Source organism: Thermococcus gorgonarius (assembly GCF_002214385.1).
GTDB classification, from domain to species: domain Archaea; phylum Methanobacteriota_B; class Thermococci; order Thermococcales; family Thermococcaceae; genus Thermococcus; species Thermococcus gorgonarius.
Map to the genome: position 1 here is coordinate 491910 of NZ_CP014855.1, position 219131 is coordinate 711040.

Consider the following 219131-nt stretch of genomic DNA (forward strand, 5'->3'; position numbering starts at 1 on the left):
CCTCCTGCTGGCGGTCTCGACTTTTTTGAGGGGAAGCGTTTTCTTCGTTCTGGCGTTCATCTCTTACGCTATAGCCGGCTACACCTGGTCTTACATAAGCGTCTCAACGTCCTCGATAATTTCCCGTCGGGCACCGCCGAAAAAGAAGGGCTCCCTAATAGGTGCCTACAACCTCATCAGCTCTCTGGGGGCCATAATCGGTAACCTGATAAGTGGATTTGTGGTCGAAGCGCTGGGCTTTACCGCTGACTTTGCCCTCGCTTCATCACTGATGTTCCTGGCCCTTGTCCCAATCCTCCGCGAACGTTAAAAGCTTCTATGTCCAACCATACCCGGTGGTGCCCATGTTCTGGCTGAAAACCCGGATTATCGAGGGAGAGGGGAGTTTGAAGGCTCTCTCAAAAGAGGTCAGAGGCTACGAGCGCGTTCTCATACTCTCATCAAGCTCGATGAAGAGGCACGGCTTCCTGAGCGAGGCCGAGGACTATGTGAGAGAAGCCGGCGCGGAGGTCTTCTCGATTACGGGCCTTCCGGCCGAGCCGAGTGTCGAGACGGTCGAGGAGCTACTTCCCAAGTTGAGGGAGGAGTTCCAGCCGGACTTACTGGTGGCCCTTGGCGGTGGGAGCGTCATCGACACGGCTAAAGCTTTAAAGGTCTTCTACGATGCCCCTGAACTGAACTTTGAAGAGATTGCTTTCATCGACCGCTTTTCAAAGCCCAAGCCCGTTCCGAAGCTGAAAACACCGCTAATCGCGATACCCTCGACGAGCGGCGCTGGAAGTGAGGTTTCGGCGGCGAGTGTGCTGAAGAAGGGAGATGCCAAATACAATATCGTCAGCCCGGAGATAGCGCCGGAAGTTGCTATCCTCGATCCCAGACTTCCGAGAACGATGCCGAGGGAGGTTGCCAGGAACTCAGGCCTTGACGTTCTCGTCCACGGAATAGAGGCCTACACGACAAAGGCTGCCAATCCTTTCAGCGACGCGATGGCGATAAAGGCTATAAAGACCGTCTACAAGTGGCTGCCTCTCTCGGTCAAAGGCGACGAGGAAGCGAGGGCAAAAGTCCACTACGCGGCCACTATGGCGGGAATAGCGTTCCTGAACGCGCGCCTAGGTTTAGCCCACGCTATGAGCCACAAGGCGGCATGGATAGGACCGCACGGTCTCCTGAACGCAATATTCATACCCTATGTGATGGAGTTCAACGCCGAGAGAAGCGAGTACGCGAGGAAGCGCTACGCCGAAATAGCGAGAGAACTCGGCTTCAAGACGACCAAAGACCTCATTGAGGTTGTCAGGGAGCTCAACGAGATGCTCGGAGTCCCAAGGCTGAGAGACCTTGTGGACGAGGAGACCTTTATGGCGAAGCTCGACGAGATGGCGGAGAAGGCCTACCGCGACGGGTTAATTGCCTTCAACCCCGTGGAGCCTAAGCCGGAGGAGATAAGGGAGCTTTATCTGAAGGCTTTTCATGGGGAGTGAGCTTGTCGGATTCTTTATTTGAGTTTTTGCAGTGAAAAATAAAATTAAACTAGCCTGAAACTGCAAACCTTTCAAGGATTAAGACGTCGAGCCCGGCTTTTCTAAAGGTTCTCAGCGCGTCCTCAGGGGAGCAGACTATGGGTTCGCCGTGCATGTTGAAGCTGGTGTTCAGAACTGCCCCAAGCCCTGTTTTTTTATGGAATTCTTTAATTACCGAATAGTAGGGTTTGTTAACCTCTTCCCTGACTGCCTGAGGCCTCGTCGTTCCATCGACGTGGACTACCGCCGGAGCAAGCTTTCTAAACTCGCCACTCGCGGTGTAGCTCATGGTCATGAACTCGTTGGGCGTTCCGTTTAAGTCTGCGAGGTATTCATCGGCCTTCTCCCAGAGCATTGAGGGTGCGAAGGGCTGGAAGACGTCCCTCTTCAGCGTGACGTTGAGCCTCTCTTTCACGCTATCGTCGCGCGGGTCAGCTAAGATTGAACGGTTGCCCAAGGCCCTTGGCCCGAACTCCATCGCCCCCTGGAAGAGGCCAACCAGCTTTCCCTCAACGAGGACATCGGCGACGAAGGACGGAACGTCAACCTCCTCGTACTCGACACCCTCGCTCCTCAGGAAGTCCTCAACGTAATCCGGCCCGTATTCTGGCCCGAGATAGACGTGCTCAAGCTTGAAGGGCCTCCACTTTCCGTCGAGCCTCTCCATCTGGGCCTTAACGAAAACCGCCGCCCCGAAGGCCAACCCGCCGTCGTCCATCGCCGGAAAGACCCACAGGTTATCATCGCCGAGAACGTGCCTTAGGATTGCGTTTGCCTTGACGTTCTGGGCGACTCCGCCCGCGTAAGCCACGGGAAGGGCGTGGTTTTTCAGCCTGAGGCCCAGCTCTTCAACCAACTTCTCAAGGTGGGCCTGCGCGCTGGAGGCTATCTCTATTGCCTTCCTCTGGAGCTTTCCGTCGAGCTTTCCGCGCTTCATCTGGTTCGCTATCTCCTTTGCGTGCCTCAGCGGGTAGTCAAATAGTTCCGCCAGCCTTTTCGTCGCCTCAACGCCTACAACGCCGAGGTGGTTCTCAAAAGTCAGACCGTTCAGCTCGATTATAGAGCTTAAATCGTAGGTAGGTTTTCCATAGGCGGCTAAGCTCATCACCTTGCCCTCGTGGCGCATGGGCTTGAATCCCAAAAGCTCGGTAACCGAAGCATAGAAGTCGCCGAGGGAGTCAACGTAGGTGCTCTGGGCTATCCTTATCATCTCGCCCTCTCTCGCGATGTAGACGGAGGAGCTCAGGCCGTCGCCGGCGGCGTCTATGCTCACCGCGAGGGCGTTTCTCCAGCCGCTCGTGTAGTATGCCGAAGCGGAGTGAGCTAAGTGGTGCTCAACAAAGAGAACCTTCCTCTTGAAGTCCGGCCCAAAAACAGCCCTAAGGTTGGCCTCAAGCTCCTTTAGGCGGGAAAGCTTTCTGAAAATCCCTGCAACGGCTATAATTTCAACGTCTTCTGGCTTTGCTTTGGCCATCTCAAGAACTTTCCTCACGCTAAGCTCGGGAAAGCCTCTGTATTTCTTTATCCGGTTTAAGCGCTCTTCGTTCACAGCGAAAATCCTCTCGCCGTCTATAAGAACGGCCCCGGCGTCGTGGCCGTCGTGGATTCCGAGTATCATGAGGGCGCCTCCCGGGCTATAGTTTACCCGTAAGTAATTTACTCAGGAGTAAATTGTCCAAAAGGGAAAGAGAAATCAGTAAGTCCTCGCGAACCTTGCTATGAACTTCGCCTCCCTGCCGCAGACCGGGCACTTCTTCCCTTCCGGTGCCTTGGCTGTCTCAAGCGGGTAGGGAATACCGAGCATCTTCGCGTCGAGCTCTTCCTCCATCTTCAGGCCGCACTCCTCCTCGCCGCACCACGGAATCTCAACGATTCCGCGCCTGTCCTCGAAGACGGCTTTTGCTTCCTCAATCGTGTCGACGCGCTTGATGTGGCTTTCGAGGAACTCCTTGGCGCGGTTGTAGAGGTTCTCCATTATCTCGTCGAAGGTTCTCCTGACGGCCTCGACTATCTCCGCCCTCCCAACGACTTCCTTTGTGAGGGTGTCGCGCCTAGCTATGACGGCTTTTCTGCCTTCAACGTCCTTTGGACCGACCTCTATCCTCACTGGAACGCCCTTCAGCTCCCAATCGTAGTACTTCCTGCCGGGCCTTATGTCCCTCTCGTCGACGTGGACGCGGATTCCGGCGTTTCTGAGTTCTTCAGCTATCTCCCTCGCGTAGGCGAAGACGTCAACGCTGGCGTCCTTCTTTGGAATCGGTACTATAACCACCTGTATCGGCGCTATCGTCGGCGGGAGAACCATGCCGTTGTCGTCGCCGTGTATGGCTATAACCGCGGCGAGAAGCCTCTCGCTCATTCCGAAGGTCGTCTGGTGGACGTATTCGTGCTCTCCCGTCTCGGTCTCATACTGTATGTTGTAGGCCTTGGCGAAGTTCTGGCGGTAGTTGTGCATAGTCCCTATCTGGAGCGTTCTGCCGTCGGGCATCATGACCTCAGCACCGAGGGAGTAGTAAGCCCCCGGGAACTTGTCCCACTCGGGCCTCTTCGAGACTATGTAGGGCAGGGCGAGGAACTTGGCAAGCCTCTCGAATATCTCAAGGTCTTCTCTTATCTGCCTCTCAGCGTCCTCATAGCTGTCGTGGGCGGTGTGGGCTTCAAAGAAGCGGCTTATCTCCCTGACGCGGATGAGCGGCCTGGTGTGCTTGGTTTCGTACCTGTAAACGTTAACTATCTGGTAGATTTTGAAGGGCAGGTCGGCGTGCGACCTTATCCAGAGCGAGAACATGGAGTACATCGCCGTCTCGCTCGTTGGCCTGAGGATGAGCCTGACGTCAAGCGGGTCCAGACCCGCGTGTGTAACCCAGTAAACCTCGTCCTCGAAGCCCTTTATGTGTTCTGCCTCCTTCTGAAACTCGGTCTCAGGGATTAAAGCCGGGAAGAGCACCTCTTCGTGGCCTGTTCTGGCCATCTCCTCGTGGATGAACCTCTCTATGTTGCGCATGATTTTAAGGCCGTAGGGAAGCCATATGTTCATTCCCTTGACCGGGTAGCGCTTGTCCTGGATTCCAGCGGTTTCGATAAGCTCGTTATACCATTCGCTGAAATTCTCGCTCCACTTTTCCCTCTTAACTTTGCCCGTCATCTGCACCACCTAGCCGTTGGACGTAAAAGCCGTTTATTAAGTTTTTTCCAAATCTAAAGTAAGGATGTGAAGGAAAAGCTCAGAACTTCAGAACCCTTGCCAGAACTATCAGCGGGTCCCAAACCGGCGCGAAGGGGGGCGCATAAGCCAAGTCGGTAAAGAAGGCATCCTTCGTTGTGAAGCCAGCGGTGAGCATCGCCGCGGCCGTGTCTATCCTTGGTAGTATCTCAGCACCGACAGCCTGGACGCCGAGGAGCCTGTTGGTCTCGTTGTCAACAACTCCCTTTAGCCAGATTTCTCTGGCCCCCGGGTAGTAGTGGGGCTTCGTATTGGCTTTTATGAAAGCAGTCCTGACGTCGTAGCCTTCCTTTATTGCTTCGGCCTCAGTGAGGCCCGTCTTGCCTATCTCAAGGTCGAGGAACTTGGTTATGCTCGTTCCAAGCACTCCGGGGAAGTGTATCTCCTTCCCGGCTATGTTGCTTCCGGCCACGTAACCCATCTTGTTCCCGGGCGGTGCGAGGGGTATCCACACGCGCCTACCGGTTATTAGGTGCTTCGTCTCTGCCACATCACCAGCCGCATAAACGTTCTCAACGCTCGTCTGCATCTTCTCGTTCGTCCATATCGCGCCGGTCTCGCCTATCCTGACGCCCAGTTCTCTGGCCAGCTCGGTGTTCGGCTTTATCCCTGTGGCAACTATGACGAGGTCCGCTTTATACTCCCCGGCGTCGGTGATGACCTTCTCGACCCTTCCGTCGCCCTCAAAGCGCATGGTGAGCTCCTCTAGGCGGAGGTTGAGGTTGGCCTTAAGCTTCTCCTCGACTATGTCCGTAATCTCCTTGTCGAAGGTCTTCCTGAGGATCCTCTCGCTCCTGCCGATGAGGGTCACGTTCTTGCCCCTAGCGACGAAAGCCTCGGCCATCTCAAGGGCGATGTAGCCGGTTCCGATGACGACCACGTCCCTGACGTCGTACTTTTCCATATACTCGGTTATTGCGACCGCATCGGGGGGCAGGTCGGCGGTGAAAACACCCGGAAGGTCTATGCCCTCTATCGCCGGAACTTGGGGAGAGGCACCGTTGGCAAAGACGAGGTAATCCCACTCGTAGGTGTGCTCCCCGTCGGGCTCCCTCACGCGGACATTCCCCTGCTCGACCTCAATGACTTCTGCTTTCATGTGAAGGTCAATACCGCGCTTCTTGATGAAGACCTCTGGAGGGTAATGCATCAGCTTTTCCTTTGGTGAAATTCCCTCAACGACGTAGGGAATGCCGCAGGGGGCGTGGCTTACCCACTCAGTGGCTTCAAACACTTTGACGTCCCACTCGGGCCTGAGTCTTTTAACACGGGATGCCGCGCTCATTCCAGCTGCTCCACCGCCTATGATAACCACCGTTTTCTTCATCCCGTACCACCACAAAAGGTTCAAAACCCGGGGTTAAAAATTTGCCTCAGGTCTTTCTCAGGATCACCTCGTAGGTTTTGTCGCCCTTCATGATGCTGAGAACAAGGCTCTTGTCATAGTCCACGAACTTGGCTCCTGTTAGGGAGTAGCCTTCCTTTTTGAGGAACTCCTTGAACTTCAGTCCAAGGTCTCCAAAGAGTTCGGCCGCTAGAGTTGCGAGGCTGGGTTCTTCAATCTTCAACTCCGTATGGTACTTGCGGGCAAGCTCAAAGACGTCTGGCTCATCCACCATTGCAACCACCATTGTAAATTTATCCACAAACCTTTTTATTCCCTTCCCACATACCACAACCTCGGCTGGTGAGGTGGTGAAAATGAAGTTCTGTCCGAAGTGTGGGAACCTCATGCTCCCCGACAGAAAGAAAAAAGTGTGGGTTTGTCGCGTTTGCGGTTATGAGGAATCCTTTGACGAAGAAAAGGACAGGGAGAAGACAAAGATTACCCAGAAGGTCGAGCACAAACCCGACGAGGAAATCGTTGTCATCGAGCAGGACGTCAAGACCTTGCCGACCACCAAGGTTACCTGCCCCAAGTGCGGTAACGATACTGCCTACTGGTGGGAGCTTCAGACGAGGGCTGGAGATGAGCCGAGTACGATATTCTACAAGTGTACCAAATGCGGCCACGTATGGAGGTCCTACGAGTGAAGGACATTGAAAGGGAAGTCCTTCTAAGGCTTGCAAAAAAGGCGTTGAAAGAACTGGATGAGGCCTACCTTAGAGTACCCGATTTGGATAACGGAAAAGCTTATTTATTCAGGGGGAAAGAGAGAGTTAGGCTGATGCTCAAAATCCTGGAGTCTACGAACAGGGGGGATGAAGATGCCGTTTGAGATAGTTTTTGATGGTGCTAAGGAGTTTGCAGACCTTATAGCCACTGCCAGCAACCTAATTGACGAGGCAGCTTTTAAGGTAACTGAGGAAGGAATAAGCATGCGTGCCATGGATCCCAGCAGAGTGGTTCTAATAGACCTTAATCTGCCGGAGAGCATTTTCTCCAAGTATGAGGTCGAGGAGCCTGAAACCATAGGCGTAAACATGGACCACTTCAAGAAGATCCTCAAAAGAGGAAAGAGCAAGGACACCCTCATACTCAGGAAGGGGGATGAAAACTTCCTTGAGATAACCTTTGAAGGAACTGCAAAAAGAACCTTCCGCCTTCCCCTCATAGACGTTGAAGAACTCGAGCTTGACCTTCCGGAGCTTCCATTCACTGCCAAGGTTGTTCTCCTTGGCGAAGTCTTAAAAGAAGCCATAAAAGACGCTTCACTCGTTAGTGATGCCCTCAAATTCATAGCGACTGAAAACGAATTCACGATGAAGGCTGAGGGAGAGACCAACGAGGTTGAGATAAGGCTCACCCTTGAGGATGAAGGCTTGCTTGACCTGGAAGTCCAGGAAGAAACCAAGAGCGCCTATGGAATAAGTTATCTGGCCGATATGGTCAAGGGCATCGGAAAGGCCGATGAGGTCACACTGAGGTTCGGCAATGAGATGCCCCTCCAGATGGACTACTACATCAGGGACGAAGGAAAGCTTACATTCCTCCTCGCTCCGCGCGTAGAGGAGTGACTTCCAAATTCTAACTTTTTTGGTGGTTGGCGATGGACATCATTAAGCTCAGAGAGATGCTGGAGGAGGAGCTCTCGAAGCCAGAACTAGTCAGGATCGATGAATCTTTTTACGTTGATTTCGACAGCCTGATAAAGGCCCTTCACCTAGGGGCCGAGAGCTCCCGGGAGAGGGGAGAAAACTTAGAAGAGGCCATATACCTTGAGCAGCTCAAGATAGCCGAGGGGCTGATGAGGGAAATAATACGGTTGAGACTTCACAAGCTCGTTGATGCGGTCTTTTCTGGAAGTTTTAGCCCCGGTGAGCTGGTTGAGGAGGAAAGGAAACTATTCCTGATTCTGAAGGCTTTTGTGGAAAGGAAGGACTTTGGAAAAGGTGTCCAGCCCCAGAAACAGGTGGAAGAAACGGAGAAAAAAGCTGATCTGGGCTCGGAAATAGTCAGTAAGGAAAGCTCTCAGAAAACAAGAATTCGTACTGCTTACATAGTCTCTGCTGATTTACCGTCAATTCTGGACGAAAATCTCAGAGAACACGGGCCAGTAACCGCTGGGGACCTCGTGGTGCTTCCCGAGAGCATTGGCGAGGTTCTCGTTAAAAGAGGCGTCGCTAGAAGAGTCAGCATTCTTTGAAACATAAAAACCTGAGAAAAGAAAGAAAGGTTCAGCCGAACCTCTCCAGGAACATCTGAAGTATCTTGTTGGCCTTCTTCTCAAAGATGTAGGCCAGCTTCATGTAGTACGCTGCCCTGTTGTGGTACCTGCTCGCGAGGTTGAGGATCATGGTTCTGATGGGCTCGGGAATTGCTGACTGGACAAGTGCGGTGAGGTTCTCGTAAAGCTGGGTCTCCTCGTTGTATAGGTTCTCCCAGTACTGGTACTTAGACATCACGTCTATCTGGCTAAGGGTGAACGTCTTCTCGACGTCCTGGTAGTTCGGGTTTATGACCCCGATCCTGAGGGTGTCATGAGGTCCGCGCGGTGTGTAGTAGAACTCCAGTATTCCGTCGTTGGTGTAATAGATCTGGTCGTTGACTATGACCTTGCTCTCTCCGATTACCGGTGTCATGTTCTGGGCATCGAGGAGGAGCACCTTGATCTTGGTTGGCTCACCGGTAACTACCTGTCCTTCTGCGTAGGCCATCACGACCATCTTTGGCAGTCCTGCCTGGACTACAACCGGGGCGTAGTCGAGTACTTCGCCGGTTGAGCTGTCCTTGACGCCGATGACACCGAGGTATGTTCCGCTCTCGTTGACATTGATCTTAACTGATGCATACGTGATACTGTTGTTGACCACTGGGGCAGTGCTCGGGCTTACCTTGATGTTGCCGTTGTCTCCGAGGATCTGGTAGTAGAAGATGTAGTGGATCGGGTCGTAGCCAACGGTATCGTAGCCGTAAACTGCTATGAGGTAGTATCCTGGCTCTGGCATGAACTTCTCGAAGACCTCGTCGCTGGTCGGGCCGATCTGGTCGGTGTAGACTGTATAGTTGGTGAAGTTCATGAGGTCTTCATAGGTCGGGAAGTAGTACACGTAGAGGTCGAGGTCGGCGTTCGGGTCTTCTGGCTGGGTTATGCCGACGCGGAAGTAGTAGTCGCTTTCTGTAATGGGTATGGCACCTATGACATCGAAGTCGTCCTGGCTGACGTTCCTTATCATGCCATAGACCTGGTCGAGTCTGCCCATACCGAGTCCGTAGAGTTCTGCCTGGAAGGTTCCGTAGTTGGTGTTCTTAACCGTGATTGCAGAGTGAATAATTCCCGGAGAGTCCATGTCGGTTATTATCTTCTCGGGCTGTATGGTCACTCCAACGGTCTCGACGCTTATGGTGTAGTGGGACTCGTTGTAGCCAGTTCTGGGCTTTGTGAAGGTGCAGGTGTAGGCGGTTATCTCCCAGGTGCCGGGTTCTGGGTTCTTGATAACCCAGGTGTACTCCGGCAGGCCAGGACCAACGAAGTAGTAACCTGGGACGTATTCTGCTACAACTGCACCTTCGGGTCTCGCTATCATGAGGGTTGTCCTGCCCATGGGAGTTCCGTTCTCGTCGAGCGGTACCCTGAGGGTAACGCGGAGCTCCTTGGTTCCAGGAGCGACCTGGTAGAAGTAGTGCTTAGCAACACCTGGCAGAGCGGTGTCACTGAGTGAAGCCTTGTTCTGTCCGTTCATGTTCATTGGCAGGTCGACTATGACCGGGATGAATCCGTCGATGTAGCTGGTCTCGGGGTCATCGATGTACACGAAGCCAACGTAGATGTGGCCGGGCTGGAGCTTGGAGTAGTCTATCTGAATTGAGAAGCTTCCGAAGGTTTCTCCTCCGGCTATTACAGTGTCAACGTTGGGAATGATCCAATCGTCGCTTGTGCTTATGTGGTAGGCTTTTTCGACCGCAACTGGTGATAATCCAAGGCCGTTCTCGTATTCCATCGGGTAGAAGTAGAGCGGAACTCCTGCCGGGAATTCGTTCCTGATGTAGACACCGCGGTAGAGGTAAGGCATGTCGTAGAGACCGTAGAAGTAGCTGTTGTACTCGATGTAGTCCGGGCTTATGGGTATCTCCTTCTCCTCGAGGTCGTTCCTGAAGCCTGTGAAGGTGGTTCCGCCGTAAATGTAGGTGGTCTTCTCCGCGCTGAGGTTCTGGAGGACGGCTATTGCACTGTCAACATGTATCAGTCCGAAGCCCTGGTCGACTGGAGTGGCCTCCTGGACTGGAACTGCACTCATCTCAAGGGCGCGCTTTATCATTATCGGGTTGTAGGTCAGGTTGTGCTGCTTGGCGTAGCTTATGAGGAGCGCCACAGCACCGCTGACGTGGGGAGTTGCCATTGAGGTTCCGTCCCATATTCCATAATATTCGTACGGATCCTGGTCAAGTACGGTGTACCAGAGCGGGAGACTTGAGAATATCCTTTCACCCGGTGCTATGACGTCCGGGTCGAGAAGGCCGTCCATCCTCGGTCCCCTGCTAGAGAAGCTTGCCACAGTGTCGGCAACGCCGTCAGCACCGTAGAAGATGCTCCAGCGCTGGCTTGAGCGGAACGCACCGACTGTTATGACGAGGTCGCTGTCACCGGGGCATGGACCGTGTTAGTGGTTGGCCCCTCGTTTCCAGCGGCGATGGCGAAGGTGACGCCGAACAGGTCTGTTATCAGGTTGGCGTAGAATATTTCTGGGTTCTCCAGACCGTCGTTTATCTCCCCGCCTCCACCGAGGGACATGCTTATGACGTCGGCACCGTTTAGGGCGGCGTAGAACATTCCATTAATTATCCAGCTCGTCCTTCCAAAGCCCTGTTCACCTGGGAGAACCTTGACCTCTATGAGCTGGGCGTTTGGTGCCATTCCGTAGGTTCCGTTGAAGACCGGGTCAGTTGGAAGGCCCACCCCGGCCACTGTACCGCTGACGTGGGTTCCGTGGCCGTGGGCGTCCCACCTGAACATTGCGTAGCTGATTCCCTCTCCGCAGGGTATCGTAAAGAGCGGGTTCTCATCGTTGCTCATGTCGCCTATGTGAACCCTGGCCAGGGCTATGTTCACCTTGGTGGAGTTCACGGTAACGTAGTCCCCGGTGATGTCGTAGAGGGTCATCGGCTGGTCGTCGGTGAAGTCGTTGTTGAGGTTGAGGTCTATGTAAGCAACGAAGTTGCCGCTCTGGTTGACAACGAGAACCGGGTAAACGTCGCTGAGGTCGCCGAAGAGCCCGAGCTCATAGGGATCGTTGGGTGTGCCGTTGAAGTTGTTGAGGTCAAAGTACCTCTCCGGGAGGAGGCCGAGGTAGTACTCGCTTCCGGTTATGTTGCCAACATAGTATGCAGTCATGTTATACTCCGTCACGCTTGGGTGGCCATAGTACATAGCATAAGCGCCCCAGTAAATCGGAACTGTCATGTTGACAACGATGGTGCCGTTTACAGTCTGGGTGGCGACGTAGTAGAGCTGGGCTATTCCCTCGTCGCTGGCGTCGTAGATGTCGATTATCTTCCTCCTGCCGTCGAAGGTAATCTGGAGGAACGGGTGGCCGACGTCAACGCCGGTGTCGAGGACGGCAACTGTAACGTTGTCACCAAAGACCCCGTAGTTCATCCATGCGTCGTAGGCGCGGGTGGTGAAGATGCTGAGGAACATGTCTGGCATCTGCGGGGCTTCCTTCGGTGGTAGAGCCTCGGGCTCCTTGACAGGCTCCGAAAGCTTGACCATCTCGTCCTTCCAGATTCCGATTATTCCGTTGATCTCCTTGAGCTTTGCCAGCTTCTCCCTGGGTATCGTGGCAACTATGAACTGGTACTCGGGCTTGCTTATAGGATCAATCTTGCCAATCTTGGCTATCTCGTTGTAAACTTCCATGGCCTTGTCCCTTGAGGGGGCAATGATCAGCCTAAGCTCCTTTTTCGTCCCCCTTGAGGAACTTGTCGATCTGCTTGTCAACTGGCATTATCTTGTTGCTTGGTTCGTTGATTTGAGTGCTCATCCCTGCAGAAACTATCGGCACTGTGGCCACTGGAACAACGGCCAGGGCCATAATTAAAACAATTAAGACGCTCAGGGTCTTTCTGTTCATGACTAAGGACACTTCCATGCACTTGTGTGCAATAGTGTATCTGTAGTGGGATTATTAAAACTTTTTTCCATGGAGAAATAGGGGCCAAAGAGCGGGTTTAGATTTGCCGATGGACTCTCAATTTAGGGCTCTTTGTGAAGTATTGTGTTCATTGAAAATCTAAAAAGGGCAATATAGGACGTCAACAACCTTGAGGATATCTTGGATACACTAATGCATAGAAAAGAGAATGTTGGCGTTAGAATTCCCGAAATTTTCTCCGGATTAGTCAGATGGAGCTTAAAAAGCTTTTCTCTTCCGACTTTTCAGTTAATTTTAAATAGGGTTTCCATATATCACCTCCGGTAAGTACCTTAAATGGAGGGATAGCCATGAGCGGATACAGGTTTATAAAGTGGTTTGAGGAGCTCGGCAAGGAAGACGTGCCCCTCGTCGGAGGAAAGGGGGCAAACCTCGGAGAACTTACAAAAGCCGGAATTCCGGTTCCACCCGGGTTCTGTGTCACGGCCGAGGCCTACAAGTACTTCGTCGAGAACGTCAAGCTCGAGGACGGCAGGACCCTCCAGGAGTGGATTATGGACATCATAAGCAAGACCAACGTTGATGACTCCAAGCAGCTCCAGGAGAACACCGCCAAGATCAGGCAGAAGATAATCGAGCTCCCGATGCTCCCCGAGATTGCTGAGGAGATCGAGAGGGCCTACAAGGAGCTCAGCCAGAGGTTCAACAAGGACGCCGTTTACGTTGCCGTCCGCTCTTCTGCAACAGCCGAGGACCTTCCGGAGGCTTCCTTCGCCGGCCAGCAGGAGACCTACCTCGACGTCTACGGCGTTGACGACGTCATAGACAAGGTCAAGAAGTGCTGGGCCAGCCTCTGGACTGCTCGCGCTACCTTCTACAGGGCCAAGCAGGGCTTCGACCACAGCAAGGTCTATCTTAGTGCCGTCGTCCAGAAGATGGTCAACAGCGAGAAGAGCGGTGTCATGTTCACCGCCAACCCGGTCACCAACAACAGGAACGAGATAATGATCAACGCCAGCTGGGGCCTCGGTGAGGCCGTCGTCAGCGGTAGCGTCACCCCGGACGAGTACATCGTCGAGAAGGGCACCTGGAAGATAAAGGAGAAATTCATCGCCAAGAAGGAAGTTATGGTCGTCAGGAACCCCGAGACCGGCAAGGGCACCGTCTACGTCAAGGTCGCCGACTACCTTGGCCCCGAGTGGGTTGAGAAGCAGGTTCTCACCGACGAGCAGATCGTTGAGGTCGCCAAGATGGGCGCCAAGATCGAGGAGCACTACGGCTGGCCGCAGGACATCGAGTGGGCATACGACAAGGACGACGGCAAGCTCTACATCGTCCAGAGCAGGCCGATAACCACCCTCAAGGAGGAGGCCAAGGCTGAAGAAGCAGCTGAGGTCGAGGAAGCCGAGGTCATCCTCAAGGGTCTCGGTGCTTCACCTGGCGTTGGCGCTGGCAGGGTCGTAGTCATCTTCGACGCCAGCGAGATCGACAAGGTCAAGGAGGGCGACGTCCTCGTCACCACCATGACCAACCCGGACATGGTTCCGGCCATGAAGAGGGCAAGCGCTATCGTCACCGACGAGGGTGGAAGAACCAGCCACGCCGCCATCGTCAGCCGTGAGCTCGGCATTCCGGCCGTCGTCGGTACCAAGGAAGCCACCAAGAAACTCAAGACCGGTGACTACGTCACCGTTGATGGGACCAGGGGTGTCGTCTACAAGGGCATAGTCAAGAGCCTCGTCGAAAAGAAGGAGGAGCAGAAGGCCACCGGTGGGCAGGTCGTCGTCGCTGGAGCCCCGCTCATCACCGCGACCAAGGTCAAGGTCAACGTCTCAATGCCCGAAGTGGCTGAGAGGGCAGCCGCTACAGGCGCCGACGGTGTCGGTCTCCTCCGCGCTGAGCACATGATACTCAGCATCGGCCAGCACCCGATCAAGTTCATCAAGGAGGGCAAGTTTGACGAGCTCGTCGAGAAGCTCGCCGAGGGCATAAGGACCGTTGCAGCTGCCTTCTACCCGAGGCCGGTCTGGTACAGGACCCTCGACGCCCCGACCAACGAGTTCAAGGAGATGCCTGGCGGAGAGGACGAGCCGGACGAGAGGAACCCGATGCTCGGCTGGCGCGGAATCAGGCGCGGTCTCGACCAGCCAGAGCTCCTCAAGGCCGAGTTCACCGCCATCAAGAAGGTCGTCGAGGAGGGCTACGACAACATCGGCGTTATGCTCCCGCTCGTCGGCCACCCAGAGCAGATCAGGAAGGCCAAGGAGATAGCCCGCTCAGTCGGCCTTGAGCCGCACAAGGACGTCGAGTGGGGAATAATGATCGAGGTTCCAGCTGCTGCTCTCATCATCGAGGACCTCATCAAGGAGGGCATTGACTTCGTCAGCTTCGGTACCAACGACCTCACCCAGTACACCCTCGCCATCGACAGGGACAACGACAGGATAGCTCACCTCTACGACGAGAAGCACCCGGCAGTGCTCAAGCTCATCAAGCACGTCATCAAGGTCGCCAAGAAGTACGGCGTCGAGACCAGCATCTGTGGACAGGCAGGCAGTGACCCGAAGATGGCCAAGATTCTCGTCAGGCTCGGCATCGACAGCATCAGCGCCAACCCCGACGCGGTTGAGCTCATCAGGAAGACCATCGCCCAGGAGGAGCAGAAGATCCTCCTCGAGGCGGCCAGGAAGAGGCTCTTCGAGGAAGAGGACGAGCTCGACTTCTGATTTTCCTTCCCTTCCTTTCTCTTGTCTTTCTCTTCAGCGCAGAGTGAATTCCAACTCGGGCCTTCAAACAACCACTTTGACTTTGATATCAGCGTTTTCGGTCTGTGATTGGCTCTTTTATCCACAATAAACTTTTTATACCAACGTTTCGACAGCCGTCTCAATGAGGCATAAAGTTGAAGCCATGCGCGAGCAAATCCTCAATGGCCCGATAGTAAAAACGCTCATCCTGTTAGCCTACCCGCTGATAATCAACCAGCTCGTTCAGGTTCTTTACAACCTCACCGATACGTTCTGGCTCGGTAAACTCGGCAGGACTGAGCTTTCCGCCCCGGGAACTGCCTGGCCCCTCGTGTGGTTCTTCATGAGCATAGGCATGGGCTTCGCCACTGCTGGCTTCGCCTTCGTGAGCCAGTACGTCGGTGCCAGGGAATATGATAAGGCGAACCGCGCTGCTGGAGCTCTCTACTCCCTCATGCTCATTTTCGCCACAGCAGTTGGTATAACCGGCGTGGTTCTCGCCCCTCAATTGCTCCGCTTGATGAACGTGAGCGATACCATCTACCCCTACGCGCTCAGCTACACGAGGGTCATCTTCGCGGGAATACCCTTCTCCTTCACCCTCTTCGCCTTCAACTTCCTCCTCAGGGCGGTCGGAGATACGAAGACACCGGTCAAGATAAACATCGCCACGGTAATCCTCAATATAATCCTCGACCCCTTATTCATCTTCGGCTGGGGACCGTTTCCAGAACTTGGCGTTGTCGGTGCGGCGATAGCGACGATGCTCTCCAACACGGCTGGTTCCATAGTGGGTGGCTACCTCCTGTTCACGGGTAGGGTGGGAATTCACCTCACTCCCGAGACCCTGAAGCCGGATTTCCACTTCTACTCCCGCATCTTCCGCGTCGGCCTTCCGGCGAGCATCGGAAACTCAACGACAGCTTTGGGCTTCGTTATTCTGACGAGGGTCATCTTTACCATCGGAAAGCTCTACGGGCAGACTCACGGCATCCCCAACTTTGAGGACGTTGCTTTTGCCACATACAGCATAACCAACCGATTAACGAACTTCATGTTCGCCTTCTCCGACGGAATAAGCATGGCCATGGGAACGATGGTGGGGCAGGCGATAGGGGCGAAGCTCTACGACAGGGCAAAGGAGATAGCCGAGAAGACGATGGTCATAAACTTCACGATACTCGGCGTTGGAACGCTTCTCTTCATATTCTTCCGCGTGCCCATATTCAGGTTCTTCATAAACGACCCGGCCGTCATAGCCGAGAGCGCCAAGGTCGTGAAGTACTTTTCAGCCTCGCTTCCCTTCTTTGGGATCTTTGCGGCGGTAAACAACGTCTTCCAGAGCGCCGGGCAGACGAAGAAGAGCATGGTGCTCGGCATGGTGAGGCTCTGGGGGATAAGGCTCCCGCTCAGCTACGGTCTTGGAGTCCTGATGAGAGACACCGCCGGGATGTGGCTTGGAATGGGCCTCAGCAACGTCCTTGGAGCGGTTATGGCCCTCGCGTGGTTCCTGAAGGGGAGCTGGATGAAGGCGATAATCGAGGAGTAGCTTTTTATTGGTGCGTTTCGACTACTGTCCAACTGTGGTGCCGATGGAGCGCGGAAAACTGCTCAAAATGCGCGAGGAAATACTCAACGGCCCCATTGAAAAGACACTCCTCAAGTTAGCATATCCTCTAATCGTCAACAACCTCGTTCAGGTTCTCTACAACATAACGGACACCTTCTGGCTCGGCAAACTCGGTAGGGAGGCTCTGGCCGCTCCCGGAACGAGCTGGCCGATAATAGGAACCCTAATGGCCCTCGGCATGGGCTTTGCAACGGCCGGCTTTGCCCTCGTCGGCCAGTACATAGGCGCGGGGAACTACGAAAGGGCCAACCGCTCCGCTGGAGCGCTCTACTCGCTCATGTTCCTCTTCTCCACGGCAACCGCCATAATAAGCCTGGCCATCCTCCCCTACGCGCTCCGCTTCATGAAAGTCACACCCAACGTCTACCCATACGCAAAGGCCTACGCGCAGGTGGTCTTCGCCGGCGTACCACTGTCATTCTCCTTCATGGCGTTCTCTGCCCTCATGAGGGCTTCTGGAGATACAAAGACGCCGGTGAAGATAAGCATGCTTACCGTTGGGATGAACATAGTTCTCGACCCGATTTTCATATTCGTCCTTGGGCTCGGCGTTGAGGGAGCGGCGATCGCCACGGTTCTCTCAAACGGCACTGGAGCCATAATCGGCGCGAAGATTCTGACAAGCGGGAAGGCCGGCCTGCACCTCACGCGCGAGACCATGAAGCCTGATTTCGGGTTTTACAGGAAGATATTCCACGTTGGCCTTCCGTCGGCCGTTGGCCAGTCAGCGGACAGCTTCGGCTTCGTCGTCCTCACAAGGATCATCTACGGCTACGGTGATGTCGTTTACGCTGCCTACACCATAACCACCCGCCTCGTCAACTTCATAACGAGCATAGCGAGGGGCGTTAGCATGGCCATGGGGACGATGATAGCCCAGAACGTTGGGGCCGAAAACTACGGGAGGGCCAAGAAAATAGCTGAGAGGGCAATGGTGATCAACTTCCTCATAGCGAGCTTTGCGATAGTCATCATCGGCCTCTTCCGGGTTTCCGTTTTCAGGGTCTTCCTGGATGATCCAGCGGTTATAGCCCAGAGTGAGTACGTGCTCAAGTACTTCCTCATCTCCGTGCCCTTCTTCAACGGGATATTCGTCGTTGTCACGAGGACCTTTAGCTCAGCAGGCCACACAAAGAAGAGCATGTTCCTCAGCATGCTGCGCCTCTGGGGCCTCAGGATTCCGCTTAGCTACGCCTTTGGCTACGTTGGGGCGATAACAGTGCTGGGCCTCACAATTCCGCTGGCAAAGCTCTTCGGCTTCACGAGCAAGGGAGTATTCTTCGGGATGGGCATGAGCAACTTTCTGGCGGCGCTGGTGGCTCTAGCCTGGTTCATGCGCGGAACCTGGATGAAGAGGATAATAGAAGAAAAATAGCCTCAGCCGAGGGTTTTTACCACGAATGCAAGCATATCAGCCAGCTCCCTCGCCCTCGTCTCCGGCGATGCACCCATGTGACCGCTCTTGGTCTCGACACGGAGGTAAACCGGCGCGCCGATCTCTTTCATCTTTGCGAAGAACTTGAGGGCGTGCGCCGGATGAACCCTGTCGTCGTGCAGGCCCGTGTAGATGAGCGTTGGCGGGTATTTCTTATTGAGGTCAATGTTGTGGTACGGTGAGTATTTCAGCAGGAACTCCCTGTCCTTCGGGTCGTCTGGGTTGCCGTACTCAGGAACCCACACGCTACCGATGTAGAGCTTGTGGAACCTGAGCATGTCAATGACGGGATAGCCTATCAGTGCTGAGTCCATGACGTCGGGCCTCTGGGTGAGCGTTGCCGAAACCAAAAGCCCCCCGTTGCTCCTTCCCCACGCTGCAACCCTGTAGCCCTCCCCCTTGAGCTTGCTAAGGACGGCTATGAAGTCGTCGAAGACGTTCTGCTTGTTTTCCCTCATTCCCGCCCTGTGCCACTCCTCGCCGTACTCACTTCCACCGCGCAGGTTGGCCATCGCAAAGCTTCCACCGCGCTTGATGAATGGAATCGCCTGCGGGAAAAAGCGGGGCGTCAGCGAGATGTTAAATCCTCCGTAGCCGAAGACCCAGACTTTTTTCTTGTCCTCCGTTCCCTTCACGTGGAAGTAGTGGATTTTCGTGCCGTCCTTTGAGACCGCGAAGTCCTCCTCAACTCTGAAGTCGCCCTCAACTTCCTGCTTTTCGACGAGCTTAAGCTCCCCGTCGAACTCGTAGAGGCGATAGGGCACGGTGAAGCTCTCGTAGCGGAGAAGGACCCTCTTCCCGTCGGTGTCGAGCGGGTAGACGCTTCCGGGGAGGTCGAAGGTTACATCGTCGAGCTTTTCGCCATTAAGCGAGTAGACCTCAAGCCTGTGGCTAGCGTGAACGAGCCTGCCGGCGAGGATTTTGTCGCCAGAGATTACAGCCCACTCTAGCGGGAACTCTCCTTCGGGAATTACCTCGGTGACGTTCTCTCCTTCGATGACTATTACCTTTCCAAGCCCCTTGCCCTCTCTTGTGAGGACGTAGAGCCTGCCGTTGATAACGTCTATAGGTTCCGCTGGAACTTCAGCGGAGTAAACCTTTCCCCACAGGTCGGGGGCGTCTATCGGTCCGATGTAGATATCCGCCTTGTTCCAGCCGAAGGTGACGGTGAGCATCGCCCACTTTTCATCGGTGCTCTTCCTGAGTCCCATAAAGTAGCCCGAGCCAAGCCCCTTCCCGAAGACTATCCTCTCGCCGCTCTCGTCCTTCCAGAAGAGCCTGACAGCCGGAGCTTTAACCCCGTCCGGCGTCTCCCCGTGCCTGTAGAACCTGCTGAAGTAGTAGCCGTTCTCAAGGAACGTGATGTTCCAGACCGAGGGCTTAAACTCTTCCAGGATTTCGCCGGTTTCGAGGTTCACTATCCGGGTTATCCCCTCGTCCGCTCCTCCTATGGAGAAGCTGTAGGCGAGGAGCTTTCCTGACTTATCAGCGGTGAACCCCTGGAGGAGAACCTCGTCGTTGAGCTCCTTTTCGAGCTCCTTTGAGTCAATTATGACATCTCTTCCGAGCCACCGAATAACCTGTCTGTCCCTCTCCTTGTACATAGCTATAACACCCTTTTCCGTAAGCCTCGCGCCATAGAGGGTCGGCATTGAGTAGTACTCCCAGACTTCGGGAAAGAGCTCGTCGCTTAGCTTTCCAACGAACTCCCTAAAGCGTTTGTTTTCCTCCTCAACGAGCTTTAAAACGCGCTCATCGTTGAGGTTTTCCATCCACAGGTATGGATCCTCCACAGAAACCACCCTTCAGAATAAGGAAAGAGAAAGATATAAACGTTTAGGCAGTTCTCTCAAAGGGTGGACACGTGGAAAACGCCCTCCATTAACCTGCCAAAGAGGTAGCTCAGGAACGCCGCCCCAAGGCCCGTTGTAACCATCTCGATAATTTTTGACTTTATGGAAATCCCTGAGAGTATTGATACCAGGGTTGCCACGATGGCTAGAACTGTCCCCGCGAGGAGTATTGAGAACGGTAGCGCCACTGTGGACGTGGGTGCCAGGAAATAGGGGAGAACCGGGAAGATCACGCCGAGAAGATAGGCTATGCCTGTATACAGTGCCGAACGGACTTCGTTCTCGTTTCCTTCTGGCGCTAGGAGTTCAACAATGCCCTCTCCTCTTTTTGCAAGCTCTTCAGCTGTGTTTTCGGCCACTTCCTCTGGAACGCCACCCTCGATCAGGCGTTCCTTTATTTCCTCCTTTGCCTTTTCGGGGGAGATTTTAAAGAGAACCTTCATCCTTTCCCTCAGTGCCTCATTTACCTGCCTCTGCGAGCGAACCGAAATGAAGGCCCCAATACCCATTGAGAGAGAGCCCGCAACGCCAACGATAACCCCGCTTATTCCCACCAGTTTTGGAGTGGTGGTGTAAACCGCTGAGAGCCCGGTCACTGCACCGAGTATCTCTACCAGCCCATCGTTCATCCCAAGGACCAGATCTCGAATGTTCTCGGTGTGGAAGCTCTTTTTGCTTTCCCTAAAGAACTGTTCGTGCTCCAGCTCATCGAGGATGACCTCCTTCAGCTTTTCAATCTCCTCCGAGGAGAGCTTGTCCGAGTATTCTGTTAGGTATCGGAAGTACTTCTGGACGGCGCTTCTTTCCCCCAGCTCTAGAAGAGACGCAACGGCACCGGGCCCCAGGAGTTTTCTCAAAATCCTTATACTAAGTTCGTGCATTCTATTGATCTCTGGTTTTTTAACCTCTATCCCCCGGGCTTTCAGGAACTCATACCAGAACCTCGCATGTTTGGACTCAATCTGCGAGAGGCGGAGAAACTCTTCCCTGATGTTTTTGTCCTTTTCCGTCCTTGAAAGTTTGGCATACAATACTGAATCGGAGTATTCATCTTTGTAGAATTTTTTGGCCAGCTTAAGCATCTCCTCCACGGCCCTCACCCCCGTACTTGAGCACCACGAACTCTCTGTAGTCCATGACCCTGGTGAAGCCCTTTTTCATATAATAAGAATACGCCTCAAGGTCGGGGAAAGTTATCACGTAAGCCTCTCTACCAAACTCCTTCAGCCTCTCCACAGCGAACTCAAGGAGCATTGAGCCGTAGCCTTTGCCCCTGTAAGCTGGATCAACCATGAAGAACTCGATGAGGCCGCTCTTCTCGTTCTTTATTTCCTCCGGCACCCACCACACATTCTTGCCTTCGAGGTTGTAGACGAGGGCCACGGTCCCAATTATTCGTCCGTCCTTCTTCAGCACGTATAGCTCGTCGAACTCTTTACCAAGCCTGAACTCCAGGAAGGGCTCGTAGACCCTTTTGAAGCCCTCGAAATCATCCACCGAAGGCTTCTTCTCCACCCACTCTAGGGCAGGATACGCTCCGCCGGTACCCTGGTAAACTCGAAAGACGAACTTGAGGAGCTCATCCTTCAGCTCGAGGGGATTATTAACTCTCTCAATTTTCAGGCTTTTTTCTTCGTCTCCCATATTTTCGGCCCCACCAGTTTTTTGCGTCATCACCCAAAAAGCTTATGAATTAGGTTAGCCTAATTATATGGGTGATACCATGGAGTACCTCGACATAAAAGTCCTTGATGAAGATGGAAAGGAAAAGCCCCTGAGAGACCTCGTCTTTGGCAGGTGGACGGTTCTCTACTTCTACCCAAAGGACAACACGCCTGGCTGCACCACTGAGGCCAAGGAATTCACAGAACTGCTTCCGGAGTTCGAAAAGCTTGGCGTTCAGGTTATCGGCGTTTCCCGGGATTCGCCAAAGAGCCATCAGAGGTTCAAGGAGAAGCACGGCCTCAAAGTAAAGTTGATCAGCGATCCCAACGCCGAGCTCCACAGGGCCCTTGGAGCGTGGGGCAAGAAAAAGAGCTACGGAAGGGAGTATGAGGGAGCGATAAGGAGCACCTTCATTCTGAACCCCGAGGGAGAAATCGTGTGGAAGAAGATAAAGGTTCGGGCCAAGGGACACGCCGCCCAGGTGCTTGAGGAGATCAAAAAGCTAATAGGAACGGAAAACTAAGTTTGGTGGGTGATAACATGAAGGAGCTTGAGGCTTTAGCCCTCGCCCTTGAAGTTGAAAAGGCCGAGCTTAAGTTCTACATTAAGCTTGCGAAAAAAGCTAAGGACGAGAGGGCGAAGAAGATGTTCCTCTTCCTCGCTGGAGAAGAGGCCGAGCACTGGGACATCTTTGAGGAGAAATTCGTTGAGGCGCTGGTCGAAAAGTGTGAGCTCCCAGCGGTGGACAAGGAGCTCCTAGAAAAGCTGGTTGTTCAGGTTGATGAAGAAAACCTCAGTGAGGTCGACGCGGTTAAGATCGGCATGGAGCAGGAAAAGCTGACCTGGGAGTTCTACGAGAGGGCCGCTAAGGAAGCGGAGCACGAGAGCGTCAAGAGAGTTTTTGAGGAGCTGGCGAAGATTGAGAAGGCCCACTACGAACTGCTTAAGGCGCAGTACGACTCGGTGATGAAGACAGGCATATGGATGGACTACCAGGACTTCAGCCTTGAGGTTGATTGAGGCTTTTATTCAACCAGCACGTTGACGAGCTTGACGTTCTTCCCTATCTTTTGCTTTATTGCGTTGATTATCTCGGGATCGTTAACATCGATGATTTTTTCTCCCATTATCAGGTTTAGGTGAGGTTTGGTGTTGACCTCTACTCTGGTCTCGCCTTCGAGGGAGAAGAGCTCTATGAGGCCAAGCTCCTTAAGGGTTATCAGATTTGAGTATAGGGTTGAGAAGCTCATAGTTGGAAACTCCTTTCTTATTTCCTCAAGGAGCTCGGTAAGCGATGGATGAGATGGCCCAAATTCCTCCAGAACTTCAATGAGCCTGAGCCTCTGGGGCGTGAGCTTGTAGCCACTCTCTTTGAGCCTTTCTATGGCCTTTTCTCTCCACATGTGTTTCAATTCGCGGGGGACTTTATAAGCCTTCCTAATTAGAAATAATTTCTAAATCGAAAAGTTTATTAAGTAGAGGTTATTACTAATAATTGGTGAAATCCATGTCGGAACACAACAGAAGGTTGGTTGAAAAGGCAGGAATAGACGTGGAAAAGCTCCTGGACATGCTGCTGAAGGCGGCCGCTGCGGAGTTTACGACCTATTACTACTACACTGTTCTGAGGAACCACGCCGCAGGCTTGGAAGGCGAAACGATAAAGGAAATCGTCGAGGATGCGCGCCTTGAGGACAGGAACCACTTTGAGGCCCTCGTGCCGAGGATTTACGAGCTCGGCGGAGAGCTCCCGAGGGACATCGTGGAATTCTCGAAGATGGCCTGGTGCCGCGACGCTTATCTGCCGGAGGAGCCCACTGTAGAGAACATCCTTAAGGTCCTCCTCGAAGCGGAGCGCTGTGCGGTTGGTGTCTACACGGAGATATGCAATTACACGATGGGCAAAGACCCGAGGACCTACGACTTGGCCCTGGCAATCCTCCACGAGGAGATAGAGCACGAAGCTTGGTTCGAGGAGCTTTTGACCGGCAAGCCAAGCGGCCACTTCAGGCGGAGCAAACCCGGAGAGAGCCCCTTTGTCTCGAAGTTCCTGAGGTGAGGGGATAAGGTTTATCTGGAGAAAATGAGGTATATGAGTGGTGATACTATGCTCGCCAAATACCCCTTTGAGCTCCCAAAGGACAGGCCCTTGACCAAGACCGAGATAGCGCAGGCCCTCCGCTGGGCCATCGAGGCGGAGCTTGATGCGATAAACATCTACGAGCAACTTGCCGCTGGAATAGAGGACGAGAGGATAAGGCACATCTTCCTTGATGTAGCCAACGAGGAGAAGGAGCACTTTGGTGAGTTCCTCGCGGCTCTCTTCGAGGTTGATGAAGAACTCGCGAAATACATGAAGGAAGGCTTCGAGGAAGTTGAGGAGGAGACGGGGATAAAGGTGAACTTTCTGAAGTAAAGACCCGTCATTCCAGACTAATCCCGTTTTCTTCTTCTGAATTTTTGAGTTCCCTTATTTCAAAAACCTTCAGCGGGACTTTTTTTAGGGCCTTTCCAACGACGGCCTTCGCTATTCTCTCGGCGTGCTCTATGCTCTGAGCGTTGAAGACCTTGAGGGTCAGGTATATACCAACGAGACCAACGTTGCCTATTACGAAGGCGCTCTCAAAGTGGGCTCCGCAGACGGGACACTGGGAGTAACCCAGCTCGACCCTAACGAAGTCGAGGTTTTCCCTGTTGAGAGCCTTTGTAACTTTACTTACCGCCACGTTTATGGCATCTTCGTTCGTTTCGACGTCTTTAACTATTATCGGTGCTTCAAGAACCACCACGTAGTCCCCCATATCTCTCACCTCAGCCAAAGGCAAAGAGCCTGTCGTCTTCTCCCTTAAAAACTCCAAGTCTCACTCCGGCGTCTATAAAGCCGTGGGCATAGTTCAGCGCCGCGAACGCTGTCACGTAGTCGCCTTTCTCGTAGTAGTATTTGGCATCCTCAAAATAGCTTCTCGCCATGGTTAAGAAATCCCTGGCAACAACGCCCAGGAGGCTCTTCTCGTGAACCACCACTTCGAGCCTTTTAAGAGCCTCGCCTGTTATTTTAAAATACCTCTGGAGCCTCTCCTCTGAGATCTCTCGCTCCACCTGTCTCGCCTCGGAAAGGGTTGAGCACCGGTTTTATAAATCTTGCCCACCATCACTGTTAAATACTCCAACCCTCCTAAAGTCCAGTGGGGAGGGGAAATGATAAAGGTCGTTTTCTTTGACCTGGATGACACTCTCATCGACACGACAAAACTGGCTGAGATAGCGAGGCGAAACGCTATCGAGGGCATGATACGGGCCGGAATGCCTGTTGACTTTGGGATAGCCTATCACGAGCTTCTGGAGCTTATAAACGAATACGGGAGCAACTTTCCCCATCACTTTGACTATCTCCTTCGGCGTCTGGATTTACCCCACAATCCTAAGTGGATCGCGGCCGGGGTGGTAAATTACCACAACACAAAGATAGCACACCTCAAAACCGTGAAAGGCGCAAGAAAAACCCTTCTCAAACTCAAGGAAATGGGTCTTAAACTCGGCGTGATCACCGATGGAAATCCAGTAAAACAGTGGGAGAAGATACTGAGAACGGAGATAGAGGACTACTTTGACGATGTCCTTATTTCGGACTTCGTAGGAGTTAAAAAACCTCACAGGAAGATATTCGAGAAGGCATTGAAACGGTTTGGCGTGGGGCCCGAAGAGGCCGTGATGGTGGGCGACAGACTGTACTCCGACATCTACGGTGCAAAGCAGGTTGGAATGAGGACGGTCTGGTTTAAATACGGCAAGTATGCCAGTAAAGAACTGGAATACCTTGAATACGCGGACTTTGTAATCAGGTCGCTCGAAGAAGTGGTAGAGATAATCAGGGGGATCGAAAGTGAGGAAAGGGAAGAGCGTTCAGATAAGGAAGTTCATGCTGATTGACTCCGCTTACAAGTCGAGAATTCTCAGAGGGGACAAGCTCACAACGATACGCTACGGGGACTACGAGGCGAAGCCGGGTAGCGAGGTCTATCTAGTGGTAACACCGAGCGATACTGCGGTAGCCAAGGTCAGGATAACCCGCGTGGAGAAAAAGAAGGTAAGAGAACTGACAAACGAAGATGCAAAGCTCGACGGCTTCTCCGACGTCAGGGAGCTTCTCAGGGAGCTCAGCAAAATCTACGGCGAGCTCTACGGCGATGATGAGGTCACAATCATCGGCTTCGAGGTCATAAAGCGTTTCGACGACGGTATTCCGCTCAAGTGGCTCAAGGGCCTCAACTACCGCGAGCCGGCCGAGATTGCGAGGCTCTACCTTGAGAACCAGGAGAAACTGAACCTCAACCGCGAGACCGACTTTATAATGCGCCGTATCTACAACGAAGGCCTCGGAAGGGCAGTCAGAACCTTTGGGCCTAAGAGGGTTCAGCAGGCCCTGCTCAAAACCTACCACGCGCTCTACTCGGCGGGGGTTATCTAACTCGGAATTTGACAAGGAAAAGCTTTTTTACTGTCCCGACCTTTTTTGGGTGCCATGGCAAAGTCTGAACACAAAAGAGGTTTCCTGGCACTCACGCTCGCGCTCTTTGCCCTTTTGGCCCTGCAGATAGCCGGGGCATTTAACGGGATAAACGAGTGGATGAACTCGATCCTTCCTCCTGGCGGGCCTCTAACCAGCGCCTTCACGGAAACGGCGAGCTTTGCCCTCACTGCCGTTTACATCATCCTCTTCCTCCTGCGGGACGTCAAGGATAGAGGAAAGTTAAGCAGGTTCCCCCTTGAACTAACCGCAGGTATTGCGGTCTCTATGGTTATTGTTGCTCTGCTGAAGGTTCTGATCGGTGTCCCTCGGCCCGGGGAGGCCCGGGTTCACTGGAGTTTTTTCGAAGCAATAAAGAACGTTGGCTATTTTGCCTTCCCTTCCGGACACACGACGAGGGCCTCGGTTCTCGCCTACTTCCTCGCAAAACGCTGGAAGAGGCTCTGGCCGCTCTGGTGGGCTTGGGCACTTGGAATAGGTCTCTCAAGGCTTTTTCTCCACGTTCACTGGTTCAGTGACGTCCTCTTCGCTCTCTTCCTTGCCCCCTGGACAGGTTTGTTCGTTGAACTTACCGAAAACCGGTGGCTGCCCCTTTACGGGGCCTTCGTGAGAAAGCTCAAACTGGAGGTGCTGGACGTTGAATGAGTTCCTTCAGGTCTTCCTGCTCTCGCTCGTTCCTACCTTTGAGGGACGCTACGCGGTAGTTTACGGCATTGGACGGGGCTACACCCTCTGGCAGACATTGGTAGCTTCTAGCCTGGGAGTTTTAACCCTTTCTGTAATCCTTCCCCTTCTCCTGCCATACATAGACAGGCTCATGCTCTGGCTTGAGAAGACCCCCCTGGAAAGAATAGCGCGCCTCTACCTCTACTACGTTGAGAGGGTGCGGAAGAAGGCCCATCCCTACGTTGAGAAGTGGGGCTTCTGGGGCCTTCTCGTCTTCGTTGCAATCCCCCTCCCTGGAACCGGCATATGGACGGGCGCTTTAGCGGCCTACCTCCTCGGGATCGAAAAGAGGAAATCCTTCCCGGCGCTCCTCCTCGGTGGTCTGCTGAGCATGGCCATAACCCTGCCTCCGAGTCTCGGCATCTGGGGGTGATAATATCTTCTCGGTCTGCATGCGTGATTGTTACGACACCTGCTCCATGATAAGCGAGTTCAAGAACGGACGGCTTACGGTTAAGGGCAACCCGGAACACCCGGTAACGGTGGGCTTTCTCTGTCCCAAGGGTGCCCTTCTGCCTAAGTGGTTCCACTCCAAAGACAGGCTCAAAAAACCGCTCATAAGAAAGGGCGAGCGCGGCAGTGGGCAGTTCAGAGAAGCGAGCTGGGAGGAAGCAATAAAGCTTGTTGCCAGCAAGTTGAAGGAGACCATCGAAGAGCACGGAAGCGAGAGCGTCCTGGTTTACCAGTACGCCGGTGACAGGGGTGTGGTGAACTACGCCTTCCCTCTGAGGCTCTTCCACTACCTCAACACGGCGATGCTCGACTACGGTATCTGTGACAGGGCCGGGCAGGAGGCTTTGAAGGATATTTATGGGACAGCGGTTGGCATGGATCCTGAAGAATTCAAAAATCAGCGCTTGCTCGTTTACTGGGGGATAAACGCATTCTGGACCAATTTACACGGCTTCATGCTGGCTAAGAAAAGCGACCTTGAGATATGGACGGTAGATGTCGTAAGAACAGAGACCGCGAAGAGGAGTGACAGGTTCTTCCAGGTAAAGCCTGACACGGACGTTCTATTCGCACTGGGCGTTGCGAAGGTTCTCATAGAGGAAAACCTCTACGACAGGGCCTTTGTCCGCGAGAACGTTTACGGCTTTGAGGAATTCAAGAATTATGTAAAAACATTATCGCTTGATTATGTAAGCAGGGAGACCGGTTTGAGCGTTGAGGAGATCGAGGAGTTTGCCCAGGGCTACGCCGAAAAGAAGGGGATAATCCACATCGGCTACGGCTTCCAGCGCTCTCTGGCTGGTGGTGAGGCTGTCAGGGCGATAGCGATTCTTCCAGCGTTAGTCGGCCACCGCTTCGGCTTCATCTACGACATGAAGACGATAGACAAAAGCTACGCGGAAGGGGCCTTTCTGAGGAGCAGGCCCGCTAAGAGAATTCCGCAGATGAAGCTCGCGGAGTACATCGAGAGGGGTGAGATTAAGTTCCTCTACGTCTACAACTCCAACCCGCTCGCGAGCCTGCCGAACCAGAACAGGCTGAGGAAAGCGCTGATCGAGAGTGATGTCTTCGTCGTTACGCACGACATTTTCCTTACCGACACCGCCCTCTACTCGGACGTCGTCCTGCCGGCTAACACATTCTTCGAGCGGCTTGATATAGCCGACAGCTACTACCACCGCTACGTGGCTTTAAACGAGCCGGTTGCAAGGCTCTACGGAAAGAGCAACAGCGAGGTTACTAGGCTTTTGGCAAAGGCCCTAGGAATTGAGAACCCTTACCTCTACGAGAGCGACGAAGAAATCATTAGGAAAATCCTCCAAATCAACGGGTTGAGCTGGGACGAGCTCAAGGAGAATGGCTTCGTCAGAGTGCCTGAAAAGCCGAGGAAGTGGGAAACACCGAGCGGAAAGATAGAGTTCTACTCACAGAGGGCTGTGGAAAGAGGCCTGAGCCCATTCCCGGAGTACAGGAAGTTCAAGGGCAAATACCCGCTCCGGCTCCTCACACCAACGTACAGAATGACCATAACGAGCCAGTACCACAACACCTACGGCATGATAGACCCTAACCTCTACATCAACCCAGCAGACGCCAAGGAGAGGGGCATTCAAGACGGCGACACCGTCGAGGTCTTCAGCGACTACGGAAGCATTAAAACGGTTGCAAAGCTCAGCGACGACGTGCCCAGGGACATAGTCCTCCTCTACAAGGCCTTCTGGGTTAGCTTACTCGGCTGGAATGCGAACTTCCTGACAACGGACGAGACAGTTGATGGCTACGGCAAGGGCTCGGCGTATCACTCGACCTGGGTGGAGGTAAAGAAAGCCAGCTCCCTACACGAGGGTTAAGACCCCCAAAAGCCCGTAGTGGAACTTATTCAAGCGGGAGTTTCCAATGGCCTCCATTTCTCTCCCTCCAACAGAGGTTAGGGCGGAGAGAGTTTTTAAGGATTTCTTGGCCAGAAGCTTTAAATTCCTCTGACGGAACATCCTTCGGTGGTCAAATGGACGTCCTGAGGAGGTTTAAGCTCCTCTTTTCTATGACTTACGCGGGATTCCTTGGGAACATCGCGGTAATATACTATCTTTCCCGCGGGCTGACCTACGGTGAGATAGGCCTTGCCACTGCTGTAGCTGGACTTGGATTCTTCCTCTTTGAGGTCCCACAGGAGTTGTCGGCGACAAAGTGAGCAGGAAGACGAGCGTTCTAATCGGGCTTTCAATAATGCCCCTTGCGACCCTTCTCTTTGTCTTCCTCAAGAATTTCTGGGTTCTTCTCGCTTCAGAGCTCCTTGGGACACTGGGAGGTTCCTTTGTGAGTGGAAGCCTTCAGGCGTGGTTCTTTGACAATCTAAAGGCTGAGGGAATAGAAGGTCAGTTCAAGGAAATCTGGCGGTCGACCCAGAAGCTTTCCCTGGTTGTCAGCTCGACGACAACGGTACTCGGTGGCCTTATCGCACAGTTCTTTGGGTTTGCTCCAGTCATAGTCCTGACTGCTTTGGTGCAGGCCCTTCTAGTCCCCCTGGCCATGAGCATACCGGAGGTTGGATTTTCAAAGCCTGAAACCTCCTACACGCTCCACGTTATAAATTCCTGGCGCGAGCTGAGAAAACCGGAGATCGCGTGGCTCATTGCCTACCTTCTCTCAGTTACTCTCGCCCTGAATCAGTTTAGGAAATTCTTTGAACCGTACCTCGAGGAAATTCTTGCCCTCTTCCTGGGCACAACTATTACCGGAACCCTTGGAATCCTCGAGCTTGTTGAGGTTCTTGTGAAAGTCATCCCCCGGTACGCTGGGGTTGCACTGGAGGGAAAATCGGGCGGTTTCTCCATGAGACCGCGCCCGTTGGAATACCCCTCGCGACGGTTTTATCCGTCATAATTCCGAATCCCTGTATTATAGTCCTTCTCGGGATTCTCGCCACCCTCTTCGCATCGGCGTTCACATTTAATTTCTCGGTGGAGTTCCAGAGGAGGGTTTCAAGCGAGAAGAGGGCGACTGTAATTTCCCTCAGGAACATGCTCTTGGCCCTTGCCACGTCGGTGTTCTACACCATCTACGGCTTCTCCGTTGATTTTCTTGGACTCTCGAAGGCGAGACTTTTATTTGCGCTAGTCTTTCTTATCGTGGGAGCTGTGTTTAAGGCCCTCAGTCTTGGCCCTCTGAGGGAGTACCTGACCTTCGGTGAAGGATAAAAGTGAAGAGTAAAAAAGTGCCGGGCTCACTTCGTTGCCCTCGTTATCCCGACGTCCTTCACCAGAACGTAGGGCGTTGAAACCGGCGTATTGACCTCCCACCAGTGGACGTGGTGGCTCTCTTTGGTAAGGGCCGCTATGCTCTTGAGTATGTGCTGGAGGTTGTCGCTGACGCGGATGTTCCTTATCGGCCTAAGCTCGCCGTTCTCGACGAGGAAGATACCGTCCCTCGGGATGGTCGAGAAGTCGCCCGTTACGTAGTTCTGGAAGCGCGTGTACCAGACGTTGGTTATGTAGATGCCACACCTGACCTCGCTGAACAGTTCATCCCTCGAGTAGTCGCCCGGCTCAAGGACGATGTTCCACGCGTGCGGCATTATTAAACCTGCGTTGGCCGTCGTCTCGGTTCCGTACTTCCTCGCCAGGCTCGTGTTGAGGAGGAAGGTCTTGAAGGTTCCGTTCTCGATTATCGTGGTTTCCCTCGTTGGGACTCCCTCGTCGTCGAACTTCCTTGTGCCGTAGCCGTTCGGCATGTTGCCGACGTCCTTGATTGTGACGATTTCACTGGCGACCTTCTGGCCGAGTTTATTAACCAGGAAGCTGAATCCGGCCTCGGCGGCGTAGGCGGAGGTCATGAAGCTCATATAGCTGAGCAGGTTAGCGAAGGCTAACGGGTCGAAGATGACATTAAAGCGCCCTTCCGGCCCCTGCTCCGGGTTTCTCGCTAAGCTCGCTATCTCTCCGGCCTTCCTTCCAGCGCTCTCGGGGTCGAACTTTTTCAAAACCCTTACTGAGTTCGTCCCGTGGCCGCTCTCGAGGTCGCCGATGAATGCCCTGACGCTTATCTCTATCCCTGTTCCCTCGTCAAAGGCCTCCACGCCGTTGCTCGTGGTGAGGTAAATCCTGTCGTGGTCGGTGTAGAGAACTCCCGCTACCCTCTTGGCACCTTCCTCAAGGGCCGCGTTTATTGCCCTCTCTACATATTCGTTCGGCTCGTCAAGCTCGACGATGGCTTTATCGAAGGTCTCCGGGATGTCCTTGTACTCGAACGGGCCCTCCGCTATTCCGTAGTAGTCCTCCTTAGGTGCCATTCCCTTCATGTTGCTCAGGAGCGTCTTGAGGGTGCGCTCGATGTTCTCCTCGCTCAACTCGGTTATCGTCGTTCCGGCTATTCTCTTCTCGAACTCGACGAAGAGCTCGACCTTCCTCTCGTGCCAGTTTTTCGCCACTGTTATCTCGTTGTTGGCAAAGCGGACCTGCCTCCTGTTCATCTCGTGGGAGAGAACGACGACGTCGCCGAAGCCAAGCTCTTTAGCCTTCTTCAGGATGAGTTCGTTAACGTCAAACATCTCCACCACCTCACGGCCTCCTGAGCGGTATGTCCCTGAGTCTTGCATGTGCTCCGCCCATCCAGACGGGGACGCCCTGTCCCGGCTCACCTTTGCCGCAGGTTCCCGGATAGAACTCCACTTCCTTTCCGACCGCATCGACACTGCTCCACAGGGCCCTCGTGGTTATCTCAAGGATTGGCCTTCTCACCGGGTGCTTAATCTCACCGTTCTCGATGAGGTATGCTTCCCTGCCTATGTACCTCTGCTGATAACGCCTGTCGTCGATGTTCCACTCGTTGAAGCTCACCATGTAGACGCCGAGCTTGATATCTTCAATCAGCTCCTCGAAGGAATAATCGCCGGGTGCGAGGTAGGTGTTTGCCATCCTCACGATTGGCTCGCGGTTGTAGTTGATGGCGCGGGCCGCTGCATTGGAGTGCTGGCCGAGCTTGTGGGCATATTCCCTGTTGGTAAGGAACTCGGTGATGATTCCGTTCCGTATGAGGTAGCGCGGGCGTGCCTTTACGCCCTCGTCGTCGTAGAGGTAGAAGCCCCAGCTGTTCGGTATCGTCGGGTCGTCTATGACGGTAACGACCTCACTGCCAATCCTCTCGCCGAGCATATCCGGTTTCACGAAGCTCTCTCCCGCTTGAGCGGCTTCCCTTCCGAATATCCTGTCGGACTCGTATGGGTGCCCAACGCTCTCGTGGACGGCTATGCCCGCCACCTCTGGGCTTATTACCAAGTCAACCTTCCCCTCTGGTGGTCTCTTGCCCTCATAGATGAGCTTTTTGAGAGCCTGCACGTCCTTGACGGCCCATTTCCAGGGCTCGTCCTTCTCGATTAGCTCAAGGCCGCCGGAGAATGCCCTCTGGACGAAGGGCGCCTGCTCCATCTGGCCGTTCTCGAAGACGACGAGGTTGTAGGTGGTGGAGACGCGTGGGATAAAGCTCTCGATGAACGCTCCATCGCTGTTGAATATTATCTTGTGCCACATCTGGTCATAATACCTTATGAAGCGCATCGGCACGTTTACGCCTGTGGCCTTTACCTCTTCCTCGATTTTTTTCAGGAGTTCAAGCTTCTCCTCTGGAGAAACGTCGCGGAAGTCCTTCCTCATCTTGACCTTGTATGAAACGCGGTGGAAGTTTTCCTCGGAAAAGCGAATCGGCTCGTTCCTAACGCGGGAGGCCGCTTTGGCCAGCTTTATTGCCTTCTTCACTGTCTCGGCAACGCTCTCCTTCGTGAGGACGTTGGTGCTTGCAAAGCCCATTCCGCCGTTTACGAGAACGCGAACTCCAATCCCCTTGTCTGCCAGAATCTCCAGGCCCTCGGGAGAGCCGTTCTTCATTGTCAGAGACGTGCCGTTCTTTTCCTCAAAGCGTGCCTCGGCGTAGTCTGCGCCGAGTTCGAGTGCATTTTCAACGGCGAACTCTACAAGTTCATGCATGCACACCACCTCGGTTTACTGCATAGAATAGTGCCCGCCGAAGTATAAAAATCTTTTCGTTTAGATGATGATCGAAAGGTGCCCAAACATCATCATTATTTACTCTTGAAAGATATACCCTTCAGGGCGGGAGAGGGCGGATGTACCCTCTAATCTCCAGGAGGCCTTTTAGATGTCGCAAAATTTTTAAAACTGATTCCAACACTGCTAGTACGGGGGTGGTGCCATGGCACTGAAGGCGGTTGTTCTTTCCTACGCCGGGAGCCATGAGCACCAGCACAACCACTACATGATACTCAAGCCCCTTGGTATTGACGATAGGGGCAGTGCGGCCAGGTTAATCGGCAGGAAGGTCGTGTGGAGAACCCCCACCGGGAGGAAGATGAAGGGCAAAATCGTGAGAACTCACGGCAACGGGGGAGAGGTTAAGGCATACTTCAACCCCGGCTTACCGGGACAGGCCCTGGGTGATTACGTCGAAATTCTTTAAAGCTTCACCTCTTTTTTCCCTCAGGTGGAAACATGGAGCTGAAAGAAGTAAGGGAAGGTGCCTCCAGGTTTTTTGTACCCGAGGCAGAAAGGATATACGATGCTCCAGTTTTCTACAATCCGGTTATGGCAATAAACAGGGATATAAGCGTTCTAGCGGTTGATGTTTTGAAGCCTTCAAGGGTTCTTGACGCCCTCTCTGCAACCGGAGTGAGGGGACTCAGGTACCTTTTGGAAACCCCGGCCGGTGAAGTGTGGATGAACGACATCAAGGAGGAGGCCTTTCGCCTCATACTCCGGAACGTTGAGCTGAATGGAGGAAAAATCGTGAAGTCTTCCAATGAGCGGGTTGTTTTTGACATCTCCGGCAAAAAGGCGATTGTGAGCAAGGGTGATGCAAATCGGCTGATGGCTGAAAAATTCAGATACTTTGACTTCATCGACCTTGATCCCTTCGGTGCGCCTGTTGAATTTCTCGACACGGCTCTTAGGGCCGTGAAAAGGAGGGGTTTTCTTGGGGTTACTGCAACCGATACGGGAGTCCTGTGCGGGGCTTATAGGAACGCCTGCCTGAGAAAGTATCTGGCCGTCCCAATAAGGGGGGAGCTCTGTCACGAGGCAGGTCTCAGAATACTGATAGGCCTCGTTGCTAGATACGCCGCCAAGTACGACCTTGGCGTTAAGGTACTGCTCGCCTATTACAGGGATCACTACTTCCGTGTCTTCTTGGGCCTTAAGAGCGGTGCCAGAAAGGCCGACGAGTCCCTTTCTAACATAGGCTATCTCTGGCAGGATAAATCCGGGAAGTTTTGGTATTCAAGGGAATTTCTCCCGTCCGAATCAAACGCCTACGGCCCTCTATGGCTGGGAGAGCTCAAGGATGATGATTTCATGAACTCTCTCTTGAAGAAATCTCAGGAGGTGGTATTGGCCAGCAATAAAACGCTGGAGTTCATCAGACTGCTTTCGGATGAGCTGGATGTTCCCTTCCACTACGATACCCACGCGATAGCCAGGAGACACGGTTTGGAAGTCAGAAAACTTGCTGTAATAATGGAAAAGCTCGAAAAAATGGGCTACAGGGTGACCCGAACTCACTTCTCCCCCACGTCAATAAAAACAGACGCCCCCTTTGACGCAGTTTTGGATGCGTTGAGGGGTTTGTAGTACCGGTCAGCACAGAAAAGAATAAATACTTTTGAGGAAGATTAACTCAGATGAGCCTGGTATTTCAACCCCTTGAGGAGGAAGAATCCGTAAGGCCCTTTGACGGTTTCCCCTTCGATATCAAGCTGGGTAGCTCCCTTGCCGTTCTTTTCTCTGAACCTCTTTCTCAGGCTGTGTTTTTGACATATCTCGAGGCCGCTCTCCTTGAAAAGGGGGAGGTTTACCACGTGAGTGTGGGCAGGACATCTGCTCCCCCCGTGAACAGGCTCTTGGACAGTACAGAGGGCTTCTACTTCGCCAGAACCACCAGGTTTGAGGACGTTCTAATGGCCTCCCGCGAAGTTCCGACGGGATCATCCCTAGTGGTCGATGGATTTCCCGCCCTTTTGGGCATTAGTTCCGAAGGTTTGCTGGAGCTCGTTGATGAATCAGGTTCGAAGAACATAACCCTCATTCTTTCCCATACTCCCGTTGTTTTAAACGAACTCGACCTTCCCGGGGAATTTCAGAGGAACTTTTTAGTTCCAGAGGTGTTTGACTATCTCCTGGCCATAAGGAGCGCTTCCTACCGGAGCCACTATAAAATGGGTATCTCCGCCCTTCGGCTTCCCCTGGAGTGGGTCTCTCTCGTAGGAGAACATACGATCCCCGCGGACTCAATAGTAAAAAGAGTTCTCTGAAGAATATAAAAACAGAAAAGAGCCGCAGATTCCTTCACCGCAGGTGGTTTTGGTCTTGGTTTCAGTTTCCCAAGGAGTCAATACTTTGGAGGATCTCTTTAACTTTCTTGAATCCAACCTTGGCCGTCAGGTCTATGTTTATGGGGGTCACGCTGACTTTTCTTTCCACTTTCAGGGTATAAGCATCGGTTCCCGGCTCGAATTCCGTGGTTTTCCTTCCGACTATCCAGTAGTAAGGATGGCCCCGTGGATCTATCCTTTCCTCTACTGTTGGACTGTATCTCTTTCTGGCGAGCCTTGTTATAGCTATCCCAGTTTTCTCGGGAGCATCGCTCGGAACGTTAACGTTGAGCATGTCCACGCCCTTTGGAAGGCCGTTCTCCAGTATCGCCTTCGCTATCCTCTTGAGAAAGTGTGCCGAAACCGAGAAGTCAATTCCCTCCCCTTCGCCGAGCGTCTTCTTCCACTCAACCTCAAGGCTTATGGCAATGCTCGGAACCCCATGGGTAGCGGCTTCAATTGCAGCTGAGGCTGTTCCGGAAACTGTTATCTCAGTGCTCAGGTTCTCACCGAGGTTTATGCCGCTGACGGCGAGGTCAAAGTCTCCAAAGCGTGCTATGGCGAAGATGACACAGTCCGTAGGAGTGCCGTCTATACCATAAGCGATTTTAGCCCCTGGAAGCTCAATGCGCTTTGCCCGTATGGGCCTGTGGAGCGTCATCGCCCTACCGCTGGCACTCCTCTGAAAGAGCGGGGCGACAACATAGACCTCGCCGAGCTCGCTCAGAGCTTTCACTGCCGCCCTAATACCGTTGGAGTAGATGCCGTCGTCGTTGGTTAGTAGGATTCTCATCGCTACTCCCTCACGATCTTCACATTGAGCTTTTCAAAATCCCTGTCAAAGGTGTAGATTTCATCAATACCGAGTTCCCGCATTTTAAGGTATGCGAGTGCATCGTTTATTCCCAGATTCCTTTCCTCCGCGATCAACGCCACCCGGAGGTAATCCGCAGTTGAAACGTCAAGGACCATGATATTTTGGGAGGTAAGCATTGAAAGAACGATTTCGGCCGCCTTCCCCTTTCCAGCTCTGTTTCCCACGACATTTGCCACTTTGCTGAGGAGGATCACAGTCGTAACGACTTCTTCACCATCGCTGACCCTCTTGAGAATCTCTTTGGCTTTCTCTTTGATTGCTATGACGTTATCTAAAGGTTCTCTGCGAGGCTTGAGGAAGGCGTATATGAAGACGTTGCTGTCAAGGAACAAGCTCATCATACATCTCGGCCTCCAGCTCCTGCCAGGATCTGAAGGTTTTCATGACTCCCCTAGCTCTTTTCAAGGCCTCTTTTTTGTCAATTTTTCCAAAGAGAATCGCGAGCTGAATCTCAAGCCAGAGAGGATCATCTTTTCTGTACTGGGCAATTATCTCATAGACGTCCTCCATTCTCTCACCACTTTTCCCTTCTTCCACTATGTATAAATAGCTTCCGCCAGCACTCACCTTTAAAAACCCTAACCACCAGCGGCCTTCAGGTGAGAAAATGACGTACTGGACGAGCGAGGACAACGTGGCTGGAAAGCCGGGAACGGCGCTCTTCATAATCCTGCCAACAATAGGCTGCTACCGCTTCCGCATAGGGGAAGCCTGCTACATGTGTGCCTATCCCACTGCCGCGCCCAAGATAAAGTGGAGTCAAGAAGCCATAGTGGACTACGTCCGCGAGGCGCTGAAGAAGATTGAAGGAAAGAAGGGGCCCTTTGCAGTTAGGATGTTCACCTCGGGCTCATTCCTCGACAACGGTGAGCTGAAACCTGAGACAAGGAGGAAAATCTTTGAGATTCTGGCAAAAATGGACAACGTTGAGGAGATAGTAATCGAGAGCAGGAGCGAGCTTGTGAGATACGATGCGGTTAAAGAGCTCGCCGAGATAGTCCCGGACAAGCACTTCGAGGTTGCAATCGGCTTGGAGACCGCGAACGACGATATTGCCGAGGTCTCCATCAATAAGGGCAACACCTTCGCGGACTTCGTGAAGGCCGCTGAAATAGTCCACAAGGCCGGGGCGAAGGTCAAAACTTATCTTCTCCTCAAGCCAATCTTCCTGAGCGAGAGGGACGGGATTAGAGACGCGAAGGAGAGCATAATCAAGGCCGAGCCCTACACCGATACCTTCTCGATCAACATCACTGACATACAGAAGGGGACGCTCTACGAGAGGCTCTGGGAAAAGAAGGAGTACAGGCCGCCATGGCTCTGGAGTGCGGTTGAGCTCCTCATCTGGGCCAAGAGGAAGTTCCCGGAGAAGAGAATCCTCAGCGATCCGGTGGGGGCGGGTTCGCCAAGGGGGCCGCACAACTGTTTGACCGACTATGACAGGGTTATTGGGAAAGCTATAAAGAAGTTCTCCGCCACACAGGACATCAGTTATATTGAGAACCTCAAGCCGGAGTGCCGCGATAGGTGGAGTTACATCGTTGAGAACGGCCTCCTTGACTGGCAGCTGGTAACCTGGTGAACTTCCTTCGCTGGAGTGCGTTTGCATCCATACCTTTTTCTTGTCGTGTATAAACCCTGCCGATGCTTCTTTTATGGACACTGATGTCCACCCACGAAACCTTTAAATGTTGACAAACGTAAATGGGCTTAGCAAATCGCGGGTGATGATTATGGCAGATGTCGAAGGGAAAACCACCGTTGAAAAGAACGGCTACCTTGTGATTGGAAAGGCTGAAGGAATCGTTGAAATCGACGTTGACACTTTTCTCTGTAAGGGCTGCGGAATCTGCGTCGAGATGTGCCCGAGGAAGGTCTTCGAGTGGAGTAAAGAGCTCAGCGAAAAGGGCGTGCATTACCCTGTCCCGGTTCACGCCGAGAAGTGCGTCAAGTGCAAGCTCTGTGAGTTGCTCTGCCCTGATTTTGCAATAGCGGTAAGGTGGTGAGGCATGATAATCAGGGGCGACGAGCCCGAGCAGATCAGGCTCATCAGGAAGCTCTACAAGCCCGGCAACTACTTCATGCAGGGCGACGAAGCGGTCTCATACGGTGCGATCTTCGCAGGCTGCCGCTTCTACGCTGGCTACCCAATAACTCCCGCCAGCGAGATAGCCGAAACGATGGCCAGAGAACTGCCGAAGGTCTCGGGCTATTACATCCAGATGGAGGATGAGATTGGGAGCATAGCGGCTGTAGTTGGTGCCTCTTGGACGGGACTCAAGTCAATGACAGCCACCTCAGGCCCGGGTTTTTCGCTGATGCAGGAGAACCTCGGCTACGCGATAATGACCGAGACGCCGCTCGTTCTCGTTGACGTCCAGAGGAGTGGTCCCTCAACGGGGCAGGCCACCAAAGGTGCCCAGGGAGACTTCTTCCAGGCCAGGTGGGGAACACATGGAGATCATACGATAATTGCCGTTTCTCCAACCAGCGGACAGGACGCCTTCTGGGAAACGATAAGGGCCTTCAACATCGCCGAGAAGCTGAGGACGCCGGTGGTTATGCTCTTCGACGGCGTTTTGGCACACACGAGGGAGCTCGTCAGGATTCCCGATATAGAGGAGGTCGAGATAGCCTACCGCAAGTTGCCTGCAAACGAGGAAGAAGCTAAGCTTCCTTTCGGTGACCCCCACGGCGACGGTGTCCCACCAATGCCGCTCTTCGGCCACGGCTACTTTACCCACGTCACCGGCTCGACCCACAAGGAGAACGGACTGAGGGATGTCTACACTCCCGAAGTCCACGACAAACTCGTGAGGAGGCTCCACAGGAAGATAGAGCAGAACAAGGACGTTTACGAAAAGTACGAGGAGCACTTCACCGACGATGCTGAAATCCTCGTCGTCAGCTGGGGTGTAACTGCTCGTCCGGCCCTAGGGGCGGTTCTCAAGGCGAGGGAGGAGGGAATAAAGGCCGGCCTCTTCGTGCCGAAGACCGTCCATCCGTTCCCCGGTGAGGGGATGAAACAGCTCGGAAAGCGCGTTAGGGCAATCCTCGTGCCGGAGATGAACCTCGGTCAGATGATCCTTGAGGTTCAGCGCTTCGTTAACGATGACGTTCTGCTTAAGGGTGTTAACAAGATAGGCGGTGTCCCCCTGACCGTTGAGGAGATCCTGCGCGAGATAAGGGGTGTTGCCTGATGGCCAAGGAAATTTACTCCAAGTATCCTCTCATAAAGTATTTGAGGAAAGAGGCCCTTCCCACGGCCCTCTGCCCCGGTTGCGGCGGTGGAACCGTCCTGAACGCCTTTGCCAACGCTGTTGATCAGCTCAAGATTGATCCTAGGGATCTGGTCGTCGTCAGCGGAATAGGCTGTTCCGCGTGGATAGCCTCGCCGTACTTCCTAGCCGATACACTCCACACGACCCACGGAAGGGCGATAGCCTTCGCTACCGGCGTTAAGGTCGGCCTTCCCGACAAGAAGGTCGTCGTCATAAGCGGCGACGGTGATTTAGCGGGAATAGGCGGGAACCACCTCATCCATGCAGCGAGGAGGAACATAGACATAACGGTCATCCTCGTTAACAACTTCATCTACGGCATGACTGGAGGCCAAGTCGCTCCGACGACTCCCTTCGGCGCTAAAACCACGACGACTCCCTACAGGAACATCGAGCATCCATTCCAGATAAGCGAAACAGTCGCAGCAGCGGGAGCAAGCTACGTTGCAAGATGGACAACTGCCCACGTCTATCAGCTCATAGAGAGCATAAAGAAGGCCCTTCAGGTTAAGGGCTTCTCCCTCGTCGAGGTTATTTCACAGTGCCCCGTCCAGTTTGGAAGGAGGAACAGGATGAAAGAACCTGCTGAAATGCTCCGCTGGTTCCTCAAGAACAGCGTGCCGATAAGCAAGGCGAAGAAGATGAAGCCGGAGGAGCTTGAGGGCAAGTTCGTCATCGGTGAGTTCGTCAACAGAGAGAGGCCGGAGTTCGTTACCGAGCTTAACAAGCTGATTGATGAAGTCCAGGAGCACTTCGGGCTTAAGGGGGAGTGAGAGATGCAGATTAGGTTCGCCGGTATAGGTGGCCAGGGCGTTGTTCTGGCTGGTGTGATTCTCGGAGAGGCCGCGGCCATAGAGGGTTTGAACGTTCTCCAGACCCAGGACTACAGCTCGGCCAGCAGAGGTGGTCATTCCATAGCTGACGTTATAATCTCAAACGAGCCGATTTACGATGTGATGGTCACGAAGGCGGACGTCCTCGTGGCCCTTGCCCAGCTCGGCTACGACACAGTTAAGGATTCCCTCAAGGAAGACGGTCTGCTCATCGTTGACACCGACCTAGTAAAGCCTGACAGAGACTACATAGGCGCACCATTCACGAGAATAGCTGAGGAGACAACTGGACTTGCCCTGACGGTAAACATGGTGGCCCTGGGCTACCTTGTGGCCAAAACGGGCGTCGTCAAGAAGGAGAACGTTGAGGAAGCGATTAGGAGGCGTGTTCCCAAGGGAACCGAGGAGATAAACATCAGGGCTTTTAGAGCCGGATTTGAGGAGGGATTGAAATGAGATACCCGTTTCCCGTTGGAAGGTCAGACTTCATCCAGGGTGATGAGGCTATAGCGAGGGCGGCCATTTTGGCCGGTTGCAGGTTTTACGCCGGCTATCCAATAACTCCTGCCAGCGAGATATTCGAGGCAATGGCCCTCTACATGCCTCTCGTCGATGGCGTGAGCATACAGATGGAGGACGAGATAGCGAGCATAGCCGCGATAATAGGTGCCTCCTGGGCAGGGGCGAAGGCAATGACCGCAACGAGCGGTCCGGGGTTTTCGCTAATGCAGGAGAACCTCGGCTATGCGGTAATGACGGAAACTCCGATAGTCGTCGTCAACATGATGCGCGGCGGCCCCTCGACGGGCCAGCCAACGTTCCCAGCTCAGGGGGACATAATGCAGGCCATCTGGGGGACCCACGGCGACCACATGCTGATCGTCCTCAGCCCCTCAACTGTTCAGGAGGCCTTCGATTTCACTATCAGGGCATTCAACCTTGCCGAGAAGTACAGAACGCCTGTGGTTATACTCGGCGATGCCGAGTTGGCCCACATGCGCGAGCGCGTTTACATCCCCAACCCAGATGAGATTGAAATCGTCAACAGAAAGCTTCCTGCCACTGAAGAGGAGGCCAAGCTTCCCTTCGGTGATCCTCACGGAGACGGCGTTCCACCGATGCCGATATTCGGAAAAGGTTACCGCACCTACGTGACAGGTCTGACCCACGATGAGTACGGCTACCCGAGGACAGTTGAGCCTGAAGTTCAGCAGAAGCTCATAGGGAGGATATACCGCAAGATACTCGACCACAAGGACGACATAATCGACTACGAGACCTTTGAGCTCGACGATGCCGAGATAGCGATAGTTACAACCGGCATAGTCTCGCGTTCCGCTATAAGGGCCGTCAAGATGCTCCGCGAGCGCGGCGTGAAAGCTGGCCTGCTGAAGCTCAACACGGTGTGGCCCTTTGATTTCGACATGATTGAAGAGATGGCCGAGCGTGTGAAGAAGATCTACGTTCCAGAGATGAACATGGGACAGCTCTACCACCTCGTCAAGGAAGGGGCCAACGGAAAGGCCGAGGTGGAGCTGATAAGCAAGATAGGCGGTGAGGTTCACACGCCGATGGAGATCGTTGAAAGGGTGGTGGGATGATGTACCTGAAGTCCGCTTACGAGATCCGCGACAAATATCTGAGGAAGGACATGCTCCCGACGATATTCTGTCCCGGCTGTGGGATAGGCTCGGTTTTGCAGTTCACGCTCAGGGCGATAGACGACCTCGGCCTCAACCAGGACGAGATAGTATGGGTCAGTGGAATAGGCTGTTCATCCCGCGTTCCCGGTTTTGTGAACTTCGACGGCCTACACACCACCCACGGGAGGGCTTTGGCCTTTGCGACCGGAATAAAGCTCACCAACCCCGACCTCAAGATAATCGCCTTCATGGGCGACGGCGATGCCGCCGCGATAGGCGGAAACCACTTAATCCACGCCATAAGGAGGAACCTCGACGTCACGGTTATTCTCATCAACAACTTCACCTACGGCATGACTGGCGGGCAGGTTGCTCCAACCACACTCAAAGGCTTGAAGGGAACGACTGCTCCCTACGGCCAGTTTGAGAACCCCTTCGACATCGCTCAGCTCGCAGTTGCCGCCGGGGCGAACTACGTGGCCAGGTGGACTGTCTTCAACTACCTCCAGGGCATCAACAGCATAAAGAAGGCCCTCCAGAAGGAAGGCTTCACTCTCGTGGAGTTCCTATCCCCGTGTCCAATAAGCTTTGGAAGGAGAAACAGGATGAAGACTTCGCCCGAGCTAATCCGCTGGTACCAGAAGATAACTGTTCCGCTCGCGAAGTCCAAGAAGATGAAGCCTGAAGAGCTTGAGGGCAAGATAGTCATAGGAGAGTTTGCTGACAGGGACAGGCCGGGCCTCGTGAGGGAATACAGGGAGTACATAAAGCGCGCCAAGAAGATGATGGGGTGGGAGCAATGAGGAAGGAAGTCCTCTTCAGCGGTTTCGGCGGTCAGGGTGTCATATTGGCGAGCGTCATCCTCGGAAGAGCCGCGGCCGTCTATGAAGGGCTTTATGCTGTCCAGACCCAGAGCTACGGGCCGGAGTCAAGGGGTGGAGCGAGCAGGGCTGAGGTAGTGATAAGCAACGAGCCTATAGATTATCCAAAAGTCATAGCTCCCGACTACGCGGTCTTCTTTTCTCAAGAGGCCTACAGCAAGTTCCTTCGCACCGTCAAAGAAGGGGCAACCGTAATAGTTGAGAAGGATCTCGTGCCGCACAGGGATTTCGAGTTCGAGAAGAAGCTCAACGTTATAGCCCTCCCCCTGACGGAGATAGCCGAAGAGACGACTGGCCTGAGCCTGACGATGAACATTCTGACCCTTGGAATACTGGTGGGCGTTACGGGAATAGTAAGCAAGGACGCGATAGAAAAGGCCGTCAGGGATGCCGTTCCACACGGCACGGAAGAGATAAACGTCAGGGCCCTCAAGAAAGGCTTTGAGCTGGCCGAAAAATTCAAACCCTGAGCTTTGATAGTTCTTCCATTAGCTCCTTCTCCTTCTTTCTGAGCTTTTCTATCTCGCTTTTGTAGAGGAGCCTCATCCTCTCGATGTGCTCTAAGGCCTCATCCTTGGTGACCTCCACGATTATATCCGAGAAGGCCCTGAATATCTTCCTTTCAGCCTTGCTGGAGCTTATGAGTCCTTCGGCGTAGTCCAGTTCTTTCATCTTAAGCTCAAGGGTCTGTCTAAGCTCTCTCACCTGTCTGAGCTGTAAGTTAAGTTCGTAGGCCTTTACCGCCTCCATTGGCCCACCCCCGTAAAAATAAATAGGGAGTGGTGGAGAATCACTCCTTCTTCTCTGGCTGGCTCTCCCTGAGCTCCTTGAGGAGCTCGTTGACCTTTCTGGTGTCCTCTTCAATCTTCCTCAGCAGGGCGAGGCGGAGCTCCATAAGGGTGTTTATCCTCTTTTCGATGTTCTCCCTGGCCTCGTCAACGGTCGTGTTTATGAGTATTCCGGCACCGACGTCCATTATGACGTCATCTGGCTTCTCTATCTTGCCCCTTATGGCTATGCCGCTTCCGAGCGGGATGTATATGGACTTGCCTTCGCCCTTCTCCTTAAGGTACCTGAGTGTGGCGTCAACTATCCTGAGGTCTGCTATGGTTGCGTCAATTGCTCCAATCTGCTCCCTGAGGTACTCGATTTCACCGAGGTAGCTCCTTATCTCGTCCTGAATCTGCTCGTGTGTCCTGACCTTCTTCTCCTCAGCCATCTCCACCACCCCCTACCTTTTTTCCTTACCCAATGTTATAATAACCTTTGGTGTTTAAAAGTTTTTTGCCCCCTAAACTAACGCGCGTTCCTGAGAGAGGTCCAAGAAACCCTTAAAAGAACCCCCAGAAAGTTGGTAGCATGAGGCCCGAAGACGAAAAGTTCATGCGCCTTGCCCTTGAGCTGGCAAAAGGGGGAGAAGGCTGGGTGAACCCGAACCCGATGGTCGGGGCGGTAATAGTCAAGGACGGCGAGATAATCGGCGTCGGCTGGCACCAGCGCTTCGGCGAGAAGCACGCGGAAGTCAACGCCATAGAGGACGCCAAGGCCAAAGGCCACGAGGTTAAAGGGGCTACTATGTACGTGACCCTCGAACCCTGCTCCCACTGGGGGAAGCAGCCTCCCTGCGCCGACAGAATAATCAAGGAGGGCTTTAAACGGGTCGTCGTTGCGATGAAGGACCCAAACCCCCTCGTGGCGGGAAGAGGGATAGAGAAGATGAGAAAAGCTGGAATAGAGGTGGAAGTCGGCCTCCTTGAGGATGAAGCAAAGAAGCTCAACGAGATCTTCATAAAGTACATAACGACCAAGATACCCTTTGTCTCGATCAAGCTCGCCTTAACCTTGGACGGCTTCATAGCAACCGAGAGCGGCTCTTCTCAGTGGATAACTGGCGAAAAGGCTCGCCAGAGGGTTCAAGAGCTGAGGAGGAGGCACATGGCGATAATGGTGGGTTCTGGGACTGTCTTAGCCGACAACCCGAGGCTCAACTGCAGGCTTGAGAACTGCCCGCCAAAGGTCAAGGTGATCCTCGACCGCTCCGGCAGGGTGGCGGAAGAGGTGCGGAAGGGACGGAAGTTCAGGCTCTTCGACGACGGCAGGGTGATCTTCTTCACGGACAGGCCGGAGAAGTTCGAGGGAATAGCGGAAGCCTACCCGATAACAGAGCCGGAAGAAATCCTGAGGAAGCTCGGCGAGCTGGGAATAGATAGCGTTCTGATAGAAGGCGGCAGAATAGCCTGTCAGTTTTTAAGCTACGCCGATAAGTTCTACCTCTTCTACGGGCCGAAGCTCTTCGGCAACGGGATAAAACCCTTTGAGTGTCTGAATGTTGAGGATGCGAATGAGGCACCGGTTTTGAGGATTGACTCAATAGAGAGGCTTGGCGAGAGCTTTCTGGTCACTGCTTACCCTGGTGATGGTGATGTTCAGCGGGATAGTTGAAGCAACCGGTAAAGCTCGCTACTCTGCCGGAAAGCTCTATGTAGAGGTTCCCTTTGAGGTCAGGCCCGGCGACAGTGTGGCAGTAAACGGCGCCTGCCTGACCGTCGTGGACTTCGACGGGAGAATAGCCATCTTCGACGTTGGGGAAGAGACGCTGAGGAGGACGAACCTGAGGGAAGCGAAGGTTGTGAACCTTGAGAGGGCCCTAAAAGTAGGCGACAGGTTCGACGGGCACATAGTAACTGGCCACGTTGATGGTACAATACGGTTCATAGCTAAGAGGACGAGCGGGAATACAACGTGGATGGCCTTTGAGATGCCCCCTGAGAGGTGGGGTGTTGCTGAGAAGGGTTCCATAGCCTTGAACGGCGTCTCTCTCACCGTTGCAAGGGTTGAAGCGAACCGCTTCTGGATTCAGGTGATCCCCTACACGCTGGAAAAGACCAACCTCGGCCTCCTGAGGCCCGGTGAAAGGGTTAACTACGAGATTGACGTCATAGCCAGATACGTGAAAAGAATCCTGGAGGAGAGATAAACCGGTCAGTGCATCGGCTCCTCCTCATCCTTCGGAGTGAGGGAAAAACTCATCATCCCATTCCGGAATGGCAAAACGCCTTTTAATATTTTTTCCTGGGAAAATTTTTTAAGTTCTGCCGTGGTTATCCCTATCATGGAAGCCGGCAGGAAAGCACAGGCAATCTTTCGCAGATGGTCTGTTAAGAAGCCCGTGACCTACAGCAGGTTTAGATGTCTCCTTCTCTCCGAGTGCTCCGGCGAAATTGAAAAAATTCTCAAAACTCTTAACGTCAGGTTTGTAAGGCTCCTAGAGCCGGATCCAGACGTTCTGGCTTCATATGCTGAGACCCTTTACGAGGGAAACAGCGCCGCGATAATAGAGCTCACCGACGGCACGGGAAGGATGTTCTATCTCGTGTCTCCCGAAGTTCAGATTAGAAGTGAGAGCCTGCCCGAGCCCGATTTTGTTCTTCGTTTCAACGTTAAAAGGGTCGATGGACTGAGGGCCCTCCTAAGGATCATAGGCCAGAGCAAAGTGGGCGGAAAGAGATACCGGTACCGATCGCTGGTAAACTTCACGCTTGGCTACCTGGGGGGCGGGCTGATAGCCCAGTTCTTACCGGTGAAGAGCAAATTGATCCAGGTTCTTCTTCCTTTGATTCTTGGACTCCTCGTGTTATTCATCCTGGACTACCCGTTCTCCCTTCTCTATTTCAGGGGCGTTGAAGTCCTTTCCACGAGTACTGAAATCAAAGAAATCAAAGTGGCAAGGGTCAGAATTTTTAAGGGTTCCAGTAAAGAGGACGGCGATGGTGATTGAGTTCCTCCTGCTCATAATACTGGCGTGGGACGGCTATTTTTTTCTGAAGTACCTGCTGAGTCTCACAAAGGCCCCCAAAACATCAGCCTTACGGCCGAAAGTGAGCTTGCTCATGCCAGCGCACAACGAGGAAAAAACCATAGGAGAAGCCATAAGGGCGGCTTTAAACCTTGATTATCCCGATTTTGAGATTATTGTAATCGATGACGGTTCCTCGGATAAAACCTACGACGTGGCCTTAACTTTCAAGGATCCCCGCTTGAAAGTCGTGAGAATACCTCACTCAGGGAAGGCCAGAGCCCTGAACGAGGGGCTTAAGCTTTCCTCCGGCGAGATAATAGCGACCACGGACGCGGACGGCGTGCTGGAAGGGAAAGCCCTGAAAGGTCTTGTCGAGCGCTTTTATGCGGATGATGTGGTGGCGGTTGGCGGCCAGGTTCGCGTCCAGCCGAGGAGCTTTCTTGAGGTTGTCCAGGACATAGAACACCTGAGGATAGCCATGTTCAGAAGGGCCCATGAGCTCGAAAACCTTAGCGTGGCACCCGGACCGATAGCGGCGTTCAGAAGAAAAGCCCTTGAGGCCATCGGTGGCTTCGTGAATGACCCGGTTGAGGACTACGCAACGACGGTAGCCCTGAAAGGTTTCGGAAAAGTTGTCTACTCACCCAAAGCCAAATGCTGGGTCAGAATGCCAACTACGCTGGCAAACCTCTGGAGACAGAGGAAGAGGTGGTTCCTCGGTGATCTTCCAAAGCTCGGCGGCGGCCCGTTAAAGGAGAAAGTGTTTCTCGGCATAAGTGATATCGTTGCCTTCTTCGATGTCCTCTTCCCGGTACTGGCGATTTTCGCGGGAAAATTTGAATTGCTTGCCGTTTTTTTGCTCTTTGAGGTTCTTACTATGGCGACCGTTGTAGCTGTGGAGGGTGGCTATCTGGTGGAAGTTTTGGCATTCCCCTTCGTCCTGTGGTTTCTGGCACTCTTTTACCTGACGCTCCACGTTTATGGCTATCTCCACTTGCTTTTCCGGAAAAAGCAATAAGCGCCGACTACAAAGAGCGGTTTTGCCTGATTAGTGGGATCCAGGTGATTCTCTTGCTTTTATAAACCCCGTTAATAGAAAGGAGGAGAGTGGCGAGGCCCAGTCTTTTCATGTCATCCCCAGATAGCCCTCAAAGACCTCCACGTATTTAAACCCATCATCGGGGAAGATGAGGACGTAGGTGCCCTCGCCGAACTCCTCCGAGACCCTCTCGTAGGCCTTCGCTACAGCGCCGGAGCTGAGGCCTATCAGCAGACCGTCCCTTCTGGCTATGTCTATGGATCCTTCTATGGCCTCGCTCCTCGTTACCTCAACGACGCGGTCTATCTTTACCAGGGAATACCACTTCTGGCCGGTTTCGAGGCGCTTTATTCCCGGAATCTTCTCCCCCCTGGCTGGCACGACGCCGACGATACGGGTGTCGTAGCGCTCCTTCAAGTATTTGGCTATACCCGCTATGTGGCCCGAAGTTCCAATTCCAGCTATTAGCACGTCGGGTTTCTTCCCGATGCTTCGCAGCTGCTCCTCGATCTCCCTGGCCGTAACGCGGTAGTGGACATCAAAGTTGTCGTCGTTCTCGAACTGGTTTAGGTTGGCCGCTCTTGCCTTCCTTGCTTCTTTCTTAACGAATTCGACCATCTCAGTGTCAATGGTCTCAAATTCTGTAACAACAACCTTCGCTCCAAGAACCCTCAGGAGAACCCGCGTGGCCTTTGGAGTCGGCTTCGGGAGATAAGCCCGGAACTTTATGCCAAAAACATTGCTCAAAGCGGCAAGGGAGATGCTGGTGTTGCCGGAACTGGCCTCAAAAAGATTCCTCGCGCCGTTGATGTCCCCGCGCTCTATCGCGCGAAGAAGCATGTTAAAAGCGGTTCTGTCCTTTATGCTCCTGCTGAAGGGGTTAAAGAACTCCAGCTTGGCAAAAGACATCCCCCCTATCAAAGGAAAGCCGCACAAGGGGGGTGGGCTTGTACTTCTCGTATAGCTCGATGGTGCTGTTAAACACGTTCATTTGCCATCACCGGAAAGAACTCCTGAGAACCCTTTAAAAGTTTTCCTAAAACGAACAGTTGTGCACAGAAATGGGTAAACATTGGTGGTGCGGGGGCGGGGATTTGAACCCCGGAACCCCTGCGGGACGGGACCCTAAATCCCGCGCCTTTGGCCAGGCTCGGCTACCCCCGCGCCGGTTTAACTCATGAAGGTGACGTTAAAAAGTTTTTGGGTTCAGATGAAGCCCGTCTTTTTAAGCCCCCTCGCATTGAGTTCCTCATCTATTATTCCCCGGACGGTACTCTCTAATGTCTCACTTACCAAGCTCTCCAGCAGTTTCCTGATGCTGTCTATGTCCTCTCTCATACCCTCAAGAACCCTTATGTACTCCCTGGCCATCTCGAGCTCGCCCTCCTGCTTGAGAAGCTGTTCCTTGAGGTGCTCAAAGTCCTCCTTCATCACTTCACAGCGCCTCAGCTCCCGCTGGGCATCGTCAAGCTGTCTCCTGAGTGAGCTGACTTCTTCCTTGAGTGAGTTAACCACCGCTTCCTTTTCCCTCAGCTGGGCCAGAACTTCTTCGTACTCGCCCCTGAGCTGGGCAAGGCTTTCTATCTCCCTCAGTGGTGGAACTTTCCCGTCTCCTATTATTATAACGTCCGGACCAACGTTGACGATATCGCTCGGCTCTATCCTCAGCTTAGTCTCGTTGGTAAACATGCCCTGGCCCTTTCCTAGGTTTTCCACTACCTTCATCTTCAGGATAAAGAAGAACTTGTCCCCCTCGACCTCTACGTTTATATCGGTTACATAACCGAGTATCTTTCCAGTGGTAAGGGAAACAACGAACTTGTTGATTAGCTGGTTCGCCCTGTCACTCACAACCATAAACCCACCCCACACCATTTTATCCCGAAGGAATACTTAACCTTTCCGGCCGTTTAGCTTATAACCTCTCTCTCGGATTTACGGTGGGGATGAGAGATGATAATATTTGTGGGGCGCTCTAACGTGGGAAAGAGCACGCTGATATACCAACTAACCGGAAAAAAGGTTCGCAGGGGTAAACGCCCTGGCGTGACGAGAAAGCCAGTCGAAGTGGAATGGAGGGGCAGAAAAGTCGTGGATATGCCCGGCTTTGGGTTCATGAGTGGCCTGCCAGAAGAGGTTCAGGAGCGGGTTAAGGACGAGATCGTGAGGTTCATAGAGGAAAACGCCAAGAAAATCGAGCTTGCCGTTCTGGTTGTGGACGGAAAATCTGCCTCCGAGATAATAGAGAGGTGGGAGAAGAGGGGGGAGATACCCATAGACGTGGAGTTTTATTCATTTCTTCAGGAACTTGGAATTCCGACGATAGTGGCGGTCAACAAGGTGGATAAGATCAAAAACCTGGAGCGAACTCTTGGATTTCTGGCCGAGAAGATGGGCATTAAGCCGGAAGAGAGAGAAGAGGTGATGATTCCAATATCCGCCAAATTCGGCACGAACATCGATCGTCTCAGAACGGAGATCATAAAGAGAGTTGAAGGGTCTCAGAGAACCTCAAGAACAACGTGAGTCACGGTTTCTTTAACACCGTCAATGGAGGCTATCTCCTCCAGTATCTCGTCGAGCTGCCCCTTGTCAGCCTCGATGATGAGGTCTATGTCCCCGGTGACACGGTAGATCCTCTTTATCTTCATCTTTTTGATTTCCGCGTAAACGTGTTTCCTCTTCGTCGGCTCTATTCTGACGAAGACAAAGACACCACCCCTTTTCTCCCCAAGAAGTTCGAGGGCCTTTTCCGTTAGGTCTATGAAGCCCCTGCCTGTTCTGATGTAACCAAGCTCCTTGAGGACCTTGAGGTGGTTGCTGAGGGCCTGCCTTGTTATCCCCAGCTCTTCGGCCAGCTCATCTTGGGTCTTTTCAACAGTGTGAACTTCAATTGGTTTCCCTTCATTGTAAAGTTTCCTCAAAAGCTTCATCTGTTTGGGTGTAAGGGAGCCTTTCTCCACCGATAACACCTCCGATCATGACCTTTCAACGTTAAAGTCCGGATTTTTTATTTGTAAACTTCACGTTTGATCACTACAGGGAAGAGTTTTATAAACCTTTCCTGAAAGTTCGCTGGAGGGTGTGGCATGGAGCAAATAAACAAAGCGGGCTACACAACGGAGGTTCCTGAGGACAGACTTTCACTGATTGCCCTTCTCGATGAGATTGGTTCTGGGAAGATAATTTTTATCGGCGATGTTGACAGCGGAAAGACCACGACCGTTTCCTATGTGGCAAATTCCCTTTTGTCCATGGGGTATAAAGTGGCCGTAGTGGACAGCGATGTTGGACAGAAGAGCATACTCCCCCCAGGTACGGTAAGCCTCGGTATTCTGGATAGGCCCGTGGCCCACATAGGTGAAGCTGTTCCTTTAGCTCATTACTTCATCGGGACAACCACTCCTTCCCAGTACATCGGAGAGACCGTCGTTGGGGTTAAAAGGCTCGCTGATATTGGTTCGAGGATAGCGGACTTCGTTCTGATCGATACAACGGGATTCATTAGTGGCCCTGGACTTGAGCTAAAGCGCATGAAAGTGGAGCTCTTGAGGCCAGATTTAGTCGTTTTTATAGGGGACAGTGAAGATCTTCGCAGGCTCGAAAGTTCGATTGGTTCACTTGCCAGAGTCTTTCACGCTGAGAAAAGTAGCCTTGTTAAGCCTCACTCCCATGAGGAGAGAAAACTGATAAGGGCTGCAAAGTGGAGGACATACTTCTCGGGATCCAAAATGGTGGAAGTCGATCTGAACGAGTTTCTGGTTTCTGGAACAGTCATGTTTACTGGCAGACCCCTACTTCAAGAGGAAATTGAGCTAATCGGAAAGCTCCACGAATGGATAATCTTCAACGGCTGGAAGAACAGGGAAGGCTACGTCGTCGTGAAGGCCGATCCAGAAAGGCCCAGGCCCTACAACCGGTCGGTTATCAAAGCAATAGACATCGAGAAGCTGAGCAACTTACTCGTTGGCTTTATCGACGAAGAAGGCCTTTGCCTTGGCCTTGGGATAATCAAATGGCCAAAGCTGAGTAGCGGAAAACTGGAAATCCTGACTCCACTGGCTGATGAAGAACTGGCAAGGGCACGTGAAATCCGGTTTGGAAGGATAAGGGTGACTGAAGAAGGGGAGGAACTGGAACTGCTCAGAAGGGAAGAGCTCTAGCAAAGCTTTTTAACCCCCCACTCATGAACTCAGTTAGGTGTCCCTAATGGAGTTGAAGGCTTTCATCGAGATCACGAGGCCGCACAACTGCCTGCTGGCAGGTCTTGTTGGCGTTCTCGGTTCAATAGTAGCGATAGGGCACCTTCCAAGCGCCGTTAAAACCGTCCTGATCTTCCTTGTTGTCACTTTGGGCTGCGCCGGCGGAAACACGATAAACGACTACTTTGATTACGAGATAGACAAGATAAATCGCCCCGAAAGACCGCTCCCCAGGGGCGCGATGAAAAGATCAACGGCCCTGTGGTATTCGTTCCTTCTCTTCGCGGTTGGGTTGGCTCTATCGGTTTTCATAAACCTCTACGCTTTCTTATTGGCGCTGGTGGCGTACGCTGCAATGGTACTCTACGCCTGGAAGCTCAAACCCATGCCACTAATAGGCAACCTTACCGTTGCGGCCTTAACGGGTGCAACCCCGCTTTACGGTGCGGTTGGTGTTGGAAAAATTGGTCTCGCGGGAACGCTTGCCCTCTGTGCCTTTCTTGTGAACGTGGCCAGGGAAATCGTGAAGGACATTGAAGACGTTGAGGGTGATCTAGAAAAAGGCGCCAGAACCCTTCCAATACTCATCGGAAAGAGAAAAGCGGCCTATATTGCTTCCTTCTTTGGAGTCCTGACAGTTATCGCGTCCTTCCTCCCCGTTAAAGCAGGCGTTGGTGTTGGATACTATGCCATGCTCCCTGTGGATGCGATAATCCTTTACGCCAGCTACATAATCCTGAGGGACCAGAGCAAAGAAACCGCTCACAAGTCCCAGTTACTGCTCAAAGTGAGCATATTCCTGGCCGTTGCGGCCTTTCTCATAGCAGCAATAGTGTGAGGTGAGAGGGATGGAGTTTAAGGAGGAAATCCTGAAGGCTCTCGAAGGGGACGAACTCTGGACTGTCCTCACTTTTAAAACCCCTCACGGACCCGGGGTGACCCTTCAGAAGCTTGTGGACATCGTTGAGGAGGCCGGCTGGAAAGTCCTCTTTAAGGCAAACTGGTGGACTGCGGACATACCCTACGGTCTCGCTAGACTCGACCTTAAAAAAGGAGACAGGGAGAAGATACTCCTAGGTAAGTGGATACTTGGAGATAAATGCCTCCTGATAAAGCTTGAAAACATGCCCCTGGAAAAGGGGCGTGACGAGTTCTTCAGAATGGTGGACAGCATAACCTCAACGCTGATCCACGATCCTGTTATAAGGACAATGAGGGAGCAGTACTGATTCTTCTCCTTTTATCTTCCAGGGATTAAAGGAAAAAAGTCATAAAGGCTCGTAGTAACCCGTTTCGGGCTCGTAGATTTCTCCCTCCGCAAGAAGGCGTGTTATGGCCTCTTCTATGAGCTCCTCATCGAACTCCTTGGAGAGCTTTTTAACGATGAACCTGTGGGATAGAGGTTTGGCCTTTTCCCTCAGCAGATCCATGACTGCTTTTTTGGCTTTTTCAAGTTCTGGATTTTCTTCTGGTTTCTCCTCTTCAATCTCCTCCTCGAAGAGCTCCTCCTCAAGCTCGGCACTTCTCTGCTCGAGCATCAGGGTGTAGAGCTCGTCTATTGTGAGGAGAAGGTCTTCGCTGACACCTTTGTTCTTTGCTATAACCTTGGCCTTTGCCGTTATGCCGTAGCGGTCGTATATCTCAAAGGCAGTCTTGGCCTTTACTGCGTGCTCTGCCTTTTCTTTCAGCGTCTCAAAGCGGTGGAGGATCATCATGTTGGGATCTACCTTGGCAACGCCCTCCACAAGTATCTGCTTGTCGTCGCGCCACTCCGCTACTTTTCCTATGACCTGGACAAGGTCGCCTTTCTTAACGAGCTTGACGAAGCGGGTATCATCGCGGAAGGCAAGGGCCCATATTGTACCAGTTCCGTCGTCGAGCTGGAACTTTCCATAGGTCTCGTCATCGCTGATGAACGGTTCCCTGACAACTGTGGCAACGACCTTTACGCGGTAAACCTTCCTTGCATCCTTTGTTATCAGATAGTTGGGTTCAAGGTCCCCGTCGCTTTTGATGTAGTAGCCATCTAGAATGTCGCTGATGTAGACCCTGCTCGCTGGGAGGCGCTTTTTCATAGCTCTTCACCTCCTTCCCAGAAAGCCGTTATCTTCCGAATCTTGGGGAGGTATTCCCTTTCGAGCTCCCTTATTTCCTCAAGGGCATCCAGATCGGCACCGCTGAAGTCCTGGATGACCTCACCGTAAATGTGGATTCCACTTTCTTCCCTTATCACCCTTCCGATAACTCTGACGAGCTGTCCCGGCTCTGGAAGAACGTTGTCCTCGCTCTCGATAAGAATAACACCAGTACCGTCGTCGATCCAGAAGGTATAGTCCATCTTGTCGATCTTGAAAGCCTTTCCTATGAGAGCGACACGGGTATCTTCTTCGCTTATCTCCGCTATCTTCCTCTCAACAGCAGGTTTTCTCCTTCTAAAGGTTTGTTCTTCCATTTACATCACCCCTGAAGCTCGGAATCTACCTTTTTGAGGGCCTCCTTAAGCTCGCTTTTAATGAGGCCAAGTTCTCTCCTGTAGTCTACTGGATCCCAGCCGAAGGCCTTCAGTATTAGACCAAAGAACTTGTCGTCCACCACGTTACCCCTAACGACGATTTCCTGTCCGAGAACTGTGTAAAACTCTTCCTCAGCGAGTTTTCTGGAGGCTTCCTTGGGGGTTGCCCCTGCCTCGATAAGTTCATTCTGCTTCTGGTATATCTCCTCTGGATCCGCACCCAGAAGGTCGGCGGCGTCTTCCCCGAAGAGGGTGACTCTGATGTAGCCGGAGCCGTCGTCCAGGCCGAAGTCCACAACCGTGATCTTTACGGGCTCGACTTCGCCGTGCTCAATGCAGATCCACTTCTCAGTGGCGGGATCGTAATCAACTTTTCTCCTGCACTGCGGGCAGGCGTTGTACACGGTCACGCGGTAAAGCCTTGCTATTGTTCCTCTCAGTTCAATGAACTTCTCACCGCCCATTAGATCGGCTATCTTGACGCGTCTGTAGTTATAGCTCCTGACTTCCTCGAGTGGGGGTAGCTCTTCAACGCGCGGATCATCCTTGGGGTTGAGAATTATCCTGCTCCTGAAATTGACGTGCAGTTCAACGCCGTTTCTGCCTTCTCTGACCGATGGGTCGATGACCTTGATGACGTCGCCAGGGTTTATCTCGTTGTAGTACTTCGAAACCTGGGAATCCCAGAGAACGAGTCTGGTTTTACCCGTAGAGTCGTAGATAACCATGCTCGCCACGAGGCCTTTACTCCCGTCTTTCTTCACGTACTCCCTGGGGGGATACTTCCTGAGAACCCTCGCAACGATGTTCACCCTTTCCATGCCTGGAACAAGATCGGCTATGTGAAGGGGCTCTTCCTCACCTTCTATGCTTACACCCAGTTCTTCTGCCAGAAGTAAAGCAGCGGCGTGTTCACCTATGCCTTCCCTTCTCATTATTTCCTTGATTCTCTCCTCAATCTCGTCGAGGCTCATCCCAGTCTTGGACCGGATGAGGTTCACTATGTCGTCCTTTGTAAGCACCATCATAGAACTCACCTAAATGGTAATCGTTGCCCGAGGTATTTAAGCTTTTCTAAGCCTTTATCAGCCCTTCAAGGGATTAAACTTCTTACTTTCGCAGAAAATGGATAACTGAAGGTTCTAAAAAACTTCAAGAAGACTCTTCAACCCCTTCATTTTTTTCAGCTTCGGCCTCAGTTTCGGTCTCGGCAGAACTCTCGCCTTCGAGTTTGGCTATGATGTCCGTGTACTCGGCGTGGACTACCTTCTTGAAGGCTTCTTTGATTATCATCGGATCGTTCTCCGGGAAGCCATACAGTTCGGCGAACTTCTGGGTCGTGCCAAGGAGTTTTGTCCTCTCGTAGGGTTCAGCGTAAATAAGCCCCATCTCCACGAGCTTTTTGATGTGCTCGTAGGCCTGACTTCCGCGGAGCTTTATGATCTTGCTCTGTTCTATGGGCTGAAGGTAGGCGATAAGGGCCAGAGTCTTCAGCTCGCCCGTCCTCAGGTCGGGCCTCGGCATGAGGTGAATAACCTTCTGGCTGTACTCCTGCTTGACCTGCATGACGAACTTGTCCCCCAGAACCCTGACCACCTCTATGGCACTCTTTCTCTCCGCGTATTCAGCCGCTATGAGCTCTATGAGCTTTTCAAGGTAATCTAGGGATTTTATTCCCAGGGCCTTTGAGAGCTCCTTCAGACTCAGAGGCCTTCCAGAAACGAAGAGGGCCGCCTCAACCAAAGCCTTGTCCTCAAGCAGTCCCATGATTTTCACCCAGAAAAAATGGGAGGTTCGGCAAATAAAGTTTGCTGGAGTAGAGGGGAAAAGTAAAAAGGTTTCACTTTCTCCTCCGCAGGAGGATGGGAATCACTGAAAGGCCAATTATAGCGGCTGGGCCGCAGAGTCCTCCACCACCCTCGCTGGTCGTAGTTGTGGTGGCCGTGGGTCTGACGAATAGCTCGTACAGCTCGTTCGTCAGTTTCACTCCCTCGGTGGTGTTGTGACGGATTAAGTAGGTTACCCCTCCGACGATGAGTATGGTGCCGTTGTGGTCTATGGCCGTCTTTACAATCTCCGGCGTCGCTGAAACGTTGAATTCGCCCTCTATCACAGCCACCAGCTGGCCGTCATAGACTATCCCTATTGCCGGGACGCCGGTTATATGCGTTAAGTGTGAGATGTTCTCGAAGACCTCCATGTTGTGTCGGTTTCCGTTGAGCTCGTAGTAGGTGAGCTTGTCGGAACCATAAACTTCCGGGATCAGCTGCTTCATGTGCCTGCAGTGCGGGCAAGTTGAGAGGCCGTACATGTAGAAGTGAACCTTTGATTCATTGAACTCCCAGCTGGATGCAGATGCCACCGGCAGGATAAGGAATGCCAGTGATAGTGCAAGAGCCAATAGAGCCTTTTGGACTTTCATTTTACCACCCATACATCGTTTGGGGAAGTTGGGTTAAAACGTTTCCTCCACCAGATTTTTATACTCTGCTGGCGTGCATTAATCAAGGTGAAGGGCATGGAGATAGGGGTAAGTGTTTATCCGCACTTCATCACGAAGGACAAAACGCTGGCCTCCATACTGGCGGACGTTAAGATAAAGGACTACGACTTCGTGTCGATCTTCCCCCATACTCTTGGCCTCATCGTCAACGGCCAGGTCTTTGAGAAGAAACTCCGCAACATCGAGAACACCCTCAGGGGGGTCGGCATAGACTACATAATCAGGATGCCCACTTCCATGAACCTCAGGGATCACATCTACCACACGAGGCACTTCCGCGTTGCCAAGGCAGTGGCCGACGTGGCGATAAAGCTCGGGGCGAAGGTAATAGTCATGCAGAGCGGAAAAACCGGGAGGCTGGATCTCGAGATAGAGGCCCTTCAGCAGCTCGCCGATATGGTAAAGCCCTTTGGCATAAAGATAGCCCTGGAGAACACTTACAGCGTCAAGGACACACTCTACGTTGTGGACAACGTGAACAGGGACAACGTCGGCTTTGCCCTTGACGTTGCCCACGCCTTCCTCAGCGCCCAGGGCGACGAGAACAAACTGCTGGAGGATGTAAAGCTCGGAACCGACAAGACGATAATCCTGATGATCCACGATAACTTCGGAAAGCTCTTCCCGCAGGTTGAGCCCGAGGATGCTTTGGCTTATGGCGTCGGTGATCTGCACCTCCTGCCGGGGGAGGGCAAGATTCCCTTCAGCAAGATACTCAAGCTGTTCGGCGACGTTCCAATCCTACTCAAAGTAAAGGATCCAGAGAAGTTTGCCAAAGTTCCCACGAAGAAGGGCCTCATCGAGATTCTCACGAGCATTTGATCCTTTTCTCCGTTTTCCTTTAAGGGTTTAAAAATGGAAAGGCTCATTCCTCACCGAAGATAAGGTCGGCAAACCACTTTTCGTCGAAGGGCTTCAGGTCATCGTAGCCCTGGCCGACGCCGACGAAGAGTATCGGGGCACCGATAGCGTGGCTTATACTCAAGGCAGCGCCTCCCCTCGCGTCGGCGTCGAGTTTGGTAAGGATAACCCCGTCTATTCTAACAGCCTCGTTGAACTGCCTCGCCTGCTCTATTATTGAGTTTCCTGCCAGAGAATCGCCAACGAAGACAACCAGATCGGGCTTTGTGACGCGTACTATCTTCCTCATCTCGTCCATGAGGTTCCTGTTGCGCTCGTTTCTACCCGCTGTGTCGATGAGAACCACGTCTATGCCCCTGGCTTTTGCGTGCTGTATGGCGTCATAGGCCACAGCGGCGGGATCTGCTCCATAGGAGTGCTTTATCACCTTGACGCCAACTCTTTTGGCGTGTTCTTCGAGCTGTTCTATTGCTCCGGCCCTGAATGTATCGCTGGCCGCTATAACGACGCTGAAACCCTGTTTTTTAAGCCAGTGGGCGAGTTTGGCAATGGTCGTCGTTTTCCCGGAGCCGTTGAAGCCCACAAAGGCTATAACGTAAGGCTTTTCTTCCTTTTTTCTTATCTCCTCAACGAGGTCTATTCTTCTCGGGGGTGTTAGAACCTCCAGTACAGCCTCTTTCACGGCCTCTTCAATGATTTTCCCTTTGTCCGATCCGATTCTAACCTTTTTGCCAACGAGCTTTTCCGTTATCTTTTCTCTGAGCTCATCAACCACCTCAAGGGCAACGTCTGCCTCAAGAAGCTCGAGCTCCAGCTCGTCTATTGCATCATCTACGTCTTTTTCCTTTATCTCCACCTGGAGAAGCCTGTCCAGAAGGCCGGCCTTTTCTTCTTTCTTTTCCTCTTCTTTGGAGATAACGGTCTTCTCCTCTTCTTCGATTTTCTCCTCTACCTGTTTTGTGAACTTTTTGAGCTTCTCCCTGAGCTTTCCGAACATGCTCACCACCACCAAAGCAAACCTCGCCGGCTATATATCGTTATCGGCCTCAGCGATAGCTGGTGTCCTCACCCTTCGGACCCGAAGCCACTCATCATCGGCTTCCACGACGTATGAACTCCTTTGATTCAACTATTCTGCCATTTTTAAGGCAGTAGAGCTTTATCACTTCGGTATCGACCGTTTCTCTCCGGTAGGCGAGGAGGTAGTCTATGAAGTTCCGTATTCCGTATCTGACTATTGAATCCCCAACGTACTTGGTTTCGTACAGCAGGACCAGCTTGTCCCTGTTTTCAGCAAGCCACCCGTAAAGGACTTCCCGCTCGGACTTGGATTTTGAGAGGGGGTTAAGTATGAGGTATGCATCAAACCCAGGGTTTTCTAGGGGGTTTCCGATGAAGACCTCCCCGTCCACCACGAAGGGAAGTCCCTCCGCTAGAACCTTAAATCCCATCCTCACCCATTCGTTGATGAATATCCTGGCTATCCTCTTCGGCCCGCCACTCATGAGAATTCTACCGGACTTTACGTTTATTAGGTCGCTCAGTTTCATTTCAACCGGGTGTACTTCACCGGCAGGTTAAAAAGGATTTGGTAAGTTTGATGAATGTTGTTGAAGAAAGAAAAGAGAGATCTCATTCCACCGCAACATCTTTCTCCCCCTCGTTTTCCACCTCGTGGATCCTTCCGCCCTTCATGACCTCCCTGAGAGCCAAAATCAGCAGGGCCAAAAGCAGGAAGATGGCCGCTGAGGTTCCGAAGAGGACCTCGTAGGCCTTTGTGGTCGGGATTTTAATCTTGACCCATGGCGGAGCCCCTGGCGGATGGAAGAGGATGTAGTATGTGCTCATGATGGTGCCGGCGATGGCTGGCCCCCACGTGGAGCCGAAGTTTCTGAAGAGGCTGTTCGCTCCAGTTGCTACTCCCATGGCCCTTGGAGGGACCGAAAAGACCAGCACGTTGATGAGGGAGATGTTAATCAGCGTTATGCCCGTTCCAACGAGCGTTATTAGTCCAATAAACGCCCAGAGGTGGTCGGGCGGAAGCTGGGGGACATACTTCGACAGAATTCCCAGCCCGATGCTTGCTGTTAAGGCCCCGGTCAGGGCGACTGGCTTTGCGCCGACCTTTGGCATAAGCTTTCCTGCTATCGGGGCAACGATGAGCATAACGAGGGCCATTGGCGTCATTAGGAGACCGCTCTGGAGTATCGTCTTGCCGAAACCGTAGGGCTTAGGCATCTGGAAGATGTATGTGTTCGCCTGGCTCATCATGGAGATGCCAAAGGCCGCGAACATTATCCCGATGTTGACTATCGCGGGGTTTCTTGCGGAGATTATTTCAATTGGTATCAGCGGGTTCTCGACTCTCTTCTCCCAGAGGACGAGAATGATGGCGCTGACTACGGCCACACTGAAGAGGACGAGCGTCTCTCTGGCCGTCCATCCCACGTTAGGTGCCCTCGTAACGCCGACGAGCGCCGGGACGACGGCGACGGTGAGAAGAACTGCTCCAATCCAGTCAACCTTTCCCGGGTTGATGTAGCGGCTCTCGCGGAGAACCTTCCATGCGAGGAAGAACATGAGCACCGCGAAGGGTGCCGCCGAGTGGTAGGTCCAGCGCCAGCCCCAGTTCTGGGTTACCCAAGCTCCAAGCGGTAGGGCTATGACCATACCCACCGCAAACATCGCGCTTATCATTCCCTGGACCTGCGGGACCATTTTGGGCGGGAACTCCTCCCTAACCAGGGAGAAGGCGAGCGGGAAGATGGCCATGCCAAATCCCTGTATTCCCCTCGTCACAAGGAGCCACTGGAAGCTCGGGGCGAAGCCGTTGAGGATGACGCCGAGCGTGTAGAATCCCAACGCAACCAGGAACATCTTCTTCTTGCCGTACATGTCGCCGAGCTTTCCAAATAGGGCGACGCTGACCGTTCCAACGAGGAGATAAATTGTGAGAACCCAGCTCACGTCATTGGGGTTTATGGCAAACTCCTTCTGGATCGTCGGGAGTGCCGGCGTGAGCATCGCTTCCGTGTACATGACGAGGAGCGGGAGGATGACCACCACGAGCATGGCCTTTTTTGCGTAGGCCAGGTCATATTCTGCGTTCTTCATGACGTTCATCTTTATCACCGACATATCGAACGATAGGTTGGTTTATAAGCTTAGCGGTTAGGGTTATAAACTCACCAATAAAGCTCACACCATGCACCCCCTCCTCAGGAAGGCCATTAAAGAGCGCTTCGGAAGGCTCAACAGGCTCCAGCAGGATGCTTTTAAGGAGGTTAGCTCGGGAAAGAGCGTTCTGATAATAGCCCCCACCGGTTCCGGCAAAACGGAGGCCGCTGTCCTTCCGGTGTTCAACGAAATCCTTGAGAACGGTCTTAAGCCGATTTCCGCCCTCTACATTGCCCCGCTCAAGGCTTTGAACAGGGATTTGCTTGACAGGCTCGAGTGGTGGGGGAGAAAGCTCGGGATAAGCGTCGAGGTGAGGCACGGCGACACTTCAACCTACAGGAAGGCAAAACAGACGAAGAACCCACCTCAGATGCTCATCATAACCCCCGAAACCCTCGGCGTCATCCTGACGGTTAAATCACTTAGGAAGCACCTTGAAAATGTTAAGTTCGTCATTGTGGATGAGATAGCCGAGCTGGTGGACAACAAGCGCGGGGCGCAGCTCCTTTTAAACCTTGAACGTTTGGCGGAGATTGCGGAGTTCAAAAGGATAGGAATGACCGCTACGGTCGGCAACGAAGAGGAAGTGAGGGAGTGGCTGAAAGCCGACGTTATAGTAAAGCCGCCCTGGAAGAAGAACTACCGTTTCCACGTCCTCTATCCCAAGCCGGGCGAGGAGGATGAGGAGCTCGCGAGAAAGCTGAGCCTCTCGCCGGAGATAGCGGCTCGTTTAAGGCTCCTCTGGGAGATTGTGGAAAAACATGGAAAAGCCCTGATATTCACGAACACTAGGCAGTTTGCCGAGATTTTAGCCCACAGGCTTAAGGCCTGGGGGAAGCCGGTGGAGGTTCACCACGGCTCTCTTTCCAAGGAGGCGAGGATAAAGGCTGAGAGGGCCCTTAAAGAGGGGAAAATCAAAGCGCTGATATGCACTTCCTCGATGGAGCTCGGCATAGACATCGGCGACGTTGACGTTGTGATTCAGTACATGAGCCCGCGCCAGGTGAACCGGTTGGTTCAGCGCGCGGGGAGGGCGAAGCACCGTATTGGAGAGGTCAGCGAAGCCTACGTTATCACATCTAACGTCGAGGACTACCTCCAGAGTTTGGTGATAGCAAAGCACGCCCTTGAGGGCCGCTTTGAGGCTGTTGAGCCGATGGGCGGCCTTGACGTTCTCGCTCACTTCATCGTGGGACTGCTCATAGAGTATAAGAGGCTCCCGCGCGAGAGGCCATACGAGATAGCAAGGAGGGCATACGTTTACAGGAATCTGGGCTGGAGCGATTACCTCGACGTTCTGAGGGTCTTAGAGGACGCTAGGCTGGTGGGCTATGACGAAGAGACGGGACTGCTCTACCTCAGGAGGGGAGCGTTCCAGTACTACTACGAGAACCTCTCAACGATTCCGGACGAAGTCTCATGGAGAGTCTTCGACGCCAGGAGTGGGCACGTGATAGGGAGACTGGACGAGAGCTTCGTGATGGATCTGGAAGAGGGCATGGAGTTCGTGATGAACGGGCGGAGCTGGATAGTGCTCAAGATAGACGACGAGGCGAGGCTTTTGAAGGTCCGCGAGAGCAAAAGCTTGGAGAGTGCGATACCGAGCTGGGAGGGCGAGATGATTCCCGTGCCGTTTGGGGTTGCCCTCGCCGTCGGCAGGCTGAAGAGGGAGCTGGCCTTTGACTTCGGGAAGGCAAAGGAGCTTTTGGAGGGCGTCGGGTTCAGGGAGGAGGAGCTGAAACGAGCCTTCGAGGAGATAAAGGGCGAGCCGTTCTCAACTGATAGGGACATCGTAGTTGAGAGCACGCCTAAAGCACTGGTAATCCACGCGGACTTTGGCAACAGGGCGAACGAAGCCCTTGGGAGACTCGTGCACTCGTTTTTAATCCTGCGCTACGGGAGGGTTTTCTCGGTTCGCGCACAGGCCCATGCCGTTGTGTTTAAAACGCCCTTCCAGCTGAACCCAGAGGAGGTGAAGGGTTATCTCTATCAGGAGCCAGAGAGCCTGGAGTTCATCGTGGCAAGGGCGCTGAGGGACTCCCACGCCTACCGCTGGCGTATGCTGAACGTCGCAAAGCGCTTCGGGGCATTGAGGAGAGACGCTAGGATTGGGCGTGTGGAGAGGCTCTTCGAGGGGACCGTTATCGAGAGGGAGACGCTGAACGAGCTGTACCACGACAAGGTGGACGTAAGCAAAGGAGAACTCGTCCTCGAGATGCTCAAGAGGGGCACGATAAGGGTAAAGAGCGAGCTTAGAAGGGAACCCTCGACGCTGGCGAGGCTCAACATGACCGTCGGCGGGGAGTTTCTGCTTACAGGCGTGCTCGAGCGGGACGAAATCCTTGAGCTGTTTAGGAACAGACTGCTTGACCATGAGGTGGTCCTGGTCTGCACCAACTGCGGCTGGTACTCAAAGACGAAGGTTTCAAGGCTGAGGAGCATCAAAGACAGGGAGTGCCCGCGCTGCGGCTCTAAGATGCTGGCCGTTGCCCATCCGATTGATGCCGAGGAATTCCTCCCTGTTCTTGACAAAGTCCGGCGTGGAGAACCGCTTGAGAGAAAGGAAGAGAGAACCTACAGAAAACTTCTGAAAGCTGCCGACCTTGTTGATACCTATGGTTTTGAGGCCGTTTTGGCTTTGGCCAGCTATGGAACGGGGCCGGACACCGCGGCGAGGCTTCTGGCACAGTACAGGGGAGATGCCCTTCTGGTTGCCCTCATGGAGCGCGAGAGAGAGTTTATACGGACGAGAAGGTTCTGGGTGGAAGACAAGAACAGGACAGAGAAGCAGCCCGAGGAAAACAACGTGTAGTGAGCATCATAACAAAATGAAAAAGGGCACAGGCGCTTAGGGCGTGAAAGTCAAACGTGCCTGGCGTAGAGGGTCTTCTTGCCCTCGGCTTGGGCCCTCTTAACGGCCTTTTCGATGAGAACCTTGAGTTCGGCCTCGAGGGCGTCGTAGAACTCTGGGCTAACTCTCATTTCTTCGTCTATAGCCTTAACGGCCTCCTTAACCTTGGACTTAACCAGCATCTCAACCATTTTTGAACACCTCCTTAATGGGGAACCGTTTGCCGCGGTTCCCATTGTAACTTGAGTTTGAGCTTTATAACTCTTCCTGTGGGCCTCGAGAAGAATTTAACATACGGGGGCACCTCTTAAGATACCGGTTCCGTTCTCCTTGGTGAGGGGCAGAAAAGGTTTAAACACTCTTGAACAAGTTTCCCGGGGGATTGAGATGAAGCTCGTCCTGATAGATGGTGAGCATTACCCGGACGTTACGAGGTGGGCTATTGAAAAGCTGGGAAATGTTTGTTGCGCTGTCTTCCTTGGCGGCAGCGAGAAGATAGGAAGTCTAAGTTCGCTTGAAAAAAGAATCGGAGTTCCTATTTATACCTCCTCTAACTATCTGGACGCCATAAAGCGGGCGGTTACTGAAAACGATGTTGATGAAGTGGTTGATCTGAGCGATGAACCCGTTCTCACTTATGAGGACCGCTTTAGAATGGCCTCCCTGTGCATGCTTTTGGGTGTGAAGTACAGGGGCGCGGATTTCGTCTTTACGCCAAAACCACTCAAGAAAGTGAAAAAGCCAAGCATCGCTGTAATCGGGACCGGGAAGAGAGTGGGGAAGACAGCTATCAGCGGTTTTATAGCCAGGACGCTTAAGGAGATATCCAGGCCCGTTGTAGTAACCATGGGCAGGGGTGGGCCTGAAAAGCCCGAAATAATAGACGGCGAAGCCATGGAGATAACTCCCGAGTTCCTTCTTAAAGTGGCGGAAGAAGGAAAACACGCCGCGTCTGATCATTTTGAAGACGCCCTCACGTCGGGGGTAACGACCATAGGCTGCAGAAGGTGCGGTGGCGGAATGGCGGGCTTTCCGTTCTTCGATGTTGTGGACGAGGGAATAAAGCTTGCGGAGTCCCTTCCCCACGATCTTGTAATCCTTGAAGGAAGCGGTGCCACGTTTCCGGCCTACGAGGCGGATGCATACGTGCTCGTCGTGGGTGGAAAGCAGAAGGTGGACTTTCTCAGAAACTACTTTGGCCCGTTCAAAATTGCCCTTGCAGATGTTGTGGTAGTCACGATGGCGGATGAGATAAGCGGGGAGAAGCGGGAGGCGATCTTGGAAGCTATCAAGAACGTAAACCCCGAAGCCGACGTTCACCTTACCGGGTTCCGGCCCAGGCCCCTTGGCAACGTTTCGGGGAAGAGAATAGGTCTGGTCATGACGTCATACCCGGCACTTCCAAAGGCAAAAAGACACCTTGAGGACCTCGGTGCTCAGGTCGTGGCCCTCTCGGGGAACCTCTCCAACAGGGAACTTCTCAGAAAAGACCTCGCGAACTTTACCGGCATTGAAGCCGTAGCCGTTGAGCTGAAGGCGGCGGCTGTCGACGTGGTCACCAGATGGGCTTTGGAGAGGGAAATTGAGGTGATTTACCTGGACAACGAGCCAGTAAACCTGGATGGGAAGAACCTGAGGGAAGCTGTTTTAAAGCTTGGAAGAAAAGTCTTGGGGCGAGGAGAATGATAATAGTCACCGATGAAGAAAAGAAGATCAAGTTGCCATTCTCCAGGGGCATTTTAACCCGCTCCATAACGCTCTCCGGTATAGACGTTGGAATAGCCTACGCCATAGCAACGGAAGTCCAGAAGGAGCTGGAGGCTAAGGGGAAAAAAGTTGTTTCGACGGAGGAGATAAGGGAGCTCACTTACCGGAAGCTTGTTGAGAGGGGTTTAAAAAAGGAAGCAAGGAGATACCTCTTCTGGCGCGAACTCAGGAGGAAAAAGATCCGCCTGACCGTCCTGCTCGGCGGTGCCACCGGAGTCGGAAAGTCAACGATAGCAACTGAACTGGCTTTCAGACTTGGAATAAGGAGCATCATAGGAACGGACACTATAAGGGAAGTCATGAGAAAGATTATAGCCCAGGAACTGCTACCGGATATCCATGTATCATCTTTTATGGCCGAAAAAGTTGTAAAGGTTCCAAAAAACGCTGATCCACTTATCTACGGCTTCGAGACCCAGGTAAAGCACGTCTCTGTTGGAATAAAGGCCGTACTTGAGAGGTCCAGGAGAGAGGGGCTTAATGCCATAATAGAGGGCATCCACGTGGTTCCCGGCTTTGTAATGCCCAGAGAAAACGAGTTCATGTACATAATAACCGTCCCCGGAAGGGATCATTTGATTGCCCACTTCTATGAGAGGGCCCGCTATTCCCAGAGGGACGCTGAAAAGTACGTAAAGAACGTCGACAGGATACTTCGCATTCAGGAGTACATCGTGAGCACGGCCAAGGAATACGGGATTCCCATAATAGAAAACATAGAGCCCGAAAGAACGGTCTCCTCAATAATCAACGACATAATAAGCAGGCTGGAAAAAGAGGAAGTTTAGGTCTTTCTCTTCCATATTCCGAGGAGCTTTTTGCTGCCCCACGTTGACTGAACCTCCCAGACCACGACCATGTCCGTGTATATGTCTATAAGGTTGAAGCTGTTCCCAAAGGGGTTTCTGTGGAGCTCCCAGCTGATCGAGCCCGAGTTTACTATCGGCGTATCCTCTATCTTGACCCCGTAGGCGTTTCCGCCGTGGCCCGTTAGAACGAGTTCAGTTTTTTCATCCGTTAGAACCTTCAGGACGTCTCCGCCATCCTCGAGAAAACCGACTTCCCTGCTCTTGGGTATGGGTATGACGTTGTGATGGAGAGCCACGATCCTGAACTTCCCCTCGTAGTCCTGCAGGAGTTTTTTGAGCTTTTTCTGCCCCATTCTGCCAACTACTCCTATGGGTGTCTCGTACTGGGCGCTGAGGACGGGAATGATAACGATGTCTCCCATCTCGAGAACCTCTGGTTCGCCGAAGTACTCCTGGAAAAGCTCGTAGCCCAGGTAGGTTATGTCGTTGTGACCGGGGATCACCACGGTTTGGGCATTGATCCTTTGGTAGTATTCGTAGGCCTTTTCGTAATAGCGCTCTATTCCCGCATCGACGATATCCCCGTTGTGGATAACCAAGTCGGGCTTTAATCTGTCATTGATCGTTCTAATGGCGTTCTCCAGCGTTTTTCTTCTGAAGTAGACCCTGTCAGAAACGTTGCTCTCACTCACCTGCACTATGCGGAGGATTCTTTTTCCGCTGGGAACGAATATCTTTGGCTTCACCGGAGTGTGCTCCTTGCTGACTTCGTCCCCTGTTACGCGCCTTATGGTCACCTTTACCTTACCGTTTTCGTGAAGTTCTATTATGTTGTAGCTGTTGACATCGCCCCTCCTCGTCTTTTTGCAGGAAGTACAGCCGGCGTTGTCTATAATCAAATCCTCAACGCGATAGACGTTGGGAACATGCTTGTGGCCGCAGGTGTAGATGGTGACTTCGTTCCTCAAGAGAAGGTCGAGGACGTCGCCTGCGTTGAAGAGGACGTTGCGCTCCCTTCCGGTGTCGGGAAGGGGGACGAGGTGGTGGTGAGCAGCGACTATCTTGAACCTTCTGTCGGAGTACTCTTCGAGCTTCTCCTTAAGCCATCGGAATTTATGGCCGCCTATTCTGCCGTCGCTCAAGTCCGGAATCGTTGAATCCACCCATATGACGACTCCATCCTTGAATTCATAAACGCCGTTGAGTGGACCGATGAATTCCTCAAAGAGCTTGTAGCCGACGTTTCTAACGTCGTGGTTTCCAGGAAGAACGACGAGGGGCTTTTTTATTTTCTTGAGCTGATATGCTGCTTGCTCGTACTCCTCGCGAAGGCCCTGATTGGTTATGTCCCCTGTGTGGATGACAAAATCGAAGTTTCCCCTGTTGATCTCTTCCACTATGAGGTCGAAAGCGTAGCTCTTAAAAGCCCCTTCGTTGGTTATGTGGGTGTCACTTATGTGGGCTATCCTTATCATGGCCATCACTCCGTGGCTATGGCGGTTTCAAGCTTCCTTCTGCTGGCCTCAAGGAGATCGCTTATGGAGAAGATTCCGACTATCTTTCCACCCTCTTCTATGAGAACGTGCTTGATGCCCTTCTTCGAAAGGACGTCCAGAACCTCGCCCAGAGTGGCCGTTGAAGGAACCGTGACGAGATCTTTGGTCATTATCTCCCTCACGGGTGTTGTGTTGGGCAGGCCCGGGATGACGAGCCTCTTTATTATGTCCCCCTTGGTGAGGAAGCCAACGACGTTCCCCTCGTCGTCAACGACGACCAGAGAACCTATGTCAAACTCGGCCATTATCTCGCCGGCCCTCTTTACAGTATCTTCGGGCTTAACCCCTATCAACTTCTTCTTCATGTAGACCTTGATAGGGGCCTTTAGATCCATGGAAATCACCACCTGTGCTTATGCTTCGAAAGTATAAAACTCTACCCCAGAATCAGCTCCTGAACGCTGAATTTTTCCCCTTCGAGGTCGATCTCAATGTAAAAGGCAGTACCGTTGACGGCGTTTCTCCAGTTGGCCCTGTGGTAAAGTTCAAGCGTTGACGATGCAACGGCAAAGAGGTTTTCTTCGCTTAAAACGATCTGCCTTACGTACTCCCAGTTCTCTCTTCTGAGGAGGTATTCGGGCTTTGAATAAGCTGTGACGAACCCGGTTATTGAGTCCGGAGTTAAGAAAAGCGCCCCCGTGTTGAAGCTGGTTTTTGTCGTCCTTTTGATCTCTGAATAGTACTTTAAGAGGTCTTCTTTGGATACTGACTCCAGCTTTCTGCAGAGGTATGCACCAAAAACGTAGCTATCGGAGGTGTGTTTAAGATCGTCTTCGCTGAACTCTGCCAGTTTGATGATTTCGTCCTTATTTAGATCTCCGTTGTGGTATAGCCAGAAGGAAAAGCCCCTTCTAGTGGAAAAAGCAAAGGGCTGAGCGTTGAAGATTCCTTTGGTTCCCTGGCTGGCCGCCCTTGAATGGGCCAGAAGAACCACGAAGCCATCGAGTGAAGTCTCAAGCTTTCCAACGCCCTCTTCGTCCTCGAAAACCGGCTTCTCGGAGCGGTAATGGTCTACAGACCCTTTCCTTAAGAGGACGTAGCCCCAGCCGTCGGCGTGGGCCCTGCCTTTTCCCCTGGCTTCTTTATATGGATCGTTCTCCGAGGCGTCGATGAATGCCTTCAATAAGGCTCGAATCCTCTTCCCTTCCCCAACTCCAAAAAGAACCCGGCACATGGTGTTCACCGGAGATAATAGTAAAAGCCTGCCAAAAACCTTTGCCAAAACCCTTTTTAGGGAGTTACCCCGAGTAACTATTTGGTAGGTGAGTCAATGGAGGACGTCAAGACTTCCGTTCCCAAGGAAGTTGGTGTTTCAATCTCACCGGAGGTTAAGAACCTCAGCAACATAGCGGCCAGCATAATGAGGATTCTCAAGAAGATAAACGCCCACAGGAGCCTTTACGAAAGCAATGAGGAGGCGGTAAAGCAGCACTTAATCGGGGAGATAATGACCTCTCTTGGCTGGGAGTGGGACAACCCCGAGGAAGTCAGGCCGGAATGGAGAACCGACGAGGGCAGGGCCGATTACGCTATAATCCTTGGGGGAGAGACAATAGCCTATCTGGAGGCCAAGAACCTTGGAGTGAACATTCTGAAGAGGGAAGAGCCCCTCAGACAGCTGGCAAAGTACTGCTTCTCCACGGGCGTAAGGTACGGGATACTGACCAATGGGGCCGCTTGGATAGTCGTTAAGGCCTTTGAAGTGGGTTCCAGTTTGAGGGAGAGAATACTGGTTTCGGTAGATCTTCTAAACGAACCGCCTATGAAGGCCGCCCTCAAGCTTTCCCTCCTGGAAAAGAACAGAATAACTGAAATAGAGAGGATTTCCTCCCTTCTAAAGGCACTGGAGCTGAGCTTTATGGGGCTGCTCAAAGAGGGCTATCCCCCAGAGGCCCTTTTTGAATACCTTAAAGTTAATAAGGGAAAGAGAATCGTACCGGTTTATCTCCTGGAGGGACACGAAAGCCCGAAGGCGGCTTACGTCTACGACAACGGCTGGAAAATGCTTCCCCTGCCAGAAAGAACTATGAAGGGTGTTCTTCTGGCGGTTCTCCTGTACATGGGCAAGAAGGCTTTCGGTAACGAGAAGAGGGAGATAATGGCGGCATACGAACAGCTCAAGAGGATTCCCATTGAGGAGAAGAAGGCCCATGAGATACTGATCAAGCTTGACGAGGAGAAAAAACTCAACATTTCGGTGGAACTATGAGGCTCATCATAAAGCGGAAAGACCTCGAAAAGATTCTCAAACTGGCTGAGAATAGCGAGATCGAAGTCTGCGGCTTTTTATTGGGGAAAAATAGCGATGGGGCGGTTCTAGTTGAGACGGTTCGTGAAACCGCCAACAGGCTTAACTCTCCCGTGGAGTTTGAAATAGACCCCCCTGAAATCGCTGAGGTTCTGGACGAGGCCGAAAAGATGGGCCTTGAAATCGTCGGAATTTTTCATTCCCACTTAGGCTGTCCACCTGTCCCTTCCGAAAAAGATTTTAAGGGGATGGAACTGTGGCGAAACGTCTGGCTCATAGTTACTTCCTCTGGGGATTTCCGGGCATGGGTTCTGAGGGGAGAGAACCTGGGAGAGGTAGAGATAGAGGTCACCTCTTGAACACCTTCCACAGCTCATCCGATCTGGGCCTTGGGAAGGGCCGTTCTTCGCCGTTTACCACCGCCACCCTCTTCTTCTCCGCCAGGAACTCACCTATTACTGCCGCGTTTATTCCCCTGGAGGCGAGTCTCTCAACGAGAGCCCTGGCATGGTCCCTCTTTACAGCTATCAGCAGTGATCCGGAACCAAGCAAAGCCAGAGGATTTAAGTCGTAGAACTTGCATATCGCCATTGTCTCTTTTCTGATGGGGATCTTTTCTGGGTAAACCCTTATCCCCAAACCTGAGGAATCCGCCATCTCGTGGAGGCCGTTCGCTATTCCACCTTCCGTCGGGTCGTGCATGGCATTAACTCCGAATTCAGCAGCTACTATCGCCTCGGGGACGATACTTATGTAATCCAGAAGAGAAGCCGCCCTTTCAACGAAGTCCCGCCCAAAGACATCCTCCAGTTCCTTTCTATTCTCTCTGGCTATTATGGAAGTCCCTTCCAGGCCGGCCCACTTGGTCATCACTATTGCATCTCCCGGCTTTGCATTGTTCGGCCTTATTGGGTTCCCCTCTTTCTCTCCCAGCATCGTTCCAACCACTATGGGCCTGTCGAGGCCGGGGGTAACCTCGGTATGCCCACCCACGATAGAAATGCCAAGCTTTTTAGCTTCCCTGTCGATGTCTCTCATAATCCTTACCGGAAGTTCTTCGTCGGAGTTTTCTGGCAGGAGTATCGTTACCAGGAACCATCTGGGCCTCGCTCCGGAAACGGCTATGTCGTTGGCGTTGACGTGAACGGCGTAAAAGCCTATATCCTCGACTGCTCCGGTTATTGGATCGGTTGATGCCACCACAACCTTGTCCCCAAAAGAGATTGCCGCAAAGTCTATTCCAATTCCCGGCCCCACCAGAACCCTCTCATCCTCCGAACCCAGTGTCCTGAAGAGCTTTTCCAGAATCTCGGAAGGGACTTTCCCGGCTGGAAGCATGACTTCTCCCTCATGAACCCTTTTCCTGCTGGAGGGAGGAGAGGACTTCCTCCAAATTCCTTGCCCTTTCAAGCCCCACTTCCGAAAGACTGCGGAGAAGTTCCTTTACTTTTTCGTTTTCGCTTTTTTCCATCAGATACTGATAGATCTCAGCGGTGAGCTTTTCGGCCCCAATCATATGTTCGAGGATCTCCTCGAGATTCCCACTGTAGGCCAGCTCCCTAAGGCGATCTTCAGAAAGCTGGACTTCCAGAAAGTGACCTCCAGAATCGGCGGGATTTTTCCCGGGAAACTCCTTTCTAAAGGTTTCGAGGAGCCTTTCCGCATTCCCAACGCTTTCCTCGTACATAACCTTGAAAAGCCTGGTTACCCTCTGATCCCAGACGGCATCCTTGCTCAAGAGGCGAAGTGTGTTGTACATCTCCGCTTTCTTCATCTCCTGGTTGATGATGTATGACAGCAGGGCTTTGTAGTCCAAACCCTCGATCTCTTCTATTGACCCCCCGAGCGTTTCCCTTTCCCCCTGCCCGTATCTAGGTGTGGCCATCGTATCACCTTTGGACTTTTCGGGGCTTAGCCTTATTTCGTTTTCCTTTCCGTTTGAAATAAAAGGGCAGAAGAAGACCATCAGACGTAGTAGTACTCACCCCTCTCCTTCTGCTCCCTGTCCTTAACGCTTCCCTCTTTGTTGGCCCTCGGCCTTCCCGTCTCAGGATCCCTGCGGAAGGTTATTTCAACGCTGGCCAGGAACCTGTTCATTCCCTCGCGCATTCCCATCGGGGGTAAAGCTTTTCCGTGCTTTCCTGGCTCGCCCTCGAAGACTATCAGCCTGTCGCTTAGATAATCAACCATCATGACGTCGTGCTCGACTATTAGAGCGGTCTTCTCGTTCTTGGCTATCAGCGAGCGTATGGCCTTCGAAACAGCAAGCCTCTGCTCGACGTCGAGGTGAGCTGAGGGCTCATCGAGGAGGTACAGGTCAGCATCCCTGAGCAGGCAGGCCGTTATGGCAACGCGTTGCAACTCACCACCGCTAAGCTCGCTGACTTTCCTGTCGTAGAGGTCAGGAATGCTGAGCGGGTTCAGAAGTTCGGTCTTGTAGAAGTTGCTCATGAGCTTGGCAGCATCGATTTTGCTCAAGAGATCGTAAACGGTTCCCTCGTAGTCCGTCTTGATGTACTGGGGCTTGTAGGAAACGGTCAGCGACCAGTCAACTTCGCCCTCGGTGGGCTTCTCAACTCCGGCGAGCATCTTGACGAAGGTCGTCTTACCTATGCCGTTCGGACCAACTATGCCAACGACCTCGCCGACGTAGAGCTCTCCTCCTTCGGCTTCAAGCCTGAAAGTCCCGTAGTCCTTTACGAGCCTCGGGTACTGGACGAGTATCTCGCCTTCTCCGCTCTTCCTTTCGCTTCTCTTCGTGAAGCTTATCTCAAAGGGCCTGAAGCGGACGTTTTCGTCCCTCAGGTAGCCCCTGAGAAACTCGTTTATCCCGTTCCTCGTGCTCTTCGGCTGGGAGAAGATACCGTACGCTCCCGGCTTGCCGTAGACGACGTGGATTATGTCGCTCATATAATCCAGAAGGGCCAAGTCGTGTTCAACCGTGAGGACGTTCTTTCCGCTTTCGGCGAGCTTCCTTATGGTCTTCGCTATCCTGAGCCTCTGCCTTATGTCGAGGTAGCTCGACGGCTCGTCGAAGAAGTAGAAGTGGGCATCCCTTAACAGGGCGGCCGCTATGGCAACCCTCTGAAGCTCACCGCCCGAGAGCTGTTGTATCTCTCTGTCAAGGACGTTTTCAAGCTCCAGCTCCTTAACGACCTCCTCGAACTTTCCGCTTTCATCGGCCTTCTTCAGCAGGTCCCTCACCTTTCCCTTCACCGCCTTCGGGATGAGGTCGACGTACTGCGGCTTGACGATCGGCCTTATCTCGCGGTTCTTGAGCTTTTCAAAGTAGTTTTGAAGTTCGTTGCCGCGGAAGGCCCTTATCACATTGTCCCAGGAGTCGTTATCGCCGCAGAGGTTCGGGAGGAGCTGGCCGGAGAGTATCTTAACGGCCGTCGTCTTACCGGTTCCGTTCGGTCCGAGAACGCCAACAACCATGCCCTCCTTCACAACCGGGAGGCGGTAGAGGACGAAGGAGTTAATGCCATAGCGGTGGACGCAGTCCTCGTCGAGTTGCTCCGGCAGGTTGACGATGGTTATGGCGTTGAAGGGGCACTTGTGAACGCAGATTCCACAGCCGGTACAGCTCGCCTCTTGGATGATTGGCCTATAGTTTTCTTCGTCTATGATTATCGCTTCTCCACCCATTCGATTGACGGGACAGACCCTTTCGCACAGGAAGTGTCCGCATTTATCGGGATTGCACTTGTCGTAATCGATGACCGCTATCCTTGCCATTCTCACCACCGGGCTTAGCTGAGGCGGGTTCTTTTAAAGGCTTGCGGGCGGTTGATTTTTAAACTCAACCTCAACCTTCCTTCGATGATAATCCACATCGGAATAGACGACACCGATTCACCCAACGGCATGTGCACAACCTACCTTGGGGCCCTCCTCTACAGGGAACTGTCCATGTTAGCCGAGCCTCTCGATCTGCCGAGGCTTATAAGGCTCAACCCCAACATTCCCTACAAGACGAGGGGAAACGGGGCAGTTGCCATTAGCTTTGAAGCCGAAGAAGAGCTAATCCCCGACATCAAGAATACAGTCCTGTTCTACGTGAGCCAGCTGGCCGATTTTGAGCACGAGAACACCAACCCGGGCGTCGTCTTCTTCGAGGGCGAGATTCCGGAGGAGCTGAGGGAGTTTTCCCTTAAAGCTTTGAGGGAGCACGTTACCATCGAAGAGGCCGAGAGAGTTGCTGAAGATGCTGGAGCCGAGTACTTCAAGTTCAAGCTCGGCAGGGGGATTATAGGCTCTCTAGCGGCGATAGGCTATCCGCTTGAGAGGTTCACCTACGAGCTTTTAGCATACCGCGAGCCCGAAAACTGGGGGAAGCCGAGGAGAGTGAATTCGGAGAGCGTTTTTTTAGCGGACAAATGGGCTTATCCATTCAGCTACGACAACGTCGATCCCCAAAAGAGAACCGTCCTCATAACGCCGCACGGCAAGGACCCCGTTCTTGCGGGGATCAGGGGAATTGACAGGGCTAAAGTCCTTCAGGTCTTTGAGATGGTTGAGTTCGAAGAGCCCGTCGCTTTCTACCAGCTCTATAAGACCAACCAGAACACCGACGACCACTTAGTCCCGAAGAAAATAGGCGAGCTCAAACTCTACGACAGTGCTATCGTTCGCGGTAGGGTTGCTTCGCCCTACTGGGAGCGCGGGAGGCACGTTTTCTTCGAGCTTGAGGACGAGACCGGAAAAATCAGGGTAGCGGCCTTTGAGCCGACCAAGAAGTTCCGCAACTACGTGAGAAAGCTCCTTCCCGGTGATGAGATCATAGCCGCCGGGGGCGTTAAGGAACACGAGGGCGTTCTAACGCTCAACCTCGAGAAGTTTTACCCGGTTAAACTCGTTCCCAAGATCGAGTATAAAAAGCCTAACTGTCCCAGATGTGGCGGAACGATGAAGAGTAAGGGCGACTACCTCAAATGCAAGCGCTGTGGCTTCAAGATGCCCAAAAAGCTCATACCCATCGAGATTCCACGTGATTTGGAGAGGAAGATCTACGAGGTTCCTCCCGATGCAAGAAAGCACCTCTCCAGGCCACTAGTTCTTCCCGGAGGGGAGGACGGGCTGTTGGAAGCACTCAGTAAAAGCCATAAGGGAAAATAAACAATTGTGATTGGGTGCTTTAAATTGAACCAGAAATCCCGGATAAAGCTCTTCGCTTACTCTCCTTTGAAGCTCGTTGAGAAGACTCTTAAAAGTCCGGAGGAAATAAAAGAGTACGCTGATTATCCCGTGGTCTGGGTCAACGTCAACGGTATGGAGGGGCTTGAGGTTCTTGAAGAACTCGGTTTCTCGGGGTTTTTTGTCCGGGTTCTTCGGCGCTTTCGGGGTTCCAAAGCGATTGTTCTGCAGGATCAAATTCTGCTAATGGCCCACCAGGTCTACCGCGTTGAGAGGGGTCTCAAAAAGGAGAAAACCGCGTTCCTTCTCAAGGGCAACCTCGTGGTGACGATACAGGAGAGGCCAGGGGATGTATTCAACAGGATCCGCGAGAAGATTAGAAACGAGGGCAGCGTCCTCAGAAACTCCGGGCCGGATTACCTGTTCTGTGCTCTCCTAGATGCCACGGTTGAGAACTACGTTCCCATAATTGAGGAAATCAGCACTTCAGTTGAGAGGCTCGAGGACATGGTCTTGAAAAGGACTGATCGGGAGCTTCTGAGGCACATTCAGAGCATCAGACGGCAGACGTTTTTCCTCAGGAGGGCTATTTTTCCACTCCTTGAAAGCTTTAGGAAAATCCGCGTTGAGGGATCGGCGCTGTTTGGAGAGAACGCCAAAATCTACCTCGAAGACCTATCCAGCCACGTTCTGGAAGTTCTCGATCTGATAGAAAGCCAGAGGGACATGGCAGACGGCCTTTTGGATATCTATTACTCATCGATCTCCCTGAGAACCAACGAGATAATGGGCATACTCACGGTAGTTTCCACGATCTTCATACCCCTCACTTTCATAACCGGACTCTACGGCATGAACTTCAATCCAGAGGCTTCGCCCTACAACATGCCCGAGCTGAACTGGTACTACGGCTATCCGGCGGTTCTGCTCCTAATGCTGGCCATAGCCGTTGGGATGCTGGTGTATTTCAGGAGAAAGGGGTGGATCTGAACTCTTTTGGGTGTTCAATATTGTTTTAAACCCCGCCTCAAACTCACAACCATGCTCGAAAAGCTCTTCAGCCTCGGCTACTCCAAGACCTTCGCTGAAAGATATTACCAGCTCTGGGGAGAGAGGGCACTGGCGATAGCCGAGGCCATGGAAAAGCCCCTACCGAGGTGCTTCCGCGTTAATACCCTCCGCATCGAGGTGCCGAAGCTCACCAAGCTCCTCAACAAGAAGGGCTTCCAGTTTAAACGAGTTCCCTGGGCCAGGGAAGGCTTCTGCCTCACTCGCGAGCCCTTCTCGATAACCTCAACGCCGGAATACTTAAGCGGTCTTCTCTACATCCAGGAGGCCAGCTCGATGTATCCCCCCGTTGCCCTCGACCCCAAGCCAGGTGAAACCGTTGCCGACATGGCGGTAGCGCCGGGAGGAAAAACCTCTTACCTCGCCCAGCTGATGGAGAACGAGGGCATTATTTACGCCTTCGACGTCGGCGAGGAGAGGTTAAAGGAGACGAGGCTTAACCTTTCGCGCCTCGGCGTTACGAACACGGTCCTTTTCCACAGATCTTCCCTTTACATAGACGAGCTCGGCGTTGAGTTCGACAAAATCCTTCTCGATGCACCCTGCACCGGCTCCGGGACGATACACAAGAACCCTGAGAGAAAGGCCAACAGGACGATGGAGGACGTTAAGTTCTGCCAGGGCCTCCAGATGAAGCTCCTTGAGAAGGGTTTGAGCGTGCTTAAGAAGGGCGGAATCCTCGTCTACTCCACCTGCTCCCTCGAGCCGGAGGAGAACGAGTTCGTTATCCAGTGGGTTCTCGACAACTTCAACGTGGAACTGCTCCCGCTCCGCTACGGCGAGCTGGCCTTAACCAAGCCCTTTGGAATTGAGTTAAGCGAAGAGATAGCAAAGGCGAGGCGCTTCTATCCCGACAGGCACGGGACGAGCGGCTTCTTCGTTGCGAAAATCAAAAAGCTCTGAGTCAGTCCTCAGATTCCTTGACAAGCTTTTCCTCGATTTCCCTGAGCTTTTTAAGGACGTCTTCGCTGAGGTGTTTCTCCAGCTCTTCCCTGGCGGCCTTCGCCAGCTCGAACTTCGAGTCGTACTTTCCGAGCGACGTCCAGTGTATCTTCTTGCCCTCGACGAATACATCTATGTCGCACAAACGCTTGTAGCCGGAGTACTCGATGCCCTTGAGGAGAAACTTGACGCGCTCGGGCTTCTCCCACGTCAGGAGCTTGAGTTTGTAAACTGGAACGCGCATGAAGGGCCTCGGATAATCCCAGTCCCAGCCCTCCCCGACTACGAAGCCGAGGTCTAAATCCTCGATAACCATCATGAGCCTCGCGATGTTCTCCTCGTAGCGCTTTTCCGTGTCGTAGATTTTTATCGTCAGTTCGTTCCACTCGGGAAGGAGCTTGAAGAGAAGCAAAGGCGCGTCGATGCTGAGTTCGCGGTAGACATGGAGGAAGCCCCTCCGTATCAGCACGGCACCCTCGATTTCTTCGGGCCCAATAGGGCAGCTGAGCCTTTTCTTTGTGACTCCAATGACTGTATCGCCGGCTTCGCCCTCATCGAGGGCATCTTTGAGGGACATGACTTCTCCACCGTACTTTTCGGCTATGAACCCTAGGGCTTCCTCAACCTTCTCTGGAACGCGGAGGAATATGAGCGTGCTCTCCACGTGAACCTTCTCCACGGGGAGGTTTTGGTTTATCACGGTGCTTATGACGTATGCTGCTCCGTGCTTTATCAGGAACCCCGTCTTGGGCGGGAGGGTCTTCTTTATCCACTCGTCGGTGACGAATAGAACCGTCTCGAACTCACTGCTCTCCCTTATCGCCTCTTCCGTCGGCATCTCCCTGACGGAGAATATCTCCCCTATCGCCTTCTTAACAGCTTCCGGATGGGCAGTCCTGAGGAAGATTATGGACGGCCCGAAGCGCATAAACCTCATCACAAACCCCTCCAGAGCTTGTAACCTCTATCCATATCGGTTCCAACGGGGTAGTCAATCCTCACAATCCTTCCGCTGGGGAGGAAGAGGAAGTTAACGCCGAGGACCGCGTTTAGCCCCTTTGGAACGACCTTAAAGTTATGGCCGTAGAGCTTGAAGTCCGCCTCAACGCCGGCAACATCCTCCCAGCTGTGCCCGAGGGCCAGCCTCACTCCTTCTATCTCCACAACAGTGCCCGGCTCAACGACGGCGTCTCCAAAGAACTCCCTAACCATTTCCGGGTCATCTTCGTTGCCCGGGACGATGTAAAGCTTAGCACCGGAGTTTTTCAGGATTCTCGCCAGCTTTCTTAGTCCAGCTCGGTAAAGGGGGAGGAGTTCGGGCTTCCTCTCTAGCTTGACGTTGTCCACCAGATCGCCCGTATGGACAATTACCTCCGGCCTGAACTCGTCAATCAACTTCCCTAGAAAGGAGTAAACGCTCTCCGGCGTATCACCTATGTGCATGATGAGCGTCTCCTCTGAGGAAGAGCGTAGTTTTCTGAGCTTTCTCCTTCGCATGAACCCCAGCATTACGGAAGCACCTTGGTATGTTATGTTGGACGTAAGAGGCTTTAAAGGTTCCACTCGGAAGAAAAGTTCGTGGGATATCTGAGCAGTTTAAAAACGGTTAAAAGGAAAGCGCTTTACCCGTATCTTCTTTCTTTCGCAGCTTTGACAAGCCCCTTAAAGACCGGTGCGGGATTCATTGGCCTCGATTTGAATTCAGGGTGGAACTGGGTCGCTATGAAGTAGCTGTGGTCGGGCAATTCAAGGATTTCCATCCTCCTCTCGTCGTCCCCAGCGATGCCGCTGAAGACTAGACCAGCTTCCTCAAACTTTTCGACGTAGTCGGGGTTAACCTCCCAGCGGTGTCTGTGCCTCTCGTAGACTATCTCCCGGCCGTAAAGCTTCCTGGCCAGCGTGTCCGGTTTTATGTAAACTGGATAAGCCCCGAGCCTCATGGTTCCGCCGAGCCTGTCGAGGTCGCGCTGTTCGGGCATTAAGTCCACTACCGGGTAAGGCGTCTGCGGGTCTATCTCTGTTGAGTGTGCCCCCTTAAGGCCGAGAACGTTTCTCGCGAATTCGACAACTGTTAGCTGGAAGCCGAAGCAGATTCCGAGGAAGGGAACCTCGTTTTCTCTGGCGTAGCGTATGGCCATCATTTTACCCTCGGTTCCCCTTGCTCCAAATCCACCGGGGACTATTATTCCATCAACGCCCTCCAGAAGGCCCACGCCTTTTCTCTCAACGTCTTCCGCCTCAATCCACCGTATTTTGACCTTCACGTCGTTGGCAACGCTGGAATGCTTCAGGGCCTCTTTAATGCTGAGGTAAGAATCGGCCAGCTTGACGTACTTTCCGACTATCGCTATCTCCACTTCCCTTTCCAGTGACTTGTACTTTTCAACCATTTCGCGCCAGGCCTCAAGTTCGGGCTCTCTCTCCGGAAGGCCGAGCCTCTTGGTGAGGTATCTCCCAAGCCCTTCCCTCTCAAGCATCAGCGGAACTTCGTAGGTGTCCTCAACGTCGTAGGCACTGATCACGGCTTCCTCCGGGACGTTTGTGAAGAGGCTTATCTTCCTTCTGGCCGATTCTTCAAGGGGTTCTTCCGAGCGGGCCACTATGGCATCAGGCTGAATTCCAAGGCTTCTAAGCTCTTTCACGCTGTGCTGCGTTGGCTTGGTCTTCTGCTCGCCGACGACCCTAAGTTTTGGCACGTAGGTGACGTGGACGAAGGCGACGTTTTCCCTGCCTTCTTCGAGCTGCATTTGCCTAGCCGCCTCGAGGAAGGGCATCCCCTCGATGTCACCAACGGTTCCACCTATCTCGACAATGACAACGTCGTAGTCCCTCGCTATTCTCCTGATGCGCTCTTTAATCTCGTTTGTGATGTGGGGAATAACCTGGACCGTCGCTCCCAGGTACTCGCCCTTCCTCTCCTTCTCGATTACGGCAGAGTAAACCTTCCCGGTTGTTATGTTGTGGTCGAAGCTTAAACTGGTGTCCAGAAAGCGCTCATAGTTGCCTAGATCAAGGTCAACCTCGCCGCCGTCGTCAAGGACAAAAACCTCGCCGTGCTGGTAGGGGTTCATCGTTCCGGCGTCGTAGTTGATGTAGGGGTCTATCTTGATGTTCGTTGTCCTAAAGCCCCTTGCCTTCATGAGCATGCCGAGAGAAGCGCTGGTTATGCCTTTACCGAGACCACTGACGACACCACCCGTGACGAATATGAACTTTGTCATGGCAAAACCTCCACCAGTTATGTCGTGGGTTGATGGAGAGGTGTTTAAAAAGCTTTGTCCTGGAGGCTTTGCTGTCCTTCTTCCCCGTCAGAGCCCAGAGGAAAGGCAGATTCGGACTCATTGATAGGTCCTATCTCCTCTTCGCTCACAGTAGTCTCAGAAGGAGCAACCGGGGTGGGCGGTTTTTTGCTCATGGTCTTTAAAAGCTGATTGATTTCGTATACAAAGAAGAGCAGGCCCGCTAAAATCCCCATGAAAATAAACGGGAGCTTCGAGGGAAGTTCCAGGCCCCTATGCCATCTGTAGAGAAGATAGTTCTGATACGCAAAGAGATACGTAAACCAGCCGATGAGAATAGCCTCGACCGAGTACTCGACAACTTTACCCCAACTTATGCTTTCCATGAGCTTCTCTATTTCCATGGCTCCCGCCGTATCCCGAATTACCGTGGTGGTTAAAAAGTTTTGGACGGGAAACGTTAAAAGTTCCCCTCCCAAATCGGGGCGGGAGCTGACGTGATGGAGTACTTCCCCTACAAGATCCTTAGACCTCATCAGAAGGAGTTCATAGAGCTCGTTAACGAAGCGGTTAGAAGCGGTCGTAATCTAATAATCGAAGCCCCCACCGGCTTTGGAAAGACAATCAGCGTTCTGGCCGGTGTTCTGCCCTATGCAAAGGAGATGGGCTACAAGGTCCTCTATCTTGCAAGAACTCACAGGCAGATGGATCGGGTCATAGAAGAGCTTAAGGAGATCAACAAAAAGACTTCCGTTTCCGGAGTCGAGCTCAGGAGCAGAAAAGAGCTCTGCCTTCACAACTACCTTAGAGAATACACCACCGACGCGTACACTGCCATGGTCGTCTGTAAGAATCTGAAGAAAAGCGGAAAGTGTCAGTTCTACGAGAACGAGAAAAAGAAAAGAGAGGAGTTTGAGGAGGTCGCGAAGTTCTTTCTGAGTGAACCGGCCCACCCGGCGGAGATACTCGATTATGCAGAAACCCTTGAGTTGTGTCCCTATGACCTTACCCGGAAGGTAGCGGAGAAAGCCGACGTTATCGTGGCCAGCTACCTCTACATGATCTCACCAGGGATTAGGGAGGCGTTTTTAGAAGGCCTGGGCCTTACATACTCGGATCTTATCGTGATCTTTGACGAGGCCCACAACCTTCCCGATCAGGCCATCTCGGCTTTAAGCGACAGACTGAGCATTCACACGGTAAACAGGGCTATAAAGGAGGCGGATGAGTACCGAGAGAACGAAATAGCGAATTTCCTCAGCATCTTCGGGAAAGGACTTGAGTTGCTTTACTCGGAGAAATTCTCGGACAGGGAAGTCTCGGAGGTTCCTATACCTCCGGAGAGCATCTTTGCCCATCTTATGAACGTCCTCGGGATTGACGCACGCTATCTGATAAAGACCCTTAACGAGATGGTAGCTGTGGGGGACTCCATAAGGGAATACAGGATCGAGAAAAACCAGCCGCCTAGAAGTTACATCGGCAGGGTCGGTGAATTTCTTCTTCTCTGGTTCTCTCTGATCGGTAGGGATGACTATCTGTTTTTGATGACCAGAGAAAAGGGCCTGAGCCTTGAACTGGTTGCCCTTGATCCATCGAAGGCCCTGACCTTTGTAAGAGAGGTTCAGAGCGCAATCTTCATGTCTGGAACATTAACTCCCCTGGAGGCCTTTAGGGACGTTATGGGAATTGAGAACTCAATGCTGAAGAAGTTCCCGAGGATGGTAAAGCGAGAGAACGCACTGGTTCTCGTTGCAAGGGATGTCTCCACGAGGGGAGAGGAAAGATCCCTTAAAACTTACAGGAAGATGGTGGACTACATCGTCGAAGCTGTCAGGATAATACCGAAGAACGTTGGTGTCTTCACAGCCTCCTACGAAGTCCTCCAGGGACTTCTCTCGGCTAATCTCCAGGTGAAGCTGGAGGAAACTGGAAAGGCCGTCTTCATTGAGAAGCAGGGTGCATCCTCCAAGGAGAACGACCTCATGATAGCCCAGTTCAAAGCACATTCCAAAACCAACGGAGCCGTTCTGCTTGGAGTTATGGGCGGGCGGAACAGCGAGGGGCAGGACTACAGCGGGGACGAGATGAACGGCGTCGTTCTGGTCGGTCTTCCGTATGCGAGGCCAACGCCCAGAATCGAGGCCCAGGTGAGGTACTTCGAAGCAAAGTTCCCGGGCAAGGGCAGGTACTACGGTTATTATTTGCCCGCCCACAGAAAGCTCGTTCAAGCTGCTGGGAGGGTTCATCGTTCCGCCGAGGAGAAGGGCTCGATAATCATCCTGGACTACCGTGCCCTCTGGAGAAGCGTGAGAAAAGACCTGCCCGACTGGCTCGGAGAGGGCATGAAGCCCGTTGATCTAGCTAAGATGAAGTTCTATCTCAAAAAGTTCTGGGCTAACAACAAGGGTCAGTAAATCTTGACTTCTGTATGTGAAGTTTTTTGTGCTATGACGAAAAATATTTAAGGTAGAATGTCGAACTCTAAATACCCCCACAACCAAATGGGGGAGAACGATGAGAAAAGCGGCCGTGGTGTTGCTGGCCCTTGTGTTCTTGGAGGTGGTTCTGTGAGGAAAGCCCTTCTCCTGCTCTTCCTTTTTGCACTTCCCCTGGCTTCCGCCGCTCCTCCCTGGTTCAAGCCCGGTGCCTACCTGTCTTACCACGCCTTGGATCCCGCCGGGAGGAATCTAGCTGTCTATCACTGCAACGGCACCTACTTTTTGATATCCGGTGTCTCCGAGGTCACGGTCAACTTCTCTGTGCTTGAGGTGTACGAAAACCGCGCGAGGGTTAGGGTTGAGCTGGTTCTTGTACCGGCCCTTAAAAACGAGTCCTCCGTTCGCCCAGGCCTTAGGATAACCTTCCTGTCCGGATCCGAAGGTTCCTGCGGGTTCTGGGGGGATGGGGAGGAGTTAAATGGGACGGTTTACGGGAACGAGGGAGGGAAGCTTATTAACGTGACCACGATCATTGTGTACCACCCCCTGACCTTCAGCGGCACTTACCTGGTGAACCTTGAGGACGGCACGGTCTACGGAAGCGATGGGAGACCCCTCGGGCACACGGCCCTCTGGGGCCTCTACGAGCTTAAGCCGGGCGACGTTTTCACCTACGTCAACGGAACTCCTGTGAGGGTCGTCAGGAACAACAACGTTGATTACGACCTGATAACATATTGGAAAACATTCCAGCGCCCCAACGGCAACTTGGTGACCAACTGGACTCACGTCGTCTTGCCCTTCTACGAGACCCACTTCATGGGCGTCTACTACTACAAGCCGGCCCTCGACATTACAGGGGTCATCATGGACGCCCCCCCCGGATATTAAAGTGATAGACATAGCCTCGCTCTCGGTTCAGGACGTTGAGGCGGAGCGCTACAACCTGGCCCACAGGGATGAGCTCATTAGCGGAAAGCTCAGGGTGATTCGCCCCTCGGGGCTGAGCCTCTACGATACCAACATCGAGGTGGATGGGGTGTACGTTAAGGGTGAGGCTCCTAAAACGCCGCTAGTCTACGTCTTTCTGGCCTCGCTGGTTCTTCCGCTTGTTGCCTACGTGAGGAGGTGATAGCTTGAGAGGACTGCTCAAATGGGAGCTCTCCGAGCACCTGAGGGTTTCGATGCTTGTGATCGGGATCCCCGTCCTGCTCATGGTTTTGGTTTCCGATCTTCTGAGCTATGCCCGGGCGTTCTCCTATTCAAGCGGCGGCTCGCTTGGGGTGGAGATCTCCGAGTGGTCGGTTTCCCATAGCCCCACCGGCCAGGTTATACTGTCAGTCTTCGGGATAAACCATTTCTGGATCCTCCTCTTGATCCTGATAGTCATCATGGGCGTGATGGTCTTCCGTGCCGACAGGGAGGGCGGCTACGCACAGGCAATATTCACCCTTCCGCTTTCGAAGGGAAAGGTCTTCGGGATCAAGTTCGCGGTACTGCTCATATACTCGCTTCTCCTGCTCTACCTCCCCGTTTTCCTCTTCCTCGCGACCGCCTTTGCAAGCGTCCCCGACCTGTTCTCGGAACTCCTCGGCTGGGCGGACTTCAGGAACCTCCTTGTGTTCGCCCTGTACTTCGCACTTTACTCGTCTGCCCTCTCCGCGCTCGTCTCCCTCGTCCTCCCGAACTCGTCTCAGGCAATAATGGTGGCCTTCATACTGCTCCTCCTTCCCAGCCTCCTCGGTATAGGTCTCCCGCCCTTCAGCTTTGTAAGCGCCATCCCCAAACATCTGAACGCGGTCTTCAGCCCCGGGTACATACTTCAGGGACTGATAGTCCCCGGGATCCTCATGCTGCTTTCCCTGATACTGACCGAGAGGAGGGATGTGGTTTGAAGCGCTTCCTGGCTGGGATACTCCTCTCCCTCATCCTCTCAGCCCTGGCACTCGCGGCAGTTTATCCTTTGAAGTCGGGCGCCTCAATAACAACTCCTCCCGTTCGGGTGAGCAGAGCCGAGGGAAGTAACTACACAGTCCACAACAGTCTCTCCCTCCACATCCCCGCATGGTCCAGGGTCAACCTCACGTGCGGCGACGGTACTGGGGAGCTCTACGTCTACAACGTCTTTACGGGAAAGGTCGTTTTTAAGGCTCCAATCTACGGGAGTTTGAAGGCCAGCTTTCCCGTCCCCTATGAAGGCACCTATTCCATCGACTTCCGTGGGAACGGTTCTGCCACCTGCAGTCTCGTGGTCACAGACTTCCACGCTCCCCTCAAAACCCAAAAGAGGTATTCCCTGATCGGGATTCTCTCCTCGGTGTTACTCTCGCTCCTGCTGTGGAGGTGGTATGGGTGATAAAGGCCGTTGAGCTCAGGAAGTATTTTGGTAGTATAAAGGCCTTGGATGGTCTGACGGTGGATATGCCAAAGGGCGTTAACCTTGTGGTTGGGCCGAACGGTGGGGGTAAGAGCACGTTTTTCAAAATAGCCGCGGGAGTTTACAGGCCGACGGGGGGTAAAATCAGAGTTCTTGGAAAAGATCCCTGGGTCGATGCAGATTTCAAGAGGAAAGTGGGCGTTTCCTTTGATCCTGCGGCGTTTCCACCCCTGATGAGCGGCAGGGAATGGCTCTCACTGTTTGCCGAGTACAGGGGAGGGAGTGTGAAGGATGTAGCCGACCTTTTGGAGCTTGATTTTCTTGACAGAAGGGTTAGGGAGTATTCTTCCGGAATGAGGAAGAAGCTCAGTCTCGCCCAGGCTTTTCTGGGGGATCCAGAGCTCATAATGCTGGACGAACCGCTGGCGAACCTCGACTTTGACTCCATGGGAAAAGTAGTGGAGGTGATAGATGAGTTTAGGGATGGCTCGAGCTTCCTTCTGATCAGCCATATATGGGAACCCCTGCTTCCTGTCGTGGACAGGATTTACCTCATCAGCAACGGAAAGCTCGTTGCCCAGGGCGGGCGGGATGAGATGGCCGGGAGGCTAAAGGCCATTTACTCCCTCAGCGAACCGTGAATTCCTTCTCAACCCTTACCCTTGCACCTTTGACGTAGGCAAACTTGACTACCCTGTACTCCCCCGGAGTGAGTTCAACCGGGATCCTCTGCTCAACGGTTTCACCCGGTATGAGAACGATCCTTTTTTCCAGAAAGACGAGGCCCAAGTTAAGCTTTTGCCAGAAGCCCACATACTCATAGAGTTCAACTTCGTTCGTTATCTCGACTTTGGCTAAGTTGGGGTTGCTTATTCGGAGAACTATCCCACCCTTCCTGGGAATGACCTCTATTTCAAGCTCAACTTGAGGAGGGGATCCATAGGGAATCACGCCAAATTTATCTTCATCGGGTACCTTTACAATCTTCATCTACAGCCCTTTCTTGTAAGTTACCATAAATGTTTCGCTGTGCCCCCGGGGAGCGAAGCGGGATCACGGCTCGCCGGACGCTCACCCGCCGCGGTTTCCCGGGGGCGTTTGGAATTTTGGGTTATGCCTTGAAAAGTTTTTTCACTTCATGAGCGAATAAACCCCGTATGCGGCCAGCAGGAGAAGACGGATGGTTTTATACGCTTCTTCAACTGTTTCTGAACTAAACTTTATCCTTTTTCCGTCCAGTCTTTCAACGAAAGGCAATAGCTCTGCTGCATCTGCCATGTGGCTTCCCAGGAATCTGATCTCAACTTCCATCGGCTTTTCTGTTGTTAAGGGTTTTGTCTCGCCTTCCTCGAACTTTAACACGGCTTCGGTTATTCCGGCGGTTAGAAGGGCTTTAACCTTGACCATGCTGGGACTCCTCGAGGAGTACCGCGTGATCGAATCCTTGAGTGGAACCCCCACAGCCCAGGGGGCATAAGTTTTCACGTCGGTTTCAATGAGAGCTCTGTCCCCAGCCACCAGGATTACCGGAATACCCTTCTCGCCCAGAAGGTAGGAATTCAGCAGGAACTCGCTTACTTCTACGCCGTTTACCTTTATCCAGTCGACGGTAGAGCTGCTGTACGTATGATCAAAGGAGGTCCTTTGGGTTCCTGCTCTGGCGTGATAGCCCAAGAAGATGGCCGCGTCACTACCTTCGGCACCTTCAACCATTCCAAGGGGTCTTGGGGATCCTCTGACCAGCTCGACGTACTCGGGCATTTCCTCGGGGATAACGGTTATCATGGGCCCGTGGCCGTCGGCAACCACGACTTCATCGAAGCCGTTGTCATAGAGAGCGTTTGCCGCGATCTTCACGATCTCCGTGGCGATTCTTCTGGCTTCGTTGTAGAGTGGAGTGCCCGGCCGCAGGTGGAGTGGAGAAACTATGTACGGCAAACCCTCAAGGTCTATGGACACAAAGGCCCTCATCCCTCACTCCTCCGGGAGTTCCTGGCAGGGACAGAGCATGACCAGGACTTTTCTATGCCTTGGTCCGTCCAGTTCCACAAAAAGGATTCTCTGCCATGTTCCAAGCAAAAGCTCTCCCTCATCTACGGGTATGACCAGCTCGGAGTTCAAAAGGAGAGAGGCTCTGAGATGGCTGTGGGCGTTGTTGTCTATTCTGTCGTGGAGGTAGCCCTTTCCCTTCGGTATCAGCTCTTTCATCTTTGACTTGAAGTCCTGGAGAAGGCCTCTCTCGGGTTCGTTTATCATCAACCCGGTGGTAGTGTGCTTCGTGAACACCAGTGCTATGCCGTGCTTCATTTTTCCTTCCCAGACTTTCCGCTGAACCTCGTCCGTTATGTCGATTATCTGGAACCTCTCCTTTGTGGGAACCTCTATCGTGAAAATCAACCCTGTCACCCTAACTGAATAGAAGAAAAGGGGATTAAACCCTTTCGGCCTCAGAGTGTTTTGAGCAGTTCCTCGAGGATCTCCCTTGAGGTCTTAACGCCGTCCTGAACCAAGTACCTCAGAATAACGGCCAGCTCATAAGCCCTGAGTAATCTCTCGTAGTCTTGGTCTGAGGTCTTTGAGAGAACCTCCTTTCTGAGGGTGGAATATATCTCCCCAACGGCGTCTCTGAAGAGGACTTCCTCTCCGATAAGCTTTCCCTCGAGTAGTGCCTTTGTAAGATCCCTCACGTAATCCAGAGGATCATCCTCATGCCTTCTTCCCATTAAGCCCCTTAGCCGTTCCATTCGCGATCACCTTTTTCTCTATCTCGGTGTCCGCCGCACTGAGGAGGATCTCAGCCATGAGAATCGAGGAGAACCTCCTATCCCTGACCTCTAGGGCAACGTCTATTGCCCTTGAGACATTCCCAAGCTTCAAGAGACTGTGTGCTATGTCCGCCAGGGCTATTGAACGGAGGCGTTCGCTCCGTATCCTCTCGGCAACCCTCATGGCCCCTTCAACGTCACCGCGAAGAAGAGAATACCTCACCATCTTCACCATTACTTCCTCGTTTCCAGTACGCTCCCAGATGGCCCTTACTACCTCCCAGTCGCCATCCTCTGGCTTCTCCAGGAACCTGTTCATAACTGCCTTCCCGACTACGGCAGCTTCCCTGTCGTTTAGGGTACGAATAAAGTCCGCCAGGTGCTTTGGAGAAACATCAAGAAGCCTGAGTGAAGCTTCAACCAAAAGCTCTTTTCCATCAAGCTTTCTTATGAGATCTGCGGCTTCAAAGGGCTCCCCGGTAAGGGCAAACGCTATGGCCAGCTCAATTTTGAAATCTTCTCCAAACTTTTCAACGAGCTCCTTTGATAGCTCCTTTAGAGGAATCACGTACCTCTCCAAAACCCCATACTCTTTCAGGAAGAAGAGGGCCTCCTTAAAGGCGTACTTTGCCCACTCCCTGAGTCCGATCTCTTTTATGACGTTTATCCCATTTTCGTAGCTCCCCATAAGGAAGTAGGACTTCATTATCTCTATTAAAGCCTTTGAACGGAAGGGCTCGGAGTGTATCATCTCAAGTGCCATTTTGCTCTTTCTGATTCTGTAGGCGACTTTTACTTTTTCTGACCCTATTAGGGCTGTATTTCTGCGGATTATCTGGAGCAGGACTGCATCCCTCAACCCCTCAGACTTTATCTCGCTGGCATAATAAATGGCCTCGTTTATCTCCCCCAGGCCGAGCATGTACCTGGCCGCCAGGGCCATTAGCTCATCCCTAATCGGAGCGGGCAAACTTTTTGAGTCCTCAACAACGCGCTGATAAACTTTCTTCGACGTCTTCAGGCCGGATTTTGCCATTGAGTATCCGATGGAGAGAAGAGCTTTCATGACCTTTACAGGGTCTTCTATATTCTTTGACGTCTCAATAGCCTTGATAAAAACGAACTTGAACCTCTTGTCGTTGATTTTAGCCAGCCTCTCGGCGATTTTCGCGTAGGTGGTTGCCCTCAGGTAGGGGTCGGGGATAGTTTCAACAGTTTCAATGATTTCATCTATTACCATTAGCGATACCCCCGGAATTTTATTTCGGAATTAGGGTTCTTAATATTATCGTCCCAAATGCTTTTAAAAGGGCGAGTAAAGCTTTTTCTATGTACGCAGTAATCTTTGGCAAAAATCCAGACCTTAGTGAGGCCGAATTTTATTCATTCAGCAGGAGATTCGGCCTTAAAGTTCGACCAATCGAGTCCAGTCGTCACTGGTTGTTATTCGATTCATCACCGGACGTTGAAAGGCAATTCTACTGGCTCGGCGGCTCCCTCAAGCTCGTGAGAATAGTTGGCGAAGGCGAAGAGGCTATCAAAGACCTTGAATACTCCAAAATCTTCACGGTCAGCCTCTACGGAAGGAGCGACTGGAAGCTCTGGAGGAAGCTGGGAAGCGAGATAAAGAGGCACTTCAAGGAAGAAGGGCCGGCTAAGTTCTTCAAGCCCGCCAAGGTTTATTCGATGCCTGCGGAGCTCATCCTGAAGGGCTTTCCAGAAGTTAAGGACTTCGTCTTCCTCTTTAGGGATGACGGAAGCTTTCTCGTCGGCGAGACCGTTAAAGTGACCGACCCATTCGAGCTGAAGAAGCTCGACGTCGAGAGGCCGGTTCAGAAGCCAATCCTCTCGATCCCGCCAAGGCTTGCGAGGATAATGGTGAACCTGACGGAAGTAAGAAAAGGCAGCTTCCTGGATCCTTTCTGCGGAATTGGGACGGTGGTTCAGGAGTTCGTCCTTCAAGGTTTGAACGCCTATGGGAGCGACCGCGATCCGGAGCAGATACGGGCGGCAAAGAAGAACCTCACCTGGCTCAGGAAGGAGTTCAGGCTTAAAAACTCGGCCCATTTAGAGGTCTGCGACGCGAGGAAGTTAAAACGCTGTTTTAGACAGAGGTTCAACGCCATAGTGACGGAACCCTATCTTGGGAAGCCCCTCCGGAGAAACCCGAGCAGGGGGGAGGCAATTAAACTCGCCAACGAGCTCGACCGGTTCTACTATTCGGTCTTCGAGAGCTTTGCCGATGTTCTCAAGAGAAATGGAAAGGTCGTCTTCGTCTTCCCGGCTTACAAGCTGAGCGACGGTGGGATATACAGAAAAGAGAGGAAGTGGCTCGGAAAGCTCGGCTTCGAGGTTCTGGGGAGATACACGGACTACGAGGAGAGGCACCGCTTAATCAGGGACATCCACGTGCTGAGGTACAGGGGTTAACCAACGCCGAACGTCCGTTTCAGGATCTCCTTAACTTCATCCATCTTCTCGGGGCCAATCTCCCCAATGCTCTTGATAATGAGCGATTTTTTGACCGTAAAAACAGAAGAACAGTCTATGAAGCTCTTATTCTTGAGCTTACCCCGAAGGAGGTCTTTCTGCTCAAGTTCAACCTGAAATTCCTCAAAGTGTGGGCTTCCGGTTATTTTGAGCACTATCAAATCGTCGCTTACCTTGTTTAGCTCATCGGAGCTGACAACCAGTACTGGACGGAGCTTCTCTCCCAGGTAGTCTGTGAAGGGAAGCCCCAAGAGGAGTATCTCACCCTGCCTAAAATTCGAAGAGCTCCTCGGCATCCTCCCCCTCCTGCAGGAGCTTGAGGTATCCAAGCTCTTTCATCGCGTCCCTAACTTCAACCTTCTCGATCAGCAGCTTAATCCGTGAACCAGGGGGTATGTTCAGTTTTTTGAGTGGAATTATCACATCACCGCGGTAGATGGCAACTATCTCCTCAGGCATGATTAAAAATTAGAGGATCCGCTTTTAAACGTTTGGAGCTGTTACCCAATGAGCCTCTCGTGTTCCTGCTTTATGCACCTGTGTGCCACAGCTGTGAGTCCGGCCTCTTTGGCTTTCTTAAAGGCATCCCGGTTATAGGTGTTGAACTGGAACCACACGACCTTGGCGCCCTTCTCTATCGCCTGCTCCACGTAATCCATCGTGAACTCCGGGCGGACGAAGAGGTCGACTATCTCAACTTCATCCGGGATATCGAGGACGCTTGGGTAACACTTCCTTCCGAGGACTTCTTCATAGCGGGGGTTTACAGGGTAGACCTCGTAGCCCTTCTCTAGGAGATACCGCATCACCCTGTTGGCGTCGCGCTCCGGTTTTGGAGAAGCTCCCACGAGGGCTATCTTCCTGTACTTCGTGAGTATTTCCTTGATTTCCTCATCGCTAAGCCTGTCAACGGGCATTATCCTTACCATCTTACCACCAGCCTGCTTTCCACCTCAAGGTTTAAAGGAATAACCCTCCAAGAATTTCCGGTGGTGCAATGGCCCTCTACGAGGAGAAGGTTTCGAGCAGGGGCTTCAGGATTTTTCTGATCTTAGCAGCGCTGCCGATGCTCTTCGGCCTCTATGCGACCTACATGGCCGGTGAGGGCTTTGAGTTCATGCTCATCACAGCGCTTCTCGTCGTGCTCGTGTTGGTAGATGCTATGGAGCTGAGGATCGAGATAGACGAGCGCGAGGTGAGGATACGGGGGCCAATCGGGCTCATCACCAGAAAGACAGTCAGGATAGAGAACATCGCGAGCTTCTCCGTCGCGGAGGGCTGGATGAGCTGTTCTGGAGCAGTCCACTTCAGTCTCCCAGCCAAGGGCTGCGTAATGCTGAGGCAGAAAAAGGGGTGGACGGTTTCTTTCACGACGAACCATCCCGAGGAGGTTGCCCGGATTCTGGCGATGCTCGGCGTTCCACGAGAACCTTAGTCCCCTTCACCCCTACCACCACTACCTTCTCTCCCCTTTTTGCGGTTCCTTTTATACACTCGGCGCTCCAAAGCTCACCGTTAATCTTCACGAGGCCTTCTGGAGCTAAATCCTCAACCACCACGGCGGTTTTCCCGATCAGACTCTCGGGGCCCGTTCGGGGCCTGGCGCTGAGGCCGCCGCGCAGGACGAAGGGAGCGATGAGAAAGTCCTTGACCAGAAGGATGCCTATGATGACCGCCACCGCCCAGAGGGGAACCGCAACCCCGAATCTCGGAAGTACAATAAGAATGAAGAGGCCCACAGCGATTTCGTCCGCCGCCAGCGCGAGGAGCGTTATGAGGTTCCTCATTACCCACCACCAAGCCATCTCCAGTATGGATTCAGCTCGATGATGCTCCACCACTTCTTGAGCTCTTTTCTGGCTTCCCTGTAGTCTGGATAAAAGCGCCCGACGAGGTTCCAGAACTCCTTTGAGTGGTTCATGTACTTCAGGTGGGCCAGCTCGTGAACCACCACGTATTCCCTGAGCTCGGGCGGGACGGAAACGAGGCGGACGTTGAAGTTAATGTTCCCCCTGGGAGAGCAGCTTCCCCACCTGCTTCGCTGGTGCCTGATGAATACCTTCTTTGGGGAAACGCCCATCTCTCTGGAGTATTCGTTGACTAAAGCCAGTATCCTGGGTCTGAGATATGACTTAAGCTCGGCGATGGCCTCGTCTGGATAGGCTGAGAAGACGACTGTTCTGAACTTCTCGTGCACCCTGGTCTTTCTCCCGCGGATGACCTTGTATGGCTCCCCGTCTATGGGAAACCCCGACCCGGTTCTCTCGCGGAGGTTTTTAATCTCGGCGAGCTTGGCCTCAAGCCACCCCTTATGGCGCTCCACAAAGGACTCAACGTCAAAGCCTTCGGGTGCGGTAACGACTACCCTGCCGTCAGGCTTCACCTCAATCCGCGCGTACCTGACGGGTCTTCTCCTGATTTCCAAGTCCATCCCATCACCTTTTAAGGGAATCTGACAACTTGAACTTATGAACCTTCGGGTTATCGAGAAAAAGGCCAAAAGCATTTACACCCGCTCGAGGATTCCCGGCGTCGATTGGACAGTGAATCAGTACGTCGGCTGCACCTTCGCCTGCAAATACTGCTACGCCAAGTTCATGGCGAAATGGAGAGACTACGGCGAGTGGGGCACCTGGGTGGAAGTTAAGACCAACGCACCCGAGCTGGCCAGAAAGCGCGTTAAAGGGAGCGTTGTCATGTCCACGGTTAGTGACCCGTACCAGCCGATAGAAGCGGAGCTAAAGCTGACGAGGCGGATTCTCCAGTATATGGACAAGAGGAACGAGCTCTCCATCCTGACGAAGTCGCCGCTTGTTACGAGGGACATTGAGCTCTTTAAACTCTTCCGCTCGATAGAGGTGGGTTTAACGATAAACGGCTTCACGGGAAGAGAGAAGAGGCTCTTCGAACCGCTGACGCCTGTTCACGGGGCGAGGGTGAGCGCACTAAAGGAGCTGAAGGAAGCCGGGCTGAGGACGTACGTCTTTGTTAGCCCGATAATCCCGGGAATAACGGACGTCTTCGCGATAGTCGAGGACACGAGAGACTTTGCGGACTACTACTTCTTCGAGGTTCTGAACCTTCGGGCGGCGGGAAGGGAGTTTCAGGCCCTGCTCAAAGAGGGGTACCCGGAAAGCTCCGAGGCTCTGACCGACCGCGGGAAGTTCGGGGAGTTTCTGCGGAAGCTGAAGGAAGAGATAAAAGGCCTTGGGGTAAAGGCGGAGGGGATAGAGACTCACCAGAGGGGGTGGGAGTTCCTTAAGCTGTAGTTGGAGTTGTTTCCACGTCTTTGTCTCAGTCACAGCATCTTTAATGAGATCCCGTAGGGCTCATCCTCCTTCCTCTCGGCACCGAGTATCTCATCGAATTCATACTCCTCACGAATACCCAGGAGGATCTCGACCTCCTTTGGTGTAAGCACTGGCTTTCTCCAGTTTTCGTAGTCATCTACTGGAACCCTCGGACAGGCAACTACAACGTAAGCATCAAAATCGAAGCCTTCCAGGGCAGAATAGCTTACGTAGTCCATGGCTATAAGTCTGGCGTACTTTCCGTGCTCTCTGAGAAGATTAATGATCTTCCTCGCCTCCGCCAGTCTGAGCTGTCCCTTTTTTGTACTTATGACGACCCCGAATTTCTCTGCGTCCATGGCCTTGACTATCTGGCCCCATCTTTTTCTGACCAGCCTTTCCGCGTCTTCGTTTATCCAGATGGCATCGCCGGAATAGGGGTTTACAGCGAGAGTGGGTTTTTTCGTGGCAATTGCCACGCCTATCGGGTGGAAGTAACCGGCCCCGACAAAGAGAGCCCCTTCCGCTTCCACCTTGGCGGCCGAGAAGTTGCAGCCTAAAACCTGTCCCGGCCAGCTTACCCTGGAATCTCCCCTGCCAATCAGGACTTCAAAGCCCTTCTCCTCGAGAAAGCGGCACATTCTCTCAAGATGGAGTATGTGCTGGGCGGTGGTAACCAGGGCTATCCTCTTCCCCAGCTTTCTTATCTCACCGAGGTTTTTCTCGAGGGCGGGGATTGGATCAACTTTTGCAAAAGCCGGGACGAAGATCGTTGGAACCTCCAGGTGTAGCGTCATGTAGCTATGTCCCAGGTGTATAAGCGCGTCGCATCCAAGCAGTTTGGCCTTTGAATCAGCGGGATCACACGCCCCATAGTTGATGTCCCCGTTTATTATGACCTCTATACCTTTGGCTTCAAGAAAATCGGCAAGTTCTTGGGCTTCTTTTTTAAGACCCTCTGGCGTTTGTATAAGGACCCTTTTTGAGCCAATCTCGCGGAGCCTTTCCACTATCTCATCGAAGGGTATCTCGTGCATTTCACCACCAGGTTCTTCAACAGTGGGGGGGTTTAAATGGGCTCCGGTCGGGCAAACCTTTTTAAATCCCATCTCGATTCCCTACGCGGAGGGGCGGCTGGCGGGAGCTGGCCGTCACCGGGAGGTGAAGGAAATGGCAAGGATACACGCGAGAAAGAGGGGTAAGTCTGGATCAAAAAGGCCTCCAAGGACCGCTCCACCCGCCTGGGTTGAGTATACCGCGGAGGAAGTTGAAGGACTCGTTGTAAAGCTCAGGAAAGAGGGCTACAGCACTGCCATGATCGGAACGATCCTGAGGGATCAGTACGGAATCCCGAGCGTCAAGCTCATCACGGGTAAGAAGATAACCAAGATACTTGAGGAGAACGGTCTTGCCCCGGAAATCCCGGAGGATCTGATGTTCCTCATCAGGCGCGCAGTGAACCTGAGGAAGCACCTGGAGCAGCACCCGAAGGACAAGCACTCCATGAGGGGACTTCAGCTCATCGAGAGCAAGATCAGAAGGCTCGTCAAGTACTACAGAAGAACCGGAAAACTGCCGCCGAAGTGGCGCTACGATCCGGAGCAGGCCAAGCTCCTGGTCCGCTGATCCCTTTCCTTCTTCTTACCGGTGATGCCCCGTGGATAAGGGTGCCTTCTTAGAGCGGGCCAGGGAAGGGGCCGAACTGATAAAGATGCATATCGAGTTAGGTCACACGATAAGGCTGATCTCCCATCGCGACGCAGACGGCATCACTGCCGGTGCCATTCTTGCCAAGGCCGTGGCAAGGGAAGGTGGGGCCTTCCAGCTGAGCATCGTCAAGCAGGTCAGTGAAGACCTTCTCAAAAAGCTCGCGGGTGAGAACAGGGAGATATACGTTTTCAGTGACCTTGGCAGCGGCTCGATGGAGCTAATAGAGAAATACCTCGGCGACGCAACGGTTGTTGTGGCCGATCATCATCCACCCGAGAAGGAAAGCTTTTCAAACGACTCTCACCTCCTCGTCAACCCCGTTCCATTCGGTGCCAACAGCGTTCGAGATCTGAGCGGTTCAGGTGTTGCCTACTTCGTTGCCAGGGAGATGAACGATGCCAACAGGGATATGGCATACATAGCGATAGTTGGCGCAGTTGGTGACATGCAGGAAATAGACGGCCAGTTCCACGGCATGAACCTTGAAATCTTGGAGGACGGGAAGAAGCTCGGAATCCTGGAAGTCAGGAAAGAGCTGAGGTTGTTCGGAAGGGAGAGCAGGCCCCTCTACCAGATGCTTGCTTACTCAACTAACCCCGAGATCCCGGAAATAACTGGAGACGAAAGAAAAGCCATAGAATGGCTCCGCTCCCAGGGCTTCGACCCAGAAATGAGGTATTGGCAGCTCAGAGAAGAGGAGAAGAGAAAGCTCCACGATGCCCTGGTTCTTTACCTCATAAAGCACGGCGCCCCAAAGGAGACCATAGATAGGCTCATTGGAGACGTTGTGATAAGCCCACTCTATCCGGAAGGCGACCCCAGGCACGAGGCCAGGGAGTTTTCTACCCTCTTAAACGCCACTGGGAGACTCAACGAGGGGACTTTGGGAGTAGCTATCTGCCTTGGGGATGAGGATGCCTACAAGAGGGCAGTTAAAATGCTCGAAGACTACAAGAGAGAGCAGATTGAGGCAAGAAAGTTCATAATCCAGAACTGGAGCATGGTCAACGAAAGTGATCACGCCTACGTCTTCTACGCAGGAAAGAACATTAGGGACACACTCGTTGGGATAGCTGCCAACATGGCCATAAACGCCGGTCTTGCAGATCCAGAAAAACCAGTAGTTGTCTTGGCCGACAGCGATGAAGACGAGAACCTGGTGAAGGGCTCTGCCAGAACCACTGAGAAAGCCCTCGCCAAGGGCTACCACCTTGGCGAAGCCTTGAGAGAAGTCGCGGAGAAGCTTGGAGGAGAGGGTGGAGGTCATGCTATAGCCGCTGGGATTCGCTTCCCGAAGGGCAAAATCGATGAGTTCATCAGGCTCTTCAATGAGGCACTGGCAAGGCAGCTCAGGGGGGAGCAGGGTGAAGATCAGGGTTGAGGCCGAGATAGTCTGGCACTACGGTGATGCCAGAAAAGCTGAGGCAATCGCAAGGGCAGTTCAGGTGGACAACGAGGGCATACCAGAAAGCCTAAAGAAAAGTTTAAATTTGGAAACCCGATGGGATGATGGAACCGTCAGGACAAAGGTTAAATACTCGGGGGAGATTGATACACTCATCAAGGCGCTTGATGATCTTGTGTTTTCGGTCAAAATCGCCGAGGAAATGACTGAAAAGGTGTGAAGTGGAGGTGTTAAGATGGCGAAAGCTAATCCGAGAAGGGTCTCGGCTGCAAAGGACAAGTGGAAGCTTAAGGAGTGGTACGTGGTTTACGCTCCCGACTTCTTCGGGAGTAAGGAGATAGGCCTAACCCCTGCGGACGATCCGGAGAAGGTTATAGGCAGGGTCGTTGAGACCACGCTCAAGGACCTCACCGGGGACTTCACCAAGGGGCACGTCAAGCTCTACTTCCAGGTCTACGACGTCAAGGGCCAGAACGCCTACACCAAGTTCAAGGGCCACACGTTGGCCAGGAGCTACATTCGTTCACTCGTCAGGAGGAGGACTACCCGCGTTGATGGAATCTTCAACGTCACAACCAAGGACGGTTACAAGCTCCGCGTCATGGGCATGGTCATCGCCTATAGAAGGATTCAGACCAGCCAGGAGAGGGCCATAAGGAAGATAATCCAGGACATTATCTACAAGAAGGCCGAGGAGCTCAACTTCGCGGACTTTGTCCTCCAGTCTGTCAACGGTCAGATAGCGAGCGAGATAGCCAAGGAAGCCAGGAAGATATACCCGATTAAGCGCGCCGAGGTCAGGAAGATCAAGGTTCTCGCCGAGCCCGAGGCCTGATGGCCTCATCCAATGCTTTTTATTATCTCACCAAGCTTCTCTCTGCTTGTTCTCTTCCATAACCCTTAAATACTTCTGCCACAACATTTAGATGGAAATCTAAACGGAGGCGAAAGCCATGGTGAACCTCGAACTGCTTAAGAAAATCGTTGAAGCCCCCGGCGTTTCTGGATACGAGTTCCTGGGAATCAGGGACGTTGTAATAGAAGAACTGAAGGACTACGTTGACGAGATAAAGGTGGACAAGCTCGGAAACGTTATAGCTCACAAGAAGGGAAGCGGGCCAAAGGTTATGATAGCGGCCCACATGGACAAGATAGGCGTTATGGTGAACCACATAGACAAGGAGGGCTACCTCCACGTCGTTCCGGTTGGAGGCGTTGACCCAAGAACCCTCGTTGCCCAGAGAATTCGCTTCTTCACCGAGAAGGGCGAGCGCTTTGGTGTTGTCGGCCACATACCACCGCACCTCCAGAAGCCCGAGGACAGGAAGAAAGCGGCCGACTGGGACACCATCGTCGTTGACATTGGTGTTGACAGCAAGGAGGAAGCTGAAGAGCTTGGCTTCCGCGTTGGCACGGTAGGAGAGTTCGCCCCTGCCTTCGTCCAGCTCAACGAAAACCGCATAGCCACGCCCTATCTTGATGACCGCGTCTGTCTCTACGCCATGATTGAAACTGCCAAGGCCCTCGAGAACCACGAAGCCGATATCTACTTCGTTGCCAGCGTCCAGGAGGAGGTTGGCCTCAGGGGAGCCAGGGTTGCCAGCTACGCAATCGACCTCGAGATAGGCATTGCCATGGACGTAACCTTCGCCAAGCAGGTCGGCGACAAGGGTAAGATAGTGCCAAAGCTCGGCGGCGGGCCGGTTATGGACGTAGGGCCCAACATCAATCCAAAGCTCAGAGCCTTTGCCGATGAAGTTGCCAAGAAGTACGAGATACCGCTTCAGGTCGAGGCTTCTCCAAGGCCAACCGGAACGGACGCCAACATAATGCAGATCAACAGAGAGGGGGTTGCCACGGCCGTTCTCAGCATACCGATAAGGTACATGCACAGCCAGGTCGAGACAGCTGATTTGAGGGACATTGACCTCACGATAAAGCTTGCCAAGCACATCCTTGAGGAGCTCAGGCCGATGGATTTAACTCCCTGACTTTTCTTCCCCTCGAAAACTTTATTGGCTTCTCTCTCCAATCTTAGTTGATGCCGGTGATACTGATAGTCCCTATCGGTGAGGTTAAGAATACCATCCTGGAGACAGTGTCCAACTTCGTGGGGGTCTATTACTCTCGCTTTGGCCTTTCCACCAGGATACTCCCGGAGATCCCTGTGGAGCCCTTTTCCCGCGCCTTCAATCCAATAAGGGGGCAGTACCTCGGGCGGGTTTTTCTGCCGACCCTGGCAAGTCTCAGGAAGAAAGTTGGGGGAAAGGCAGTTCTTGGCATTACAGGGCTCGACCTCTACGAGGAGGGGTTAAACTTCATCTTTGGGTTAGCTAATCCATCACTTAAGGCGGCCATAATATCCCTCCACAGGTTAAGACCTGAATTCTATGGTGAGGAACCGGATGAAGAGCTTTTAAAGGAGAGGGCCATTAAGGAAGCCATGCATGAGCTCGGCCACGTCTTTGGGCTGGGGCACTGCCCAGATCCAAGGTGCGTTATGCACTTTTCCAACTCGATACTAGATACTGACCTTAAAAGTCCCCTCTACTGCTCCACCTGTGCGGAGAAGCTGTCCAAAAACCTGGAGGTGTTGGTGTGATAGAGGTGGAACTGAAGGGCTACGCCGACGAGAAAATCTTTGAAAGGGTCCGGGAAAAGTACAAGCTCCTGAGGAGGGAGTACCACGAGGACACGTACTTCCAGCATCCCTGTAGGGATTTCTCCAAAACCGACGAGGCACTCAGGATAAGGGTGAAGCGCTTTAACGGGCACTTTGAGGCCTTCATGACCTACAAGGGACCGAAGCTTGACAGGGAATCAAAGACCAGGAAGGAGATAGAGGTTGAGCTGACCGATCCGGACAAGTACGCTGAAATACTGGAACGTCTGGGCTTTGTTGAGGTGCTCACGATTACCAAGGTACGTGAAAAGTACTACGTTGAGAAGGGCGTCGTCATAGCTCTTGACGAAGTGGAAAACATCGGAAAGTTCATCGAGATCGAAACCCTTGTTGAGGATCAGGAGAAAATTGAGGAGGCTGTAGAGCACCTCAGGGCAATTCTGGAGGAGCTGGGTGTTAAACATTTTGAACGGAGGTCTTACCTTGAACTCTTGATGGAGCGATCCAAGAATGGGGATTCTTGACGATCTTTTCGGTTTAAGAGGGGGAGCTGAAAAATTAGATCTCGATAGGTTAGAAGTACCCTATACTGAAATCCGGTTAGCTCGGGTCAGTTTGAGGGAGCACTCTCCGAGCTTTTCAAGCTCGGGACTTTTTGGCAACTCTTTCGCGGAGGGCATAAGCTTGGCAGAAATTCTAATGGAATGATCACTTTCTCACCCTCATCATGGCCACTAGGCTGACCACGAACACGAGGACTGAGAATATCTCCAATCTGCCCACCCACATCAGGGTTATCAGGAGGACTTTAACGTCGCTGGGCAAAAGCGGAGAAGTTATCCCAACGCTCAGGCCCACGTTGCCTTGAGCCGATGCGGCTTCAAAAAATGCGTCCACCAGAGATACCTTAAGGCGAACCATCATATAGATGGTTCCGAAGAGAAGGAAGGCCAGGTATGTTATCACAAAGCCTGTGACCTCCTGGAGATCCTCGGCTGTGAAGACGTAGTTTTGAACCTTCCTTTTTATGACAGCACCCCTGGGAAGTATCGACTGCTGAATGGTCCACTTCAGGCTTTCGTACATCAGGGTGAAACGGATCAGCTTTATGCCGCCTGCTGTGCTTCCTGCGCCTCCTCCAATGACCATCAGCAGACCGAGTAAAAACTTGCCCAGTTCGGGGTACTTTGAGAGATCTGAGATACTGAAACCCGTACATGAAATTGCTGAAACAGCATGGAACACAGCCTGTCTAAGGGAATCGCCAATAGAATCACCATACTGAACGAGACCGTAGGCTATGAGCGATATTGCTGGAACGAGAAAGAGGAACATGTATCTGACCTGGACGTCGTCAAAAAACGGGCCTATGCGCTTTTCTTTAAACACCTTGTAGTGAACTGTGAAATTGACTGCACCCATGATCATCAAGAAGATCGTAATGGCCTCTATGCTCATGCTGTGGAAGTACCCTATGCTCGCATCGTGGCTGCTCATACCACCAGTTCCCAGGCCGGTCATTGCGTGGGTAATTGCATCGAAGAGCTCCATGCCGTTTACGTAGTACAGATAGGTGCCGATTAAGGTGAGAACCAAGTATATCTGGAATATAACCTTGGCTGTGTTGACCAGGTTGGGCAGAATTCTCTCGCTTCTGGCCTCTGCCCGATAAAGCCTGGCAGCGGCAACTCCGGGGCGGATCAAAATGGAGAGGGCAACGAGAACTATTCCTATCCCGCCAAGCCATTGCATCCATGCCCTCCAAAAGAGCAAAACGTGTGGGTAGCTCTCCAAGTTGCTCATCATCGTCAAACCAGTCCCAGTCCACGCGCTCATGCTCTCAAAGTATGAATCCACAAAGCTCATGTGGGCTATTTTAATGAAGGGAACAACGCTTACCAGTGATGCGAAGAGCCATATAAACGCGGCCGAGATCATCGCCTGTCTAAGGTTTACGTCCTCTATCCTCTCCTGTTGCCTGGAAAGCCATGCCCCCAGGATAATGTTGATAAAACCTGGAACAGCGAAGTAGGGGACGTACTTCACCTCCGATGGATAGAACCATGTGAGAAGGACCGGAAACAGGTAAGCTATGCCAACGCCCTCAAGTATCGCGCCTATCAGATTCTGAACGACGAAGAGATCTTCGGTTGAGTTAATGTACCTCCTGAATTCTAACATACGACACCGGAATAGAGCAGGTGGAGGAAAATAAAAGGTTTTCGAACAAAAAAGTTTAAGGGTTAGGGGATCCTAAAAAGGCTCGGTGTTAAGGATGGATGAGAGGGAAGCTCTGATCAAGGCGGGAGAAATAGCCAGGCAAGTCAAAAAGGAGGTTATGGATCTCGTTAAACCTGGGGCAAAGCTCTATGACATAGCGGAGTTTGTTGAAAAGAGGATTGTGGAGCTTGGGGGCAATCCAGCCTTTCCGTGCAATCTCTCAATAAACGCACAGGCGGCCCATTACACTCCATACAAGGGCGATGAAACCACGTTGAAAGAGGGAGACTACCTCAAGATAGACCTGGGGGTTCACATCGATGGATATATCGCCGATACCGCGGTGACCGTTAGGGTTGGTATGGAAGAAGACGAACTCATGGAAGCGGCAAGGGAAGCCCTTGAAAACGCTATAGCCACCGTTAGAGCGGGGGTAAAGATAAGGGAGATTGGAAAGGCCATCGAGGAGACGATACGGAGGAATGGTTTCAATCCTATAGTAAACCTAAGTGGCCATAAAATAGAGCGCTACAAGCTCCATGCTGGAGTAAGCATTCCAAACGTTTACAGGCAGAACGATACCTACGAACTCAAGGAGGGGGATGTAATAGCAATAGAGCCCTTTGCGACAACAGGAGCGGGGCAGGTGATAGAGGTTCCCCCGGCGCTGATATTTATGTACCTCCGCGACAGACCGGTCAGGAACGTCCACGCCCGGAGGCTTTTACTGAAGATCAAGAACGAGTACAAGACGCTGCCCTTTGCCTACCGCTGGCTTCAGGGCTTTCTGCCGGAGGGACAGCTGAAGCTGGCTTTATCTCAGCTTGAAAAGGCCGGTGCCATTTATGCCTATCCAATCCTCAGGGAAATAAGGGGCGGTATGGTTGCCCAGTTCGAGCACACGGTGATAGTTGAGAAGGACGGTGCTTACGTGACGACTTGAGCCTGAGTTTTGTCTTCTTCCCATTATCTGGTTTGATGCCTCTGTTCTGGTTGAGGGTGAAAATGCATTTAGTTTGATTGCATGCAACTTAAGAGAAGTGGGGAAGGAACAGACCTTGGGCTCGGCGATGGCGCCGGGGCAGGGATTTGAACCCTGGTGGGCGGACGCCCACGGGATCTCGAGTCCCGCGCCTTCCCAGGCTAGGCTACCCCGGCGCTTCCCATTGGTAGGGGCTTGATTGAGTTTATAAATTTTTAGTCTGAGTCTGTGGCCAGGCTCTGCTTAAAATTGTGCTGGTATAGTTAGTTTGTGGGAGACAATTTCGATTACAGATTCCTGATTTTTTGAACAGGATCATGTAAATCCGCCCGCGAAAAATTTATTAACCTATTTTTACTAAAACCTCGCGGATTGCAAAGGTTTAAATCCTTAGACGTCCTAAGAAAAAAATGAAAGGAGGTGACAGCATGGTCGGAATTCTGGTGCAGGAGGTTATGACAGACAGGTTCCAGAAGATAGACATCGACGCCCCGCTTTCTGAGGCGATAGGCATATTCGAGAAGGAGGACCCGGATCTGATTCTCGTGTTCGATGGGAACCTGTACAAGGGTGTTCTGACTCAGGATCTGATAATTAGATCCCACCTCAAATGGGATCCTACCAAGGCCAAGGTTAGGGATGTTTACAAGCCTGCCCCGGTTATTAAACCAGATGATGACCTCAGCAGGGCTGCAAAACTCATGCTTGAAGTTGATCTAAGGTCGCTTCCCGTTGGCGAATCAAAAGCCGAGATAATCGGTGTCGTAAACGATATGGCCGTTCTCGAAAGGGTTGCCCAAGAAAAGTTTGGAAAGGATAAGGTTGAAGACTACATGACAAAGGACGTTATAACCCTCACACCTGAGGACACCGTGGCAAAGGCTCTCGCTACGATGAGGGATCACGCTATCTCCAGGATACCCATAGTCAACGAGGAAGGCAAACTGGAAGGCCTGGTTACCCTTCACGATTTGATAATACGCTTTATCAAACCCCGCTTTAAGGCCCAGTACGGTGAAGTTGCCGGTGAGAAGATACCGCCCTTCAGCATGCCCCTGCGCGATGTGATGATAAAGGGCGTGATAACCATACTCCCCGATGCTACCGTTAGGGAAGCCGTTGCCACAATGAAGGACAACGACATCGACGGGCTGGTGGTCGTCAACGAGGACAACAAAGTTGTTGGAGTGCTCACCGTCAAGGACCTCCTCCTGCCCATATCAAAGATGACAGAAAAGGAGGCTCGCTTTTACCTCCAGCTCGGCGGTGACGCTTCAATTCTCAGCGACTTTACCAGGGAGAGGATAATCAGCGACATCAAAAGATTCGTTGACGGCTACGAGGATCTGCTTGGCCAGGAGGGCATAATATACCTCTACATCCGCAGGTTCAAGGAGAAGTTCAGAGGAGTTCACCTATATCAGGCAAGGATGAGGATAGTCACTGACAGAGGAGTCTTCGTGGCCACCGGTGAGACCTGGGGTGCCATTCAGGCCGTCCACGATGCTCTCCGTGCCATTGAGAGACAGCTCCTCCAGAAGGCTGAGCTTGAGAAGGACATAAGGTACGCCAAGAGGTTCCTTGAGAAGCTTGAGTTCTGACCTCTTTCTTTAACCTTTGCTAACTTTTGCGCGGATTGGAAAAAGAATTGAATCAAAGCTCCACGCCATAAAAAAGGAGGGCCAAATAGACTGCGTAGAGGGCAAGGAAATAAGCCCCAACGTACCTGTTTATCCCCCCTGTTTTTTTGAGAGAGGCTATCATCGGGATCATTGCGAAAAGAACCAGGGCTATTGTCAGCACTGAGGCTCCAGTCTGGAGGGGCCTTATGAGGGAAGCTATTCCGAGAACAACGAGGGCATTCATGATGTTTGCCCCTATTATGTTGCCGATGCTTATGCTCCCGCGCTCCCTTATGGCTCCATAGAGGGCGTTGGTCATCTCCGGGAGGGATGTCCCTATTGCCACTACCGTTGCTCCAACCACGAAGTCAGAGACGCCGAGAGCCTGGGCGATGTTCTTGCCACCAAAGACTACCATCTCGGCACCGCCCACGAGGAAGAGACCGAGAACGACGAGAAGAACGTAGTCGATAATTCCAACTCCTCCCATGGGCTCCCAGTCAACTCCACTCCTTACGTGTTTCCTCAACAGCCAGCGGAGGTACACTGCATAGGCGAGGAGAAGTAGAAATCCATCGAGCCTGCTCAACGTTCCGTCAATCGATAGAGCTATGAGAATGATTAACGAGGCAAGCATTATGAGGGAGTTCTCATAGGCGGAGGGGCCTGCTTTTAAAGGCTTAATCATGGAGGCAAGACCGAGAATCAGGGCGATGTTGGCGAATATGCTTCCGAGGGCGTTTCCAAGGGCTATCCCATTGACCCCCTGATAACTTGCCAAAGCACTGGTAGTTATCTCTGGCAACGTTGTTGAGAGGCTCACGAGAACGATGCTTATAACAAGTGGTGAGACACCTGCCCTTCTTGCCACCTCGATTATTTTATCCGACAGCTTATCCCCTGCGAGAACGAGAATTGCGAGTCCGGCCAGTATTGACAGCGACCAGATTGCAAACTCAATCATTTTCCTCACCAGAAGTGCGTCTAGAGGGTCCTTTTAAAAGGTTGTCCAGCAAACTTATTAAACTGGTGGCCTAATCACCCTCGGTGATAGACATGAAGCAGAGGAAAGGATTGCTCATAATTCTCGACGGCCTTGGCGACAGGCCGATCAAAGAGTTCGGCGGGAAGACGCCGCTCGAATACGCTAACACGCCGAACATGGATAAGCTTGCCAAGATGGGAATCCTTGGGCAACAAGACCCGATAAAGCCCGGACAACCGGCGGGAAGCGATACCGCTCACCTTAGCATTTTCGGCTACGACCCCTACAAAGTCTACCGTGGAAGGGGCTTCCTCGAGGCCCTTGGTGTTGGTCTCGACCTCAGCGAGGACGACTTAGCTTTCCGCGTCAACTTCGCCACCATCGAGAACGGCATCATAACCGACAGGCGCGCGGGCAGGATAAGCACCGAGGAGGCCCACGAGCTGGCGAAGGCCATTCAGGAGAACGTCAAGATACCGGTTGATTTCATCTTCGTCGGAGCAACTGGTCACAGGGCCGTACTCGTTCTCAAAGGCATGGCCAAAGGCTACCGCGTCGGCGAGAACGACCCCCACGAGGCCGGTAAGCCGCCTCACCCCTTCACCTGGGAGGATGATGAGAGTAAGAAAGTGGCGGAAATCCTTGAGGAGTTCGTTAGAAAGGCCCACGAGGTTATCGACAAACACCCGATAAACGAGAAGCGCAGGAAGGAAGGAAAGCCGGTTGCCAACTACCTCCTTATCAGGGGCGCTGGCACTTATCCGAACATCCCGATGAAGTTCACCGAGCAGTGGAAGGTCAAGGCGGGAGCGGTTATAGCGGTCTCGCTCGTTAAGGGTGTCGCGAGGGCGATAGGCTTCGACGTTTACACGCCAGAGGGGGCAACGGGTGAGTACAACACCGATGAGATGGTCAAGGCGAGGAAGGCAGTTGAACTGCTCAAAGAGTACGACTTCGTCTTCCTGCACTTCAAGCCGACCGACGCGGCCGGCCACGACAACAACCCCAAGCTCAAGGCGGAGATGATAGAGAAGGCTGACAGGATGATAGGCTACATCATGGACAACATCGACCTTGAAGATGTCGTCATAGCGATAACCGGCGACCACTCAACGCCATGCGAAGTGATGAACCACAGCGGCGACCCGGTTCCGCTTCTCATCGCTGGCGGCGGCGTTAGACCGGACCACACCGAGGCCTTTGGCGAGCGCGAGTGCATGCGCGGCGGCCTCGGAAGGATAAAGGGCCACGACATCGTTCCGATTATGATGGACCTGATGAACCGCTCGGAAAAGTTCGGGGCCTGAAGGCCCTATCTTCGTTCTTCATCTCCCTTTCAACTTCCTTCAGCGCCCTAACAGGCATTTCGTTGCTCTTGGTGAAGGCAAGACTCTATTGAGGTCTATGTCGGTGACGAAGATAACTTTGGCTCCCGCGTGCTTTGCCACGCGCGTGTTAGCTATGTCGTAATCTTTCAGGTTTATCTCCACCGGACTGCCGGCACCTTCGATCATGACGAGGTCGTGCCTCTCCTTCAGCTCGTCTAGAACCTTCATCGCCTTTCGGAACAGCTCCTCCTTCCGCGAGAGCATGTAGTCCTTGGCGGAGACGCTTCCGATAGGTTTTCTCATAAAGACGACCTGGCTTCTCATGTTCCCTCAGGCTTGAGCAGAATCGGATTGAACTTCACGCTCGGCCTCTTTCTGCAGGCTATTGCCTGGAGGTATTGGGCACGGCTTATCTCGCCGCCTTCGATGCTCGGGGCGGAGTTAAGGCTCATGTTCTGGCTCTTGAAGGGAACAACGTCGTAGCTGAGGTTCGAGAAGATTCTACAGAGTGCGGTAACTAGGAGAGACTTGCCGGCGCCTGATGATGTCCCCTGAACCATCAACGCTTTCCCCTCTTCCCACCGGGGAACGTTTGTCGAAGGCCATATAAACCCTTGGATAAAACCTCCAGCGGTGATTGGAATGGAGAGCCTCTTCCTGCTCGTTTTGGGGAACACCGAGATAAGCACCATCCCGGGAATAAGCGTCGCCGGGGCAACACCCGAACTCACGAAGCTCACCCCGGTCGCCGATGCCGAGTACCTCTTTCACGAGAAGCCCTTGACCATTGACGTGATTCCCGTAACGCCCGAGGGCCATCCGACTCCTGCCATAATCACAAAGGCCGCGAGGGAGCTGGCGAACTTTCCGGTTCTGGTTGTGAGGGGCGGGACTTACTTTGCTCCCCTTGTGCCCCACGTCCACATCAGCAACGCCGTCGGGAGGGACTTCAGGAAAGGACCGGCTTTGCCAGAGTTTGGGGAGATAATCAAACGCGCCAAACTTCTCGGAGAAGAGCTGAACAAGTCCCCAATCAGAGAGCTTGTCATAGGCGAATCAACGCCTGGAGGGACTACCACCGCCCAAGCGGTTCTCTGGGCGCTTGGTTATGATGCCAAAACTTCCTCGGCCTCGCCGGACAATCCACAGAGCCTCAAGGAGAGAGTAATTACCGAGGCCTTTCAGAGGGCGGGAATAGAAAAGGGCCAGCTGAGGGACAACCCGCTCGGGGCCTTGAGGCAGTTCGGCGACCCGATGATGGCGACTGTCTTTGGATTATCCCTCGGCTTCAGGAAGGAGATAGTTCTGGCCGGTGGGACGCAGATGCTCGCCGTTGCGGCCCTTCTGAAAGCCCTCGACGAAGACCTGAGCCGCTTCATGATAGCAACGACTAAGTGGGTGGTTAAAGACAGGAGCGCAACCTTCTTAGACACGGCGAAGGAGATAGGAATAATAACCTACGCAGCCGATTTAGACTTCTCGAAGAGCGAGTTCAAGGGATTGAGGGACTACGAGCGCGGTTACATCAAGGAAGGTGTCGGTGCTGGAGGGGCTACCTGGCTCGCGGTTAAGGCTGGATTCTCGCCGGAAGACGTGAGCAGGAAAGTGGAAGAGCTTTACAGAAGGCTGATGAACATGGCCAAGTGAACGGCTAACCCCGCGCATTCTTTTGTGTTTTTACAAATTCCAGCAGTTGACAAAATACGCTCAAAAAGTTTTTATAATTCCTTGCTGGTCTAATGTAAGAGGTGACGGTGCATGGATGAAAAGGGAAAAGCCCTCGTTGGGATTCTCCTCAGCCTGCTGTTGCTGGCGTCGATCATACTCCGAGATGCATGGATCCTCGGAGAATCCAGTGATGTGGTCTTTTTAACGTCGTTCTTCGTCTACGTTCTCCTGCTGCCCTGGGTGACCGGGGATCGGGAGGAGAAGACATTCATACTCTTAATCGGGGCGATGGTACTGATGGCACCGGCCATGGACACATTGTTCTCCCAGCCGGGGGCACCCGACAATTGGGAGTTCGGTTTCTCGGTTGTTGATTTTCTGCTCCTTTCCGGCTCCGGAATTCTCTACTACCATGCACTGCTGGGGATATCCCGTAAAACCAAGATTGAGGCGTTCCGGATCCAGGGGTTCCTCTATCTCATCGCAACGGTGGGCTCAGTGACCCTGCTCGGAATCCTTGGATGGGTGGGATGGGTCTTAGGTGTTCCTGTTTCGCATATCCTCCACTACCGCGCCGTTGGGGGAAAGTGAACCCCCTTTCCTTCCCACTTCTTCAGACTCTCTTCAAGCGCCTTTCTCACGGCCTTTCCGATGTTTATCCCGAGTTCAGTGGCAGTTCCCGCCCACTCCTTCTCTCCCTCGAAGGCAAAGACCCCAATGCCATCGCTCGTCGTCCCGGTGGCGTTGTAGCCGAGCCGCAAAAGGGTGTAAGTTTTGGCTTCGGTCGCCGTCATTATAGCGTTGGCCATCGCGCCGACCGTTAAGCCTTCTTCAATGACGAGGACGATGTTTATCGTCCCCGGCCTCCACGGCGGTGGGACTTCTCCTGCTATAGCAGGATTGGTTATTCCCGCTGTTACGTAGGCTGTAACGCTCCCGCTTTTGGCAGTAGAGAGAATCTTTCCTATGTCCGCGGCAGTCATGAAACCGACGAACTCCCTTAACCCGCGCTCCCGTTCGAAGGCCAGGCAGTCCGCCTTGTAGTCGCCGGAGTAGTTCTTCGGGACCATCATGAAGAAGAAGCCGTTCGCAGTGGTTAGGCCTCCCCTATGGGGCGCGTTGCTGAGAGCAATCCGTGGGGTAGAAAAATGAAGTATGAAGTGTTCCTCCATGTTCCTCATCTCCAGATTCACGAGCTTTAACTCAACGTTTCCTTTTGCTTTTTAATGCCTTTTGGAGTCCTTGTTCCCTCATCAATGCATCGAATTTGACTTCGATGATAACTTTGGATACGGTATTTATACCCCCTCGAACTTAAAACCTATTGGGGGTGTCAAATGGAGACCATACCAACGGGCATAGGGAGCTTGATAGGACTTTGAGTGGTGGTTTCAGCAGAGGTTCGACGGTTTTAATAGCCGGAAATCTAGGGACAGGTAGGACCCACCTTATGCGTCATGCCCTCCACAACAACATGAAGACCCAAAGAGCTTGTTGGAGAGGAGATAAAGGAGTTTGAGAGGGAGGAGATATTCGTCATCAGCAAGGTCTGGCCGACCTAATTTGGCTATACTAAGACTAAGAAGGCGGCGAGGACAATCGCGAAGAGTTGTAGCCTTCTATCCCTTCTGCCCCTTTTGAAAAGTGTTACCAAAAACTTTATAAACCCATCATGCATATGTAATGTTGAACTTACATATGAAGAGGTGAAGACACATGAGGAAAACGTTGGTTGGATTCGGACTGCTGGTGCTGGGCCTCTTTGGCCTGGTGCTCGGAGGGGCCGCGGCCTATATGGGCACCCCGGGGGCAAACCCTGAGGCACCCCGGCTATACCAGAGCAACTATACCACATACTACGCGCCGCTCAGTGAGGAGGAGGCCAGCGGGTTGCTCTACATGGTTGAGGAGGAGAAGCTCGCGAGGGACGTATATCTAACGCTCTACGAGCAGACGGGTCTCGAAGTCTTTGAGCGCATATCAAACAGCGAACAGGCCCACATGGACGCGGTTCTGTCTCTGATAGAGAAGTACAACCTGACGGCACCGGACACTCTAAGCGAGGTCGGCGTCTTCCAGAACGAGGAGCTTCAGGCCCTCTACGACCAGCTGGTCGAGCAGGGAAGCAAGAGCGTTGAGGATGCTCTCAAGGTCGGAGCACTCATAGAGGAGACCGACATAAAGGACCTTGAGGACTGGATTGCCAGGACCGACAATGAGGACATAAAGACCGTTTACAGCAACCTCATGGCGGGCAGTGAGAACCACCTCAGGGCTTTCGTGAGGAACCTTGAGGCGCAGGGAGTGAGCTACACCGCCCAGGTGCTCCCGGGGGAGCAGGTTGACGAGATACTCAGCGGAGAGACCGGCCACAACGGACATGGGAAGATGATGGCCGGAGAGAAGCACGGCCACGGGAAAGGCACTGGGCACATGGGGGGCATGAACGGCAAGAACGGAGGTCAGAAAGCTCAGAAAGGAGTGCGGATGGGCCCCGCTGACGGTAGCGGGCCCCTTCGCGATGGGAGCTGCGGAATGAACATCGGGGGCTGATGCCTCCATTCTCTTTCCATCAATGGAGACCGATGTTAAGGATGGGTATATCTGGAGGGATGAAAATGCCGAGAGGGTTCGGAGGACCCGTTATGAGAGGTTCATTCCTAAGGAGAAGAGGCTTTGGCTGGTGGTGGCTCGGTCCCTTTGCGTTCATCCTCATATTCGCGAGGATTGCCCTGCTGGCACTGCCGCTGATCGTGCTGGCACTCATGCTCTACGCCTTAGTTAGGGGGTGAAAAAGATGACACTCTGCGTTGGAAAGTGTCCACCGGAGGTGATTCCATGAAGGCCTCCGCACTGCTGAGGGGAATAATTGACTTCCTGCTCCTGATAACCTTTGTGGTGATTGGAGTCACGGGGATCGGGCTTTACCTTGCCCCAAGCGGAAGAATAGCTGAGTCTATAGGATGGACTTTCCTTGGACTCGACAAAGAGACACTAACCGCGATCCACACATACTTCGGCTTCGTCATGATTGGTCTGGTAGCGCTGCACCTCATAATAGGCTTCAAGAGCATGGTCACAATGCTGCGCATAGGTTTCAAAAGGTCAAAGATTAAGGGAATAGCTGTGCTCCTGATTCCTCTCCTGCTGATTGGAGCAGGGTACCAGGTCTTTGCTTACTACACAGGTGAGGGTAACTCTGAAGTCGGTACCAGTGACAACTACCACACCGTGGAGAACAGCACGGTCTACATAACGGGCACGATGATGAAGTACTACACTGTACAGGAGCTGGCTGACAACTACGGTGTTCCCGTCGATGCCCTGATTGAAGAGCTCTCCAAGAGAGGAATCGACGTTTCTCCCGACGAGAAGCTCGCCGAGATAGAATACGAGTACGGCCTTGACAGGGAGGAGTTCAAGGCCATGCTGGAGGAGATTATAGTCTCTATAAGGGGTGATGGAGGATGAAAAGGCTAAGCGCCTTGATTGTTGTGGCCCTCGTTCTGGGGGCGGTTATTGTGGGAGGTTGTATAACCGGTACGGAGACAGGAACAGCGACACCATCTGGAGGGCCGCCAGAGGACAGGGGATATGGTCAAAAGACGGCCTCATCAACGGGCACTGTTGACGTCTCCACCCTACCCGCAGAAAACCTGAGCCCAGACGAGGTAGAGGGCATACTCTACATGCGCGAGGAGGAAAAGCTCGCTAGGGACGTATATCTAACACTCTACAACGCCACGGGACTGAAGATATTCGAAAACATAGCGAGGAGCGAGCAGACTCACATGGACATGGTGCTCCAACTCATCGAGAAGTACAACCTTACCGACCCGGCAGAGGGCAAGGCCGTCGGAGAGTTCACGAATCCAGAACTTCAGGCCCTCTACGACCAGCTCGTTTCCAGGGGCGAGACGAGTGATGTTGAAGCCCTGAAGGTCGGCGCCCTGATCGAGGAGGTTGACATAAAAGACCTCGAGGAGTGGCTCTCAAGGACAGACAACGAGGATATACGGCTCGTGTTCAAGAACCTGATGGCCGGTAGCGAGAACCATTTAAGGGCATTCACCAGGACGCTGGCCAACAGTTACGGTGTTGAGTACTCTCCTCAGGTACTGAGTGTGGAGCGGTACCGCTCCATAATAGAGAGCTGACGGAAAGCTTTTATTCCCATTACCTTTCTTATCCCTAGAGTTTCGCTTACACGTGCATCAGTGTGATGGCAATGATCCAGAGCGTCGATGAGCTTGTGGCAATCGGGGAGGCCCTCTCGAACCCGATAAGGGTCAAGGTACTTAGGATGCTCTGCGAAAAGGAGTGGTACGTCTATGAGCTGGCAAAGGAGCTCGGCATATCGAGGCAGCTCCTCTACCTCCACCTGAAGAAGCTCGAGAAGGCCGGCCTCATCGAGAGTGAGCTTCGCCTTGAGCCCGGCGACCCGAGGGCCAAGAAGTACTACAGGGCGAGGCAGTTCAACATCCTCATCAACAACGACGTGATAAAAAACCTGAAGGAGGAGGTTTGAAGATGCCGTGGGGAGGTGAGCACATGCAGACCCCAAGCGGGTGGATAAGCATAATCCTCGGTCTGATAATCCTCGTGGTGCTTATCTTCGCGTTCTACCAGGTGAACAAGGCCTTAAACGACTTCAAAGTCGAGGTTGAGAGGCTCAAGAACGCCCTCGAGGAGACGCGGAAGAACACCGAGGAAATCAGAAAGAAGCTCGAAGAGGTCTGAATTCGCTCAAAGGCCAAGCCGCTCCACGAGCTCCCTAAGCTTTTCTTTCCCGTTTCCCAGCAGAGGCTCTCCGTGCGCCGGTAAGAGGTTCTCGAAGTCAACCTCAAGGAGCTCCCTTATTCTTCTCCTGTTCATCTCCGGGTCGAGGGAGTACTGGTGCGGCACCTCCTCAAGCTTTCCCCCGCGCTCGATGACGAGGTCGCCGACGAAGAGGCTTTTGCTCTTCTCATCGAGGAGGCAGATGCTCCCCCGCGTGTGGCCCGGTTTGTGGAGAACCCTAAAGCCCTCGAAGACATCCCCATCCTTGAGCTTCACATCGGGCTCAAGTCCCGTCTTCTCCTTTATGAGTTCCACCTCGTCCACGTGGGCGGCCACAACGGCGTTTGTCCTCTCCTTCAGGCACTTCAGCGAGCCGGTGTGGTCGAGGTGGCCGTGGGTGAGGACTATCGCCGTCAGGGGCTTTCCAATTTCTTCAACGGCATCGAGTATCTTCCCGCAGGTGGTGTCCATGCCTGTATCCACCGCCACGAGGTGATCTCCCCTGTCAACGAGGTAAACGCTAACGAACGTATCAAATATCCGGTGAATTCCGGGAAGGACTTCCTCATGCATGAAACCCACCTCATTCAGGTTTTCATCTTAACCCTAAAATCCTTTTCGGATAAACTTATTAAGCCAGACTTCGAAGTGGTTTATAGGTGATGGCATGAAGAGTGTTCCTATTTTTGACGACCTGAAGAGAATAGGCGATGACAAGGTTACCGCCATAGGCATGGGCACGTGGGGCATCGGTGGCTACGAGAGTCCCGACTACTCGAGGGATAGGGAGAGTATTGAAGTCCTCAGGTACGGCCTTGAGCTCGGAATAAATCTCATCGATACCGCTGAGTTCTACGCTGCCGGCCACAGCGAAGAGCTCGTCGGAGAGGCCATAAAGGACTTTGAACGCGAGGAGATATTCATCATAAGCAAGGTCTGGCCGACTCACTTCGGCTACAGCGAGGCCAAGAAAGCCGCAAGGGCGAGCGCGAAGAGGCTTGGAACCTACATAGACCTCTACCTCCTCCACTGGCCCGTTGACGACTTTGGAAAGATAGAGGAGACCCTTCACGCGCTGGAGGAACTCGTTGACGAGGGGCTCATACGCTACATAGGCGTGAGCAACTTCGATCTAGAACTGCTCAAGCGCTCCCAGGAGGCGATGAGGAAGTACGAGGTCGTTGCCAACGAGGTCAAGTACTCCCTCAAAGACCGCTGGCCCGAGACAAGTGGCCTTCTCGACTACATGAAGAAGGAGAAGATGGCGTTGATAGCATACACACCGCTGGAGAAGGGAACTTTGGCTAAAAACGAGTGCCTCGCCGAGATTGGGAAAGCCTACGGAAAAACGGCCGCCCAAGTAGCTTTGAACTACCTGATATGGGAGGAGAACGTCGTGGCGATACCAAAGGCCGGAAGCAAGGCCCACCTTGAGGAGAACTTCGGTGCCATGGGATGGCGCCTCTCGAAGGAGGATAGGGAGAAGGCAAGGAGGTGTGTTTGATGTACGGTTACCACAACAGGATTGCACGTGTCAACCTGACTGAGGGGAAGGTAACCTATGAAGAACTGCCGGACGAGGTCATAAGGAAGTTCATAGGTGGAAAGGGTCTCGGCTACTACCTGATTTACCGCGAGGTTCCGCCGGGGACAGACCCCCTCAGCCCGGCCAACAAGTTCGTCTTCGCACCGGGTGGCATGACCGGTCTCGTCCCGGGTTCAAGCAAGGTAATAGCGGTGAGCAAGAGCCCGGAGACGAGGCTCATCAGCGACTCCAGCGGAGGAGACGCCTTCGGTCCAAAGCTGAAGGGACACTTTGACGCGCTAATAATTGAGGGAAAGAGCGAAGAGCCGGTCTATCTGTACGTCCACGACGGAAAGGTTGAGATTCTCTCCGCGGAGCACCTCTGGGGGAAGGGCAACTACGAGGTCGCCAAGGAAATCTGGAAGGAACATCCGACTGCGAGCATGGCGATGATAGGGCCGGCCGGCGAAAAAATGAGCAGGATAGCCAACGTTGTTTACGACACGGAGAGGGCAAGCGGTAGAGGTGGACTTGGAGCGGTGCTTGGGAGCAAGAAGGTTAAAGCCGTCGTCGTTGAACCGGGAGAGAAGCCGAAGGTGGCCAACCCGGAGGAGTTCCAGAGACTGTGGCAGGAGTACTACAACGAGTTCGCGACGAATCCAAAGTACGAACACACGAGGAACTACGGAACCACTGACGGCATGAGGGGTTCCGCCTCCGTTGGAATGAGTCCAGCCTACAACTTCTCAAGGCCCTACATTCCCGACGAACTAGCATCAAAGCTCGCCGGCGACGAGGTCAAGAAGTATGAGGTTGAGCCAGAATGGTTCGTCCATGGCAAGAGCTGCCCCATAAAGTGCGCCCGCTACGTTGAGGTAGAATACAAGGGCAGGAAAATCCGCGTAAAGCCCGAATACGAGAGCATAGCGATGCTCGGCGCCGCTACAGGTGTCTTCAACTTTCCAGCGGTGGCATACTTCAACTGGCTCGTCAACAACCTCGGCCTGGACAGCATAGCGACTGGAAACACGATAGCCTGGCTCTTTGAGATGGTTGAGAAGGGCCTTATAGGCGAAGACGAGATAGGCTTTCCGGTCAAAGGCTTTGGCGACGAAGAGGCGGAGGAGAAGCTTATCAAGCTAATGGCAGAGAGGAAGGGCATCGGCGCAATCCTTGCCGATGGTGTGAAGAGGGCCTGTGAGAGGCTTGGCAGGGGGTGTGAGTTCGCCGTCCACGTCAAGGGAATGGAGGCACCGGCATGGGACCCGCGCGGTAGGAGAACATACGCGTTGAGCTACGCGACAGCCGACGTTGGAGCGAGCCACCTCCGCGGCTGGCCGAGGCCGCACCAGTTGCCAAACCAGGGGCCAGCTAAAGAGCTCGTGCCTTCCCTCATTGAGAGCAGGGACGAGAGCTACATCACCGACATGCTCGGAACCTGCAAGTTCGTGCCCTACAAGCTCGAAGACCTCGCGAGGCTCTACTCCATCGTGACGGGTGAAGAGTGGACGGTTGAAGAACTTCGCAGAAGGGCATGGGGCGTTGAGAGCATCGCCAGAATTCACGATGCACTCGACTGGGTTACGCCTCCGCTCGACGATACCATTCCGCCGCGCTGGTGGGAGCCTGAACCGGATGGGCCTGCAAAGGGCAACGCGGCCTTCATAGACTACAACGACTTCCTTGAGGCGAGAAGGGAGTTCTACAGGCTGAGGGGCTGGCACGAAGAGCTCGGCGTCCCACTGCCGGAGACAATGGAAGAGCTTGGCCTTCCTGAGTTTAAGGAAGACGCTGAGAGGGCTTTGGAAGTTGTAAAGAAGAGGATGGGGCTTTGAAGTTCTATTCTCTTTCCATTTTCCGGATTCTGCACTCTTTCCCCCGTACTCCAGCGTTTTAGCAACTGTTTCGCGATTGGGAATAACCCTGCCACCATATGTCTAGAACCCGTATGTTCAGCCGAAGCGTGATTCTGTCCCCTAATTCTGGGGGTATCTTTATGATGGCATCCTCTCTCACGCTTTCAACCTCGATTGGTCCCTTAGAGTCCACAAAGAACCTGATCATTAGCCCTCTACTGAATAAGGATTTTCTGGACGTTTTCATTCGGCAGATGAGGTAACGGTAGCCCTTGGCTTCCCTTTTTGAATTCCAGCAGGAGAGGTTGGCACAGTAGAGGGCGCTTCCGTTTTGAGACCACAATACCACCATAGGCTTAGGGTCAGACTTTCTTATACAAACAAGGGAAACTAAACAGGATCAGTCCTCTTCTTCCTCAACATCTTCTCCCGCGAGTTTCCTGAGCTTGTCGAGGTCAGAGCTGACGGCTATTAGAGTATCACCCTCAAGGATCACGTCATCCTTGCCCGGGTTGTATATGTACCTTGTTCCACGCTTTATGGCCAGTATTCTCGTTCCAATCTTGCTCGGAAGTTTGAGCTGTTTCAGGTTCTTTCCTATGAGTACTGAGCCCGGCCTGACGGTTACCCTTCCGAGCTCTTCCTCGGTATCTTCCATTATCTTTCTGATAATTGGGTGCGGCTCTATGTCCCTGAGGATTATATCGGCTATTCCATAGGCGGCATCGCTGATGCGCTCGTTTATATCGGCCAAGTCGATTATACTCAAGAGGCTCTCTGGGTCTTCTTCGTGCTTGGCCGCCCTAAGGGCGAGCTTTTTGACCTTCAATGTGAGGTCGTCCATCTTTTCCTCGAGCAGGTAAACCTCTTCGGCTATCTCCTCACTGTTGTACATGACTGATGAAAAGGCCAGGTCTATCATCAGGGCCGAGAGGTCCTTCATCTCAACCAGGCAGTTCCTTATCTCATCGAATTCACTCATTGGACATCACCTTGATAACTCCCCGGGCTATCTCCTTGAGGTAGTCCAGAGCCGTTCTCGTTCCCCTTCCGATGATTATGTCCCCGGGCATTATCTTCGTGTCCTCGTCGGGGTCGAATATCCACCTCTTCCCCCTTCTTATGGCAATAACCCAGACGCCGGTATTTGTGGAGAGATCGAGCTCATCAAGGCTTTTTCCAACGAGAATCGAATTCGAGGAAACAACTATTCTTCCGATAGTTTCCTCACTTTCAAGGATGACCTCCGTTATTAGGGGGTGAATCTTCTCTTCCAGAACCATTTTTGCCAGATCGGCGGCGGCGTTTGATATATCGTCTATTGAGCGGGCCATCTGGAGAATAGAGGTTATCTGTTCGGCTTCCTTCATGTTTCTAGCCGCCAGAACGGCCCTTACCATCAGGTGGTAGTTTAAGATGTCCAGGTACTCCTCAAGCTCGAGTACTTCCTCGGCTATTTCCTTCTCTTTGAAGAGTGCAGCCGAATATGCGAGATCAACCATCAGCTCGGCGGTATTCTTCATCTCAACGAATATATCCTTGACGTTCTTTGGAACCTCGACTTCGTCCCACTCTTCCACTCCCTGCTCACCACATGGGGAAAAGCGACAAATTTTATTTAATTTTCGCCCTCGAAAAGCTTAATACCCCTAAACGATATGATTCTTGGGTGGAGGGAATGGATATGGGGAGTGATGGCAGTGATCGGCGAGGAAATCAGGGAGGAGCTGAGAGAGAAGGTCAAGGAAGCCTACAGGGTTACGCTACCGTCCCTGTTCACGTCTCAGGTATTCGGCCTCTTCGGCGGCACGTTTCTGGGCAAGTACTTTGAGGTAATAAGGAAGCAGTTCCCAGGTTTACTCGTCGTTCTCCCGGGCATAATGGGCCTCCGCGGGAACGTTTTTGGTTCTATGGCCTCGCGCTTCTCCACGATGCTCTACCTCGGTGAGCTTGAGCCGTCCATCCGTAACAAGAAGATCCTCAAGGAGATAGTTCTAAGGATGCTCATCTCCCTCATTCCGATTTTCCTCCTCTGGGCCATCGGAGTTGCAACTGGAATAAAGAAGAACGCCCTCGATGTCTTATTCATAGTCATCACATCGACGATACTGGTCTCATTCATACTGGGCTACTTCACTTCCTTCGTGACGATATTTGCCTTCAGAAGGGGCACCGACCCGGACAGCGTTGCGGCACCGCTCGTCGCTTCAATGGGCGACTTCCTCACCGTTCCTTCGCTCGTCCTCTTCATCCTCCTAATAGGCAGGTCTCCAGAGACTTTCAGGCTCTTCAACTACGCCATGATAATCCTCTTTCTGGCGGTGGCTGCGATAAGCAGGATCAGAAAGGCGGAGTTCCTTGAACTTAGGCAGGTCTTCATAACGATAACCGGCCTCGCGCTCCTCTCCACAATATCGGGTTCGCTCCTTGCCAAGTTCAGCAACGTTATTCAGGCGTCGGTGATACTGAGCTTTATCTATCCGGCACTCTTAAGCTCTTTCGGCAATTACGGCTCGATTATAGCGGCTAAGACTTCCACCAAGCTCCACCTTGGTGAGATAGAGAGCTTCCTCTGCCCGAAGGCCTTTACCGACGTTTTAGCGCTCTTCACAACTGCCCCTGTTATAGGGCTGACCAAGATACTCATCGGCGGCGCTCTAATGACCCTCATCACTGGAACCCCCATTCCGCGCTCCGCTTATCTGGTGGTCCTGACCTATCCCTTTATGGCGCTCTTCATAATGTTCTATGCTTACACCCTCTCCTACGTTATGTTCAGATACAACATCGACCCTGACCACGTCGCTATTCCGCTCATCTCGAACAACAGCGATATCTTTGGAACGCTTTACGTTGTCCTGATGGCCAAGCTGATGGTGGGTGGTTGAATGATAGGCCTGTCGATGACGGCTTACAACGAAAAAACCCTCAAAAGCTTTGAGGAATGGGTTAAAGCCGCCAGGGAACTCGGCTTCGACTTCATCGAACTCGTGAGCGAGTGGCCACACTACTTAACCCGTGACAATATCTCTTTCTTCCGGGAAGTCCTCGGCTCGTACGGGATGAAGGCCACTGTGCATGCCCCCTTCAGCGACCTCAACATAGCTTCTTTCAACGAGCGCATAAGAAAAGCTTCGCTGGAGATAATCCGCGATACTATAGAGCTCTCAGCGGAGCTTGGGGCACTGGCCGTGACCATCCATCCCGGCCACTGCTCGCCGGTGAGCGTGAAGAACAGGGGAGAATACCTCCAAATCCACAGAGAATCCCTCCGGAGGATAGCCCGCTGGAGTGAGGAGTACGGCGTGAAGGTCGGCGTCGAGAACATGCCTCGCTTTCCCATCCTCGACGCCCAGAACTGCGACAGGCTGGCCGAGATAATCGAGGGCATCGAGATTCGAGTTACCTTCGACGTTGGACATCTCAACACGACGACGAGAAACTTCGACCGCTTTTTGGGGCTTTTCGGAAGGAGAATAGTCCACGTCCACCTCCACGACAACTCTGGAAACAAGGACGAACACCTCCCGGTCGGAGACGGGATCGTCCCCTGGAAAGAGGTTCTCCCAAAGCTGCCTCCTGTGACGAGGGCCCTTGAAGTGAACGACCTTGAATCTGCCCGGAGAAGCCTCGAATTTCTGAAAAGCCTGCATTGATGGACGTTTCAGTTCATTGGGGTGCAGTTTTTACAAAACGCAACTCTTTTATACATCCGGAATGAATTTTCCCCGAAAAGCAGTTTCTGGCGGAGGGATACCAATGGCGGAAAGGATAGTGGAAGAAATGAGGCCCTTCTTCGACCCGAAGGCGGTCGCTATCATCGGTGCAACCAACAAGAAGGGAAAGGTTGGAAACGTCATTTTTGAGAACTTCAGGATGAACAAGGAGCGCGGAATCTTCAAGGGCAACATCTACCCCGTGAACCCCAAGCTCGACGAGATTGAGGGCTATAAGGTTTATCACAGCGTTAAAGAGCTTCCGGATGACACCGATCTGGCAGTTATCTCGATACCTGCCCCGTTCGTGCCCCAGACCATGAGGGACATCGCGGAGAAGGGCATCAAGGCCGTTATCATCATCACTGGAGGTTTTGGCGAGCTCGGCGAGGAAGGAAAGAAGCTTGAACGTGAAATCTATGAGATAGCGAAGGCCAACGGAATACGAGTTATAGGCCCCAACTGCGTTGGCGTTTACGTCCCAGATACGGGCGTTGACACCGTCTTCCTGCCCGAGGAGAAGATGGACAGGCCAAAGAGCGGGCCGATAGCCTTCGTCAGTCAGAGTGGTGCCTTCGCCGCTGCCATGCTCGACTGGGCCGCGATGGCCGGAATAGGAATAGGCAAGATGGTTAGCTACGGCAACAAGCTCGACGTTGACGACGCTGACCTGATGGACTACTTCCTCCACGACGACGAGATAAACGTCGTCACCTTCTATATCGAGGGCGTTAAGGACGGAAGGAAGTTCATGGAGGCCGCCAAGAGGATAACCAAGGTCAAGCCCGTCATCGCTTTGAAGAGCGGAAGGACCGAGTACGGTGCTAAAGCCGCATCAAGCCACACCGGTTCGCTCGCTGGAGCAGATGCGATTTACGATGCAGTCTTCAAGCAGACGGGCATAATCAGGGCAGAAGACTTCGAGCACATGTTTGACCTGGCGAAGGCCTTTGCGGCACTCAAGCACAAGCTCCCGAAGGGAGATAGGATAGGCATCATCACCGACGGCGGTGGAGCTGGAGTTATGGCCAGCGATGCAGTCGCTAAATTCGGCCTCAAAATGGCAGAACTTAGCGAAGAAACCAAGAAGTTCCTGAAAGAGAGGTTCCCACCGCACGCGGTCGTTGGAAACCCGACGGACGTTGTTGGAGACACCGACGCCGAGAGGTACAGGCTTGCCATCGAGGCCTTTACAAAGGACCCGAACGTCGACGCGATACTCGTTATAGTCCTCTTCCAGGTGCCGCTCTTGGAGGAGGATAAGATAATTGACATTCTCGCCGAATACCAGAAGAAGAGCGACAAGCCGATAGTAGCGGTAGCGATGGGTGGAAGGAAGACCGACCGCTACGCGAGAATGCTTGAGGAGAGGGGAGTTCCGGTCTATCCGACCCCTGAAAGGGGAGTTAGGGCCCTGGCCGGTCTCGTGAGGTATGCTGAATACCTCCGCAAGGTTGAGGGGGAATGATGTATGAGCAGGGAGGAGGCACTCAAAGTTATTGAGTCCGTCCTGTCCCAGGACAGGACGGCCATGGTCGAGTACGAGGCCAAGCAGGTTTTGAAGGCCTACGGCCTGCCCGTCCCGAACGAGAAGCTTGCCAAGACCCTCGACGAAGCTTTGAAGTACGCCGAGGAGATCGGCTATCCGGTTGCCCTCAAACTCATGTCCCCGCAGATTCTCCACAAGAGCGATGCAAAGGTCGTTATGCTCAACATAAAAACGCCTGAGGAGCTCAAGCAGAAGTGGGAGGAGATACACGAGAACGCGCGCAAGTATAGACCAGATGCGGAAATCCTCGGCGTCCTCATAGCCCCAATGCTCAGGCCCGGCAGGGAGGTAATCATAGGCGTCACCGAAGACCCGCAGTTCGGCCACGCGATAATGTTCGGTCTCGGTGGCATTTTCGTCGAGGTTCTGAAGGACGTGACCTTCCGCATAATTCCGATAACCGAGCGCGACGCGAAGAAGATGATAACGGAGATAAAGGGCTACCCGATTTTAGCGGGAGCGCGCGGTGAGGAGCCGGCCGACATAGAGGCAATAGTCAACCTCCTGCTTAAGGTTAGCGAGCTGGTCAATGACCTCAGTGACTACATAAAGGAGATGGACCTCAACCCGGTCTTCGTCTACGAGAAGGGCAAGGGTGCGGTAGTTGTTGACGCGAGGATCATCCTTAAGGTTCCCGAGAAGAAATAGCAGAAATGAGCGCGGAATACAGGGAGAGGTGCGCTTAATCCTTCTTCTTTTTTGAAATTAAAAAGAACTCAACCAAAAATGCTCGAACCGAAGAGGTGCAGGAAAATCTCAAACGCAACCAGTATCAACGTGAGCGCAATAACCCCCTTTGGGCTGACCTTAATGGCCCTCGTGTCCTCATCAAAGAACCTCATTAAGCCCGCTCCGGTTGGTGGGAGAGTCGTTTTATCCTTTGCCATACCTATCCCCTCGTCCTTTGTACTGATGTCTCGATAAGCGTTGTTCCCACGGACGTTTTTAAGCTTTTCCGGGAAGGTTTATTAACGTTCCTCCTTTATAGCCACTGGTGGGAAGCATGGACTACGGGAGCCTCAGCCCAAGGACAAAAAGGGTTTACGCTCAGGTTAGATACCTGGATGACTACCACTGGAACATAGAGGGAGAAACCATACACGGCACCCACAAAAAGAGCGGTATCAAGGTCACGGTTATGACCGCAGACAACAAGGAGCAGGCCATAAAAATCGCCGAGGAACTGGAGCCCGAGGGGATTGTGATAATAGCGGTCCCCGAGAAGGGCGTCTTCTCAGTTCACAATGGAGTGTTCATAATGACATATAAGTATGCCAGGGCAACCCTGAGCGACATAAACGACCACATAGTGTGGAAGGGTTTCAAAGTTGAAGAGGACAACGGAAGACTCACTCAGAGGGATTTTTATGAGTACCTGGGTGGCAGGTTAATAGATCACATCAAACAGAACGCAGTAATTGGCCAGGACTACGTCTTCTGGCAGTTCTACAAGTGCGAAGAATGCGGCAAATATGTTGACATAGACAACCTGGAGTTCCATCTTAAGGGACACGGTATTAAACTTCACGAGAAGAACGAGGAGGTCTACGAGATCCTCGAGCTGAACTTTGGGGACGGCAAAGTCTACGATAAGTTCGGAAAGGAGGTTCCCATTTCAGCTTTCAGCGAAGAAACCCGGGAATTCCTTGAAGAAACACTGAAAAAGGAGTGATCAGAGGGAAAACTCCCTTTCCAGTATTCTTCTTTCCCTTTCGTCGAAGACGTTTTTGTTTACAACCACCGCTAAAACACTTTCTTTTGTTGTTACTGTATCCTTAACAGCAAAGAGGAATTTCATCGTCGGTTCGAAGCCAACCTCTGACTTCAGGTACTCGAGGGCGTCTATATAGACTATCCTGTAGCCGTTTTCCAGTTCTCTGGTTATCAAATCCTGGAGTATCCCAAGCTTTGACGGACTTATGGCTATTACACGGGGTTTCTCCAGAATGAGGCCTTCTTTTGTCCTTGTAAGCCAGAACACCAGGGAACCCTCAGAGAACTTTTCAGCGGCTCTTTCGGGGTCGGTCCTTGTTACCACTATCATATCGTTCCTGAAGAAGTGTGGGTATTTTGACAAAAGCTCCTCCTCGCTGGAAAACAGATAGGCTCCAAGCGGCGGCACGTTCGATACCGACGTTTTCTTCGGCTTTACCACAGGATAGAATACAAAGGCGAACGCTCCAACAGCGGCCACTATTCTGCCCAGGGCTGCCGCGGAGAAAGCAAAGGTTGAATACCAGTCCACCTGCCTTCCAAAGGGGTAGGTAAGGTTGAGAAGACCGACTATCGAGAGACCTATGGGAAACAGTCTGTCCCAAAACCTCTCCCCTATTATGCGCTTCCAGAGGATATAGGACAGAAGGAGCAAACTTCCACCAAGGACAAAAGATGGAAAACTGTTTTCGAGTACGAAGTTGTTCCCGAGTATATTTGCCGCCACTGCAAACAGCCATAGATACGAGGCCACAAGAAGTATCGATACAATAAGGGCATGTTTAAACTTGATCTTTCCATTCTTAAGGCAGAGGGAGCCCCAAACAACTGAGACACCTATCAAAAAACTCGGTACTAGCGACGCAACATCGTAGACCTCGTCCGGTATCTTGATTCCGAGGGGGTTCAGTATGTAGGCCTCAATGTCAAGGGCGCCAATTAAAAAAGCTGCCGAGAGTAATACCCATCCCTGGTTCTTTGTTTGGTAGGCCTTGTAGGCCACGGCCCCAAAAAGAACCCACCTTGAAAGAAAGTTGATGAGTGCAATCCATTCCATCTAAACCACCTTCCTTAATACCTTCTCTTGTCTCAGCAACACTAAAGTTTCTGGTGGGACGTTCTTGTCCACAACAACGCCGGGCCCTATCAGGGAGTTGCTCCCAATCTTCCTGCCAGGATAGATGCTGACGTTAATCCCGGTTTTGACGTTGTGGCCGATTATAGCGCCGAGTTTATGCCGCCCGCTGTCTTCGAGCTTTCCTTTGATCTCTACCTTGATGTTGCCCCTGTCGTGTCTGAGGTTGGCTGTTATAGTTCCCGCGCCAAGGTTTACGTTCTCACCTATTATGGAATCGCCGACATAGTTGAGATGTGGTGCATTGGAGTTGTCCATTATTATGGAGTTTTTGACCTCAACTGCGTTTCCGATATGGCAGTTGTCGCCTATGCTCGTGTGGGGCCTTATAAAGCAGTTCGGACCTATCCTTGAGTTTCTCCCTATTTTCACCGGCCCAATTATGTACGAGCCGCTCCTTACCACGGTTCCTTCCCCTATCTCAACGGGGGGTATTATTACGGCGCCTTCCTCCACCTCTCCCTTTATTTCATGCCCCAGCTTCGTCTTGAGCAGGTATTCGTTGAGCTCGAGGAGGTTCCACGGCCTGCCGATGTCGTTCCAGTAACCCTCGTAAACTGCGTAGACAACGTTCTTTCCGGCTTTTATCATGCGGTTAATGGTGTCCGTTATCTCGTACTCTCCCCTCTCGCTCAGCGGTGTGGATTTGATGAATCTAAAGACTTCAGGGGTGAATACGTAGAGGCCGAGGTTCGCATAACCTGGAATTTTCCCCGGTTTTTCGGTTATCCTTTCGACTTTGGCTCCATTAACTTCAACTTTCCCGAAGTGACTCAGGTCATCGAAATTCTTTACCAGAATGGCCGCATCGGCATTGTGCTTTCTGAAAGTGGATACGAGTTCCTTGACTCCCTCTTTTTCGAGGTATATGTCCCCGTTCGCCACTATGAACTCTTCGTCCATAACGTATTTCTCGGCGCTTTCTATAGCTTTCGCAGTTCCATCCCCCGGAAGCTGTTCGACGTAAGTCACTGGTTTCCCGTGAAACTCATCACCGAGGACTTCAATCAGCTTCTCCTTTTTGTACCTTACAATGATCACGAATTCATCAACGAAGGGGTCGAGATTCTCCATTATGTACTCTATTATGGGCCTGTTGGCTACCTTAAGAGTCACCTTGGGCCTGTCGTCGGTTAGGGGCTTGAGCCTCTCTCCTTTTCCTGCCGCCAGGACAACGCCTTTCATAAGCTCACCTCCAGAGTATTGAGATTAGTGATATTAAAGCGTAACCCCCGAGGAATTTTTTTCCGTATGCTGCGAGCTTTAGGAGGGAGTGTATAATTATCAAAGAGAGAAAGAACGATACCGAGGACACGATTATTCCCTCGATCCCCACAAGACCTGACTCTTTGAGTAGTACAGCCCTAAGGGCAAAGTACGCGGGAGAGGCTAAGAGACTGGCCCTAACGGCATCTCTTGCATCACTTTCTATTATTGAAGCCGTTATTAAAGAAGTCAGGCCTCTTGAAAAACCGGGCGATGAAAGACCCTGGGCGGTTCCTACCAGAAAGGACAGAGAAAAGTCCTTGATGTCATCCGGTAAATTAAGGAGGGCCCCTTTAAGAGTGCCCAGAATCAACAGTACGACACCCGATGCAACATCCGCGATAATGAGTGTTTGGACGTCGAGAGTTCCTAGAGTTTCCCCGAGGGGGTAGCCTATTACAAGCGTGAAAAGTGATGAGTACAGAAAGATTTTTGACCAGCTTCTCTCATTTCGGGTTATTAAATCCCTCGGAAGCAGGCCTATTTCCCTCTGGAAGTAAAAGATACCCGCAAAGGTCACCCCAACATAGATGGGGAAGAGGTAGGCCTCCTCAAGAGCAATCTCGGGACTAGTTGGGAGCCACGCCAGAACCGTTCCAAGTACTGCTTTGAAGACCAGCTGTAGGTAGCTCAATCTTATACCACCTTTAAACTATCTCCACATAGAAAAAAAATAAAGTTTTCGAAGTGCTTCCGAGAGTTTTTTATATTTTCATACCAAATAGGTTTGGAAAGCAATCTTAATTGTGTGAAATTCATGGGACTTGGTACGATAGTTGAAAGCCTCAACAAGTACGGGGTCTTCCCGGCAAACTTGGACTTTCTGATCGTTGTGGTATTCCTGCTGTTAGTGATAGCGGGGATCACCAGTCAGCTGAGCGTTGGCAAGATAATGACCCTGATACTGCTGTTTTTTGCCCTTCTGGCGATGTGGTTTGGCTACGAGATCGCTAAGGATTTGGGTAAGTGATTTTCCTTTTCCTTCAGGCATATTTTTAAAGTCGCGGGTACACTCTTCTCGTGCGAGAGAAATGAGGGGTGAGTTGTATGAGGAATCCTTTTGAGAAAATGCCAACGGTGCTTACCGCTGATGAGCTCATAGACAAAGCCTTCAGGCGGGCTGAGAAAGCTGCTTCCGCCTTTACACCTCAGGGCGGAAAAGTAACAAAGGCGAGACAGAGGGAGGAACTGAGGATAAGGACTGTTTCCAACGTTGTGAGGGACAACCTAAAGAAAATACTCGACAGAACACCAGGGGTTTCTACCCTGCCGAAGTTTTATCAGGAGCTCGTGGATACATTGGTTGACAGGGATCAGTTCCACCGTTCGCTAGCAAGGGTTAACTGGGCGATAAAGACCATCCGAAACCTTGAACAGAGGTACGTGGAAAAGATTCGCTTTGAGAGGGATTCCCTGGGGATAGCAAAGTTGAGGAGGCAGTTTTACGGCAGGGTGGCAGATATACTGAAGAGCATCAACGACGATCTTGAATACCTGAACAAGGCCAGAAACGTGCTAAAGGAACTCCCGGTAGTGGATCTTGAGCTGCCGACCGTGGTGATAGCGGGTCATCCCAACGTTGGGAAGAGCACTCTTTTGCGGGCCCTAACCAATGCAAAACCTGAAGTGGCCAGCTACCCCTTTACCACTAAAGGCATCAACGTTGGCCAGTTTGAGGAGCACTATCTCAGATACCAGGTGATAGACACCCCGGGTCTCCTTGACAGGCCGCTCAGTGAGAGAAACGAAGTGGAGAAGCAGGCTATATTGGCTCTGAAACACCTTGGGGATGTTATAATCTACATCTTTGATCCAAGTGAGTACTGTGGCTTCCCGATAGAAGAGCAGATGCACCTGTTTGAGGAGATTCATTCAGAGTTTGGCGAGTTTCCCTTTGTGGTGGTTCTCAACAAGACGGACATAGCGGAGGAAGAAAAAATTCAGAGGGTAGAAGAGTTCATCAGGAAGAAGGGCCTCAGGCCCATCAGGATATCGGCTTTAACTGGATCTGGTCTGGATGAGCTAAAGAAAACAGTAGTCGAACTGGTCAGGCCAAAGGCTGAAGAGCTCGCCAGGAAGATAATGGAAAAGGAACTGGAAAAATTCCGGGATGGGAGCAATTTTGTCTGAGTTCCTCAGAGGCCAAAGGCTCCTTTGACTCCGTTTATTATCATCTGGACGGCCATCGAGGTCAGTATCAGACCCATCATCCTGGTCATCACCTTGATGCCGACCCTTCCAAGCCTCTTTTGTATCCTGTTCGAGGAGCAGAGGATCAGCCAGACGGTTAGCCCTATCGCCACGATGCTCGCCAGCACCGTGAGCTTCTTGGGAATCTGGCCGCTCTTGGCCATGTAGAGCATCACCGTTGTTATCGCGCCGGGGCCGGAGATGAGCGGTATCGCCAGCGGTATTATAGCGACCTCCTCCAGCGTGACCACTTCCTCACTGAACTCCTCAGTTTCCTCCGTACTTATCTTGACCGTCGAGAGCTTTCCGGAGAGCATCTCCATGGCCATCTTGAAGAGCAGTATGCCGCCGGCTATGGCGAAAGCGTCAGTGCTTGAGCCGAAGAACTTGAATATCCACTCACCGATGAGAGCGAAGACGACGAGCGTTATCACTACGGCTATAGAGGTCTTCGTCGCTATCTCGCGCCTTTCACGCCAGCTGAGGTCGTGGGTGACGCTCAGGAAAACAGGCACGGCTCCAACCGGGTTCGTTATCGCGAACAGGCCGCCGTAAAGGATAATGAAATACTTCAGGTACTCAATCACGAGGCCCACCATACCGGCCGGATAACAAAGAGTTAAAAAGCTAATCCTCTCTCACTATCTCAAAGGAATAGGCCAGCTTTGCCCCACTGAGCTTTATGTGGGCGCTTGCGGAGCAGTACTTGTCCTGGCTCAGCTCTATGGCCCTTTTGGCCTTTTCCTCACTTACATTGCCGTGGATCTTGTAGTGCAGGTGAACCTTGCTGTAAATCCTCGGGTACTCCTCGCGCCTCTCACCGCTTATCTCGACCTCAAGGCCTTCTATAGGTTCGCGCATTTTTTTGAGTATCATTACCACATCGTAGGCTGTACAGCCGGCAACGCTCAGAAGCAGGAGCTTCATCGGACTTATGCCACCCTCTCCAAGTATTACGGAGCACTTGTCACCCTCGATGTGTCCTATGAACTGATAATCCTTAAACCATTCTACTTTTCCCTTAACTGGCTCTGACATTTTTGTCACCATCACCAGTTCAAAAAGGGATTTAAATGGATTTTCCCAAACTACACTCGATGTACATAAGACCGTTTGACCCCTGGAAGTCGAAGCTCTGCACATGTCCATTCAAATACACACTAAACGTCTACACAGGCTGCGACCACGCCTGCGTTTACTGTTATATAACCAGTTACATACCCAATGCATTTCGCGTGAGGATTAAGGAAGGACTTCTTCAGAAGCTTGAGAGAGAACTGCGGAACTTCGATAGAAGGTTTATAATAGCCCTCTCGTATTCTTCCGATCCGTATCCAACCATCGAGCGTGAGCTGGGAATAACTAGAAAGGTCCTGGATCTGTTCAGGCGTTATGGTGTGCGCTGTCTTCTTCTCACAAAGTCGAACATCTTCGAGCGCGATATCGATATACTGAGCGAGCTGAAGTGCGCAGTGGGGATAACGGTAACTACCATCGACGAAAAGAAGGCAAAACTTCTTGAGCTCAATGCACCTTCCCCGAAAGACAGGATTAAGGCTCTAAAAAAGGCAGAGAAAGCTGGGATTCCAGTCTACGCTCGCATTGACCCAATAATACCTTTTTACACGTGGGAGGACTTTGATAAAACGCTTGAGGCCCTTTCCTTTGTGCGTCACATAACCGTCTCTACACTGAAGCTCCGTCCCGATTCAAAGAAGAGGATGTTCGCCAAGTTTCCCGAGTTGATGGAAAAGCTGTGGCCCCTTTACGAGGAGGGGGAGCGGGTAGGTGGTTACTACTATCTTCCGCAAAGGATAAGGTTTGAGATCCTGCAAAAAGCGGAAAAGGAAATTCTGAAGAGAGGCATCACCTTTGGATCGTGCAGGGAAGGATACCGCTCTTACCCGACGTGCGACGGCTCACATCTCGTTCCCGGATAAGAGCTCTTCCTGCATTTCTGTGTTTTCTCTCTCAATCCTGCGGTACTGGCTTTCTCTGGCGGCGTTAATTAGAGCTTTGTAGAGCCCGATCATCTCTGGAAGATACTCGGGCCTCCACTGAACGCCAACGTAAAATCCCTCTTCCCTTTCAATGGCCTCTGTTATACCGTCTATCGAAAACGCTATGGGCTTGAACCCTTCCCCGACCTTCTTAACTGCCTGGTGATGGAAACTGTTGACATGGATAAAGGTCTCGTTAGTGCTTGAGACCTCCAGGTAATCCTTTATTGCTTCATAAACCTTTGAGGCGGTTTTAAGCCTGATTCCGTGAAGGCGCTGGTGTGGATTGGTCTGCCTTATGTCCCAATCGTGTTTTATCGCTTTCGGGATCTCTGAAGCTATATCCTGATAGAGGGTCCCGTCCATGGCCACGTTCATTATGTGCATTCCTCTACTTATACCAAGAACGGGGACGTCCCGCTTAAGGGCCAGCTTGAACAGTTCTATCTCAAATTTGTCCCTGTCGTAATCAACGCTCCTGATGTAAGGTGATGGGTCAGCTCCGTAGAAGTAGGGATGAACATCGGGTCCATCGGTCAGCACTATAGCATCGGCGATGTCCACTATGTCCTCTGGATCACCGTCGGGCAGAAAAACTCCAGGTATTCCTCCGGCATTCTTTATAACATTGAACTGCTGTTTGATGGAAATCCAGCTCGACTCTTCAGTTCCCACAATTATAGCTATGAATGGCTTCATAGGCACCCCTGATAAACTGAGGCAACCTCTATAAAAACATGTTGATTAAGAGAATAGAAAGAAAAATATTTGAGGCTTTCTCAAAGTTTTTTGAGTTCCTCCTCAACGGTCTCCGCCAGCCTCTTAACTCCTTCTCTAATCTTATCCTCGGGAACGTATGTGAAATTAAGCCTCATGGTATTCTTGACGTCACGGTGGACGAAGAAAGCTTCACCAGGGACGTAAGCGACTCCCTTTGAAACTGCTTTTTCCAGCATGAGCTTCGTGTCAATACCCTCTGGAAGGGTTACCCAGACGAACATTCCTCCCTCGGGCTTTGTCCACCTAATGCCATCTGGCATGTACTCCTCCAGTGCCTCAAGCATGGCGTCTCTGCGCGGTTTGTAGAACTCTATGATCTTTGGAATATGTTCATCTAAGTGACCCTCTTCCACATACTTCCAGGCTATTGTCTGGCCAAATGTGTTTGTACAGAGGTCGATGCTCTGCTTGGCTATCTCCATCTTCCTTATGAGATGTGGGTGAGCGGCCACCCATCCAACCCTGAATCCCGGGGCAAGAATTTTGGAGAACGTTCCGAGGTAGATAACCCTGCCCTCGTGATCGAAGTGTTTGATCGGCGGAACTGGTTTACCGGAATAGCGTAACTCGCTGTACGGGCCATCCTCAACGATCAGGAAGTCGTATTCACTAGCCAGTTCGATGAGCCTCTTTCTTCTCTCGACGCTCATGGTCACGCCCATAGGATTCTGGAAAGTTGAAACCGTGTAGACTATTTTCACTCTCTTTCCTTGCCTTCTGAGCTCCTCAAGCTTTTCTTCAAGGATGTCAACGCGCATTCCGTCGTCGTCCATTGGAATCGAAATGAACTGGGGATCATAGTACTTGAATGCCTGTATCGCGGCTAGATAAGTTGGGGCCTCCACCACTATAATGTCCCCTGGATCTATGAAGACCCTGCCTATGAGATCGAGGGCCTGCTGTGAACCGGCGACGGTCATGATCTCAACTTTGCTTATAGGTATTCCGTAGCGCTTTTCCATCCACCTTGCCAACGCAAGCCTGAGAGGTGTGAAGCCCTTGGTGGTTCCGTACTGAAGTGCTTTGTCAGCATGTTTTTCAAGAATTTCGACTGCTATCTTTTTTATAGTCTCAACAGGAAACGTCTCCGGTGCGGGCAATCCTCCGGCCAAACTTATAACGTCGCTCGTCTCAACGAGTTTTAAGAGTTCTCTAACCTCGGAAGCTTTTATTTCCATGGCTTTCTTCGAGAAAAATGACTCAAAGTTAATGGGCTGAGCGCTAAGTTTTTTCTCAAGTTTTTGGAGTTTTTCTTTCATTTCCATCACCTGATGATCTTCTATGTCCATCCGTACTAATCTGTACAGGAGGATTTGGATGGTATAGGTTATAAAGTTTTCCTTAAAACCGCGCCCGAACTTTTCTATTTGTAAAGAAAAAGTTCGTAAAATCTCTATGTCTCTTAATGAGCTTTTTGGTGTTTTAGTGAACTTTGAGGGACTTTAATGTCGGTATTTTTAGAGAGATGGAACCATCTAAACAAATGCTCATGTCTCCTCATAGCTCCTGGATTTGGTTAACAGATGGGCTTAACTGAACATTTTGTGTAAATGCTTCATTTTTCGAAGGTCTTATATCCTTCGGGCCGAAAATCCTTCGAGGTGATTCTGGTATGGCAATGAAAGGGTGGTGGGGAAGAATCCTCAGAGTTGACCTGACCAACAATAAGGTATGGGTACAGGAGTACCCCGAAGAGGTCGCCAAAAAGTTCATAGGCGGCAGGGGTCTTGCCGCTTGGATTCTCTGGAACGAGGCCAAGAACGTTGACCCGCTCGGACCCGACAACAAGCTCGTTTTCGCTTCCGGCCCGTTCAACGGTCTTCCTACCCCAAGCGGCGGGAAGATGGTTGTCGCTGCCAAGAGCCCGCTCACCGGTGGCTACGGTGATGGTAACCTTGGAACCATGGCCACCGTCCACCTAAGAAAGGCCGGCTATGACGCTATAGTCGTCGAAGGCCAGGCCAAGAAACCTGTCTACCTCTATATTGAGGACGATAACGTTAGCATACTAAGTGCCGAGGGACTCTGGGGCAAGGGTACCTTCGAGACCGAGAGGGAGCTCAAAAAGATACACGGCAAGAACGTTGGAGTTCTCAGCATCGGCCCGGCCGGTGAGAACCTCGTTCGCTACGCAGTCGTGATGTCTCAGGAGGGTAGAGCTGCCGGAAGGCCCGGTATGGGTGCCGTCATGGGGAGCAAAAAGCTCAAGGCCGTCGTCATAAAGGGCACCAAAGAGATACCGGTTGCCGACAGGGAGAAGCTCAGGGAGCTCTCCCAGGAGGCTTACAACGCTATCCTTAACTCACCTGCCTATCCGTTCTGGAAGAGGCAGGGAACGATGGCAGCTGTTGAGTGGACCAACGAGAACTCCGCCCTGCCGACAAGGAACTTCCAGGACGGTTCCTTCGAGTTCGCCCGCTCTATAGACGGCTACACCATGGAGGGTATGAAGGTCAAGCAGCGCGGCTGCCCCTACTGTAACATGCCATGTGGAAACGTCGTCCTGGACGCTGAAGGCCAGGAGAGCGAGCTTGACTACGAGAACGTTGCCCTTCTCGGTTCAAACCTTGGAATCGGAAAGCTCAACGAGGTTTCAGTCCTCAACAGGATTGCCGATGACATGGGTATGGACACCATTAGCCTCGGTGGGGCAATAGCATTCATAATGGAAGCCAAGGAGAAGGGTCTGATTAAGGACGATGCTGCTCCGGAGTTCGGCGACTTCAAGAAGGCCAAACAGCTCGCCCTTGACATCGCTTACAGGCGTGGTGAGCTCGGAAACTTCGCGGCTGAAGGTGTCATGAGGATGGCCCAGAAGCTCGGTGACGACAGCTTCGCCATGCACGTCAAGGGACTTGAGGTCAGCGGATATAACTGTTACATCTACCCGGCAATGGCCCTCGCCTACGGTACTAGCTCGATCGGTGCCCACCACAAGGAGGCGTGGGTCATCGCCTGGGAGATCGGTACAGCCCCGATAGAGGGCGAGCACGCCAAGAAGGTCGAGTACAAGATAACCTACGACCCGGAGAAGGCTGCCAAGGTCATAGAGCTCCAGCGCCTCAGGGGCGGCCTCTTCGAGATGCTCACCGCGTGTAGGCTCCCGTGGGTCGAGATCGGTCTCAGCCTAGACTACTATCCGAAGCTCCTCGAGGCCATTACTGGTGTCAAGTACACGTGGGACGACCTCTACACTGCCGCCGACAGAGTTTACGCCCTCATAAGGGCTTACTGGGTCAGGGAGTTCGGCGGAAAGTGGGACAGGCACATGGACTACCCGCCGAAGAGGTGGTTCACCGAGGGCCTCAAGAGCGGACCGTACAAGGGCCAGCACCTCGACAGGGAGAAGTACGACGGTCTGCTCAGCGAGTACTACCGTATGAGAGGCTGGGACGAGCGCGGAATCCCGAAGAAGGAGACCCTCAAGAAGCTCGGCCTTGACTTCGTGGTTCCTGAGCTGGAGCAGGTCACGAAGCTCGAGTGATTTTCCCTTCTTTTCAAAATTTTTATCCACGCGTGAGAAACCCTTTATGGTGGTGTGAATGGTCAGGGTAAAGCTCATGGGGGCTTTTGCTCATCTCGCGGGAGCGAGGGAGCTTCATGTTAAGCTTGAGGGCAAGAAGACCGTTGATGAGCTCCTCCGTGAGCTCATACCTCGATACGACGAGTTCCATGATAAGATTATTATGATAAACGGCCACCCTGCAAGGGGCGACGCTGAAGTCGAAGACACCGATGAGATCAAGGTAATGCCCGTTTTGAGTGGAGGTTAGAACTTTCAAACTTCTTTTTACGAATTTCGTTCTTGATCTATGAAAAGTTTAACGGAAAACTAATTTTTTCATTAAAAAACCAAAAGCTTTATATTCTTATAATATCTAAACTACAGCCAGAAATATTGGAGGGAGTACTATGAGAAAAGCCCTATTTACAGTTGCTTTGCTTGTGGTCTTGCTTGTGAGCACGGCAGCAGCTTCTACTGCCAGTGCAGCCAATGGAAATTCGCCAGAGCGCATTTTTGTAGAGGTTGACGGCCCCATAACCTCCGGAGTCCTTGACCAATTAAAAGCCAATGGACTGAATGTTCTCTATGTCTTTGACGAGATAGGCTTTGTTGCGGGAATTGCAAATGACAAAGACCTTAAGAGAATCTCAAGGCTTAAGTTCGTGAAGAATGTAGGTGAGGACGTGCAAGTTTTTGCCACAAGCGAGACACTTCCAAGTGCAAGTCCATATGGGTTTGGAAGATACACCTGGAACCTCGACATGATAAACGTCCCCACAGTGCACGAAGAAATGGGATACACTGGCAAGGGAGTTTACGTGGCAGTTCTTGATACAGGGTTAGTTCCCAACTGGCGGGATTACTTTGAAGAGGATAGGATAGCCACCGAGTTTGGGAGGGCTTTTCTGGCGGTGTCGCTCAACGCCCACTACAACCCCAACGCATGGGAGGCTGACACCCACGGGCACGGGACCCACGTCACGAGCACCATAATAGGCTTCTGGGTCTATGACTTTTATAGAGTAAGCGGAGTTGCTCCCGATGTAAAGATAATCCCCGTTAAAGTTCTCCACAACACAGGTTCTGGATGGACCACTGACATAGCGGCAGGAATACTCTATATCGCTGACCTTTACAAGAAAGAGAAGGAGAGTGGAGGAAAGGTTCTCCCACCGGAGGACGAGATCAATCCGATAGTCATAAGCATGAGCCTCGGTGGACCCGTGTTGAGCCAGATAGAGAAAGCTGCAATTGACTACGCGATAGACCAGGGTGTTTTCATCGTCGCCGCTGCTGGAAACGATGGCGAGCTTGGAATGGACTATCCGGGCGCCTACGAGCCAGTCATATCGGTGGGAGCGGCCGGATGGGTTGGCGAATGGATATTTAACAATACGGTCAGTGGTGCATGGTGGATACGCTCTGATGTTCCCGAAGACCTCTATAAGCAGGTCTACGTAACGGACTTCAGCGGAAGGGAGAAAGAGGGGCAGGACCTTGATGTTCTTGCCCCTGGAAGCTGGGTAGTCGGACCATACCCAGCATACGGTGCCGCCCATCCGCCCTACTGGGCACAGGGAGTCCCTGGCCAGTACTACTTCCTCGGTGGCACAAGTATGGCTACACCACACGTGAGCGGAATAGTGGCTTTAATGCTCCAGAAGGACATGGAGGATGGAAAAATTGACCTCACTCAGGCAGAGGTTGAAAACATTCTCGAGAACACTGCAATGCCGATAACCTGGTACAGTGCCTGGGTCATTAACCCATCTACTGGGCAGCCAGAGGAAGTAACGTGGGGGCCTGATGCAGTAGGTTCGGGACTTGTACAGGCCGACGCCGCTGTGGGAGCGGTCGGCTGATTTTCCCCTTCTTCTTTTCTAAATTGATATGGTTAGCTCTCATCTATAGCCGATTCAGAATAGAGAGAACTTTTTTGCGTTAATAGTGGCAAAAGGAGTTTGGCGCCGGGGCAGGGATTTGAACCCTGGCGGGCTAACGCCCACGGACTCTCCAGGCCCGCGCCTTCCCAGGCTAGGCTACCCCGGCGCATAAATGAGAGGGATCAGGAGATGAGCTCAATCTCGATGGTAACATCCTCGGGAACGCGGATACGCATAATCTGGCGCATGGCCCTTTCGTCGGCCTCGATGTCAACGAGCCTCTTGTGAACGCGGAGCTCGAACCTGTCAAAGGTTGCTGTGCCCTCTCCGTCAGGGCTCTTCCTTGTGGTGATCCTGATCCTCTTGGTCGGGAGCGGTATCGGTCCGCTCATCCTGACACCGGTTCTCTCGGCGATCTGCTTGATCTGGTCGGTGACCTCGTTGAGGGCCTTAATGTTAGTGCTTGCAAGTTTAATCCTCGCCTTCTGCATTTCAGTCCCTCCTAAAAGTTCAGGGAAGTAAATGAAAGGTCAGAGAAGGCCTTCAGTCGGCCTTCTGAATGGAGATAACCATACCGGCGGCGACGGTCTGACCCATGTCACGGATGGCGAACCTGCCCAGCTGTGGGATCTCCTTGACAGGCTCGATGACCATTGCCTTGGTCGGCCTGAGGATAACGATTGCTGAGTCACCGGTCTTAATGAACTGCGGGTTCTCCTCGACGACGTTACCGGTCCTCGGGTCAAGCTTAGCCAGGAGCTGCTCGAACCTGACGGCAACCTGGGTGGTGTGGGCGTGGAGCACTGGGGTGTAGCCGACGGTGATAGCGGTCGGGTGGTTGAGGACGATGATCTGGGCCTTGAAGGTGTCCTTCGGCCTGACAACGGTCGGCGGGTTGGTGGTGTGTCCGGCGACGTCACCGCGCTTTATGTCGTTCTTACCAACACCACGGACGTTGAATCCGATGTTATCACCCGGGTAAGCCTCCTGGAGTGGCTCGTGGTGCATCTCGATGGACTTGACCTCACCCTGGATCGGCTTGTGGAAGATCGTGCTGGCCGGCTCGAAGATGACGACGTCACCGACGCGGAGGACACCGGTCTCGACACGTCCGACTGGGACGGTACCGACACCCTTAATTGAGTAGACGTCCTGGATCGGGATGCGGAGCGGCTTGTCGACCGGCTTCGGCGGCTCTGGGATCTGGTCGAGGGCCTCGATGAGGGTCGGGCCGTTGTACCAGGGCATCTTGTCGCTCCTCTTGACGACGTTGTCGCCCTCCCAAGCGCTGATCGGTATGACCGGGAAGTCCTTGTAGCCGAGCATCTTGAGGAGCTTCTCGACCTGAGCCTTAACCTTCTCGAAGACCTTCTGGTCGTAGTTGACCATGTCCATCTTGTTGATGGCGACGATTATGTGGTTGATACCGAGAGTCCTGGCAAGGAAGGCGTGCTCCTTGGTCTGGGGCATGACACCGTCGGTGGCGGCAACCACGAGAACGGCGGCGTCAGCCTGGCTGGCACCGGTGATCATGTTCTTAACGAAGTCCCTGTGGCCAGGGGCGTCGATGATGGTGATGTACCTGTGCGGGGTCTCGAACTTGGTATGGGCGACGTCGATGGTAATACCCCTCTCGCGCTCCTCCTTGAGCCTGTCCATGACCCAAGCGAACTTGAAGGACTTACCCTTCTCACCCATCTCCTCGAACTTCTTGATGATGTTCTCCGGTATGTTGGCAGTGTCGAAGAGCAGTCTTCCGATGGTGGTGCTCTTTCCGTGGTCGACGTGTCCGATAAACACTATATTAACGTGTGGCTTCTCCTTTGCCATTTCCAAACACCTCCATATTTTGGTCTAGTCTCGTTGACTAGGATGGCTTTTTAAATCTTTCGAACCTCAGCCCCCTCGGGCGGGAAACCCGCCTTTTTCGGGGGGACCTCATGAGTTCCGTGGGTTAACTCTGGTGGGAGGTTTAAAAAGTTAACTAGTGAGGTTTTGTCTGTACTAATCCTTCCTCCAGACTTCAAGAACCATGAACCTTCTAACCAGTGGGTTCGGATAAAGTTCCCACTCTATGCCCTCAGTATCGGCGGGGATCTTACCGAAGAGTCCTCCCTCTCTTGGATCAAGGCTTGCCCCGGCGATCTCCCCCGGCAGGATTTTGACTTCCATGTACCTTGGTAGCCCCACAACCGCCTCACCGTTTTTCCTGGCGTACTCTATGGCCCACTTGGCGGTATAAAGGCCGGAGTATATCTCGGCTATTCTGACGGGAACGCTGGACTTTCCTATGGCTATTATTTCTATTCCCGTTTCTTCCCAGAATTTTCTCGCCAGAGGTTGGAGATCCTTTGCGAGGTCTTTCCACACTTCTTTTCCTCTATCGGTTATGCTCAAAGCCTCTATCGTTGGTTCGTCAAGCTTCCTGATTTCTATCCCCCCGATGGTGGAATCAAGGTGGACAACGTCGGGCTTTACTTCCCTTGCCAGCTCAACTGCCAGAACTGCCTCGTCCCTTATGGCCTGCCTGCCGCTCATGTCGTAGTTAAAAGGATCCGCGTACCTGACTCTGCTCACCGTTGCCGTCCGGTAGGGTTTTTCAACTAGAACTGCGGCCGTTGCTATGAGCCCGATTGGATTGTACTCCTCGTCGAGAAGTGCTCCTCCAGTGTCAGCGGCAACTATTCTCATGAATTTCACCTCCATGAAGGTCAGAGCCTTTTAGTCATCACTCTTCAGCACTCGGCAAACTCATCATCCCTTCATGGCCTCAAAAAGCTGTTCGAGGCTTTTCCGGATATCTTCTTTCCTCCCAGTTTTAAAAGGTTCTAGGATGTCTCTCATCTCTGGAAACCTCATCTCCAGGAATGACAGCGCCTTTTCAAGAGACATAAGAATCCCGCTCTCTTTGTAGGCGTAAGCTCCTATCAAGAGCTCTCCAGCTTTTAAGTAGTCCCCTCTTTTGGTCATCTCCTCTGCCATGGAGATCAGCTCACTGATTAAGTTATCATCCATTATGTTCCCACCAGGGTTACTCTTATAACGTCGAGCGATTAAAACCTTTCCGGTGGGAATATGAAAACCAGGAGAGTGTGGCTGTTGTTTTTGTTCGCCACTGTCTTGATCACTCTGGTTATCTCGTGGAAGACTGTAAGTCCACTTGTGACTTCGATGTTCTTTGCCCTCACCCTGGCTTATATCATATATCCTGCTCATCGAAGGCTTGAAGCGAAAGTTGGTTCATTAAAATCTGCCCTTCTTCTGACCATACTTATGATCATCCTGGGTCTTTTGATTCTTGCTGTTTTGGCGATGGTAGCTATAAACCTTCTCCAAACGTTTTACAGAAACGTTGGCGATGTATTCAACTGGCTTTTGTCCGTTGAGTTGCCTTCTTCGGTCTCCAGTTTCGTCCAGAACCTTAGGGCAAACCTGATGCCCATGCTGGCGGATTACGTTTCATCATTTACCTTCTCGGTTCCGGGATACATCCTCCAGCTCCTGGTCTTTTTGCTCACTTTCTATTATACCCTAGCGTATGCCCATGACATGGTTCCATTCATCCTCAAACTGGTGCCAGAAGAGCAGAAGGATTTCGTGTTCGAGCTTCTTGGGCACTTGGACAAAACGATGAACGCCCTCGTTAGAGCGTGGTTGCTTCTCAACGTCGTGAAGGGTGTCTTAATGGCTCTGGGATACATCATCTTTGGGGTTTCCGATCTGTACACTGCCCTGGTTGCGGGCTTTTTGACGTTCCTTTTCAGCTTCATTCCCCTACTTGAGGGGTGGATGCTGTGGGTCGCCGCGGCGATATACCTGTATCTTTCCGGATCACCCCTCCTGGCCATTGGAATTTCCATTTACGGCGCGGTTTTGGTCTCTCCACTGCCCGACTACACGATACGCCCAAAGCTGGTCGCAAAAGGTGCTGATCTTGATGAGACAATAGTCTTCATAGGTATGGTTGGAGGTACCTGGGCTTTTGGTCTCAAGGGTATTCTTCTGGGCCCGATAATTTTGAGCATGGCCCTGGTGATCTTGAAGGGGTGGAAAAACAGACAGAGAGTGGTTAAAGATTCTCACACTCGATCAGCTTAGCCCCGGCCTTCTGGAGCTCTTCCAGGGCTCTTTTTTCTCCCTCTGGGTCTATCCCCTTGATGGCGTCCACTATGACGTATGTCTCGTAGCCGAGTTTGAGGGCGTCCATGGCCGTTGCCTTCACGCAGTATTCCGTCGCAACCCCGCAGACGTAAACCCGCTCAACCCCGTTTTTCCGCAGGATTTCATCGAGTTCTGTCCCCTCAAAACCGGAATATGCCTCCTTATCTGGCTCGGTTGCCTTGGAGATTACAACCGCGTTCTCTGGGATCTCGACCACGAACTCTGCCCCTGGAGTGTTCTGAACACAGTGTTTTGGCCATGGGCCTCCCCGCTCTTTAAAGCTGATGTGGTTCTCCGGATGCCAGTCCCTTGTGGCAACTATTAGCGCGCCCCGCTTCTGGAACTTTTTGATGCATTCGTTTACCTTTGGGATTATTTTGTCTCCCTCTGGAACTGGGAGGGCTCCTCCAGGCATGAAATCCCTCTGCATATCGACTACAATAAGGGCTTCCTGGGACATGCTCATCACCGCTGAATGTTGGGGAGGAGATTAATTAGGTTTTCGTTACTCCAGACTGAGCCTGTCCCTGAACTTTGACATGTCCAGCCCCTTGTCAAGTCCAAAGAGATATAGAACGAGCTTCCTGTCGAGGTTTCCGTACCTTTTTGAGAACTCCTTGAGCTCGGCCATGAGTTCATCTCTCTCAAGCCCCAGAGAAGAAGAGACGAATTCAATCATTTCCTCAAAGAGGTCTTCACTCTTAATCGCCTCGTCCAGGGCTTCATCTTTCACCAGAAGGACGCCTTCTCTTTCCTCGAGGAGGCCCTGTTTTATCCACCTGTCAATGGACTCCTTGGCTTCCTTAACACTCATTATCCTGAGTGTAAAAGCCAGCAGACCAACGAGCTCGTTTCGGGAAAACTCTTTGGATCCCTTAACGCTTATCGCTTTCTTAAGCGGGTGCACAGGATCACCGGGGTTAAATATGCCCTGGAGATATAAAAACCTGCCGGAGAAGAATGAATATGGAGCCGGGACCGGGATTTGAACCCGGGACCTGGGGATTACGAGTCCCCCGCCCTGCCGAGCTAGGCTACCCCGGCACGACCGTTTGAAAGGTGGTTGAGGGGTTTATAAGTTTTTCTCGCTCAGGGTTTGGGGAGCGTTATAGCTAGGAACAGGATGACACCCCCAGCGAGAAAGCTCAGGACTGTGGCTTTCTGAATGAGTGATATGTGAATGTTTCTCAGTGTGGAGGGTACTGAAATCCTCCGTCCTCTGGCCACTCTGTTTATTATAACTGCCAGGATTATCCCGGCAAGAGCGTCGTAGATCCAGTGGTGGCCGAGGAATATCGTGGCAAAGGGAACCAGGGAATTCAGGCCTATGGCAAACTTCCCCCAGGCTTTCTCCCTGTATTTCCATAGAACCAGAATATTGATGGCTGCCACCGTGTTGTGGAGAGAGGGGAGGACGAACTCCTGCTGGGTTAGATAGGTTCTATCAGGATAGAACCCCGGGAGGTCGTAAACGTAGTGGGGGGCATGGATGTGGAAGATCGAGTAGACTACGCCGCAGGAGGTGTATGCCAGTAGATAGCTGAAGGCCAGTTCGTCGGCTTTTTCTAGATCTCTCCGGTATATCAGAACAAAAAAGACAGTCAGCGCTATAGAGCCAGAGAACCCGATGTAGTAGACCGCCTTCATTAGAAGATAAAAGATAGGTGCTGCCCTTGAGAGGTTTACCGTGTCCATAACGAAGTCGTAGGATGTAAAAGGTAGTTTAAGAAATTCATTCATGATGTCTCTGCTGTGGTATTTTATGGCGTGATTGTAGAGAACCGTAAAGCCTAGCCAGCCGAAGTAGAGGAGTATAAAAGTATTGAGCCTGACCAGGACTTCGTGATCGTTTAGCGATTTGATTATACGGTTCAGAGGCTGAAGTTTCATGGCGTCCCCTCCAGTTCGGCACAGATATCACTTCCAGTAAACCATAGATTTATTTAAACTTTTTGACTTTATGGAGTTGTATACCCTGAGTGCGGTATTCATCGGTAACGTTTTTAGCCCTTACCGTTATGTTCTCCCCGGTGAATGAGATGAAGCTTTCGATACCGAATCTTGAGGAGATACACTTTGAAGCAATTCTCTTCGACCTCAACGGAACCCTTGGTGAGAGTGGGAGAATCGGGGAGGAGGTAAAGCACCTCCTTAAGAGGCTCGTGGATAGATACACGGTGGTCGTCCTCAGCGCGGACACCTTTGGCACGCTTGAGGAAGAACTCAAGGGCCTGCCCGTGAGGGTTGAGAGAGTATCGAATGGAGTGGAGAAAGCAGAGATTGCAAAGGGTTACTCCCCATACGCGGCAGTTGGCAACGGCAACAACGACGTGGCGATGCTTGAAGGGGCAGAGTTGGCCTTTTGCGTCATCGGGCCTGAAGGTGCGACCATTGATGCACTACTCGCGAGCGATATCATTGTAAATGACGTGAGAGATGCCATAGCGATGCTCCTCGACGAGAGAAAGCTCATAGCGACGCTGAGGGGATGAGGTGAAGTCGAGTGGGTTACAGGACGCTGAAGGGCGTTGGAACGGCCCAGTTCATCGTCAAGAAGTCGGTCTTCATAGGTTACGCTTCCCCTGCAAACACGGAAGATGAAGCCAGGGCTTTCATAGCCAAGATAAAGGCACACCACAGCGATGCCACGCATAACGTCTCGGCCTATCTTATCAACGACGGAAAGAACTTCGCGGTTCGCTACGACGATGACGGCGAACCAAAGGGCTCCGCCGGAAAGCCCGTCCTCAAGGTCATCCAGAACAGGGGCCTGAGCAACGTCGTGGTCGTGGTTACGCGCTACTTTGGAGGTATAAAGCTCGGCTACGGCGGGCTGGTTAAAGCGTACAGCGACGCGGCAAGTCTCGCGATAGAGAACGCGGGAATCGTTGAGGTTTATGAGACGGAGCGCTTTGAGGTGACCTTTCCTTACAACCTCTTTCACACGGTTAAGGAGACCGTTGAGAAAGCGGGAGGAAAGGTGGTGGGCGAGGAGTACGGAGAGCTGGTGAAGTTCACGGTCGAGACGAGGGAGGGCGAAGCTGAACCCCTGATGGAGCTTTTGACGGAGAAGACGCGGGGCAGGGTGAGGTTGAGGCCGCTGTTTATGAGGTCGCTGTGATTTTTACACCCCATGTAAATTACATGGTATGTAAAAACGCTCTCACTTACCGTCTTCTTCAAAAATCATCTCCCAGACCCTTATGGCGCTCCACTTGTCGAGGAACTCGTTGAAGGTTCCACACTTGGGCGAGAGGATGCAGACGGGACAACCGTCTTTGCAGGAGCAGCCCTTCAGGTGCTCTAGGCTCTTCTCCATCAGCTTCTCGATGTTCTCGTAGATAATTTCCGCCAGACCTGCTCCCCCTTCGTTGCCGTCGTAGATGAAGACCACGGGCATCCCAACGTAGGGCTCTCCCGGAAAGGCCGCGTAGCTGTAGCCACCAAGTTCTCTCGAATCAACGTAGGTGAATATTGGCGCTATCTTTATGAGGTTGTGCTCTATCGCGTGGAGCGCGGAGCCAATCCCGTCCTTGCTGTCCACCATCTTCTTTATCGCGAAGGCCAGCTCCTCGTCGTTTGTGCCCGCCTTCTGGAGGGCATCTCCTATCGTCTTCCTTATGATGAAGCTCGTGCTCCCGAGGTAGAGCGGGAAGAGCTTTCTCCTGTCGAGGGTCTCGTAGAGGTGGAACGCGATGTCTTCAAATCCTTTCTCAGCCGCCTTCCCGAGAAACTCTCGGAACTCCTCGGCCGGGACGTCCCTTATCGACTCCGGAAAGACGAGCCAAACTCCCTCGGTCTCGAACTCCCTCACGTGCGGTTCCTCGAACTCGACCTTCGCGAACTTCTCCCAGTTGAGTATCGAGAAGTCCTCCTCGGCTTCCACCTTCTCCCCGCTCGCCGGAGAGAAGATTTCGCCCTTTAGAATTCCCCTCTCCCTCAGCTTCACCAGCTCGGCCACGTAGTTGCCGGTATCAAGGCCTTTAACGGCGTAGCCCGTATAGACATGCCGGACGCGAAGCCTTCCAAGGCCTATCGTTACTCCCCTGTGGGACTTCTCCTCCTTAACCTCGAGGATTTCAACGTCCTCGTGCTTGCTGGCGAAGGTCTCGACGTCCCAGAGGCGGTTTAACTGCCTCGCGAAGACGAAGTGGAAGTTGCCTATGCTCAGCCTGTCCATCGCCATGTAGAGCTCCCCGCGCGAGAAGTAGGCCATTCCCGGCAAAAGCGAGCGGTGGTACTCGTCCGTGTCGACCTCCTCTATGACGTAGCCCTTCATCTTGAGCCAGTTGACGAAGTTGAGGAGCTCGCGCGTCGATGCCTTTTCCATTAGCTTGCCCCTTATCCACGGCCCGTCCTTCACCAGGAAGAAGCTCTCGTCGCTGGCCGTCCTCAGAGAGGAGTAGTTAAAGGCCGGCCTCCTGATGCGGAGTTCGAGCTTTCCGGTTAAGGGGTTCTTCTTCAAGTCTGCTTTGCGCTCGATGACGAGCCTTTCGGCAATTTTCCTTTCAAACTCGTCCAGCTCGTCCCAGTCGAGGATTCCGAGCTCGGTGAGAAGATAATGGAGGTGCTTTTCCGCTATGCGCTCGTTGTCAACCTTAACCGGCATGTACTCGATGATGCCCTTCTCAAGCCTCTCGACAAGTTCATCAAAGTGCTCGCGGTAGTAGTAATCGAGGCCGTTCTTCCTCAGGACGATGCCGTTGAGGGCCTCGCGGTCGGCCTTTCTTCCAGCTCTTCCGAAGCGCTGAATTAGGGAGAAGAGGCCGTCCGGCGGGATGCCGTAGTTTATCACCGCATCAAGGTCGCCTATGTCTATTCCCAGCTCAAGGGCGTTGGTGGTGAGCAGAACCAAGAGTTTGCCGTCCTTGAAGTCCCGCTCTATCTCCCAGCGGACGTTTTTTGGCAAAGTCCCTTTATAGGTGCTCGTCCTCGAAAAGGCCGGCGAGTTGAGGAGGAAGCGCATTAGCTTTTCGGTCCCCTTCCTGCTGTCGAAGAAGACGAGGGTCTTGATGCCCTTCTCGGCGAGCCTCTCGACAGCTGCCTTCAAAAGCTGTCTCTCCTCAAGGTTCCTCGGCTCGAAGAGCACCAGATACCTCCGCGGGAAGGGGTTGGTGGCCTCAGTTACCGCCTCGAACTTGGCCCTGAACAGCTTTTCCGCGAACTCCTTCGGGTTCCTTAGCGTTGCGGAGAGCGCTATTATCTGGGGCTTCACTCCGAGGCGCTTTAGCCTGAAGAGTAAGCGTTTGAAAAGCCACGCCGCGTTGCTCCCGAAGACACCGCGGTAAACGTGGAGCTCGTCAACGACGAGGTAGCGCAGGTTCCTCAAAAGCCACTCGTAGTCCCTCCAGCGACGCAGGACGTTGTAGTGGAGCATGTCGGGGGTTGTGAAGACGACCCTCGGCTTCTCGCGGATTAGCTCCCTCCTCTCGTTCCAGGGAACGTCTCCCGTCAGAATCCTCGCGCTCACGCTCTTTCCCGTTATGCGGTAGAAGACTAGGTTTTGAAGGGAGAACTTCTCGAACTGGTTGTTTATCAAAGCTCTGGTGGGGTAAACGAGGAGGTAAGTCTTTCCCGGGTCCGAGAGGTAGGAGTCGAAGATGGCCAGCCTAAAAATCTCGCTCTTCCCGCTCGCCGTTGGAGTCGTCACGACGATGTTTTTGCCAGAATAGAGCTTTTCGAGGGCTTGAACCTGGTGCCTGTAGAGGGTGAAGCCGAGCTCCTCCAGAAGGGCGTTTATCTCGGGGTTGTTGAACCTGAACTCACCAAACTCTCCCTCGCTCGGCGGGAAGACATGGACTTTAGCTATCTCGGACTTCAGCGGCTTGAGGACTTCGAATATGGACATGATCTTTCCTTCACCCGAATCCTCAAAAAGTTGGCGATGGCGGTTTGCCGGTGTCGTGAGGTCTTTCAGTATGGCGGGGGAAGTTACAAGAGTGAAATTGTATAACGGTGGTTATACTAATGGCCATTATAGAAAGGTCGCCGAACTCGAGATAGTCCCTGACAAGGGCCTTCTCCCGAGAAAGCCCGAGAACGCGAAGGCCTTCGACTGGAGGGATGCTTTAACGCTCGCCCCATAACGGCTCCCAGTCGTCGCAAACGAAGTTCATGTGGACGGTCTTCATGTGCTTCCTGCATATTCCATAGGTCTGAAAGTATGAGTCAATCGGCCCGAACCAGCGGCAGTTCTTGCAGGCCTTGGACCCTTCCATAAGGCTCACCAGGTGCCTCTGGTTGCCGGGCGTATTAAGTTTTTCTGAAAAAAGAAAAAGAAAAGAAAAAAATCAGCGGAGGTTTTCGGCCTCCGCGTAAAGCTTGGCCTTCTCGACGAGAACCTTGAGGAGCTCAATGAACTCGCGGGCGTTCTTCTCCGAGTAGGGGAGGAGAAAGCTGAGAACCCCGCTGAAGCGGGCGTGGTCTTCGAGGAGTATAAGGGAGAGCTCGACCGGCCTGACCGACCTTCCGAAGAGCCCGTCGTGGGTGCTCTTCAAATAAACCTCATAACGTTTATGGGCCTTCATACTACCACCTCCCGTGCGCGCCCCAAATGGGGCAAAAAAGAAAGGTTACCGGAGCAGGGCCCTTATCTCTTCCTCGCTGAGGATCCGCTCGATGTATTTGGAGAGAACGTAGGCGAGGAGGAAGACGTTCTCGGGCGTCAAGTCAACGGCCTCGTAGATGTAGCGGTCGTAGCCGTCGGCGATGATGAAGCGGAAGCTTTCCGCCTCGAACTGCACCTCGACCCTGAGGGGCCCGTCCACGCTCTCTAACTCAAGAACGTAGTAATCAAAATCCATTGCATACACCACGACCACCGCGCAGAAGAGTGAGGGCGCTCTCAGGCGGTTGCGATTCGCGCTTTCAGGTTTATAAATTTTTCGGTTTCAGCTGAAAAGGAAAGGTCACCGGCCGGCGATGAGCTTCGCCTGCTCCTCCATGAGCCTGCACTGCTCCTGCTTTTTGCGGATGGACATCACAAATTTGTAAAGCAGATAAAGGCCGAGCCCGAACACCGGAATCATGGCGATGCTCATGACAATGGCGACTGCGTAGCCAACCTTCTGGACGGTCGTGAAGCACCTTATCCCCACGGGTATCACCGCCACAGTAGAACCGGGCTAGTGCTTTGGAAACTTTGGAGCCAAAGCGCGAGGTCCAGCAGGAGGGTCGGATGGTAGCCTCGGTTACGAAACGGTTCTAATTCTCAAAAAAGACGAATCGCATGACCCTGAAATCGGGTTCGGGGGTTTCCAAAGCCGTAGTTGGTTCTGAAACTCGTGAACTACTTCCTCAAGAAGTACGGCTGGAGTAAGGCGGCACTATTTCCAGAGCACTATGCTAGTTCTGAAACCATAGGCTTTTTTTGCCCCTTTGGGCAAACAAAGTAAGGAAAAACTCCTATATAAGCTTTTCGCTCTTCTACGACCGTGAAAAATTTGTCCTTAAAACGCTCTTCTCAAACTAACTCCCGTTGGAAAAAGTCAGGCCGGGATGTTTCATGGCCCTTCCGGATAATAGAAGGCTAACAAAACGGCCGTTTTTATTCAGCTGACTTTTGCAGACTTAAAAAGCTGAAATTCCCTAAATCCTCGGAATTTGCTCTACCTATCTCCTCGGAAAATCTTACTCTACCCTCAAAAGCCCTTAAAAATGCCCCTTTTATCCCACTTTTAAAGACCTTTCCGCTTTTCTGTGCTAGGTAAATAAAAGTCTATCCTGCCGTTTTTAGTCGTTTTGGGCGATTTCTTTTCTCCTTTTACAAAACGTTCATTTGATTACCTTTATGTAGCGTAAAAATGCGAAGTCCGTTTTTCAGCAGTATTTTTCGTTTTTCAGCCACCAATGGCGAAATCGTTCTACCTATCTCGCCGGAGGTCCCCCTAAAACCTCGAAAAGGCCTTCTCTCGTCTTCTTTTTCAATGCACAGGTTTGGAAACAGGACAATCTTATCCATCAAATAAACTGAAAAAGCCCTATAAGGTCTTTTCTACTCAGAAAAAGCTGGTGCACCGTTAAACCCGAAAAAAGAAGGAAACCGCCGGAGAGGAAATGCACACTGTTACGCAAGTATGGGAACTTTAAAAAGTCCGACGGAAAGGCGAAGGTTTCCCTCAACATTATTGAAGCACTACACCATAAAGACCCCACCCAAGGCACGCCTTAAGTCTCCTCCTACTCCTCTTCTACCTTCTTTTGGCCCCATCAATACCCTTTTATCCTCTCTATCCAAGACTTCCACGGTGGTAGCATGGCACTTAGAAAATTTGGTGATTCTGCGTACCTCTATCCGGGAAGTCCCTCGACGCTAATCCGGGTTTTTGACGGGAAGGCTGTCCTAATCGACCCCGGCCACGGGAGCGGGCGACATAAAGATTTGAAAAGGGAGATCAGGAAGCTTGAATTTGATGTCAGGGCCCAGCTGGCGACTCATGGGCACGCTGACCACGTAGCCGTTGCCCCAAAGATAAGCGCGCCGCTCTTCATACACCGCTTCGAGTTCTCGATAGCTGAAAGCCCGCTCAACAGGGAGCTTTTGACCTTCGGCTCAAAGGCACCAAAAGGCTTTCTCGTCTTCCAGTTTCCGGAGGAGGTGAAGGTTCACGCCGTCTTCGAGTGGGGCGATGAGCTTTTTGGAGCAAAGGCCATAAGGCTCAACGGCCACTCGCCGGGGATGACGGGCTTCCTGGATGATGAAAACGGGCTGATCTACGCCGGCGACTCCTTCTTCGGCGAGAGGCTCATCCAGTCCGTCGGGGTGCCGTACCTCGTCGATCCGGAATCATTTAAGGCCTCAATTAAAGAATTACAGAATTATGTAAACAAAGGCTACCTGCTTATCCCCTCGCACGGTAAGCCGGTTGAGGAGGAAGAAGCGGTAAAACTGCTTGAGTTCAACCTCAAACGTGTGGAAGAAACCGAGTCCCTGATTCTGGATCTTCTGCAAAACCCGATGTCTGCCGACGAGCTGGCCTTCAGGATAATGGAGCACTACGGCGTAGCCATAACCCCCCAGAAGCTCGCCCTCAACCTCGTCCCGGTGAGAGCTTTCATAGCGGAGCTTTACAACAGGGGGGAGATAGAGGCCCTCGCGGATGGAGGACTTAAGTGGAGGACAAAGACCCGCTGAAGCCATGAACCAAAAACTTCAGGGGTATCTCTCTTGATACCACCTCTTTCAATAGCCGTCATGAAAACGATGGCCTGAAAAATAGAAGAATATACCAGCGATGACGGGCAAATTGTGAAAAGGGATCAGCCGAAGAGCCACAGAACCGCTCCCGGGAACCTTTTGCCCCAGTAGTATTCGTTGTGCTCACCGCCCTCATCGATGACCACCTTGAGGTTCACCCCCTCCGTGTAGCCCCTGTTCTCAAGTATTTTGACCATTTTCTCGGCACCGCTGACTATTTCCTGTGATTCAGCCGTTCCCCAGTCGATATATATCCTCTTCGGCCCCTTGCTGGCGTTCTTAACGAAGTCGTAAATTTGTGGGTTGAACCAGAACGCTGGACTCATGGCCCCAACGTACTGGAAGACGTCTGGATATAGGAACCCGGCATAGAGTGCCATCAGTCCCCCCAGCGAGGAACCCATGATGCCCGTCTTTTCCGGATCGGTTCGGTACTGGCTGTCTATGAACGGCTTGAGGTTCTCCACTATGAACTCAAGCGTGGCATTCCCGAGACCGCCCCGTCCGTACTTTTCGTTTACCCATGGGGCGTACTCGTCGATTCTCTTATCGCCTCCGTTGTCTATCCCGACGACGATTATTGAGAAGTTTTCTTCTCCATAGAGCTTTTCGAGGGCCTCATCGACACCCCACTCTTCCAGAAAAGCCGTTGCGCTGTCGAAGAGGTTCTGGCCGTCGAACATGTAGAGAACCGGGTACCTCTTTCTCGACGAGTTGTAATCCGGGGGAAGGTAAACCCATGTCCTTCTCGTGTCGTTCAGCTGTGGGATAAACCTCTTGAAAGTTCTGACGTCGCCCGTTATTGTGTGCTCCTTGCTGGACTCAACGTAGTCGCGCCAGTTGTGGACGGTAAACTCATAGGTGCCGGGCTCTTTGAAAACGAAGCGCCTGTTCGGGATCTCCTCCTCGTTGGGCCCTTTTTCAACCGTCTCCCACGAGCCTCTCGTGAACTTGAACTCTATGACCGTCCCGTAGGGAAAGGTCAGGTTTATGGCCCATCTACCGTCCGGGAGTTTCTTTAGTCTGTAACGCTCGTCTCCGGGGTTCCAGCCGTTGAAATCCCCTGCGATATAAACATAATCCCCATCCGGTGTGTACTCGGGCACCGAGACTATGAAGGCCACCGTTATTTCATTGACGGTGGTAGTTACAGTCAAAGGAGAAGTGGTTGTGGTAACTGGAAGTGTAATTCCAGTTCTGTGGCTGGTGGTGCTGGTTGACGTTGTGCTTGTGGTGGTTTGGAAAGTGGTATGTCCTGTCGCCTTAGTGCCAGCATTGTCCGGATTTCCACTGGATGTCGTCCCCGAAGTGTTTACGCCCGGGATATCTCCACTCTGAACGCCCGATCCATGATTAATACCAAAGTAGAGACCGGAAAGGGCCAGTATACCTATGATCATCAGCGCACCGATCAACCTCACGTCCATGTTACCACTGGGTAAACTTGTATGGGGAGGTTTTATCCTTTTCCCCGCAACTGTTTTTAGGAAAGTCCAAAAATTTTCCACGGTGGTCTCAATGAAAGAGCTGACCCATGTGGACGAAAGGGGCGTTAAGATGGTCGAAATCGGGCACAAGGACGTGGTTTTCAGGAGGGCAGTTGCAAGAGGGAGGATAAAGCTGAAACCGGAAACCATTCGCCTGATTCTTGAGGGAAAAACCAAGAAGGGAAACGTCATAGCCACTGCCCAGATAGCCGGAATTCTGGCGGTGAAAAAGACCTCCGAGCTGATCCCGCTCTGCCACCCGATACCCCTCACGGGCGTTGATATATCCTTTGAGTTCGGGGAGGACTATGTGGAGGCGGTATGCGAAGTCAGGGCTTACTATAAAACCGGTGTTGAAATGGAAGCGCTGACGGGTGTTACAGTTGCTTTGCTTACGATCTGGGACATGGTCAAGGCCGTTGAAAAGGATGAGCGGGGACAGTATCCGAACACGAGGATTGAGGGGATAGAGGTAATAGTCAAGGAGAAGGGGGAATACATCCGATAGAGTTTCAATATCGAGTTCAGTGTGGACCCTTTTGGGCATCAATGATCAAAACCCCCCTTTAATTCCCTACGACTCTAGCTCGGAGAAATAGAGAGGACATCTGTGGCGTTTCCGCAACATTTATTTATTTGCTTTCCCACCAAACATTGATTTCCCGTAAGTTGAGGTGATATGCATAAAATCGAAAAAGATGGCATTCGTCCTTCTGCTGTTGGATGCCGTTCTGTTATTTGCCTCTTGAGCAAGTGCCCAGGAAGGACCTTACTATTACGTCAAAACTTATGGTGGTTCGGGATGGGACAGCGGTGATGCCATGGCTATAGCCCCCAACGGTGACGTTCTCGTTACCGGCTACACCGAGAGCTTGTGAACTAGCTTCCTGACATGGGCCTTTGGCTCTCTACCAGTCTACACCAACCTGGCGGAGAGCTGAAGTTTAATTCAACGGCATGCCAACTGGAAATCCCTAATTGAAAACTACAAAGCTTACTCCTCCTGAGGAGAAGATGAAACCTTCCCTTTTCTTCTAATTTTAGAGGTAAACATTTAAGAGGACAAAACCCTGTAGTACAAACGGACTGTTTTAAAGAGTGCCAAGGGTGATAGCGTGTTCAACGTAGTCGTGGTCAGATACGGAGAAATCGGAACGAAGTCGAGACAGACAAGGAAATGGTTTGAGAACATCCTTATGAACAACATCCGGGAGGCCCTGGTGAGCGAGGGGATTGACTTCAAGAAAGTCGAGGCCAAGCACGGCCGCGTTCTGGTGAGGACGAATAGGGCAAGGGAAGCAGTAGAAGTCCTAACCCGGGTTTTCGGCATCGTCTCCCTCTCCCCGGCGATGGAAGTTGAGGCAGACATGGATAAGATAAACAAGACCGCACTCAGGCTTTTCAGGAAGAAAAAGCGCGAACTCGGGCTTGAGAAGCCCAGATTCAGGGTCACTGCGAGGAGGATAACCAAGGAGTTCCCGCTCAAGAGTCCCGAGATACAGGCGAAGGTCGGTGAATACATCCTCGAGAACGAAGAGAGCGAGGTTGACCTGCACAACTACGATATTGAGGTTGGAGTGGAGCTGATGGAGGGGAAAGCATACGTTTTCGTCGATAAAATCAGGGCCTGGGGTGGTCTGCCGATAGGAACTCAGGGCAAAGTCGTGGCCTTACTAAGCGGCGGTATTGATTCTCCCGTTGCTGCTTTCCTCATGATGAAGCGCGGCGTTGAGGTGATTCCGGTTCACATCTACATGGGGGAGAAAACCCTCGAAAAGGTCAGGAAGATATGGAACCAGCTGAAGAAGTACCACTACGGCGGAAAGAGCGAGCTGATAGTGGTCAAGCCGAAGGATCGTGAGAAAATCATTCAAAAGCTCAAAGAGATGAAGAAGGAGAAGTACACCTGCGTCTTCTGCAAGTTTATGATGGTGAGGAACGCCGACAAAATTGCCAAAGAGTTCGGTGCAAAGGGCATAGTCATGGGTGATTCGCTCGGGCAGGTTGCTTCCCAGACGCTCGAAAACATGTACATCGTCAGTCAGGCGACGGATCTGCCTATATACCGCCCGCTCATAGGCATGGACAAGGTGGAAATAGTCGAGATAGCCAAGAAAATAGGCACCTTCGAGCTCTCCACATTTCCTGAGGACGAGATACCATTCATACCAAAACACCCGGTCATAAGGGGCTCCTGGGAGGAGTTCAGGAAGATATACAAAGCGATATTCGGAGAGGAACCAAAGAAAAGGGAGTGCTGAGGTGAGAATATGGAATTCGAAAAGCTATCCGCTTATATCTCGATCTTTCTTCCGGTGATATTCCTGGCGGGCCTCACAATCGTGCTCAGCAAAAACCCGTGGTTCTCCTTCACGGACAACGCCCTCAGCGACATGGGTTCGCTCAAAAACCCAGAGAGGTGGTACTTCAACGGCTTTCTGATGACTTTCGCAGTTATAAGCTTTATAGCAGCCTTTGGAGCATTTAGAAGCGGTCTCAGCTACTTAATGATTTTTGCGTCGGTTTCACTCTTCCTCGTGGGCGTTTTCCCGGAGGAGTACGCGCCACATGCTCCAGCCGCGGTTCTCTTCTACGTTCTCGCACTGGCAGATATAGCCATCGTCGGGATTAAGCTCGGCCGCTCTGGGGTTTCTCTCGGGTACCTGTGGTCAGTTCTGGCACTTCTGACATTCGTTCTGATGCTTTACCTAGTCAAAGCTCGCGTCTTCAAGGGTTTAGCCATTCCGGAGATGGTCGGCGCAATAACAATACTCACTTGGTTCGTTTACATCGGGCTGCTCCGGCTGTGTTCTCAACCATAAGTTGGGAAAAACTTCATATATCCTTCTTCCCCTTCCCGAAACATGAAGGCAGTTGCACTCCTCAGTTCGGGCATCGACTCACCGGTCGCTATTTACCTCATGCTCCGGAAGGGGCTGGAGATAACGCCCGTCCACTTCAGGCAGAGCCCCAGAAAGGAATCCAAGGTGATAGAGCTATATGAGATTCTCAGGCGCTATGGAAAGCTCAACGAGCCCGTTATCATAGACGCCTACGAGGAGCAGGTGCCGGTCTTTTCGAAGCTCGCCGAGCTCGGAAAGGCCAAGTGGACGTGTCTCTTCTGCAAGTGGACGATGGTGAGAAAGGCCTGTAGGATAGGGCATGAAATTGGGGCGAGGGCGATAGTTACCGGAGATTCACTCGGTCAGGTCGCTTCCCAGACCCTAGACAACCTGGTGATAATAAGCTCCGCCAGCGACCTGCCCATACTGAGGCCGCTCATAGGGATGGATAAGGAGGAGATAGTTAAGATAGCCAGGGAGATAGGGACGTTTGAGGTCAGCATCGAGCCCGAGGAACCGTGCCCCTTCGTACCCAAGCATCCCATCATAAGGGGCTCTCCCGGAGAGTTCCTGAGAATAAAGGAACGGCTTATGAGGAAAGGTGTTCTCTGAATTTGAGAGGGACTTTAATAATAGCCTCGGGAATGTTTTGAAAACCACAAGCTTTTATACTGCATCTCTCAATTTACAATGCCCCCGCGCGAGGACCCCGGGGAGAATGAACCGGGGGGCGATGCGGGGGCCACAGCCCGGTCTCAGCGAGGTCCCCGCGGGAGGGCCTTCCGCGTTACGGAGCGCGATGACCGCGGGAAACCCAGACCGGGCACAGTTCTGGCCCGCCTGGGTTAACCCGTCCGATTCTGCCGTCTGGCTGAGATGAGGACGGGGGTTACGGGCGGGCCACAGCTTTCACGATTTTCTAAAGAGAAAAGCCAGGGTCAAAACAGAGAGAAAAGATAGGTGAGAATCACTCGAGAACCTCGAGTATCTTCGCCTTGACGATGCCCTTACCGCCGGTCGGTTCGACTAGTGTGGCCCCGCAAACCAAGCACCTAACCGGTGTTGCGGGGTGGCTGAATACTATCTGTTCGTTTCCGCAGTCAATGCACTTAACTCGGAGAAACCTTGAACGAGGCATTGGGATGAGGTTCTTTGGAAGTGCCATTGATCACACCTCCACGAGTTCGAACTTCTTAACGCGGAAGCCCTTTCCTCTTGTGTGGGCCTTACCGCAGACAGTACACCTGAACCTCAGGTCGAGCTTCTTGACCGGCTTCTCTCTTCCAGCTGGGTTCGGCCTTGGGAAACCGTGGTAACCCTTCATGATTCTCCTAAAGCGCCTCTGGCCCTGACTGAGCTCGCTCCTAGGTCTCTTCTTGACCTTCTCTACTTTGTGAATTGTATGCTTCTTACAAAACGGACAGTATGTCCTTATCTGCTTCGGGTACTTCATGCTCCCACCTCCAGCAGGGGCCCGGTAGGCTCCTACCTGCTCGCTTCGGATGCCCCCGAGCCATGAGGCATGATCGCCTGCATCACCTGATAAAGCCGTCGCTTTAAAAACCTTACCTAGCACAAAACAAAACACAAAAATTTTAAAAAACTTTTTGTTACTTAAATCTTGGAGGTGGTGAGAATGAAGGTCGTGGAAATCGTAAGGGATGCCAGGAACCTTGAGGACAACACTTTGAAGGAATACATCAAAGTACTGAAAAAACTCAAAAGCGCCGAATACACCGATTTAAGGGTTCTCCTCCTGAGAATGGCCATTGATACCCTCTTTCACAAGCATATAATGGAAGCCATAGAAAAGGCATACGAAGAGGCCCTGGATTTAATTAATGAGTTCGGATATACATCGGAGGACGAAGTTCCTGAGGACGCTCCTAGAAAACAGATTGAGTCAGGTCTAGTCATAATCCCCGGACTGCCGGCTTTAACGCTCCCGTTCTATGGAGTTCTCGGCTCAAGGATTCCGCCTGAGGAAGTACTGGACGAACTGCTGTCTACCATGAAAGATAACGTTGTAATACCTCCCGGTGAAGAGAAAAAGATAAAGGAAACCCTCAGGAAGTTCAAGGAAATGAGCGAGAAAATGAAAGCAAACTACGAGAAACTTGAAACAAAAGCCGTTCATCCAATAATAACTGCGGTTGCAAGAGAAACTCGGAGAAACGAAGAACAGCACGAAGCCGTCCTTGAGAAGCTCATATCTTAGATTTTTGAGCCTTTCACTTTTCTGTCCCATTCTTCCAGCATTGTATCAAGGGCCAGAAGACTGTTGAGTCTCAATCTTACCCTGCCGTTTTCCCAGTCTATGGAACCCTTGAACTCGTTGAGTAGCTCGAAAACCTTTTCGGCTTCTTTCTCGGGAAGGGTTTTGCCATAGAACTCCTCACCGCAGTGGGGACATTTGAAAACGAAGTCGCGGAGTTCGTTGAGAAATATTTCCTTGTCTAATAGGATCTTTTTCATTTCATTACCTCTTTTTGCCAGCATCTGCTCCATTAATTCCCTCCAGTCAAGTGGTTTGCCGCAGAGCGGGCATCTTGCCATTCTAGTCCACCTCCTTCAAAAACTTTTCAATTTCCTTCAGGATAAACCTAACTGCTTCATCAAGATTCTTCTTCCCGTTCGCACCGGCGGCTCCGGCGTGTCCGCCGCCAGAGCCATCTATGATTGGCCCGACCTTCTCCATTATCTTGCCCAGATGAAGGCCTTTCTTCACGAGGCTCTCCTTGGCCCTTGCGGAAATCCTGACGCCCTTCTTCTCGCTCCCCACTATAGCTATATCCGCCCCAAGGCTTAGAAACGTCTTGCAGGCGAGAGACTCGTAGGCAGAAACCTTTGAGACCGCTATGATGTACCTGCGGAACTTCTTTATTTCCAGCCTCTGGCATGCCTTCAGCATCGCTATTCTCTTTGCTTGGTCGATGTTCTCGTCGCTCACGGGTGCGACTAGCTGGAATATCTCCCCCATTTGGAGCGGGAAGCGCTCGAGCATCTCCGAAACAGCTTTGAAAGTTTTCGCGTTGGCAAAGCGAAAGTTTGCAGTATCTGTGACGATTCCAGCGAGCAGAGCCTTGACAGCGGCCTCGTTATAGAATCCAAGATATTTGAAAAGCTCCCAAACTATTTCGGCCGTCGAGGTTCTGGAGGAATCAACCACTGCTATCTGGGCTTTAATTGGCTTTTCCTTCTCCATGTGATGGTCGATAAGAACGACGGTTTTTCCCGTTGGAATCTCAACGGGTTCGAGCTGTTCGAGCGATGACGTGTCAAAAATAACAACGACATCCTCTTCAACGGAGGGATTTTTCTCAACTGGAACCGGCGAGAAGGCCAGAAGTTTCTTCGCATAGGAGGATACGCTCTGGGCAACGCCTATCCTAACTTTCTCAACGCCGACTGATTTTAGGTAGAGGGCAAAGGCTATGGCTGAGCCTAGGGAATCCGGATCGGCGTTATGGTGGCAGAGGAGGAGAAAGGACTTGCCTTTTGAGCTTCCAAGAAAGCGTTTAAGCTTTATTTTGCCTTTCATTCCAGTTCCTCCAGAGCTTTTCAATCCTCCGCAAAGCGCCTCGCCACCTCGCGGTAATCCATCCCTCTCACCGGATAAATTTACACCTTGAAAGTTTAATCCTTTATGGCAAGCGTTTTCAGCTTCTTCTCAACGCTCTCATAAGCTCTTTCCAGGGCTTCGTTGATAAGGGAATCAACGTTCACCTTGACGAAGACTGGAACCTCAAGATAAACCTCGATCTCGAGGTCGAGGGTTTCATCCCGGTTAATTCTCGTCGTAACTTCGATGTCCTTGACGTCACTTCTGTTCAGGACATCAAAGATATGCTTTATAATGACCTTTTGTGCCAGCTCACCGAGTTCAATCAGTTCCTCCTCGCTCAGTTCGGGAAGACCTATGTGAATAACTTTCTTCTCGCCGCTGGCCATGGTCACCACCGAAAGAAAAGAGAAATCAGCCGGCTGTCGGCGGCCTTAGGGCGGACTGTATCTGTGCAGTGAGCTCCTTGAGCTTCTCGTTGAGCTTCTTCTCCTGCCTCTCTAGGGCGTTGAGGCGAACCTCAAGGGTCTCTATCTTTTCCTTGAGCTCCTCGACGACCTTGGTCTTCTCGGTTTTAACGATGAGAGTCCCTACCGTCTTGTAGATGACTGCATCATCGGGCAGCTTTTCGATCTCCTCAAGGGCCTTCTTGGCCTCCGTCAGCTCAAGCTGAACCTTCTGCTTCTGCTGAACAACGAGCTGAAGCTGCTGCTGGTAACTCTCAAGCTGGCCCAGCATGGCCTGAACCTGCGGCGGAATGTTCTGCATCCCAAACACCTCCGTAATCGTAATGCCGGGTTAGAATAAGTTGGGGCCTTTAAATAGTTTCGGTGAAAATCAGAGGTCTATTGAATCCAAAGCAACCTTAATCCATCTAAGGTAAGAGTTAAGGGTACCTCTCAACGCTGAGTTATCGGTGGCCTTGAACTCAAGCCTTATTTTTCTCCCGTTCAGGGTGAAACTGGCCCTCGTTCTCCTGTAAGGGACAGTCTCGTGCTCTATTCTGACGCTTTCATAGACAACCCTCGCCACTTCCTCCGTGGGGAATTCAATCTCTATGTAGCCCTCTATTGGCTCATTCACTTTTGCTCCCCCCAAGATGGCTGATGACGAGCCCGATACTGGCAGAGACGAAGATTCCCAGTATACTTGACAGAGACGCCATGGCATACATGTGCTCGCTCAGCACGCCGTAGGAGTAGCCAACCTCCCCCACAAGTAGGCCGAGCACTCCGAAGCTCGCTATCCCAGCGGCGCGGGTCAGGGAAACCTTAACGTTGCGCTCCCAGACGAGCACCGTAGTCAGGAGCAACCTCACGAGATATATAACTGCAAAAAAGTAGAGCACCTCCAGGGAAAACTCCGTCTCTAGGTTTATCCCCCTCCATGCGAAGAATATTGGGGCAAAAATTCCGTAGGTAACCCCTGAAATGATTGTGTGGACTCTCTCAAACTGCTTCGTTCCCATAAGGTCGCTGTGGAGCATTAGACCGACCAAAAATGCCCCTATGCTGAAGTGCAGGCCAATCTCCTCACTTATCAGCGCAAGCGAAGTGGCCAGTATCATTACCATGCCAAAGACGGCTTCGTCGCTTCTGAGATTTCTAAGGGCCCGGATTATCTTGACTTTCTGCTTTATCCCAAGTACATAGTTTATCCCGAGAACCACTGTCAGGAAGACCACATCCTTGACCAGCTCCAGGAAAAGCTCGAAGTAGCTAAGGTGGTGAAGTTCGAAGTTTATCACGATATACAGAATTGCTAGCGTTCCAACTTCGCTTATGACTGCGTATGAGAGCGCTATGTGGAGGAATTCCTGGCCAAAGAAGCGCGTGAGTCTTATGACTATGGGAGCAGATGCAACGGCCAGAATTGAGGCCACTATGAGGTTCTCGACCCCAAATTCATAGTTAGTGAACGGTAAAGTTAGCAAACCCATCGTGATCAGCGTTATAACGTAGATTGGGAAGCTCTTCTTCCCGCCTATGCGGACTTCCTCTGGAGTGAGCTCAAGACCAGCGTACATCATGAGGAAGAAAACGCCTAACTCGGCCATGAGAGTTAAGTCATCACGTGGAAGGTCGTGGAGAAAAACTCCAAGCAGAAGACCTGCGGTTATCTCCCCCAGAAAGCCGGGATAACCAATCCTCTCAAAGACCTCTGCAAAAATCCTTGCAGTTGCTATTATGACGAAGACGTAGCCTATAACGTCAAACGTCAAGGGGACACCTCCGAGTAAAGATTTCGGGAAGGAGAGAGGAACTTTTAGTAAGTCCTCATCAGTCCTTTGGCTTGATACCGAGGGCCTCCTTGTAGTCCCATCTCCGGCCGTCTTCCATTATCCATATCTTGACCAGTATAAGCGGTCCAACGGCCCTTTCCTTGGTTATGTCAAGGCGGTAGAAGTTGACGGCCATTCCCCTTGGATAGTTCTCTATAACGCCGATTACATCCGTGTTGTTTTTGTCAGCTATTGTCTGAAGGCTCTTGTTGCCTCTGGGAACGAACTTACCGCCGGTGAGCTCTGCAAAGACTTGAGCGAAGGCGGTGTGATCGATTCCAACGCGCTTGGCCGTGGTTACAACGAAGGGCATCTCTTCCCTTATGGGAGGTATGTTCCTGAAGCCTATCTCACGCTGGAGTTTTATGCCGTGGAGGTAGAGATAGCCAAGGTAGCCCCAGTCCTCTGGATCGACCTTAATGAAAGTCATCTTGAGCGGGTTGCCCTTCCAGACGTTGATTATCAAAAGCCTCTCGTAGTTCCTGTCGTAGGCCTCCATGAGGAGGTCTTTGATAGTCTTCTTTCCCCTAGTCATGTAGAGTGAATTGGGGAAGACCCTCTCCAGGTCGTGGCCAAAACTTCTCGTCCTTCTCGTCGGTCTGTGGGATGTTGTTATCAGCATCATTGCATTCCTTAGCTTTGAGACATGGTTAAAAAGCTTTCTCATCGGCAGATTTTTTATTCCTGATCTCGCGGGGATGGGCACGAATCGAGAATGTGTCGAAACCCAATAACCTTGTACTGGTATGTCTATCTATGTCCTCAAACCTGTTCTTATAACGTTCAACATCTCGAGTTATCCAATACCTAGAATTCTTCCTAAGTACCTCATGCCCCCATGCCAAGGATATTTTTGGACCCTCAATATATAAAACCCTTTTTGTTTTATAAAAATCCAATAAATTTATAAGGTCGTGCATAAATGATCATTACAGAAAATCATGTACACATGTACAGGGGGAAGCAAAGATGGTGAACAAAAAGAAAATTGGGGGCATGTTTTTACTTCTTGTTTTTGTGGGATCATTTTGGGGACTCCAGCCGGTAAGTGCACAGATTTCCCTTCCCAGGGAAGATACAGTCTTCGTAACTGGAGCCCAGTGGAGCCCGGCATCAACGTGGAACCTCTTTTCACCTTCCCAGACCTGGGGAACATACACCAGCGGAGGCTTCATGTACCTTCCACTATTCCAGTATATAGCCGGTCTGAACGTCTGGGTGCCAATTATAGGGGAAAGCTTTGAGCTCGTAAACGAGACCACTCTCATAGTCCACCTGCGCCCTGAGGCCAAGTGGAGTGATGGAGAGCCAATAACCGCGGAGGATGTAGTGTATACTTTCGAGCTCTCGAAGAAAGTTGGTTCCGGACCCGCGGCCGGTTCTGAGCCTTATATCGGAGACGTTAAGGCAATTGACTCACACACGGTCCAGTTTACAATAGGGCCTGAGAAGAACCTCCCAATGTTCCTCCTCTATGCGCTCCAGTTTGCTCCCGCTCCGAAGCACATAATCGAACAGGTCTATCAAAAAGTCGGAAACCATATCATAGAGTGGAGGAACTGTGGTGGAACCTGTGACGACGTTGTCTCTACCGAAAACGGCGACGTGACCATAAACGTCCCGCAGGTGGTTTCCGGGCCATATAAGCTCTACTACTTCGACGAGCTCAGAATTGTTTATGAGAGGATAGACGACTGGTGGGGCAAGGACATCTTTGGCCTTCCGGGCCCAAAATACGTAGTTCACAGGATCTACCTGAGCAACGAACAGGCGTTGCTGGACCTCAGACAGGGAAACGTTGACTGGTCAGGCATATTTATCCCCAACGTTGGCAACTTTAAGGAGATAGGCACGTTCTACAAGGGCAAGCCCTACTTCAGGCCGGGAGCGTTTGTCATGCTTTACTTCAACCACAAGGATCCAATCCTCCAAGATCCCAATTTAAGAAAAGCTATCGCCTATGCAATAAACTACCAAGAAGTCCTCACAAAAGCGTTCTATGACTACTCCCCACAGCCCTCAATGTCACTGGTGTTTACGGTGTTCCCCCACTACAGGATGTGGCTCAACACCACACTTGCCCAGGAGTATTGGGGCAACCCTGAGGGGAAGATACCCTATGATCCAGAGCGTGCCAAGCAGATTCTTGCTCAGGCGGGATACAAAGATGTCGATGGGGACGGCTTCTTAGAGACCCCAAGCGGTGAGAAGATCGAGCTGAACATAATAGTCCCGACTGGATGGACCGACTGGATGATAGCCGCAGACTTGATAGCACACGACCTTCAGAAGATTGGACTAAATGTAGTGGCAAACCCCGTTGACTACGGTGCCTACTGGGGCATGATAAACGGCGCCGGATACACCCTTGCCCTGGGCTGGACAAACTCACCGTCATTCTACCACCCGTGGGACACATACAGATACGTCCTTGACCCAAGGCTCACACCTCCCACCGGAAATTGGGGCTTCTACAACAACTCCAAGGCCTTGGAGCTTCTCGTTGAAGCAGCAAAGGCAGAGTCTTCCGAGGAGCTGATGAAATACTACACCGAGATTCAGAAGCTCATATACGAGGATATACCAGCCGTCCCAATTGCCTATTCAGTCCAGTGGTATGCCTACAGCGAAAAATACTGGACCGGATGGCCAAACGAAGATAACCCCTGGTGGACGGAGGTGGCACCGTACAGGGAGTACTCCCTACCGCTGTGGCTACTCTTTGGACTGAAAAAGAAGGGAGAGCCCGTTAGCCCGCCGCAGTGGGCAAAGCCCAAGGACGAAGGAGGTATATTGATACCAAACAAGGAAGTCCTCTCCCAGCTCAGCGGAGTTTTCGTGCCTGAAGTCAACGTAACTGAAACATTCACGACTTCTTCAACATCAGAAACTGAGACTCAACCACAACCACAGGCACCGGCGAGCAGCTCAAGATTCATTGTTGGAATTTTGGGAATCGTAATAGCCGTTATAGTCATTGTAATCGGGGCCAGGAAGCTGTCTAAGTGATAAATACCTGGGCAGGTGGTGATGAATGCGACCGATATACAGATACCTCCTCATTAAACTTTCTTTTTTACTTGCCACTTACTTTGTTGCTGTGACCATAGCATTTGTTCTTCCCAGAATAGCACCGGGCAATCCAGTGCAGCAAATCATAGCTGGACTTTCCCAGGGTTCGCTCTCTCCAGAGTTGCTGGATCAGTACCAAAGAAGACTTATAGAGGAATTTGGATTAAACAAACCCCTCCACGTTCAATATTTTGAATTCCTTAAAAATGCATTCTCAGGAAATCTCGGAACCTCTATCTCCTCTTACAGACAGCCGGTAACAAAACTAATAGCATGGCATCTTCCATGGACTCTGCTTCTCCTTGTGCCAGCTACTCTGGTTGCATGGACAATAGGAAATTATCTGGGTGCGAGGGCCGCGTACAGAAGAGGTACCCTCTTCGAGAAGAGCGTTGTCTCAACGGGCATAATACTCTCCCAGATCCCCTACTACTGGATGGCGATGGTGCTCATATACGTCTTTGCAATTAAATTAGGCTGGTTCCCTTCCGGTTCTGCATATGATCCCACTTTAGCTCCTTCCCTCAATTGGGAGTTTATAAAAAGCTACCTGCATCACTATATACTCCCATTCCTTTCCATAGCCCTGGTTAGCACGGGCGGATGGATAATAGGGATGAGGGTTTTAGCGGCGATGGAGCTTGGGTCAACCTATGTCAAATTCTCCGAAATGCTCAATGTACATGACGAGATTATATTTAGATATGTCCTCAGAAACTCCCTACTTCCGCAAGTGACAGGGATAGCTATTCAGCTGGGAACCGTCATGGCCGGACAGATAATTACAGAGCAGCTTTTCAATTATCAGGGAATGGGCATTTTACTCGCGAGGGCTCTAGGATCTAGGGATTATCCACTAATACAGGGAATATTCCTGATTCTCATTGGAACACTGCTCCTTGCCAACTTCATAGTCGAGTTCATTTATGTGCTGATAGACCCGAGAATACGCTTGGGGGCTAGGGAGTGAGGTGAGAACATGAACAAGGAAATATTTTATTTGCTCTTTAGGAACAAAAGGTTCGTGATAGGCTTCAGTATACTGGTATTCGAGATATTACTGTCACTGTTCGGAGCTTACCTGTACCCAATTGACCCCTTTGATCCCGCGGGGCCTCCAGCGTCTCCCCCAAACAGTTACTACCTCCTAGGAACTGACCAATTTGGTAGGGACATCCTTGCTCAGGTGGTAGTTGGCATTAGAAATTCCCTTTATGTGGGAGTACTGACTGGAATCTTCTCCATTGCCATAGGCCTTACAATAGGAACAATAGCGGGGATAAAGGGCGGACTAATAGATGAAAGCCTGATGGCATTCACCAACGTCGTCCTCACAATACCCAACGTGTTGCTGGCCATTATCATAGCTACCTACGTGGGTCTTGAAAATGCAGGGCTAACCCTTGTGGCAGTTATAATTTCTTTAACAGCCTGGCCATGGTTTGCAAGGGCAATAAGGGCACAGTTCCTGAGCCTTAGGGAAAGGGACTTTGTGCATTTCTCCAGGATGACAGGGTACGGAGACCTCAAGATAGCAGTTTTTGACCTGCTCCCCTACGTCACCACGTATACCATAGTGGCTTTTGTGAATTTTATGAACATAGGAATAAACGCGGAAGTGGGTTTAAGCATACTGGGACTGACACCAATACACATAATGACCCTCGGAAAAATGCTCTACTTCGCTGCAGTGACTCAATCATACTTCCTGGGCCACTGGTGGGTCTTCATACCTCCAGGAATTCTGCTCGTTGCGCTATCAACCTCCCTGCTTCTGATAGCCACTGGAATAGAGCAGGTGTTCAACCCAAGATTAAGGGAGATGTAAGGTGATGGCAATGAACAAAAGAATGGTGTTGGAAAATCTAAGGGCGTACTACCGACAGCTAAAGGGAACCACCGAGTATCTTGTAAAGGCGGTTGATGGCGTTAACCTGGAAATCTATGAGGGCGATATTTTGGGTCTGGTTGGTGAGAGCGGATGTGGAAAATCCACCCTTGCAAAAACCATGATGATGGACCTTACTCCGCCCCTGCAGTACATGGGAGGAAAACTACAGATTATAAGCAGAGATGGGGCCGTATTCGACATAACCCAGTTTAAAAGTAAAGACCAGGTCAAGAGAACTTTATGGGGAAAACACATAGCTTATGTTCCCCAGGATGCTTTGAACGCCCTTATGCCAACGATAAAAATTAAGAAAATAGCCTATGATGTCCTTAGGTCTAATGAGAGCGGCATTACTTTCCAAGAAGCTGTTAAAAAAGCGAAAGAAAGGCTAACCGAGCTGGATCTCCCCGATTACGTAACCGAGCTTTATCCCTTCCAGCTAAGCGGAGGAATGAGGCAGAGGGCAGTGCTGGCTATGGCAACACTACTGAACCCCGAGATTTTGATAGTGGACGAGCCGACCTCGGCACTTGATGTGACGACACAAAAAATAGTTCTGAAGTCTCTACTCAAGCTGAGGAAACTTGAACTCGTTGACAGTATAGTTTTCATAACTCACGATATATCCACGGTGAGGCAGATAGCAAACCGCATAGCCGTTATGTACGCTGGAAAAATCGTAGAGGTCGGGCCAACGGAATCAATCATCAAAGACCCACTTCACCCATACACCAAGGCCCTCATCGAGTCTGTGGCATCAATAGAACCGGAAGGGAGGGAAAAAGGCATTTCTTACATTCCTGGGCAGCCTCCCAACTTGATAAATCCCCCGACAGGGTGCAGGTTCCATCCAAGATGTCCCTACGCTATGGAGATTTGTAGAAAAGAGGAACCTGAGTTGGTAAAGATCAATGAAAGCTTGGTTGCATGCTGGCTGTACAAAGGGGGTAGGGAAAATGTCTAAAGAAATGCTCGTCTGTGACCATGTCACCAAAATCTTCACTTCCGGTTTCATAAAAAAGATCGAGGTCAAAGCCGTTGATGACGTATCTTTCACCGTGAGAGAGGGAGAGATAATATCACTGATAGGACAGAGCGGTTCGGGAAAAACTACCCTGGGAAAGATTATCCTCAGACTGATACCTCCCACCTCTGGAAGAGTGCTCTTCTACGGTAAAGACATTTGGCGGGACATAAAAACGAAGGAAGAACTTAAAGAATACTGGAGACAGGTGCATGCAGTCTTTCAAAACCCCATGGGAAGTTTCAATGAGTTCTACAAGGTAGACAGAGTTCTTAACCAGGCCTTGGAGCTTATAGGCGTCGACCCTAAATCAGAAGAGGGGATGCTATTAAAGGAAGAATCCCTAAAGGCAGTGGGTCTGAACCCCGACGAAATCTTGGGAAAGTATCCCCACCAGCTTTCAGGAGGACAGCTTCAGAGGGTAATGATTGCTAGGAGCTGGATACTGAGACCCAAGCTCCTGATAGCAGACGAGGCAGTTTCGATGCTCGATGTCTCAACTAGGGGCAAGATAGTGGAAATTTTCAAGGAGCTCAGAAATAAACTGGGAAGCTCCATCATTTTTATATCGCATGACATAGGCCTGTCTTACTTCATCTCAGACAGGATTTTCATAATGTACAAGGGGAAAATAATCGAAGAAGGGACTCCTCAGGAAGTAATTGACAACCCGAAGCATGAGTACACAAAAACCCTGGTGGAGAGTGTTCCGACGATATACAGAAAATGGGAGGACTTTCTGGAGGTATGAAGAATGTACAAGTTTCCCAGAGATTTTCTTTTTGGATATTCCTGGTCCGGATTCCAGTTCGAGATGGGACTCCCCGGGAGCGAGGTTCCGAACAGCGACTGGTGGGCATGGGTTCACGACATTGAAAACATAGCGGCAGGCCTCGTTAGTGGAGATCTGCCGGAGAACGGGCCTGCTTACTGGGATCTATATAAGAAAGACCACGATATAGCGGAAAGCCTCGGAATGGACGCGATTAGGGGAGGAATAGAGTGGGCGAGAATCTTCCCCAAGCCAACGTTTGACGTGAAAGCCCGCGTTGAGAGGGATGAAAAGGGCAACATAGTCTCGGTGGAAGTTCCTGAAAGTTCAATTAAGGAACTCGAAAAAATAGCGGACATGAATGCTCTAGAGCACTACCGGGAGATCTACGCGGACTGGAAGGAGAGGGGAAAGACTTTCATACTCAACCTCTACCACTGGCCATTACCCCTGTGGCTCCATGATCCTCTTAAGGTAAGAAAACTCGGACCCGACAGGGCTCCGGCGGGATGGCTTGACGATAAGAGCGTCGTTGAGTTCGCCAAGTTTGCGGCATTCGTTGCGTACCACCTCGACGACCTCGTTGAGGTCTGGAGCACGATGAACGAGCCAAACGTCGTGTACCAAAACGGCTATACAAGGCCGACTCATGGTTTTCCGCCGGGGTATCTGAGCTTTGAGGCCGAAAGAAAGGCAAAGATGAACCTCATCCAGGCCCATGCCCGGGCCTACGATGTTATCAAAGAGTACTCTGACAAAGACGTGGGGGTAATATACGCATACACATGGCCCGACCCGCTCAGGGAAGATATTGAGGAAGAAGTGCGGGCGATAAGGGAGAGGGAACTCTACAGCTTCGTTGATGCCGTCCACTTTGGAAAAGCTGCCGACGTCGAAGAAAGGGACGACCTCAAGGGAAGGGTAGACTGGCTCGGCGTGAACTACTACTCGAGGATTGCCTTTGACATGGTGAACGGCCACGTCCTCCCGGTGCCGGGTTATGGATTTTCCGGAGAGAGGGGTGGCTACGCCAGATCCGGAAGGCCCTGCAGCGACTTCGGGTGGGAGATTTATCCCGAAGGCCTTGAACAGCTCCTTAAAGACCTTGCAAAAAGATACGGCCTCCCCATGATGATAACGGAGAACGGCATAGCCGATGCCGCTGACAGGTACCGCCCCCACTACCTTGTAAGCCACCTTAAAGCTGTTCACGAGGCCATGAAAGAGGGCGCCGATGTGAGGGGCTACCTCCACTGGTCGCTAACCGATAACTATGAATGGGCCCAGGGCTTCAGGATGAGGTTTGGGCTCGTATATGTGGATATGGAGACCAAGAAACGCTATTTACGTCCAAGTGCTCTGGTTTTCAGAGAAATAGCGACCAGAAAAGAGATTCCGGAAGAACTTGAGCACCTTTCCAGCTTAGACTTCCTCGTGAGGAGGTAGTCCAGCCATCTCTTCTCTTATCTTTCTTCGGAGTTTTATCGCAGTTCTCACAATCCCCACCAGGGTGAGGAAAAATACTGTCAAGGCAACTTTGAAAGTCACTGTCCCGGTCTCTCCCCTCAATACTATAAGGGCAAACAGGCTCAGCAGGAAAAACCAGGTCAGGAAAAAGAGCAGTTGTCTGTACTTATCAAATCCGTCCATAACTCTCCCCCTGCAAAAGTTTAAGCATGGGAATATTAAACTTTCGATGTGTAGGATAGGTGGAAAACAATGAAGGTCTGTCTGATTATGGCGCCAAGCTGAAGGTAACAAGGCTGAAAAGCTACAGGTTTTCTTCTGTTTACCCTTTAGTACAATATGGTGAACACCCAGAAAAATCGAGAAAAAAAAGTGCTGGTGTCAGTAAATTGACCTGAACAGCACTTCCTCCACTAAAACGTGCTTTGGAAGCTTCAGCAGTGCCACAAGGAGCTCCGCAACGTCTTCAGGCTTCATAAAGCCTTCCTCTATCTTCCTTCCCGGCCTGCCGTAGAAGTAGGTGTCCACCATGCCCGGGCGGAGTTCGATAAACTTTACCTCAGGATTTTCCATCTGGAATGTCTTTGTAAAGGCCCTCGCCGCCCACTTGCTCGCCACGTAGGCCCCTGCATTGGCCAGTATCATCGTTGAGATGTAGGACGTGACGACCGCCACGGTTCCCCGTCTCTCCTTTAGGCTCGGCAGGAAGAGTTTTATAGTCCTCCAGACGCCGAGAGCGTTCACCTGGAAGACCCGCTCCATGTCCTCTTCACTCACCTCATCGAGCCTGCCGCCCATTGGTATCCCTGCGTTCGCTACGAGAAGGTCAACTCCCCCGAACTCCTCCAAAACTGCTTCAGCGAACTCCTTCAAGCTCTGGGGACTTGAGACATCTAGATAGCGGTAGAGGACTTTAACACCGTGCTTTTCCTCCAGCTCCTTTGAAAGCTCTTCCAAGAGGTCAACACTCCTCGCACCAAGGGCCAAGTTATAGCCCTCCCGTGCAAGTGCTTCCGCAATTGCCCTACCAATACCCTTTGAAGCGCCGGTAACGACGGCCACCTTCATTTTTCCACCTCCCAAAAATGGAAGATTAACCCGCCGGAAAATAAACGTCTATCGAGGCCACCTTTCCGTCCCTGACAGCCCTGGCAAGCTCCCCTTTAACCTTGTTGCCCTCTACCTCAACTTTCCTCCCGTCGTTGAGGTGGAGGAGGATTCTGACTTTTCCGAGGTTCAGCTTCCAAGTGTCCACTTTAGCTGGATTGTGGTAGGTAACCCTGCACCTCGAGAACAGATTGAAGCTCACCTTCCTCTCCTCGTCAAACAGCCAGCCAGGCAGTGCGGGCCTGAAGGAAAGCACGAACTCGCCGTTTTCTGTATCAAATGGCTTCTCCCCTATGAACATGTTCTTCCAGATGCTCAGGAACTCCGCATTTGCACCAGTAAGCCGGGCATAGAACCCCGCCCCGTGTAGGGACTCGTCGGGATAGGCGCTGCTGACTATGAAGGATGTGTTTTCAAGCGGACTCCTTCCGTAAACGGCCGGGTCAAGGAAGGCAACGATGACATTCCGGAAGTCCTCGTAAAACTCCTCGTAAAGTCCACTTCTTATAAGTTCGAGCATGTATTTGTACTCCATGTGTAGCCAGATGGACTCGTTCTCAAGCCACCCCGGGGTGAAGGCCCTTGCCCTGCCTATCTCTATTGGCTGGTCTTTCAGGGAAGCGTTGAGCTTGTACATCTTCAACTTTTTGTCATAGAGGTCGCTCTCCTTGACCTTTTTGTAAACCTCCTTCAAAAGTTCCTTGTCATTCCTGAAGATTTTGAATTGCTTGACGGCACCTTCAAGGAAGAGCGGCATTCTCTTCTGCTCGAACTTCAGAATCCTGGTCTCACCCTTTTCATTGACCTCATACTCCACTGGTTCATAGTAGAAGTACATCGGCATTATGCCGTTGTTCTCCTCTATGGCCCTCTCGAGGCCTGCCCTGAGCTTATCGTGGAGGAGCTTCAGACCATCGAGGAGTTCTCTGGCTTTAACTTCCACTTCTTTTCCGTCAAAACCAAGCTTTGTCCTGTCCCTGTACCTTTCCCGGAGCTCTGAAAGTGAATCCCACAGCCAGTGATCCCTGTCTTCATCCTCCCTGCCCTTGTATTCTTTAACGAGCCTGACTTCCTCCTCAAAGAGCTCCCATACCTCAACGGGGATTCTAAGTTTAATCTCGGGAAACTCCTCAAGGGAGTCTATTAAAAACTCAAAGAGCCTCACTAACTCTGCAGCCTCTCCTACCGACGAGCCAAAGAGCCCCGGAAGTCCGTTGAGGGCATCGTACCAGCCCGGCTTCCCCGCTTCCATCTCTATTCCCATTCCAGCCGGATCGAGTGTCGCGAACTTGATGAATGCAAGGTTGAGGAGCTTGGTGATAAGGTTCGTGCGGTATATCTCTCCCCTTCCGTTCTCCCTCCTCATGAGGTGCCTGTACTCCTTCCGGGACTCAATGAGGGCCTTCTTCTCTTTGTCCTCGACGAGGGAGTTGTACTGCCTCACCCTGCCGTTTTCGAGCACGTACCTCTTTGACCTCGGGAGCACCACCATGGCGTTGTCGTAGTAGGTGTAGCTGTAATCCTCAAACAGGAGCTCCCTCTTCTTCTCGGGGTACACTCCAAGGTAGCTCTCTATCAGGTCGAGGTTGTACGTCCAGTGGTCGCACCAGTAGCCCTCCCCGTGAACCGCATCAACCTCCTCCTCGCAGTGTTCAAGGACTCTGCGGAGGAACTCCTCTTCGGAGACCTTCAGGTCTATTCCCTTCTCCTCCACGAACATCATCAGTCTTCCGGGGGTGAACGGCTCCTTCAGGAACTCTTCAAGGGGTTCCGGATTGTCCACAAGCTCCTTCAGGAAGTCCATCCTTTCAGCTTTCATGCGGTATTTCACACCGTTGATCACGAGCGGGTTGTAGCCGTCGGCCTGTATGAGGTTCATGAAGAACTTGACGTCGTAGTCCCTTATCTCGGGGTGGAAGAAGACGTTCTCCCTCCTGTTCTGGTTAACGTCCCTGAAGTTCCCGTTTCCGGTCGAGTAGTATTCCGGAACGAGCACGAAGTAGTTGTAGTCCCTCTCCTGGTCGCCGTGCTTTCTCAGGTAGATGTAGTACACAAAGGGATTTTCTTCCTCAAGGAGCAGGGGGTAGCCTCCCCTGAGGACGTTGTCAAGGTAGCACTGCTTCGAGTACTCGTCAAAGAGCCTGGAAGAGGTTTGCGTCCAGATGTCTTCAACAATCTCCTCTATTATCTCGCTGTTCTCAAGGTACTTCTTCTCAAGGTACTCTTCGCTGGCGAACTTCTTCTCGTATTCTTCGAGGAGGGCTATGTGTGGAACATAGCCTATAACGGAGTGTATTTTGACCTCCTCACCGGGCATGAGCTCGGTTTCGAGGGGCGTGAAGGCGGAGGGTATCTTGTTGAAGGTCACCTGCTTTTCACGGACCAGCTCACTCAGGGGTTTCCTGATGAAGTTCTCAGGGGAGAGTAACGAGCTGTCCGTCCCAAACACTATATCGGGGTCAACTATCGGCCTCACGAGCTCGCTCGTCTCACCCTTCTTCACGAGGGAGATGTAGAACGTCCCCTCCGTGAGCTCCGTGACCTTTGGAACGTCCTCCGTTGACGACTTCAGCTTGAAGAAGGGCATCTTTTTGTCGAGGTTGTAGACCTCCATCCATGCCTTAATGAGCGTGGTCATGTGCTTTATGACGTAGTCGTTGACGCCATAGGGGATTATCATGGGCATTCCGTCAAGGAGCTCAACCTTCTTCGGGGAGTCAGAGATGTTCCTTATCCTGACCCTCCTGATGAGGGCGGGTATTCTCTCTCCGGGGAGCGTGTAGTAGAGCACGCTGATCCTGAGTCCCAGTTCTTCGTTTATCTCCTCTATTTCGAGCTCGTTTCTCCCTATGTACATCCTCTGCTTTACCCTTCCCTCCGAGGGAGTGAAGGCCTCATAGGTTACTCCCTCATCCGGGAGCTTGATGAAAGTCCTGAATCCGAGGGTTCTAACCGTCTGGTAGGCCCTTATTGCGGAGTTGAACTCCATTATCGGGTGGTCCTTGTCCTGCACGCCGAAGGAGCTCACGCATTGTCCTCTATTCACGTAAAATACCCACATGGGTATGCCTTTCTTCCCCGCTATTCCGGGTAAGAAGCTTGCGAAAGGCCTTAAGCGGTTGTAGTCCTCGATAACAAACCTGCCCTTTTCATCGAACCTGTACTTTTCCATGTCCATCACCCCGGAATATTGAATAAAAGTGAAAAGGACATTCAGTCCTCAACGAGCTTATAGACCCTCACGTAGTCAACATACATCCTTGCCGGGAACTTTGTTGTGGCATCAGGCGGTCCCGGCAAGTTGCCTCCAACTGCCAGGTTCAGGATTATGTAAAAAGGCTTGTCAAAGACCCACTCCTTGCCCATGGCCTCAACCTGCTCCTTCGTGACCACGTGATAACGTGTACCATCAACGTACCACTCTATCCTGTCCGGGAACCAGTCAATGGCAAAAACGTGGAATTCTTCCGTGAAGTCCGGAACCCCTTCTGGGAGGGTGTAGCTCTTGGTTATACCGCGACTTCCTGAATATCCTGGCCCGTGAACGGTGCCGTGAACGATCCTTGGCTCATGGCCGAGGAACTCCATTATGTCTATTTCACCGCACTGGGGCCACCCGACTTCCCTTATGTTGCTTCCCAGCATCCAGAATGCCGGCCAGAGCCCCTTGCCCTTCGGTAGCTTCATCCTAGCTTCCACTCTCACGGGTGGGGAAAATTCTACCTTCCCCTCGGTTTTGAGCCTTGAAGAGGTGTACATGTATGCGCCGTACTCGTCGGTAACCCATTCCTTTCTGGCCTCTATCACGAGTATGCCATTTTCTATCCTCGTGTTGTTTGGTGAGTAGTATTCTAGCTCGTTGTTCCCCCATCCGGGGATTCCATACGCTGCTCCGTTCCCTATCTCAAACGTCCAGTAGTCTTCGTTTACCTTTTCACCGTCAAACTCATCGTGCCATATGAGTTTCCACCTTCTCCCATTCTCCTGGATTTCAGCGGGCACTTGTGCTGTGGAGGTGGTAGTCGTAGTGGTGGTTGCTTTGCTCGCTGTGGTAGTTTTAGTGATAGTGGTGGAGGTCTGAGTTGTGGAAGTGCCGTTAAGTGTTTGAGTGGTTGAGGTCCGGGATGAAGAAGGTGTAGTCTGTGTTTCTCCTCCTATGCACCCGCTTATGAAACCGCCAAGCATCACGACCAGAATTAAGAGGCCCAGAAGTTTTTTGTCCATTTAGATCCCCTCCGAAAGCTGTTTTGAAATCGCCTCAGAGCTATCTTTTGAGAGCCCGAGAGCGACCTGTTCGAGCTCTCCAATAAACTTTTCAGTGCTTATCACGTCCAGCCCGTATTTCTTGAGAGGCTTATACTGCTCGGGGCTGTCCGTTATCAGGAGGGCGTTTTTTACTATGGCCGTAACCCCGACGAGGATGTCGGTGGTGAGCATCTTGGTCCTGCTTTTCAGGAGGTTTTTCGTGATTATTGCGCCCTTGACGATTATCTCGTCATCTAGGGGGACTATATGGTAGAGCTCCTTTAACACGGCCATCACATGATCTGGATTTTTCCCCAGAAATACCTTCGTGAAGAGATACTCGTATACACTGATCTGCGGGACGAGGATTTCAAACCTCATCAGGGCAAGCTCAAGGAGGTCTTTGTTTCTTTTGGTGTGCATACGCAGGAGGGCGGAGCTGTCGAAAATTATTCTTTTGGGCATTTTCATTACTCTATTCCTCCTTTAGCTTTTTCAGGACCTCCAGAGCAAGCTCGCTTTCCTCTTCGTCGAGACTTAGCTCTTTGAGTTTCTTGTCCAAGTTTGTGGAATGCCAGGTCTCTATCAGGATCTTGAGGACCTCGTCGTATGACCTTGCATCGAGCTTGGCCTTGAGCTTCTTTATCGCGTTCCAGGTCTCCTCATCAACGGCTATCGTCTTCACGGCCCCTCACCCCGAGGTATTCCCTCTTAATCCTCTCGGTTAAGCCGCCGTTTTCAACGATCTCTCTGTAAACCTCCAAGCTTTCCTTCCTCGGGAGTCTCTCTTTTGTGATCATGTCAACGGAATACAGGCCAAACCTCATCCTAAAGCCCATCGCCCATTCGTAATTATCCGTAAGTGCCCAGTGGAAGTAACCCCTGACGTCGAAGCCAGACTCGAGAGCCCTCTCTATGTAAGCCACGTGTGAGGCGATGAAATAAGGTCTTAGCAAGTCTTTGGAATCGGCGATTCCGTTCTCCATTACATAAACGGGCTTTCCATACTCTGAAGCGGCCTTTATGCTGTTGTATATCCCCTCAGGATACACTTCCCATCCAAGGTCGCTCACGGGGTACCCATCCTTTGAAAGCTCGTTTGGTGGACAGGAGTACCCATAGCCGGGGACGCCCCTGAACCCCGTTATTGGGATTTCGGGGAACTTGGGCTCGGAATGAGTGACCACTTCCCTTGAGTAGTAGGTAATCCCTATCCAATCGAGCCTCTTTAGATGAGGCACCTTTATCGTGGTCTCCATGTCGAACTCGATGTTGAGGTCACCCCTTGTTAATGCCTGGAGCAAAAGACCGCTGTGGAAGAAATCGGTCATCTGAGCCGCTTTAATGTCCTCAGGGTCATTGGGGTCCTTTGGATACGAGGTTCCAACGTTGTTGGCAATTATCCCTATGGGTGCTTCTTTCTCAAACTCCCTTATGGCGTCGTAGGCCCTTGCGTGGGCGTTTATTATGTTTATGATGGCTTCCTTTGCACGCTGCGGGTTAACAACACCCGGTGGGAACCCCGAGTAGGGGGCAAGATATCCGAGCTCCACCATCACCATCGGTTCGTTAAAGGTCGCCCAGATGTCCACGAGGTGTCCGAACTTGTACGCGAGGTAGGCCGCAAATTTGGCGAACTCGAGAACAGACCTCTGGCTCACCCACCCGTTTCTCTCGTTTTGCAGGTTTGTATCGCGGGACTCAATGGGGTCGTGAAGCCATAGGGGGTGGGTGTAGTGGGTAAGGGTCAGGGCGACCTTGAAGCCGAGCTTCTTCAGGTTCGTGAGGACGTGAGTGTAGTGGTAAACCTCATTTTTGTTTGCTATCTCGTCAAGCTCCCTGAGGGTCTCTTTGGTTATTTTTACCCTCTTAATGAGCCCGTTGCCGTCGAGCTCGTAGTCAACTTCAACCCCATAGGTGGGACAGGGAAATATTCTACTCCACTCCAGGTTTAGGGAGTAGGCGTTGAGCCCGAGCTCCTTGGCCAGTGAATGGTCGAGAGGATAAAGTTCGTAGTTGTTGATGCCTTCCTCAGGTAGATCTCCACTTACGAGCTCTTTCTTCAGGTTAACGGGGTCTCTTACCCAGTGCCACCAATCGCTCCTTGTGTCCAGGTTCCTGTTGAACCTGTCACCCATTTCAAACTGGAAGCCCGATTGCGAAACTCCCCAGAGGAACTCTTTTTTCATTTCTAACCCTCCTCATAACCCTTCATGTGTATCTCTTCAATGTTTCTATTCAGCTCGCTGAACATCCTGACCATTTCCTCGTAGGGCTCATCCTCAATGTTTACGAGGCCGTAGTTGCTGTTTTCCCCGTCCCATCTTCCCTCTTTGGGCTCATCAGACCATTTGAACCAGTGATATCCAACGGCATACGGAAGTTTCATAAAACTCTCTATGAAGCGCTTTGTGTATTCGGCCCTTTCTTTTTGAGTCTGAACGGTGATTCCTGCCCCAACAGTATTGGGAAGCCCAGAATCCATCGCCCTGAACGAGAACTCGGTTATCATTATAGGTTTCCCCGTAATTTCATGTATGTGGTCCAAGTACTCCTTCGGTGCCACTTGGAAGTTATAGAGATTCAGTGAGATAACATCAACGTACTTTCCGGCGACTTCAAAGACAACCTCGGGTGGCCTGATGAAAGGAGAAACCGCAAACCTCACCCCAAGTATTAGGTGGTTTTGATCCACCTTCCTTATGGCAGTTGTTGTCACATTAAAATACCGCTCAGCGTATCTCCTCAAAAACTCCTTTCTTGCTTCCATAAACAGGGGTGTTGATGGGAGGTCACCGGTATAGGTAAGCAGGTCATCAAAAGATTCATAGCTTGTCTTGAGCTCCTCGTTAACCCGGGTAATGCTCCCATTAAAGGTCTCTTTCAAAACTTCCACTGCCACTCTCTTTCCGGGGGCCTCAGGGGGTAACTTCATGAAATCATCCAAGAGGTGATTGCCCGATCTCCAGTCCGGCCCCCAGCGAAGTTCGTTGTCTGTAAAGAAGCCGATTATCATGGGGTTGTCCTTCAACGGTTCAACATTGAAGTACACTGCTTTCCTCACGTACTCCTCAAAATCATCCTTGAAAATGTCGGGCATGGTGCCGTGTTCCCAGTTAAACCCATATTTTGCCCCTATATCCAGAAGAACGGTATACGGGAAATATTCGTACAGTTCCGGAGAAGACCAGCTCCCCACAGTATTGAAACCCCACTCAACCATCCTATTAACTGTGACATTGATCCACAGGCTTACATCCCCATACTTTCTCAGTACATTGGCATAATATGGGGAATAACCTAACTTGGGAGAGTGATCGCCCAAATAATTTATGGCATTTACCCCCTTAGAGACAAAAAGGTAGCCTTCCGGATCAACAAGCCAGTATGTCCCGTTCACCACTTCAACCCTAAAAAATCCTGACGATTCAACCCGCACCTTTTTCCATCCCCCAAAATCAGAATATTCCCCAGGAAAATTCGCTTTAGGTTTGGGGGAGTTGGTCACGGCAGGTTCGGTGGGGGAGGATGAATTAATACTCTCGCTAGAAGAACTAGTTGTGGTGGGCTGGGCGTAAGAGGACGAACCCATACCCTCATTCCCTGTCTGTGCGTTGTTTCCAATACATCCCAAGATCATAGTGGAAGCAAGTACTAAACCAAGAATCTTGAGGAATGACGTACTCTTCATATTTTACCCTCCTTTGGGTAAAATATAAAGCAAGGAAAACAAAATAAAACTCAAATCAACGCCTCTTTCTTAGGAGGAGTGGAACTACTGCCAGGCTGATTATGGTTGCTGGGCCGCAGAGTCCTCCACCGCTGGTGGTTTCGGTCTTGGTTTCTGTTTTTGTTTCAGTTTTAGTCACCGTCTCAGTCTTGGTTTCAGTCTCAGTCTTCGTCGTAGTACGAGTAACAGTCTCAGTAGTAGTCTTAGTCACCGTCTCAGTCTCCTTCACCAACACATACTTAGTCACAGTCTTAGTACCCTCACACGAAGACGTAGTCGTGTTTGTTGGGGTAGTCGTAGTGGGAGGTGCCAGGAGCTCGGAGACCTCCTCGGGGGACAGGACCCTTGCATCGTGGAGTATCCAGCCGTAGTTGAAGGCTGTGCCTTCGCTTCCGCTGTAAGAGCCTATGGATATTGAAGTCCACTGCTGGTTCTCAACGGGTATGCCGAAGAAGTCAGAGAGCTGCTCGATAACCTTGTCGATCATGGGCTTTATGTCAATTATGACGTCTCCGGAAGCTGGAAGCTGCTCCTGCGGCATGAAGAGAAGGACTCCCCATCCTCCTCCGGACAGGGCTCTCTGGATCGTGAAGTTCATATCTTTCATTTCTCCGTTCAAGATCACTGTGGAGGTAACTTCTCCCACCACTGTGTAGTCACCAACTATTCCTCCAAAGTCGTCGAAGAACGGGATGTAGATTTCCCCTATAGGTGCTCCCGAACTGCTGTCTTCAAACCAGATGTTTATACCGTATCTTACAAGGGTGTCATCTCTTCTGGCTACATCGTATTTCGCTTTCACCCATATGCTGTCGTACGTTGACACGTCGGAAGCCGGAAGCGGCAACTGGAGATATGAATATCCTCCAACTGGTGGTTTGTCTCCCCACCACTGGGCCGGGGCCCTTCCGTCGATGATAACCTCTGGCGTTGCCCAGGCTATTCCGCCCCACTGCGTGCTTACATTGCTTAGGTCAACGTAGAAGGCAACTTCTTCCGTGCTTTTGATGAACCTCATGAAAACTTCTCCCTGGCCACCAACTATGTTCCAGAAGTTGGTCTGCATCCAGATGGTTCTTCCATCACTAAGCTGGATGGCGCTGTCAAGGAACTGGTCCCACCAAGTAAACTGAATATCGCCCTCTTGAGGTTCAGCTGCTGCGATTTCTCGTATTTCCTCTAAGGTCATTGCTGAAACAAACCCCAAAAACACTAACGACATAACAAAAACGCTTACGGCTTTTGTCGCCCATCTGGCCATGGAAATCACCAATTTGGAATTGCAGAACAATTCTATATAAGCCTTTCGCCTTTTATATAGCCCGCTTAAGATTATAAAACATGACGATAAATATAACATCCCCACAATTAGGGCATTGAGACTTCTCTGCAGGAGGGGTATAAATGGATCTATCTCGCCGTGAAGAGCGTGAAGAGTGAGGCTTCCGGAAGAAAAAGGTGAAGATAGAGAGTTGGCTCAGAACTTGAGGTACGTCTCTATAAAGCGGATGACGTCCCTAAAACCAAAGCGCCCCTCCCGGTTTGCATCGTATATCACACCCACGGGAACTTCCATTATTCTCGCCCCCATCTTCGCGGCCTTTAGCAGCATTTCCGTCTCAACCTCGTAGCGGTCGCTCTCTATCTCCGGCAGAAACTCCCTTCTGTAAGCCCTGAAACCGCTCTGGGTGTCGTAGACATAAGTCCTGAGCTTGAGGCGTATCATCCGGGTCGTTATCACGTTGCTCAGCCGCCTTAGGAGGGGCCTTTTGCCAGCTTTCTCAATCTTGCGGGCCCCTATTACCATGTCGGCATCTCCATCAACTATGGGCTCAACGAGCTTGATGATGTCCTCGGGCTTGTGCTGGCCGTCGGCGTCCATGAAGACAACGACGTCGCCCGTGGAGTTTTTCACTCCCTCACGCATCGCGCAGCCCTTTCCACAGTTCTTTTCCAGCCTGATGGTCTTTATCCTTTCATCTTTCTCTGCAAAGGCCCTTGCCACTTTGTAAGTTCCATCCAGAGAGCCGTCATCCACAACTATAACTTCGTCTACGAAGTTTGGAATCTTCTCCAGCACTTTGGGGAGGCGTCTTTCCTCGTTGTAGGCGGGGATAACAACGCTTATCTTCTTACCCTTAAGCATTCACTTCTCCTCCAGCCTCTCACGGGCTTTTTGGGCCTTTCTTCTGAAGTCGTCCTTGTCGAGGAACTCCCAGTAGTGTTCTCTTCCCGGGAATTCTCCGGCCTTGACTTCTCGGTTGTAGCTCTGAAGGGCTTTCAGTATTATCTCACCGAGGTTCGCATAGCGTTTCGCAAAGGGCGGTGAGTTCTCATAGATTCCAAGGAGGTCGTGCCAGACGAGAACCTGGCCGTCGACCCACGGCCCGGAGCCTATGCCTATCGTTGGAATCGAGACCTCCTCGGTCACGAGCTTTGCGACGTCAGCGAGGGTGAACTCTATGACAACGGCGAAAGCTCCAGCCCTCTCAAGGGCCTTCGCATCCTTGAGTATTTCCTCTATCTCCTCTTCGGTTTCCCCCATAATCCTGTAGCCGCCGAGCCTTAGGTAGCGCTGGGGCGTCAATCCTGTGTGCCCCATAACTGGAATTCCCATCCTGACCAGCTTCCTGACGAGTTTCTCGTGGTCGGCACCGCCCTCAATCTTTACCGCGTCGGCCCCAGCCTGAATTAGCCTGATGGCGTTTTTTACGCCCTCTTCAACGCTAACCTCGTAGCTTCCGAAGGGCATATCTGCCAAAACCAGAGCCCTCTTTACGGCCTTCGCGACTGCCCTCGTGTGGAAGACCATCTGCTCCATGCTTACGTTGAGTGTGTTGGGCTCGCCGTAAACCACCATGCCGAGTGAATCGCCGACGAAGACGATGTCGATTCCCGCTTTATCTGCCAAAAGTGCCGACGGGTAATCGTATGCTGTAATCATCGTGATTTTTTCCCTTCCCTTCATCTCGCGAATCTTCTTCGGCGTAACCTCCCTCATGCCACCACCCACCTCATTTCGAGGCTGGTCTAATTAACGGTTTCGATTGGTTTATATACCAATGTTGGTAATTACCTACAGGTGGTAGAATGGGGAAGGTGAAGACCAGTGTTTACATCGATGAGGAACTGTGGAGAGAGTTCAAAGAGCTGGCCCAGCGGGAGAAGAGCGAAGTCAGCAAGCTCCTTGAGGAAGCGCTGGTGAACTACCTTATAAACGAAGTTTTGAAGGACGTCGATGACTCTGAGGTGCCCCTGTGGTTTGAGCCCCTGAAAGTCAAGGGAGAGAGCAGTGAGAAGCTTGTGAGGGAGATGAGAGATGAGAGGGAAAAGCGTTTACTTGGATACTAGCGTGATTCTTAAGAGATACCTGGACGAAGAGGGCAGCGACGTCGCGAAGAAGCTCTTCAGGGATGCATACAGGGGGGAAGTGAAGCTGGCCTTCAGCTTCTGGAATATCGGAGATGTGATTGGCGTGCTCGATAAAAGGCTGAGGAGGGGACAGTTCAGCAAAGACGAGTTCGACTTCCTGAAAAAAGGCTTCCTGGCGGAGGTAAAGCGGTTCACGAGGCTGGGCGTCTTGGAGGTCGTTCCCGTCCACTCCTTAATCCTGGCAGACGCCTGGAAGCTAATTGAGAAATATCACCTGTATCAGGCCGATGCCCTGCAGATAGTCTCGGCAAAGTACGTGGGGGCGGGGAGCTTTTATACTGCAGACAAGAGGCTCCATCAGGTGGCAATCGAGGAAGGTCTAAACTCAATACTCCTTGGAGGTGAGTGAAATGAGGGAGTGGGAGCACTATGAGCACACTGCCGATATAGGCGTTCGCGGTTACGGCTCAACGCTTGAGGAAGCCTTTGAGGCGGTTGCTTTGGGACTTTTCGACGTTATGGTGAACGTGAGGAAGGTCGAGCCGAAGGAGTGCAGGGAAGTTGAGGTTGAGGAAGAGGACTTAGAGGCCCTTCTGTATTCATTCCTCGAGGAGCTCCTCGTGTTGCACGACATGGAGGGCCTCGTCTTTGGAGACGTTAGGGTGAAGATAGAAAAAACCAGAAACGGCTACAAACTCAAAGCGAAAGCCTGTGGAGAGCCGTTGAGCGAGAAGCACGAGCCGAAGGAGGAAGTGAAGGCGATAACCTACCACGACATGAAGATTGAGAAACTGCCCGACGGCAGGTGGATAGCCCAGTTCGTTCCTGACCTGTGAGGTGGTCGAATGAGCGCCAGGGATGTGATTAAAGAGGCAAATCCGGCCTTTTACGGGCGATATTCTAAGCTCGAAGACACCGACGAGTTCTGGGAGTTCATCATAAAACCGCTGAGGCAGAGTATAAGGGTGAACACCCTCAAGGCCCCGCTTGAGATCGTGGTTGAGAGGCTCAAAGAGGAGTTCGAGCTTGAACCCATACCGTGGGTCAGGGAAGGCTTTTTCATCAACGTTGAAAACCTCGCGAAGGTTCCGGAGCACGGCCTTGGCCTTATCTTTGGCCAGGAGGCAAGTTCGATGATTCCGCCCGTTGTCCTTGACCCGAAGCCGGGGGAGCTGGTTCTGGACATGGCGGCGGCGCCCGGCTCAAAGACCGGACAAATAGCACAGTACATGGAAAACGAGGGCTGCATCATAGCGAACGACCCGAACAGGGACAGGGCGAACGTCCTCATAGCCAACCTCAACAGGATGGGCGTTTTGATAGCCAGAGTCACAACCCGGGACGGGGCGAGGTTCGCGCGCTTCGAAAATACCTTTGACAGGGTCCTGCTCGACGCTCCCTGCTCCTCCGTCGGGATGATAAGGAAGAGCTGGCGTTTCCTGAGGGAGTGGCGCGAGAAAGCGGTCGTCAAGTACATGAACATCCAGAAGAGGCTCATCTTAGCTGGCTACAAAGCGCTGAAGCCGGGCAGGACGCTCGTTTACTCCACCTGCACGATAGACCCGCTGGAGAACGAGGAAGTGGTTGATTACCTCCTCAGGAAGACGGACGCGAGGCTGGAAAAAATAGACCTCCCAGTTAAAACAAGCGAGCCAGTCCTAGAATGGGAGGGGAAGGAGTATTCTCCAGAGCTGAAGAAGGCTTTGCGCATACACCCGAACGACAACGACACCGAGGCCTTCTTCATAGCGAAGATAGTCAAGCCGGGTGATGGAGATGGCTGAGAACCCGAGGAAGGAGATAGGGAAGACGAACGATGCTGAACTCGTGAAAAAGCTCCTCCTTGAGAACTATGGCTACGCTCCCGAGCTAATCTACGAAATCAGGGGCAACCATCAGAAAGTTTACGCCTACAAGCCCTGTCAGTTGAGGATAAGCGACACCGGGCGGAGGGGCGTTTACTTCGGAAGGATCGAGAGCGATGGCATAAGGCTCACCATAGAGGGAAGCTTTCTGGTAGGCCCTAAAGCGACCAAAAACGTGGTTGAGCTCGATGACGAGAAAGCAAGGCGCTATTTGGCAGGGGAGAATGTCGAAATAGAGGAGGAGCTCTACGGCTGGATGATAGTAAAGTGGCGCTCCTACTTCCTCGGCTCGGCGAAGGCCAAGGGGGGAAGGCTCATCAACTACGTGCCGAAGGAGAGGAGGTTAAGGCTGGAGTGACGTTTTTGTTCCGCGAAACCTTAAAATAATTTTAGGGAGACCTAAGGGAGGGGTGAGAAGGATGGTGCCGCTGAAGAGGATAGACAAAATCAGGTGGGAGATACCGAAGTTCGACAAGAGAATGCGCGTTCCGGGAAGGGTTTACGCTGACGACGCGCTCATAGAGAAGATGCGCCAAGACAGGACGCTTGAGCAGGCGGCAAACGTTGCAATGCTCCCGGGCATTTACAAGTACTCCATCGTAATGCCGGACGGACATCAGGGCTACGGCTTCCCAATCGGTGGAGTGGCGGCCTTTGACGTAAAGGAAGGTGTAATAAGCCCCGGAGGGGTGGGCTATGACATCAACTGTGGAGTACGGCTAATCCGAACAAATTTACGTGAGCAAGAAGTAAGACCTCGCATCAAGGAGCTCGTCGACACTCTCTTCAAGAACGTGCCAAGTGGCCTGGGAAGCCAGGGCAGGGTGAAGCTCCACTGGACACAGCTGGACGATGTCTTAGCTGACGGTGCAAAGTGGGCCGTCGAGAACGGCTACGGCTGGGAGGAGGACCTTGAGCACCTCGAAGAAGGCGGAAGGATGGAGGGGGCGGACCCAGAGGCAGTAAGCCAGAAGGCGAAGCAGAGGGGCGCTCCCCAGCTCGGCTCCCTCGGTTCAGGAAACCACTTCCTAGAGGTTCAGGTGGTCGACAAGATATTCAACGAGGAGATTGCCAAAGCCTACGGCCTCTTTGAGGGCCAGGTCGTGGTTATGGTCCACACTGGCAGCAGAGGCCTTGGCCACCAGGTGGCGAGCGACTACCTCAGGGTAATGGAGAAGGCCAACAGGAAGTACGGAATTCCGTGGCCCGACCGCGAACTGGTAAGCGTCCCCTTCCAGAGCGAGGAGGGGCAGAGATACTTCAGCGCAATGAAGGCAGCTGCAAACTTCGCCTGGGCCAACAGGCAGATGATTACCCACTGGGTCAGGGAGAGCTTCGAGGAGGTCTTCAAGAGGAAAGCCGAGGACATGGAGATGCACGTAGTCTACGATGTGGCGCACAACATAGCGAAGGTCGAGGAACACGAGGTTGACGGTAGGAAGGTCAAGGTCGTCGTCCACAGGAAAGGTGCAACGAGGGCCTTCCCGGCAGGCCACCCGGACGTTCCCAGAGCGTACCGCAACGTCGGTCAGCCTGTATTAATTCCAGGCTCGATGGGAACGGCAAGCTACGTCCTTGCTGGGGCCGAAGGCTCGATGAAGGAAACCTTTGGCTCGACCTGTCACGGTGCTGGAAGGCTCCTCAGCAGGAAGGCAGCAACGAGACAGTACCGCGGCGACAGGCTCAGGAACGAGCTAATGCAGAGAGGAATCTATGTCAGAGCAGCTTCGCTGAGGGTTGTGGCGGAAGAAGCTCCCGGAGCCTACAAGAGCGTTGACAACGTCGTCAACGTTGTTCACGAGGCTGGAATAGCGAACCTCGTCGCTAGGATGAGGCCAATGGGTGTCGCTAAAGGCTGAAGCTTTTGTTCTTTCAAATTTCATTCAAAGCTGAAATTTTCGAAAAGAGGATTTTGAAAAAGGGAAACCCAGAAAAACCTTACCTTATCCTCGCTCCAAGTTTAACTTCCTTGTCCGGCATGAGCAGGGCGACGTTTTCTCCATCGTCGGCAGCGAGGAGCATTCCCTGGCTCTCAACGCCGCGGAGCTTCTTGGGCTCGAGGTTCGCTATGATGACGACGTAGCGGTTTAGCAGCTCTTCCGGCTTGTAGTACTTCTTCAGCCCGGCGACGAGCTGCCTGACCTCGTCTCCGAGGTCGACCTTTACCACGTAGAGCCTGTCAGCGTTGGGGTGGTCTTTCACCTCTATTATCTTCCCGACGCGAAGGTCGAGCTTCGCGAAGTCGTCAAAGCTTACGTACTCCATCTTTTTACCCTCCTTTTTTGCCTTCTCCTTCTTTCCGGAGGATTTAGCATTTTCGGCCTTTCCACCTTTTACCTCGGGAGCTTCCCCGTAGATGCTCTTGAGGAGAGCCAGAGCTTCCTCCTTTCTCTTCTCTCCGAAGCGCTCCAGAATGACCTTGAAGACGTCGTCCCTTTTGTAGTACTTCTCGAGGAGCAGTTTGGCGCTCTCGGGATTGCCCCTTCCGATGTAGTTCACGATGAAGTAAATGATTTCATCGTCGGTCACCTTTCTGAACATCGGGAAGGCCTTTCTGACGCGGTGGCCGGCTTTAAGCTCGTTGAAGGCCCAGCTCTTGGACTTCTCAATGTTGAGGAGGTGCCATATTTTCTCGCTGGCATCTGGCAGGAACGGCTCGAGGAGGATTCCAAGGGCCTTGACTATCTGGAGCGAGACGTTTACGGTTGTGGCAGTCCTCTCGCGGTCGGTCTTGGCAGTCTTCCAGGGCTTCTGGTGGTCGAAGTAGCGGTTTCCGAAGATTGCCAGCTCCATAACGCGCTTCAGCGCGTCCTTGAAGCGATAGTTCATTATGAGCTCGCCGACCTCCTCGAACGCCTTCTCAATCTCCTCGAAGGCCTGCCTGTCGAGTTCGTTGAGTTCTCTCCTCTCCGGAACTACACCGTCAAAGTAGCGGTTGACGAACGTCATCGCCCTGTGCACGAAGTTGCCGAGGTTGTTCACAAGCTCCTCGTTTATCTTCTTCTTGAAGTCGGCGAAGTTGAAGTCACTATCGCGAGTCTCGGGCATTATGGCGGTAAGGTAGTAGCGCAGGTAATCTGCCGGCCAGACGTCGAGGAACTCGTGAACCCATATGGCCCAGTTCCTGCTCGTCGAGAACTTCTTGCCCTCGAGGTTGAGGTACTCGTTTGCCGGGATGTCGTAGGGGAGGTTCCATTCCGCTTCGACTTCCTCATCCTTGTATTTGCCGTAGGCCATCAGGAAGGCCGGCCAGAATATCGCGTGGAAGGGTATGTTGTCCTTTCCGATGAAGTGAATAACCCTTGTCTGCCCATCGAGGTTGAGCCAGAACTTCTTCCACTCGTTCTCCTTTCCTTCCCTCTTCAGGTGCTCGATAGTGATGCTGATGTAGCCTATCGGCGCCTCGAACCAGACGTAGAGGACTTTGCCCCTAACGTCCTCGTCGTCAAGTGGAACTGGGATCCCCCAGTCGAGGTCGCGCGTTATGGCCCTCTCCTCAAGCCCCTCGTTTATCCACCCGAGGACGGTGTTTCTAACGTTCGGCTTCCAGTGCTCCTGGCTCTCGACCCACTTCTTGAGTCTCTCCTGGAAATCTTGCATTTTTATGTAATAGTGGGCGGAGTCCTTGAAGGTTATCGGATTGCCGCAGATGTTGCAGCGCGGGTTGATGAGTATCTCAGGCGTGAGGGGATGGCCGCAGACCTCACACTGGTCTCCCCTCTGGTTTTCCGCTCCACAGTAGGGGCAGGTTCCGATGACGTATCTGTCCGGCAAAAACATCTTGTCATGCTCGCAGTAGGCCTGCTTGCTGACCTTCTTCACGAGGTGGCCGTTTTCGAGCGCTTTTAGAAAGAACTCCTGGCTGAGTCTGTAGTGGACGGGCAGTTCAGTCCTTCCAAAGTAGTCGAAGCTTATCTTCGCCCTCTCGAAGGTCGTCTTTATGTGTTCGTGGAACTCATCGACGATCTCCCTTGGGCTCCTGCCCTCCTTCAGCGCGCGGAAGGTTATTGGGGTTCCATGCTCGTCGGTTCCGCAGATGAAGAGAACTTCCTCGCCCTTGAGCCTTAAATAGCGCACGAAAATGTCCGCCGGAAGGTAAGCCCCAGCGAGATGCCCCGCGTGAATTGGTCCGTTAGCGTATGGAAGAGCGGAAGTGACCATGTACCTGACCATTTTAACCACCGTCCGCCAATGGTTCTGCCTCCTTATAAGTACTGCGGGTTTTAAATATTACGGCGGGTTATTAAGCGGTGGAAAAAAATATGTAGATTTTGATATAAATCACTCCCCAACGAGATTATCCAACCATCACGAGCGGCCTCTCCTTCTGCTTGAGGAACTTCTTGAAGACGTCCGGTTCAACAAAGACGAGAACCACACCGGCTATAACGCGGTTGGCATCGACGGCCATGACGCAGCCTATGGGCACCCCCCTAAAGGTTTAAGACGTTGAGACTGATCTGGTTTTCGGTGGGAAGGTTTATTAAATGCCGGGTGAACTCTCTACGGTGTGGAAAATGGAGGCCTCCAGGGGAGTTACGGTAAACCGGGAGTGGCGGGCCAAGATGGATGAGCTGAGGGCAAAAGCTCGGAAAAACGTTGATGAAGTCCTCAAGCGCGCCTTCGGGTCGATAAAGTCGGAGAAGTCCTGGCGCGAGCTGGAGGCTGAGCTTTATGATGAGCTTTCTCGTGGATAGCAACGTGTTTGTGGAGGCTCTTCTATGAAATCCCGCGTCGTCGAGTGCTTCAAATTTGAGGCGGCCCACGCCGTGATAATCGACGGCCAAACCGAGGAGATACACGGGCACACCTTCCGGCTTGAAGTAGCTGTTGAAGGCCCGCTCAGAAACGGCTACGTCATCGACTTTCTCCAGCTGAGAGCGATCGTTGAGGAAGTCATCAAGAAACTCGACCACAGAAACCTCAACGCTCTTTTTGAGAACCCGACGACGGAAAACATTGCCCTCTGGATTGCCGAGGAAGTTGAAAAGAGACTGCCGGAGGGAGTTAAGCTCCACCACCTGAGGCTCTGGGAAGGGGACGAGAACGGCGTTGAGTTCGAGTTTTAGGATTTAGAAGACACTCTTAGAAGGGTTCTATTTAGCACAAAAAATTAAACGTGGCAATCCGGAGACCTCGGATTTATCTCGGCCATTAACCTCTCTTCTTGCCGAAGTGAATTGACTTTAACTTCCTTCACGCTTTCAATCATGGTCGCGCCGTTGCCTGATCCGCTCAGGTCAATCTTCCCCGGAATCAGAGACTTAACTGGAACTGCCTTTCTCTTTTTCCCGGTTGGATACCAGCTTATTAAATCGCCTTCCTCAACGTCGAGGACCTTTATAAGCCCAACGGGGCCTTCAATAATATATCTTGCAGGGTTTTTGGGTGAATACAGGCGCCATTTCTTTGCTTTCCTAAAGTCCACGACTTTTCTAGAAGAATCCAGCCAAATTACGTCTATCTCTTCCAGCATAAAAAAGGTGTGAATTGCCGCATTTACTCTTGTCTCGGATGGCAGATAAAATACAAGGGCATACCCGATGTTTTTTACCATCATTAATCCTCGAAAGCGCTTGAGAAAGCTGTCCGCAACCTTAACTGTTCCTGGCCATTCCTTTCCCTTGGTTTCGTTTATTATCATGGCTGAAGGTTGAGATCATTTCCTAATAAACTTTGCCGGCCGGGTTGTTATTTTATCTGTCGCACAAAATGATGTTCGGAAGGAAAAATTTAAGTTCTGGAGGCGCATTAACTTTCAAGAGAATGGAACCTTGACGGTTGGCATTTCATCAAATTCCGTTATGTTTTAAAAAGCCTTGAGAATCTAGCCGGGGGTGGTCTTATGGAAAAACTTGATAAGGTAATTAAAGAATTCAATAAACTTCACGGCAGTGAGGCGAAAGTAAAGGTAAGGGAAGTAAGGGGGGAGGAGGTTATTTTGGAGTTTGAAGGGTCGTTTTGCGCCACCTGTGGGCTCTACGACTACTTCGACGACATAAAATGGGAAGCGATGGAGTTCGGACTTAATATCGAACCCGTAGAGGTTCTTGAGGCTGAGGAAGATGATTTTGAACATGGGCGATACGTTGTGAAGTACAGACTAATGTCTTCCAGTGATAAATAGCGGTGTCTCTTCTCCAAGTTACCGTCCAAGTCCTTTTTTCAGGGATAAACCTGATAAACCTTTGGTTTGGAAAACCGTTATATATGCTCACGCTTTAAATCATATCGCAGTGCACTATTCGGTGATTGGATATGGTAGTGAAGAAGAAAATGACCCGGAAGTTTTTGGAGGATGCCTTCGCCGGCGAAAGCATGGCCCACATGAGATACCTGATTTTCGCAGAGCAGGCCGAGAAGGAGGGCTTTCACAACATAGCCAAGCTCTTCAGGGCTATCGCGCACGCTGAATTCGTTCACGCGAAGAACCACTTCATAGCCCTCGGAAACCTGGGCAAGACCCCTGAGAACCTTCAGGCAGGAATAGACGGTGAGACCTACGAGGTCGAGGAAATGTACCCGGTCTTCAAGAATGCCGCCGAGTTCCAGGGCGAGAAAGACGCAGTGAGAACTACCCACTACGCCCTCGAGGCCGAGAAGATACATGCGGAGCTTTACAAGAAGGCCAAGGAGAAGGCCGAGAAGGGTGAGGAGATCGAGATAAAGAGGGTCTACATCTGCCCGGTCTGCGGCTACACAGCCGTCGACGAGGCCCCTGAGTACTGTCCTGTCTGCGGGGTCCCGAGGGACAAGTTCGTGGTCTTCGAGTGAGCCTTTCGTTTTTTGGTTTCCCAAGTTTGAACCGCAAACCTTATAAGGACGACCTAATAACATTAGGATGGTGAAAGAAAATGGCGAAGTGGAAGTGCATAGTTTGTGGCTACATCTACGACGAAGACGAGGGCGACCCCGACAACGGGATAGAGCCCGGAACCAGGTTTGAGGACCTCCCGGACGACTGGGTCTGCCCGCTCTGTGGCGCGCCAAAGGATATGTTTGAAAAAATAGAGTGAGGTGGTCGAGATGCTTAGCGGAACCATTAAAAGCGGAGACTGGAAGGGGGAGAAGCACGTCCCCGTTATAGAGTACGAGAAGGAAGGGGACCTCGTCAAGGTCGAGGTCAGCGTCGGCAAGGAGATACCACATCCGAACACCCCGGAGCACCACATTGCCTGGATACAGCTCTGGTTCCACCCCGAGGACGGCAACTTCCCGATCCTAGTTGGCAAGGTGGAGTTCAGCAACCATACCGACCCGCTCACCGAGCCGAGGGCGGTCTTCTTCTTCAGGACGGAGAAAAAAGGAAAGCTCTACGCTCTCAGCTACTGCAACATCCACGGCCTTTGGGAGAACGAGGTCCAGCTTGAGTGATCTCTGCCCTCATTTTTACCTTGATAGTTCAAACGTCACGTTTTTCCAGTTCTCGACTTTCTCAGCAATGTACCCCTCACCACTCCAGGAGTATTCGAAGCCCTCCTCGCAGAGCTTTACGGTTACGTTATTTGGTTTCTTTGGAAGTTCAAAGTGGTACCTTATTTCCCCCTCTCCAGGTAGACCAAGGAGGAGCTCTAGCGGACCCCATGTGACCATGTCTTCATATTTTGCTGGTTTCATTTCCACCCCATCGATGTAAATTCTAACCCCGCAGAATTCCTCGGGAACCTTCACAAGAATATCGGCGGTTGTTACCGACTCTGAGGTCTTGAGGTAAAGGGCAACCCCGTCAGCTCGTTTGGAAATGTCGTAGTTGGTGAATGGAACATTGGCTAACACCGGTGTGAGGATGAGAGAAACCACGAGAACACCAAGGGCCTTTGTCTTTGAGAAGTTCAGAGGAACATTTCTTTTGGCGGCTAGGGGTAGCGTCCAGTAGGAGTAAGCCTCAACGAAGCGGGCAAGGTCCATTAGAACAACACCTATCACTACCGGAAACAAGAGGGCACCGATGAGGTATAGATTTCCTGCGAGATTGAAGTTTAACTCTCCGGTTGATTCGGCAAACAGGCCCATTCTAAATCTGTACACAATAGCACTGGCAACGATCAGCGGATAAGCCGGTGCCAGCGAGTTTATGATGTTGTAAATTCCCCACGATGGTTTGAGGAGAACCCACTTTATGCTCCAGCTGAGGACGAAGAGAGCAGCTACCAGCAGGGCAGCCTCGACCAGAAACAGTTTTAGCGGCCTCGAATCCACTTCGACGCTCCAGAAGTACAGGCCGAGCAAATAGACTACTATTCCCAAACCGAAAGCGAGGAGTGAAAAAGGACCAAAGAACCTTGAGACTATTATTAGCAAGCTTCCTGCTATTAAGTATTCTTTTCCACCTATAGGGCCATACTTTTCTTTGTCCACTTATACCACCGATAAAACTCAGAGTTTTAACATTTAAATATTCCGATCTGATTAGCGGTTAAACCCCCAAATCTGCCCAGGAAAGCCTTATAACCGTGCATCCTTATGAAGAACGGTGAGAAAAATGAAAGTTTACATGCCGGACCGCGAGTGGCCCGAGCCCTATAAAGCCGTCATTGAGGAGCTGAAAAAAATAACCGACCCCATAACGGGCGGGGATATCCTTGACTCCGGTGTTGTTGCCGGACTCGAGGTTAGCGAGGATACCCTCAAGATATGGCTCAAATTTGAGAGCCACGCGGAGTACAACATAACGGGCGAGAGCGCGATAGCATACTCCAAGATAATCGGCGACATAATGGAGCGCTTCGCCCTCGTGAAGTTCGACAACGTTTACGTTTACGACCTCGCGAACAACATTGTTGGAAAGTTCGAGAACAAGAGGGGTTATACTGCCGAGGATGTCTTATCGGGGGCCGGAAGGAAGAAGTAAAGGAGTTCGGGTTTTCTCTTCTCCTGTTCTACCTGAGAGTGTCGCTCCTGCCAGATTCTACCCGCCAAAGGAAAGGTATAAGTACGTCAAAGTTCAACCGCAGTAGAAGTATGACCGGCTGATATAAGCCGGAACTGTGTCCGGGGGTGGTCCGATGCCGACCATTATAGTTGAGGGCCCAAGGGCAGATAAGGAGACGAAGAGGGAGCTTGTTAAGAGGCTCACCGAGGTTGTTAGGGAAGTTTACGGCGTCCACCACGTCAGCGTGATAATCCACGAGAACGAGACCGAGAACGTCGGCGTTGACGGGGAGCTTCTCTCCGACATTCTAGAACGGAGGCGCGGTAAGTGAAGGCCCTGGTGGTCTACTACTCAAGGGACGGGCACACGAGGGAGGCCGCCCGGAGGATTGCCGAAGCTCTGGGGGCGGACATTGACGAGGTCATTGACAGGAAGAACCGGAAAGGCATACTCGGCTTTCTCAGGGCCGGCTACGACGCGACCAGGGGTAAAACGACGGAAATAGCGTTCGAGAAAGACCCCTCAGAATATGACCTCGTGGTCGTTGGCAGCCCGGTGTGGAACGGCAGGGTTACACCGGCCATAAGGACTTACCTCCTCAGAAATGGGGAGAAAATAAAGAAAGCAGCCTTTTTTGCCACCTGCGCTGGGAAGAAGGGCAAAATCCTCGAACAAATGAGGGAGCTCTACGGCGGTGAGGTCATCGCCGAAGCGGTAATGAAGCAGAACGAAATTGAAGAGGGGGCAAAAGAGTTCGTTGAGACACTGAAAAGGGCCCTCCATTCCTGAAGCGGGACGAGTTTGGTCGGGTTTTCATTTTTAGCTGACTTGTTTTATTCCGCACCGGATGGCGGGAAGTTTATAAAAACCTCTCAGAGTTTCTGTCCAGATTGGAGGGATGCATTGTGTCAGAAGGGAGAAAGACCTATGACCCCACAACATGGAAGCCCGAGCGCCTCGACCTAATTCTGTCGGCTGTGATTGCGCTTTCACTCCCTCCTCTGGCGGGCTGGCTTTATGATAAAAAGGGTGCGCTCATCCCAATGCTAATCTACTACGGGCTCGCCTGGGGCCTCGTAAAGCTCCGCCGGGGGGTTGTAGGCTACCGCACTCCCATGCCTGAGAAGCCCCCCGTGTGGTTCTACATCAACGTGGCCGTTATCCTTGTCGCCCTCGCCTTCGCCTACATGTCCCCGATTAAGGTGGAAGACCCCTGGCTCCCCGGGGTTGTGCTCACGGCCCTCCTCTGGGCACCCGCGAACGCATCCTCCGAGCAGATACTCTGGCTCTACCTCTTTGACTCGTGGGACCTCTACCCAAGGGAGAGGCGCATTGGCTACAGAATAGTGGGACTGCTGCTGTTTGCGGCCTTCGTGGGGATGATACACACGATGTTCTGGACGAAGTTCCTCCAGGTGGCCAGGCCCGACACGGTCTTTGGGGTTCTTTTTGTCCTCGCAACAGCTATTTCAGGGTTCCTCCACATCGTTGTGTGGCGCCGCTCGGGCCAGATGGTGTTCACGTTCATACCCCACTTTCTGCTTAATTTGGGCCCCCTGCTCTGGACAGGGTACAGCATACTGCCCTATCTCTGGAAATGAGGGCAGTAATTTTCTATTTTTCTCCGAGAGCCAATAGGGGGGGCCGACAAAAGCAAGAGCCCCCTGGCAACAAAATAACAGAAATAGCGACCCGTTTTTCATGGGTTCACTTAGGGCAAAGGTTTAATACCTCAAAACCCAGGTAGATAAAGAGGGATAAAAAATGGTTCCGCCGGAGCTTGAAGAGGGGCTTCCCCTCGAAAGGATTAAGGACTTCTCGCTTGAAGAACTGCTGGGAATGGCCGTGAAGGCCGAGATAGGTGCCAGGAAGTTTTATGAGAGCCTCGCTGAGAGGATAGACATCCAGGAACTTAAAAACAAGATAGAGTGGCTCGCCGGAGAGGAAAAGAAGCACGAGGAGCTTTTGAGAAAAATCTACGCCAACATGTTCCCGGGAAAGGAAATCGTCTTTCCCAAGGAGCACATAGGGCCGGAGCTTCAGCCGGTCGCTAGACAGCTCCATGGCGTGGAGGACATAATAGACCTCATCCGCTGGGCCATGAAGGCCGAGGAGATAGCGGCGAAGTTCTACGCCGAGCTGGAAAACATGGTCGACACCGAGGAGAAGAAGCGCCTCATGCGCTACCTCAGCGACATGGAGTGGGGCCACTACTATAACCTGAAGGCCGAGTACGAGCTCCTCCTCGACTGGGCCATGTACAGCCAGATGATGAACGTTGGGCCTTAGTTTGTCTTTTTACCCTTTTCTCCCGAAAGCCTTATAAGATTAGGCCTATCCATTGTTATTAGGTGGGCCTAACAATGCTTGAGGGTTTCATGTCGAGCTTATCCTCATGGCTGCTTTCTATCTCAGGGGGCAGTTTGATAGTTGTTGCAGCGTATGCTGGAGTTTTCGTAGCTCTGATGACGACATTGGGTGCCCTCGTTGCTATCTTCGCCAACAGGATGCCGAAATGGGGTGTGGACGTAAGCCTCTCGTTTGCTGCAGGGGTCATGATAGTGGCGAGCTTTACAAGCCTGATCCTCCCAGCAATTGAATCAACTGGGAGGTTCGTTCCCGCAGGCATCGGTATACTCCTTGGCGTTATCACAATCTACGCAATCGACCGATTCATCCCCCATGAGCACCTGGTCAAAGGTTATGAGGGTCCCAAAGAGTTCAAGGAGAAGCTCAGAGTCGTGTGGCTTATTGTTCTGGCGGTTATAATTCACAACCTGCCCGAGGGCCTTGCCGTTGGGACTTCGTTAGTTTATAACCTTCAGACTGGATTAGTAACGGCCATTGCGATAGGAATACAGGACTTCCCCGAAGGAGCCGTGGTTTCTCTTCCGCTGGCAACTCTTCAGAAAAGGCGCCTCGTGCCGATAATTTTGGGAGCCCTAAGCGGTGTGGCGGAGATGGTAATGGTGATCCTGGGTGCAGTTTTGTTTACGATCTTCCATTCCCTCCTTCCTTACGGCCTGGGGATGGCTGGAGGGGCTATGCTCTACGTAACAGTTAAGGAGATGATCCCAGAGATCTACAAAAGAGAAGAAAATGAGACCCTGGTTACTCTGGGCTTTTTCCTCGGCTTTTACGTGATGCTCTTCCTCGACTCGATGTTGGGGTGAACGCCACTCTAACCTTTTCAAACCTTCTCATTTTTCGAACACGTAGAAGTACCGTTCAAGGCTTTTATGGACGCGTTGGTAATACCTCGCGAGGAGTTTAAATCCTATTCTTTCGGCCTCGCTTCTACCGTCGAAGTCGGCCGGAAACGCTATCGCCAGCCTTCCTCCCGGTTTAAGCACGTTATACATGCTCTCCAGGGCTTTCCTGTAGAGCTCGTCTCTCTTCCTTCCCGCGAGGGTCGCCGAAGTGCCATAGGGTGGGTCCGTCGCTATCGCCTCAAACCTCTTGTTGGGAAACAGTTCCTCCAGCTTCGTTGCATCGCCTAGCCTGAGCTCGTAGTCTTTGATGCCGTAGTGCCTGAGGTTCATCTCGGCTCCTTCAACCATCTCGGGCTTTATATCAACGCCGTAGACCTTCAGGCCGAGCAAACCGGCCTCCATCAGAACCCCGCCGGCGCCCATGAAGGGGTCGAGGATTTCTCTCTTTGCCTTGGTGAGGTTTACCAGGGCCCTGGAGACCCTCGGGTGGAGTGAGATGGGCCTGAAGAAGGGCCTGTGGTGGGCCTTTCTTTTTTCAAAGTCCTTGGGATCGAAGAACTTCAGCCTTATCCCAGCGTAGAGCCTCTCGCCGCAGTAGACTCTCACGAGCGTTTTAGGATTTGAGAGGTTCACTTTAAACCCCAGCGCGTGTATCACTGCCCCGAGCTTCCTCGGCAGGTCGAGAACATCGTGACTGCAGTTGGCCATGGTCTCGGTGTCGACCTTGAAGGTTCCTTTGATCGGCCACTCCACCTCTCCCGCCTTTTCAAGGAGTTCTTCGATTGAATCCGCCTCAACGATCAGCTTCCCGTACTCGTGTGCTAAGCCGAGTCTGTTGAGGTAGGGGAAGGCTTTTTCATCCGCGTCTATCTTCAGAAACAGGTAGTCCTGACCAGCTATCTCTCCGCCCGCAAGCTCCAGCATAGCCTTGACCTCGTCCCTGGCCATCTCTGGCAGGTTTCCAAGGATCTCGACGTAGAGCATGCCACCACCTCACAGCACGTTCAGGTATTTATGAACCTGGAAGCTAAGCCCGACGTTCTTCCTTCCCATTATTTTGGCGGCTTCTCGATAGAGTTCCATAAGCTGTCTTTGGGATATCTCAATCGGCTCCTTCGGCTGAATAACGAGCGGGGCCAGGCCTTTCAGCAATTCAGCATACCAGCGGACGTTTTCGACCTTTGTCCTGGAGGTGACGACGAGCTTGGCGTAGGTCTTCGCGCCGGCTTCCTTCAAAATCTTTATGCTCTCAACCTCTCTAAGAACGAGGCCCTTCCAGTCCTCCGTTGCTTTAGCAGTCTCGTCCTTTATGTCCACGCTCGCGTAATCGGTGAGAGGAGCGATCTCTTTAACAAGCTCCGGAAGGCCGCCGTGGGTTTCAAGGAAGTTGTCGAAGCCGAGCTCCTTCATGCGCTCCATCAGGGCCTTAAGTGGCCTCACCTGAAGTGTCGGCTCGCCGCCGGTGTAGCTTATCGAGTGTATATCACCTGTATCGAGCCTCAAAATGGCATCGACAACCTCATCAAGCGAAGCGGGATTTGGTCGGTACTCAAACTTCCCGGTAAAGGGTTCCACCTCGTAGCGCCAGCGCGAGACGCGGGAGGCGTCTATGTACTCCCTTGAATCACACCAAATGCAGTGAAGGTCACAGCCGGCGAAGCGGACGAAGATCTGCCTCCTGCCGAACGCACTTCCCTCAACGCTCCCGCCTTCACCCTGCCAGCTGTTGAAGACCTCGGCCATTATGAGCTTCACTCTACCACCTCACAGATCCTCAACGTTAATCCCCTTTATCCTCTCGCTCACAAATCCTTCGAGTATTTCAACCCTGACGCTCCTATCCTCGCCGGTCATGTCCGCCATTAGCCTAACTGCCCTCGCGTAGTCCCAGAGCCTTCTCTTTGCCTCGCCAGTAACTTTCTCTGCCATGACTATCAGTTCCCTCTCCCCTGGGTGAGAACCCATCCACTCCACGACTTTCCTCGCGTCTTCCTCGGTAAAGGTGCCCATCTTTTTGAATAGCACCCTTCCCACCTCCACTAATTTTAAGGGACTAAATGTACTGGAGAAGCAGTTCAACGCTCCTCTCGAAGATCTCCCGATCCTCCCCGTCTAGGATACCATCAAGGTACTGGAGGTTCACGAGGTTCAGGATGATGTAGGCGGTGTTTCTGTCTAAACCAAGGTCGTAGGCATCATAAACCACGATCTCCTTTCCCAGGGCGTCGTTTATTAAATCAGCAAAGTATGCTATGTCCTCAACGCTCAGCTCGTCCCACTTACTCTCCATTTCGTCGAAATACCTCTCGAGAACGCGGATCGTTTCCAAGTCGAGTTTCAGTGTGCCTTCAACAAAGGGAAACTCCCCAACGCGGAACACCTTAAGCCCCTCGTTGTCTCTAATCCCTATCTGATCCCAGAGCACGATCCCTTCAACGGGGTTGTGCCCGTATCTGCTGGCCAGGTATGAAAAGCCTTCAAGAGCGGAATCGATTACCTCAATGAACTCCTCCTCATCTTGAAAGCGGATTATCTTGCTCACTGTTCCCCTCATGTTCTGCACCGTTAGGGGGTTGGGCCAAGGGTTATAAGGCTTTGCGGACAATTATCAACGCCCGACGAGTATTGGGTTGCGATGACGTCGGGACCCCCAGGGGGCCAACATTCCCAATGGCCCCCTATTAGCCTTTCTGACGAAAGCGCTGGCGAAAAATTTGGGATTCTTGTTTAATAGTCCGTCATGGCGAGATCTTCTCGTTAGGAATCACAAACTTTGATGAAACTTTGCACTGCAAAGTTTCCCCCGCAGGATTTTTATAACCTCCTCCCTACCCGGTTAAGGTGTCACCATGGTAACGCTCATCATCGCCGAGAAGCCCAACGTTGCCAGAAAGATAGCCTACGCCTTGGCTGAAGGGAAGCCTGTGAGAAAGACGATTGGAAAGGTGAGTTACTACGAGTTCACCCGGGATGGAAAGAAAATAATCGTTGCCCCCGCTGTTGGGCATCTCTTCTCTCTGGCACCAAAAACTAAAACCTACGGTTACCCGGTCTTTGACATTGAATGGGTTCCTGTCTACGTCGCCGAAAAGGGCAAGAGCTACGCCAAAGACTACATCAAGGCTTTAGCTACGTTGGCCAAGAAGGCGGATGAATTCGTCGTTGCCTGTGACTATGATACGGAGGGAGAGGTGATAGGCTACACCGCTCTTAAATACGCCTGCGGCGTTGACCCCTCGAAGGCCAAGAGAATGAAGTTCTCGGCTTTGACAAAGAAGGACATCCTTAAGGCCTGGTACAACCTCGAGCCGACGATAAACTTCGGCATGGCCGATGCCGGGATAGCACGTCACGTCCTCGACTGGTACTGGGGCGTGAACCTTTCGAGGGCTCTGACCTCGGCGATAAAACGCGCGAGCGGAAAATGGATGGTTCTCTCAACCGGAAGGGTTCAGGGGCCGACGCTGAAGTTCCTCGTTGAAAGGGAGAAGGAAATCCAGAACTTCCAGCCAAAGCATTACTGGGTCATAAAGATGCTCCTTGAGAAGAATGGAGAGAAGTACACTGCAAACTACGAGAAAGACAAAATCTGGGACGAGGAAGAGGCCAAAAGAATAGTAGAAGAAGCAAAGAAGGGGCCCGCGTTCGTTGAAAAGGTTGAGGTAAAGCAACAACAGAGAAACCCTCCGGTGCCTTTTGACCTCGGAACCCTCCAGAGGGAGGCCTATTCAGCGTTTGGCTATTCTCCAAAGAAGACTCTAGACATTGCGCAGAAGCTGTACGAGAAGGGGTACTGTCTCCACCCTGATTCTCTCATACCTACCCCTGAGGGGATAAAGAGAATCAAAGAGCTACCGAAGGAAGGCGAGGTATTTGCCCTTGACTTCGACCTCAAACTATCGAGGGCGAGGTACAGGCTCCTTGAGAGGGATGCGGACGAGCCTATGTATAGGGTTGTCCTTGGTGATAGAACTGAGCTCTACCTCACCGGGGATCATCCGGTTCTGGTTTATCGGGATGACCGGCTGATATTCGTGCCCGCTGAGGAACTCAGGGATGATGACCAGGTTGTGTTTTTCATAAACCGTGGGAGGTTTCGGGGATCACATAAAGCTCCACGGCTCTTTGAGTTCATCCTCAGAAACGCCACGTCAATGAAAGACTACGTTCTTTACGAACCCTCTTTTGGTAGCATTTTGAGGGAAAGAATCAAGCAAGCCGGGTTAAAGGTGGAAATCCTGTGGAGGTTCAAAATCAAGGAGCCAACTTACTACAAATACCTCAGGGGCAAAATGCCAGTTCCGATAGTGAAGTTCCTCGTTGAGAGAGGCGTTATCTCCATGGAAGAGCTAAAGGATATCTTCATTGGGTTTTCCTATAGCACCTCTCTATCCCCAGTGAAATTCGAATTTAGCGAGGAGTTTTGGTACCTATATGGGTTCGTCCTCGGAGATGGCCACTTGGATAGAAAGGGTGCTATAACGATATCTGCAAAAGAACGGGTGGAAGAAACTCTAAGGGCAATCCGAGAAGTTGCCGATGCACTTGGTGTTCCCTTCTCATACGACAGGAAATATCGGGTAATAACCCTTCGCAGTAAGTCCTTGACCCGGCTCTTCGAGCTCCTTGGATGTCCCTACGGCAATAAGACTGAGGTTTTCAGGATTCATGGTTTAGTGATGTCAAAACCCGAGTGGATGGCCTCGTTCCTTGCCGGTTACTACGACGCCGATGCCCATATTGGCACGAAACTGACTGGAAGTAAAAAGTCAATGTCCCCACAGATTGTCCTGACGTCAAAGAACAGGCAGGCTATATACACTGTCAAACTCATGTGGCAACTCCTTGGGGTCGGTACATACCTCTGGGAGAAAAAGGACAGGCAGGGCAATTTTGTGGCCTACGAACTTAAGGTCTACTCGCGCGATGCGCTCCGGTTTTATGAGATTATGCGGAAATACTTGAGAGTAAAGAGACAGGACCTTGAGAAGGTTCGGGAGGTTGCAATCAGAAAAAGGAAGTCCTACTCTCACCATTACAGCGTTCTCAGGGTTAGAAACTGGATAGGAAAGTTGAAGACCGATAGGGCTTTCTGGAAAAAGTTCGACATGTCCAATCAGACGGCCCGTGGGAGTGGGATAAGCCTCGACAAGTTGGAGAGAATTAGGGACTATCTGACCGACGGAGACCTCCGCAGGATTGCAACTGGGGACGTATACATCCTTCCAATAAGGGAAATCAAAAAGTTCCACTATCGCGGTAAAGTCTACGACCTTGTCGTCGATGAGTACCACAACTTCATAGCTAACGGCGTCGTTGTCCATAACTGTTCATATCCGAGAACTTCATCCCAGAAGCTCCCAAAGAACCTCAACCTCCGCTCGATAATCCAGAACCTCGCGAAGCTTCCTGAGTACAAACCCTTCGCCCACGAGCTTTTGGGCAAAGAAGAGCTCAAACCCGTTGAGGGTAAGAAGGAAGATCCGGCCCACCCTGCCATCTACCCAACGGGTGAGTTACCTAAGCCCGGGGAGCTGACAAAGGACGAGCAAAACCTCTACGACCTCATAGTAAGGCGTTTTCTGGCCCTCTTCATGGAGCCAGCTGTCAGAGAGACGATGAAAGTCATCCTAAACTCCAACAACCACCGCTTCATCCTGAGCGGCGCGAGAACAGTCAAGGAGGGCTGGCTGAAGGTTTACGGTAAATACGTCAAGTTCGACGAGGTAATCCTCCCGCCCTTCAAGGAGGGCGAACCTGTAAACGTTCTCCAGATAAAGCGCGAGAAGAAGAAGACCAAGCCGCCAGCACGCTATTCTCCGGCGGCTGTAATAAAGAAGATGGAGGATCTGGGCATAGGGACGAAAGCAACGCGCGCCCAAATCCTTGAGACCCTCTACCAGAGGGGCTACATCGAGGGCAAGAAGAAGATAAAGGTAACCCCACTGGGAATGCGCGTTGTGGAGGCCCTTGAAAAGAACGTGCCCGACATAGTCAGCGTTGAGCTAACGAGGGCCTTTGAGGAGAAGATGGAGGAGATAATGGCCGGGAAGGCGAAAAAGGATGAAGTCATCGAGGAGAGCAAGAAAGAGCTGATAAAAATCCTAAAGGTCTTCAAAGAGAAGGAGCTCGACATAGGGAGGATGCTCCTTGAAACGACGGGAACTGGGATTACAACCTCGAAGGACTCCGCAAAGGGAGAGAAATCAAAGTCCCAGTCCGAGCCTTCGCGGGGTTCTTCAACTCAGGAGGCTGAAAAAGAGAAAAAAACACGCAAAGGAGAGCTCGTTCTCGGCAAGTGTCCGAAGTGCGGTGGCGACCTAGTGCTCAAGTACAACAGAAAAACTGGGAAGAGATTCGTCGGTTGCTCCAACTGGCCGAAGTGCGACGTGACTTACCCCATCCTCCAGCGCGGTGAAGTCATTCCCACCGGAAAGACCTGTTGCAACGGTGCCCCAGTCGTAAAAATCAGGGAGAAAGGCAGGGAGTACGAAATCTGTCTCGATATGAAGTGTAAAGATTGGAAAAAATAAACTAGAGGGCTGCCATAAGGGAGAGGCCAACAATCGCAGCCAGGATAAATACTGTGATGATTACCACCACAATGGTCATTAGCCAAGCCAGGAAGGCTCTTAGCCAGTCAGTGTTGAAGACGGCCTTTATGACCCATATATAGCCTATTATACCGAGCAACCACCCTATCAATGGAATAATTGACAATATCTCTGCCAGTATGCCACCGCCTAGGACGGCTATCATGGACTTGCCGATGGTCGCATCTTCAATGCCAACCAGCTTGGCCCCAAAGTACAGGAAGAGGCCAGCTATAAAAAGCGCTATCAGGAACACAATTATCCCAATGACTCCGAGTGCTCCCAAAGCTACGATCCCCATGCCCATCCCCGGGGGCATTCCCAACACCTCCAGTTCTTTGTAGTTTTATAGCTTAGAACGTTTTTAATGGCGTTTCTTGTTATTTAAATTTTGGTGGTGTTCGATAATTTTAAAGTCGGAGACACCGGATGTGATTTTGAGGTTACTTCAATGGGAGATCGCTGGAAGAATGAAGAACTGAGACACTCGGTTGAGATCCTGGAGAGAAATGCACGTGGGCTCTTAAGGGAGCTTGAGGTGAGGGTGAACAATAACGGTATTGACTTGGCTTTTTTACTGGACGTCCAATCCACATTTATCCTTGGCCTTTCCGACCTCAGCCTTTATTCCTTTGCACTTAAGCTTGATGATATCGTTGAGAAGTCCTACAGAACTTTTGTTGAGGGATACGAACTTCTCCGAAAAAACGGTCTCCTCGTCAATATCCCGGAACTTGATCTTCAGCTCGGTTATCTCAGGGGTTTGAATGTGGAGCGGGGATTTTCTCTGGACAGAAGGCTCTCTCTCCTTGGTGAACCAAAAGAAATCCAGGTATGGGTAAACAGAATAATCAAACTAAGAAACGCTCTTCATGGAAATTTCCCAAAGGATCCCTTAAGAGAGCTCGGATACGGTATTGAAAGCAAGGACAGAAAGTTTCCCGTTCTTCTCCGTGCTCTCAGGAGAATGTACACAATGAATCCACCTGGAATCGAGGATCTCTCCAGGCTCGTCCACCTGGAGATTCGAGAAGGAATAGTCCCCAAACCTCTCCAATGCAGAGACGGAAGATGTGAGATAATAACAAACCTTGAGAGCACTGATGGTTTCACAGTGGTTGAGAATAATGATGACGTAATCCTGCTTTACAGATTTGAAGATAGAAAGAGCCTCAAATCCCCGTGGGGCAGTATTGAAATTGGTAAACCCGTTGAGATAATAGTGTTCTCTCGAAAAATGAAGAAAGGGATAAGATGCTCTAAAGGAGTTGTTTGAGCAGGGAGAGCCTTCTTTTGCTCATGAGAACCTTTGGGTGCTTGAGGAGGGCCTTTATGACCTCGACGTAGTCTCCACCCGCTATCTTCTCCGCGTCTGCACCGCTGAGTAGCTGTATGAAAAGGTCTAGGTCTTCGTCGGTTAGCTTCTCCGTGACGCGCCTGACCTTGAGGACTCTCTCAAGCCTCTTTCCGTCGGTCTCCCACCACTCCTTCGTGTAGTTCTGGAGGAGCGAGAAGTTCTCCTCCTCAAGGGCCTTGACTATCCACTTGCTCGCTATTGTTCCCGCTTCCATGGCCTCGGCCATTCCGCCACCGTGCATCGGGTTGACCTGTCTCGCGGCATCGCCAACCACGACGACGTTGTCCTTCGCCAGCTCCTTCACGAAGCCGCCAACAGGAACGATACCAACGTTGACCTCGAGGATTTTCCTCATCGGGATGTTGTTCTCCTTCAGCCACTTGTCGAGGTAGTACTTGGCTGTTTCAGGATGGTCTGAGGCGATGCCTATTCCCACATTGGCCCTGTCCTCGTCCTTCGGGAAGACCCAGACGTAGCCCCTTGGGGCAACTTCATTGCCAAACCAGAGGTGTATGAGGTCTGGGTCAAGGCCCTCGATAAGCATTTCGTACTCGTAGCTTGAGTCGAACTCATGCGGAGGAGCGTAAGTGTTTATACCAGCCTTCCTCGCGATTGTGCTCTCAACTCCGTCGGCGGCAACGATTATGTCAGCGTAAATCTCAACCGGCTTATCCTCGTGCTTGGCCTTTATTCCAACGATCTTGCCGTCCTTCTTTATGACGTCGAGGGCCTCAGTTCTTGCCAGCACATCTGCACCCGCTTTAGCTGCATAGTAAGCCAGCATCTTGTCGAAGACCTTTCTCTCAAGGATTACACCGCTGACTTCTTTATAGCGGAGTTCAAGCTCATAACCGCTCGGGGAGTAGAGCTTTGCACCGTAGATCTCGCGGTTGATGAAGCGCTTATCGTAGGGGATGTCGTACTTGTCGAAGACCTTTATGCTTATTCCTTCGGCGCACTGCTTCGGCGTCCCTATAGCCCACTTCTTGTCTATGAGAAGGACTGAAAAACCAGCCTTGGCAACGTTTCTAGCGACAATCGGGCCGGCGATTCCAGCACCGACGACAACAACGTCGTATTTCATCTCGCTCATTCTTTCACCTCCAGGGGCTCAGCGCTGAGCGCTCCAACGGGGCAGGCGTTGATGCATATCCTACAGCTTATGCACTTGTCCTGCAGGAACTCCCAGCCGGTCGAGTGCACCTCTATAGCGAGCGTCGGACAGACTCCTGCACAGCCACCGCAGAGGTAGCAGCGGTCTTCGTTTACAACGACCCTAATCTTCTCCGGCATCGTTTTCACCGCCGATTCTTTGTTTTAGCCTTTCCTCGTCAATCTCGATGGTGTTGTCTTTTATTTTTAACGGAACGAATCTGTCCAGCTCGTTAGCCTTTGTGAGCACTTCCCTTTCTTTGAGGTTGAGTCTATCGCTGAGCTCCTCAATCGTGGCCTTTCCACTGAGGAGGATATAATGGAGAATAGCCAGCTGAGTCATGTCTCCGATTTCTCTGAGGTATGTGTCCTTTATGTCCTTCATGAGCCTGTCCCTTCTGCTTTCTATGGTTTTGAGAGCCTGGAGCACTTTCTCAAGTTCCCGCGTCATGCTTATGAAGAGCTTGATCATTTCCAGAAGATTTCGAGGTTCTTCCATTTGACCGAGGCTGATACTTATTTCCCCAGGAGCTTCATCACTTAAATCAAGCCCACGGTACCAGAAGAGGTTTGGTGTTATCGTGGCAACGTAGGTTTTGGCTATGTTTATGTCATAGTATTTTCTCGCGGGTCCTATGAAGGGGCCTTCCCTCTCGTAGGACTTTAGGATGCCCTCGCGCTCCATTATTTTAAGGTGCTTTGCGACGGCCGTTGAAGAGACGTTAACTTTGCTGCTTAGAAAGCTGAAGTAGCACTCGGTGCAGGTGAGGTGGCTCAGCAAGTCCCTCCTCACCTTGTTCCCCAGTATGTAAAAAATATCTGGCTCAGACATGCCCAACACCACCCAAACCTGTGACGCAAGGTTTATATAGTGGACATTTAACTTTAGGTTGCAAACCTTGGGATTCCAGCCCAAAAAGAATGGTTGAATGGGATTATAAACCTTGTGAGAGGTGATGAGAATGGGACTCATTAGTGATGCCGACAAGAAGGTAATTAAGGATGAATTCTTCTCCAAAATGATGAACCCCGTCAAGCTCATGGTGTTCATAGGCAAGGAGCACTGCCAGTACTGCGACCAGCTCAAGCAGCTCGTCCAGGAACTGAGCGAGCTCACCGATAAGCTGAGCTACGAGGTCATTGATTTTGACACGCCTGAGGGTAAGGAAATCGCCCAGAAGTACAGGATCGACCGCGCCCCTGCCACGAGCATAACTCAGGACGGAAAGGACATGGGCGTCCGCTACTTCGGCCTTCCAGCCGGCCACGAGTTCGGAGCTTTCCTTGAGGACATAGTAGACGTCAGCAACGGCACTACCGACCTGATGCCCGACAGCAAGGAGGCCCTTCACGGGATCGACAGGGACGTCAGGATACTCGTCTTCGTTACTCCAACCTGCCCGTACTGCCCGCTGGCAGTGAGAATGGCCCACAAGTTCGCCATCGAGAACACCCTTGCCGGCAAGGGCAAGATTCTCGGAGATATGGTTGAGGCCATCGAGTACCCAGAGTGGGCCGACCAGTACAGCGTTATGGCGGTTCCAAAGATCGTTATACAGGTCGACGGTGAGGACAAGGTCCAGTTTGAGGGTGCCTACCCAGAGAAGATGTTCCTTGAGAAGCTTTTGGCGGCTCTTGAGTGATTTTTCTCTTTTAACTTCTCAGCAAACGTTAAAAACCAACCCCCCAAACTTCCGTGGGAGGAGTCATGGTCCTGAGCGTTGCAGGGATTAACGTAAAGTTCACTGGCCTTTTAGACGACGGATTTAAGGAGGCTTTTCTCGGAACGTTTGCGAGGCGCTATCTCCCCGATGTATTCCCCTCTGAAGGTGATACGGACATTATTCTGGAGCGCTTTAAAGGAGGAAGCTTTCGGGTTTTCAGTGCAATCTACGACCACAATGGAGTTGATTCTTACAAGATTGAATCCTCAGTTCCATCTGCCTATGGGAACGAGGCTCCGGTGTTCTTTCTTCTCCAGGCGGTTGCCAGAGCGGGCGCAAAGAAGGGCCGCTTTATCATTACCGACTCCGTTAGCGTGGTTCTCCCTTCAGGGAAGGCAGTTCTTTTCGTTGGCTATCCCCATACAGGAAAGAGTACGATCTCTGCCATAGCACTGAGCAGTGATCTGCCTGTTTTGAGCACTGAGAACACTGTACTCGAGGTGAGGCAGGAAAAACTTTTCGTCGTTGGGGGCACCGACATTTTGGTCTACGATCCCAGAGTGGAAGAGATTTATGGGATAGAGGTCCCCTACGATGACGTAACTAGAAGCGGGTACAGAATAGCCGATATTAGAGGGGATTCAAGGCGGAGGACCCTCTTGCGCAGGGGCGTTGAAGTTGAAATGATCGTGGTTCTTCACGCTGCTTTTAACTGCGGTCAGGCCAGCTATGCAGCCATTAGAGGAAGAAAGGTCAGGAAAACACTCTGGTATTTTGCAACCGCCCTTTTGAAGGGCCTCGACTACTATGAACCTCTGCCGCTTCACATGCCTATGAGTGAAGAAATATCGGACAATCTCTGGGGGTTCCTCAAGGCGACATCCGAATCCTATTCCGGAAGGATGTACGAAGCGTTCGGCAATCACCGGGCAATCTTTGAGAGTGTTGTCGAGATGTCTTTTCGGAAATAGTAGCAGATGAGGAAAACACAAAAAATCAAAGCCCAAACTTTTCCTCAATGTAAGCCCTTATCAGCTCCTTCGTAGCCAGAAGGCCTTTAACGTGCGTTCTCTCCATACCGTGGCTGGCATGCACTCCTGGCCCTATGAGGGCAACGCGGAAGTCCCAGCCGGCCCTTAGAGCGGCACTTCCATCGGAGCCATAGTAAGGGAAGACGTCAACAACGTGCGGTATGTCCCTCTTCTCGGCCAGCTCGATTAGTTTGGTCGTCATCTCGTAGTCGTAGGGACCGGTTGAGTCCTTAGCCGCTATGGAAACGGCCGTCTCCTTTCCTGAGACGCCTTCCCCAACGACGCCCATGTCAACGACGAGAAGCTCCTTCGTGCTCGGGGGATAGCCGGCAGAACCACCGTGGCCGACCTCCTCGTAGGGCGAGAAGAAGAACGCCACCGGGAGCTTCTCCAGCTTCTCGGCTCCAAGCTCCAAAAGCAGGTCTATCATAACCGCGACACTCGCCTTGTCGTCGAGGAAGTGGGCCTTGACGAAGCCGTTCACGTATTCGAACTTAGGGTCAAAGGCCACGAAGTCACCCGGCCTTATCCCGAGCTTCTCCGTATCTTCTTTCTTCTCGACTTCCGCATCAAGCCGGATGTACATGTTCTCCTCAGTTCTCTCCTTCTTTCCCGCATCTTTGTTCACGTGGACGCTCGGGTTTTTGAGAAGGAGCGTTCCTCTAAACCTCTTCCCGGAGCGGGTGATTATCGTGCAGTACTCACCCTCAAACGTTGGGAGGAGAAGGCCGCCAATTCTCGTGAAGCTTAAATGCCCGTCCGGGAGAATTCCTTTCACCATCGCTCCCAGCGTGTCAACGTGGCCCGCTATCACGAGCTCAGGCTTTGGATGGTTGCCCGCTATTAAAGCCCCTTTGTTGGTGTAGTATGTCTTAATGCCAGCTTCGTTGAGTTTCTTCTCGATGTGGGCGAGAACCTCCTTCGTGTAGCCCGTTGGTGAGGGTATCTCGAGTATCTCCTTCAGAATCTCGACGACGCGCTCCATGTTATCACCTTTCAAAAATTCTTCGAAGGGCTAAAAAGGCATCGGTCAGAGGAGGGCCTTCAGCGCTATGAAAAGCCCGATGACGAGGAGAGTGAGCACGAACGTGACGCTTATAGCTTCCTCGGCCTTCAGTTTGTATTGGGCTAAAATTGCGTTAGCCGCTATGGCCGGCGGCATGCTGGCCTCCACCAGGACGGAGTAGAAAACATCCCTGCTCGCCCAGCGAAGGGTCAAGAAGACGAAAGCGAAAGGAATCACAATCCTGAAGGTTCCAACTTCGAGGAGCTTTCTCCACTCGAATCTGTTGAGGCTTATCCGCGAGCCGAAGTATATTAAGAGGAGCGGGATGCTCCACCATCCTATTGTTTTAATCGGCCCAATGAACCAGCCCGGTAGTTTGATTCCCGCGATAACGAGGCCAAGCGCGAGGAGGTTCGCCAGCGTCGGCGGGAACTTTAAAGCCTTGAGAAAGCTTTCCTTAACACTCGCGCCGCCGCTCGAGTAGTGGGCCGCTATAAAGGTCACGATTGGGATTACAATCATTGAATTGGTCGTCGAGTAGAGAATCGCAGGAGTTATGTCATTCAAGAAGAGGCTCGCTATGGGAAAGCCCAGCGCCGCAGTGTTCGGGTAAACCGAGAGGACCATCAAAGCCCCGGCCCAGGGGTCGTTTTTGAGAACGAACCTCCCGTAGAGATAGGAGAAGCCCAGGCTTATGGCGATTATGATGAAGACGTAGAGGAAAACGGTCTTTATGCTGAGCAGGTAGGCTAAATCCTTGCTCGCCACGTTGCCGAAGACGAAGAAAGCCAAGAGTACGTCGTTAGTGATACGGCGTAGCCAGTCAAAGGGCCTTTCGTCCTTTAGGGCGAGTTTTAGAATGTAGCCGAGTGCTATAAGCGCGAGCATCTCGACGATGTTCATGGTTTAACCAACGGTCTCAGCGTTTAAAAGGGTGTCGAGTGTCCTCCCGTGGAATGATTCCCTAGTGCGATTTCTACGCTCTTGAAGGTTTTTACTGCGAGTCCCTGATCCCAAACCGATAAACTTATATATACCTACAGGCCGAGTTTAGTACAGAAAAGTGTACTACAAAAATCTGTACCCGGTGGTAGCATGGAGGATCTCAAAGTTCAGCTTGAAGAGCTGAAAAAGAGGCTGGAGGTGCTTGAGGAGAACATAGACCCCGTGGACGAGGTCATGCTCTCCATAAAGGCCCGCCTGCGGAGGAAGCTCGAGGGCGGAAAGCTACCAGAACTCAACGAGGAGAAGGCGGCGAAGACCCTCAAAGCCCTTGCAAACCCGGACAGGATAAGGATACTCAAGATGCTCTCCAAGGGGCCGATGGGCTTCAAGGAGATAAAGGAAGCACTCGGCGTTGAGAGTCCAACGATTTCCCACCACCTAAAGCTCCTCACGAAAACGAGGATGGTGAAAAAGGGGGAAAAATACGAGATCTCGCCCAACGGACGTTTGTTTTTGCGTTTGCTCGAGATAATCACTGCCCTTGAGGAGGTGGAAGAATGAGTAACTGGTGGATTTATGGTTATCACGAAGAGGGTCTGAGGTTCAGGGTGGCGGATTTCCTAAAAAAGGTAACAGCCCTCTTGATACTCGTCTGGATATTCAGGGGGCCGCTCAGGCTTGATGCCTATCTGGAGTACATAGTCTGGGCCATAATAGTCCTCATCTTCGCTTATGAACTTCTGAGCGTCGGAAAGTGGCTCGGAGTTACCGTGTCAGGGGTCATCTTCGCCTTAGCCAGGGCATTCTTCTGGGTCTCGGTCCTGCTCTTTGTCGGGAGCAGGTGGATAGGTTTGCCAGAGAGCCTGAGCGGTGAAAGAGCTTTCCTCACGGCCGGAACCGCCTTCGCCTACTTCGTCGTACTCTCAATAGCGGGCTTTCTCGTGGGAAGCACTCCATTCAGGAGGTTCAGCTCGAAGAGGTGGTTCACCGTCGAGAGGAAGGCCTACTCCTTCAGCGGAGCGGACTTTGGAGATGTCAGGCTGAGCGGGAGCGGGAAGGCCTACCCGGTCAAGGTTGGAAGGAAGACCGTCGGCTGGGTGATTGACGGCGAGGTTGAGGTCGAGGCAGAGACACCGCTCGGCAGGGTGAGAAAGCTCCTCGCTCCACCGGTTGTGGTCTGGACCTCAAGAAAGCTCGGCGGTGCGAAGGAGAAGGCTGATCCCGCCTTCGTCGAGAGAGTTCAGGCCATGATCAACCCTGACAGGCTCTACAGGAACAAGGAGCGCGCAAAGGTCGTGGACCTGGGCGTCGTCAAAGTCTACGAGGGAGACGGCTTCCAGTACGTCAAGCTGCCCTTCGTCGAGGTCGTTGAGACGCCCCACGGCGAGAGGGTGAAGGTCGGTCCGATCCACGTCCACGATGGCAAACCTGTGAACCCTCCCGAGGACATGGTAACGATCAGAGAGCTTGGAAACGGCTTCCAGCTCACAAAGGCCGGCGACAGGCTGGCCATAGAGACCGAAGAATACAGCATCGAGGTGGCGGGTGATTCTGTAACATACAGAAGCGGGGAAGAAGTGCTGAGGCTTTCAAGGGACTACGTCTCCCTAAAATCCGGTGGGCTCTCGATAACCGTCGGCAAAAGGCGCGCAAAGCTCAGGATAGACGACACCGTAATCACGGCCTCCGATGGAAAGGTCAGGATAAGGGTTGGCGGCAAGAGCTACACGATAGAGAGCCAGGAGGCCTGCCAGCTGGTCATAAGGAAAGCCAAGGAGATAGTTGAGGAGCAGAGCGCCGAGCTGATCGAGGGCTTCGGCGTGAACAGGGCTGCTCTCAACTCGCGCGTCAAGGAGCTGATAGACGAGCTGATGGCATATCTCGGGTGATGAAGATGATCTTTGAAAACGTGAAGGAAGTCGAGATAAAGGCCGTGAACGGAAGGCTGAACATCGAGGGCTGGGAGCAAAGCCACGTGGAAGTTGACTACATCAAGCATGGCGAGGTGGACGTCGAGATCAAGAAGAGGGGGGATAAGCTCATAATAAAGGAGGAGCCGAAGAAGAGGTTCCTCAACCTGTTCGGAGAGAGCGGATGGGCCGAGATAAACCTGAAGGTGCCCAAAGCTGCCGTTGTAAACGCCAAGAACGTGAACGGCGAGCTTATAGCTAAAGGCGTGCGCTTTGGGGAAGTTACAACGGTTAACGGACGGATCAGCCTTGAGGACTGCGAGGCCGAAAAGCTCTCCACAGTAAACGGCAGGATAAGGGCTCACCTGAAGGTTGCAGGCCCTCTCAAAGCCTCAACCGTCAACGGAAAGGTTGAGATAACGCTGGACGACCTTGAGGGCGACGTCGAGGTCAGCACCGTCAACGGGGGAATAACACTCCGCCTCACCGACTTCTGCGACGCGAGGATAACGACAAAGGCTGTAAACGGTGGGGTTCACTTCGTTGGAATCGACCCAGAGAACCCCGTTATTGGAACCGGCGACTACGAAGTCAAGGTCAGTACGGTGAACGGGAGCGTGAGGGTGGAGTTGGTCTAAGGCTCCCACTCTTGTTTAATTAATCAAAAATTTAATTACCGAATTAAGTGGGCCTTGAAAACATGAACGAGGGGATGATATGAGGTTCAACAGGGACTTCTGGCTCTTCGCGGTGGGCCGCTTTATCAGTCAGCTCGGCTGGGCGGTGCAGGATGTCGCTTTGCCCCTCTACGTGCTCGACCAGACCAAGAGCGGCTCCATGATGAGCCTTTTCATCATAGCGGAGATACTTCCCAGGGCGCTGCTTTCGCCGATAGCCGGTGTGGTCGGGGACAGGTACAACAGAAAGAACCTGATGGTGTGGCTGGACATAGCCAGGGGAGTTCTCCTCTTCGCGGTCATTGGCCTTAACCTGCTCGGGATAAGGGAGCTCCTCGTCGTCCAGGTCGCTATGAGCATCATGGGAACGTTCTTTGGCGCGGCTACCGGAGCAATGTACCCGGACCTCGTGGGCGAGGAAGAGCTCGCCTCCGCGAACTCGCTCCTCCAGAGCTTTGGTGTGATAGCAAGGATAGTGGGCCCGGCCCTCGGCGGCATCATCTACGCCTTCGGCGGGATAAGGCTCGCGATCCTCATAAACGCGGCCAGCTTCTTCGGCTCGGGCCTGTTCGAGGCTTTCATCCACTACGAGTGGACTTCTAGGAAAATAGAATCCCTCGGGGAGGTCGTCGACGACCTGAGGGAGGGCATCGCCTTCCTCCGCTCGAGCAGATACCTGACCGTCATACTCAGCTATGCCCTCTTCATAAACTTCCTCCTCAACCCCGTCTTTGCCGTGGCTCTCCCCTACGTCTACAGGGTGGAGCTGGCCTTTTCGAGCCAGTGGTTCGGCTTCCTCCAGACGGCTTTCATGGTGGGGATGCTCCTGGGAAACGTCGCGATAATGGCGAAGCTCGGCAGTAGGGCGGAGGGCATGCTCTTCCGCGCGCTCTTTGTTCAGCTGGGCCTCGTCCTTGTGTTGGCCATCCTCATATCGCCCCTCCTCAGCATGAGTGCCCTCACACTCTTCGCCATCTTCATGGGCCTAAACGCCGTTGACGGCTTCTTCAACGCCCTGGTGAACGTCCCGATAGTTACGAAGCTCCAGAAGGCGATACCCAGCGAGCTGAGGGGGAGGATTTTCTCCGTCTTCGACCTCATAGTGGGCATGACAATCCCCGCAGGTATGGCGCTCGTCGGCTTTGCCCTTGACTACGTCCCGGCATGGGCCCTGTTTGCCGTTTCGGGATTCCTGGGGATTGCTGTTACCGCCTACTACTACCTTCGCTACGGCAGTCTCCTTGAGGGGCACTTGGAGGTTGGGGTAACCAAGTCGGAGTCGGAAGTTCCGGAGATCGCCTGAAGCGAAGTCTAAGGAAAAATAGGGGTTACCTGACCTCCCTTAGCTTCCCTTCCCTTTTCTCTATCGCCCTCGCCATTATGAAGAGCAGGTCGCTGAGCCTGTTGAGGTAGATGAGGGCGTTGTTTCCGAAGCCGTAGTCGAGGACGAGCTTTGCAACCTTTCTTTCGGCCCTCCTCGCTACCGCCCTGCAGACGTCCAGTTTGGCGCTCGCTATCGTTGAACCCGGCAGAACGAAGGCCCTGAGCTGAACCTCCTCTTCGTACTTGTGGATAAGCTCTTCGAGCCATTTCACCTCCTCTTCTCCGACCTTCGCGTACTTCCCCTTGCTCGCCAGCTCGGCCATGAGGTCGTAGAGCTGAACCTGTATCTTTTCCAAAATTTCCCTCATCTCCTCGGGAACGTAGTGCTTCGCCTCGCCGAGAAAGCTGTCGAGCTCGTCTATCGTCCCGTTGGCTTCCATTATCGGCGAGTACTTCGCAACGCGGTCGCCGGTGAAGAGGCCGGTCAAACCTTTGTCTCCGGTTTTCGTGGTAATGGACATTTTGACCACCTACACTCTTTGGAAAAAACTGTTTTTAGGGTTTGCGGGGTTTATATGTCCCTGTCCTTTTCTGAAGGTTTCCTTTAGATTTGGCTGTTTATTTGAGTTCTATTGATTGCCCTTTCTATAGTTGTTTACTCCCTTTCGAAAGCCCTTTTTGTAGCAACGTAAAATCCAACCGCAAACAATTGATTCTCCTCAGCGACATTGATCTTTAAACCCACGCTGACACTGAAATAACGAAATAAACTTCTCCCTTATCCAAAAACTTCATAATAGAGGTAACCTATTCTGGATGGTGATCTCATGAAGAGGATAGGCATCATCGGCGGAACTACTCCAGAATCAACCTGCTACTACTACCAGAACTACATTAAGATAAGCCGCGAGAAGTTCGGCCCCTTCACTTTCCCGGAGTTGATAATCTACTCGATAAACTTCGAGGAGTTCAAGAACAACCCCCGCGGCTGGGAGGGCAGAAAGGAGATACTCATAAACGCGGCCAGGGCCCTCGAGAGGGCCGGAGCGGAGATAATAGCCATGTCCGCAAACACGCCGCACATAGTCTTCCCAGAGGTTCAGAAGGCAGTGAACGTGCCGATGGTGAGCATAATTGACGCGCTCATCGAGGAAATGAAGCGCAGGGGCGTTAAGAAAGTCCTCCTCCTCGGGACCAAGACGACCATGACGGCTGACTTTTACAAGAACGCTCTTAGGGAGGCTGGCTTTGAAGTTGTAACGCCGAGCGAAGAGGAAATAGACGAGATCGACAGGATAATCTTCAGCGAACTCGCCTTTGAGAACCTGAAGAGCAAGCCATACCTTGTGGAACTCGTCGAGAAGTACGCGAGAGAAAAGGGCATTGAAGGAGTGATTCTCGGCTGCACGGAGCTCCCGCTGGCGATAAAGCCCGGCGATGTATCCGTTGAGGTCTTCGACACCGCCGCCATCCACATGAGGAAGCTCGTTGAGCTTGCCTCCGAGTGATTTTTAAGCCCTTTTCTTTCCCTTCCAGGGGGTGATAGGAATGGAGATCAGGGAGTTCCAGGAAATGATTAGGGACATTTACTTCCACAAGGACTCCAAGCGGGGCGTTGAGAGAACCTTCCTCTGGTTCGTTGAAGAAGTTGGAGAGCTGAGCGAGGCGATAAGGAAGCACGACCGTGAAGCTATGGAGGAGGAGTTCGCCGACGTTTTGGCGTGGCTTACCAGCCTGGCGAACCTGCTCGGAATAGACCTTGAGGAGGCCGCTAAAAAGAAATACCCGGGAGTCTGTCCCTACTGCGGGAAGAACCCATGTGAATGTGAAGAAAAATAAACTGGGATTATCCCCACGTCACGTTCCTGTTGAAGAGGAAGCGGACTATGAAAGAGGCCGCTATGCCAATAAGATTTGCCACGAGATAGTTCATTCCGAGGTAAACCAGCGGGGCATAGATCAGCCACTGTACGATAGCACCCATGAGGGCTGCAACGTGAAAGCTTATCAGCCTTTTCCATAGGGGGTACCTTCTCAGATCCCTGAAAGTCCAGAGGTCGTTCCAGATGAAGTTGTTGAGGATGGCAAGCTCCGTGGCAGGAATATTGGCAATGTACTTGTCCATCCCCAGCTCGGATACAAAGAACCAGAGAAAGCCCTCGTTCACGACAATGCCCGAGGTTCCCACGATGCTGAACTTTACAAGCCTGTCTATTTCGCCTTCCCACTTCATGAGCCTGTAAACGTGCTTGAGATAGTTTATCATGGTTTTTCCGCCCAGCTTGCTCTCGCCGGCCTTTCTCAGCCCGAACCTGAAGGGAACTTCGACGACCTTCTTGTATGTGCCTTTTATGAGAATCTCCATCAGGATTTTAAAGCCTATCGGGTTCAGATCGGCCTTTTCAACGACCTCTCTCCGGAGGGCGAAAAACCCGCTTACTGGATCCTTAACGTGCCTTATCTTGGGGAGGGCAACGCGGCCTATCATTATGGCTCCCTTGGAGATGAGCTTTCTGTACCAGTACCAGTTCTCAACTCCTCCTCCCGGTACGTACCTGCTGGCTATCGCTATGTCGGCACCTTTCTCAATCTCCCTCACCAGCTCGGGAATCTTTTCCGGGGGGTGCTGGAGGTCGGCATCCATTACCACGAAAACGTCTCCTTCTGCCTCTTTAAATCCCCTGATAACCGCTGATGATAAACCCTTCTCCTTCGTCCTTCTTATGACTTTAACTGGATAACCCCTTGTTTTGCCGAGCTCTTCAGCGTATTCCCATGTTCTGTCCGGTGAGTCATCATCGACGACTATGATTTCGTAATCGTAGCCCGCTTTCTCCATGGCATTTGAAATACGCTCAAAGAGTTCTTCCAGATTGTCCCTTTCGTTATAGGTTGGAATTATTATTGAAACTTTCAGCTTGTTTGATCCTTCACTGTCCATTCTGAACCCTCCCGCCAACATAGCAGAATCCCCGCAAAGTTTATAAGCTTTACATAGTCCCTAAACCAGGGCGCGGGGCCGTGGGGTAGCTTGGTCCATCCTGCGGGCTTTGGGAGCCCGTGACCCGGGTTCAAATCCCGGCGGCCCCACCAGATTCTGGGTGAGACCATGGAAAAGCTGGCCCTCAGGATAGCCTACGATGGCACCGCTTTTTACGGGTTTCAAAGACAGCCAGGGGTCAGAACTGTCGAGGGCGAAGTTATTCGCGTTCTTCAAAAGCTCGGAATAATCCGTGATTCAATTACCTCTGAGTTCAAAGGTGCTTCAAGAACCGATCGTGGAGTCTCGGCATTTTTCAACGTCGTCTCCTTTGTTCCAGTTTCAGAAAAGGCTCACCTGGCAACTCCCAAGATTCTTAACCATCACTTAAAAGACGTCTGGGTCGTCGGGTTTTCTGAAGTTCCAACTGAATTTCACCCCCGGTTCTGGGCCAAGGAAAAAACTTACAGATACTACCTGATCGATAGGGGCCACGACTTTAGGGAAATGGCCAGATGTGCCAAATCATTCATTGGAACCCATGACTTTTTGGCCTTTGCTCGACTTGAACCGGGACGGGATCCGGTGAGAGAGGTGAGGTCAATTGAAGTGATCCCGAGGCAGGGCTATTACATCGTTGAAGTTTCAGGCAAGTCTTTCCTCTGGGAGATGGTCAGGAGGATCGTCAACGCCATCTCCTACTGCGGCCTTGGGCTCCTTTCAAGAGAAGACGTTGAAAGAATGCTCTCCGGTGAATTTGAGAAAAAAATCCCTCCGGCTCCCCCGGAGAATCTCGTTCTGTGGAGAATTGAGTACGATGGGATAACCTTTGAAACTGACGAAGAAGGTCTGAAAAAGGCCAGGAACGAGATTTTTTCCCGCTATTCCTATGCCCTCGCGCGGGCCGCCCTTTTCGGTGACTGGCTTATTTCTCTGTAAACGCGTTCTAGCTCTTTGTCGTAATATTTCCCGTAGTATTGCTTGAGGGCCTTCTGCCGCTCTATGAAGTGCGTGAAGAGAAGGGGGTCATCGTCTTCTATATCAACTATAACGGCTTTCATGCCCTTCTTTGGCCGCAGCGCCCTCCCTATTGTTTGTATGGTCATGATGTCACTTTTACCGCCGCCGGCGAGTATTATGGCGGATATCTCCGGTATATCAACGCCTTCCTTCAGGAGCGTCGAGACCAGAACCGGAATCTTGCCCTCTTTAAAGGCCTCCAGGATTTCCCACCGGTTTGGGCTCTGCGAACTCAGAAACTCTGCCTTTATGCCCTCTTTTTCCAGCAGTTCCTTGAGTATTTTCCCGTGCTCAAGTCTTTTAACGTCTATTAGAACTCTGTGGCCCTTCTTTACCAGCTCAGCCGCCTTCTTGACTATCGCCTCGTTTCTGGCTGGGTTGTTCATTATCATATCCTCATAGAGCTCCTTGTATCCTTCGCTGAAGGATGGCATCTGGGAATCATACTTTATAACTTCGAAGCGGGGCTTTGCCAGAAACTTTTCATTTATCAAGTCCTCTGCTTTGGCCTGGTATATGATTGGGCCCACCACAGCCTCTATTTTGAGCTCTTCTCCCCGGATTCTTCTCCAGGGAGTTGCCGAAAGACCGAAGCGGTAAACCTGTGGTAGCTTAAGTCCAAGCTCGTAGAACTTTTCTGCGGCAGATGTCCTGTGGCACTCGTCGAATAGGACTACGCCATAATCGTTCTGGAGCTTTTCTGGACCCCTGGAGAGCAGGGTCTGAATCATTGCCACCGTGATCTTTCCCTCTTTCCAGTTGTTGTCTCCTACGATGCCGGCCTCAATTCCGAGGACGTCCTTCACTTTTTCGGCCCACTGGTAAAGGAGTTCTTTGGTGTGAACAACGATAAGAGAGGATAAGTTAAGACGGTGTATTATGGCCAGACCAACTATGGTCTTACCACTTCCCACTGGAAGAGCCAAAACCCCCATCTTTTCTCTAACGGCCTTTCTCACTGCCCTTTCCTGGTATTTCCTTAGGACGTAGTTTTCATTCCAGCTGGCGTTAAGCTCCTCCCCCCTCACCTTTCGCTCGTCCCTGACGCGAACGCGGTAGCCTTTTTCCTTCAGGAAACTCCTCACCCTGGGCAGCAGGCCGACCGGAAAGCTGTTGGTGTAGGGGTCGTAGAGACTCTCGGGCTTTTCCCATTTCCCAAAGTCTCTCTTGTAGGTGAGCAGGCTGTATATCTGGAAGTATACCCTTGGCTCTGCCTTCTGAACGTACACCCTAGTTGAACCGTCTGGAATCTTGAGCGTGACCGTTGACATGTCTATCAAAGTGGGGATTTTGGGAAAGTGATTTATAGACTTTTTGGAAATTCAAGTGGGTGGTAGTATGCTCGAAGAGATAATCAAAATGTTTGAGGACGAGGTTGTCCGGGTGTACGAACCTGTGAGCAAGGAACTCGAGATAACCAAGTACCTCCTTAAGTACAAAACCAGGCCGGTTCTGTTTGAAGACGTAGACGGCTGGAGGGCCGTTGGAAACCTCTGGAGCACCAGGGAGAGGATAGCAAGGTTCCTGAACGTTAGGAAGGAAGATCTCCTGCATTTAATATCAAGGGGCATGGAAAATCCCCGGCCGGTTAAGGTAGTTGAAAGGGCACCTTTCTTCAGTAACTCCACGACAGATTTCTCCCTTAGAGAACTCCCCGTTCCCAAATACTACCCAAAAGATGGTGGCCAGTACTTTACCTCTGCTATGGTAATAGCCAGGGACGACAAAGGCTTCGTGAACGTCTCTTTCCACAGGATGATGGTCCGCGACGATAAAACGGCTGCAATAAGGCTGGTTCCCAGGCACCTCTACTCGATGTGGAAGGACAAAGCCGAACACGGCGAGGATCTGGAAGTCAGGATAGTCGTTGGTAATCCAGTTCATCTCCTCCTGGCCGGGGCCGTGAGCACTGCCTACGGGGTAAACGAGCTTGAAATAGCATCAGCCATGAGTGAAGAGGCCTTTGGAAAGCCCGTTGAAGTCGTTGATCTGGGCGGTATTCCCGTGCCGGTTGAAAGCGAGTTCGTATTCGAGGCAAAGATAACGCCCGAGCTGGTTGATGAGGGGCCTTTTGTGGACATAACCGGAACTTACGACAAAGTAAGGAAACAGCCGATGGTAATGTTTGAGAGAATGTACCATGTTGACAATCCAATATTCCACGCGCTTCTTTCGGGTTCCTACGAGCACTATATGCTCATGGGTCTCCCGAAGGAGCCCCAGATATACGCGAGCGTCAAGCGCGTCGTTCCCAAGGTTCACGGGGTCAGGCTGACAGAGGGCGGCGCCATGTGGCTCCACGCCGTCGTTTCAATAACAAAACAGCACGACGGTGATGGCAAAAACGCAATCCTTGCCGCTTTTGCAGGCCATCCAAGCCTCAAGAGGGTTGTTGTGGTTGATGAGGACGTAGACATATACGACGACCGCGATGTGGAGTGGGCGATAGCGACGAGATTCCAGCCGGATAGAGATCTGGTTATAGTGCCGGACGCCCGCGGCAGTTCCCTTGATCCATCGGCTCAGGACGGTTTGACCGCAAAGTGGGGAATAGACGCTACAAAACCACTAAAAAGAAAGGAAGAGTTCGAGAGGGC

At 52.1% G+C, this 219131-nt stretch carries 250 protein-coding genes, 5 tRNA genes and 2 pseudogenes (2 of these 257 cut by a window edge); 136 read left to right on the forward strand and 121 right to left on the reverse strand.

Annotation, left to right across the window (positions count from 1 at the left end; all coding sequences use genetic code 11):
• A protein-coding gene (locus A3K92_RS02795) for an MFS transporter (RefSeq protein WP_232460902.1) crosses the window boundary here: on the forward strand, positions 1-310 show its end. It extends 896 nt beyond the left edge of the window; the window shows 310 of its 1206 coding nt (coding positions 897-1206); the start codon falls outside the window, past its left edge; its stop codon occupies positions 308-310.
• Positions 311-344: 34 nt separating this feature from the next.
• Complete coding sequence (locus A3K92_RS02800; protein ID WP_088884821.1) at positions 345-1484, forward strand: iron-containing alcohol dehydrogenase; 1140 nt, start codon at positions 345-347, stop codon at positions 1482-1484.
• Positions 1485-1533: 49 nt separating this feature from the next.
• On the opposite strand, the gene A3K92_RS02805 is transcribed toward A3K92_RS02800, so the two are convergent.
• From A3K92_RS02805 to A3K92_RS02820, 4 genes are all read right to left on the reverse strand, one after another.
• Positions 1534-3141: a carbamoyltransferase family protein gene (locus A3K92_RS02805; protein ID WP_088884822.1), complete on the reverse strand. Its 1608-nt coding sequence runs from the start codon at positions 3139-3141 to the stop codon at positions 1534-1536.
• A gap of 75 nt (positions 3142-3216) precedes the next feature.
• Positions 3217-4668 (reverse strand): proline--tRNA ligase, encoded by a 1452-nt coding sequence (proS, locus tag A3K92_RS02810; RefSeq protein WP_088884823.1) that lies wholly within the window; start codon positions 4666-4668, stop codon positions 3217-3219.
• A 79-nt stretch (positions 4669-4747) separates the two neighbouring features.
• Positions 4748-6073 carry a CoA-disulfide reductase gene (gene cdr / locus A3K92_RS02815; protein ID WP_088884824.1) on the reverse strand — a complete coding sequence of 442 codons (1326 nt, stop codon included), beginning with the start codon at positions 6071-6073 and terminating at the stop codon, positions 4748-4750.
• Between the two features lie 46 nt (positions 6074-6119).
• Entirely contained in the window at positions 6120-6377 is a 258-nt protein-coding gene (locus A3K92_RS02820; protein ID WP_088886018.1) for a hypothetical protein, read from the reverse strand.
• A gap of 70 nt (positions 6378-6447) precedes the next feature.
• On the opposite strand from A3K92_RS02820, the gene A3K92_RS02825 reads away from it, so the two are divergent.
• Genes A3K92_RS02825 through A3K92_RS02840 form a run of 4 tightly spaced genes read left to right on the forward strand, consistent with a single transcriptional unit; the run spans position 6448 to position 8333 of the window.
• Positions 6448-6780 carry a transcription factor S gene (locus A3K92_RS02825; RefSeq protein ID WP_088884825.1) on the forward strand — a complete coding sequence of 111 codons (333 nt, stop codon included), beginning with the start codon at positions 6448-6450 and terminating at the stop codon, positions 6778-6780.
• Positions 6762-6965 (forward strand): hypothetical protein, encoded by a 204-nt coding sequence (locus A3K92_RS02830; RefSeq protein WP_088886019.1) that lies wholly within the window; start codon positions 6762-6764, stop codon positions 6963-6965. The genes A3K92_RS02825 and A3K92_RS02830 overlap by 19 nt, the downstream gene beginning before the upstream one ends.
• Complete coding sequence (locus tag A3K92_RS02835; RefSeq protein ID WP_088884826.1) at positions 6955-7704, forward strand: DNA polymerase sliding clamp; 750 nt, start codon at positions 6955-6957, stop codon at positions 7702-7704. Before A3K92_RS02830 ends, A3K92_RS02835 begins: the two co-directional genes overlap by 11 nt.
• 32 nt (positions 7705-7736) lie before the next feature.
• Positions 7737-8333: a DNA replication complex subunit Gins51 gene (locus tag A3K92_RS02840; protein ID WP_088884827.1), complete on the forward strand. Its 597-nt coding sequence runs from the start codon at positions 7737-7739 to the stop codon at positions 8331-8333.
• 31 nt (positions 8334-8364) lie between these two features.
• Here the strand turns inward: A3K92_RS02840 and A3K92_RS09730 are convergent.
• A pseudogene (locus A3K92_RS09730) lies at positions 8365-12044 on the reverse strand (S8 family serine peptidase).
• A gap of 31 nt (positions 12045-12075) precedes the next feature.
• Entirely contained in the window at positions 12076-12270 is a 195-nt protein-coding gene (locus tag A3K92_RS09560; RefSeq protein ID WP_232460904.1) for a hypothetical protein, read from the reverse strand.
• 359 nt (positions 12271-12629) lie between these two features.
• On the opposite strand from A3K92_RS09560, the gene ppsA reads away from it, so the two are divergent.
• From ppsA to A3K92_RS02860, 3 genes are all read left to right on the forward strand, one after another.
• The gene (ppsA, locus tag A3K92_RS02850; protein WP_088884828.1) at positions 12630-15005 is read left to right on the forward strand and encodes a phosphoenolpyruvate synthase; all 2376 of its coding nucleotides are present in this window, start codon (positions 12630-12632) and stop codon (positions 15003-15005) included.
• 163 nt (positions 15006-15168) lie between these two features.
• Complete coding sequence (locus tag A3K92_RS02855; RefSeq protein ID WP_088884829.1) at positions 15169-16575, forward strand: MATE family efflux transporter; 1407 nt, start codon at positions 15169-15171, stop codon at positions 16573-16575.
• Between the two features lie 43 nt (positions 16576-16618).
• Positions 16619-18031 (forward strand): MATE family efflux transporter, encoded by a 1413-nt coding sequence (locus A3K92_RS02860; protein ID WP_088884830.1) that lies wholly within the window; start codon positions 16619-16621, stop codon positions 18029-18031.
• 2 nt (positions 18032-18033) lie between these two features.
• Here A3K92_RS02860 and A3K92_RS02865 read toward each other — a convergent pair whose 3' ends face one another.
• Genes A3K92_RS02865 through A3K92_RS02875 form a run of 3 tightly spaced genes read right to left on the reverse strand, consistent with a single transcriptional unit; the run spans position 18034 to position 21588 of the window.
• Complete coding sequence (locus A3K92_RS02865) at positions 18034-19884, reverse strand: prolyl oligopeptidase family serine peptidase (RefSeq protein ID WP_088884831.1); 1851 nt, start codon at positions 19882-19884, stop codon at positions 18034-18036.
• A 56-nt stretch (positions 19885-19940) separates the two neighbouring features.
• Complete coding sequence (locus tag A3K92_RS02870) at positions 19941-21035, reverse strand: VIT1/CCC1 transporter family protein (RefSeq protein ID WP_088884832.1); 1095 nt, start codon at positions 21033-21035, stop codon at positions 19941-19943.
• A complete protein-coding gene (locus A3K92_RS02875) occupies positions 21019-21588 on the reverse strand; it encodes a GNAT family N-acetyltransferase (protein WP_232460905.1) in 570 nt (189 codons plus the stop codon). Before A3K92_RS02875 ends, A3K92_RS02870 begins: the two co-directional genes overlap by 17 nt.
• A gap of 79 nt (positions 21589-21667) precedes the next feature.
• Here A3K92_RS02875 and A3K92_RS02880 point away from each other — a divergent pair, with 79 nt between their 5' ends.
• Both A3K92_RS02880 and A3K92_RS02885 read left to right on the forward strand, forming a co-directional pair.
• Complete coding sequence (locus A3K92_RS02880; RefSeq protein WP_088884833.1) at positions 21668-22132, forward strand: peroxiredoxin; 465 nt, start codon at positions 21668-21670, stop codon at positions 22130-22132.
• Between the two features lie 17 nt (positions 22133-22149).
• On the forward strand, positions 22150-22629 hold the full coding sequence (locus A3K92_RS02885) for a ferritin-like domain-containing protein (protein WP_088884834.1): 480 nt from the start codon (positions 22150-22152) through the stop codon (positions 22627-22629).
• 5 nt (positions 22630-22634) lie between these two features.
• On the opposite strand, the gene A3K92_RS02890 is transcribed toward A3K92_RS02885, so the two are convergent.
• Complete coding sequence (locus A3K92_RS02890; RefSeq protein WP_088884835.1) at positions 22635-23012, reverse strand: Fur family transcriptional regulator; 378 nt, start codon at positions 23010-23012, stop codon at positions 22635-22637.
• Positions 23013-23116: 104 nt separating this feature from the next.
• Between A3K92_RS02890 and dps the strand changes: the two genes are divergently transcribed.
• Both dps and A3K92_RS02900 read left to right on the forward strand, forming a co-directional pair.
• Positions 23117-23668, forward strand: a complete 552-nt coding sequence (gene dps, locus A3K92_RS02895; RefSeq protein WP_088884836.1) for a DNA protection during starvation protein — start codon at positions 23117-23119, stop codon at positions 23666-23668.
• A 48-nt stretch (positions 23669-23716) separates the two neighbouring features.
• Positions 23717-24025 carry a ferritin family protein gene (locus A3K92_RS02900; RefSeq protein WP_088884837.1) on the forward strand — a complete coding sequence of 103 codons (309 nt, stop codon included), beginning with the start codon at positions 23717-23719 and terminating at the stop codon, positions 24023-24025.
• A 7-nt stretch (positions 24026-24032) separates the two neighbouring features.
• Here the strand turns inward: A3K92_RS02900 and A3K92_RS02905 are convergent, their stop codons facing one another.
• On the reverse strand, positions 24033-24410 hold the full coding sequence (locus A3K92_RS02905; protein WP_088884838.1) for a DUF555 domain-containing protein: 378 nt from the start codon (positions 24408-24410) through the stop codon (positions 24033-24035).
• A 10-nt stretch (positions 24411-24420) separates the two neighbouring features.
• Positions 24421-24708 (reverse strand): DUF357 domain-containing protein, encoded by a 288-nt coding sequence (locus A3K92_RS02910; RefSeq protein ID WP_088884839.1) that lies wholly within the window; start codon positions 24706-24708, stop codon positions 24421-24423.
• Between the two features lie 99 nt (positions 24709-24807).
• Here A3K92_RS02910 and A3K92_RS02915 point away from each other — a divergent pair, with 99 nt between their 5' ends.
• From A3K92_RS02915 to A3K92_RS09575, 8 genes are all read left to right on the forward strand, one after another.
• Entirely contained in the window at positions 24808-25539 is a 732-nt protein-coding gene (locus A3K92_RS02915; protein WP_088884840.1) for a TIGR02253 family HAD-type hydrolase, read from the forward strand.
• On the forward strand, positions 25529-26077 hold the full coding sequence (locus A3K92_RS02920; RefSeq protein WP_088886021.1) for an ASCH domain-containing protein: 549 nt from the start codon (positions 25529-25531) through the stop codon (positions 26075-26077). The genes A3K92_RS02915 and A3K92_RS02920 overlap by 11 nt, the downstream gene beginning before the upstream one ends.
• Positions 26078-26131: 54 nt before the next feature.
• Complete coding sequence (locus tag A3K92_RS02925) at positions 26132-26782, forward strand: phosphatase PAP2 family protein (RefSeq protein WP_088884841.1); 651 nt, start codon at positions 26132-26134, stop codon at positions 26780-26782.
• The gene (locus tag A3K92_RS02930; protein ID WP_088884842.1) at positions 26775-27236 is read left to right on the forward strand and encodes a COG2426 family protein; all 462 of its coding nucleotides are present in this window, start codon (positions 26775-26777) and stop codon (positions 27234-27236) included. The genes A3K92_RS02925 and A3K92_RS02930 overlap by 8 nt, the downstream gene beginning before the upstream one ends.
• 19 nt (positions 27237-27255) lie before the next feature.
• Positions 27256-29166 carry a molybdopterin-dependent oxidoreductase gene (locus A3K92_RS02935; RefSeq protein ID WP_198361953.1) on the forward strand — a complete coding sequence of 637 codons (1911 nt, stop codon included), beginning with the start codon at positions 27256-27258 and terminating at the stop codon, positions 29164-29166.
• Between the two features lie 155 nt (positions 29167-29321).
• On the forward strand, positions 29322-29507 hold the full coding sequence (locus A3K92_RS09565; RefSeq protein ID WP_232460906.1) for a hypothetical protein: 186 nt from the start codon (positions 29322-29324) through the stop codon (positions 29505-29507).
• Entirely contained in the window at positions 29504-30199 is a 696-nt protein-coding gene (locus A3K92_RS09570) for an MFS transporter (RefSeq protein WP_232460907.1), read from the forward strand. Before A3K92_RS09565 ends, A3K92_RS09570 begins: the two co-directional genes overlap by 4 nt.
• Before the next feature lie 77 nt (positions 30200-30276).
• Positions 30277-30513, forward strand: coding sequence for a hypothetical protein (locus tag A3K92_RS09575; protein ID WP_232460908.1), 237 nt, complete (start codon positions 30277-30279; stop codon positions 30511-30513).
• Between the two features lie 26 nt (positions 30514-30539).
• Here the strand turns inward: A3K92_RS09575 and A3K92_RS02945 are convergent, their stop codons facing one another.
• The gene (locus A3K92_RS02945) at positions 30540-31862 is read right to left on the reverse strand and encodes a TldD/PmbA family protein (RefSeq protein ID WP_088884844.1); all 1323 of its coding nucleotides are present in this window, start codon (positions 31860-31862) and stop codon (positions 30540-30542) included.
• Positions 31863-31872: 10 nt separating this feature from the next.
• The gene (locus A3K92_RS02950) at positions 31873-33294 is read right to left on the reverse strand and encodes a TldD/PmbA family protein (RefSeq protein WP_088884845.1); all 1422 of its coding nucleotides are present in this window, start codon (positions 33292-33294) and stop codon (positions 31873-31875) included.
• A gap of 226 nt (positions 33295-33520) precedes the next feature.
• On the opposite strand from A3K92_RS02950, the gene A3K92_RS02955 reads away from it, so the two are divergent.
• Genes A3K92_RS02955 through A3K92_RS02965 form a run of 3 tightly spaced genes read left to right on the forward strand, consistent with a single transcriptional unit; the run spans position 33521 to position 35630 of the window.
• Positions 33521-33784 carry a 50S ribosomal protein L35ae gene (locus tag A3K92_RS02955; RefSeq protein WP_088884846.1) on the forward strand — a complete coding sequence of 88 codons (264 nt, stop codon included), beginning with the start codon at positions 33521-33523 and terminating at the stop codon, positions 33782-33784.
• Between the two features lie 32 nt (positions 33785-33816).
• On the forward strand, positions 33817-34950 hold the full coding sequence (locus tag A3K92_RS02960) for a tRNA (guanine(10)-N(2))-dimethyltransferase (protein ID WP_088884847.1): 1134 nt from the start codon (positions 33817-33819) through the stop codon (positions 34948-34950).
• Between the two features lie 50 nt (positions 34951-35000).
• On the forward strand, positions 35001-35630 hold the full coding sequence (locus tag A3K92_RS02965; RefSeq protein ID WP_088884848.1) for a hypothetical protein: 630 nt from the start codon (positions 35001-35003) through the stop codon (positions 35628-35630).
• 61 nt (positions 35631-35691) lie between these two features.
• On the opposite strand, the gene surE is transcribed toward A3K92_RS02965, so the two are convergent.
• From surE to A3K92_RS02980, 3 genes are read right to left on the reverse strand one after another with little or no spacing between them, the layout of a single operon-like run.
• A complete protein-coding gene (gene surE / locus A3K92_RS02970; RefSeq protein ID WP_088884849.1) occupies positions 35692-36483 on the reverse strand; it encodes a 5'/3'-nucleotidase SurE in 792 nt (263 codons plus the stop codon).
• Between the two features lie 2 nt (positions 36484-36485).
• Positions 36486-36908: a type II toxin-antitoxin system VapC family toxin gene (locus tag A3K92_RS02975; protein ID WP_232460909.1), complete on the reverse strand. Its 423-nt coding sequence runs from the start codon at positions 36906-36908 to the stop codon at positions 36486-36488.
• Positions 36889-37134, reverse strand: coding sequence for a hypothetical protein (locus tag A3K92_RS02980; RefSeq protein WP_232460910.1), 246 nt, complete (start codon positions 37132-37134; stop codon positions 36889-36891). Before A3K92_RS02980 ends, A3K92_RS02975 begins: the two co-directional genes overlap by 20 nt.
• Positions 37135-37174: 40 nt before the next feature.
• Between A3K92_RS02980 and A3K92_RS02985 the strand changes: the two genes are divergently transcribed.
• The 8 genes from A3K92_RS02985 to A3K92_RS03020 all read left to right on the forward strand — a co-directional run bounded on the left by A3K92_RS02985 (position 37175) and on the right by A3K92_RS03020 (position 43675).
• On the forward strand, positions 37175-38149 hold the full coding sequence (locus A3K92_RS02985) for an archaeosine biosynthesis radical SAM protein RaSEA (protein ID WP_088884851.1): 975 nt from the start codon (positions 37175-37177) through the stop codon (positions 38147-38149).
• A 151-nt stretch (positions 38150-38300) separates the two neighbouring features.
• The gene (locus A3K92_RS02990) at positions 38301-38573 is read left to right on the forward strand and encodes a 2-oxoglutarate ferredoxin oxidoreductase subunit delta (protein ID WP_088884852.1); all 273 of its coding nucleotides are present in this window, start codon (positions 38301-38303) and stop codon (positions 38571-38573) included.
• Positions 38574-38576: 3 nt separating this feature from the next.
• Positions 38577-39767, forward strand: a complete 1191-nt coding sequence (locus tag A3K92_RS02995; RefSeq protein WP_088884853.1) for a 2-oxoacid:acceptor oxidoreductase subunit alpha — start codon at positions 38577-38579, stop codon at positions 39765-39767.
• Positions 39767-40621, forward strand: a complete 855-nt coding sequence (locus A3K92_RS03000; RefSeq protein WP_088884854.1) for a 2-oxoacid:ferredoxin oxidoreductase subunit beta — start codon at positions 39767-39769, stop codon at positions 40619-40621. Before A3K92_RS02995 ends, A3K92_RS03000 begins: the two co-directional genes overlap by 1 nt.
• Positions 40622-40624: 3 nt before the next feature.
• Positions 40625-41137, forward strand: coding sequence for a 2-oxoacid:ferredoxin oxidoreductase subunit gamma (locus A3K92_RS03005; protein ID WP_088884855.1), 513 nt, complete (start codon positions 40625-40627; stop codon positions 41135-41137).
• The gene (locus A3K92_RS03010) at positions 41134-42282 is read left to right on the forward strand and encodes a 2-oxoacid:acceptor oxidoreductase subunit alpha (RefSeq protein ID WP_088884856.1); all 1149 of its coding nucleotides are present in this window, start codon (positions 41134-41136) and stop codon (positions 42280-42282) included. Before A3K92_RS03005 ends, A3K92_RS03010 begins: the two co-directional genes overlap by 4 nt.
• The gene (locus tag A3K92_RS03015) at positions 42282-43127 is read left to right on the forward strand and encodes a 2-oxoacid:ferredoxin oxidoreductase subunit beta (protein WP_088886023.1); all 846 of its coding nucleotides are present in this window, start codon (positions 42282-42284) and stop codon (positions 43125-43127) included. Before A3K92_RS03010 ends, A3K92_RS03015 begins: the two co-directional genes overlap by 1 nt.
• Positions 43124-43675 carry a 2-oxoacid:ferredoxin oxidoreductase subunit gamma gene (locus tag A3K92_RS03020; RefSeq protein WP_088884857.1) on the forward strand — a complete coding sequence of 184 codons (552 nt, stop codon included), beginning with the start codon at positions 43124-43126 and terminating at the stop codon, positions 43673-43675. The genes A3K92_RS03015 and A3K92_RS03020 overlap by 4 nt, the downstream gene beginning before the upstream one ends.
• Here A3K92_RS03020 and A3K92_RS03025 read toward each other — a convergent pair.
• Entirely contained in the window at positions 43665-43955 is a 291-nt protein-coding gene (locus A3K92_RS03025; RefSeq protein ID WP_088884858.1) for a prefoldin subunit, read from the reverse strand. The two genes, A3K92_RS03020 and A3K92_RS03025, sit on opposite strands and share 11 nt — an antisense overlap.
• A 40-nt stretch (positions 43956-43995) precedes the next feature.
• The gene (gene pfdA / locus A3K92_RS03030) at positions 43996-44424 is read right to left on the reverse strand and encodes a prefoldin subunit alpha (protein WP_088884859.1); all 429 of its coding nucleotides are present in this window, start codon (positions 44422-44424) and stop codon (positions 43996-43998) included.
• Positions 44425-44564: 140 nt separating this feature from the next.
• Here pfdA and ribD point away from each other — a divergent pair, with 140 nt between their 5' ends.
• The 4 genes from ribD (at position 44565) to A3K92_RS03050 (ending at position 48022) form a co-directional block, all read left to right on the forward strand.
• Positions 44565-45647, forward strand: a complete 1083-nt coding sequence (gene ribD / locus A3K92_RS03035; RefSeq protein ID WP_088884860.1) for a bifunctional diaminohydroxyphosphoribosylaminopyrimidine deaminase/5-amino-6-(5-phosphoribosylamino)uracil reductase RibD — start codon at positions 44565-44567, stop codon at positions 45645-45647.
• Positions 45628-46182, forward strand: a complete 555-nt coding sequence (locus A3K92_RS03040; RefSeq protein WP_088884861.1) for a riboflavin synthase — start codon at positions 45628-45630, stop codon at positions 46180-46182. Before ribD ends, A3K92_RS03040 begins: the two co-directional genes overlap by 20 nt.
• A gap of 135 nt (positions 46183-46317) precedes the next feature.
• On the forward strand, positions 46318-46983 hold the full coding sequence (locus A3K92_RS03045) for a hypothetical protein (protein ID WP_088884862.1): 666 nt from the start codon (positions 46318-46320) through the stop codon (positions 46981-46983).
• Positions 46973-48022, forward strand: coding sequence for a glycosyltransferase (locus A3K92_RS03050; protein WP_088884863.1), 1050 nt, complete (start codon positions 46973-46975; stop codon positions 48020-48022). Before A3K92_RS03045 ends, A3K92_RS03050 begins: the two co-directional genes overlap by 11 nt.
• 108 nt (positions 48023-48130) lie before the next feature.
• Here the strand turns inward: A3K92_RS03050 and A3K92_RS03055 are convergent, their stop codons facing one another.
• The 3 genes from A3K92_RS03055 to A3K92_RS03065 form a co-directional block, all read right to left on the reverse strand.
• Entirely contained in the window at positions 48131-48952 is an 822-nt protein-coding gene (locus A3K92_RS03055) for a cysteine synthase family protein (RefSeq protein ID WP_088884864.1), read from the reverse strand.
• A gap of 167 nt (positions 48953-49119) precedes the next feature.
• A tRNA-Leu gene (locus tag A3K92_RS03060) sits at positions 49120-49207 on the reverse strand.
• Positions 49208-49249: 42 nt separating this feature from the next.
• Complete coding sequence (locus tag A3K92_RS03065; protein WP_088884865.1) at positions 49250-49900, reverse strand: YlmC/YmxH family sporulation protein; 651 nt, start codon at positions 49898-49900, stop codon at positions 49250-49252.
• A gap of 96 nt (positions 49901-49996) precedes the next feature.
• Between A3K92_RS03065 and engB the strand changes: the two genes are divergently transcribed.
• Entirely contained in the window at positions 49997-50569 is a 573-nt protein-coding gene (gene engB, locus A3K92_RS03070) for a GTP-binding protein EngB (protein ID WP_088884866.1), read from the forward strand.
• Here engB and A3K92_RS03075 read toward each other — a convergent pair.
• Positions 50545-51006, reverse strand: coding sequence for an Lrp/AsnC family transcriptional regulator (locus A3K92_RS03075; protein WP_257789300.1), 462 nt, complete (start codon positions 51004-51006; stop codon positions 50545-50547). The two genes, engB and A3K92_RS03075, sit on opposite strands and share 25 nt — an antisense overlap.
• Positions 51007-51132: 126 nt before the next feature.
• Between A3K92_RS03075 and A3K92_RS03080 the strand changes: the two genes are divergently transcribed.
• Genes A3K92_RS03080 through A3K92_RS03090 form a run of 3 tightly spaced genes read left to right on the forward strand, consistent with a single transcriptional unit; the run spans position 51133 to position 53474 of the window.
• Entirely contained in the window at positions 51133-52206 is a 1074-nt protein-coding gene (locus tag A3K92_RS03080) for a Clp1/GlmU family protein (protein ID WP_088884867.1), read from the forward strand.
• A gap of 46 nt (positions 52207-52252) precedes the next feature.
• The gene (locus A3K92_RS03085) at positions 52253-53083 is read left to right on the forward strand and encodes a geranylgeranylglycerol-phosphate geranylgeranyltransferase (protein WP_088884868.1); all 831 of its coding nucleotides are present in this window, start codon (positions 52253-52255) and stop codon (positions 53081-53083) included.
• 10 nt (positions 53084-53093) lie between these two features.
• On the forward strand, positions 53094-53474 hold the full coding sequence (locus A3K92_RS03090) for a ribonucleoside-triphosphate reductase (RefSeq protein WP_088884869.1): 381 nt from the start codon (positions 53094-53096) through the stop codon (positions 53472-53474).
• Positions 53475-53513: 39 nt separating this feature from the next.
• Here A3K92_RS03090 and A3K92_RS03095 read toward each other — a convergent pair whose 3' ends face one another.
• The 5 genes from A3K92_RS03095 to A3K92_RS03115 form a co-directional block, all read right to left on the reverse strand.
• Complete coding sequence (locus A3K92_RS03095; RefSeq protein WP_088884870.1) at positions 53514-54320, reverse strand: OB-fold nucleic acid binding domain-containing protein; 807 nt, start codon at positions 54318-54320, stop codon at positions 53514-53516.
• Entirely contained in the window at positions 54317-54697 is a 381-nt protein-coding gene (locus tag A3K92_RS03100; RefSeq protein WP_088884871.1) for a replication protein RepA, read from the reverse strand. Before A3K92_RS03100 ends, A3K92_RS03095 begins: the two co-directional genes overlap by 4 nt.
• Positions 54698-54702: 5 nt before the next feature.
• A complete protein-coding gene (locus tag A3K92_RS03105) occupies positions 54703-55785 on the reverse strand; it encodes an OB-fold nucleic acid binding domain-containing protein (protein WP_088884872.1) in 1083 nt (360 codons plus the stop codon).
• A 124-nt stretch (positions 55786-55909) separates the two neighbouring features.
• Positions 55910-56524, reverse strand: coding sequence for an SMC-Scp complex subunit ScpB (scpB, locus tag A3K92_RS03110; protein ID WP_088884873.1), 615 nt, complete (start codon positions 56522-56524; stop codon positions 55910-55912).
• Between the two features lie 73 nt (positions 56525-56597).
• Positions 56598-57191 carry a CGP-CTERM sorting domain-containing protein gene (locus A3K92_RS03115; RefSeq protein ID WP_232460911.1) on the reverse strand — a complete coding sequence of 198 codons (594 nt, stop codon included), beginning with the start codon at positions 57189-57191 and terminating at the stop codon, positions 56598-56600.
• An 84-nt stretch (positions 57192-57275) separates the two neighbouring features.
• Between A3K92_RS03115 and A3K92_RS03120 the strand changes: the two genes are divergently transcribed.
• On the forward strand, positions 57276-58082 hold the full coding sequence (locus A3K92_RS03120; protein ID WP_088884875.1) for a sugar phosphate isomerase/epimerase family protein: 807 nt from the start codon (positions 57276-57278) through the stop codon (positions 58080-58082).
• Positions 58083-58125: 43 nt separating this feature from the next.
• Here the strand turns inward: A3K92_RS03120 and ftsY are convergent, their stop codons facing one another.
• From ftsY to A3K92_RS03135, 3 genes are all read right to left on the reverse strand, one after another.
• Entirely contained in the window at positions 58126-59118 is a 993-nt protein-coding gene (gene ftsY / locus A3K92_RS03125) for a signal recognition particle-docking protein FtsY (RefSeq protein WP_088884876.1), read from the reverse strand.
• Positions 59119-59212: 94 nt separating this feature from the next.
• Entirely contained in the window at positions 59213-59671 is a 459-nt protein-coding gene (locus tag A3K92_RS03130) for a hypothetical protein (protein ID WP_088884877.1), read from the reverse strand.
• An 82-nt stretch (positions 59672-59753) separates the two neighbouring features.
• A complete protein-coding gene (locus A3K92_RS03135; RefSeq protein WP_088884878.1) occupies positions 59754-61244 on the reverse strand; it encodes an MFS transporter in 1491 nt (496 codons plus the stop codon).
• Positions 61245-61326: 82 nt separating this feature from the next.
• Here A3K92_RS03135 and A3K92_RS03140 point away from each other — a divergent pair, with 82 nt between their 5' ends.
• Positions 61327-64110, forward strand: coding sequence for a DEAD/DEAH box helicase (locus A3K92_RS03140; RefSeq protein WP_088884879.1), 2784 nt, complete (start codon positions 61327-61329; stop codon positions 64108-64110).
• A 50-nt stretch (positions 64111-64160) separates the two neighbouring features.
• Here A3K92_RS03140 and A3K92_RS03145 read toward each other — a convergent pair whose 3' ends face one another.
• The gene (locus tag A3K92_RS03145; protein ID WP_088884880.1) at positions 64161-64340 is read right to left on the reverse strand and encodes a hypothetical protein; all 180 of its coding nucleotides are present in this window, start codon (positions 64338-64340) and stop codon (positions 64161-64163) included.
• Between the two features lie 196 nt (positions 64341-64536).
• Between A3K92_RS03145 and A3K92_RS03150 the strand changes: the two genes are divergently transcribed.
• The gene (locus A3K92_RS03150; protein WP_088884881.1) at positions 64537-65835 is read left to right on the forward strand and encodes a 2,3-diphosphoglycerate synthetase; all 1299 of its coding nucleotides are present in this window, start codon (positions 64537-64539) and stop codon (positions 65833-65835) included.
• Entirely contained in the window at positions 65832-66704 is an 873-nt protein-coding gene (locus A3K92_RS03155) for a 2-phosphoglycerate kinase (protein WP_088884882.1), read from the forward strand. Before A3K92_RS03150 ends, A3K92_RS03155 begins: the two co-directional genes overlap by 4 nt.
• Here the strand turns inward: A3K92_RS03155 and A3K92_RS03160 are convergent.
• From A3K92_RS03160 to A3K92_RS03170, 3 genes are read right to left on the reverse strand one after another with little or no spacing between them, the layout of a single operon-like run.
• Complete coding sequence (locus A3K92_RS03160) at positions 66701-68200, reverse strand: metallophosphoesterase family protein (protein WP_198361964.1); 1500 nt, start codon at positions 68198-68200, stop codon at positions 66701-66703. The two genes, A3K92_RS03155 and A3K92_RS03160, sit on opposite strands and share 4 nt — an antisense overlap.
• Positions 68201-68205: 5 nt before the next feature.
• Positions 68206-68616, reverse strand: coding sequence for a CBS domain-containing protein (locus tag A3K92_RS03165; RefSeq protein WP_088884883.1), 411 nt, complete (start codon positions 68614-68616; stop codon positions 68206-68208).
• Between the two features lie 41 nt (positions 68617-68657).
• Positions 68658-69455: a class II glutamine amidotransferase domain-containing protein gene (locus A3K92_RS03170; RefSeq protein WP_088884884.1), complete on the reverse strand. Its 798-nt coding sequence runs from the start codon at positions 69453-69455 to the stop codon at positions 68658-68660.
• 186 nt (positions 69456-69641) lie between these two features.
• Between A3K92_RS03170 and A3K92_RS03175 the strand changes: the two genes are divergently transcribed.
• Positions 69642-70490: a type I restriction enzyme HsdR N-terminal domain-containing protein gene (locus A3K92_RS03175; protein ID WP_232460931.1), complete on the forward strand. Its 849-nt coding sequence runs from the start codon at positions 69642-69644 to the stop codon at positions 70488-70490.
• Positions 70487-70888, forward strand: coding sequence for a M67 family metallopeptidase (locus A3K92_RS03180; protein ID WP_088884886.1), 402 nt, complete (start codon positions 70487-70489; stop codon positions 70886-70888). The genes A3K92_RS03175 and A3K92_RS03180 overlap by 4 nt, the downstream gene beginning before the upstream one ends.
• Here the strand turns inward: A3K92_RS03180 and A3K92_RS03185 are convergent.
• From A3K92_RS03185 to A3K92_RS03195, 3 genes are all read right to left on the reverse strand, one after another.
• Positions 70878-71867, reverse strand: coding sequence for an AIR synthase family protein (locus tag A3K92_RS03185; RefSeq protein ID WP_088884887.1), 990 nt, complete (start codon positions 71865-71867; stop codon positions 70878-70880). The two genes, A3K92_RS03180 and A3K92_RS03185, sit on opposite strands and share 11 nt — an antisense overlap.
• Positions 71868-71877: 10 nt before the next feature.
• The gene (locus A3K92_RS03190) at positions 71878-72414 is read right to left on the reverse strand and encodes a ferritin family protein (protein WP_157722418.1); all 537 of its coding nucleotides are present in this window, start codon (positions 72412-72414) and stop codon (positions 71878-71880) included.
• Positions 72415-72494: 80 nt separating this feature from the next.
• Positions 72495-74267 carry a ribosome biogenesis/translation initiation ATPase RLI gene (locus tag A3K92_RS03195; protein ID WP_088884889.1) on the reverse strand — a complete coding sequence of 591 codons (1773 nt, stop codon included), beginning with the start codon at positions 74265-74267 and terminating at the stop codon, positions 72495-72497.
• Positions 74268-74351: 84 nt separating this feature from the next.
• Between A3K92_RS03195 and tiaS the strand changes: the two genes are divergently transcribed.
• Genes tiaS through A3K92_RS03210 form a run of 3 tightly spaced genes read left to right on the forward strand, consistent with a single transcriptional unit; the run spans position 74352 to position 77636 of the window.
• Positions 74352-75647: a tRNA(Ile2) 2-agmatinylcytidine synthetase TiaS gene (gene tiaS / locus A3K92_RS03200; RefSeq protein ID WP_088884890.1), complete on the forward strand. Its 1296-nt coding sequence runs from the start codon at positions 74352-74354 to the stop codon at positions 75645-75647.
• A gap of 24 nt (positions 75648-75671) precedes the next feature.
• Positions 75672-76655, forward strand: coding sequence for a magnesium/cobalt transporter CorA (gene corA / locus A3K92_RS03205; protein WP_088884891.1), 984 nt, complete (start codon positions 75672-75674; stop codon positions 76653-76655).
• Between the two features lie 51 nt (positions 76656-76706).
• Positions 76707-77636, forward strand: a complete 930-nt coding sequence (locus A3K92_RS03210; protein ID WP_088886026.1) for an NOL1/NOP2/sun family putative RNA methylase — start codon at positions 76707-76709, stop codon at positions 77634-77636.
• A gap of 1 nt (position 77637) precedes the next feature.
• On the opposite strand, the gene A3K92_RS03215 is transcribed toward A3K92_RS03210, so the two are convergent.
• The 4 genes from A3K92_RS03215 to A3K92_RS09450 form a co-directional block, all read right to left on the reverse strand.
• The gene (locus tag A3K92_RS03215) at positions 77638-78612 is read right to left on the reverse strand and encodes a hypothetical protein (RefSeq protein ID WP_088884892.1); all 975 of its coding nucleotides are present in this window, start codon (positions 78610-78612) and stop codon (positions 77638-77640) included.
• Complete coding sequence (locus tag A3K92_RS03220) at positions 78612-79184, reverse strand: metallophosphoesterase (RefSeq protein WP_088884893.1); 573 nt, start codon at positions 79182-79184, stop codon at positions 78612-78614. Before A3K92_RS03220 ends, A3K92_RS03215 begins: the two co-directional genes overlap by 1 nt.
• A gap of 113 nt (positions 79185-79297) precedes the next feature.
• On the reverse strand, positions 79298-80896 hold the full coding sequence (gene pyrG / locus A3K92_RS03225) for a glutamine hydrolyzing CTP synthase (RefSeq protein ID WP_088884894.1): 1599 nt from the start codon (positions 80894-80896) through the stop codon (positions 79298-79300).
• A 44-nt stretch (positions 80897-80940) separates the two neighbouring features.
• Entirely contained in the window at positions 80941-81318 is a 378-nt protein-coding gene (locus tag A3K92_RS09450; RefSeq protein ID WP_198361954.1) for a hypothetical protein, read from the reverse strand.
• 96 nt (positions 81319-81414) lie between these two features.
• Between A3K92_RS09450 and A3K92_RS03235 the strand changes: the two genes are divergently transcribed.
• The 6 genes from A3K92_RS03235 (at position 81415) to A3K92_RS03255 (ending at position 86373) form a co-directional block, all read left to right on the forward strand.
• Positions 81415-83331, forward strand: a complete 1917-nt coding sequence (locus tag A3K92_RS03235; RefSeq protein ID WP_088884895.1) for a helicase C-terminal domain-containing protein — start codon at positions 81415-81417, stop codon at positions 83329-83331.
• A gap of 153 nt (positions 83332-83484) precedes the next feature.
• Complete coding sequence (locus tag A3K92_RS03240) at positions 83485-84246, forward strand: hypothetical protein (protein ID WP_232460912.1); 762 nt, start codon at positions 83485-83487, stop codon at positions 84244-84246.
• Position 84247: 1 nt separating this feature from the next.
• A complete protein-coding gene (locus A3K92_RS09580) occupies positions 84248-84487 on the forward strand; it encodes a hypothetical protein (RefSeq protein ID WP_232460913.1) in 240 nt (79 codons plus the stop codon).
• A 4-nt stretch (positions 84488-84491) separates the two neighbouring features.
• A complete protein-coding gene (locus tag A3K92_RS03245) occupies positions 84492-85250 on the forward strand; it encodes an ABC transporter permease (RefSeq protein ID WP_088884896.1) in 759 nt (252 codons plus the stop codon).
• Complete coding sequence (locus tag A3K92_RS03250; protein WP_088884897.1) at positions 85247-85711, forward strand: hypothetical protein; 465 nt, start codon at positions 85247-85249, stop codon at positions 85709-85711. The genes A3K92_RS03245 and A3K92_RS03250 overlap by 4 nt, the downstream gene beginning before the upstream one ends.
• On the forward strand, positions 85708-86373 hold the full coding sequence (locus A3K92_RS03255; protein WP_088884898.1) for an ABC transporter ATP-binding protein: 666 nt from the start codon (positions 85708-85710) through the stop codon (positions 86371-86373). Before A3K92_RS03250 ends, A3K92_RS03255 begins: the two co-directional genes overlap by 4 nt.
• Here A3K92_RS03255 and A3K92_RS03260 read toward each other — a convergent pair.
• From A3K92_RS03260 to A3K92_RS03280, 5 genes are all read right to left on the reverse strand, one after another.
• On the reverse strand, positions 86360-86722 hold the full coding sequence (locus A3K92_RS03260) for an immunoglobulin-like domain-containing protein (RefSeq protein WP_088884899.1): 363 nt from the start codon (positions 86720-86722) through the stop codon (positions 86360-86362). The genes A3K92_RS03255 and A3K92_RS03260 overlap by 14 nt on opposite strands.
• A gap of 141 nt (positions 86723-86863) precedes the next feature.
• Positions 86864-87703 (reverse strand): M55 family metallopeptidase, encoded by an 840-nt coding sequence (locus A3K92_RS03265; RefSeq protein ID WP_088884900.1) that lies wholly within the window; start codon positions 87701-87703, stop codon positions 86864-86866.
• Positions 87704-87706: 3 nt separating this feature from the next.
• Positions 87707-88129 carry a secondary thiamine-phosphate synthase enzyme YjbQ gene (locus tag A3K92_RS03270; RefSeq protein WP_088884901.1) on the reverse strand — a complete coding sequence of 141 codons (423 nt, stop codon included), beginning with the start codon at positions 88127-88129 and terminating at the stop codon, positions 87707-87709.
• Positions 88130-88179: 50 nt separating this feature from the next.
• A complete protein-coding gene (locus A3K92_RS03275; RefSeq protein WP_088884902.1) occupies positions 88180-88476 on the reverse strand; it encodes a hypothetical protein in 297 nt (98 codons plus the stop codon).
• Positions 88439-89737, reverse strand: coding sequence for a prenyltransferase (locus tag A3K92_RS03280; protein ID WP_088884903.1), 1299 nt, complete (start codon positions 89735-89737; stop codon positions 88439-88441). Before A3K92_RS03280 ends, A3K92_RS03275 begins: the two co-directional genes overlap by 38 nt.
• 89 nt (positions 89738-89826) lie before the next feature.
• On the opposite strand from A3K92_RS03280, the gene A3K92_RS03285 reads away from it, so the two are divergent.
• Positions 89827-90927, forward strand: a complete 1101-nt coding sequence (locus A3K92_RS03285) for a TRM11 family SAM-dependent methyltransferase (RefSeq protein ID WP_088884904.1) — start codon at positions 89827-89829, stop codon at positions 90925-90927.
• Here the strand turns inward: A3K92_RS03285 and A3K92_RS03290 are convergent.
• The 3 genes from A3K92_RS03290 to A3K92_RS03300 are packed head-to-tail and all read right to left on the reverse strand — an operon-like array spanning position 90924 to position 91916.
• The gene (locus A3K92_RS03290; protein WP_088884905.1) at positions 90924-91283 is read right to left on the reverse strand and encodes a type II toxin-antitoxin system PemK/MazF family toxin; all 360 of its coding nucleotides are present in this window, start codon (positions 91281-91283) and stop codon (positions 90924-90926) included. The two genes, A3K92_RS03285 and A3K92_RS03290, sit on opposite strands and share 4 nt — an antisense overlap.
• Positions 91258-91446, reverse strand: coding sequence for an antitoxin family protein (locus tag A3K92_RS03295; protein ID WP_088853093.1), 189 nt, complete (start codon positions 91444-91446; stop codon positions 91258-91260). The genes A3K92_RS03290 and A3K92_RS03295 overlap by 26 nt, the downstream gene beginning before the upstream one ends.
• Positions 91447-91487: 41 nt before the next feature.
• Positions 91488-91916 (reverse strand): CoA-binding protein, encoded by a 429-nt coding sequence (locus tag A3K92_RS03300; protein ID WP_088884906.1) that lies wholly within the window; start codon positions 91914-91916, stop codon positions 91488-91490.
• A 68-nt stretch (positions 91917-91984) separates the two neighbouring features.
• Here A3K92_RS03300 and A3K92_RS03305 point away from each other — a divergent pair, with 68 nt between their 5' ends.
• The gene (locus tag A3K92_RS03305; protein ID WP_088884907.1) at positions 91985-92422 is read left to right on the forward strand and encodes a hypothetical protein; all 438 of its coding nucleotides are present in this window, start codon (positions 91985-91987) and stop codon (positions 92420-92422) included.
• Here the strand turns inward: A3K92_RS03305 and A3K92_RS03310 are convergent.
• Complete coding sequence (locus tag A3K92_RS03310) at positions 92355-92774, reverse strand: NfeD family protein (RefSeq protein WP_088884908.1); 420 nt, start codon at positions 92772-92774, stop codon at positions 92355-92357. The two genes, A3K92_RS03305 and A3K92_RS03310, sit on opposite strands and share 68 nt — an antisense overlap.
• Positions 92774-93418 carry a M48 family metallopeptidase gene (locus A3K92_RS03315; protein ID WP_088884909.1) on the reverse strand — a complete coding sequence of 215 codons (645 nt, stop codon included), beginning with the start codon at positions 93416-93418 and terminating at the stop codon, positions 92774-92776. The genes A3K92_RS03310 and A3K92_RS03315 overlap by 1 nt, the downstream gene beginning before the upstream one ends.
• Before the next feature lie 37 nt (positions 93419-93455).
• Here A3K92_RS03315 and A3K92_RS03320 point away from each other — a divergent pair, with 37 nt between their 5' ends.
• The gene (locus tag A3K92_RS03320) at positions 93456-94256 is read left to right on the forward strand and encodes an SPL family radical SAM protein (RefSeq protein WP_088884910.1); all 801 of its coding nucleotides are present in this window, start codon (positions 93456-93458) and stop codon (positions 94254-94256) included.
• 29 nt (positions 94257-94285) lie between these two features.
• On the opposite strand, the gene dph2 is transcribed toward A3K92_RS03320, so the two are convergent.
• Positions 94286-95314: a diphthamide biosynthesis enzyme Dph2 gene (gene dph2 / locus A3K92_RS03325; RefSeq protein ID WP_088884911.1), complete on the reverse strand. Its 1029-nt coding sequence runs from the start codon at positions 95312-95314 to the stop codon at positions 94286-94288.
• A 133-nt stretch (positions 95315-95447) separates the two neighbouring features.
• On the opposite strand from dph2, the gene A3K92_RS03330 reads away from it, so the two are divergent.
• The 7 genes from A3K92_RS03330 to cyaB all read left to right on the forward strand — a co-directional run bounded on the left by A3K92_RS03330 (position 95448) and on the right by cyaB (position 100539).
• Positions 95448-95903, forward strand: coding sequence for a 30S ribosomal protein S15 (locus A3K92_RS03330; protein ID WP_088884912.1), 456 nt, complete (start codon positions 95448-95450; stop codon positions 95901-95903).
• Between the two features lie 31 nt (positions 95904-95934).
• The gene (locus A3K92_RS03335; RefSeq protein WP_088884913.1) at positions 95935-97368 is read left to right on the forward strand and encodes a DHHA1 domain-containing protein; all 1434 of its coding nucleotides are present in this window, start codon (positions 95935-95937) and stop codon (positions 97366-97368) included.
• Positions 97352-97612 carry a KEOPS complex subunit Pcc1 gene (locus tag A3K92_RS03340; protein WP_088884914.1) on the forward strand — a complete coding sequence of 87 codons (261 nt, stop codon included), beginning with the start codon at positions 97352-97354 and terminating at the stop codon, positions 97610-97612. The genes A3K92_RS03335 and A3K92_RS03340 overlap by 17 nt, the downstream gene beginning before the upstream one ends.
• Before the next feature lie 15 nt (positions 97613-97627).
• Positions 97628-98227: a 30S ribosomal protein S3ae gene (locus A3K92_RS03345; RefSeq protein WP_088884915.1), complete on the forward strand. Its 600-nt coding sequence runs from the start codon at positions 97628-97630 to the stop codon at positions 98225-98227.
• Positions 98228-98345: 118 nt separating this feature from the next.
• A complete protein-coding gene (locus A3K92_RS03350) occupies positions 98346-99383 on the forward strand; it encodes a lysyl aminopeptidase (RefSeq protein WP_088884916.1) in 1038 nt (345 codons plus the stop codon).
• A 50-nt stretch (positions 99384-99433) separates the two neighbouring features.
• Positions 99434-99994 (forward strand): archaemetzincin family Zn-dependent metalloprotease, encoded by a 561-nt coding sequence (locus tag A3K92_RS03355; protein ID WP_088884917.1) that lies wholly within the window; start codon positions 99434-99436, stop codon positions 99992-99994.
• The gene (gene cyaB / locus A3K92_RS03360) at positions 99991-100539 is read left to right on the forward strand and encodes a class IV adenylate cyclase (RefSeq protein ID WP_088884918.1); all 549 of its coding nucleotides are present in this window, start codon (positions 99991-99993) and stop codon (positions 100537-100539) included. Before A3K92_RS03355 ends, cyaB begins: the two co-directional genes overlap by 4 nt.
• A gap of 184 nt (positions 100540-100723) precedes the next feature.
• Here the strand turns inward: cyaB and A3K92_RS03370 are convergent, their stop codons facing one another.
• Complete coding sequence (locus tag A3K92_RS03370; protein ID WP_088884920.1) at positions 100724-102196, reverse strand: TrkH family potassium uptake protein; 1473 nt, start codon at positions 102194-102196, stop codon at positions 100724-100726.
• Positions 102197-102290: 94 nt separating this feature from the next.
• Here A3K92_RS03370 and map point away from each other — a divergent pair, with 94 nt between their 5' ends.
• Complete coding sequence (gene map / locus A3K92_RS03375) at positions 102291-103178, forward strand: type II methionyl aminopeptidase (protein WP_088884921.1); 888 nt, start codon at positions 102291-102293, stop codon at positions 103176-103178.
• A 128-nt stretch (positions 103179-103306) separates the two neighbouring features.
• On the opposite strand, the gene A3K92_RS03380 is transcribed toward map, so the two are convergent.
• Positions 103307-103393: transfer RNA gene (locus A3K92_RS03380), tRNA-Ser, on the reverse strand.
• Between the two features lie 252 nt (positions 103394-103645).
• Between A3K92_RS03380 and A3K92_RS03385 the strand changes: the two genes are divergently transcribed.
• Positions 103646-104818 carry a CBS domain-containing protein gene (locus A3K92_RS03385; protein WP_088884922.1) on the forward strand — a complete coding sequence of 391 codons (1173 nt, stop codon included), beginning with the start codon at positions 103646-103648 and terminating at the stop codon, positions 104816-104818.
• A 52-nt stretch (positions 104819-104870) separates the two neighbouring features.
• Here the strand turns inward: A3K92_RS03385 and A3K92_RS03390 are convergent, their stop codons facing one another.
• Positions 104871-105803 carry a sodium:calcium antiporter gene (locus A3K92_RS03390; RefSeq protein ID WP_088884923.1) on the reverse strand — a complete coding sequence of 311 codons (933 nt, stop codon included), beginning with the start codon at positions 105801-105803 and terminating at the stop codon, positions 104871-104873.
• 92 nt (positions 105804-105895) lie between these two features.
• Here A3K92_RS03390 and A3K92_RS03395 point away from each other — a divergent pair, with 92 nt between their 5' ends.
• On the forward strand, positions 105896-107131 hold the full coding sequence (locus A3K92_RS03395; RefSeq protein WP_088884924.1) for a 2,3-bisphosphoglycerate-independent phosphoglycerate mutase: 1236 nt from the start codon (positions 105896-105898) through the stop codon (positions 107129-107131).
• A gap of 93 nt (positions 107132-107224) precedes the next feature.
• On the opposite strand, the pseudogene A3K92_RS03400 reads toward A3K92_RS03395, so the two are convergent.
• Positions 107225-107712 (reverse strand): annotated as a pseudogene (locus A3K92_RS03400) (nucleotide-binding protein); the annotation flags it as partial.
• Positions 107713-107794: 82 nt separating this feature from the next.
• Between A3K92_RS03400 and cobT the strand changes: the two are divergent.
• Together cobT and A3K92_RS03410 are read left to right on the forward strand one after the other, a co-directional pair.
• Positions 107795-108799, forward strand: coding sequence for a nicotinate mononucleotide-dependent phosphoribosyltransferase CobT (gene cobT / locus A3K92_RS03405; RefSeq protein WP_088884925.1), 1005 nt, complete (start codon positions 107795-107797; stop codon positions 108797-108799).
• Between the two features lie 111 nt (positions 108800-108910).
• On the forward strand, positions 108911-109411 hold the full coding sequence (locus A3K92_RS03410; protein WP_088884926.1) for a hypothetical protein: 501 nt from the start codon (positions 108911-108913) through the stop codon (positions 109409-109411).
• Here the strand turns inward: A3K92_RS03410 and A3K92_RS03415 are convergent.
• A complete protein-coding gene (locus A3K92_RS03415) occupies positions 109387-109992 on the reverse strand; it encodes an adenosylcobinamide amidohydrolase (protein WP_088884927.1) in 606 nt (201 codons plus the stop codon). The genes A3K92_RS03410 and A3K92_RS03415 overlap by 25 nt on opposite strands.
• A 544-nt stretch (positions 109993-110536) precedes the next feature.
• On the opposite strand from A3K92_RS03415, the gene A3K92_RS03420 reads away from it, so the two are divergent.
• The 6 genes from A3K92_RS03420 (at position 110537) to A3K92_RS03440 (ending at position 113560) form a co-directional block, all read left to right on the forward strand.
• Complete coding sequence (locus A3K92_RS03420) at positions 110537-111373, forward strand: DUF2202 domain-containing protein (RefSeq protein ID WP_088884928.1); 837 nt, start codon at positions 110537-110539, stop codon at positions 111371-111373.
• A 65-nt stretch (positions 111374-111438) separates the two neighbouring features.
• The gene (locus A3K92_RS09455) at positions 111439-111612 is read left to right on the forward strand and encodes a hypothetical protein (protein WP_198361955.1); all 174 of its coding nucleotides are present in this window, start codon (positions 111439-111441) and stop codon (positions 111610-111612) included.
• A 46-nt stretch (positions 111613-111658) separates the two neighbouring features.
• A complete protein-coding gene (locus A3K92_RS03425) occupies positions 111659-112291 on the forward strand; it encodes a DUF4405 domain-containing protein (RefSeq protein ID WP_088884929.1) in 633 nt (210 codons plus the stop codon).
• Positions 112288-112977, forward strand: coding sequence for a DUF2202 domain-containing protein (locus A3K92_RS03430; RefSeq protein WP_088884930.1), 690 nt, complete (start codon positions 112288-112290; stop codon positions 112975-112977). The genes A3K92_RS03425 and A3K92_RS03430 overlap by 4 nt, the downstream gene beginning before the upstream one ends.
• A 71-nt stretch (positions 112978-113048) precedes the next feature.
• A complete protein-coding gene (locus tag A3K92_RS03435) occupies positions 113049-113348 on the forward strand; it encodes an ArsR/SmtB family transcription factor (RefSeq protein ID WP_088884931.1) in 300 nt (99 codons plus the stop codon).
• Between the two features lie 2 nt (positions 113349-113350).
• Positions 113351-113560: a hypothetical protein gene (locus tag A3K92_RS03440; RefSeq protein WP_198361956.1), complete on the forward strand. Its 210-nt coding sequence runs from the start codon at positions 113351-113353 to the stop codon at positions 113558-113560.
• Between the two features lie 6 nt (positions 113561-113566).
• Here the strand turns inward: A3K92_RS03440 and A3K92_RS03445 are convergent, their stop codons facing one another.
• Positions 113567-114172, reverse strand: a complete 606-nt coding sequence (locus A3K92_RS03445; protein ID WP_088884932.1) for an MBL fold metallo-hydrolase — start codon at positions 114170-114172, stop codon at positions 113567-113569.
• 94 nt (positions 114173-114266) lie between these two features.
• On the opposite strand from A3K92_RS03445, the gene A3K92_RS03450 reads away from it, so the two are divergent.
• Together A3K92_RS03450 and A3K92_RS03455 are read left to right on the forward strand one after the other, a co-directional pair.
• Positions 114267-115103, forward strand: a complete 837-nt coding sequence (locus tag A3K92_RS03450; protein ID WP_088884933.1) for an aldo/keto reductase — start codon at positions 114267-114269, stop codon at positions 115101-115103.
• Positions 115103-116959 (forward strand): aldehyde ferredoxin oxidoreductase family protein, encoded by a 1857-nt coding sequence (locus A3K92_RS03455; protein WP_088884934.1) that lies wholly within the window; start codon positions 115103-115105, stop codon positions 116957-116959. The genes A3K92_RS03450 and A3K92_RS03455 overlap by 1 nt, the downstream gene beginning before the upstream one ends.
• A gap of 421 nt (positions 116960-117380) precedes the next feature.
• On the opposite strand, the gene A3K92_RS03460 is transcribed toward A3K92_RS03455, so the two are convergent.
• Together A3K92_RS03460 and A3K92_RS03465 are read right to left on the reverse strand one after the other, a co-directional pair.
• On the reverse strand, positions 117381-117962 hold the full coding sequence (locus A3K92_RS03460; protein ID WP_088884935.1) for a potassium channel family protein: 582 nt from the start codon (positions 117960-117962) through the stop codon (positions 117381-117383).
• Positions 117955-118560 carry a potassium channel family protein gene (locus A3K92_RS03465; protein ID WP_088884936.1) on the reverse strand — a complete coding sequence of 202 codons (606 nt, stop codon included), beginning with the start codon at positions 118558-118560 and terminating at the stop codon, positions 117955-117957. Before A3K92_RS03465 ends, A3K92_RS03460 begins: the two co-directional genes overlap by 8 nt.
• A gap of 114 nt (positions 118561-118674) precedes the next feature.
• Between A3K92_RS03465 and A3K92_RS03470 the strand changes: the two genes are divergently transcribed.
• The 4 genes from A3K92_RS03470 to A3K92_RS03485 all read left to right on the forward strand — a co-directional run bounded on the left by A3K92_RS03470 (position 118675) and on the right by A3K92_RS03485 (position 122893).
• The gene (locus A3K92_RS03470) at positions 118675-119868 is read left to right on the forward strand and encodes a magnesium transporter (RefSeq protein ID WP_088884937.1); all 1194 of its coding nucleotides are present in this window, start codon (positions 118675-118677) and stop codon (positions 119866-119868) included.
• A complete protein-coding gene (locus A3K92_RS03475; RefSeq protein WP_088884938.1) occupies positions 119869-120636 on the forward strand; it encodes a sugar phosphate isomerase/epimerase family protein in 768 nt (255 codons plus the stop codon).
• A gap of 103 nt (positions 120637-120739) precedes the next feature.
• Positions 120740-122164 carry an acetate--CoA ligase family protein gene (locus A3K92_RS03480; protein WP_088884939.1) on the forward strand — a complete coding sequence of 475 codons (1425 nt, stop codon included), beginning with the start codon at positions 120740-120742 and terminating at the stop codon, positions 122162-122164.
• Between the two features lie 3 nt (positions 122165-122167).
• On the forward strand, positions 122168-122893 hold the full coding sequence (locus A3K92_RS03485; RefSeq protein WP_088884940.1) for an acetate--CoA ligase family protein: 726 nt from the start codon (positions 122168-122170) through the stop codon (positions 122891-122893).
• Positions 122894-122961: 68 nt separating this feature from the next.
• On the opposite strand, the gene A3K92_RS03490 is transcribed toward A3K92_RS03485, so the two are convergent.
• Positions 122962-123132 carry a preprotein translocase subunit Sec61beta gene (locus A3K92_RS03490; protein ID WP_010478173.1) on the reverse strand — a complete coding sequence of 57 codons (171 nt, stop codon included), beginning with the start codon at positions 123130-123132 and terminating at the stop codon, positions 122962-122964.
• A gap of 116 nt (positions 123133-123248) precedes the next feature.
• Here A3K92_RS03490 and A3K92_RS03495 point away from each other — a divergent pair, with 116 nt between their 5' ends.
• Positions 123249-123917, forward strand: coding sequence for a TBP-interacting protein (locus tag A3K92_RS03495; protein ID WP_088884941.1), 669 nt, complete (start codon positions 123249-123251; stop codon positions 123915-123917).
• On the opposite strand, the gene A3K92_RS03500 is transcribed toward A3K92_RS03495, so the two are convergent.
• From A3K92_RS03500 to A3K92_RS03510, 3 genes are read right to left on the reverse strand one after another with little or no spacing between them, the layout of a single operon-like run.
• The gene (locus A3K92_RS03500; protein ID WP_088884942.1) at positions 123918-125015 is read right to left on the reverse strand and encodes a DUF835 domain-containing protein; all 1098 of its coding nucleotides are present in this window, start codon (positions 125013-125015) and stop codon (positions 123918-123920) included.
• Positions 125016-126278: a bifunctional sugar-1-phosphate nucleotidylyltransferase/acetyltransferase gene (gene glmU, locus A3K92_RS03505; RefSeq protein ID WP_088884943.1), complete on the reverse strand. Its 1263-nt coding sequence runs from the start codon at positions 126276-126278 to the stop codon at positions 125016-125018.
• Positions 126279-126282: 4 nt separating this feature from the next.
• On the reverse strand, positions 126283-126993 hold the full coding sequence (locus tag A3K92_RS03510; protein ID WP_157722419.1) for an undecaprenyl-diphosphate phosphatase: 711 nt from the start codon (positions 126991-126993) through the stop codon (positions 126283-126285).
• A gap of 114 nt (positions 126994-127107) precedes the next feature.
• Between A3K92_RS03510 and A3K92_RS03515 the strand changes: the two genes are divergently transcribed.
• Both A3K92_RS03515 and A3K92_RS03520 read left to right on the forward strand, forming a co-directional pair.
• On the forward strand, positions 127108-127329 hold the full coding sequence (locus A3K92_RS03515) for a hypothetical protein (RefSeq protein ID WP_394335180.1): 222 nt from the start codon (positions 127108-127110) through the stop codon (positions 127327-127329).
• A gap of 77 nt (positions 127330-127406) precedes the next feature.
• Positions 127407-128489: an NOG1 family protein gene (locus A3K92_RS03520; protein WP_088884946.1), complete on the forward strand. Its 1083-nt coding sequence runs from the start codon at positions 127407-127409 to the stop codon at positions 128487-128489.
• A gap of 5 nt (positions 128490-128494) precedes the next feature.
• On the opposite strand, the gene snatA is transcribed toward A3K92_RS03520, so the two are convergent.
• Positions 128495-129136: a neutral amino acid NAAT transporter SnatA gene (gene snatA / locus A3K92_RS03525; protein WP_088884947.1), complete on the reverse strand. Its 642-nt coding sequence runs from the start codon at positions 129134-129136 to the stop codon at positions 128495-128497.
• Positions 129137-129176: 40 nt separating this feature from the next.
• Positions 129177-129587 carry an OsmC family protein gene (locus A3K92_RS03530; protein WP_088884948.1) on the reverse strand — a complete coding sequence of 137 codons (411 nt, stop codon included), beginning with the start codon at positions 129585-129587 and terminating at the stop codon, positions 129177-129179.
• A gap of 59 nt (positions 129588-129646) precedes the next feature.
• Between A3K92_RS03530 and A3K92_RS03535 the strand changes: the two genes are divergently transcribed.
• Positions 129647-130489, forward strand: a complete 843-nt coding sequence (locus tag A3K92_RS03535; RefSeq protein WP_088886028.1) for an SPL family radical SAM protein — start codon at positions 129647-129649, stop codon at positions 130487-130489.
• On the opposite strand, the gene A3K92_RS03540 is transcribed toward A3K92_RS03535, so the two are convergent.
• Both A3K92_RS03540 and A3K92_RS03545 read right to left on the reverse strand, forming a co-directional pair.
• Positions 130469-131248: a gamma-glutamyl-gamma-aminobutyrate hydrolase family protein gene (locus A3K92_RS03540; RefSeq protein ID WP_088884949.1), complete on the reverse strand. Its 780-nt coding sequence runs from the start codon at positions 131246-131248 to the stop codon at positions 130469-130471. The two genes, A3K92_RS03535 and A3K92_RS03540, sit on opposite strands and share 21 nt — an antisense overlap.
• Positions 131249-131328: 80 nt before the next feature.
• A complete protein-coding gene (locus tag A3K92_RS03545; RefSeq protein WP_198361965.1) occupies positions 131329-132588 on the reverse strand; it encodes an aminotransferase-like domain-containing protein in 1260 nt (419 codons plus the stop codon).
• Between the two features lie 359 nt (positions 132589-132947).
• Between A3K92_RS03545 and for the strand changes: the two genes are divergently transcribed.
• The 3 genes from for to A3K92_RS03560 all read left to right on the forward strand — a co-directional run bounded on the left by for (position 132948) and on the right by A3K92_RS03560 (position 136696).
• Entirely contained in the window at positions 132948-134813 is a 1866-nt protein-coding gene (gene for, locus A3K92_RS03550) for a tungsten-containing formaldehyde ferredoxin oxidoreductase (protein WP_088886030.1), read from the forward strand.
• A 58-nt stretch (positions 134814-134871) separates the two neighbouring features.
• Positions 134872-135102, forward strand: a complete 231-nt coding sequence (locus A3K92_RS03555; RefSeq protein WP_088884950.1) for a MoaD/ThiS family protein — start codon at positions 134872-134874, stop codon at positions 135100-135102.
• Between the two features lie 139 nt (positions 135103-135241).
• Positions 135242-136696: a S8 family peptidase gene (locus A3K92_RS03560; protein ID WP_088884951.1), complete on the forward strand. Its 1455-nt coding sequence runs from the start codon at positions 135242-135244 to the stop codon at positions 136694-136696.
• A 100-nt stretch (positions 136697-136796) separates the two neighbouring features.
• Here the strand turns inward: A3K92_RS03560 and A3K92_RS03565 are convergent.
• The 5 genes from A3K92_RS03565 to A3K92_RS03585 all read right to left on the reverse strand — a co-directional run bounded on the left by A3K92_RS03565 (position 136797) and on the right by A3K92_RS03585 (position 139699).
• Positions 136797-136883: transfer RNA gene (locus tag A3K92_RS03565), tRNA-Ser, on the reverse strand.
• Between the two features lie 16 nt (positions 136884-136899).
• A complete protein-coding gene (gene rpsJ, locus A3K92_RS03570) occupies positions 136900-137208 on the reverse strand; it encodes a 30S ribosomal protein S10 (RefSeq protein WP_012571711.1) in 309 nt (102 codons plus the stop codon).
• A gap of 52 nt (positions 137209-137260) precedes the next feature.
• Positions 137261-138547, reverse strand: a complete 1287-nt coding sequence (gene tuf, locus A3K92_RS03575) for a translation elongation factor EF-1 subunit alpha (protein WP_088884952.1) — start codon at positions 138545-138547, stop codon at positions 137261-137263.
• A 174-nt stretch (positions 138548-138721) separates the two neighbouring features.
• Positions 138722-139408 (reverse strand): DUF4152 family protein, encoded by a 687-nt coding sequence (locus A3K92_RS03580; RefSeq protein WP_088884953.1) that lies wholly within the window; start codon positions 139406-139408, stop codon positions 138722-138724.
• 63 nt (positions 139409-139471) lie between these two features.
• Positions 139472-139699, reverse strand: coding sequence for a hypothetical protein (locus A3K92_RS03585; RefSeq protein ID WP_157722420.1), 228 nt, complete (start codon positions 139697-139699; stop codon positions 139472-139474).
• A 93-nt stretch (positions 139700-139792) separates the two neighbouring features.
• On the opposite strand from A3K92_RS03585, the gene A3K92_RS03590 reads away from it, so the two are divergent.
• Positions 139793-140815 carry an AI-2E family transporter gene (locus A3K92_RS03590; protein WP_088884955.1) on the forward strand — a complete coding sequence of 341 codons (1023 nt, stop codon included), beginning with the start codon at positions 139793-139795 and terminating at the stop codon, positions 140813-140815.
• Here the strand turns inward: A3K92_RS03590 and A3K92_RS03595 are convergent.
• From A3K92_RS03595 to A3K92_RS03610, 4 genes are all read right to left on the reverse strand, one after another.
• A complete protein-coding gene (locus A3K92_RS03595; RefSeq protein ID WP_088884956.1) occupies positions 140787-141338 on the reverse strand; it encodes a nicotinamidase in 552 nt (183 codons plus the stop codon). The two genes, A3K92_RS03590 and A3K92_RS03595, sit on opposite strands and share 29 nt — an antisense overlap.
• A 45-nt stretch (positions 141339-141383) precedes the next feature.
• Positions 141384-141785 (reverse strand): DUF2240 family protein, encoded by a 402-nt coding sequence (locus tag A3K92_RS03600; RefSeq protein ID WP_088884957.1) that lies wholly within the window; start codon positions 141783-141785, stop codon positions 141384-141386.
• Positions 141786-141845: 60 nt separating this feature from the next.
• Positions 141846-141922 (reverse strand) — tRNA-Thr (locus A3K92_RS03605).
• A 45-nt stretch (positions 141923-141967) separates the two neighbouring features.
• A complete protein-coding gene (locus A3K92_RS03610) occupies positions 141968-142768 on the reverse strand; it encodes a phosphatase PAP2 family protein (protein WP_088884958.1) in 801 nt (266 codons plus the stop codon).
• Between the two features lie 149 nt (positions 142769-142917).
• Here A3K92_RS03610 and A3K92_RS03615 point away from each other — a divergent pair, with 149 nt between their 5' ends.
• Together A3K92_RS03615 and A3K92_RS03620 are read left to right on the forward strand one after the other, a co-directional pair.
• The gene (locus A3K92_RS03615) at positions 142918-143370 is read left to right on the forward strand and encodes an HAD family hydrolase (RefSeq protein ID WP_088884959.1); all 453 of its coding nucleotides are present in this window, start codon (positions 142918-142920) and stop codon (positions 143368-143370) included.
• 11 nt (positions 143371-143381) lie between these two features.
• A complete protein-coding gene (locus A3K92_RS03620; protein WP_088884960.1) occupies positions 143382-143999 on the forward strand; it encodes a YigZ family protein in 618 nt (205 codons plus the stop codon).
• Positions 144000-144041: 42 nt separating this feature from the next.
• Here the strand turns inward: A3K92_RS03620 and A3K92_RS03625 are convergent, their stop codons facing one another.
• Positions 144042-146726, reverse strand: coding sequence for a DEAD/DEAH box helicase (locus A3K92_RS03625; RefSeq protein ID WP_088884961.1), 2685 nt, complete (start codon positions 146724-146726; stop codon positions 144042-144044).
• Between the two features lie 70 nt (positions 146727-146796).
• Here A3K92_RS03625 and A3K92_RS09390 point away from each other — a divergent pair, with 70 nt between their 5' ends.
• Positions 146797-146964, forward strand: coding sequence for a hypothetical protein (locus A3K92_RS09390; RefSeq protein ID WP_157722421.1), 168 nt, complete (start codon positions 146797-146799; stop codon positions 146962-146964).
• Here A3K92_RS09390 and A3K92_RS09395 read toward each other — a convergent pair.
• The 4 genes from A3K92_RS09395 to A3K92_RS03640 all read right to left on the reverse strand — a co-directional run bounded on the left by A3K92_RS09395 (position 146947) and on the right by A3K92_RS03640 (position 147975).
• Entirely contained in the window at positions 146947-147105 is a 159-nt protein-coding gene (locus A3K92_RS09395; RefSeq protein ID WP_157722422.1) for a hypothetical protein, read from the reverse strand. The genes A3K92_RS09390 and A3K92_RS09395 overlap by 18 nt on opposite strands.
• 63 nt (positions 147106-147168) lie before the next feature.
• Positions 147169-147405 carry a hypothetical protein gene (locus tag A3K92_RS03630; protein ID WP_088884962.1) on the reverse strand — a complete coding sequence of 79 codons (237 nt, stop codon included), beginning with the start codon at positions 147403-147405 and terminating at the stop codon, positions 147169-147171.
• A gap of 45 nt (positions 147406-147450) precedes the next feature.
• On the reverse strand, positions 147451-147681 hold the full coding sequence (locus A3K92_RS03635) for a hypothetical protein (protein ID WP_232460932.1): 231 nt from the start codon (positions 147679-147681) through the stop codon (positions 147451-147453).
• A gap of 105 nt (positions 147682-147786) precedes the next feature.
• Entirely contained in the window at positions 147787-147975 is a 189-nt protein-coding gene (locus A3K92_RS03640; protein WP_088884964.1) for a hypothetical protein, read from the reverse strand.
• Between the two features lie 1157 nt (positions 147976-149132).
• Between A3K92_RS03640 and A3K92_RS03650 the strand changes: the two genes are divergently transcribed.
• Positions 149133-150011 carry an MBL fold metallo-hydrolase gene (locus tag A3K92_RS03650; RefSeq protein WP_088884966.1) on the forward strand — a complete coding sequence of 293 codons (879 nt, stop codon included), beginning with the start codon at positions 149133-149135 and terminating at the stop codon, positions 150009-150011.
• 125 nt (positions 150012-150136) lie between these two features.
• Here A3K92_RS03650 and A3K92_RS03655 read toward each other — a convergent pair whose 3' ends face one another.
• The gene (locus tag A3K92_RS03655) at positions 150137-151501 is read right to left on the reverse strand and encodes an alpha/beta hydrolase-fold protein (protein WP_232460914.1); all 1365 of its coding nucleotides are present in this window, start codon (positions 151499-151501) and stop codon (positions 150137-150139) included.
• 91 nt (positions 151502-151592) lie between these two features.
• Between A3K92_RS03655 and moaC the strand changes: the two genes are divergently transcribed.
• The 4 genes from moaC (at position 151593) to A3K92_RS03675 (ending at position 155016) form a co-directional block, all read left to right on the forward strand.
• Positions 151593-152069: a cyclic pyranopterin monophosphate synthase MoaC gene (moaC, locus tag A3K92_RS03660; RefSeq protein ID WP_088884967.1), complete on the forward strand. Its 477-nt coding sequence runs from the start codon at positions 151593-151595 to the stop codon at positions 152067-152069.
• A gap of 607 nt (positions 152070-152676) precedes the next feature.
• Positions 152677-153822 carry a tRNA uracil 4-sulfurtransferase ThiI gene (thiI, locus tag A3K92_RS03665; protein WP_088884968.1) on the forward strand — a complete coding sequence of 382 codons (1146 nt, stop codon included), beginning with the start codon at positions 152677-152679 and terminating at the stop codon, positions 153820-153822.
• 9 nt (positions 153823-153831) lie between these two features.
• Positions 153832-154383 carry a DUF998 domain-containing protein gene (locus tag A3K92_RS03670; RefSeq protein ID WP_088884969.1) on the forward strand — a complete coding sequence of 184 codons (552 nt, stop codon included), beginning with the start codon at positions 153832-153834 and terminating at the stop codon, positions 154381-154383.
• Between the two features lie 42 nt (positions 154384-154425).
• Positions 154426-155016 carry an adenine nucleotide alpha hydrolase family protein gene (locus tag A3K92_RS03675; RefSeq protein ID WP_088884970.1) on the forward strand — a complete coding sequence of 197 codons (591 nt, stop codon included), beginning with the start codon at positions 154426-154428 and terminating at the stop codon, positions 155014-155016.
• Between the two features lie 355 nt (positions 155017-155371).
• Here A3K92_RS03675 and A3K92_RS03680 read toward each other — a convergent pair whose 3' ends face one another.
• Both A3K92_RS03680 and A3K92_RS03685 read right to left on the reverse strand, forming a co-directional pair.
• The gene (locus tag A3K92_RS03680; RefSeq protein ID WP_088884971.1) at positions 155372-155569 is read right to left on the reverse strand and encodes a 30S ribosomal protein S27e; all 198 of its coding nucleotides are present in this window, start codon (positions 155567-155569) and stop codon (positions 155372-155374) included.
• Between the two features lie 3 nt (positions 155570-155572).
• Complete coding sequence (locus tag A3K92_RS03685; protein WP_088884972.1) at positions 155573-155857, reverse strand: 50S ribosomal protein L44e; 285 nt, start codon at positions 155855-155857, stop codon at positions 155573-155575.
• 183 nt (positions 155858-156040) lie between these two features.
• Between A3K92_RS03685 and A3K92_RS03690 the strand changes: the two genes are divergently transcribed.
• Positions 156041-156622 carry a hypothetical protein gene (locus A3K92_RS03690; RefSeq protein ID WP_088884973.1) on the forward strand — a complete coding sequence of 194 codons (582 nt, stop codon included), beginning with the start codon at positions 156041-156043 and terminating at the stop codon, positions 156620-156622.
• Here A3K92_RS03690 and A3K92_RS03695 read toward each other — a convergent pair.
• The 7 genes from A3K92_RS03695 to A3K92_RS03725 all read right to left on the reverse strand — a co-directional run bounded on the left by A3K92_RS03695 (position 156619) and on the right by A3K92_RS03725 (position 160872).
• Positions 156619-156960 (reverse strand): hypothetical protein, encoded by a 342-nt coding sequence (locus A3K92_RS03695; RefSeq protein WP_088884974.1) that lies wholly within the window; start codon positions 156958-156960, stop codon positions 156619-156621. The genes A3K92_RS03690 and A3K92_RS03695 overlap by 4 nt on opposite strands.
• Before the next feature lies 1 nt (position 156961).
• A complete protein-coding gene (locus tag A3K92_RS03700; protein WP_088884975.1) occupies positions 156962-157945 on the reverse strand; it encodes a DHH family phosphoesterase in 984 nt (327 codons plus the stop codon).
• A 95-nt stretch (positions 157946-158040) separates the two neighbouring features.
• Complete coding sequence (locus A3K92_RS03705; protein ID WP_088884976.1) at positions 158041-158355, reverse strand: DUF3194 domain-containing protein; 315 nt, start codon at positions 158353-158355, stop codon at positions 158041-158043.
• Positions 158356-158380: 25 nt separating this feature from the next.
• Complete coding sequence (locus tag A3K92_RS03710; protein ID WP_088884977.1) at positions 158381-158734, reverse strand: prefoldin subunit beta; 354 nt, start codon at positions 158732-158734, stop codon at positions 158381-158383.
• A 69-nt stretch (positions 158735-158803) separates the two neighbouring features.
• Positions 158804-159049, reverse strand: coding sequence for a KEOPS complex subunit Pcc1 (gene pcc1, locus A3K92_RS03715; protein ID WP_232460915.1), 246 nt, complete (start codon positions 159047-159049; stop codon positions 158804-158806).
• Positions 159042-160187, reverse strand: a complete 1146-nt coding sequence (locus A3K92_RS03720; RefSeq protein WP_088884979.1) for a cation:proton antiporter — start codon at positions 160185-160187, stop codon at positions 159042-159044. The genes pcc1 and A3K92_RS03720 overlap by 8 nt, the downstream gene beginning before the upstream one ends.
• 58 nt (positions 160188-160245) lie before the next feature.
• Positions 160246-160872, reverse strand: coding sequence for a ribosomal biogenesis protein (locus tag A3K92_RS03725; protein ID WP_088886032.1), 627 nt, complete (start codon positions 160870-160872; stop codon positions 160246-160248).
• A gap of 344 nt (positions 160873-161216) precedes the next feature.
• On the opposite strand from A3K92_RS03725, the gene A3K92_RS03730 reads away from it, so the two are divergent.
• From A3K92_RS03730 to bgaS (A3K92_RS03755), 6 genes are read left to right on the forward strand one after another with little or no spacing between them, the layout of a single operon-like run.
• Positions 161217-163256 carry an ABC transporter substrate-binding protein gene (locus A3K92_RS03730; protein WP_088884980.1) on the forward strand — a complete coding sequence of 680 codons (2040 nt, stop codon included), beginning with the start codon at positions 161217-161219 and terminating at the stop codon, positions 163254-163256.
• Positions 163257-163281: 25 nt separating this feature from the next.
• Positions 163282-164289 carry an ABC transporter permease gene (locus A3K92_RS03735; protein WP_088884981.1) on the forward strand — a complete coding sequence of 336 codons (1008 nt, stop codon included), beginning with the start codon at positions 163282-163284 and terminating at the stop codon, positions 164287-164289.
• 9 nt (positions 164290-164298) lie between these two features.
• The gene (locus A3K92_RS03740) at positions 164299-165147 is read left to right on the forward strand and encodes an ABC transporter permease (protein WP_088884982.1); all 849 of its coding nucleotides are present in this window, start codon (positions 164299-164301) and stop codon (positions 165145-165147) included.
• Between the two features lie 4 nt (positions 165148-165151).
• The gene (locus tag A3K92_RS03745; RefSeq protein WP_232460916.1) at positions 165152-166174 is read left to right on the forward strand and encodes an ABC transporter ATP-binding protein; all 1023 of its coding nucleotides are present in this window, start codon (positions 165152-165154) and stop codon (positions 166172-166174) included.
• Entirely contained in the window at positions 166167-166985 is an 819-nt protein-coding gene (locus A3K92_RS03750; RefSeq protein WP_088884984.1) for an ABC transporter ATP-binding protein, read from the forward strand. The genes A3K92_RS03745 and A3K92_RS03750 overlap by 8 nt, the downstream gene beginning before the upstream one ends.
• Positions 166986-166988: 3 nt before the next feature.
• Positions 166989-168452 (forward strand): beta-galactosidase BgaS, encoded by a 1464-nt coding sequence (gene bgaS, locus A3K92_RS03755; protein ID WP_088884985.1) that lies wholly within the window; start codon positions 166989-166991, stop codon positions 168450-168452.
• Here bgaS (A3K92_RS03755) and A3K92_RS03760 read toward each other — a convergent pair.
• From A3K92_RS03760 to panB, 11 genes are all read right to left on the reverse strand, one after another.
• Positions 168429-168656 (reverse strand): hypothetical protein, encoded by a 228-nt coding sequence (locus tag A3K92_RS03760; RefSeq protein ID WP_088884986.1) that lies wholly within the window; start codon positions 168654-168656, stop codon positions 168429-168431. The genes bgaS (A3K92_RS03755) and A3K92_RS03760 overlap by 24 nt on opposite strands.
• Positions 168657-168854: 198 nt before the next feature.
• Positions 168855-169541, reverse strand: coding sequence for an SDR family oxidoreductase (locus A3K92_RS03765; protein ID WP_088884987.1), 687 nt, complete (start codon positions 169539-169541; stop codon positions 168855-168857).
• A gap of 25 nt (positions 169542-169566) precedes the next feature.
• Positions 169567-172758 carry a cellobiose phosphorylase gene (locus A3K92_RS03770; protein WP_232460917.1) on the reverse strand — a complete coding sequence of 1064 codons (3192 nt, stop codon included), beginning with the start codon at positions 172756-172758 and terminating at the stop codon, positions 169567-169569.
• Between the two features lie 35 nt (positions 172759-172793).
• Entirely contained in the window at positions 172794-173804 is a 1011-nt protein-coding gene (locus tag A3K92_RS03775; RefSeq protein ID WP_088884989.1) for a glycoside hydrolase family 16 protein, read from the reverse strand.
• Complete coding sequence (locus A3K92_RS03780; protein WP_088884990.1) at positions 173805-174296, reverse strand: type II toxin-antitoxin system VapC family toxin; 492 nt, start codon at positions 174294-174296, stop codon at positions 173805-173807.
• A gap of 4 nt (positions 174297-174300) precedes the next feature.
• Positions 174301-174510: a hypothetical protein gene (locus A3K92_RS03785; protein WP_088884991.1), complete on the reverse strand. Its 210-nt coding sequence runs from the start codon at positions 174508-174510 to the stop codon at positions 174301-174303.
• Positions 174491-176014: a beta-galactosidase BgaS gene (gene bgaS, locus A3K92_RS03790; RefSeq protein ID WP_088884992.1), complete on the reverse strand. Its 1524-nt coding sequence runs from the start codon at positions 176012-176014 to the stop codon at positions 174491-174493. The genes A3K92_RS03785 and bgaS (A3K92_RS03790) overlap by 20 nt, the downstream gene beginning before the upstream one ends.
• Positions 176015-176016: 2 nt before the next feature.
• On the reverse strand, positions 176017-177516 hold the full coding sequence (locus A3K92_RS03795; RefSeq protein WP_088884993.1) for a beta-agarase: 1500 nt from the start codon (positions 177514-177516) through the stop codon (positions 176017-176019).
• 55 nt (positions 177517-177571) lie between these two features.
• Entirely contained in the window at positions 177572-178816 is a 1245-nt protein-coding gene (locus A3K92_RS03800) for a CGP-CTERM sorting domain-containing protein (RefSeq protein ID WP_232460933.1), read from the reverse strand.
• A 216-nt stretch (positions 178817-179032) separates the two neighbouring features.
• Complete coding sequence (locus tag A3K92_RS03805; protein WP_088884995.1) at positions 179033-179701, reverse strand: glycosyltransferase family 2 protein; 669 nt, start codon at positions 179699-179701, stop codon at positions 179033-179035.
• Positions 179702-180556 (reverse strand): 3-methyl-2-oxobutanoate hydroxymethyltransferase, encoded by an 855-nt coding sequence (panB, locus tag A3K92_RS03810; protein WP_088884996.1) that lies wholly within the window; start codon positions 180554-180556, stop codon positions 179702-179704.
• Between the two features lie 89 nt (positions 180557-180645).
• On the opposite strand from panB, the gene A3K92_RS03815 reads away from it, so the two are divergent.
• The 6 genes from A3K92_RS03815 to A3K92_RS03840 all read left to right on the forward strand — a co-directional run bounded on the left by A3K92_RS03815 (position 180646) and on the right by A3K92_RS03840 (position 184651).
• A complete protein-coding gene (locus A3K92_RS03815) occupies positions 180646-180906 on the forward strand; it encodes a ribbon-helix-helix domain-containing protein (RefSeq protein WP_088884997.1) in 261 nt (86 codons plus the stop codon).
• On the forward strand, positions 180875-181336 hold the full coding sequence (locus A3K92_RS03820) for a type II toxin-antitoxin system VapC family toxin (protein WP_088884998.1): 462 nt from the start codon (positions 180875-180877) through the stop codon (positions 181334-181336). The genes A3K92_RS03815 and A3K92_RS03820 overlap by 32 nt, the downstream gene beginning before the upstream one ends.
• Before the next feature lies 1 nt (position 181337).
• Positions 181338-181763 (forward strand): archease, encoded by a 426-nt coding sequence (locus A3K92_RS03825; RefSeq protein WP_088884999.1) that lies wholly within the window; start codon positions 181338-181340, stop codon positions 181761-181763.
• A 9-nt stretch (positions 181764-181772) separates the two neighbouring features.
• Positions 181773-182711: a tRNA (cytosine(49)-C(5))-methyltransferase gene (locus A3K92_RS03830; protein WP_088885000.1), complete on the forward strand. Its 939-nt coding sequence runs from the start codon at positions 181773-181775 to the stop codon at positions 182709-182711.
• Positions 182704-183150, forward strand: coding sequence for a methyltransferase RsmF C-terminal domain-like protein (locus A3K92_RS03835; protein WP_088885001.1), 447 nt, complete (start codon positions 182704-182706; stop codon positions 183148-183150). Before A3K92_RS03830 ends, A3K92_RS03835 begins: the two co-directional genes overlap by 8 nt.
• Before the next feature lie 61 nt (positions 183151-183211).
• Positions 183212-184651, forward strand: coding sequence for an RtcB family protein (locus A3K92_RS03840; protein WP_088885002.1), 1440 nt, complete (start codon positions 183212-183214; stop codon positions 184649-184651).
• Between the two features lie 79 nt (positions 184652-184730).
• Here A3K92_RS03840 and metG read toward each other — a convergent pair whose 3' ends face one another.
• Positions 184731-186965 carry a methionine--tRNA ligase gene (gene metG / locus A3K92_RS03845; RefSeq protein WP_088885003.1) on the reverse strand — a complete coding sequence of 745 codons (2235 nt, stop codon included), beginning with the start codon at positions 186963-186965 and terminating at the stop codon, positions 184731-184733.
• 124 nt (positions 186966-187089) lie between these two features.
• Positions 187090-187221, reverse strand: a complete 132-nt coding sequence (locus A3K92_RS09670) for a hypothetical protein (RefSeq protein ID WP_257789301.1) — start codon at positions 187219-187221, stop codon at positions 187090-187092.
• Between the two features lie 88 nt (positions 187222-187309).
• On the opposite strand from A3K92_RS09670, the gene A3K92_RS03850 reads away from it, so the two are divergent.
• Together A3K92_RS03850 and A3K92_RS03855 are read left to right on the forward strand one after the other, a co-directional pair.
• Entirely contained in the window at positions 187310-187489 is a 180-nt protein-coding gene (locus tag A3K92_RS03850) for a hypothetical protein (RefSeq protein WP_088885004.1), read from the forward strand.
• Positions 187490-187513: 24 nt separating this feature from the next.
• Complete coding sequence (locus A3K92_RS03855) at positions 187514-187861, forward strand: 6-pyruvoyl trahydropterin synthase family protein (protein ID WP_088885005.1); 348 nt, start codon at positions 187514-187516, stop codon at positions 187859-187861.
• A gap of 44 nt (positions 187862-187905) precedes the next feature.
• Here A3K92_RS03855 and A3K92_RS03860 read toward each other — a convergent pair whose 3' ends face one another.
• A complete protein-coding gene (locus A3K92_RS03860) occupies positions 187906-188436 on the reverse strand; it encodes a DUF192 domain-containing protein (RefSeq protein ID WP_088885006.1) in 531 nt (176 codons plus the stop codon).
• Positions 188437-188637: 201 nt separating this feature from the next.
• Between A3K92_RS03860 and A3K92_RS03865 the strand changes: the two genes are divergently transcribed.
• The 4 genes from A3K92_RS03865 (at position 188638) to A3K92_RS03880 (ending at position 190166) form a co-directional block, all read left to right on the forward strand.
• Positions 188638-188919, forward strand: coding sequence for a hypothetical protein (locus A3K92_RS03865; RefSeq protein ID WP_088885007.1), 282 nt, complete (start codon positions 188638-188640; stop codon positions 188917-188919).
• Positions 188920-189050: 131 nt separating this feature from the next.
• Positions 189051-189566: a rubrerythrin family protein gene (locus tag A3K92_RS03870; RefSeq protein ID WP_088885008.1), complete on the forward strand. Its 516-nt coding sequence runs from the start codon at positions 189051-189053 to the stop codon at positions 189564-189566.
• 80 nt (positions 189567-189646) lie between these two features.
• Positions 189647-189808, forward strand: coding sequence for a rubredoxin (gene rd, locus A3K92_RS03875; protein WP_088885009.1), 162 nt, complete (start codon positions 189647-189649; stop codon positions 189806-189808).
• Positions 189809-189818: 10 nt separating this feature from the next.
• Positions 189819-190166: a class II SORL domain-containing protein gene (locus A3K92_RS03880; protein ID WP_088885010.1), complete on the forward strand. Its 348-nt coding sequence runs from the start codon at positions 189819-189821 to the stop codon at positions 190164-190166.
• A gap of 15 nt (positions 190167-190181) precedes the next feature.
• Here the strand turns inward: A3K92_RS03880 and A3K92_RS03885 are convergent, their stop codons facing one another.
• Positions 190182-191150 (reverse strand): hypothetical protein, encoded by a 969-nt coding sequence (locus tag A3K92_RS03885; RefSeq protein WP_088885011.1) that lies wholly within the window; start codon positions 191148-191150, stop codon positions 190182-190184.
• Positions 191151-191274: 124 nt separating this feature from the next.
• On the opposite strand from A3K92_RS03885, the gene A3K92_RS03890 reads away from it, so the two are divergent.
• The 6 genes from A3K92_RS03890 (at position 191275) to A3K92_RS03915 (ending at position 194837) form a co-directional block, all read left to right on the forward strand.
• Positions 191275-191643, forward strand: coding sequence for an iron-sulfur cluster assembly protein (locus tag A3K92_RS03890; RefSeq protein WP_088885012.1), 369 nt, complete (start codon positions 191275-191277; stop codon positions 191641-191643).
• Between the two features lie 154 nt (positions 191644-191797).
• Complete coding sequence (gene dmpI / locus A3K92_RS03895; protein WP_088885013.1) at positions 191798-191995, forward strand: 4-oxalocrotonate tautomerase DmpI; 198 nt, start codon at positions 191798-191800, stop codon at positions 191993-191995.
• The gene (locus A3K92_RS03900; protein ID WP_088885014.1) at positions 191992-192453 is read left to right on the forward strand and encodes a flavodoxin family protein; all 462 of its coding nucleotides are present in this window, start codon (positions 191992-191994) and stop codon (positions 192451-192453) included. Before dmpI ends, A3K92_RS03900 begins: the two co-directional genes overlap by 4 nt.
• A gap of 116 nt (positions 192454-192569) precedes the next feature.
• A complete protein-coding gene (locus A3K92_RS03905; RefSeq protein ID WP_088885015.1) occupies positions 192570-193265 on the forward strand; it encodes a hypothetical protein in 696 nt (231 codons plus the stop codon).
• 163 nt (positions 193266-193428) lie between these two features.
• Positions 193429-193953, forward strand: coding sequence for a ferritin family protein (locus tag A3K92_RS03910; RefSeq protein WP_088885016.1), 525 nt, complete (start codon positions 193429-193431; stop codon positions 193951-193953).
• Positions 193954-194027: 74 nt separating this feature from the next.
• On the forward strand, positions 194028-194837 hold the full coding sequence (locus A3K92_RS03915; RefSeq protein WP_088885017.1) for a ZIP family metal transporter: 810 nt from the start codon (positions 194028-194030) through the stop codon (positions 194835-194837).
• Between the two features lie 27 nt (positions 194838-194864).
• On the opposite strand, the gene A3K92_RS03920 is transcribed toward A3K92_RS03915, so the two are convergent.
• The 4 genes from A3K92_RS03920 to A3K92_RS03935 are packed head-to-tail and all read right to left on the reverse strand — an operon-like array spanning position 194865 to position 197430.
• On the reverse strand, positions 194865-195860 hold the full coding sequence (locus tag A3K92_RS03920) for a TIGR01177 family methyltransferase (protein WP_088885018.1): 996 nt from the start codon (positions 195858-195860) through the stop codon (positions 194865-194867).
• A 9-nt stretch (positions 195861-195869) separates the two neighbouring features.
• Entirely contained in the window at positions 195870-196631 is a 762-nt protein-coding gene (locus A3K92_RS03925) for a 7-carboxy-7-deazaguanine synthase QueE (protein WP_088885019.1), read from the reverse strand.
• 9 nt (positions 196632-196640) lie between these two features.
• Positions 196641-196901, reverse strand: coding sequence for a hypothetical protein (locus tag A3K92_RS03930; RefSeq protein WP_088885020.1), 261 nt, complete (start codon positions 196899-196901; stop codon positions 196641-196643).
• A 28-nt stretch (positions 196902-196929) separates the two neighbouring features.
• Positions 196930-197430: a hypothetical protein gene (locus A3K92_RS03935; RefSeq protein WP_088885021.1), complete on the reverse strand. Its 501-nt coding sequence runs from the start codon at positions 197428-197430 to the stop codon at positions 196930-196932.
• A 295-nt stretch (positions 197431-197725) separates the two neighbouring features.
• Between A3K92_RS03935 and topA the strand changes: the two genes are divergently transcribed.
• Positions 197726-201409 carry a DNA topoisomerase I gene (gene topA, locus A3K92_RS03940; protein ID WP_088885022.1) on the forward strand — a complete coding sequence of 1228 codons (3684 nt, stop codon included), beginning with the start codon at positions 197726-197728 and terminating at the stop codon, positions 201407-201409.
• Position 201410: 1 nt separating this feature from the next.
• Here the strand turns inward: topA and A3K92_RS03945 are convergent, their stop codons facing one another.
• Entirely contained in the window at positions 201411-201788 is a 378-nt protein-coding gene (locus A3K92_RS03945) for a hypothetical protein (RefSeq protein WP_088885023.1), read from the reverse strand.
• A gap of 75 nt (positions 201789-201863) precedes the next feature.
• Between A3K92_RS03945 and A3K92_RS03950 the strand changes: the two genes are divergently transcribed.
• Positions 201864-202745: a hypothetical protein gene (locus A3K92_RS03950; RefSeq protein WP_232460934.1), complete on the forward strand. Its 882-nt coding sequence runs from the start codon at positions 201864-201866 to the stop codon at positions 202743-202745.
• On the opposite strand, the gene A3K92_RS03955 is transcribed toward A3K92_RS03950, so the two are convergent.
• From A3K92_RS03955 to surR, 3 genes are read right to left on the reverse strand one after another with little or no spacing between them, the layout of a single operon-like run.
• Positions 202729-203910, reverse strand: coding sequence for a geranylgeranyl reductase family protein (locus tag A3K92_RS03955; RefSeq protein WP_088886033.1), 1182 nt, complete (start codon positions 203908-203910; stop codon positions 202729-202731). The genes A3K92_RS03950 and A3K92_RS03955 overlap by 17 nt on opposite strands.
• Before the next feature lie 5 nt (positions 203911-203915).
• Positions 203916-204119 (reverse strand): DUF362 domain-containing protein, encoded by a 204-nt coding sequence (locus A3K92_RS03960; protein WP_088885025.1) that lies wholly within the window; start codon positions 204117-204119, stop codon positions 203916-203918.
• Complete coding sequence (gene surR / locus A3K92_RS03965) at positions 204103-204810, reverse strand: sulfur metabolism transcriptional regulator SurR (RefSeq protein WP_088885026.1); 708 nt, start codon at positions 204808-204810, stop codon at positions 204103-204105. Before surR ends, A3K92_RS03960 begins: the two co-directional genes overlap by 17 nt.
• Positions 204811-204940: 130 nt before the next feature.
• On the opposite strand from surR, the gene pdo reads away from it, so the two are divergent.
• Positions 204941-205621: a protein disulfide oxidoreductase gene (gene pdo, locus A3K92_RS03970; RefSeq protein WP_088885027.1), complete on the forward strand. Its 681-nt coding sequence runs from the start codon at positions 204941-204943 to the stop codon at positions 205619-205621.
• A gap of 65 nt (positions 205622-205686) precedes the next feature.
• Positions 205687-206613, forward strand: coding sequence for a hypothetical protein (locus tag A3K92_RS03975; RefSeq protein WP_088885028.1), 927 nt, complete (start codon positions 205687-205689; stop codon positions 206611-206613).
• 25 nt (positions 206614-206638) lie between these two features.
• Here A3K92_RS03975 and A3K92_RS03980 read toward each other — a convergent pair whose 3' ends face one another.
• Both A3K92_RS03980 and A3K92_RS03985 read right to left on the reverse strand, forming a co-directional pair.
• Positions 206639-207658 carry a M42 family metallopeptidase gene (locus A3K92_RS03980; protein ID WP_088885029.1) on the reverse strand — a complete coding sequence of 340 codons (1020 nt, stop codon included), beginning with the start codon at positions 207656-207658 and terminating at the stop codon, positions 206639-206641.
• Positions 207659-207703: 45 nt separating this feature from the next.
• Positions 207704-208582: an AEC family transporter gene (locus A3K92_RS03985; RefSeq protein ID WP_088885030.1), complete on the reverse strand. Its 879-nt coding sequence runs from the start codon at positions 208580-208582 to the stop codon at positions 207704-207706.
• 192 nt (positions 208583-208774) lie between these two features.
• Here A3K92_RS03985 and A3K92_RS03990 point away from each other — a divergent pair, with 192 nt between their 5' ends.
• From A3K92_RS03990 to A3K92_RS04005, 4 genes are all read left to right on the forward strand, one after another.
• Positions 208775-209185 carry an ArsR/SmtB family transcription factor gene (locus A3K92_RS03990; RefSeq protein WP_088885031.1) on the forward strand — a complete coding sequence of 137 codons (411 nt, stop codon included), beginning with the start codon at positions 208775-208777 and terminating at the stop codon, positions 209183-209185.
• Positions 209182-210513 (forward strand): hypothetical protein, encoded by a 1332-nt coding sequence (locus A3K92_RS09460; RefSeq protein WP_088885032.1) that lies wholly within the window; start codon positions 209182-209184, stop codon positions 210511-210513. The genes A3K92_RS03990 and A3K92_RS09460 overlap by 4 nt, the downstream gene beginning before the upstream one ends.
• Positions 210514-210518: 5 nt before the next feature.
• On the forward strand, positions 210519-211172 hold the full coding sequence (locus A3K92_RS04000; RefSeq protein ID WP_088885033.1) for a DUF4097 family beta strand repeat-containing protein: 654 nt from the start codon (positions 210519-210521) through the stop codon (positions 211170-211172).
• Positions 211173-211251: 79 nt separating this feature from the next.
• Complete coding sequence (locus A3K92_RS04005; protein WP_088885034.1) at positions 211252-212514, forward strand: MFS transporter; 1263 nt, start codon at positions 211252-211254, stop codon at positions 212512-212514.
• A 25-nt stretch (positions 212515-212539) separates the two neighbouring features.
• Here A3K92_RS04005 and A3K92_RS04010 read toward each other — a convergent pair whose 3' ends face one another.
• Positions 212540-213055 carry a cob(I)yrinic acid a,c-diamide adenosyltransferase gene (locus A3K92_RS04010; RefSeq protein ID WP_088885035.1) on the reverse strand — a complete coding sequence of 172 codons (516 nt, stop codon included), beginning with the start codon at positions 213053-213055 and terminating at the stop codon, positions 212540-212542.
• Positions 213056-213361: 306 nt separating this feature from the next.
• Here A3K92_RS04010 and A3K92_RS04015 point away from each other — a divergent pair, with 306 nt between their 5' ends.
• Together A3K92_RS04015 and A3K92_RS04020 are read left to right on the forward strand one after the other, a co-directional pair.
• Positions 213362-214042, forward strand: coding sequence for an aspartate/glutamate racemase family protein (locus A3K92_RS04015; protein ID WP_088885036.1), 681 nt, complete (start codon positions 213362-213364; stop codon positions 214040-214042).
• A 40-nt stretch (positions 214043-214082) separates the two neighbouring features.
• Positions 214083-214373: a MazG nucleotide pyrophosphohydrolase domain-containing protein gene (locus A3K92_RS04020; RefSeq protein WP_088885037.1), complete on the forward strand. Its 291-nt coding sequence runs from the start codon at positions 214083-214085 to the stop codon at positions 214371-214373.
• A gap of 7 nt (positions 214374-214380) precedes the next feature.
• Here A3K92_RS04020 and A3K92_RS04025 read toward each other — a convergent pair whose 3' ends face one another.
• On the reverse strand, positions 214381-215475 hold the full coding sequence (locus A3K92_RS04025) for a glycosyltransferase (RefSeq protein WP_198361967.1): 1095 nt from the start codon (positions 215473-215475) through the stop codon (positions 214381-214383).
• A 74-nt stretch (positions 215476-215549) separates the two neighbouring features.
• Here A3K92_RS04025 and A3K92_RS04030 point away from each other — a divergent pair.
• Together A3K92_RS04030 and truA are read left to right on the forward strand one after the other, a co-directional pair.
• Positions 215550-215627 (forward strand) — tRNA-Pro (locus A3K92_RS04030).
• 16 nt (positions 215628-215643) lie between these two features.
• Positions 215644-216453 (forward strand): tRNA pseudouridine(38-40) synthase TruA, encoded by an 810-nt coding sequence (gene truA / locus A3K92_RS04035; protein ID WP_088885038.1) that lies wholly within the window; start codon positions 215644-215646, stop codon positions 216451-216453.
• On the opposite strand, the gene A3K92_RS04040 is transcribed toward truA, so the two are convergent.
• Complete coding sequence (locus tag A3K92_RS04040; RefSeq protein WP_088885039.1) at positions 216402-217805, reverse strand: DEAD/DEAH box helicase; 1404 nt, start codon at positions 217803-217805, stop codon at positions 216402-216404. The two genes, truA and A3K92_RS04040, sit on opposite strands and share 52 nt — an antisense overlap.
• 67 nt (positions 217806-217872) lie before the next feature.
• On the opposite strand from A3K92_RS04040, the gene A3K92_RS04045 reads away from it, so the two are divergent.
• A protein-coding gene (locus tag A3K92_RS04045) for a UbiD family decarboxylase (RefSeq protein WP_088885040.1) crosses the window boundary here: on the forward strand, positions 217873-219131 show its 5' portion. The gene runs 10 nt beyond the window's last position; only the first 1259 of its 1269 coding nucleotides appear in the window; its start codon is at positions 217873-217875; the stop codon falls past the right edge of the window.

Coding starts and splice junctions, on each gene's coding strand:
- A3K92_RS03725 (WP_088886032.1), bottom strand. CDS start 160,872: ATGATGCTGATAACAACATCCCACAGACCGACGAGAAGGACGAGAAGT.
- A3K92_RS03120 (WP_088884875.1), top strand. CDS start 57,276: ATGGAGATAGGGGTAAGTGTTTATCCGCACTTCATCACGAAGGACAAA.
- A3K92_RS04015 (WP_088885036.1), top strand. CDS start 213,362: ATGAAGAGGATAGGCATCATCGGCGGAACTACTCCAGAATCAACCTGC.
- A3K92_RS03775 (WP_088884989.1), bottom strand. CDS start 173,804: ATGGACAAAAAACTTCTGGGCCTCTTAATTCTGGTCGTGATGCTTGGC.
- A3K92_RS03090 (WP_088884869.1), top strand. CDS start 53,094: ATGGAGTTTAAGGAGGAAATCCTGAAGGCTCTCGAAGGGGACGAACTC.
- A3K92_RS03220 (WP_088884893.1), bottom strand. CDS start 79,184: ATGCTGGGGTTCATGCGAAGGAGAAAGCTCAGAAAACTACGCTCTTCC.
- A3K92_RS03840 (WP_088885002.1), top strand. CDS start 183,212: ATGGTGCCGCTGAAGAGGATAGACAAAATCAGGTGGGAGATACCGAAG.
- A3K92_RS03985 (WP_088885030.1), bottom strand. CDS start 208,582: ATGAACATCGTCGAGATGCTCGCGCTTATAGCACTCGGCTACATTCTA.
- A3K92_RS02935 (WP_198361953.1), top strand. CDS start 27,256: ATGCGTGATTGTTACGACACCTGCTCCATGATAAGCGAGTTCAAGAAC.
- A3K92_RS03285 (WP_088884904.1), top strand. CDS start 89,827: ATGTACGCAGTAATCTTTGGCAAAAATCCAGACCTTAGTGAGGCCGAA.
- A3K92_RS02830 (WP_088886019.1), top strand. CDS start 6,762: ATGGAGGTCCTACGAGTGAAGGACATTGAAAGGGAAGTCCTTCTAAGG.
- A3K92_RS03915 (WP_088885017.1), top strand. CDS start 194,028: ATGCTTGAGGGTTTCATGTCGAGCTTATCCTCATGGCTGCTTTCTATC.
- dps (WP_088884836.1), top strand. CDS start 23,117: ATGTCGGAACACAACAGAAGGTTGGTTGAAAAGGCAGGAATAGACGTG.
- A3K92_RS09565 (WP_232460906.1), top strand. CDS start 29,322: ATGGACGTCCTGAGGAGGTTTAAGCTCCTCTTTTCTATGACTTACGCG.
- A3K92_RS03740 (WP_088884982.1), top strand. CDS start 164,299: ATGAACAAGGAAATATTTTATTTGCTCTTTAGGAACAAAAGGTTCGTG.
- pyrG (WP_088884894.1), bottom strand. CDS start 80,896: ATGACAAAGTTCATATTCGTCACGGGTGGTGTCGTCAGTGGTCTCGGT.
- A3K92_RS03850 (WP_088885004.1), top strand. CDS start 187,310: ATGGAGGCCTCCAGGGGAGTTACGGTAAACCGGGAGTGGCGGGCCAAG.
- A3K92_RS03185 (WP_088884887.1), bottom strand. CDS start 71,867: ATGCTTCCAGCCGGGAAAGTCCCTTCCGAGATTCTGGAAAAGCTCTTC.
- A3K92_RS03280 (WP_088884903.1), bottom strand. CDS start 89,737: ATGGTAATAGATGAAATCATTGAAACTGTTGAAACTATCCCCGACCCC.
- A3K92_RS03040 (WP_088884861.1), top strand. CDS start 45,628: ATGTTCAGCGGGATAGTTGAAGCAACCGGTAAAGCTCGCTACTCTGCC.
- A3K92_RS03020 (WP_088884857.1), top strand. CDS start 43,124: ATGAGGAAGGAAGTCCTCTTCAGCGGTTTCGGCGGTCAGGGTGTCATA.
- A3K92_RS03055 (WP_088884864.1), bottom strand. CDS start 48,952: ATGTCTTTTGCCAAGCTGGAGTTCTTTAACCCCTTCAGCAGGAGCATA.
- dmpI (WP_088885013.1), top strand. CDS start 191,798: ATGCCGACCATTATAGTTGAGGGCCCAAGGGCAGATAAGGAGACGAAG.
- topA (WP_088885022.1), top strand. CDS start 197,726: ATGGTAACGCTCATCATCGCCGAGAAGCCCAACGTTGCCAGAAAGATA.
- A3K92_RS03780 (WP_088884990.1), bottom strand. CDS start 174,296: ATGAAAATGCCCAAAAGAATAATTTTCGACAGCTCCGCCCTCCTGCGT.
- A3K92_RS03065 (WP_088884865.1), bottom strand. CDS start 49,900: ATGGTTGTGAGTGACAGGGCGAACCAGCTAATCAACAAGTTCGTTGTT.
- A3K92_RS03460 (WP_088884935.1), bottom strand. CDS start 117,962: ATGAGTGAATTCGATGAGATAAGGAACTGCCTGGTTGAGATGAAGGAC.
- A3K92_RS02820 (WP_088886018.1), bottom strand. CDS start 6,377: ATGGTGGTTGCAATGGTGGATGAGCCAGACGTCTTTGAGCTTGCCCGC.
- A3K92_RS03320 (WP_088884910.1), top strand. CDS start 93,456: ATGAACCTTCGGGTTATCGAGAAAAAGGCCAAAAGCATTTACACCCGC.
- cdr (WP_088884824.1), bottom strand. CDS start 6,073: ATGAAGAAAACGGTGGTTATCATAGGCGGTGGAGCAGCTGGAATGAGC.
- A3K92_RS03080 (WP_088884867.1), top strand. CDS start 51,133: ATGGAGCAAATAAACAAAGCGGGCTACACAACGGAGGTTCCTGAGGAC.
- A3K92_RS03980 (WP_088885029.1), bottom strand. CDS start 207,658: ATGGAGCGCGTCGTCGAGATTCTGAAGGAGATACTCGAGATACCCTCA.
- pdo (WP_088885027.1), top strand. CDS start 204,941: ATGGGACTCATTAGTGATGCCGACAAGAAGGTAATTAAGGATGAATTC.
- A3K92_RS03135 (WP_088884878.1), bottom strand. CDS start 61,244: ATGAACGTCATGAAGAACGCAGAATATGACCTGGCCTACGCAAAAAAG.
- A3K92_RS02905 (WP_088884838.1), bottom strand. CDS start 24,410: ATGGGGGACTACGTGGTGGTTCTTGAAGCACCGATAATAGTTAAAGAC.
- A3K92_RS03835 (WP_088885001.1), top strand. CDS start 182,704: ATGGCTGAGAACCCGAGGAAGGAGATAGGGAAGACGAACGATGCTGAA.
- A3K92_RS03700 (WP_088884975.1), bottom strand. CDS start 157,945: ATGAAAGGCAAAATAAAGCTTAAACGCTTTCTTGGAAGCTCAAAAGGC.
- A3K92_RS02915 (WP_088884840.1), top strand. CDS start 24,808: ATGATAAAGGTCGTTTTCTTTGACCTGGATGACACTCTCATCGACACG.
- A3K92_RS03410 (WP_088884926.1), top strand. CDS start 108,911: ATGGATGAAAAGGGAAAAGCCCTCGTTGGGATTCTCCTCAGCCTGCTG.
- A3K92_RS03010 (WP_088884856.1), top strand. CDS start 41,134: ATGAGATACCCGTTTCCCGTTGGAAGGTCAGACTTCATCCAGGGTGAT.
- A3K92_RS03275 (WP_088884902.1), bottom strand. CDS start 88,476: ATGGAACGGCTAAGGGGCTTAATGGGAAGAAGGCATGAGGATGATCCT.
- surE (WP_088884849.1), bottom strand. CDS start 36,483: ATGAGAATCCTACTAACCAACGACGACGGCATCTACTCCAACGGTATT.
- truA (WP_088885038.1), top strand. CDS start 215,644: ATGGAAAAGCTGGCCCTCAGGATAGCCTACGATGGCACCGCTTTTTAC.
- A3K92_RS03955 (WP_088886033.1), bottom strand. CDS start 203,910: ATGAAATACGACGTTGTTGTCGTCGGTGCTGGAATCGCCGGCCCGATT.
- A3K92_RS03545 (WP_198361965.1), bottom strand. CDS start 132,588: ATGAAAGAAAAACTCCAAAAACTTGAGAAAAAACTTAGCGCTCAGCCC.
- A3K92_RS03440 (WP_198361956.1), top strand. CDS start 113,351: ATGCCGTGGGGAGGTGAGCACATGCAGACCCCAAGCGGGTGGATAAGC.
- A3K92_RS09460 (WP_088885032.1), top strand. CDS start 209,182: ATGAGTAACTGGTGGATTTATGGTTATCACGAAGAGGGTCTGAGGTTC.
- A3K92_RS03345 (WP_088884915.1), top strand. CDS start 97,628: ATGGCGAAAGCTAATCCGAGAAGGGTCTCGGCTGCAAAGGACAAGTGG.
- A3K92_RS03825 (WP_088884999.1), top strand. CDS start 181,338: ATGAGGGAGTGGGAGCACTATGAGCACACTGCCGATATAGGCGTTCGC.
- A3K92_RS03520 (WP_088884946.1), top strand. CDS start 127,407: ATGAGGAATCCTTTTGAGAAAATGCCAACGGTGCTTACCGCTGATGAG.
- glmU (WP_088884943.1), bottom strand. CDS start 126,278: ATGAAAGGCGTTGTCCTGGCGGCAGGAAAAGGAGAGAGGCTCAAGCCC.
- A3K92_RS03535 (WP_088886028.1), top strand. CDS start 129,647: ATGTACATAAGACCGTTTGACCCCTGGAAGTCGAAGCTCTGCACATGT.
- A3K92_RS03165 (WP_088884883.1), bottom strand. CDS start 68,616: ATGGATCTAAAGGCCCCTATCAAGGTCTACATGAAGAAGAAGTTGATA.
- A3K92_RS03315 (WP_088884909.1), bottom strand. CDS start 93,418: ATGGACTTGGAAATCAGGAGAAGACCCGTCAGGTACGCGCGGATTGAG.
- bgaS (WP_088884992.1), bottom strand. CDS start 176,014: ATGAAAAAAGAGTTCCTCTGGGGAGTTTCGCAATCGGGCTTCCAGTTT.
- A3K92_RS03175 (WP_232460931.1), top strand. CDS start 69,642: ATGAGGATTCTCAAGAAGATAAACGCCCACAGGAGCCTTTACGAAAGC.
- A3K92_RS03680 (WP_088884971.1), bottom strand. CDS start 155,569: ATGGCACTTCCAAAGAACCTCATCCCAATGCCTCGTTCAAGGTTTCTC.
- A3K92_RS03910 (WP_088885016.1), top strand. CDS start 193,429: ATGGTTCCGCCGGAGCTTGAAGAGGGGCTTCCCCTCGAAAGGATTAAG.
- A3K92_RS02920 (WP_088886021.1), top strand. CDS start 25,529: ATGCTGATTGACTCCGCTTACAAGTCGAGAATTCTCAGAGGGGACAAG.
- A3K92_RS02960 (WP_088884847.1), top strand. CDS start 33,817: ATGGAGCTGAAAGAAGTAAGGGAAGGTGCCTCCAGGTTTTTTGTACCC.
- tuf (WP_088884952.1), bottom strand. CDS start 138,547: ATGGCAAAGGAGAAGCCACACGTTAATATAGTGTTTATCGGACACGTC.
- A3K92_RS03800 (WP_232460933.1), bottom strand. CDS start 178,816: ATGGCCAGATGGGCGACAAAAGCCGTAAGCGTTTTTGTTATGTCGTTA.
- A3K92_RS03795 (WP_088884993.1), bottom strand. CDS start 177,516: ATGAAGAGTACGTCATTCCTCAAGATTCTTGGTTTAGTACTTGCTTCC.
- A3K92_RS03385 (WP_088884922.1), top strand. CDS start 103,646: ATGGTCGGAATTCTGGTGCAGGAGGTTATGACAGACAGGTTCCAGAAG.
- bgaS (WP_088884985.1), top strand. CDS start 166,989: ATGTACAAGTTTCCCAGAGATTTTCTTTTTGGATATTCCTGGTCCGGA.
- A3K92_RS03050 (WP_088884863.1), top strand. CDS start 46,973: ATGGTGATTGAGTTCCTCCTGCTCATAATACTGGCGTGGGACGGCTAT.
- A3K92_RS03920 (WP_088885018.1), bottom strand. CDS start 195,860: ATGCTCTACGTCGAGATCCTTGGAAACCTGCCAGAGATGGCCAGGGAC.
- scpB (WP_088884873.1), bottom strand. CDS start 56,524: ATGGGACTGCTTGAGGACAAGGCTTTGGTTGAGGCGGCCCTCTTCGTT.
- cobT (WP_088884925.1), top strand. CDS start 107,795: ATGGAGAGCCTCTTCCTGCTCGTTTTGGGGAACACCGAGATAAGCACC.
- A3K92_RS03180 (WP_088884886.1), top strand. CDS start 70,487: ATGAGGCTCATCATAAAGCGGAAAGACCTCGAAAAGATTCTCAAACTG.
- A3K92_RS03210 (WP_088886026.1), top strand. CDS start 76,707: ATGCTCGAAAAGCTCTTCAGCCTCGGCTACTCCAAGACCTTCGCTGAA.
- A3K92_RS03000 (WP_088884854.1), top strand. CDS start 39,767: ATGGCCAAGGAAATTTACTCCAAGTATCCTCTCATAAAGTATTTGAGG.
- A3K92_RS03495 (WP_088884941.1), top strand. CDS start 123,249: ATGGACTACGGGAGCCTCAGCCCAAGGACAAAAAGGGTTTACGCTCAG.
- A3K92_RS03115 (WP_232460911.1), bottom strand. CDS start 57,191: ATGGGTGGTAAAATGAAAGTCCAAAAGGCTCTATTGGCTCTTGCACTA.
- A3K92_RS03005 (WP_088884855.1), top strand. CDS start 40,625: ATGCAGATTAGGTTCGCCGGTATAGGTGGCCAGGGCGTTGTTCTGGCT.
- A3K92_RS02860 (WP_088884830.1), top strand. CDS start 16,619: ATGGAGCGCGGAAAACTGCTCAAAATGCGCGAGGAAATACTCAACGGC.
- moaC (WP_088884967.1), top strand. CDS start 151,593: ATGAAAGAGCTGACCCATGTGGACGAAAGGGGCGTTAAGATGGTCGAA.
- A3K92_RS02975 (WP_232460909.1), bottom strand. CDS start 36,908: ATGATGAGCTTGTTCCTTGACAGCAACGTCTTCATATACGCCTTCCTC.
- map (WP_088884921.1), top strand. CDS start 102,291: ATGGATGAGAGGGAAGCTCTGATCAAGGCGGGAGAAATAGCCAGGCAA.
- A3K92_RS02800 (WP_088884821.1), top strand. CDS start 345: ATGTTCTGGCTGAAAACCCGGATTATCGAGGGAGAGGGGAGTTTGAAG.
- A3K92_RS02880 (WP_088884833.1), top strand. CDS start 21,668: ATGGAGTACCTCGACATAAAAGTCCTTGATGAAGATGGAAAGGAAAAG.
- ribD (WP_088884860.1), top strand. CDS start 44,565: ATGAGGCCCGAAGACGAAAAGTTCATGCGCCTTGCCCTTGAGCTGGCA.
- A3K92_RS03765 (WP_088884987.1), bottom strand. CDS start 169,541: ATGAAGGTGGCCGTCGTTACCGGCGCTTCAAAGGGTATTGGTAGGGCA.
- A3K92_RS03675 (WP_088884970.1), top strand. CDS start 154,426: ATGAAGGCAGTTGCACTCCTCAGTTCGGGCATCGACTCACCGGTCGCT.
- A3K92_RS03355 (WP_088884917.1), top strand. CDS start 99,434: ATGCCGGTGATACTGATAGTCCCTATCGGTGAGGTTAAGAATACCATC.
- A3K92_RS03595 (WP_088884956.1), bottom strand. CDS start 141,338: ATGTCCCAGGAAGCCCTTATTGTAGTCGATATGCAGAGGGATTTCATG.
- A3K92_RS03485 (WP_088884940.1), top strand. CDS start 122,168: ATGAGCAGGGAGGAGGCACTCAAAGTTATTGAGTCCGTCCTGTCCCAG.
- A3K92_RS03760 (WP_088884986.1), bottom strand. CDS start 168,656: ATGGACGGATTTGATAAGTACAGACAACTGCTCTTTTTCCTGACCTGG.
- A3K92_RS04020 (WP_088885037.1), top strand. CDS start 214,083: ATGGAGATCAGGGAGTTCCAGGAAATGATTAGGGACATTTACTTCCAC.
- A3K92_RS03015 (WP_088886023.1), top strand. CDS start 42,282: ATGTACCTGAAGTCCGCTTACGAGATCCGCGACAAATATCTGAGGAAG.
- A3K92_RS03555 (WP_088884950.1), top strand. CDS start 134,872: ATGGTCAGGGTAAAGCTCATGGGGGCTTTTGCTCATCTCGCGGGAGCG.
- A3K92_RS03490 (WP_010478173.1), bottom strand. CDS start 123,132: ATGGCAAAGGATAAAACGACTCTCCCACCAACCGGAGCGGGCTTAATG.
- surR (WP_088885026.1), bottom strand. CDS start 204,810: ATGTCTGAGCCAGATATTTTTTACATACTGGGGAACAAGGTGAGGAGG.
- A3K92_RS03330 (WP_088884912.1), top strand. CDS start 95,448: ATGGCAAGGATACACGCGAGAAAGAGGGGTAAGTCTGGATCAAAAAGG.
- A3K92_RS09450 (WP_198361954.1), bottom strand. CDS start 81,318: ATGGAAATAGAGAAGCTCATGGAAAGCATAAGTTGGGGTAAAGTTGTC.
- A3K92_RS03630 (WP_088884962.1), bottom strand. CDS start 147,405: ATGAAGGCCCATAAACGTTATGAGGTTTATTTGAAGAGCACCCACGAC.
- A3K92_RS03475 (WP_088884938.1), top strand. CDS start 119,869: ATGATAGGCCTGTCGATGACGGCTTACAACGAAAAAACCCTCAAAAGC.
- A3K92_RS03105 (WP_088884872.1), bottom strand. CDS start 55,785: ATGATGGTGCTTACAAAGGACGACATAGTGAACCTCATCCGGTCCAAG.
- A3K92_RS03610 (WP_088884958.1), bottom strand. CDS start 142,768: ATGAAACTTCAGCCTCTGAACCGTATAATCAAATCGCTAAACGATCAC.
- A3K92_RS03585 (WP_157722420.1), bottom strand. CDS start 139,699: ATGGCAGAGGAGATGACCAAAAGAGGGGACTACTTAAAAGCTGGAGAG.
- for (WP_088886030.1), top strand. CDS start 132,948: ATGAAAGGGTGGTGGGGAAGAATCCTCAGAGTTGACCTGACCAACAAT.
- A3K92_RS02825 (WP_088884825.1), top strand. CDS start 6,448: ATGAAGTTCTGTCCGAAGTGTGGGAACCTCATGCTCCCCGACAGAAAG.
- A3K92_RS03290 (WP_088884905.1), bottom strand. CDS start 91,283: ATGCCGAGGAGCTCTTCGAATTTTAGGCAGGGTGAGATACTCCTCTTG.
- A3K92_RS02875 (WP_232460905.1), bottom strand. CDS start 21,588: ATGGGAGACGAAGAAAAAAGCCTGAAAATTGAGAGAGTTAATAATCCC.
- A3K92_RS03295 (WP_088853093.1), bottom strand. CDS start 91,446: ATGCCTGAGGAGATAGTTGCCATCTACCGCGGTGATGTGATAATTCCA.
- A3K92_RS02890 (WP_088884835.1), bottom strand. CDS start 23,012: ATGTGGAGAGAAAAGGCCATAGAAAGGCTCAAAGAGAGTGGCTACAAG.
- A3K92_RS04010 (WP_088885035.1), bottom strand. CDS start 213,055: ATGTCCATTACCACGAAAACCGGAGACAAAGGTTTGACCGGCCTCTTC.
- A3K92_RS03705 (WP_088884976.1), bottom strand. CDS start 158,355: ATGGCCAGCGGCGAGAAGAAAGTTATTCACATAGGTCTTCCCGAACTG.
- A3K92_RS03155 (WP_088884882.1), top strand. CDS start 65,832: ATGATAATAGTCACCGATGAAGAAAAGAAGATCAAGTTGCCATTCTCC.
- A3K92_RS03880 (WP_088885010.1), top strand. CDS start 189,819: ATGCTTAGCGGAACCATTAAAAGCGGAGACTGGAAGGGGGAGAAGCAC.
- A3K92_RS03425 (WP_088884929.1), top strand. CDS start 111,659: ATGAAGGCCTCCGCACTGCTGAGGGGAATAATTGACTTCCTGCTCCTG.
- A3K92_RS09455 (WP_198361955.1), top strand. CDS start 111,439: ATGCCGAGAGGGTTCGGAGGACCCGTTATGAGAGGTTCATTCCTAAGG.
- A3K92_RS03860 (WP_088885006.1), bottom strand. CDS start 188,436: ATGATAATAAACGAAACCAAGGGAAAGGAATGGCCAGGAACAGTTAAG.
- A3K92_RS03265 (WP_088884900.1), bottom strand. CDS start 87,703: ATGAGGGCCTTTGTGTCCATAGACCTTGAGGGTTTGCCGTACATAGTT.
- A3K92_RS03635 (WP_232460932.1), bottom strand. CDS start 147,681: ATGGATTTTGATTACTACGTTCTTGAGTTAGAGAGCGTGGACGGGCCC.
- A3K92_RS03890 (WP_088885012.1), top strand. CDS start 191,275: ATGAAAGTTTACATGCCGGACCGCGAGTGGCCCGAGCCCTATAAAGCC.
- A3K92_RS03540 (WP_088884949.1), bottom strand. CDS start 131,248: ATGAAGCCATTCATAGCTATAATTGTGGGAACTGAAGAGTCGAGCTGG.
- A3K92_RS03730 (WP_088884980.1), top strand. CDS start 161,217: ATGGTGAACAAAAAGAAAATTGGGGGCATGTTTTTACTTCTTGTTTTT.
- A3K92_RS03650 (WP_088884966.1), top strand. CDS start 149,133: ATGGCACTTAGAAAATTTGGTGATTCTGCGTACCTCTATCCGGGAAGT.
- A3K92_RS03025 (WP_088884858.1), bottom strand. CDS start 43,955: ATGGAGGCGGTAAAGGCCTACGAACTTAACTTACAGCTCAGACAGGTG.
- A3K92_RS02950 (WP_088884845.1), bottom strand. CDS start 33,294: ATGCATGAACTTGTAGAGTTCGCCGTTGAAAATGCACTCGAACTCGGC.
- A3K92_RS03690 (WP_088884973.1), top strand. CDS start 156,041: ATGAAGGTCGTGGAAATCGTAAGGGATGCCAGGAACCTTGAGGACAAC.
- A3K92_RS03750 (WP_088884984.1), top strand. CDS start 166,167: ATGTCTAAAGAAATGCTCGTCTGTGACCATGTCACCAAAATCTTCACT.
- A3K92_RS03215 (WP_088884892.1), bottom strand. CDS start 78,612: ATGAGGTTTATGCGCTTCGGGCCGTCCATAATCTTCCTCAGGACTGCC.
- A3K92_RS03455 (WP_088884934.1), top strand. CDS start 115,103: ATGTACGGTTACCACAACAGGATTGCACGTGTCAACCTGACTGAGGGG.
- A3K92_RS03395 (WP_088884924.1), top strand. CDS start 105,896: ATGAAGCAGAGGAAAGGATTGCTCATAATTCTCGACGGCCTTGGCGAC.
- A3K92_RS03745 (WP_232460916.1), top strand. CDS start 165,152: ATGGCAATGAACAAAAGAATGGTGTTGGAAAATCTAAGGGCGTACTAC.
- A3K92_RS03560 (WP_088884951.1), top strand. CDS start 135,242: ATGAGAAAAGCCCTATTTACAGTTGCTTTGCTTGTGGTCTTGCTTGTG.
- metG (WP_088885003.1), bottom strand. CDS start 186,965: ATGGTCAGGTACATGGTCACTTCCGCTCTTCCATACGCTAACGGACCA.
- A3K92_RS03655 (WP_232460914.1), bottom strand. CDS start 151,501: ATGGACGTGAGGTTGATCGGTGCGCTGATGATCATAGGTATACTGGCC.
- A3K92_RS03190 (WP_157722418.1), bottom strand. CDS start 72,414: ATGGCCACACCTAGATACGGGCAGGGGGAAAGGGAAACGCTCGGGGGG.
- A3K92_RS03830 (WP_088885000.1), top strand. CDS start 181,773: ATGAGCGCCAGGGATGTGATTAAAGAGGCAAATCCGGCCTTTTACGGG.
- A3K92_RS02805 (WP_088884822.1), bottom strand. CDS start 3,141: ATGATACTCGGAATCCACGACGGCCACGACGCCGGGGCCGTTCTTATA.
- A3K92_RS04000 (WP_088885033.1), top strand. CDS start 210,519: ATGATCTTTGAAAACGTGAAGGAAGTCGAGATAAAGGCCGTGAACGGA.
- A3K92_RS03770 (WP_232460917.1), bottom strand. CDS start 172,758: ATGGACATGGAAAAGTACAGGTTCGATGAAAAGGGCAGGTTTGTTATC.
- A3K92_RS03855 (WP_088885005.1), top strand. CDS start 187,514: ATGAAATCCCGCGTCGTCGAGTGCTTCAAATTTGAGGCGGCCCACGCC.
- A3K92_RS03990 (WP_088885031.1), top strand. CDS start 208,775: ATGGAGGATCTCAAAGTTCAGCTTGAAGAGCTGAAAAAGAGGCTGGAG.
- A3K92_RS03235 (WP_088884895.1), top strand. CDS start 81,415: ATGGAGTACTTCCCCTACAAGATCCTTAGACCTCATCAGAAGGAGTTC.
- A3K92_RS02840 (WP_088884827.1), top strand. CDS start 7,737: ATGGACATCATTAAGCTCAGAGAGATGCTGGAGGAGGAGCTCTCGAAG.
- ftsY (WP_088884876.1), bottom strand. CDS start 59,118: ATGTTCGGAAAGCTCAGGGAGAAGCTCAAAAAGTTCACAAAACAGGTA.
- A3K92_RS03580 (WP_088884953.1), bottom strand. CDS start 139,408: ATGAGAATAGTTGCCGCTGACACTGGAGGAGCACTTCTCGACGAGGAG.
- A3K92_RS03480 (WP_088884939.1), top strand. CDS start 120,740: ATGGCGGAAAGGATAGTGGAAGAAATGAGGCCCTTCTTCGACCCGAAG.
- A3K92_RS03415 (WP_088884927.1), bottom strand. CDS start 109,992: ATGGAGGAACACTTCATACTTCATTTTTCTACCCCACGGATTGCTCTC.
- A3K92_RS03305 (WP_088884907.1), top strand. CDS start 91,985: ATGGCCCTCTACGAGGAGAAGGTTTCGAGCAGGGGCTTCAGGATTTTT.
- A3K92_RS03370 (WP_088884920.1), bottom strand. CDS start 102,196: ATGTTAGAATTCAGGAGGTACATTAACTCAACCGAAGATCTCTTCGTC.
- A3K92_RS03615 (WP_088884959.1), top strand. CDS start 142,918: ATGAAGCTTTCGATACCGAATCTTGAGGAGATACACTTTGAAGCAATT.
- A3K92_RS03500 (WP_088884942.1), bottom strand. CDS start 125,015: ATGGAATGGATTGCACTCATCAACTTTCTTTCAAGGTGGGTTCTTTTT.
- A3K92_RS03430 (WP_088884930.1), top strand. CDS start 112,288: ATGAAAAGGCTAAGCGCCTTGATTGTTGTGGCCCTCGTTCTGGGGGCG.
- A3K92_RS03625 (WP_088884961.1), bottom strand. CDS start 146,726: ATGTCCATATTCGAAGTCCTCAAGCCGCTGAAGTCCGAGATAGCTAAA.
- A3K92_RS03145 (WP_088884880.1), bottom strand. CDS start 64,340: ATGGTTGAGATGCTGGTTAAGTCCAAGGTTAAGGAGGCCGTTAAGGCT.
- A3K92_RS03435 (WP_088884931.1), top strand. CDS start 113,049: ATGATCCAGAGCGTCGATGAGCTTGTGGCAATCGGGGAGGCCCTCTCG.
- A3K92_RS02945 (WP_088884844.1), bottom strand. CDS start 31,862: ATGTTTGACGTTAACGAACTCATCCTGAAGAAGGCTAAAGAGCTTGGC.
- A3K92_RS02985 (WP_088884851.1), top strand. CDS start 37,175: ATGACGTACTGGACGAGCGAGGACAACGTGGCTGGAAAGCCGGGAACG.
- A3K92_RS03420 (WP_088884928.1), top strand. CDS start 110,537: ATGAGGAAAACGTTGGTTGGATTCGGACTGCTGGTGCTGGGCCTCTTT.
- A3K92_RS03300 (WP_088884906.1), bottom strand. CDS start 91,916: ATGGTAAGGATAATGCCCGTTGACAGGCTTAGCGATGAGGAAATCAAG.
- A3K92_RS02855 (WP_088884829.1), top strand. CDS start 15,169: ATGAGGCATAAAGTTGAAGCCATGCGCGAGCAAATCCTCAATGGCCCG.
- A3K92_RS03530 (WP_088884948.1), bottom strand. CDS start 129,587: ATGTCAGAGCCAGTTAAGGGAAAAGTAGAATGGTTTAAGGATTATCAG.
- A3K92_RS02925 (WP_088884841.1), top strand. CDS start 26,132: ATGGCAAAGTCTGAACACAAAAGAGGTTTCCTGGCACTCACGCTCGCG.
- A3K92_RS03710 (WP_088884977.1), bottom strand. CDS start 158,734: ATGCAGAACATTCCGCCGCAGGTTCAGGCCATGCTGGGCCAGCTTGAG.
- A3K92_RS04040 (WP_088885039.1), bottom strand. CDS start 217,805: ATGTCAACGGTCACGCTCAAGATTCCAGACGGTTCAACTAGGGTGTAC.
- A3K92_RS03150 (WP_088884881.1), top strand. CDS start 64,537: ATGAAGCTCGTCCTGATAGATGGTGAGCATTACCCGGACGTTACGAGG.
- A3K92_RS03960 (WP_088885025.1), bottom strand. CDS start 204,119: ATGCCGGAGAAGATTAGGGTCGTTGTAAACGAAGACCGCTGCTACCTC.
- A3K92_RS03975 (WP_088885028.1), top strand. CDS start 205,687: ATGGTCCTGAGCGTTGCAGGGATTAACGTAAAGTTCACTGGCCTTTTA.
- ppsA (WP_088884828.1), top strand. CDS start 12,630: ATGAGCGGATACAGGTTTATAAAGTGGTTTGAGGAGCTCGGCAAGGAA.
- A3K92_RS02835 (WP_088884826.1), top strand. CDS start 6,955: ATGCCGTTTGAGATAGTTTTTGATGGTGCTAAGGAGTTTGCAGACCTT.
- A3K92_RS03445 (WP_088884932.1), bottom strand. CDS start 114,172: ATGCATGAGGAAGTCCTTCCCGGAATTCACCGGATATTTGATACGTTC.
- A3K92_RS09390 (WP_157722421.1), top strand. CDS start 146,797: ATGGCGGGGGAAGTTACAAGAGTGAAATTGTATAACGGTGGTTATACT.
- A3K92_RS03100 (WP_088884871.1), bottom strand. CDS start 54,697: ATGGAAGAACAAACCTTTAGAAGGAGAAAACCTGCTGTTGAGAGGAAG.
- pfdA (WP_088884859.1), bottom strand. CDS start 44,424: ATGGCTGAGGAGAAGAAGGTCAGGACACACGAGCAGATTCAGGACGAG.
- A3K92_RS03095 (WP_088884870.1), bottom strand. CDS start 54,320: ATGAAAAAGCGCCTCCCAGCGAGCAGGGTCTACATCAGCGACATTCTA.
- A3K92_RS03935 (WP_088885021.1), bottom strand. CDS start 197,430: ATGAGGGGAACAGTGAGCAAGATAATCCGCTTTCAAGATGAGGAGGAG.
- A3K92_RS03350 (WP_088884916.1), top strand. CDS start 98,346: ATGGTGAACCTCGAACTGCTTAAGAAAATCGTTGAAGCCCCCGGCGTT.
- A3K92_RS03735 (WP_088884981.1), top strand. CDS start 163,282: ATGCGACCGATATACAGATACCTCCTCATTAAACTTTCTTTTTTACTT.
- rpsJ (WP_012571711.1), bottom strand. CDS start 137,208: ATGCAGAAGGCGAGGATTAAACTTGCAAGCACTAACATTAAGGCCCTC.
- A3K92_RS02965 (WP_088884848.1), top strand. CDS start 35,001: ATGAGCCTGGTATTTCAACCCCTTGAGGAGGAAGAATCCGTAAGGCCC.
- A3K92_RS03820 (WP_088884998.1), top strand. CDS start 180,875: ATGAGAGGGAAAAGCGTTTACTTGGATACTAGCGTGATTCTTAAGAGA.
- tiaS (WP_088884890.1), top strand. CDS start 74,352: ATGATAATCCACATCGGAATAGACGACACCGATTCACCCAACGGCATG.
- A3K92_RS03805 (WP_088884995.1), bottom strand. CDS start 179,701: ATGCTTAAGGGTAAGAAGATAAGCGTTGTTATCCCCGCCTACAACGAG.
- A3K92_RS03670 (WP_088884969.1), top strand. CDS start 153,832: ATGGAATTCGAAAAGCTATCCGCTTATATCTCGATCTTTCTTCCGGTG.
- A3K92_RS02955 (WP_088884846.1), top strand. CDS start 33,521: ATGGCACTGAAGGCGGTTGTTCTTTCCTACGCCGGGAGCCATGAGCAC.
- A3K92_RS04005 (WP_088885034.1), top strand. CDS start 211,252: ATGAGGTTCAACAGGGACTTCTGGCTCTTCGCGGTGGGCCGCTTTATC.
- A3K92_RS04025 (WP_198361967.1), bottom strand. CDS start 215,475: ATGGACAGTGAAGGATCAAACAAGCTGAAAGTTTCAATAATAATTCCA.
- A3K92_RS03450 (WP_088884933.1), top strand. CDS start 114,267: ATGAAGAGTGTTCCTATTTTTGACGACCTGAAGAGAATAGGCGATGAC.
- A3K92_RS03130 (WP_088884877.1), bottom strand. CDS start 59,671: ATGAAACTGAGCGACCTAATAAACGTAAAGTCCGGTAGAATTCTCATG.
- A3K92_RS03160 (WP_198361964.1), bottom strand. CDS start 68,200: ATGATAAGGATAGCCCACATAAGTGACACCCACATAACCAACGAAGGG.
- panB (WP_088884996.1), bottom strand. CDS start 180,556: ATGAGGGAGGTTACGCCGAAGAAGATTCGCGAGATGAAGGGAAGGGAA.
- A3K92_RS03390 (WP_088884923.1), bottom strand. CDS start 105,803: ATGATTGAGTTTGCAATCTGGTCGCTGTCAATACTGGCCGGACTCGCA.
- A3K92_RS03045 (WP_088884862.1), top strand. CDS start 46,318: ATGGAAGCCGGCAGGAAAGCACAGGCAATCTTTCGCAGATGGTCTGTT.
- A3K92_RS02990 (WP_088884852.1), top strand. CDS start 38,301: ATGGCAGATGTCGAAGGGAAAACCACCGTTGAAAAGAACGGCTACCTT.
- rd (WP_088885009.1), top strand. CDS start 189,647: ATGGCGAAGTGGAAGTGCATAGTTTGTGGCTACATCTACGACGAAGAC.
- A3K92_RS02995 (WP_088884853.1), top strand. CDS start 38,577: ATGATAATCAGGGGCGACGAGCCCGAGCAGATCAGGCTCATCAGGAAG.
- A3K92_RS03470 (WP_088884937.1), top strand. CDS start 118,675: ATGGCAGTGATCGGCGAGGAAATCAGGGAGGAGCTGAGAGAGAAGGTC.
- A3K92_RS02900 (WP_088884837.1), top strand. CDS start 23,717: ATGCTCGCCAAATACCCCTTTGAGCTCCCAAAGGACAGGCCCTTGACC.
- A3K92_RS03865 (WP_088885007.1), top strand. CDS start 188,638: ATGGAAAAACTTGATAAGGTAATTAAAGAATTCAATAAACTTCACGGC.
- engB (WP_088884866.1), top strand. CDS start 49,997: ATGATAATATTTGTGGGGCGCTCTAACGTGGGAAAGAGCACGCTGATA.
- A3K92_RS03685 (WP_088884972.1), bottom strand. CDS start 155,857: ATGAAGTACCCGAAGCAGATAAGGACATACTGTCCGTTTTGTAAGAAG.
- A3K92_RS03260 (WP_088884899.1), bottom strand. CDS start 86,722: ATGAAGATTGTAAAGGTACCCGATGAAGATAAATTTGGCGTGATTCCC.
- A3K92_RS03815 (WP_088884997.1), top strand. CDS start 180,646: ATGGGGAAGGTGAAGACCAGTGTTTACATCGATGAGGAACTGTGGAGA.
- proS (WP_088884823.1), bottom strand. CDS start 4,668: ATGACGGGCAAAGTTAAGAGGGAAAAGTGGAGCGAGAATTTCAGCGAA.
- A3K92_RS03590 (WP_088884955.1), top strand. CDS start 139,793: ATGAAAACCAGGAGAGTGTGGCTGTTGTTTTTGTTCGCCACTGTCTTG.
- A3K92_RS03695 (WP_088884974.1), bottom strand. CDS start 156,960: ATGGCAAGATGCCCGCTCTGCGGCAAACCACTTGACTGGAGGGAATTA.
- A3K92_RS03945 (WP_088885023.1), bottom strand. CDS start 201,788: ATGCCCCCGGGGATGGGCATGGGGATCGTAGCTTTGGGAGCACTCGGA.
- A3K92_RS03140 (WP_088884879.1), top strand. CDS start 61,327: ATGCACCCCCTCCTCAGGAAGGCCATTAAAGAGCGCTTCGGAAGGCTC.
- A3K92_RS03085 (WP_088884868.1), top strand. CDS start 52,253: ATGGAGTTGAAGGCTTTCATCGAGATCACGAGGCCGCACAACTGCCTG.
- A3K92_RS02885 (WP_088884834.1), top strand. CDS start 22,150: ATGAAGGAGCTTGAGGCTTTAGCCCTCGCCCTTGAAGTTGAAAAGGCC.
- A3K92_RS03870 (WP_088885008.1), top strand. CDS start 189,051: ATGGTAGTGAAGAAGAAAATGACCCGGAAGTTTTTGGAGGATGCCTTC.
- dph2 (WP_088884911.1), bottom strand. CDS start 95,314: ATGCACGAGATACCCTTCGATGAGATAGTGGAAAGGCTCCGCGAGATT.
- A3K92_RS03310 (WP_088884908.1), bottom strand. CDS start 92,774: ATGAGGAACCTCATAACGCTCCTCGCGCTGGCGGCGGACGAAATCGCT.
- A3K92_RS03170 (WP_088884884.1), bottom strand. CDS start 69,455: ATGTGCCGGGTTCTTTTTGGAGTTGGGGAAGGGAAGAGGATTCGAGCC.
- A3K92_RS03195 (WP_088884889.1), bottom strand. CDS start 74,267: ATGGCAAGGATAGCGGTCATCGATTACGACAAGTGCAATCCCGATAAA.